Raw genomic sequence first — 163,709 nt, forward strand, 5'->3', positions numbered from 1 at the left:
GCCATGCCATTCGGTAATCCATCCGTTATTCGAGTCCCATCTTGGCGGGGTTGAGAATGTTGTTGGGATCGAAAGCGCGCTTGATCGACTGGAACAGGGCCATCTCTTCGGGGGTGAAAGCCATGTGCATGTAAGGGGCTTTGGCCAGTCCGATGCCGTGCTCGCCGCTGAGCGTCCCTCCCAGGTCGACCGTCGCCTGGAACACCTCTTCGATGGCTTTGTAGCCGATTTTGACCTGTTCGGGGTCTTTGCCGTCAACCATGACGTTCGTATGGACGTTACCGTCCCCAGTATGGCCGAAGCAGGGGATCTTGATGCCGTATTTGTCGGCGATGGCGTAGAATTTCTCCAGTAGCTCGGGGAGCGCGGAGCGGGGAACGGTGACATCCTCGTTGAGTTTTTTGCTTCCGTAGACCGAAAGCGACTGGCTCGCGTTACGGCGGGCAAACCACAAATCCGAAGCCTCCTGCTGGTTTTTGGCGATCCGAAAGTCGCTGCATCCGTTTTCACGGAATACCCGTTCGATCACGTCCAGCTGGAAGTCAAGATCCTCTTCGAGATTGCCGTCGACGTCGGTGACGAGGATGGCTCCCGCCTCGACCGGAAGGCCTTTGGAGTATACCTGCTCCACCGCGCGGATGGTGAGATTGTCCAGAAACTCCATCGCCACGGGGGTAACTCCACTGGCCATCGTTTTGTAAACTGCTTCCATTGCGTCTTTGACGGTGGGGAAGATGCCCATCGCGGTTTTGGTCATTTTGGGTTTGGAGAGGAGTTTGAGGGTCACTTCGGTGGTGACCGCCAACGTCCCTTCCGAAGCGATCAGGATTCCTGCGATATTGTATCCCGCGACGTCTTTGATCGTCCGTTTGCCCGCTTTGATGACGTCCCCGTTGGGAAGGACCGCACGGATCGCCATGACGTAGTCTTTGGTGATGCCGTACTTGGCGGCGCGCATGCCCCCCGCGTTTTCGTTGACGTTCCCCCCGATCGTCGAATACTCCTGGCTGGCGGGATCGGGCGGATAAAACAGCCCCACTTCCTCGACGGCGCGCTGGAGGTCTTTGTTGATGACCCCCGGCTGAACGACGGCAACCATGTTTTGCATGTCGATTTCGAGGATTTTGTTCATGTGCTTTTCGAACGCTAGTACGATGCCGCCGTGCGCCGGAAGGGCGCCGCCGGTGAATCCGCTTCCCGCACCGCGCGGAACGATCACGATACGGTGTTCGTTGCAGTATTTTAAAATATCGCTGACGTCTTGTTCATGACGCGGGAAAAGGACGGCGTCGGGTTCGAACCGTTCGCGGGTCGCGTCGTAGCTGTAGGCGATAAGGTGGGCTTTGTCGGCGTAGACGTTCTCCTGCCCCAAAAGGCGGGTAAAAAATTCGATTGCGCTGGGTGAGAGCATCATTATTCCTTCAGGTCGAAATGGCGCAATAGTGCACTTTTATCGCTAAATTTCGCTTTGAACAACTCATATAGCTCACGATTCTTGGGATTGTTTAAAACGATCGCTTCGAGATAATGGGGTTCGTAACTCTCCATACGTGAGCTTCCCTCGCCGAACCATGCCGCCCGGATGGTCGGGACGCGGGTATAAAACGGTGTCATGCTTTTTTCCGATACCGACCGTGAAGGGGTGTTTTGAAGATAGGTGAAGCTTTTGCAGTCGAGCGTGAAGAGCGTTTCGGCGCTCTGAACGTAGAGCAGTCCGATCGAGTTGGCGGTGCAGTAGCGGTGAAAATCCTCGGTCGTGGGGGTAGGGTGCCCTTCCCGGGAGAGATAGGCGGTAAAAATGTCGGGGTGTACCCATTCCACGCCGCTCATGCTTTTGGTGATCGCATCGTAGGTGTCGTCGTTGGGAGCGATGAGCATCGCCCGCGAATAGTCGTATCCCAGCACCGCCGCATCGTCGGCTCTGGGTTGCCAGTTTCCGCCGGGGAGCGAGTCTTGGTGGATGCCGTCGTATTCGCTCAGGCGCAGCAGCGCGCGGCCATTGGCGGGATTGCTCTCTTCGACGAGGGCATTGGCGATGATCGTGCTGTGCGCGGCGTCGAGATGGCGGACGATGAATCCGCTCATGCCGGGACGAAGCTCTTTGCCCATGACGGCCGCACGGTCGTTTTGTACGTCAATCAGCGGAGTGGAGATGGGGGAAGCGCCGAGGGCGCCGAATGTGACCAGTGAAATAAACCAGATGCGCATCATGGTAACCTTTTCGTAGAGTAAATAAGGGCGATTATAGCTTAACACGTCTTTGTAAATGGAATTTTTGCTATTATTTATTTCTTTTTTCTCCGCGCGACGGTGCGGGGAACGTAGATTGCCGAAGGATGAGAATGGGTCGTTTTTTCGCGTTGTTATTGTTGCCCATGCTCCTTTTCGGTGCCGTAGTCAAACCGTTCAAATGGAAAGACGGAGAGAGTTTTTTGAGTTTTCTGGAACGCAAAAAACTCCCTCTTTCGGTCTATTACAATATGGACAAGGAAGACCAGAAACTGACCGAGGACATCCCTTACAACGCCAACTGCCAGTTGCTCGTCGACCGCAAGAACATCATCCGTCAGATCCTGATCCCCGTCAATGACGAGCTGCAGCTGCAGATTTATTACGTGCCGAAAAAAGGGTACAAGATGAAGGTGATCCCGATTATCAGCGAAGAGTTCAAAGAGACCCTCTACCTCCCGCTGCAGACGATTCCTTATGACGATATCCTCAAAACGACCGGGTCGAAAAATCTCGCTTCGGTCTTCGTCAAAATGTTCAAAGGGCGGGTCGATTTCCGTAAAGGGATCAAAAAAGGAGATCCGATCGTGATGGTCTATACCCAGAAGTACCGTTTGGGCAAACCGTTCTCGATGCCCGAAGTCCACGGCGCGATGATTGAAGTCGGGGGAAAACGGTACGCCGTTTACCGCCACACCGACGGACGCTATTACGATGAAAAAGGGGCGCAGTACGAAAAATTCATTTTCAAACTTCCGATGCGCAATCCCCGGATTACGTCGCGTTTCACCAAAAGCCGTTTCCACCCCGTCCTGAAACGTTATCGCGCCCACCTCGGGGTCGATTTCGGAGCCCGCCCGGGTACGCCGATCCTCTCTACCGGGGACGGTCGGGTCAGTTTTGCGGGCTATTCGCGCGGCTACGGGAAAACGATCAAAATCCGTCATTCCAACGGCCTCACAAGCCTCTACGCCCACCAAAAATCGTTCAAGTCGGGGATCAAATCCGGGTCGAAGGTGAAACAGGGACAGATCATCGGCTACGTCGGCTCAACGGGACTTTCTTCGGGCCCTCACCTCCATTTTGGGATGTACCGGGGAAGTACCCCGATCGACCCGCTTACCGTCATGAAGAAAAAAACCGAAGGATTCAGTGGAAAAGAGGCCAAAGCGTTCAAGGCGATCCGGAACAAAATGGATCGGGAGTTCAAAGCCGCATTGACCAAAAAACCGGTTCGCAAACCCTATTTCGATTTTCACGAGACCTATTACGTAGACACCGAGACGCTCAAACCCAAACCGTTCTAAGCGAGGTTTTCCGATGATACAGGATATTACGGTACTGCCGTGCGAGAAATCCGATTACGTCAAGCCCAAACGGCTTTCCTATCGCCAGGACGGCACCGTCAAAACCTGGGACATGGTCGAGGTCCACGACAGCGTGGCGATCCTTTTGTTCCATGAAGAGCACGACTCCCTCATCGTCGTGCGTCAATTCCGTCCCCCCGTGTATCTCAAAAACCGCGACGGCTATACCTATGAATTGTGTGCCGGGATCGTGGACAAAGACAAACCGCTCCAAAAAATAGCCCACGAGGAGATCCTCGAAGAGTGCGGCTACGACGTTCCGCTTGAAGCGATCGAGAGGGTGACGTCGTTTTATACGGCGGTCGGCTTTGCCGGTTCGGTGCAGACCTTGTATTACGCCGTCGTGAACGATGGGATGAAGGTCAGTGAAGGAGGGGGAATCGAGGTCGAATCGATCGAAGTCGTCGAGATTCCGCTCTCCGAAGCCAAAGCGTTTGCGATGGATGAAACAAAGGCGAAGACGCCGGGACTGATGTTCGGTTTTTCGTGGTTTTTCGAGAAGAAGCGGTAGGATTCCCCGCCAGGGGGAAAGTCAGAATTTGTAGCTGAGGGTTGCGTAGAAGTTGCGTCCCGGTTCGTTGAGTACCAGGGGTTGCGCTCCTTCCATGATGGTGGTCAGGCCGATGTAGCTGTTGCTGACGGCATAGGTGCGGTCGAAAAAGTTGTTGATCCCCGCACTCAGGGAGAAGCCGTTGTTGAAATCGGTACCGTATTTGAGGTTCAGAATACCGTAACCGCCGATCGCCTGTTCGCCGTTGTTTTCGTCGTACGTCTGGTGTCTGGCGGCAATCCATTCGGCTTCGGCGTAGTGGCGTTCATCGTTGAATACCAGCGCTACACGCCCTTTGAGCGGCGGAATGTCGGCAAGGTCTTTGTCGGTTTGGGGCAGTGTGGCCAGAGCATCGAGCTGGTTGGTGTCTTTTTTGCTCCCACGCTGATAGGCGACGCCCGATTCGATGCTCCATTCCCGGTTAAGCGCATAGTCGGCACTGATGTCGCCACCGACGATGCGCGCGTCGATATTGGCGAACGATGTGGTTGAACCGGCCACTTTGTAAGCATAGATGTAATCTTTGAGATCGCTGTAGAACAGGGTCCCTTTGAGGTGAAGATTACCGAACGTGTGTTCTACCCCCGCATCGACTTCGCGGTTGATCGTTTCGTTGAGGTTGGTGTTCCCCATGTCTTTAAAATAGAGCTCGCGCGCATCGGGAACGCGGACCGATTGCCCGGCTCCGACGAAGAGGTTGCCGTTGGCGCTGTAGTGGTAGCGTCCCAGAAGGTTGGCGCTGATGTTGTCGTAATCACGGTCTTTGGCCGCAGCCATGAGGGCCTGATCGGCATCCACGCTCGTATCGTCGTAGCGTAGCCCCCCGCTCACGTCGAGTGCGCCGAACGTTTTGACCGCTTTGGCGTAAATACCGACGTTGTCGGTATCGGCATCGGGGATTTGAATCTGTGCGTAGGGGTTGACCCGTGTCCCTTTGGTCCCGTTCCAGTTGCGTGTCGAGAGGTCGATCCCGAGGGTGACGTCGGCTTCAGCCACGGAGGCGGTGTTTTCGGCACGTACCCCTTTGATCGTCGCATCGACCAGGGAAACCATTGTGGCCGCAGGGCTGGTCGCTCCGGCTCTGAAATCGGTTCCCATATCGTGTTTGACTTTGGAGTGGTACGCTTCGATAAGCAGCTCATCCGAATAGCTGCCAAGGCCGAAGATCTGGTATTTGGCTTTGAACATATCGGTATCGTCCATCAGCGCATCCATCGGATAGCGTGCATACAGGACGTTGTCCGCGCGGTCCCCGAAATAGCTGAGGGTGAGTTTCTGGTTGTCGCCGATGTTGCCGACGATTTTGGTCCAGAAATTCTGACGCTCATAGGCATCGTCGTTTTTGTGCGCGGCCGAGTAACGCTGTCCGGCGGTAGTGGCGCTGTCGGCCTGTTCCGCCATCGTTTTGCCGTCGCCGTCTTTGTACTGGCCGCTCGTTTCGCGGCTGTACCCGACCAGGGCCTGGACCGTATCGTTCCCCGCTTCGAGGGTGGCGCCGACTTTGCGGTAGTCAAAGCTGCCCAGCGTTGCGGAGACTTCCCCGTGTACCCCTTTGGAAGGGTCTTTGGTCACGACGTTGATCGCTCCGCCGAGGCTGCCGAACTGGGTGACGTCGAACGGCCCTTCCTTGACTTCGACCGATGCGATCTGGCTGGAAGAGACGTGCATTGCCGGCGGGTCCATCCGGTTGGGACAGGCGCCGCATACTTTGGCGTCGTCGATGGTGACGTTGAGGTTGTCGCGTTTAAAACCGCGCAGGACGATATCATTGCCGATGGCGCTGGTCCGGACGTGGGTGATTTCGGGGAGGGCCCCCGAGAGCATTTCCCCCAGATCGCTCTGGCGTGAAAACTTGACGATTTCATCGGCGCTGATACTCTGGGTATCACCTTTGGGCGCAGTCGCCTCGACGGTGATTTTCTGGATCGTGACGGGTTCGGTAGCCAGCGCAGCAACGGCCGCTACCGAAAGGAGGGTAAATTTCTTCATACGCTAAATCCTTCAGTAAATAGGAAGACAGTGTAGGAAAGAAGTGTTACATTAGTGTTAAATTGCTATACTTGCGGCCATGAAACCGACTTACAGACGTCTACTTTTTACCGTTTTACTCTTCGCCGCTTCGGGGTACTTCCTCTACACCGGCTTCAGCATCCTCTTTAAATAAGCAATTCGGTCGATGATTCCTCCCGCATCCGGAAGATGCGAGAAGCTTTAGGGGGGGGGGTAAAATCGGGTTGAGAAAAAGCGACAGGATCGCGTGAGCCCTCGGCTGACGAGCTCATTGCCGGCAAAGCCGGCAGTGTGAGCATCAAAAACGGAGTGAAACTTCTTCGGGAAACTGCATCGTGACGCAGTGGAGAGAGCCGTGCTGGCGGATCAGGATCGAACAGTCGATGGGGACGATGTCGCGCCCTTTGAATGCCTTGCGGCAGATTTCGACCGCTTCGGCGTCGTGCGGGTCGTTGTAGACCGGCAGCAGCACGGCATCGTTGATAATGAGAAAATTCGCATAGGTTGCCGGCAGCCGCTCGCCCTCGTAATAGGCGGGCGTACACATCGGCAGTGCGATCAGATTGAACGGTTCGCCGTCCAAATCCCGCAGCGCCTTTAACTCTTCTTCCATTTTTTTCAGCGCTTCGTAGTGCTCGTCTTCGGTGTCGCCGCATTGGACGTAGAGGATCGTATCGGTATCGATGAAGCGGGCGAGGGTATCGATGTGGCTGTCGGTGTCATCGCCTGCGAGGTAGCCGTGGTTCAGCCACAAAATCTGTTCAACACCGAACTCTTGCTTGAGGATCGCTTCGGTCTGCGTTTTGGAAAGATGGGCGTTGCGGTTGGGATTGAGGAGGCATTCGGAGGTGACCAGCAGCGATCCCGCGCCGTTGGATTCGACGCCGCCCCCTTCCAAAATCAGGTCGACCTTCTCCATCCGCGCGCCGTAAATCGGCGCAAGGGCCGCGCTCATCGCATTGTCGCGCGACGCGTCGAATTTCCCGCCCCACCCGGTGAAGGTGAAGTCGAGCAGCAGCGGCTCGTCTTCCTCCTCGTCGATGACGGTGAGCGCGCTGCAGTCGCGCGCCCAGGTATCGTCGCTTTGGTAGGGGACGAAAATAAGGTTGGTCTGATCGGGAAAATACCCTTTAACCGTTTCGACGTCGTCGCAGACGACGAGACAGGGCTCGTAGCGGGCAACCGCGTTGGCGATGTTGACGAACGTCTGACGTGCCTCTTCGAGATACGGCGCCCAGTCGCTTTGGGGATGGGGAAAAATGAGCTGGACAAAACTCTGGGGTTCGAATTCGGCCGGAAAATATCGCATTAAACTACCTTGATCTATAATTGCGCCATCTATCACCCGCAGGGATACCATGGGATACATTACGCTCAGCCGCGAGGCACTGATTCATAATCTTGACATTATCGCACAACAAGTTGGAGCCAAAGATAAAATCGCCGTCGTACTCAAAGACAACGCTTACGGACACGGTGCGGTCGCGGTTGCTGAAGCCGCCGCCGCGTACGGCGTCAACGATGCGGTCGTACGGACCGAAGCCGAGGCGTTGGAAATCGAACCGTTTTTCGAACGGATATTGATCCTTGCCGATACCGCAACCCGCCTGAACCCCAAATTCAGTTACGCACTCAATTCACTCGAAGAGATCGCACACTTCCTTCCCGGGACACGGGTTGAACTGAAAATCGACACGGGGATGCACCGCAACGGCATTGCCCCTTCCCAGCTTGCCGAAGCGTTTGAAAAAATGGCTCTCGGGAAGCTCGAATGCGTCGGGGTGATGAGCCATCTGCGCAGCGCGGAGACCCTCAGCAGCGAATGGTTCTGGCAGCGGCGAACGTTCGATTCGCTCAAAGAAACGGCGCGTACCCTGGCGGCTTCCTACGGATGGAGCCCCCGATTTCATCTCTCCAATTCGGCCGGGACGTTCCGAAGTTCTGAATGTACCGATGATATGGCGCGGGTAGGGATCGCCCTTTACGGATGCCTGGAAATGGACAAAGGACTCGAAACGCCGCCGCTCAAACCGGTTTTGTCGCTGTGGGGAAAACGGATCGCGACGCGCGTGCTCAAAAAAGGGGAGCGAATCGGTTATAACGGGATATATGAAGCCGCGACGGATGAAGTGGTATCGACGTACGATCTGGGATACGCCAACGGGCTTGACCGTCTGGCCTCGAACCGCTATACGACGCCGCAGGGGATCGCGCTGCGGGGACGCATTTCGATGGACAACGCAGTATTCGCCAGCGACGCCGAGGAGCTGCTGGTGTTTGACAACGCCAATGGCTATGCCCGCTCGGTGGGGACTATCGGATACGAAATCCTAGCCTGCCTCGACAAGAGTCTTGAACGCCGGTGGACTAAGTAGTCACCTTGATAATTGCTTCGGGGAAAATGGCTCCGTCAAGGCGGAGGTCGATCAGTTCTTCGAGCCTTTGGGGATCATCGATGTAGCCGAGTACTTTGGCGTCGAACAGGTAATGTTCGGCGACGCTCTGGATGGCCGATCCTGCTTTGGGATTGACGATGAGGTAGGAAGCCCGAAGGTTTTCGGCAATGACGGCATCGCCTTGATTGTCGACGAAAAGGGCGAAACGGACGCTGTTGTCTTTGAGATAGCGGATAATATCAAGATTTGCGGGGCTAAAAAAGAGTGCCACGACCGAATTGGCCGGGGTATGCCGGACCGCTTCAATCGATTCGATGTGGTAAAAACGCTCCGAAGGGACGTGCGGGTGACCGAAGAGTACCATCGTCAATCCTCCATACACTCTCGGGAGCAATAGTATTTGCCCTCTTTCATAAAGGCCTCTTTGACCTGGACATAGGTGTCGCATTTGGCGCACGGAACCATCGCTTCATCCTGCATTTTGTCTGCGGGAGGCGGGGTCAGGCTCTTTTTTTTGAAAAAGATGAAATAAACGGCGGCGATGACACCGACGAGCAGCAACAGTTTGAGCATATTTATCTCTTTATCAGCAGGTAGTGGCGGTTTTCCGCTTCGATGACCTTGTAATCAAGCGTTTCATCGACTTCATCATACACTCTTTCCCCTTTGTAAAAGAGCAAAAGGGTTCCCGGAACGCAAAACGGCTCGGAAAGCTTCATCAGCATTTTGGTATCGGTAACGGCGCGCGAGGTGACCAGATCGTACGGAGCGCTCGGCAGCTGTTCGGCCCGTAGCGCCTTGACCTCGACGTTGGAGAGGCCCAGATCGGCTTTGACGAACTGCAGAAAACTGGCCCGCTTGCTCAGCGGTTCGACGAGCGTGAACCGGGTGGCGGGGAGGGCGATAGCGAGCACCATTCCCGGAAAACCGGCCCCTGTTCCGATATCCATCGCAGTTTTAAGCGGGGGAAGAAAGGTGATCGGAAACAATGCGTCGACGATGAAGTCGTCGATCTGATCGGCCGATTTGGCCCCCGTGAGATTGTGGATTTTGTTCCATTTGGCCAGCAGCGCTTTGTACTGCTCGATTTTCTCGAAAAAGGATTCTTCGACCGGAATGGCGGCCCGTTCGATCAGGGTACGCAAACGGCTCAAAACAGATGCCCCATTTGTTCTTTTTTCACTTTCAGATACCCCTCGTTGTGGGGATTGGGATCAATGACGACGGGGATCCGTTGAACGATCTCGACGTCGAGATTTTCGACGACGGAAACCTTGGCGGGGTTATTGGTCAGCAGGCGGATTCTGGTCAGACCGAAATCGTGAAAGATTTCGCGGACGACGTCGTAGGTACGCTGGTCGGGCTCAAACCCCAGTTCCACGTTCGCCTCGATGGTGTTGCGCCCCTGGTCTTGCAGTGCGTAGGCGTTGACCTTGTTGAGCAGACCGATGTTGCGCCCTTCCTGGCGGTGGTAGATAACCAGCCCCCCCTCTGCGGCGATCATTTTGAGGGCAATGTGAAGCTGGTTGTTGCAATCGCATTTGATGCTTCCGAGCGTATCGCCCGTGAGGCACTCGGAGTGGATCCGCACGAGGGGGGCTTCTGAATTTTCGAACCCTTCGGTGAAAATGGCGAGGTGTTCTTGGATCCCCTCTTTGTAAACGCGGATTTTGAAGCGGCCGTATTTACTCGGCAGATTGGCGATCGATGATTTTTCAAATGTCGGTTGCATACTCATGGGGCAATTATAATTTCCTTTTCTTAATCTAAGTATCGATACACTTACCCACTTAGATTTACACTGGAGCATTTTTATGGAGCGTTTTCGCCGTACACGGCTTAATTCCCGCCTGCGGTCACTGGTCCGCGAAACCCATGTAAGCGTCGATGATTTCATCTATCCGCTGTTTGTCCGTCCGGGGGAAGGGATCAAAACCGAGGTTTCGTCGATGCCGGGCGTTTACCAGATGTCGCTGGACGAGATTTTAAAAGAGTGCGGGCTGCTGCAGTCGCTGGGAATTCACTCGATCATCCTCTTCGGGATTCCCGAGGTGAAAGATTCCGTCGGAAGCGACGCGCTGTGCGACCACGGGATTATCGCCACCGCCGTGCGCGCGATCAAAAAAGCGTATCCGAAGATGTTCGTCGTTACCGACCTGTGCTTTTGCGAATACACCGACCACGGCCACTGCGGGATTCTCGACCACGTTCACGAGACGGTGGATAACGACGCGACCCTCTCGATTTCGGGACAGCAGGCGCTGGTACACGCCCGCGCCGGGGCGGATATGATCGCCCCTTCGGGGATGATGGACGGCATCATCACCACTCTGCGCGACGCGCTGGATGATGGGGGGTATGTCAATCTTCCCATCATGAGCTATTCGACCAAGTTCGCCAGCGGCTATTACGGCCCTTTCCGCGACGTCGCCGAATCGACCCCCAGCTTCGGGGACCGTTCGACGTACCAGATGGATCCCGCCAACCGCCGCGAGGCGATCCGCGAAAGCCTCGCCGACGAAGCGCAGGGGGCCGATATCTTGATGGTCAAACCCGCCCTGGCCTATCTCGACGTCATCCGCGACATCCGCGAAGCCTCCTCGCTTCCGCTGGCGGTGTACAACGTCAGCGGCGAATACGCGATGCTCAAACACGCCGGCAACGCCGGACTGATCGATTATAACCGGGTCATGATGGAGACGATGGTCGGATTCAAACGTGCGGGGGCCGACATCATCATCAGCTACCATGCTAAAGAAGTCGCCACACTTTTGAGTTAATGTATTTTATTTATGATATGATTGTTTTTTGTATCGAAGGATAGACGTGAGACATTTTTTAACGCTAAAAGACTACACCAAAGAAGAGATCCTCGAGATTCTCGACCTGGGAGTACAGATTAAAAAAGAGGTGAAAGCCAGAAACTTCGTCCCCCGCCTCGCCAACCAGACGCTCGCCATGATCTTCGAAAAGAGTTCGACGCGTACCCGCGTGAGTTTTGAAGTCGGGATGTACCAGCTCGGCGGTCATGCGTTGTTTCTCTCCAACCGCGATATCCATCTCGGACGCGGCGAACCGGTCAAAGATACCGCCCGGGTCATCTCCTCGATGTGCGACATGGTGATGATCCGTACCTATGAACAAAGCAAGCTCGAAGAGTTTTCGCGCTATTCGAAAGTTCCCGTCATCAACGGCCTCAGCGACAGCTATCATCCGGTACAGCTCCTCGCCGATTACATGACGATGATGGAATGCGGAAAAGACAAAAATCCGATCGTCGCCTACGTCGGTGACGGCAACAACATGACCCACTCGTGGCTGATGCTCGCTTCCAAACTCGGGTTCGAACTCCGCGTCGCAACCCCCAAGGGGTACGAGTGCGATCCGGCCATCATCGCCGATGCGATGGAGTTTGCCAAACAAAGCGGGGCGAAAATTTCGATCAGCAACGATCCCAAAGAGGCGGTCAAAGGGGCTACCGTCGTGACGACGGATACATGGATCTCGATGGGTCAGGAAGAAGAAAAAGCCCAGAGGCTCCGCGCGTTCGAAGGCTACATTGTCGACGAGGCGCTGATGGGGCTTGCCGACAAAGAGGCGATTTTCCTCCACTGCCTTCCCGCCTACCGCGGGGTCGAAGTGAGCGAGAACGTCCTTGAAGGAGAACAGAGTCTTATCTTCGAAGAGGCGGAAAACCGTCTCCATGCGCAGAAAGGATTGATGGTCTGGCTCGATAAACATCGTTAAAGGGGATAATATGCGCTGGTTGCTTTGCGTAGCCGTAGCGGTCTTCACTCTTCAAGGTGCCCAGGCGGTAGCCGTGGGCGAGAAATTTAAAGATTCCGGTAAATGCAAAGCGTGTCACAGCCATATTGTCAAAGAGTGGGAAAGCTCCTGGCATGCCAAATCCCATTATGCCAACGACGAATACTTCCGAAAAACGATCGATTACGTCGCCCGCAAACAGAGCGGAAAATCGCTCAATTCGATCAAAATCGAATGCGCCGCATGTCACAATCCCCGTATATCCGTCACCTCCACCAATGCCGAATACGAGGCGATCGCTTCCCTGAACCTTGACCGAAATACGGCGGCCGCCTGTGCGACCCAAAGCGATGCGATCGCCGAGGGGATCAATTGCGTCGTCTGCCACAACATCGATCAGATCCATGATGCCCTTCCCGATACCAAGCGGGGAATCCACCGTGTGAGCTGGATGAAAAGCGGGACCATGAGCGGACCGTATGCCGACGCCAAATCCCCCTACCACCGCGTCGAGCACCGTGATTTCATGGACCGTAATCCCGATCGTCTGTGTTTTGTGTGCCATGCGAACGATACTTCCGAAGAGGGACATCGTTTTACCGACATGGAGTCGGAGTATAAAAAAGGGGACAAATTCTGCGTCGACTGCCATATGGGGCCGCGTAAAGAGGGGGTGGCCGCAACGTTGCGCGACGCGCAGGGCAAACCGCACAAACGGCAGATCCGTTCCCACGGATTCATCGGTGCCCATACCGAAACGATGTGGAAAGACGCACTTGCGGTGAGTCTCAAACGCGCTTCGGGCGGACTGGAAGTGACATTGAACAATCCCAACCCCCATCCGCTTCCCGGAGGGTTCGGCGCACGGGAAATTCTGATCGAAGTGGCGTATTTCCGAAAAGGCAAGGGGATGGGATCCCAAACCCGTTCGCTTACCTCCCGGTTCCTGAACAAGCGGGGCAAGCCGACCGTGCCGCATCTTGCGGCCAAAACGCTTGAAAACGTTTCCGTTCCGGCATACGGTTCAAAAAGCTTTACGTTCGGCATACTCAAGGGGGCGGATCAGGTGGCGGTAAGCGTTTCGTATCGGCTGGTGAATGAGGAGGTGCGAAAGATGCTGGGGCTTAAAGATCCGATCTGGTCGCGAAAAGCGGTGATTCAAAAAAAGGTGTTGAAGCTCTAAAAGGCGGAGCCGCCTTTTAGTTCATTTCGACTTTGATAATGAGATCGTTGCCCTCTTCGACAACGGAAAAGTTGTGTTTCTGGCAAAACGTTTCGTTCATTTCGGCGGCCCATTCGCGGGCTTCGATCATCGCGTCGTCTTTGTTGGTAAATGTTTTGCTGTTCTCCATGCCGCTGCGTTTGAAACAGCCGCACTCTTTTTCGACTTTCACGGTAAACATTAAAAAATTCTCCTTGCGTAGTGTTCTGATTTTTTGGAAGTATAGTTCGAAAAGATTATAAAAAATCGGACAAATTATAAACGATTCGAAACTAAAGGTTAACTTTAGCTTTTGTTAACACCGCTTTGTCAGGAGAACTTATGTTCTGATTAGGTACAATTCGCTCAAATTTTTGGGTACCTTTGCAAACCTTCACCGCGTGAAGTTTTTCCAAGGTACCTTCCATGGTAGAGATGAATCTCTGAAAATTTAGCGCCCCGCAGGGGCAATACAGCGCCGCAGCCGCACAGTGTAGCAACATGGGCTTTTGAAGAAATATTTTCGCCGAGGCGGAAACAGGGTTCTTCTGTATGAGGGCATGGCGTAAACAAAAGGCAGTATTATGAGTAACACAGTAAACAACACGGAAAATGTCCAGACATTCGACGATTTCGGTCTCCGTTCCGAAATCATGCAGAGTATCAAATATGCGGGATTTACCCAGCCAAGCCCCATCCAGTCGATGGTCATCCCGGTCATCATGGAAGGGCGCGACGTTGTCGGGCAGGCCCATACCGGTACAGGGAAAACGGCGGCTTTCGGCCTTCCTACCCTCAACAAAATGCATCTTAAAGGGGGGATCGAAACCCTTATCATCACCCCGACGCGCGAACTGGCCAACCAGGTCAGCGACGAGATCTACAAATTCGGACGTCACCTGGGCGTGCGCACTGTCACCATCTACGGCGGCAGTTCGTACAACCGCCAGATCGATCTGATCGAGCGCGGAGCGCAGGTTATCATCGCGACTCCGGGACGTCTTTTGGACATGCTCAGCCGCGACATGCTCAAAGGGTTTGCCCCCTCGACGGTTATTCTCGATGAAGCCGACGAAATGCTCGATATGGGCTTTTTGGACGATATCAACGAAATTTTCACCTTTTTGCCGACCGAGCGTCAGACGCTTCTTTTTTCGGCGACGATGCCGGCTCCGATCAAGCAGCTGGCCGAGCGTATCCTGGTGAACCCGTTTTTTGCCTCAATCACTAAAGAAGAGACGACCAATACCGACATTACGCAGCAGTATTACGTCATCGAAGAATCTGAGCGCGACGATGCGATTATCCGTTTGATGGATGCCGAAGACGCGCAAAAAACGGTTGTATTCTGCCGCACTAAAAAAGAGGTTGACCGCCTCAGCAATGTCCTCTCCGCAGTCGGGTATTCGGCCAAGGGGCTTCACGGCGATATGGAGCAGCGCCAGCGTGAAAGCGTCATCAAAGGGCTCAAAACCGATGCGGTTGACGTCCTGATCGCAACCGACGTGGCGGCGCGGGGTCTTCACATCGACGGCGTTACCCACGTTTTCAACTACCATATTCCCTTCGACCCTGAAAGTTACGTTCACCGTATCGGCCGGACGGGACGCGCGGGTAAAAAAGGGGTAGCCATCACTCTGGTAACCCCGCTTGAGTTTAAAGAGCTCCAGCGTATCCGGGCCAAAGTCGGTACAACGATGGAACACGCCTACATTCCGAGCAAACATGACGTCAAAGAAGCCCAGGTCAGCCGTCTTCTCTCCGAAATCGAGAAACAGCATATCTACGACGAAGCGCACAAAGTGCTCGATAAGCTCAAAGAAGATTATGATATGGAGCAGATCGCGTACAAGCTTATTTCGGTCCTCATGGAACAAAACAAAGTGCACGGCCCGAATCAGATCGGTATTGCGGCGGAGCGCTTGGAGAAAATTCTTCACAACCTTGAGCGTCGCGGCGGTGATCGCGGCGGAAACCGTCGCGGCGGCGGATTTAACCGCAACCGTAGCAATCATCGTAGCGGCGGATACCGCGGTGACCGTGATCGTGGCGACCGTGGTGATCGCGGCGGCGACAGAGGCGGCGAGCGCGGCGAACGTTCACGCAGCTTCGGCGGCGCCAACCGTTCAAACAAGCCTAAATATTAATCAGCGGCCCTACGGCCGGAGAACTCCTCTTTCAGACGCTCCAAAAACGGCTCCATCGGGGCCGGAAGCACAAATCCCTCTCTTTGTTTCACTCCCCACATCGGTTCGGGAAAATAATCGTCGTTCCGAAATCGGGCCATGATGTGCCAATGAACGCGCGGAAGCATGTTTCCGAACGACGCGATGTTGATTTTGTCGGGGATGAAATAGGCCAGCATCGCTTTTTCGATGCGGTCAAGGGCGTCCCATATCGCTTTTTTTTCCTCGGCGGTACATTCGGAAAACTCTTTACGCGGCGTTTGGGTGAAAATCTTGAGCCAGGGGACGGAACTTTCGTGAAGTTCGATGGAAATGAGCGAATCGGAGTAGAGCATCGGCGACCTTGAAATGAAGTCGCCTATTGTAGCAAAAGGGTTCTTATTTGCCCTTTCCGGCAAACGGGACGAGGGCGCTTCCCCATGTCAGACCGCCGCCGAAGGCATCGAGGAGCATCAGTTCGCCGTTTTGAAGGCGACCGGACTCGTAGATGTCGTTGATAGCCATCGGGATCGATGCGCCTGAGGTATTGCCGTATTTGGCAACGGTGAGGACGACCTGATCGTCGGAGAGTTCCAGCGCATCGCCGACGGCTTTGATGATACGGTAGTTGGCCTGATGGGGAACGAAATGTTTGATGGAGGACGATTCGATACCGTTTTGCTTGAGGATCTCAACAACGTCGCTGGTGAGGGTGCGGACGGCGACTTTAAAGGTTTCGTTCCCTTTCATTTTCATGAAGCATCCTGCCGCTTCGCGGTCAAGTTCGTCGTGCGCCGATCCGCTACCGCCGTTGGGAGTCATCAGAAGATCGGCATAATCGCCATCCGCGCCGGTATGGATGTCGATAATCGCTTCTTCCTTGTTGTCCGTTGCGCTGATTATGGCGGCTCCCGCACCGTCGCCGAACAGGATACAGGTCCCCCGGTCGGTATAGTCGGTGATGGCGCTCAGGCGCTCCGCACCGACGATAAGGACATTTTTCTTCATACCCGATTCAATGAATGCTTTGGCGACGGAAAGGGCGTAGACAAATCCGGTGCAGGCAGCGGAAATATCGAACGCGGTGACTTTCGCAAGTCCCAGTTTCGAAGTGATCAGGGTAGCGGTCGAGGGCATACAGAAATAATCGGGAGAGATCGTGGCGCACACAACCATGTCGATGGTGCTTTTATCGATGCCGGCACGCTCGATGGCCAGCTCGGCCGCTTTGACGCCCATGTCGCTGGTCGTTTCGCCTTCGGCGGCGATGTGACGTTCCTTGATCCCGGTCCGTTTGGTAATCCACTCGTCGGTGGTATCGACCATCGTCTCCAGATCGCTGTTGGTCAGGACTTTGGAGGGGACGTATGCTCCGATCGATCGAAATGCTGCGTACATGGGTTAACCTTTGAGAGGAATCGAAGTCAGCTTTTAAGCTCTTCGAGCCGTTTTTCGATATGTTCGTTGACGCCGGTGTTTACGTAACGGATCGCCTGAAATATTGCGTTTTTGATCGCTTTGGGATTGCTTTTGCCGTGGCTGACGATGGCGCACCCTTTGATACCGATCAGCGGGGCTCCGCCGATTTCGGCGTAGTCGATCTCTTTTTTAAGGAGCTTGAACACTTTACGCATCAAAAGCGCACCCGTGATCGCTACCGGCGATTTGCGGATGTACTCTTTGATAAAAAAGCTGATCGTAGAGGCAACCCCTTCGGAAGCTTTGAGGACGAGATTCCCGATAAAGCCGTCGCAGACGATGACGTCGCAGGAACCGTCGAAAATGTTGTTTCCTTCGACGTTGCCGATGAACCCTTTTTCGTTTTGAAGCATCCCGAAGGTCTCTTTGGTCACTTCGTTCCCTTTGGAACTCTCTTCGCCATTGGCGAGAAGGCCGACGCGCGGATGGGCGAGTCCAAGCATGTCCTGTGCGTAGTAATAGCCCATGATACCGAACTGGAAAAGGTGTTCGGCCTTGCAGTCGACGTTTGCTCCGACATCAAGCATGACACTGCGCTGGCCGTTTTTCGTCGGCATGAGCGTGACCAGTGCAGGGCGCAGGACGTGTTTGAGACGCCCCAGACGCAGGGTCGCCAGCGACATCGTCGCACCGCTGTGACCGGCGCTCACAACGCCGTCGGCTTTCCCCTCGCGTACCAGTTCGATCGCTTTGTAGATCGAGCTCTCTTTTCGTTTCAGCGCATCGGTGGCCGCATCGCTCATGTCGATGACATCGTCCGCTTCGACGATTAAAATTTTATCTTTATAGCCCTTGGGTAATAAAGATAAAATCTCATCTTTTTTCCCAACCAGAATGGGTTCAAACTTTTTCTCCTTGAGCGCTTCAAGGGTCCCTTTGACAATCGGTTCGGGACCGAAGTCCCCTCCCATTGCATCAATTGCAATTCTAATCATCGATTATTTGTACTCACCGGTTGTCGGGTTGACATAGTGAGGCAATTTGTAGGTGCCGTCTTTGTCTTTGACCGGACGTGCAAGAGTGATTTTGTAGTGAGTTCTGCGTTTCGCGGCGCGAGTGTGACTCACTCTTCTTTTAGGTACTGCCATCGTTAGTCCTTTCTGTTTGGATTAAATTTTTTGATGCGGGGCGCGTCAGAACTCTGCGTCCAACGTTTTGCCTTCGCAATTGGAACAGCAATAATAATCGCTGCGGATCAGTTCGATTTCCGAACGGAAGAGTTCGTCCATATCGATGGTCGCCGTATCGATTTCCACGACGTCGAACTCTTCCTCGTTTCCTTTGTAAATGCCATCGGAGAGGTAAAAACTCACCTCTTCGTTCAGAGGCGTTTCAATCGGCTCGGCGCAGATGTCGCACGGGATTGAAATACTCCCCGTAATTGTACCGTTTAATTGCGCAAGATTACTTTTTTTCAGGAATATTTCTCCTGAAAAACGGGCGTTGTCACGATTTAGCTCAAAATCGACAGGTACGGCGCCCAGGCGTCTAAACGGTATCAACATGGTTTAGCTGATTTCGCGGCCCGAGAAGAAAAACGCGATTTCGATCGCGGCGTTCTCAAGAGAATCGCTGCCGTGAACGGCATTGGCATCAATGTTTTCGGCGAAATCGGCGCGGATTGTACCGGGCGCGGCTTCTTTAGGGTTGGTAGCGCCCATGAGGTCACGGTTTTTGAGAACCGCGTTTTCTCCTTCGAGGACGGAAACGACTACCGGACCGCTGACCATGAAATCAACCAGGTCGTTGAAGAACGGGCGCGCTTTGTGAACGGCGTAGAACGCTTCGGCGTCCTGACGGCTCAACTGTACTTTTTTGGTGGCTGCAATCCGCAGTCCGTTGCTTTCGAAACGGTCCAAGATTTTACCGATGACACCTTTTGCAACGGCGTCAGGCTTGATGATTGACAACGTTTGTTCCATCAATGCTCCTGTTTTATGTGTAAAAAATAGAGTGGGATTATAGCGGAACAATAATTTAAGTAAGATTAAAGATGAAAGGAATGGGAAAAGGAGAAAGAGGGAAGGGTGAAACCTTCCCTCTTTTGTCGTATTAGTTGACGACGTTTGCTTTGTTCGCGCGCATTTCTGCGGTGATGTCGTCGCGGTGAGCAGGGCTCGCACCGATTTCGTCCCAAGTGATACAACCTTCAGTGGGGCAGGCAGTCGCACAGGCGGGTTCGTCGTGGTGACCTACACACTCGACACATTTGTCAGCGTATACGTAGTAGATGTCTTCACCCGTTGGGTTATCGTCCTCGTCTACGATCGCTTCTACCGGACACTCGTCGATGCAAGCGCCGCAGTTAATACAGGTATCATTAATGACTACTGCCATAGGATTCTCCTTGGTTGATTGTTATGGGGAAACTATAACAGAAGAATTTTAAACCCACCTAAAAAGAGGGGGGTTTAAAAAGGTTTGCAGAAAGAGTGTTACGGAGGGCCGTTTCAGAGCCCCAGATAGGAGCGGATGGCATCCACCTTGTCGGTTTTTTCCCATGTAAAATCGGGAAGTTCGCGTCCGAAATGGCCGTATGCGGCACTCTGGCGATAGATCGGGCGGAGCAGGTCGAGTGACTCTATGATGCCGCGCGGGGTTAGATCGAAAAGTTCGTTGACGCAGGCTTCGATGTTGCTCTCTTCGACTCTGGCCGTTCCGTGGGTGTTGACCATGACCGAGACGGGTTTGACGACGCCGATCGCGTAAGCGACCTGAATCGTCGCGCGGTCGCACGCCCCTGAAGCGACAAGGTTTTTGGCGACGTACCGGGCCGCATAGGCGGCCGAACGGTCCACCTTGGTCGGGTCTTTCCCGCTGAACGCGCCGCCGCCGTGGGGGCAGCTCCCGCCGTAGGTATCAACGATGATTTTGCGTCCCGTCAGCCCCGCATCCCCCTGCGGTCCGCCGATGACGAATTTGCCCGTCGGATTGATGTGGTAGACGATCTCGGGGGAGAGCAGCTCTTCGGGGATGACGTGTCGGATCACTTCGGATATGACGTCGGCGCGGAGTTTTTCCTGCGAAATTTCGGGGGCGTGCTGGGTCGATACGACCACCGTTTCAACGGCAACGGGCTTGTCGTCGACGTAGCGGACGCTTACCTGTGCCTTGCCGTCGGGGCGGAGGTAGGGGAGGATACCCTCCTTGCGAACTTTTGCCAGACGTTCTGTAATCCGGTGGGCGAGGTGGATCGGCAGCGGCATGAGGACGTCGGTCTCGCGGCACGCGTAGCCGAACATCAGCCCCTGGTCTCCCGCGCCGATCTCTCCGCTTTCCTGGTCGACCCCCTGGTTGATGTCGGGGGATTGTTCACCCACACCGTTCAAGACGGCGGCGGAACGGTAGTCGAAACCGTAGGTCGCATCGGTGTAGCCGATTTCACGGACGATTTGGCGGGCAATCTCCTGCATCGGGGCGTAGGCGGATGTTTTGAGTTCTCCGGCGATGACGCAAAAACCGTTGGAAACCAGCGTTTCGCACGCGACACGCGCTTTGGGGTCTTCGGCGATGATGTAATCGAGGATCGCGTCGCTGATTTGGTCGGCCATCTTGTCCGGATGCCCCTCGGTGACCGATTCGGAGGTAAAAATGTATTCTTTCGGCATAAAAAAAATCCTTGATGTCGTCAAAATATAAAGAAGGGGTAGATGGAGGCGATTATACCGAAACGGTTTTTAAAACAAAATCGCTTTCCCAGAAAAAATCGATCCAGTCGCGTGCTTCGTGGAGGGTGTAATCGGGACGGGCGGATGCGGTCGGTTTGTAGAACAGTGACGCGCTGCGAAATTCGATACCCGGATAGCGCCGGGAAAGCATCGGCAGGAGTGACGAGAGGGTCTGGCCGCTGTCGACGATGTCGTCCACGATCAAAACCCGGTGCGAATCGGAGAGATCGCAGAGGGTTTTGACCGTCACTTCCTCTCGGTGATGCGTACCGTCGTAGCTCTCGACGCGGATGCACTGGAGATTGCGGATGTCGAGCGCCATGGTCAGCGCGTGCCCCAGCGTCACGCCGCCGCGCGCGATCGCCAGGACCGTATCGGGACGAAACGCTCCCATCTGCGCGATCAGTGCGGGGACATCACGTTTGAAGTCTTCGTAGCTGTAGTAGATCATGGATGACATCATAGCATAAGGGGTTCTGCGCTATAATAAAAAACTTACAACTTTGCCAAAAGGTTTCCCTATTGAAAAAACTAGCCATTATCGGCCGTCCGAACGTCGGCAAAAGCTCGCTCTTCAACCGGCTCCTCAAACAGCGTGACGCCATCACATCCGAAATGGCCGGAACGACCCGCGACGTTAAAAAACGTCCCGCCGTCATTCTCGACAAAGAGGTCGAGATCCTGGATACCGGAGGACTCGACGAGGGGTGCGAACTCTACGAAAAAATCAAGGAAAAATCCCTTAAAGCCGCACATGAGGCCGACATTATCCTGTTCATGGTCGACGGTAAAAGCCTCCCCGAGGAAGAAGACAAAAAGCTGTTCTACGAACTCGAATCGATGGGTAAATCGGTCGCTCTCGTCGTCAACAAGATCGATAACGACAAGATGCAGGAGAAACTGTGGGAGTACTACGAATTCGGCACCGACCGGATTTTCGGGATCTCCGTCGCCCATAACCGCCACATCAACGCGCTTCTTGCGTGGATCGCCGCACAGCTTCCCGAAAGCGACATGATCGTGATTCCCTCCGCCGAACCCGACGAAATGGATGCGTTTGATGCGTTTGTCGACGGGTTTGAGGACGAGGATGAGGAATTCGATTACGAGGATGAGGACGAAGAGGACGAGGGCGACGAATCGGAAGTGTTCGTCATCGACGAACCGATGCGCGAAATCGACGATAGCGAACTCAACCGGATGAAAGTTGCGATCATCGGCCGCGTCAACGTCGGGAAAAGCTCCCTGCTCAACGCCCTGCTCGGAGAAGACCGTTCGGTTGTCAGCTCGGTTGCCGGGACGACGATCGACCCGATCGACGAAGAGATGGAATACGAAGGAAAAACGATTACGTTCGTCGATACCGCCGGTATCCGCAAGAGGGGAAAAATTCTGGGGATCGAGAAATATGCCCTGATGCGGACCGAAGAGATGCTCGATGCGGCTGATATTGCCTTGTTGGTGCTTGATGCCTCCGAGCCGTTCAAGGATCTGGATGAAAAGATCGCCGGTTTCGTCGACAAAAACCGGCTGGCATGTCTGATCGTTCTCAACAAGTGGGATCTCGCCCCCAAAGAGGACTACGACAAGATCATCGCCGAAGTCCGCGACCGTTTCAAGTTTCTCAGCTACGCCCCCATCATCACGATTTCGGCGTTGACCAAACAGCGGGTTCACAAGATTTTCGAGATGCTGCTGAAAATCAACGACAATTATTCGCAGCGCATTCCGACCGCCCGGATCAACGAAGTGCTCGAGATGGCGCAGCGCAAGCACCCGATCCCCAGCATCAACGGGCAGACGATCCGCCTTTACTACGGGACGCAGTACGATATCCGACCGCCGCGTATCGCGCTGGTGATGAACAAACCGCAGGGGCTCCATTTCAGCTACCGCCGCTATTTGACCAACCAGTTTCGTGAGTTGTTCGATTTTGAAGGGACGCCGGTGTTGTTTAAAGCGAAGGCGAAGAATCAGAAGCGCAGACCGAAGAATTGATACTCCACCTCGCAAGCGAGGTGGATTCTTCCTCCACAGCTCTTAGGCAGCTGTTTGATGGGAAGCATTGGAGCCGTGTATCCCACGGTCTCGTATGTTTTTGGCGGCATTGACATCTGCGTTGTCTTTATGGCCGCAAGCTTTACATACAAACTTCTCTTGTTTCAATCGATTCTCTTTGGAGACATGACCGCATACGTTGCACGTTTGGCTCGTATGCTGAGGATCGACCTTGATGAACCGTCCACCCCGTGCAATTACTTTGTATTCAAGCAGTTCGAAAAACAGCCCCCACGATTGTTGAGTGATCGATCGGTTTAATCCCTGTTTTTGTTTGACGTTCTTGCCGGGCTTCTCTTCCGTTCCCTTGGCCGATTTGGTCATGTTCTTGATTTTCAAATCCTCTACCACTACAATGCCTTGGTTCTCGGCGTATTGCAGTGAGAGTTTATGCAGAAAATCCTTACGCATATTCGCGATACGGAGATTCTGTTTGGCCAAACGTGATTTGGCTTTCGCACGGTTCTTTGAACCTTTGCTCTTGCGTGAAAGCTGCTGCGCTCTGAGGCGAAGTTTTGTAAGTTCACGTACAAGATCAAGAGGTTTGATCTGACCGCCGTTGCTGTCCGCCGCGACCAGTGATACACCTACGTCGATACCGATTGCTTCGGTTGAAGTGCATACCGGAAGGGTATTCACGCCATCATCAAGCAAGATGGCAGCGTGATAGAGATTGGCTTCGCGTGATACCGTGACAGTCTTGATCTTGCCGACGACATCCTCACGAAGACCTTTACATTTGACCCATCCCACTTTGGGAAGGTAGATCTTAGAGTTTTCAATTTTAACCCGCTGTGGGTATTGAATACTCTGGCAGCTGTGATGTTTGGATTTAAACTTTGGATATCCGCCACCTTTGAAAAAATGCTGATATGCTTTATCCATATTGGAGATCGATTGTTGCAGCACTTGGGAATCGGCTTTTTTAAGCCAAGCAGTTTTTTCTCTATCTTTGAGGGTTACGACCCGTTTTTGCAAGTCAAACTTCCCGACTTTAATGCCGAACTTGGTATAGGCAAACTTTCGCAAAGCGAGAGATCGGTTATACACATACCGTGCCGCATCTATCTGATCGGCGATGATGGAACATTGTTCGTTTGATGGATACAAACGGACTTTTACTGCTTTTAACATCGCCTCTCCTTTATATGGTTTGCATATTGATATTATGCCGATTGTAGGTTACATGTCAAGATATTAAAGGTGTGTATCCCATGGAAGTCCGGAAAAGCCGACACGCAACCCATCTTCTCCATGCTCATTTGGTGTTCGTTACGAAGTATCGGTACAAGGTTATCAAAGGGGACCATATCGAACACCTCAGAGAGGTATTCAAAGAGACGATGGAAGAGATGGGAGGAACGCTCGAAGAGTTTGACGGGGAAGACAATCACATTCACCTCCTTATCCTCTATCCTCCGAAGTGGTCGATTGCCGCCATCGTCAACAATCTCAAGGGAAGATCGAGCCGGCTGATTCGACGGGATATGCCTGACATCAAGAAACGGTATTGGGGGAAGTTGGCATTATGGAGTAGGAGTTACTTTGCGGGAAGTGTCGGCGGTGCGCCGCTCTCTATCGTGAAACAATACCTTGAAAAGGTTCTCGTCCCCGAAGGGGATATTCAGCAGCAAGATACTCCTGATTGATCGCTTATATCCACCCCATCGAATGAGGTGGCTTTACGCTCTAACTTCGGTAATTCAGATGCCCCTTGCCGTTCTGAAAAGCAAGGGGCTTGAAGAAAAGATTAAAACGGTTTGACGATCACGAGGGCGACGATGAGGATCAGCAGAATTGTCGGCACTTCGTTATACATCCGGAAAAACTTCCCGCTTTTGTAGGCGGTGTTCTCTTTGAGACGCAGGCGCATCCGTCCGAGCGAAAAGAAATAGGCGATGAGCAGTACCACAAGCACCGCTTTGGCGTGCATCCACCCCCCCATACCGAATACATTGACCCCGTACTGGCTCGTGGACATCGCGATCAACGCGATTCCCGAGAGAAACGTCGCCCAGAAAGCGGGGACGCCGATGTAGCGGTAGATTTTCATCTCCATCACTTCGACCACTTCGACGAAGCCGTTGTTGGTTCCGTTTTCGGCATGGTAGACAAACAGACGCGGCAGGTAAAAGAGTACCGCAAACCAGGAGACCATCGAGATGATGTGAAACCATAAAACCCAGTTGTACATGTGTGGTGTCCTCGAATAAAGAAAGTTAGGAAGGATAGCCAAAAATGGTTAACGACGCCTCTTAGAGATGGCGCCGTACCCATTGGATGATTTCAGCCGCGCTGCGGGCGCCGCTGAACTGGTCGACGATGCGGTTGTTTTTGAAAGCGATGACGGTAGGGATCGAGCGGATGCCGAAGCGGGCTCCCAGATGCTGCTGCTCTTCGGTGTTGATTTTGACAAACTGCGCTTTGAGTGCGAAGGCACGGGCCGCTTCTTCGAAAGAGGGGGCCATGCTCCGGCAGGGGCCGCACCACGGTGCCCAGAAATCGGCGACGATGAGCCGTTCGTCATTGATGAGGAGCCGATCGAAGGATGCCGCATCGACGCTGAGAGGTTTGGTGTCGAGCAACGACGCTTTGCAGTGCCCGCATGCGGCTTTCGCGTAACTCTCTTTAACGGGGATCGCGTTGACGCCCCCGCAATGGGGGCAAACCACATTGATCTTCGCCATCGGGATTACTCGGTTTCGGCCACTTCCATATCCCGGATGGAGGAAGTGTGATGGTCTTTGACTTTGTCGTGAAGGCGGCGGAGCGCTTTGTTGGCCCGCTCGATCGCCATATCGATCGCGGTATCGAGGTCTTCGTCCGTATCGCTGATCACGACGGGCTGCGCATGGGCGATGTGGATGTCGAACTCGACGCCGACCCCTTTTTTCTCTTTGGAGATCATCACGTTGACGGTCGTGATATCAAGATGATAGCGTTTGAAATTTTCAATGGCGGCGGCAATATGATCGTTCAGATGTTGGGTAAGTTTGATCTCTTTGGAGCGAATTTGTACGTTCATGGTCAATCCTTTTTTCGTTGAACTCCAAAAAATATAACATAGATAATCTTAAGACGAAGCTTAAGGCGTCGTTGGGTAAAATTGTCCCTATTCAAGGAGTTTTACGTGCGTGTTTTAACAGGTATCCAGCCCTCCGGTGATCTGCACATCGGAAATTATTTCGGCTCCATCAAGCCGATGGTCGAATCTCAAAAAGACAATGAGGTGTTTGCGTTCATCGCCAATTACCATGCAATGACGAGTCTGGGGGACGGAGAACGTCTGGCACGGCTGACGATGCAGGCGGCCACCGATTTCCTCGCACTGGGGATGGACCCGCAGAAAAGTACCTTCTGGGTCCAGTCGGATGTCAAAGAGGTCCTTGAACTCTATTGGGTTCTCTCCTCTTTCACTCCGATGGGACTGCTTGAGCGGGCTCACAGCTACAAGGACAAAGTCGCCAAAGGGATCGCGTCCAACCACAGCCTCTTTTCGTATCCCGTTTTGATGGCGGCCGATATTTTGCTGTTTAATTCGCAGGTGGTTCCGGTCGGGAAAGACCAGATCCAGCACGTCGAGATCGCCCGCGACATCGCGCTGAAATTCAACAACGAGTACGGCGAGATTTTCGTCCTTCCCGAATTCAAGGTGGACGAGAACGTTGCGACCGTTCCGGGTATCGACGGACAGAAGATGTCCAAAAGCTACGGTAATACCATCCCCATTTTCTCCGAAGAGAAAGTGCAGTCGAAGATCATCAAAAAGATCGTGACCGAACCCGTTCCGATGGAAGAGCCCAAAGAATTTGAAAACTGCAACGTCTACAATATTGCCAAACTCTTCCTCGACTACGAAGAACGTCTTGCCCTTCAAAACCGTTACAAAGCGGGGGGAGAGGGGCATGGCCACTTCAAACTCTACGCCCATGACGTCATCTGGGAGTATTTCCGTCCTTACCGTGAACGAAGGGCCTATTATGAGGCCCATCAGGACGAAGTGCGCGATATACTGAAAATGGGAGCGGCCAAAGCGAGCGCGGTCGCCGCCGAAACGATCGAAAAAATCCGTAGCGTTACGGGTATCCGTTATTAAAAGGAAAAAGCAATGAAAAATTATATTATCAAGCAAATCGCCGACTCGGCGGCGACCAAACAGGCGATTTTGGAAAACGATGAGCTGGTGGAGCGTTTGGTTTCGGTGGCTCAGGCCTGCGTCGACGTGTATAAAAACGGCAAAAAGATTCTGATCGCGGGCAACGGCGGTTCGGCCGCCGACGCGCAGCATTTTGCCGCCGAACTCGTCGGACGTTACGGTTTCGACCGCCCCTCGCTCCCCTCGATTGCCCTGACGACGGACAGTTCTAACCTTACCGCGATCGGAAACGATTACGGCTACGAGTACGTTTTCTCCCGTCAGCTTGAAGGGTTGGCCCAGGAGGGGGACCTTTTTATCGGGATTTCGACGTCGGGGAATTCCCAAAACGTCATCAACGCATTTGAATCGGCCAAACAACGCGGCGTAACCACCGTGGCGCTGGTCGGACGCGACGGCGGAAAAATGGCCGCGATGGCCGACTTCGCGATCGTGATCCCCTCCAACGCGACGCCGCGTATCCAGGAATCGCACCTGCTGATCGAGCACATGATTTGCGACATTATCGAAAAAGAGATGTTCGGCGGCGGAGTAGCGTAAGTGGTCAAAGCCCTTTTCCTCGATCGTGACGGCGTCGTCAACGTCGAAAAGAACTACCTTCATAAAATCGAGGATTTCGAACTGCTCGAAGGGATCGTCGAGGTGTGCCGCGCGTACCAGCAAAAGGGGTACCGGATCATCATCGTCACGAACCAATCGGGTATTGCGCGCGGTTATTACACCGACGAAGATTTTCATCGTCTCAGCGAGTGGATGAAAGGGCATTTTGCTTCTATGGGGGTCGATATCACCGATATTTTTTATTGCCCCCATCACGAGGAGATCAGCGGCCATTGTGATTGCCGCAAGCCGAGTCCGGGGATGTTTCTTGACGCACAGCGCCGATACGGTATCGATATGGCCGCTTCGGTGATGATCGGCGACAACGAACGTGATATCACGGCGGCAAAACGGGCGGGGGTGGGGACGAATATCCTCCTCTCCGAAACGGCGGAAAAATCCGAAGCGGATCGAATCATCCGCTCACTCAGGGAATTGCTGTGATAGCGATCTACAATACCGGCGGAACGTTCAACAAGCGCTATGATCCTCTCAAAGGGGAACTTTTCGTACCGCACGACAACACCGCGATCGAAGCGGTTGTAGCTACTTTTGCCGAAGCTGTGGAGATCAAAGGGGCGATTTATAAAGATTCGCTGGAGATGGACGATGCGGACCGCTCGCTGTTGTGCGAGCGGATCGCTTCGGATCAGGCCGATCGGATCGTTGTGGTCCACGGGACCGATACGATGGATCAAAGCGCCTCGGCTGTCGCAACGCTGAAGCTGGACAAAACGGTCGTTTTTACCGGAGCCATGGTCCCTTTTTGGATCGATACGATCGAAGCGACGGCAAACCTGGCGATGGCACTGGGCTATGCCCGCAATGCCGAGGCGGGGGTCTACATCGTGATGCAGGGGGTCTGCGGAACGTACGATACGGTCGTGAAAAATCGGGAAGTGGGGAAATTCGAACATGTCTAAAGTCAAATGCGACCACTGTCACCTGGAGTTTGGCGACAACGTGATGATCCATGACGGCGAATACCGTTTTTGTTGCAAGGGATGCCAGGGGATTTTCCATCTTCTCAAGGACGAAGGGCTGGACAGCTTTTACGCCAAAATGGGGGATACGACCCTCTCCCCCCCCACCGAGCAGTTCGAAGCCAGCACCAATTTCGACACCCCCGCATTCGCCGAGCGTTTCATCACGCGGACCAAAGAGGGGTTCAGCCAGGTATCGCTGATCATCGAGGGGATCCACTGCGCCGCGTGCGTCTGGCTCAACGAAAAAGCGCTCCACAAAATGGACGGGGTTGTTGAAGCCCACATCAACTATACCAACAATAAAGCCCGCATCACCTGGGACGCGGGGAGCGTTAAGCTCTCCTCGATCATCGACATGATCCGGGCGATCGGGTACAACGCGTTCCCTTACGATGCGACGCTGCAGGAAGAGCGCGCCAACAAGGAGCGCAAAGACTATTATCTCCGGATGGCGGTCGCGACGTTTGCGACGATGAATATGATGTGGGTCGCAATCGCCCAGTATGCAGGCTATTTTACCGGGATTACCCAGGAGATCAAAACCATCCTCAACGTTGCCGAGTGGTTTCTCGCGACCCCCGTGCTCTTTTACAGCGGATGGGTTTTTTACCGCGGCGCCTACTACGGGCTCAAAAACAAAGCGGTCAACATGGACCTGCTCGTCGTGACCGGATCGAGCCTGGCGTATCTGTATTCCATTTATATCACCCTTACCGAAAGCGGGGAAGCCTATTTCGATTCAGTATCGATGATTATCACGTTTGTCTTGTTCGGGAAATTTCTCGAAGTGCTGAGCCGTAAAAACGCCGCCGATACCCTCGACGTCATCGGCAGGCATATCCCGCGCGAAGTAAGCGTCGTGGAGGGGGACAGCGTCCGGGAGGTGAACGTCAATGAGGTCAAAATCGGCGACTTGATCCGGATCCGCACGGGAGAAAAAGCGGCGATTGACGGCGAGGTGGTTCACGGTGAGGGGAATTTCGACGAGAGCAGCCTGACCGGCGAATCCGATCCCGTGTTCAAGCGTCCGGGCTCCTCGATTATCAGCGGGACGACGAGCATCGATGCCCTCTTGACCTACCGCGCGACAAAAGATTTTGCCCATTCGACCCTCTCAAACCTGGTCAATCTCCTCGAAAACGCGATGAGCAACAAGCCGCGGATCGAGCAGCTCGCCAACCGTCTCTCCCAGCACTTTTCGTCGACGATATTGTTCTTGGCGATCGCTACGTTCTGGAGCTGGTATTTCTGGCCCCATACGTTCGACCGCGCATTGATGGTAGGGATCTCGGTTATTATCATCGCCTGCCCGTGCGCACTGGCACTGGCAACGCCCGTTGCAACCCTGGTGGGGCTTTCTTTGGGAGCGAAACGGGGGATTCTGTTCAAATCGGCTTCGATGATCGAAACGATGGCCCACGCCGATACGGTGGTCCTGGATAAAACCGGAACGATTACCCAGGGACGTCCCGAAGTCGTTTACGCGACCGTGCATGAGAGTTTTGAACGGTCGCTGCTGTATGCGCTGGTTTCGGCGTCCAAGCATCCCATCAGCCGGGGGATCGCCGAATACCTCGAGAGGACCGAAACCCTCGGCGCACTTCCCGCATTCGAAGAGATCCGCGAGATCCCCGCACGCGGGATCGTCGCGCGCAGCGGCGGGATGATGGTTGCCGGCGGGAATGCGCTGCTCATGAGCGAAGCGGGGATCGAAATCGATTCGCACAGCGATAAGAGCCTCTTTTACTACGCGGTGAACAACCGCCTCGTCGCCGTGTTCGAACTGCGCGATCTCCCGAAAGAAAGAGCGGCCGAATCGGTCGAATCACTCAAAAAAGCGGGACTTCGGGTAATCATGCTCACCGGAGACCACGAAGCCTCGGCGCGTCGGGTTGCGGCCGAAGTGGGGATCGATGAGGTGTATGCCCATTTGACCCCGCAGGAAAAAGCCGATTTTATCGCCCGTGAGCATGCAACAGGACACGTCGTCGTGATGGCCGGGGACGGCGTCAACGACCTGCTCGCGCTGGCCAATGCCGATATCGGGATCGCGATGGGCAGCGGCAGCGACATCGCGATCGAGGTGAGCGACGTCGTACTGCTGAACGATTCGCTCGCATCATTGGCCGAAGCACACGCGATCAGCCGTCGCACCTACCGGCTGATCAAACAAAACCTCGGGATTTCACTGGTGTACAATTCGATCACCATCCCGCTTGCGATGGCAGGGTACGTGATTCCCCTGATCGCGGCGATTTCAATGTCGTTTAGCTCGCTGCTCGTCGTCGGGAACTCGATGCGGGTACGATGGCTCTACAAATAGGAGATATTCATGGACAGTTGGGTTATAGCAATGATGCTCGGAGCATCGCTGGTATTGGGTGCCGTTGCGTTGGGGGCTTTTTTGTGGGGCATCAAAAACGGTCAGTTCGACGATGAGAAAAAGATGATGAACCAGGTTCTTTACGACGATGAGGGAGAACTCAACGATGCGGCCAATCAGCAGCGCAAACGCGAGGAACTGCAAAAGAAAGAGTATCGTCCCGAATAAAGAGCGTTCGGATCAAATGGCGAAAAAAGGTCGGATTTTACAAAAGGGGAAAAGAGAAGAAAGACTCACCGCCGGAGGCGGCGAGAGCGGAATTATTTGATTCCTGCGATGTAAGAAGCAAGCGCTTTGATGTCAGCATCGGACATAGAAGCAACTTGACCTTTCATCAGGGCACCCATACCGTTTTTGTTCAGAGTACCGGCTTTGTAACCGTGAAGAGATTTTTCGATAGCGGCAGCAGACTGACCTTTAACGATCGCAGATTTACCCAGAGCGGCTTTCTCGAAAGAAGCACCGTGACAGGCAGCACATTTACCGGCAAGAGCTTTACCGTCAGCAGCCATCAAAGACACACCGGCGAACAACATTGCAAGAGCAATTTTTTTCATTTCATTTCTCCATAAAAAATTTGAGCGCTATTATATTCCTATGAATCTTAAATCACTCTAACTATTTAAGCTTTAATGTAGAGTTTGTTACAATATGACACTACCTGAATTCTCAAGGATAAAGTATGCGCTACAGCGACGTCGATTTGAACCGAAAAACAATTTTGATTACAGGGGGGGCGGGATTTATCGGCTCGAACCTCGCGTTTTATTTCCAGGAACATTACCCCGATGCGCATGTGGTCGTCCTCGATCTTTTCCGCTCCAACCTCACTCTCTCCAACGGCAACCTGAAAAGCTTCGGCCATTTCAAAAACCTGCTCGGATTCCGGGGGGAAGTGATCAGCGGCGACATCAACGACAAAGTGTTGCTCGATACACTTAAAGAACAGTATCGCTTCGATTATATTTTTCACGAAGCGGCCATTTCCGATACGACGGCGCTCGAACAGGATCTGATGATCCAGACCAACGTCAACGCGTTCAAAGATCTCCTCGACATCGCCGTGGCGCATGGAGCCAATATGATCTATGCCTCTTCGGGCGCGACGTACGGGGATGCCCCCTCGCCGCAGCGGGTCGGACGGGAAGCGCCGCAGAACGTGTACGGATTCTCGAAACTGATGATGGATCATCTCGCCCGCCAGTATTCTCAAAAACACACCAACATCTCGATCGTTGGACTGCGCTATTTCAACGTGTACGGGCCCAGGGAGTTTTTCAAAAATAAAACGGCGTCGATGGTCGTGCAGTTCGGCCATCAGCTCCTCGCAGGGAAAAATCCCCGCCTGTTCGAAGGCTCGGACAAAATCGTCCGCGATTTCATTTACGTCGAGGACATCGTACAAGCGAATGTTTTGGCGATGCATCCCAAAGAGTCGGGGGTGTTCAATGTCGGTACCGGGAAAGCGCGGTCGTTCCAGTCGATCGTCGATATTCTCCAGCAGGAGCTGGGAACGGTGCTTCCGTGCGAATACATCCCCAATCCTTTCGTCGGGCGTTACCAGTTTCATACCGAAGCCGATATCCAAAGCACCCGCGACGTGCTGGGGTATGCTCCCCGTTATGAGCTCGAAGACGGGATCCGGGCTTACGTAGGTGAAATCAAACGTCTGTTCGAAGAGGAGGTTCGATGAACCGGCTGAAAAACGCTTCTCCCCGCATCCTGGCCATCGGGGATTTGATGATTGACCATTACCTGTGGGGAGGATGTGAGCGAATCTCTCCCGAAGCGCCGGTACAGGTTGTCGACATCGCGCGTGAAACGACGGTTCTCGGCGGGGCCGGAAACGTCATCAACAACTTGGTTGCCCTGGGGGCGCAGGTTCGCGTCGGCGGAGTGATCGGAGACGACGAAAACGGGGCGGAACTCAAATCGATGCTCCGCGCCATCAACGTCGATGGCGAAGGGCTGAGTCTTCAGGCGGGGCGCAAAACGTCGAAAAAAAGCCGTATCATCGCTTCGAACCAGCAGATCCTTCGCTATGACCGCGAATCCAAAGATCCGATCGCATCACAGAGCGAAGAGGCGTTGCTATCCTACGTCGCGCGTGTTATCGGCGAATGCGACATCGTGATCCTCTCCGATTACGGCAAAGGGGTCATCACCGAGCGGGTGGCGCAGGGGGTGATCGCATCGGCCAAAGCGTCGGGCAAAAAAGTGCTCGTCGATCCCAAGGGAAAAGATTATTCCAAATACCGGGGCGCCTATCTGCTCACCCCGAACCGTAAAGAGGCTTCGGAGGCGACGGGTATTTCGATCCGTGACGACGAATCGTTGCGCCGGGCGCTTCTCATGCTCAAAGAGACCTGCGACCTGGAGTGCTCGATGATCACCCTCTCCGAGGACGGGATCGCCGTTTATGATGAGAATATGCGCCGATTTCCGACGGTGGCCAAAGAGGTTTACGACGTAACGGGGGCGGGGGATACGGTGATCGCATCGCTTTCGTATGCCCTGGCGTGCGGTCTCTCCATCGATGAAGCGGCACCGTTTGCGAACCATGCGGCCGCGGTCGTCGTCGGTAAAATCGGTTCGGCTACGGTGACCCTCGATGAGATCGACGCGTACGAATCGAGTCTCCGCCAAAGCACTTCGGATGCCCATATCAAAACAGCCGGGGAGATCGCGCAGATCGCGGCTCGGCTTAAATCGGAAGGTAAAAAAGTCGTTTTCACCAACGGCTGCTTCGACATCCTTCACGTCGGCCACGTCAAATATCTGCAGGAAGCCAAAAGCTACGGGGACGTTTTGATCGTAGGGCTTAATTCGGACAGTTCGGTCCGTGCGCTCAAGGGCCCCAGCCGCCCGGTGAACGTCGAAGCCGACCGCGCCTACATTTTAGCGGCGCTCGAATCGGTCGATTATGTGGTTATGTTCAGCGACGAAACACCCTACGACCTGATCAAAAATGTTGCGCCTGATATCCTCGTCAAAGGGGGGGATTATGAGGGGAAAACGGTCGTCGGAGCCGAATTTGCCGGCGAGCTGCGGCTGGTGAATTTCGTCGACGGCAAAAGTACGACGGCGACCATCGAGAGAATCAACAAAGGATCAGCATGCTAAAAACGATTATGATGTTACTGGCGATGGGTGCGAGCGCGTTCGCGGCCCATCAGATCGAAGCAAACGTCAACAACCGCGACGTCGAAGGACAGATCCGCCTGGATATGGGACGGATGGGGAATGCGATGAGCAATACCTACATCGGGGCCCGTTTTCTCAACGGCGACAACAACAACAGCGAAACCGCCCGCGATCTCGATCCGCTGGCGGAGGTTTCATTTATGGTGGAACAGTATGTTCGCGGCGTTCCGGGATTGAAAGTGGGCCTTGGGATCAAAGGGGAATACACGCAGATTGACGGCAGACGATACGCGGCCATCCCGCTGGGGGTCGAAGCCGAGCTTCGGCTGCCGCTCAATACGCCGTTTCCGTTCTACCTGGGGGGAGCCCTTTATTATGCCCCTTCGGTACTGAGTTTCAAGGAAGGGGACGGATATCTCGAAACCCGCATCCATCTTGATGCCGCGGTGATCGACAACGGCCGCCTTGAAGTGGGGTACCGAAACATCGATACCGACCTTGAAAACCGCAACGTCACTTATAACGATTCGTGGTATTTCGGTCTTAGATTAGACTTTTAACCGCTTCGATCACTTCGGCGGCCGTGATACCCTTCATGCATTCGTGATGCCCCAGCGGGCATTCGCGCTTCATGCACGGCGCACACTCCATCTCGTGACGTACAATCACGCTTTTTTCATTTTTCCATTGCGATGTTTCAAGATGCCGGGTCGGGCCGAAGACGGCCACTGTCGGAACCTGGTAGGCCGCGGCGACGTGCATCGGTCCGCTGTCGTTGGTAATAAACAGATCCAACCCCCCGATCATGGCGCAAAGTTCGTTTACCGACGTTTTGCCCGCCAGGTTCGTGACGCTGATGCCGTCCAGGCGCGTTTCGATGTCCTCGGCCATCTGCGTTTCGTTCGGTCCGCCGAAGATCACGATGTCGTAGCGGTCGCTGAACGCTCTGGCGACGTCGGCGAATTTTTCGGGATACCACCGTTTGGCACTGCCATACGTCGCCCCGGGATTGATCCCCAGGGTCGCTCGGGCGTAACGATGCGCCCGAATGTGAAGTTGCAGCGGACCGGTTTCGAGGGGTTGCGGGCTCAGTGTTTGGGCGATGTCGAGGTATTGTTCGACAAGATGGGTGTTTGGGCGCGTTCTGATGGGATGCGACACCAGCGCGCGGGAATGCCAGCTCGAGCGGGCGGCGGTGATCGGGGTTCCGCTGAGGCGCAGCAGCAGCGAGGAGTGAAGTTGGTTGCGAAAGGTGATCGCCATATCGTGTGGTCCCAGAAGGCGGGCGAAACGGTATGTGTTGAGAAAGCGGTTCCCCCCTTTTTTCGTTTCGTCGACGTAGGCCCGTGTGCATTGCGGGTGGTGTTTGAGCGCTTCGAGGCTCACGTACGATCCGACCAGGGTCAGTTCCGCACTTGGATAAATCTTGCAGAGCGCTTCGATGGCGGGAGTGGCCATGAGCGCGTCGCCCAGCCAGTTGGGAAGGATAATCAGGAGTTTCATTCGTTTTCCAGCGGAGTGGTGTAGTAAATCGGCGATTCGCCCAGCAACAGTGTATCGGTATCCATGCTGATGCCGTCTCGGGTTGTGACGGTGACCGTTTGGGTGAGGGCTATTTCCATCGATCCTTCTTCCAGCCACTCGACATGGAGCACTCCTCGAAGTGTTTCGCACAGCAGGGTGTGCCGACCCCTTTTGACCCCGTAGCCGACGAACGAGGCATCCGCCATCTGAGAAAGCATCGTGCGATAGGCGTCAAATGCGCTTCGTTTGCGAATCCCATCCCGGTTGTCGATAAGGCCGTAACCCGGAGCGACCAGCTGGTGCCAGAACACGGAATTCACGCTTTGCGAAGCGAAGGCGAGGAGATGGTAACGGACCATATACGACGCGTAGGACTCTTCGTCGACGCACTCGGTTTCACTGGTAGGAGCATAAGGAGCCGTCCCCGTGATGGGCCAGTTCGTTTCGGTGATGACGATTTCTCCGTCGCATTTGGGGCTAAGACGCGCAAGTGACGCCAAGAGGCGGATCTTTTCGATGAGGTTGAACCCCATTTGGGTGTTTTCGGGGGCGCCCCGGCGGTCCACATAGAGGAGGCTTCCTACCGCATCGTAACGGATGTTTTTGAAATTGAAAAGGGTATGGGCGCTATAGTGGTATTCGAAATCGATGACGTTCGAGCCGATCAGTTTGAGATGGGGAAAACAGGTTTTTTTGAGATCGAAAGCGATGCCGTAGAAGTCTAGATACTCGTTGACGCTGAAAAACCCCCATTTCGCGCGGTTGATCGTGCTGCCGATCACGTAGGTGTCGCAGATTCCCGAGAGGGCGGTAAAAATCGCCTTGAAATGTTCGCGGGTCATGGGGAGGTCGGTGATGTGCTCGCGGTCTTGCAATAGGGCGATCGTTACCGTGCACCCCTCGAAGCTCCGGACAAACGCGACGTATTCGTCGAGTCTGTCGATTTCCCACAGAGGGATCCGGATCAGAAGGTTTTTTACGCCGAGTTCGCGGACGAGCCCGGGCGAGAGGGAAGGCTCTTTGTCGAGGTTGACCCCCATTCCGAAAAAGCGGTCGCCGTCGATGCGGCGGTGGGGGAGATAGGGGATGGTCAAAACCGAGAAAGGAAGGGTCACCGCCGCGATCAGGAATGTTTTGATCAGGGATGGGAGGGCCGAGAGGCGCATTTTACGCTTGAGCTTCTTATCGCGGATAATGGCGGGCTGGTCGGAATAATAGTCCCATGCAAACGGTGTTTTCATGGCCGTATTGTATCCTCTTCTTACCTTGGATCGGCTGATACTCTACCTTGGAAGCAAGGTGGATTCTTCCTCCACAGCGCTTAAGCAGCTGTTTGATGGGAAGCATTAGAGCCGTGTATCCCACGGTCTCGTATGTTTTTAGCGGCATTGACATCTGCGTTGTCTTTGTGTCCGCACGCTTTACACACAAATTTTTTTTGCGTTTTACGATTCTTTTTCGAAATGTGACCGCATGCATTACACGTCTGGCTTGTATATTCGGGAGTAACCTTCACAAGCCGACCACCGCGTCGGGCAGTCTTGTATGCCAGCATCTCGAAGAACATACCCCATCCATTTTTCAGTATGGATCGGTTCAAACCGGACTTCGCTCTGACATTCTTCCCCGGCTTTTCTTTGGTTCCTTTCGCAGATTTTGTCATGTTTTTCACATTTAATTCCTCAACGACGACCACTTGGTTTTCGCTATATCGTGCTGAGAGCTTGTGAAGGAAATCCTTGCGTATGTTGGCGATACGAAAGTTCTGTTTTGCAAGACGCATCTTCGCCTTAAGGTGGTTATTCGAGCCTTTTTGTTTTCGGGAGAGCTGTTGGTGGCGCTTGCGCAGCTTTACCAACTCCCGTTCAAAGTCGAGTGGAGTGACGAGGTTTCCATTCGAATCTGCAACAACCGCTGCGACACCCATGTCAAGTCCGATAGTCTGCGCGTTGTGAGATGGCGTAAAGGCTTCGATACCGTCCTCGGTTAGGATTGCAGCGTGATATTGACAAGCTTCCATCGAGACCGTGACGGTCTTGATCTTCCCAGAATTCACCGCTCTTAAACCTTTGGCTTTTACCCACCCGACTTTTGGAAGGTAGACTTTCCCGTTATCGATCTTAACCCGTTGAGGGTACTGGTAACTTTGACGGGAATGGTGTTTAGATTTAAAGTGAGGGAATCCGGGCGTTTCACCTTGCTTGATGCGGCGGAAGAAATGTTTATACGCTTCGTCCATGTGGCGAATACTTTGCTGTAATGCCTGCGAATCCGCATTCTTGAGCCACGGGTGGCGTTCTTTCAAAATGGCAATCCGTTTATCAAGAATGTTTTTAGAGATTGTTACACCCCACTTTTTATAAGCGTACTTGCGAAGCGCGAGGGAACGGTTATAGATGTATCGACACGCACCGAACTGGAAGGCAATAATCTCTTCTTGTGCACTAGTCGGGTAGAGTCGGACTTTCACAGTTTTGAGCATCGCTTTCACTTTGTAACGGTGTGTATTGTATGGTACTGAAATATCGACTAATGCTGGGAATAATATGTTGATATGACATGCATAGGATTGGAATTTAAAAAGTCATTATCCGTCCACTCATTATTTATGAGCTGATACGCATCCCTTAAAGAGAGGTAGCTTTTCGCTTGCGTTTGGTAAAATGGCATAAAACACATATAAAGGCGAAGCGATGAACATACTGGTGGTGCGTAATGACAAACTCGGGGATTTCATCACCGCTTTGCCGACGCTGTACGTTCTAAAACGCCATGACCCTTGCAACCGCATCGTCGCTCTTGTCGCCCCGCTCAACCGCTCGCTGGCTGAATCGTGCGATTTTATCGACGAGGTGATCGTCGACGGCGGAGGGGACATTCTTGAGCTCGCTTTCAAAATCCGCGAGGCGAAAATCGACGCGTCAATTACCCTGTTTTCCAATACCCGCGTCGCGATCGCCCAGTTCCTGGCGCGGATACCCATCCGGATCGCCCCGGCGACGAAGATCGCCCAGATTTTTTACAACCGTCGCATCCAACAGCGCCGAAGCCGGGTGGAGATGGCCGAATTCGAATACAATCTGCAGCTAGCGCGCGCGCTGTTTGCGCAGATCGACCTTGATTTCCCCAAACCGCTGCTGCGTTTTGATGATACCGCTTATCGGGTTTTTTGCGCCGAGTACGGCATCACCCGTCCCGTCGTGGCGTTTCACCCTGGATTCGGAGGGTCTTCGGATGCAAACTGGACACTGGGCGAATACGTCGAACTCGTACGGATCGCCGAAGCATGCGGGGCGGTGGACGTTGTGATGACGTTCGGCCCCGACGAGGAAGCGCTTTGCGAGGAAGCCGCGGCGTTACTGGGCACACAGAGCCGTACGCATCTGTACCGTTCGCGCGGAAGCGTCGTCGATTTTGCACATGTATTAAGCAGTTTTAAACTGTTTATAAGTACATCGACCGGGACCTATCACCTCGCGAGCGCGTGCGGTTGCGAGACGTTTACTTTTTTCGCCGATACGCTCTTTGCTTCGGCTTCGCGCTGGAAAAGTATCGGGGATGAAGCCGGGCAGCACCATTACATGATTCCTCAGAACCCGCAAGGCAGAGAAGCGATGTTCGAGAGGGTCAAGCGGGAGTTGAAAAGTCGCCTCGAAGCAGGGCTTTGATCCGTTTTTTGAAGTTTTTGGAACGTTTGTTGGCATTGTTGTGCCGTTGCATCTCCGAAACGATCAGCGCTTCGTCCATCCCGCACAGCCGTGCGTATTCGCGCCCCATGATCTCTAAATCCGCATCGGATGCCCACAGTTTGTTGAAATTTTCGCACCCTTCCAGCGGAGCGATCGAATCACGAAACTCCATCCGGTTGATATCGACGATGGCAAACGCATACCCTTCTACGGTCCGTTTGACGAGAATGTTTCCGGGCGAGTAATCGAGGTGCCATACCCCTTTGCGATGGAGGTCGCAGGTGTAGGCGGCGAATGCTCTAAAGATTTCTTCGCGCTCGTCTGTGGGCTCAAGCAGCGGGGTACGGATCGTGAAATCGTATTCAAAGCATTCCGCAATGAAATAGCTCTCTCCCAGCAGCCCCGATTCGAAAAATTCGATTAGCGCTACGGGCGCGGGCGTTGATATCGAAAGATCGATCAGTTTCAGGGCGTTATGGTAGGATTTGTACGCTTTGCTTTTGCGAAAAAAAGTATAGACGATCCGGTTGAACAGGTGGGGAACCTTGAACGATTTAACGACGGTTTTAAGGCCTCCGAGATCGATGGTTTTGAGTTCGTTGCGGGCTTTGTGGATCGTATGGGTATCGGCATGGAATATTTCGCGTATCGCTTCGAACGACGGTTTGAAAAATGCGTATTCGGATCGGTATTCGTAACGGGCGTGCATGGTTACCTTTTGCCTAAGTCATCGTGTGGTATGATACTTTATTATTGCTGAAAAGAGAGGTGCCATGCTGCGGGTCGTCATGTATCATCACATCAACAGCGACGACCTTCCTCTCTCGAATACCGATGCGATGATGGAAGCGCATCTGCGCCAGGTGGCCGAGCACTACACCTCCGTTTTCCCGGGGGAGGAAGCCGCCGACGCCATTTGTCTGACGTTCGACGACGCGTATTACGATTTTTACCATTATGTTTTCCCCCTCCTCAAACGTTACGGCCTCAAAGCGCTCCTTGCCGTGCCGGCCGCGTATATTCTCGATGATACCGCCGTCGCTCCCCACGAACGCCTTTCGCTCAAACACCGCGAGATTTACGAAGGGGAGAATTATCGCACCCACGCGCCGTTTTGCACCTATGCCGAACTGCGCGAAATGATCCGAAGCGGTCACGTTGCCGTGGCCTCTCATTCGATGAATCACGTCAATCTGGCCGAGTCGGGAGTCGATCTTGGCGAAGAGATCGCAGCTTCCAAACGGCTCCTCGAAGAGAAACTGGGATGCCGGATCGATTCGTTCGTGCTGCCGTTTGGGAAATACAGTGACGCATCTGTTGATTTTGCTCGTGAATATTATCGGTATGTTTTCAGGATCGGCAACGCCTTCAACCCTTCGTGGGAAGGGATCGGCGGATTGATCTACCGTATCAAAGGGGACGGGCTGAGAAACCCCGGCGAGTTGTTTACACCGTGGAAACAACTCGGTTTTGGACTGAAAACACTTGTTAAAACGCTCAAAGGAGAGAGATGAACGTATCGGCGGTGATGATAGTCAAAAACGGGGTGCGGACCATCCGAAGGTCGCTTGAAAGCCTGCGCGAGTTCGACGATGTCGTCGTTTATGACAACGGTTCGACTGACGGGACGCAGAACATCGCGCGCGAGTTCCCTAACGTCCGTCTCATCGAAGGGGAATTCGACGGCTTTGGGACAACGAAAAACCGTGCCGCATCTTTTGCCCTTCACGAATGGATCCTCATCATCGACAGCGACGAAGTGGTCGACGAAGAACTCCTGCGTGCGCTTAAAACCAAGCCGCTCGATCCGCGAACGATCTACATCGTCAATTTCCTGGCCTATTACAAAGAGATCCAGATCCGCCACTGCGGTTGGAACAACCAGAAAATCCGCCGTCTCTACAACAAAAGCGTCACCCGTTTCAATGACAACGCGGTGCATGAGAACATTATCGACGAGGGGATGAAAAAAGAGAACATCGAGGGGAACATGAAGCACTACAGCTACATGAGCATCTCCGATTTCATCGTGAAAGTGGACCGCTATTCCACCCTTTTTGCGCAAGGTAACGTCGGCAAAAAATTTCCGACCCCAGCCAAGGCGTTTTTCAACGGCCTTTACTCATTTTTCCGCACCTATGTTCTCAAACGGGGATTCCTGGACGGGTATGCTGGGCTCATCATCGCTTTTTCGCACATGGCCACTAATTTTTACAAATACATGAAACTTTATGAAATTAATCAAAGAGATGAATAAATATGCAAGTTGAGCACTAGAAGTTTATAGATAGTTAAGCAGGGAAAAAAGTTATGAAAACAGTTTTTTTTAATTTCGAATATGATACGATAAAGCATTGGTAAATTAAATATTATCTGGATGGTATTGTATGAAAGTATTGTTATTGGCTGGTGGATATGGAACTCGGTTATCTGAAGAAACTGATATCCGTCCCAAACCAATGGTAGAAATTGGGGGGAAACCAATTCTTTGGCATATTATGAAAATATATAGCCATTATGGTTTTAATGATTTCGTAATTTTGCTAGGTTACAAAGGGTATTATATAAAAGAATATTTCGCCAATTATTTTTTGCATCAAAGCGATGTCACCATTGACATGCAAAATGGCAAGATGGAAATTTTAAATAATTCTAGTGAACCGTGGAAGGTCACCTTACTTGATACAGGCTTGGAAACAATGACCGGCGGACGTGTAAAGCGGGCAGAAGAGTTTATTGGAAATGAACCTTTTATGCTCACTTATGGCGATGGTGTGAGTGACATTGATATTAATAAATTAGTGACATTTCATAAATCGCACGGGAAAGCGATGACAATGTCTTCTACTCAGCCGGAAGGGCGTTTTGGTGCTTTAAACATTGAACCAAATGGTCAAGTGACTCATTTTTTGGAAAAGCCAAAAGGAGATGGTGGTTGGATCAATATTGGTTTTTTTGTTTGTGAACCAAAAGTTTTTGATTATATTTTAGAGGGAGATAGTACGGTATTCGAACAGGCTCCGCTTCAGACTTTGGCGCAAGAAGGTGAGATCATGACCTTTAAACATTACGGCTTTTGGAAGCCGATGGATAGTTTAAAAGATAAAACCGATTTGAATAAATTATGGGACACTAAAAAAGCTCCATGGAAAGTATGGTAATGCAAACTCTCTTTGGTGGAGTGTACAAAAATAAAACAGTTCTAGTGACTGGACATACGGGATTTAAAGGCTCATGGCTCGCTCTTTGGCTACATCAAATGGGAGCAAAAGTGATAGGTTATTCTCTTCCTCCGCCTAGTGAACCAAACCACTATTCACTTTTGAACCTTGACATCGTCTCTGTTATTGGAGACATTCGGGATTTGGGCACACTCAATCAGACGTTTGCTGAGTATCAGCCTGATATAGTTTTTCATCTTGCAGCTCAACCGTTGGTGCGTCTATCGTATGAAAATCCAATCGAGACTTATGAGACGAATGTTATTGGAACCCTCAAAGTCTTTGAAGCCTGTCGTGCACACAAGGTAAAAGCGATTGTTAATATAACCAGTGACAAAGCTTATGAAAATCGTGAATGGGTATGGGGATATCGCGAAAACGACCCAATGGGAGGATATGATCCCTACAGTTCTTCTAAAGGGTGTGCGGATCTGCTAGCCAATTCGTACAGGAACTCTTATTTTAATCCTACAGAATACAAAAAATCACACAATACTCTCTTAGGATCTTGCCGTGCAGGTAACGTAATCGGCGGCGGTGATTGGGCGAAAGATCGTTTAATGACGGATATCATGCTTTCTGTATCGGAGGGGAAAAAAGTGAGTATCCGTAATCCGTATGCAACCCGTCCGTGGCAGCATGTCCTTGAGCCCCTCAGCGGATACCTTGCCATTGGACAGAAACTTCTGGAAGAAAAAGCAGGATTTGGAGACGCATGGAACTTCGGACCAAGCGACGAGGGGAGCATAACGGTCGAAGAGGTCGTGAACCACGTCAAAAAGCATTGGGACAAAATCGATTATGAAATCAATCGTGATCCCCACCAGCTGCATGAAGCGAATTTGTTAAAATTGGATTGTTCCAAAGCACATATTCTTCTCAAATGGAAGGACGTGTGGAACAGTGAAACGACTTTCGAAAAAACTGTACTTTGGTACAAGGGGTATTATGAAACCGGGACGGTTTCAACGGAACAAAATCTACAAGATTACATCAGTGATGCTAAAAAGAAAAAATTAGAATGGACGAGAGGATAAAATGGCCACCGCAGAACAACTTAAGCAAGAAATCCTGAATAAAACCAAAGAATATTATGAGTTAGTGCATAAACCGGTACAAGAGAAAGAATTCGTAGCGGGGAAAAGCCGTGTGAACTATGCAGGGCGTGTATTCGATGAACGTGAAATGGTCAATCTCGTCGATAGTTCGCTCGATTTTTGGCTGACATACGGCGATTATTCGAAACAATTTGAGAAAAAACTTGCAGATTATCTTGGTGTAAGATGGGCCTTTTTGGTAAACAGCGGCAGTTCAGCCAACCTGCTTGCATTTTATACATTGACTTCACCGTTACTCGGAGATCGACAGGTAAAACGGGGGGACGAAGTGATCACTGTTGCCGCAGGTTTTCCGACCACTGTCGCACCAGTCGTCCAGTACGGCGCTGTTCCTGTTTTTGTCGATATGGAGCTGACTCATTTCAATATTGATGTTAACGAATTAGAAAAAGCACTTAGCCCAAAAACCAAGGCGGTGATGATTGCACACACACTAGGCAACCCTTTTAATCTTCGTGCCGTCAAAGAGTTTTGCGATAACCATAACCTCTGGTTGATCGAGGATAACTGCGATGCTCTGGGCTCTACCTATGAAGGAAAACCGACAGGAACCTGGGGTGATATCGGAACCAGCAGTTTTTACCCTCCGCATCATATGACGATGGGAGAGGGGGGCGCGACTTATACGGATAACCCGTTGCTTAAAAAAATCATGCTCAGTATGCGTGATTGGGGACGTGACTGTTGGTGCGAAAGCGGTATAGACAACACCTGCGGATGCCGTTTCTCTCAAAGCTTCGGAACTTTGCCGAAAGGGTATGACCATAAATACGTTTACAGTCATTTTGGCTTTAATCTCAAAGTCTCCGATATGCAAGCAGCCGTGGGGTGCGCCCAGCTCGAAAAATTCCCTATGTTTGTTGAAAAGCGTAAAGAGAATTTTGCGAAACTGTACGAAGGGCTCAAGGATATCGATAGCCTGATCCTTAACGCGGCGACTCCAAAGAGTGATCCGAGCTGGTTCGGTTTTATGATTACCCTCAAAGAGGGCGTCGAATTCAGCCGTAATGAACTGGTCGAACACCTCGAAAACGCCAATATCCAAACCCGTAACCTTTTCGCGGGAAATATGCTTCGCCATCCAATGTTTGATAGTATGATAGAGGGGCATGATTATCGCGTTATCGGTGAACTTCCTAACACTGACAAGATCATGAATGACAGTTTCTGGATTGGACTGTATCCGGGAATGGGTGATGAGGCGATCGGATACATGGTTGCCAAGATTCGGGAGTTCGTTAAATGATGATACGGGTAGCCGATTACATTGCCAAATTTTTAGCCGAACATAACGATACGGCGAAAACCGTTTTTTTGGTTTCCGGCGGCGGAAACATGCACATGATCGACGGGATTGGTAAAAACAGCAATTTAACCTATGTGTGTAATCACCATGAGCAGGCATGTGCCATCGCTGCGGAGGGGTATGCTCGCGTCAGCAACAAAATCGGTGTTGCCGTGGTCACAACCGGTCCGGGGGGGACCAATGCCATTACGGGCGTTATGGGGGGATGGGTCGATTCGATCCCCATGCTCATCCTGTCTGGGCAGGTGAAGTTTGTGACGACGATTGCTTCCCAGCCGGAGCTCAATCTCCGTCAGATCGGCGATCAGGAGATCAATATCGTCGACATCGTCAAACCGATTACCAAATACGCCGTGATGGTGACCGATAAAAATAAAATCCGTGCCCATTTGGAAGAGGCGGTTTATGTGGCAAAACACGGTCGTCCCGGTCCCGTATGGATCGATGTGCCGCTCGATATCCAGGGAGCCATGGTCGAAGAAGATCAGCTCGTCGGTTTCACCCCTCCCGAAGAACCGGCTTATGATTGTAAGATCCCAGCGGTTATCGATGCATTGAAAAATGCACAACGTCCGGTCATCATTGCCGGGAACGGGATTGCACTGGCTGATGGCGTCGAAACATTTCGAAAACTGGCGGCTGTCCTCAATATCCCCGTTATCAGTACGTTTGCGCGTTATGATATTGTCAAAGATGATGATCCGTATTGTTTCGGAAGATCAGGTTCATTGGGGAATCGTGCCGGAAACTTTGTGGTTCAAAACAGCGATTTGATGATTGCAATCGGCGCAAGACTGAACATTCGCGTTGTCAGTTACAACTGGGAGTATTTCGCTCGCGAGGCGAAAAAGATCGTTGTCGATATCGACCCCGCCGAACTTAAAAAGCATACAGTGGAAATCGATATTCCAATCGAGTCGGATGCAAAAATATTCTGCGCCGAGCTTTTGACTGCACTTTCAACTTCAGAATTGCCTTCGTACAGTGCATGGATTGAACGATGCAAAGGGTACCGTAACGACTTCCCGACGATTACGCAGGAACGGCAGGCTGTCACGGAATGGGTCGACTCGTATAATTTTTACGATGTTTTTTCGAATGTGTCGCGTGACAATGATATCTTCGTCTTTGGAAACGGTACTGCGTGTGTCGCATCGTACCAGAGCCTTCGCCTGCGTAAAAATCAGAAGGTTGTCGTCAATTCGGGCTGTGCGTCAATGGGATATGATCTTCCCGCTGCCATCGGAGCGTGTTATGCAAACGACCGTAAAGACGTCATATGTGTGACCGGAGATGGCAGTCTTCAGATGAATATCCAGGAATTTCAAACGATCATTCATAATCAGCTTCCGATTAAATTATTTGTTCTCAACAACGACGGCTATATCTCTATCCGAAACACTCAGGGGGGGTTTTTCAAAGGGCACTATGTCGGTTCTACCCATGAGAGCGGAGTAAGCTGTCCCGATACGATCAAAATCGCACAGGCATACGGTTTCGCAACGTATAAAATCGACAATCAAAACGATCTTGCCAACGATATAACCAAAGTCCTTGCGATGAAAGGTCCCGTGGTGTGTGAAGTGATGCTCAGTCCGACCGAGAAGATGGAACCCAAACTCTCCTCCGAAGCAAAACCGGACGGCCGTATTGTTTCGAAGCCGCTGGAAGACATGTTTCCGTTTCTGGATCGGGAAACCTTTAAAGCCAACATGATTGTAAAGACGATTGATGAATAGGCAAACCGTTCTTATTACCGGGGCATCCAAGGGGATAGGCAAAGCGATTGCCGATCTATTAAGAGAACAAAATATTTATGAGCTCTTAACCCCTTCCCACCATGATCTTGATCTTTCAAACAGAGAGTCCATCAAAAATTATTGCGCGCGACACTCCAATATTGATATTTTGATTAATAATGCCGGAATCAATATTCTCGGAGCGGTGGATAGTATCGGCGATGGTGATATGGATACGATGTTAGGGACGAATTTAATGGGTCCGATTGCATTGATTCGAGAAGTAGTTCCTTCTATGAAAGCTGCCGGTTCAGGAAAAATAATCAATATCAGTTCGATTTGGGGAATACGGTCGAAAGAGAACCGGACATTGTACTCAGCAACGAAATTTGCCCTGAATGGGGTGACCAAAGCCTTGTCGCGAGAATTGGGAGCGCACAATATCCTTGTGAATTCTGTATGTCCCGGATATGTTAATACGGAGTTGACGCAGAAAAACGTTCCACCCGAAGAACAAAAGAAAATCCAAGCGACCATTCCTTTGGGGCGTTTCGCCGAGCCCGGAGAAATTGCGAAAACAGTCGCTTTTTTGATCTCTTCGGACAATACCTACATAACGGGTCAGACAATAATTATTGATGGAGGCTTCCTGGCATGACACAACTTCAGATCCATTCCAATCTCAGAGATTATACGGTCTCATTTGAAGACAATTTTGATTTTTTACAATCATTTGCAGAGATTCAACACAAGTGTGTCATGATTGATCGCAATGTCGCAGCACTGTATCGTGATCAGTTTGATGCAGTATTTAAACCCGATGAAGTGATTTTGTTTGATGCTGTCGAGGAGAACAAGACACTGGATTATGCGGGTGTATTGGTCGAAAAAATCATTGCACAGGCAGCGAAAAAGAATCTGACAATAATTTCAATCGGTGGCGGAATTACGCAGGACCTGACGGGTTTCATCGCTTCGACACTCTATCGCGGGGTCAACTGGATTTTTGTCCCGACTACGTTTTTGGCGCAGACAGACAGCTGTATCGGCAGCAAGACATCAATCAATTTTAAATCCTTTAAAAACCTGTTGGGAACATTTTACCCGCCGTCCAGAATTTACATAAATCCCGCTTTTTTACAGACACTGACTCCACTTGATTTCTACAGCGGAATCGGCGAAACGATCAAATTCCAGCTGATGAAAGAAGAAGAAAGCAAAAACTTTGACCGGATCATCGAAACAATCGAGAAAGCGAAGCAGGACCGTACCACATTGCTGCCGCTGATCGAAGACAACATGCGGGTGAAGCTCTCGTACATGGAAGGGGATGAATTCGATCAGGGACGGCGAAACCTGCTTAATTACGGTCACTGTCTTGGGCATGCACTGGAAACGGTGACCGATTATTATGTTCCGCACGGCATCGCCGTGACAGTGGGAATGGTTTTCGCCAATGCGGTTTCTCTGGGACGGGGATGGATGGATGAAGCGTTTTTCAATCATCTCAATGAGAAGTTATTTGTACCTAATATACCGTTGGTTCTTGAAGAGAGCCATTTCGACCGAGAGCGCTTGTTACAGGCGATAAAAAATGACAAAAAAAGGATCGGCAAAGCATTGACCGCCATCATTCCGGACCGTCATTTCGTCATGCAAAAAATGGATGATGTGAGCGAAGAAGAATTTGACGGTGCGTTGGATTTGACGAGAAAAATTTTAGTGGGGAGAACAAAATGAACAGTATCGAACGGGAGATGGTTGAGGTCTTGAAAACACTCCGGGAAGATTATGGGGTATTTGAGATCAAAGCAGAGTTTGAAGCTGAAGGAAGCCGCATCGAAGAGATGATGCGTCTGAAAGACATCACTTCAACGGTGGATTTGCCGATCATTCTCAAAATCGGTGGTGTAGAAGCAATCACGGACATTTACAATGGTCTTTCGATCGGGGTTAAGGGAATCATCGCTCCAATGGCAGAGACGGCATTTGCCGTGTCGAAATTTCTAAGTTCGATCGAAACCTTTGTTGCTGAAGACAACCGTGAGGATGTTGATTTCGCGATCAACGTCGAAACCAAAACGGCGTATGAGAATCTGGATGAGATTTTTGCCCTTGAAAAGCTTCCACTTTTGTACGGGGTTACAATCGGTCGAGTGGATATGGTCGGTTCGATGGGTTATGATCGCGGCAGTGTGGATGGAGAAGAGATTTCTGCGATGTGCCGGGCGATTTTTCAAAAAGCGCGTGAAAAGAATCTTAAAACGGGCCTTGGCGGAGCGATCTCTACCGGATCGATTCCGCTGATACGGTCCCTGGCCGATGATGGTTTGATCGATAAATATGAAACGCGCAAGGTGGTTTTTTCCGCGGATGCCATTCGTAAAGACCCGGAAGCAGGGATCCTGAAAGCGATTGAATTTGAACTCCTTTGGCTGAAGAGCAAGCGCCGCTACTATTCGCGCATCAAAGCAGAGGATGATCAGCGTATCGAAATGCTTGAAAAGCGGCTTGGGCAGCGATGAATATTTTCATCACCGGAGCGCATGGGTTTGTTGGCCGCAATTTAACGGAATATTTGACCCGGACAACAGATCATACGCTCTTTACGCCCAAAAGCAGTGAACTGGATCTGCAGAATGAGAATGCCGTCGATGACTATGTCGCCCGAAATAACATCGAAGTGATTATCCATGGAGCCAACCGTGGCGGTGGGCGGGATACGGCAGAAATGAATGATGTCGTCCATACCAATCTTCGGATGTTTTTCAATATTGCCAAACAGTCGTCGAAAGTGCAGAAAATCATCCATCTGGGCTCCGGCGCCGAATACGGCAAACACAAACCGATAGTCGATGCAGCAGAAGAAGATGCACTCGAAGCGCTACCCAGGGACGATTACGGTTTTTACAAATCGGTCTGCTCCCGATACATAGACCGATGCGATAACATTTACAACCTCCGGATTTTCGGTGCCTATGGAAAATACGAGAACTATCGGTTCAAATTTATCTCCAACGCGATCGTCAAAAATCTTTTGGGCCTTCCGATCGAGATTATGCAGAATGTCTTTTTTGATTACATCGATATCGACGATATGGTTCCTATGATTGCCTACTTTGTCGAAAATGACGGAAAACACCGTACCTATAACATCTCCAAAGGAGAAAAAGTCGACTTGGTCAGCCTGGCGGAGACGATCAATGCTGTAAGTGATTTTCGATCCGATATTATCGTAAAAAATCCGGGGCTGAATCTCGAATATACCTCATGTAATGACCGTGTCATGGGTGAGCACCCTTTTCATTTATCAACCCATCGTGAAACGATTACTCGTCTCATGGAGTATTATCGCACTGTGTTGCCGCAGATTGACGCGGATGAGATCCGGGGCGATGCACTGGCAAAAAAAATCGTTGTTGCAAAAGAGTCATGAAACAGTTTTTGATCAACCACGAACAAAAACTCCGTTACCTCATGATCGGAGGATGGAATACCGTTTTTGGATACGGGGTGTTTGCGGCATTGTATTTTTGGCTTGAGGGGGTGATCCACTATCTGATCATCCTGTCGATCAGTTACGTGGTCAGTATTACCAACGCGTATGTCGGATACAAATTGTTTGTTTTTAGAACGCGTGGCAATATCCTGCGGGAGTATTTTCGCTTTTACATCGTTTATGGGGCGTCGTTCATTTTTAATGTGCTGTCGCTTCCTGTATTTGTCGAGATGTTAGAGTTTAATATGTATGTGGCGCAGGCTATCGTGACGGTCATTACCATAGTAGGGAGCTATGTGCTCCATAAAAATTTTTCTTTTCGAGCTAAAACGTGAATTTTTTACGAAAAAATATCGGGCTGATATATATCTTTTTGCTTGCAATACAAGTAGTGCTTATTGCCTATTATGCTGTCAAATCATTTCAGTTGTCGGTGCCGAATTATTTTTATTTTGAAAGCGTTGCCCTGTATTTCAATGACCAAAAGCGTGTAGAACTTCTCTCGTACGTTATTGGCATCGTATTGCTTGGTGTATATTTTTTGGGAATTATGATATTGGAAAATATGGTCAGTTTAAAGGCCAAACGCTATTCCAAAACTGTCTTGTCCGGAGCATTGAATCCAAAAAACAAAAAACTAATGGGCATTACAGGCTTATTTCTTGTGGTATTGCCTTTGTTGATTCATTTTGTGGGTAAATCATTTTCAGGTAAATTAGTATTCCAGATGGTAGTTTTACTACTTGGTATAGCTTTACCGTTTTGGCACTACTTCGCACTCTATCATAAGCGGACAACAGTTGAATGGTTTTATAGCAAATTCAAAAACCATGCAAACAATGAACCGTTTTTTACAAAAAACTATTTTTTTGCGGCTGTTTTATTCGTTGCATTTTTGCAACTGCTGTATTTATTTTATGATCCGATCGCGAACCGCCCAAAAATTATCAATGAGTATTTCAATATCCCGGAATCCACCGTTTTAAAAGATGGAAAAAATTATGACAACACCGTCTACTGGCAGGCCAATTTTCCTTCAGCGATGACATTTAAAAATGACATTGGCACTGAGCAAAGTATTTCCAACTGTGTATTTAAAAGTCCAGAAGAGCTCGGTGTGCTTGAGCCGTCATTATTGGATGGCAACATATCCTATGATCAGCGCCATAATTTATTTTGCGTGAATGGATTACTGGATTTGAATGCTTTCGGTAGCGTACAGGATTCGCAGCTATATCACATTCTTCAGCGGGGACATTACAAAGCACGTGATCTTGAGATGTTGTCCCTCTCGGAGAACGACAAAGATTGGTTGTCTTACAACAAGTTTGAAATTCACTGGCAGATTTTGAGCCGATTTATGATTCACCATAACAGTTTTTTATTTATTCCGATCGCTGATTTTGCGCAGGATAAAAATATCAGCACGATTAATGCGCAATACGGTTTGGGAAGTGCATGGGTCTTTCATAAATTATTGGCCGCTTTAAATTCGATTTCTTTGGATGGATGGCTTAAAGTATCGTACCTGGTTTACTATGTTTATTTTGCAATTTTCATAGGGGTGGTTTTTGCAATTACCCGTAATATTGCATGGACAGCCATTATCTTTTTACTCTCGCTGAGTGTTATCAACTATCGCGGATACGATTTTTTACTGCTTCCTCCGGGAGAGTCTCCGTGGCGTCATTTTTTCGACATTCTTATTGTGTATCTCCTGTTCGCCTATGCTAACTACAAACGGATTATTTTTTATGCGGCTGCGCTGCTTTTCGGTCTTGGCTCAATTGTATTAAATCCTCAGATAGGGCTGATGATTTTCCTGGCTGCGCTTGTATCCGGGGTATTGTATGCTTATCGAGAACGATATCGGCTCAAGACTACCCTCATATTGTCCTTGATTGCTTTGCCGGTTGCGGGAACTATTTTTGTATTGACATCGAGTGCCAATGACCTGGCAAGCTATTACCTGGATGGGGTGATAGGTTTTCCGATCTCATTTTCCCAAATATTCAAAATTTTTCTCATGATTATCGTAGGTTATGTTGTTTTGTGGAAGATTTTAAAAGATCGGCTAACAACGAATTATGCGCATTTAGTATTTTTATTTTTATATGTTCAAGCACTACTTTTGTATGTTGTATGGCATTATAATACTGAAGGATTTAAGGCCAGAGCATTTATTTATATTTTAACAGCTGGTTTATTTGCATTTCATTTCCGCAGCATGATTAGTCAGCGCTATAAGAACTACATAGCTGGGGTAATTGTTGCTATCACTGTGACTGTTTATGTCGATAGTGTGTCGGATGTATTGAAAAGCAAACGGCAATATGAGAAAATTTTTGATCGGCATGTCACTTATGAATGGAATATGGATCGTGCTCATATCGTCTCGACGATGAATCCGGTTTACTTCCAAAACGGTGTCGATTTGATCCAAAAGTACAGTAAAGGTCAAAACGGGATTTACATTGTCTCTGAATACGATAACTTTTTGCCATTCTTGGCCCATAAATACAGCCTGATGCCGTTTTTTGATATGAAGTGGTATCTAATCACTCCGAAAGAATTAAATAAAAGCATACAAGTATTGCAAAAAAACAAACCGGAGTATCTGTTTGTCGATACGGGAATAGATCGAAATCTCAATAACGAGATTATCGATCCAAAATTTCCGGAAATTGGATATCTGAATCAAGAATCTATTTGGCGGGTACAACGACTCAAACTGATGAACCAGATTTTTCAGAGTGTTGCTGATGACTATGAATTGGTGGAGCAAGGGTATTTGATTTCAGTTTATAAGAGAAAAAAATGAAATTAAAAGTATGGGTCGTACTAATTTTTCTTTTGTTATCTATCAGTATATTTATTGATTGGAGCAGAGAAACAATTCAAGAGCAAACTATTTTAGTTAAAACATATACTAGTCATGTTCAATCTCCAATCCGGTATAACGTTTTAAAAGATGTAAATTCATCACTTGAGGTGAATATTCGAGGAAGTTTCAAACTTGATAAACTAAAAAATTATGAAAATATTTTTCAGACATCAGATATCAATCAAGGCTTTCGAATTGAAATTGATGAACTTGGTTCTATAACCTTAGTCTTTCCAACAAAGACCGGATTGCAGGGAATTCCAATGGGGCAGAATATTCAAGAGAATGTATGGCACGCTTTTGCTTTGTCTTTCAATAATGAAAAAATTTTGAGTATTTCAATGGATAATAAGCAGCTTTATAATCAATCACGTCCGGATATTGTCTCGGTAGTCGATAATATTGTTATAGGTGGAGGTTTTGATTCGACAAGACCATTTTTGGGTGAGATTAAAGACTTTAAGTTGGAATATAAAACTTATAAGGAATGGAAGTTTGCCCATTTTTACATAGGCTTGATTCAATTTTTACTTGTCATATCAATCATTTTGCTTTTAACGAACAATTTTATGCGCTCACCGCAGGGGAATTCGTATATCCAAAAGATGTTTTCAGACCGCACTGTTTTTCTGACCTTCTTGGGAATCGGAACACTTGCTCTGATTGGTATTAATGCATTGTATTGTAATTTGCTTGGGGCATTGGGATATACAGGGTTCGCTTATACAAACTTCCTATTCCCGCCAGAAGACCGCTTCGCGGATCTGATCAAAATTGCCCTCTCTTTTACCAAACCCCTCGCCGGCGTCATCGACACTGCAAAAATCAACACATGGCCCGAAATCTTCCAGAATTACTTCTATCATAACCCGTACGGGGGGGTGGAAGCATTACAACACGGCCAATTCAGTCATCTAGCCGGAACTCCGCTGGGAAAACTTTACGGAATGATGAACGGTTATATAGCCTTTACCCTGTCTCCCACATTGTTATACGGTCTCTATCTCACTCTCTATGCCTGCGCTATCGGATTTATGATTCATATGCTTAAGAACAAAAACAAGCGCGAGTGGATCTTTATCGTCTTGACAATACTTTCCTATCCCGGTTTAATTATCCTTTTCCGGGGGCACTTTTTTTCAGCCTTTGCCGTCATGATCCTTGCCACTGCTCTGATTGCTCTGATCAAAGACAAACAGCGCCTCAGCTGGATTGCTTTTGGCATCGCGATGAATATGCGGCCAAATTTCGTTTTTTTCGCTCCCTTGATTTATTCCGCATTCCGTTCACCCAAGCCGTTCTTGCTTTATTGCTTAAAATTGGCGATATGGAGTATTGCCCTTTTTCTAACCCTTTACTGGGCTGTACATACCCTATACCCCGATTATACGTTCGCCAGATCGGTTGAAGCGACACGGATTTACAATACCTTATATAATTACGGCAATCTTGGGCTCGCCTTTGGTTCTTCGTTCTACGGTGCCTTGTATGCGGCAGCCAAACTTTATGGCATCGATCCGCATAGAGTATCCATTGTCGGGCATCTGATTGCCGGAGTGAGTATCGTGTCGGTCGGTATCGGAATATTATTAAGAATTTTCAGTGCGACGGAAATCATTTTTTTGCTTGCCGCTCTTTATTCCTTGTTCACACCGGTCCTTGGGGATTATCAACTCATTCTTTTTATTCTGCCGATTATTGTTTTTCTCGTCGCAAAAGACGAATACCGTGACGATTCACCCAAACACATCTTTATTATCGCGCTAGCATCCATGCTTTTGCTTTCTCCGAAAAATTATGTTTACATTGAAAGTTTAGGCGCATACAGCCAGGTATTTATGAATCCGGCTATTTTAATGGCTGCATTATCATATCTCTTATGGCAACGGAGCACACTTATTAACGGACGAGTCAAACATGCAGTACCCTAAAATGATGACCCATCTCAAAGCGCTTGAGGCTGAATCCATCCATATCATCCGCGAAGTAGTCGCCGAATTTGAAAACCCCGCGATGCTTTACAGCATCGGAAAAGACTCCTCGGTGATGCTGCACCTGGCACAAAAAGCGTTTTACCCAGCTCCACCTCCCTTTCCGCTGGTCCACGTCGATACGATGTGGAAATTCAAAGAGATGATCGAATTCAGGGACCACCGAGCTAAAGAAGTGGGAATGGATTTGATCGTTCATGTAAATCCCAAAGGGGTTGAAATGAACATAAGCCCTTTTGAACACGGTTCAGCATTGCATACCGACATCATGAAGACCGAAGGACTCAAACAGATGCTCGAACATTACCGGTTCGATGCCGTATTCGGCGGCGCACGCCGGGATGAAGAAAAAAGCCGCGCCAAGGAACGGATCTATTCGTTCCGCGACAGAAACCACCGCTGGGATCCAAAAAATCAGCGTCCCGAACTGTGGAATCTCTACAACGGCCGCCATAATGCGGGAGAAAGTATCCGGGTATTTCCCCTATCAAACTGGACAGAGCTTGATATCTGGCAGTACATTTATCTCGAGAGCATCCCTATCGTTCCGCTCTATTTCGCGGCTAAACGTCCCGTTGTCGAAACGGGAGGAACGCTGATCATGGTGGATGACGACCGGATGCCCGAAGCGTTGCGCAAAACGGCGCGTGAAGAGACGGTCCGCTTTCGGACATTGGGATGCTATCCGCTGACAGGAGCAATCAAATCCGAAGCATCTACCCTGCCCGATATTATCCGGGAAATGCTGCTGACCAAAACTTCCGAGCGCCAGGGACGACTGATCGACAGCGACTCGTCCGCTTCAATGGAGAAAAAAAAGATCGAGGGGTATTTTTAATGGCACACCAGTCCGATATGATCGCCCATGATATCGAACGATACCTCAAAGACCACGAAAACAAGGAACTGCTCCGTTTCATCACCTGCGGCAGTGTCGATGATGGCAAAAGCACCCTGATCGGGCGGCTGCTGCACGATTCGAAAATGATCTTCGAAGACCAGCTCGCCGCGATCGAGAAAGATTCCAAAAAAATGGGAACGCAGGGGGGAGCACTTGATCTCGCACTCCTCGTTGACGGATTGCAAAGCGAACGGGAACAGGGGATTACGATTGACGTCGCCTACCGCTTTTTTTCGACCGACAAACGCAAATTCATTATCGCCGACACCCCGGGCCACGAACAATATACCCGGAATATGGCGACCGGTGCTTCCACCGCCGATCTGGCGATCATTCTCATCGACGCGCGTCACGGCGTACAGACCCAAACCCGTCGCCATTCCTATATCGTTTCGCTTCTGGGGATCAAACATCTGATCGTCGCGATCAACAAAATGGACCTGGTTGACTTTTCGCAGGAACGGTTCAATGCAATCAAAGCCGACTATGCCGCATTAATTCCCGGGCTTCCCAACCACGAGCAAATCGACTTCACCTATATTCCCCTCTCCGCTCTTGAGGGGGATAATGTTGTACATGCAAGCGCACAAACAAAATGGTACGATGGCAATCCGTTGATGGAGTTGCTTGATACGATCCCTCTTCACCAAAAAAACGACGATACGGCTCCTTTGCGCTTTCCGGTGCAATACGTCAATCGCCCCCACCTCGATTTTCGCGGATTTTGCGGTACGATCGCTTCGGGAAACGTCAAGATCGGCGATTCGGTAACGGTATTGCCATCGGGCAAAACAACGCGGATCAAATCGATCGTGTTACCCTCGGTCAGTGATTTTTCAGCCCCGTTGGATCGGCTGTCACTCAATTATGCCAAAGAAGCATATGCACCGATGGCCGTTACGCTGATGACCGAAGATGAAGTCGACATCAGCCGCGGAGACATGATCGTCCACAGTGATCATCTTCCCCGGGTCTCCAATAGCCTCAAAGTGATGGTTGTCTGGATGTCGGACGAGGCGATGAAACCTCACCAAAACTACCTCTTCAAATCGGGAACAACTACGGTTGGCGGAAATTTTGCACATATCAATTACAAAGTCAACGTCAATACGTTTGAAAGGCTCCCGGTCGACGAGCTTCTGCTCAACGACATCGCTTCGTGCAAACTGGTCCTTAACCGCCCCATTGCGGCCGATCCTTACATACAAAACCGTTCGACAGGTAGCTTTATCATTATCGATCGCACTGCGAACGCTACCGTAGGAGCCGGGATGATCGTCGACGTCAGCCGCCGTGATCAGGATAAAGTCCCCTCAACCCACCGCGAATATACCCAAGCAGAAATCGAATTAAATGCTTACATCCGCAAAAACTTCCCCGAATGGGGCTGCAAGGCGATTTAAATGTATAGAGAAACCAATACCCGTTCCATTACCAAAGGCCTTAGCTGGCGTTTTTTCGCTACAGGGACAACCGTTATCATCGTCTATATTTTTTTTAAACGGCTTGATCTTGCGATCGCTGCAGGAATCGTGGAAACCGCTTCAAAAGTATTCTTGTTTTACCTCCATGAAAAAATCTGGCAGCGGATTCGATGGGGCAAGAAAAAAATCGAACCGTTCAACCTTTGGTTTACCGGACTTCCCCTCTCCGGCAAAACCACGATCGCCGATCTGGTATACGAGAAACTCAAAAAATACCAGATCCCCCTTGAGCGGATCGATTCCAAAGATATACGTGAACTGATCCCCGATATCGGTTACAGCCGCGAAGAGCGCAACCGTCACATGCGGCGCATCGGCCACCTGATCAAAACGCTGCAAAACAACTCGATTTCAACCGTAGCCTCATTCGTCTCCCCTTACCGCGAATCGCGCAAAGCAATCCGCGAAATGGTGCAAAACAATGTCGTCGTTTACGTCAAAGCCGACATCGATACCTGCATAGCTAGGGATTACAAAGGAGTATACGCTAAAGCTCTGAACGGCGAACTTCACAATTTTTCAGGGGTCAATGATGTTTACGAAGAGCCTCAACATGCGGAAATCGTCATCGATACGACCACCACGGATCCCGAAATGGCCGCGGAGGAGATTGTCAACTATCTGAGAAAAAGGTACATACGTCTATGACCCCTCATATCGTCTGGCATTCCCACACCGTTACCAAAGAGGACCGAATTGAGCATAACGGCTTCAAACCTGCTATTTTATGGTTTACCGGGCTTAGCGGTTCGGGCAAATCGACCATCGCCAATGCGGTAGAAAAAGCCCTCTTCGAAAAGGGTATCCATACCTATCTACTGGATGGGGACAATATCCGCCACGGCCTCAACCGTGATCTGGGGTTCAGCGATGCGGAACGGATCGAAAACATCCGCAGAATCGGTGAGGTCTCTAAACTTTTTGTTGATGCCGGCATCCTGGTCCTATCGGCTTTTATTTCGCCGTTTGAGCAGGATCGCCGCCTAATCCGAGACATGGTCGAAGCCGGAGAATTCATCGAAGTTTTTATCGACGCCCCGCTGGAAATCTGTGAACAGCGTGATCCTAAAGGGCTATACCATAAAGCCCGAATCGGCGAGATCAAACATTTCACCGGAATCGACTCTCCTTATGAGGTTCCGAAAAATCCTGAATTACGGATACGAACCGATCTTACGGATATCGAGGCCGCTGTCGGAGAAATCATCGGCTATCTTGACACGAAAGGATACTTTCATGCTTGATCGTATCAATATCGGCGAGATCATCGCCATTGCTAAAGAAGCGGGACATGCGATCATGGAGGTATACGAAAAAGATTTTATAGTCGAATTCAAAGCAGATCAAAGCCCGCTGACCGAGGCAGACAAAAAAGCGCATGATATTATCACCAAAGGGATTGAGGCCCTCGGTCTTGGGTTGCCGATACTCTCCGAAGAGGGACGGGAAATCCCTTATGAAGAGCGCAAAACTTGGGAATACTTTTGGATGGTAGATCCCCTGGACGGTACGAAAGAGTTCATCAAAAAAAATGGGGAGTTCACCGTCAATATTGCACTTATCCATGACGGCACCCCTGTATTAGGGGTCGTTTACGCTCCGGTTCTTGGCGAAATGTATTGGGCCAAACAAGGCTTCGGAGCCTATAAAAACGGCGAAAAGCTCCCTCTTTTCAAGACAGACACCTCAAAGCCATTACGCATCGTTGCCAGTAAATCGCATTTATCCGCTGAAACCAAGGCCTATATCGACGAACTTTCCAAAACTGCAGGATCGATTGAATGCATCAGCCGAGGAAGCTCTTTAAAGCTCTGCATGGTCGCAGAAGGAAGTGCGGATATCTATCCCCGTCTTGGTCCCACGATGGAATGGGACACGGCAGCAGCGGACGCGATTGTCAAAGAAAGTGGCAAAAGCGTTATTGAATTTAGAAATGGGTATCCTATTTTTTACAACAAACAAAATTTACTCAATCCATCATTTATTGTGAAAAAAACATGACCCATACTAAAAAAATAGCTATTCTACAATCAAACTATATTCCATGGAAAGGATACTTCGATCTGATCAACATGGTCGATGAATTTATTCTATACGATGATATGCAATACACCCGTAGGGATTGGCGCAATCGCAACAAGATCAAAACCCCCCAAGGGCTCCAATGGCTAACTATACCCGTTGAGGTGAAAGGGAAATACTATCAGGCGATCAAAGACACCAAAATCAGTGAAGCCGACTGGGGGAAAAAACATTGGCAGAGTATTCGTCTCAACTATTCAAAAACACCTTATTTCCAGCACTATAAAGATATATTTGAGCCATTGTATCTGGATAATGACCTGCTATATCTCAGTGAAATCAATTATTGCTTTCTCCAAACCATCAATAAGACTCTTGGAATCGCAACCCCTCTTCGTTGGTCAAGCGAATTCGACCTAATTGATGGTAAAAGCGAACGCTTGCTCGGACTTTGTAAAGATTGCAATGCTGCCGAATACATTAGCGGCCCTGCAGCCAAAGACTACCTGGATGAAACGCTTTTTGAACAAGAAAATATCCGCGTCAGCTGGATGGATTATACAGGCTATCCGGAGTATCATCAATCATTTCCTCCATTTGAGCACGGTGTTAGTGTTTTGGATCTTATCTTCAACGAAGGGCCTAATGCACCAAAATTTATGAAAAGTTTTGAAAGGACAGAATAATGGTATTATCGATTGTCACGACCCTCTACCGTTCTGCCGAGTACATAGAAGATTTTTATCGTCGCATCAGGGTTGAAGCGCAAAAGATTACGACTGATTACGAAATTATTTTTGTCAATGACGGTTCTCCGGATGATTCTTTGGAACGTTCTGTAAATTTATATGAAAAAGATGCGAAGGTAAAAGTTATCGATTTATCACGCAATTTTGGACACCATAAAGCGATTATGACCGGGCTTGCTCATGCAAACGGCGACTACATATTCCTAATCGACAGCGATCTGGAAGAAGAACCTGAGTTATTAGGAGAATTCTGGCAAGAACTACACAATGATCCTCGAATAGATATGGTCTACGGGATTCAGGCTAAACGCAAGGGGGGATGGTTCGAACGGTGGAGCGGTAATCTGTTTTATAATACGATGAATCTACTTTCGAATGTCGAACTGCCAAGAAACTTTTTAACTGTGCGTTTAATGACATCACGTTATGTTAACAGTTTGACTCGATTCGGTGAACGTGAAATGACACTGATAAATATAATCGCCATGAACGGTTACAGACAAAAAGCCATCGTCGTAAAAAAACATTCCCATAGTCCGACTACCTACTCGTTAATGCAAAAATTATCCATTGTTTTTAACGTCACGACATCCTCAAGTGCAAAACCGCTTTATATGATTTTTTACTCAGGCATGATAATAACTCTGCTATCTGCCCTTTACATCTTTGTCTTGATTTTCAATAAACTCGTTTCAAATGTTGCTTTTCACGGATGGACCTCTCTGATGGTTTCCGTATGGTTTTTAGGCGGAATGATTATCATGTTTTTGGGGATAATTGGCATCTATATTTCAAAAATTTTTGTTGAAACAAAACAACGCCCCTATACAATTATTCGAAACCTATATGAACAAAAGAAGGAACAATAATCAATGGAAAAAATTGTAATTTTTGGAATTGGTGAAATCGCCGAAATGGCTTGGTACTATTTTGGGCAAACCGATTCTCAACAGATTGTTGCATTTACAGCAGATCGGGAATATTGTCTTAACAATGATTTCAAGGGTCTTCCTTTAATTCCTTTTGACGAAATTACAACACATTTTTCGCCAACTGAATACAAAATGTTTATCGCGGTTGGCTATACAAAAGTTAATAAAATTCGAACTGAAAAATATAAACTTGCGAAAACAATGGGCTATTCTCTGACTTCCTACATCAGTCCAAATGCCACCATTGCTAATAATGTTTCCATTGGAGATAACTGTTTTGTTTTCGAAGACAATACACTCCAACCCTTTACCAAAATCGGCAATAACTGTGTATTATGGAGTGGGAATCATATCGGTCATCATTCACTCCTCGAAGACAACTGTTTTATTACATCCCATGTTGTTGTCTCCGGAGGATGCGTTATCGGTGAATCTACTTTCATAGGCGTCAATGCAACATTACGAGACCATATTAAAATAGGCAAATCCAATGTTATAGGGGCCGGTGCGTTAATTTTGGGAGATACGGAAGATAACAAGGTTTATATGGCTACACCCACGGAACCATCTAAAGTGCCTAGCAACCGTCTTAGAGGAATTTAATTTGCGTTGGACAAAAATCGGACAAATATACCAGTTTAAATCCATAGATGAATTTTGCATATCACATGCGTCAAATCCCCTGGCCATTCATCTGCATGATGATCTTTACCGAGTCTTTTTCAGTGGCCGAGACAGGGAAAATAAATCATCCGTAGCCTATGTCGATATCGATATCGAAACGCTCAAAGTAGTCGGTGAAGCCGATCAGACCCTATTTTTGCACGGAGCGGACGATAGTTTTTATTCTCATGGCGTCAGCATCGGTAATATGTATGAAGCAAATGGTCAAAACTATATCCTCTTTATGGGATGGCAAATACGCAATGGTGGACATTGGAGGGGTGACATCGGAAGACTTCGGTTGGATAAAAGCAACATGTTGGTGCTCGATCCGGCAACTCCGTTTATGAGCAGCGACGAAGAAGACCCCATCAGCCTTTCCTACCCTTGGGTTATGCAAGATGACGGTATCTACAAAATGTGGTATGGTTCCACTATCACATGGGATGCCGGAAACAATGAAATGCTCCATGTCATCAAATATGCTACTTCCCCGGATGGAGAAAAATGGGAAAAACACGGCATTGCAATCCCTTATGCCCTCGGAACGGCACAGGCATTTTCGAGACCAAGTGTCATACGCGACGATCAGGGATATCATATGTGGTTTTCATATCGTTCCGGAGATGGAACAAGATACCGTATCGGATACGCACACAGCATTGACGGCCAGCTTTGGAAAAACAGGTTGGATGACGTGGGAATCGATGTCAGTCCGGAAGGATGGGATAGTGAAATGATTTGCTACCCGTTCGTATTTGACCATAAAGGAAAACGCTATATGTTGTACAATGGAAATCAATATGGCAAAGAAGGCTTTGGCCTAGCTATTAAAAAGGAATGAATTTGCATAAAGACCATTTGGTAATTATTGCTGGTATGCCTCGTGCCGGAACAACATATATGTATAAAACCCTAGCACTACACCCTGACATGTATATGCCAGAAATCAAAGAAACCAACTATTTTTCTTACAACCATACAAAAGGCGAAGAATGGTTTGAGAAAATATACCAAAAAGCGCAGAATGAGCAAAAATACTTTGATGTTAGTCCTTTTTATTTTTTAGACCCTAATGCTATTGAGCGAATAAAAAGTTTTAACAGCAACCAAAAAGTTATTTTATTACTACGTAATCCTAATGACTGGATAAAATCATTTTACAAACAAATTCTTACTCAATCTTACAGTATAGGAACTTTTGAAACATTTGCAAAGAAATATGAAATTAAATTTGAAAGTAGCATATTGTCAATTGACTTTAAAAATTTTGATTTTATCGTCAAAGTAGAACAATTCAAACAAGCTTTCTCTGGTAATCTTATGCTGATTGATTTTACCCATTTTGAAAATAACAAACTCAATGTATTGCAAGAGATAGAAAAATTTATCGGAGTGACTTCTTTTTTTAATGATGGAAATGTTATACAGGAAAAAATTAATGCTGGTAATCGCAAGAACAATAAATTTATAACATATCTCTCTACTCTATCCATATTACGAACAATTGCTTTTACCTGCTTACCAAAGTCATTTATACATTATATCCGCAATAAATATATATTGGGCAAGCCAAATATAACAGAAGAGCTGCCACTTCCAGATATCTATCCTCAAAAAAATATATTTCTTGAAAGTTATTTCCAAAAATCTGGAATCGTATATTGCTGATGCAAAAAGGGATTGTCTTAGTATTATTATCGGTGTTTTTACAGTCATTCACTTTTTTGTGTATCAAAATATCAACAACTTCATCAGAACTATTTCAAGCAATTTGGCTCGGGAGCGCATTTATATTAATTGCTAATCGTGCTTTCATTTGGCAATATGTGTTAAAATACATGCCATTGTCCAAAGCTTACCCGTATAATTCACTGGTTCAAATATTGATTTTTGTTTATGCTGTTGTTTTTTTTCATGAAAAATTTGAGGTTAACCATCTATTTGGTTTGATACTCATGGTATTTGGTATTTATATACTTTCTCAAAGTAAAAAACCATGATTCCTCTCTATATTGTTCTAGCTGTTTTTCTTACTGTTACAGGACAAATACTCTTAAAAAAAGCTGCTATTAAGTATCATATAGTCGATTTTTTTAATGCTTATATTATTACTGGGTATTTGTTTTTTGCAATCACAGTAATAATCTCATATCACTTAATGACTTTAATTGATATGAAATATTTCACTGCTATCATGAGTGTTAATTATATATTTACCGTATTGGCATCTACACTGTTTTTAGAAGAGTCAATGGATCGTTACAAACTGTTTGGAACACTTTTGATTAGTATTGGTGTAATTATTTTTGTGTTATAAGGAAAGATATGATTACACGTGAATATCAAGTTATCGATGATATCAAAGTTTTTGACAATAATATTATCGAAGAACATCGCGATTATAATGCACAAGGCTTAGATAATCTTTATCAGGCTGAGGAATATCATTTTTGGTTTATTGCAAGAAAAGAGTTTATTTTTTCTCAAATTAAAAATATAATCGAAATGACATCAAATATCATTGAAATAGGTGCTGGAACTGGTAATGTTTCACGATATTTGCAATCTCATGGCTGTCAAAACCTTTGTGTTGGTGAGCTGCATTTAAATGGGCTTAAATATGCTAAAAGCTATGGAATTGAAACATGTTATCAATTTGACTTGTTGAAATCACCTTTTCAAGAAGAATTTGACGGTGTATGTATGTTTGATGTATTAGAACATATTGAAAACAATACCTTGGCATTACAAAATGTTCATACTATGTTAAAAAGTAATGGCAAAATAATTTTGACTGTTCCTGCACACATGTGGCTTTGGAATAGAGATGATGCCATAGCCGGGCACAAAACAAGATACACAAAAAAAAGACTAAATAAAATTTTAGAAGAAGCTGGATTTGAAATTATTATATCTCGCTATTTTTTTATTTTCATCGTTCCTCTACTTTGGTTAAGAAGATTACTAAATCGAGATCATCACAAACAAGTCATTAAAGAAGAATATACTCAAAAAATTTCTATTAACCCAATTATTAATACTATTTTACTTTTTATTACACGTATTGAAAACAAACTAAACAATTTTTTACCGAATATGTTTGGTGGAAGTCTATTAATAATTGCGAGAAAAAAATGATCCCATTTAATAAACCACCATTTACCGGGAATGAAGAGCGTCACGTTCTAGCTTCAATGAAGAGCGCGAAAATATCCGGAGATGGCGAATTTACCCGAAAATGTCACCAGTGGTTTGAAGAACAGCTTCAATGTTCAAAAGCTCTCTTGACAACTTCCTGTACCCATGCCCTGGAAATGGCAGCCATTCTGATTGGTATCGAACCCGGTGACGAAGTCATCATGCCGAGCTATACCTTCGTGTCTACCGCAAATGCATTTGTGCTAAGAGGAGCAAAAATCATTTTTGTCGATATTCGTCCAGATACCATGAATATCGATGAAACGCTAATCGAAGCCGCTATAACTCCTCGTACCAAAGCAATCGTACCGGTGCATTATGCCGGCATAGGATGCGAAATGGATACCATAATGGAAATCGCCGAGCGCAACAATCTGTTCGTCATAGAAGACGCTGCCCAGGGGATGATGTCTGAATATCGAGGAAAGCCTCTTGGTACAATCGGCCATTTGGGAGCATATAGCTTCCATGAAACCAAAAACTATACCAGCGGGGGAGAAGGCGGACTGCTCATCATCAATGACCCTCATTTTATAGAACGGGCAGAAATCATCCGTGAAAAAGGGACGAACCGAAGCCAGTTCTTCCGGGGTATGGTCGATAAATACAGCTGGGTCGATATTGGAAGCAGTTACTTACCCAATGATATCAGTGCCGCATATTTATGGGGGCAGCTTGAAGAAGCTGAAACGATCCGGACTGATCGCTTGCAAAGCTGGCAAACCTATTGGGATAATCTCATCCGGCTTGGCCTCGAAACATGGCTAGAATTGCCTACCATACCGGAGCATACGCGCCATAATGCTCACATGTTTTATATCAAAACAGCCAATTTAACGGAACGGACAGCCTTATTGTCATATTTGGGAGAACATGGCATCAATGCCGTATTCCATTATGTGCCACTCCACAGTGCGACAGCAGGGATAGCATATGGCCACTTTTTTGGAGAAGATCTTTTTACCACTTCTCAAAGCGAACGGCTTATCCGCCTGCCAATGTATTTTGGGATACGGAAAGAAGAAATTGAGTATGTTGCAAATACAATTGCAAAATTTTATCAGTGATTGGAGCAAGCCATTTGAAAAAAATTAGCATTATGACGGCATGTTATAACGAAGAAGAGAATATTGCCGAAGTTTATAAACAAGTCAAACGTGTTTTTGAATCCAAGTTGTCAGAATACCGATACGAGCATGTGTTTATCGACAACGCATCCGAAGATCGAACGGTTGAAATTTTGCGGGGCATCGCAGCGAATGATCTGAATGTAAAAGTGATTGTCAATGCGCGTAACTTCGGGCACATACGATCGCCGTTCCATGGCATCATGCAGTGTAACGGGGATGCTGTCATTTCCATCGTCGCCGATTTACAGGATCCACCGGAGATGATTGTCGATTTTGTCCGCCAGTGGGAACAGGGATATAAAGTGGTTATCGGTGTTAAAGAACAAAGCTATGAAAAAAAGTGGATGTTCAAATTGCGGGAAGCATATTACAATCTGCTGTACCGTCTTTCGGAAGTTGAAATATTCAAGGGGTTCACGGGATTCGGCTTGTATGACAAAAAGATCATTGACTTTTTGCGTGAATTCGATGATCCGTATCCGTTTTTTCGGGGGATGATCGCCGAGATTGGTTTCAAAGTGGCGAAAATTCCCTACACTCAACCCGCACGCCCGCGCGGTATTTCGAAAAACAATTTTTACACCCTATACGATATGGGAATACTGGGGATTATCAATAACTCCAAGGTCCCGCTTCGCATCGCGACGCTGCTGGGATTTGCACTTGCCTTGATCAGTTTTGTCACGGCGATAGGGTATACCGTGGTGAAATTGTTGAACTGGGACAGTATGCCGCTGGGGATTGCTCCGCTGATTATCGGCACCTCGTTTATGTTCGGCGTTGTCCTGTTTTTTTTGGGAATCATTGGCGAATACATCGGTGCGATTTACACTCAGGTGTTAAAACGTCCGCGCGTGTTTGAGCAAGAGCGGATCAATTTTATCAAGGAAGATTAAGTGAACTCCTATCCAGAACTACTAAGCTTTACCATTCCAACCTATAATCGTTCGGATTTTTTGGAAGAATGTCTCGATGCACATATCCCGGTCGCGCGCAAATACAATCTCGAATTCATCGTTTTAGACAATGCTTCGACAGACGACACTCCAATCATTGTTCAAAAAAAACAGGCTGAATACCCACATATACGCTACTATCGGAACGAAACGACCATTGATCCCGACAGCAATTTCAAAAAGGCATTGGAACTTTCAACAACCAAGTATACATGGCTACTTGGCGACAGCTATAGATTGCCGGATGCCGGAATTGAATTTTTGCTCCCCTTGTTATCTTCCGAAGAGAAAAAGTTTGATGCAATCGTTTTTAACCTTATTTCTTCTCGACGAAATAAAAGTCAAATATATACTGATGCCAATTTGATGTTTAAAGACTTGGGAGCCATAATGACTTCTATCAGCAGTCTCATTTTCTCCAAAAAGTTGATTCAGAATGCTGATTTTGAGCGCTATAAAGATACCAATTTTCTCCAAACGGGCATTATTTTCGATTACATCGCAAAGCATCCGTTTAGAATTAAATGGATTCAAGAATACTCTGTCGAAAGTCTGAATTACCAGAAAAAAAAGAAGATTGCATGGAGCAATCAGCCTGTAGTTTTTGAAATTGCATGTAAACGATGGCAAAACTTTATTTTCAGCCTCCCGGATGTTTATTCAGAAGAATCGAAATTGAAAGTGATCCGTGACTTTGGTGCACTTTCGGGGATTTTCTCTTTTCGAAATCTTTTAAATCTTCGAAAGAAAAAAATTCTTACCTATGATATTTATTTAAAATATCAGCCATATTTTCAACGTGCCACCACTTTCCCGGAATCTATCGTTAAAATTATTGCCTTTTTACCGATCCCCGTGATACTGGTGATACGTTTTTTGGCCAAAGTTTATGCCAAGTCTGGTCAGTTCGAAAAATACTGGAAACGTTTTAAAAATCGGTTCAGTTAGAAATCCGACTTTATTACAACGTTGATTTTAACTGTTCGAATTTTTTCAATTCGTCCAGTTTTTCCCACGGATAGTCGCTTTGTCCTACCTGTCCGCGGCTGGCGACGTCGGCGTAGAGAAACGTCTCTTCGCTGGGGTGGTCAAGATCGAATTTGCGGGTAATCCAGTTTGGTGTCAGCGGGAAATTGTCCATTACGAATTGAGAAAGAGTATCGTCGTTTAGCCCTTCGACTACGGTTCCGTAGGTGTCGACCGCAACCGAAGTCGGTTTGGCGACGCCGATCGCGTAGCTGATCTGTACGACGCATTTTTTTGCCAGACCGGCTGCAACGATGTGTTTGGCCAGCCAGCGGCCGGCATACAATCCTGAACGGTCGACTTTCGTATAGTCTTTCGAACTTTGTGCACCCCCGCCGATAGGAGCGTATCCGCCGAAACTGTCGACGATGAGTTTACGCCCGGTCAGGCCGCTGTCGTGCAGGCTCGAATGGGAAACGTATTTACCTGTCGGATTAATGTGGATAATACAGTCCTTCGGATCGAAAAGCTGCGTCGGAAGACCGGTGTCGAGAATCAGTTCCATGATCAGCTCGCGGACCTGCTCGATGTTCATTGTGTTGACGCACGGTGCTGATACGACGATGGTGTGAATTTTCTGCGGTTGGCAGTTTTCGAAATTCTCTTTTTTGCCGTAGTCCATCGTCACCTGGGTTTTGATGTCGACACCCAGCTTGTGCGGATGGGCGAGGGCATAGTGGTAGACTTTTTCCATCAGCATGCGGGCATAGGTAATAGCGCTGGGCATGTAGTTGGCGGTTTCACTGTCGGCGTAGCCGAACATGATCCCCTGGTCCCCGGCACCCGTTTCGCCGTCTGCCTGGTCGACACCCTGATTGATGTCGGGGCTCTGGCGGTTGAGGAGAACCTGTACCTGTACGTCATCAGGATGGAGGCACTCTTCCCGGGTAAAATGGGGATGGCCGTTGTAACCGATTTTTTTGAGGGCATCAAGGGCGATTTGTTTGTACTCTTTAGTGCTAAGTTCGACTTTGGAGGTTACTTCTCCGCCGATAATGACGTGTTTTCCGGCCACGAAGACTTCGCTGGCCACCCGGCTTTTGGGATCGCCGATGATAAGACGGTCGACGATGCTGTCGGCAATAATATCGGCACATTTATCCGGGTGTCCCGGGCTGACTACTTCACTGGTAAACAGGTACATACGTTTGATTTTCTCCGTTTGCTCGATTCGCTGATGATAGCTGTCAAATATTGTAGACAAAAACAACTTAAATAGTGGCAAAATCGGTACTTTCAGGGTTTCTTTGTTATTATCTTCACCTATAATTTATCCAACATACGGCGGGCCATGGGAACAAAAATATGCGAACTGTGCCTCTCCCCTGATCTGGGAGGGCTGGAACTTTATATAATGCGCGCGGCGCATTATCTTCAGGGGCGCTGTATCAGCGTCATTAACGAAAAGGGGAAGCTGATGGAATATTTTTCCAGCAGCGGGGAACGTCATGTGGGGCTGAAACGTCGCAATGTCCTGCTTTCGTGGATCGGGGCGCGGGAATTGGCCCGCATCATCGACGCCGAAGAGGTCGATGTGCTGCATCTTCACTGGACGAAAGACCTTCCTCTCGCGATTACCGCAAAGCTGCTCTCCAAACGCAAACCCAAAGTTGTGCAGTCTCGGCACATGACGATGACCCGTTTTAAAAACGACGTTTATCATCGGTTCATCTACAAAAATCTTGACATGATGCTCGCCGTGACGCAGCAGGTCAAATCCCAGATCGAGAAATTCGTCCCGGCCGAAGTGCGTCCGCGTACCGAGGTGCTTTACATCGGCGCCGAACAGCCTCCCCTCATCGAACCCGATGAAAAGCGCTCCCGCCGTGATCGGTTGGGTTTGGGGAATGCTTTTACGGTAGGTATCGTTGGGCGCATCGAGCCGCCCAAAGGGCAGCATCTGGTACTGGAAGCGGTTGAAAAACTCCGCGCGGAAGGGATAGACGCGAAAGCGCTGATCGTCGGGCACGCAATGGATGAGGGGTATCTGGATTCTTTGAAGGGGCGTTATCCTGACGTCGGGGTTTTTACCGGCTTTACGAAAGAGGCGCAGGCCATGATGCAGTTGTGCGACGTAGTAGTGCTGGCAACCGAAAAAGAGACGTTCGGGCTGGTGCTGATCGAGGCCATGATGTGCGGAGTCTGCGTTGTCGCCAGCCGGAGCGGCGGGCCGCTGGAGATCATCGATGAGGGTCGTAACGGTTTATTGTTTACGACGTTCGACGCACAGGACCTGAACCTCAAGCTCCGAGAGTTGTACGATGCCCCGGAATTCCGGGTGCATCTGGCGCAGGAGGGAAAACGCAAAGCGCTCGATGTGTTCGAAAGCAAAAAACAGTTTGAACGGATGACTAAAATTTTTGAAGAGATGCAGCAATGAAACTATGGTATGAAAAAGGGGCATGGGCAACCCGAAAAGCCAGAGAAACGGCGGCTTCGATGTCGCCCGAATCGGTTCGCTCGATTGTGGTGATTCGTCATGCGGCGATCGGGGATATGATGGTGATGCGACCGTTTCTGATTCAGGCGAGGGAGTTCTTCCCCAACGCGAAGATCACGTTGAGCATCGTGAACAACTATGCCTACGGTGCGCCCGAGGACCTGGTCGACCGCGTCCACGTGGTCCACAAGAAAAAAGAGGGGAAAAAAACGACCTACGCCGAACGCCTGCGCGACATCAAGGCGCTCGGGGAACACGACATCGTGTTCGATATGGCCGATACCTCGTTGTCCGGGATCATCTGCATGATGACCAAGGCACGCCTGAAAATCGGCTTCCCTTATCGCAGGTTCAAAAACAATCTGTTTTACGATATCGCCATTCTGCGTTCGGACCTGGTACCGGAGGTGGAAACCCTGCTGCACATGCTTTATATCCTCGGAGCCCCGAAAAAGCAGATGCTCGAATACGGTTATCCGCCCTATGAAACCAATCAGGAACGCCCCTACATCGTCTATTTTACGACCGCGTCGCTGGGCTGGAAGTGTTGGCCTCAGGAACGTTTTGCCGAACTGATTGAGCGATCGGTGGAAAATTATCCCGATTTCGAGCATGTGGTTCTCGAAGGGATCCGCGATTACGAAAAAGTCGATGCCCTGATGGAGCGCCTGAGCGCTTACCCGAGCGTTCGCAAGCTTGATCCGATGCCGCTGGAGGAGTTAATGCCGTTTTTGGGGAAAGCGCGCATGGTCGTCAGCGGCGATACGGGAATCCGCAATATGGCTATTGCCGCCGGAACACCGACGGTCGGGATCTTTTTCTTTACCGTCCCCTACCGTTATCTGCCGATCGATGAACGCCATCACGCCGTTTTCAATGCCGAGGGAAGGGAGCCGTACAGCGAGGAAGTTCTACGCTTAATGGCGCGGAAACTACACAGCTGATGGGGAGATCAGCTTGGAATCTTCGGGGCAGGGTTGAACGAGCGTAAGCGAGATGAGAAGTATCAATACTTTTCCGACTTCGGAAGGTATCAGAATGATGGAAGGTAATGAAACGATTGTGATTGTGAATGCCAAGAGGTATTGAATGTATTTCAAGCGTGAATCAGGTTGAATATATCGGATCATTTGATAAATGATATTAAAAAAAATCAAAAGCCCAACGATGCCAAATTGTACGAGAGTGTCCAGATACTCACTGTCGAAGCTTGCATGATCGCCGCTATGATAATTCATATAAAGCATATTTTTATTCGCAGGATCGGTTTCTTTCCTATCTATAATTTTGAACACTTCTGCTATGTGATCTCCCGTTCCTACACCGAAAACAGAGTTTTCTTTGATGACTTCCCAGCCGTAAAGATAGTATGCAATGCGCATACCTTCTCCTGAAGTATAAGAAGCATTGAAGGACTTTCGGGTTTCTTCCGCGATGGCTGAAAATCGGTTTTTGAATATTTCACTATTTTCATAAGCGATAAGATAGGTTGTTCCTAGAAAAGCAACGATGATTAATATGGCCCGAAATAGGTATTGGCGAAAAACATACCCAATTGTTAATGAGATACTGAGACTGTATAAAATGTATCCCAACCGGGATGCAATTAAAAAGACAACGCTACTGACACCGAGAAACAGGATAAACAAGGCAGCATTAAAGAAAAGACCGGGATGCCGATTTTTGAGCAGTGAAAAGAGAAGAATATTTGCCGTTATACTTAAGCTAATGCTGTAAGCAGTATAGCTGACCATGAACGGAACATTGACGTGCATGGCCGGATGCAATTCGATCAATGGGACGTAGTCTAACCATGCTGATACCGGGTAATCAAAAAATAGCAGGTAGGATGTGAGTGCACTGAAAATGATTCCAAGGATAAAACTTCCGAGAATCATGAAGACAAACCGTTTTTGAACAATCATGTAAATAATAATTATATGAAGAATGTATTTGAATTCTTTGAGTTTAAAAAATGCTGTTGCAATGTGTTCGCTTCCTAAAGTCCAAAAAACGTACATTGTATAGAAAAGGATGAAGGAAATAATGACTTTGTTTTTAAGCGCATTGAAAAACTTCTCTTTTAGGTTCCCACTAAAAAACATGATTAGTGCTGCGGCAATAAAAATTTGCGTTGCAGTTTTCGGTGCAACCGGGAGTAAAAAAGCGTAAAGTATCAGCAGATAGTTCGCGGCTAAAGCCGATTGTTCCCGATATGGGCGAATCGCCTCAAAAGAAAATAGCCGTAACATCATGGACGGTTCGCGCGTATAGTCTGATTATAGCGCAGGCTCTCTTTGATCGGGGCACCGCGCAGGAAAAAAGCAAAGATATTCCATCCCCCCTTTTTGGTAGCGACGCGGCGGAGGAGTTTGAAAAAGAGGGCGGTTTTGATCAGCATCCGGGGCAATCCCTGAAAATGTTTGTCTATGAGGAGGTTGTAGGAGATGTAAAATTCTCTTTCGAGGGCGGGATTTGTACCCGAACTGCCTCCACCCTCGTGGAACACTTCGGCGTAGGGGAGAAAATAGACCGTTCGTCCGCTGTTCCATACCCGTTTGCAGATGTCTTCTTCTTCGCAGTAGAGGAAAAAAACCGTGTCCAGGCCACCGAGCGCGCAAAAAACGTCGGCGCGGAAAAACATGCACGATCCGCTGATGATTTCGACCTGGGCAGGGAGTTCCAGACGTGCTTTGTTGCTGGGAAAAGGGTTTTTGGACAGCATCCGATGGGCGCTGTTCCCGAACCATTGTTTGACGACCGAGGGGAATTGTTTGTAGGATGAGGAAAAGTTGCCGTTTTCATCGGTAATCTTGGCGGTCAGGGCCCCGGCGTCGGGATGCGATTCCATAAATTCTTTCATGACGGTGGCAGCGTCGTTGAGAAGGAGGCAGTCGTTATTGATAAAGAAATAATACCGTCCCGATGCGACGTTGACCCCCAGCATATTTCCTCCCGCAAACCCGCTGTTGATCCGGTTGCGTAGGAGTTTGACCGAAGGGGAGCCCTCGAGCGCGCTGTGTAGACGGTTATAGTCTTCGGCCTCGGAGGCGTTGTCGACGACGATGATTTCGTACGACGTTTGTCCGGAAACGCGGGACCGGATACTTTCAACGAGTGCGATCGTATGGGCCGACGAGTTGTAGTTGACGGTGATGAAAGAGATGTCGAGGCCGTTCATCGCAAGAGTGTTTCCAGCCGTTTTCGGATGCTGTAAAAGAATTTTTTATTGATGAAGCGGTTGAATAGCGGTGCGCAGGTGATAAGCATCATGGTACAGGTGGTGCGGATCGCCATCGGGCGGATGATCCGTGCGTATTTGTCCATAAAGGCGTTTTTTGACGCAAAAAAGCTTTCGTTACAGTTGCCGCCGCTTTTGTGGTAGAGATGAAAATCGATGACATAGGCATTCCAGCCGAGGATATTGGCAAGGGTACACAAGTCGGTGGCGTAGAGATGAAAACCTTTGAGATCGTGAGAAAGCGCCAGGTTGGCGTCGTTTTTGACCAGGAGAAAATTTTCATCGAGACTGCGGGCCCGCGCGGGGAGGGTCCCGATTTTCTGGTCGGCTCCCCAGGGATCGGTGATCCGGTAGAGTTTGGTGCTGAAATCACCGTAACCGGCATTTCCCAAAACCGCCCAGTCGGGGTCGAGCCGGTCCATCTCCGCAATCCGCTCCGCCAGAACACCGATGTCGTCAAACTCAAGCAGGATATCCTGATGGCAGACGATGATGTATTTGCCGGAAGCACGATTCAAAAATTTGTTCAAACCGCTGTACCCGTCCTCGGTGTTCCCGTTTGAGTTGTCGACGTATAAAAATTCGGTGTTGGCATCGGTGAAACCCGCACGGTTGAACGACGCGACCATATCGCGGTATTCCGTATGATCGGTAACGAGGGTACAGACGGAATAAGTGAGAGGATAGGTCGAATCATTCAGGCAACGCATTTAGCAAGCCCCTGGAGAGAGTTTCTCGATGCCGTTGACGCATACGAAGCGGTTTTCATCGAAGTTCGCTTTGAGAATGCGGTTATTGATGATCCCTTCTTCTTCGGCAAAGCGTTTTTTGTGCCACAGGTGCATCATGCAGGCGTTGTTGCGGCACGATTTGAGCTCGATCCCCAGGCCGCGGAAACGCCATCCAAGGTCAATATCCTCTCCCACGGAAGGGAGGCGGTAGGTTTCATCGAAGCCGTTGATTTTGAGCATGTCTTCTTTAAAGCACGAGAAGTTGCAGCCGATGATGTAGCGGACGTAGCGTTTGGTGATATTGCTCAACAGACTGCCCGAGGAGAAATAAAAACCTTCTTCAACGTGTCTTGCACCGTCTTTCACCATCCATGGCAAATGCCACAGGAAATGTTTTTCAAGCTGTGCAAAGGGGAGGGTATGTTGTTTGACTTTGGCCGTATATTCCGGCCCCAGTTCGAAACGTTTCCCGCACAGGACAATCCCTTTTTGCGCGTTTTCGACGTGGCCTTGGATAAATGTGCTGTAAGGTACGCAATCCCCGTCGATGAAGATCAGATATTCATGGCTTGCGGCTTTGATCGCGTTGTTCATGGCAATATTTTTCCGCCACCCCTCGTCGGCCTGGGTCAGGTGGACGAGATGGGGGAACCGCCCTTTTTGCGCCGCCACGAATTCCGCCATTTCGTTAGAATCGCCGTCTTCGGAAATGATGATCTCATCGGGCGCGACGCTCTGGTGTTCGAGGCTGTCGAGGATGAACCCGAGCGCTTCGGTGTCTTTGTAGACCGAGATGATCAGGGTTGAACGGGGATAGGGCATAGGGGGATTCTCCGGAATGTAATGGCCTTATTTTACAGGATATTAGCTGATTTTAACGCTGAGAGTACCGTTTCGGCTGAAAGATCCTTCATGCAGACGTTGTCGGTGCACGCTTTCATCGTCGGGGTTTTGTAACACGGCGAACATGCTAACCCCAACGAAAGAATGTGGACTTCGTTCGTTGCCGAACGATAGGGACCGGTGACGTGAGCGGGGGTGGGACCGATCAGGCAGAAAACGGGGGTATTCATCGCCGAAGCGATATGTGCCGTTCCTGTATCGGTCACGACAAGGGCCCGCGCATGGCCGATGACGCTGATCATTTCGGCAACGGTCGTGCGTCCGACAAGATCGATGACGTTGGGAGGATAAGGGCGGATTGCTTCGAAAAACGGTTCTTCCCCTTTTCCGCCGACGATCACGATGCTGAGATCCGAGGGGAGAAGGGCAATGAGCTTTTTCCAATGGCTTTGCGGCCATGCACGGTAGTTCAGGCGGCTTTTTTTGTTGTGCGAGTTGCTGGGGCTGAGGACGATGTAGCGCTCGGGCAGCTGGAGTTTTGCCTGTACCTCGGGAAATTTTTTGCCGATAATCCTAGGAGCGGCCTGTTGAAGGACGTCTTGGGTAACGACCGGGGCGTAAAACGATTTGCAGATATCGACCATATGGTCATTTTCTCCGAAAACGGGCTGCTCAAAAAACCATCCGCTTTTGTGGCGTGCCCGGATGGCGTTGCACAGGGTTCGGAACTGTTTACCCATCTCGAAATTGATGAACAGGTCGTACGGATTCTGTCGCGATGCACGGATGATGGAGCGTTTTTGCGGGCTAAGCCACACGGGGAGTTTTTTATGCCTGAGATGAAAAATATGGTTGATGCGGGGATCGTTTTCAAATAATTTCGCGGTTCCGGGCGTCGTGATAAAGTCGATGACCACTCCGGCACCGTATTCGGCACGGAGGGCATCGATGACGGAGGTCGCGTACACCAGATCCCCCAGCGCTCCGCAGCGCAATACCAAAACCCGTTTGATGTCCTCGGGAATATGCATCGTTATTTGTCGCCTTGGGTGTATTTTTCCAGATACCATTCGATCGTTTTGACGATACCGGTGTCGAAGTTTTCATCAGCCTTCCACCCCAGCTCGGTTTCAAGTTTCGTTGCATCGATCGCGTAGCGTCGGTCGTGCCCGGCACGGTCTTCGACGTAGGTAATTTGCGTTTTGTAGCTTTGTCCGTCTTTGCGCGGATGCATCGAATCCAGCAGCGTACAGATACGGTCGGCGATCTGGTTGTTGTTGCGTTCGTTGCGTCCTCCGATATTGTAAACCTCTCCGTTACGGCCGTTGCGGTAGACCAGGTCGATCCCTTTGCAGTGGTCGAGAACGTAAAGCCAGTCCCGGATGTTTTTGCCGTCGCCGTAGATGGGGATATTTTCGCCGCGAAGCGCTTTGCGGATAACGGTCGGAATCAGTTTTTCGTCGTGTTGTTTGGGACCGTAGTTGTTCGAGCAGTTGGTGATGACGGTATCCATTCCGTAGGTGTGGTGGTAGCTGCGCACGATCATATCGCTTCCGGCTTTGCTGGCGCTGTAAGGAGAGTTCGGTGCGTAGGGGGTCGTTTCACTGAACAGTCCGTTCTCGCCGAGCGTTCCGTAGACTTCGTCGGTGCTGATGTGGTGGAAACGGCACTCCTCGTATCCCTGCTTGCATACGAACGGTTTTTCCATCCAGTGCTTGTAGGCGACGTCGATGAGGGTGAAGGTACCGTTGACGTTGGTCTGGACGAAGACGCCGGGATTTTTGATCGAATTGTCGACATGGCTTTCGGCGGCAAAATGGATGACGCCGCGGATGTCGTACGTCTCAAAGAGCGATTCGACAAGGCCGCGGTCGCAGATGTCCCCTTTGATGAAAACGTGGCGTTCGTTGTTTTCGACTTCGGCAAGGTTTTCGAGATTCCCCGCATAGGTGAGGAGGTCGAGGTTGACGAGGCGAATATCGGGATGTTTTTCCAGAAAATAGGGGACGAAATTGCTGCCGATGAATCCGGCGCATCCGGTGACCAAAAGTGTTTTCATTGTTTCTCTCCTAATAGTGTGAGGCATTCTTTGAGCGAATCTTTCCAATAAGGAATCGTAACCCCCAGAGCGTTTTTGATCTTGGATTTGTTCAGCAAGCTGTAGTGCGGGCGCACCGCCGGGGTCGGGTACTGATCGGTGGTTAGCGCTTTGAGGTCGCACGCGATGCCTGAGAGTTCGAAGACCGCTTGGGCAAAATCGTACCAGCTGGCAACCCCTTCGTTGCTGTAGTGATAGATTTCGGGACGTTCGTTTTGCAGCCGCGGAAGGATTTCGAGGATCACCCGGGCCAGGTCCCGGGCATAGGTCGGGGTTCCTACCTGATCGAAGATGACGCCCAGCGAATCGCGTTCACGCCCCAGGCGGAGCATTGTTTTGACAAAATTGTTGCCGAAGCTCGAATAGACCCACGAAGTGCGGATGATGGCGGTGTTTTTGGGCGCTACCGAGAGGATCGCGTTTTCACCGTCGCGTTTGGTGCGGCCGTACACCCCCTGCGGATCGGTCGGATCGGTCTCGATATAAGGGCGATGGTTGCGCCCGTCGAAGACGTAATCGGTCGAAACGTGGATCAGGGAGCTTCCCGCACGTTTCGCGATTTTGGCCAGCATCGAAACGAAACGGTGGTTGACCGCGTCGGCGCCCTGGGGATCGGATTCGGCTTTGTCAACCGCCGTGTAGGCGGCACAGTTGATGATGGCATCGAATGTTTTACCCTCAAAAAAATCTTCCATTTTGCACAGGTTCGACAGATCGAGCGCGGAACGGTCGGTAAAGGTAAAAACGTAATCCGGATACGACGAAGCCAGTGTGCGGATTTCGCTGCCGAGTTGTCCGTTCATGCCCGTCACAAGGATATTACGCACGGGCACCCTTTGGGGCATAAAGATCAATCCCGTATTCGAACAGGTCCGCGTTCTCCAGTAGAGGCTGCGCGCCGTCTTTGGCCGAAAGCTGCAAATACTCGCCAGGAACGATCCAGTCGATACCGATTGCGGGATCATTGAACGCGACGCCCCGATCGCATTCGGGGCTGTAATAGCTGTCGACCTTGTACGCGAAGGTGCAGGTTTCGGAAAGGACGACAAACCCGTGGGCGAAACCGCGGGGAATGAAAAGTTGGCGTTTGTTTTCGCCCGAGAGGCGTACGGCGACGTGCTGACCGAACGTGGGGGAACCTTTGCGAATATCGACGGCGACGTCGAGCACTTCTCCTTCGATCACGCGTACCAGTTTGCTTTGCGCATGGGGCGGAAGCTGGTAGTGCAGCCCCCGCAGCACCCCGTAGCTGCTCGCGGATTCATTGTCCTGGCAAAAACTGACTTCGAAGCCGGCGAATTCCGCAAATTTGTCGGCGCGGAACGTTTCGACGAAATAACCCCGCGCGTCTCCATGGACCTTGGGATCGATGATGATCACGTCGGGGATGGCGGTACGCTGGAATGTCATCGCAGTACTTTCCCCTCGTTGGCCCGCCGGATCAGGTATTGCCCGTACTGGTTTTTGGAGAGGGGCTGTGCAAGTTCCAACAGCTTCTCTTTGGTGATGTATCCCATTTCGAAGGCGATCTCTTCGATACAGGCGACTTTGAGCCCCTGGCGGTTTTCGATGGTCTGGATGAACATGCTCGCTTCGAGGAGGCTTTCGTGGGTCCCCGTATCGAGCCACGCGTAGCCGCGCCCCATCAGTTCGACTTTGAGGGCGTTTTGGGCCAGGTAGGCCTGGTTGACGCTCGTAATCTCGAGTTCTCCCCGGTCGGAGGGTTGGACATTGCGGGCGATCTCGACGACGCTGTTCGGGTAAAAATAGAGCCCGACGACCGCATAGGAACTTTTGGGCGCCTTGGGTTTCTCCTCGATCGAGAGGACGTTCCCCGTTTCGTCGAATTCGGCAACGCCGTATCGCTCGGGGTCTTTGACCCAGTAGCCAAATACCGTCGCTTTGTTCTCTTCGGTCACGTTTTTGACCGACTGTGCCAAAAGTTGGGTGAGTCCGTGCCCGTAGAAGATATTGTCTCCCAGGACGAGGCAGACGTCATCGTCGCCGATGAAATCGGCCCCGAGGATGAAGGCCTGCGCAAGGCCGTCGGGGGAGGGTTGGACGCAGTATTCGAACCGCATTCCGATATCGCTGCCGTCCCCGAGCAGTTCTTCGAAACGGGGGAGATCGTGGGGTGTGGAGATTATGAGCACTTCGCGGATACCGGCGAGCATCAGTACCGAGAGAGGATAATAGATCATCGGTTTGTCGTAGATGGGGACGAGTTGTTTACTGACCCCTTTCGTGATCGGATAAAGACGCGTACCGCTTCCGCCGGCTAAAATAATCCCTTTCATGGCACTCCCGTAGGTAAACTGAATAAAATTAAAAGGATTATACGCAATGACGGATTAGATATCAATTTAAATAGCGGGGATTTCGAGAGAATTCAGATCAATCAGTGGCCAGAGGAAAAGGCTTGTCGGACGTATTCGGGGATTTTAAAAATAGGGAAGGGTGGCTCCGGATACTGGATTCGAACCAGTGACCAAGTGATTAACAGTCACCTACTCTACCGCTGAGCTAATCCGGAACAGAAAAAAAGGAAATTCTTAAAACGGTGGCTCCGGATACTGGATTCGAACCAGTGACCAAGTGATTAACAGTCACCTACTCTACCGCTGAGCTAATCCGGAATGTTTTTAAGAGGCGTAATTATACGGTATGAAGGTGCGATTGTCAATAAAAAAAGCGTTATTTTGAGCGTTTTCTGGCGATATTTTTCGCGGGAATATAAAAGACGACGTTGGAACGTTCGGTTCGGGCTATTTTTCCTTCCGAACAGAGTGTTTCGAAACGGCGTAGCGTCCCAGTATCGAAAAGCGCCTCGATGTCGTCACGGGTCAGGGGGCGTTTGTCGAGGGTATTGAGTATCTCGTCGTCGCTATACGGCGAGGGGGTAGCGTGCGCGTGGGTGCGTGAGACGATATGGATCGGTAATGCGGGATCAAAAAGACCCGCAATGGCGTGCAGTTCGGTGAAACTCAATCCTTCGACGGGATAGGCCGGAGGGCGGTCAATGGTTCCGATATCGATCCGTTCACAGGTAACTTCCCGTAAAGCACGGTTGAGTGCGGCGATTTGTGCGGGGGTGTCGTTGACCCCTTTGACAAAGAGGATCTCGATGAAAAGTTTCCCGCGGAAAACACGGGAAAAGCGGTGGATCGAATCGATTATCGATCGGACCTCTATCCCTTCTGCGGGGCGGTCAATTTTTTTAAAGACTTCCTGCGTGGCGGCATCGAGGGAGAGTTTGACCTGATCAAGGCGCAGCAGGGTATCGAAGACGACCGGATCGTTCAGGCAGGCGCTGTTGGAGAGAATCAGGGTTTGTGCGTTCCCTTTGATTGCGTCGATTTGTTCGACGAGCTCGCGCAGGTGGGGATACATCGTCGGCTCGCCGTTGGCCGTGATGGTGATGACGTCGATGGCGGGATGTTCGTTCAGCGCTTTTTGTAGATCGGCAATGACGCTGTTGAGGGGAATGACGTCATGCTGTGTTTTCACCGCCTTGGCGGGCGAGAGCTCGCAGTAGAGGCAGTCAAAATTGCACTGCTTGTGATCGGGCGAGAGATCGACACCCAGCGACGCGCCGAAACGACGGGAATAGACGGGGCCGAAGATCGTCTTCATTTGATCTTTTTGCTGACTCTGTGGCACTCGCGGACGAAGTGTTGCGCATTCTCGACGGGGACGTCGGGGAGAATGCCGTGGCCGAGGTTGAAGATATGGCGACGGCCACCCATGATCTCCTGGATCGCTTCGACACATGCGGTCGTCTGCTCTTTGGAGTAGAGGCGGCAGGGCTCCATGTTCCCCTGCAATACATAGCGCTCTCCCAGCTTTTCCTTGGCCAGCGCCATCGGCGTGCTCCAGTCGACGCCGAAGACGTCGAAGTTGCCGTAGACCTTGTCCAAAAACGCGGGAATCCCTTTGGGGAACATGATCACGGGGATGTGAGGATATTTGCCTTTGAGGTATTCGGCGATTTCGACCATGTAGCTCCAGGAGAACTCATCATAACGGCTCGGCTCGATCGCCGCGGCCCAGCTGTCGAAGATCTGCACCACGTCTACGCCCGCTTCGATCTGGTGTTCCATGTAAAGTTTGACCACGTCGGTCACTTTGCGCAGGATTTTGTGGAGCAGCTCGGGATTGGAATACATCATCTTTTTGCAGATGTTGTAGGTTTTGGTCCCCTGACCTTCGATCATGTAGGTGGCCAGCGTCCACGGCGCCCCCGTAAAGCCGATGAGGGCTTTTTCGTCGCCGCGCTCGTCGAGCTGTGCGCGCAAAATTTTGATCGTGTCGTAGACGTAGGTGAGGCGCGATGCCGCTTCGTCTCCGCCGACCAGATCGTTCAGGTCTTCTTCGGTTGCTATCGGTTTGTCGAAGACCGGCCCTTCGCCTTTGACGAAGTCGAGTTTCATCCCCATTTCGTTGGGGACGACGAGGATGTCGCTGAACAAAATCGCCGCATCGACACCGACGAGGTCGAGGGGCTGGATCGTGACTTCGGCGGCCATATCGGGGGCGTGGCAGAGGTTGAGAAAATTCCCGGCGCGCTTGCGTACCTCCATATACTCGGGAAGGTAGCGCCCGGCCTGGCGCATCATCCATACGGGGGTGTAGGGGGTTTCTTTGCCGAAGCAGGCATCGACGAAAATTTTGCTCATTATTGAATCCTTTTCAAAAATTATTTTTTTAGTGGTCGTGATGACCCACTTTGCTCAGGAAATAAAGCCCTACGGCGACGGCCGTGATGGAGAGGGCGAGATAGAGCAGTTCCAGTGCTCCGGTGAACGCCGTGTGTCCCACTTTTTGGAAAAACCCGACGACGAGGACCATGACGATGACTTTGGAAATCTTGTCTTTGAGCTGGTCGAGGGAGTGGACGGCGAGGAGCTGGTTCTCCTTGCCGTGTTCGTCCTTGGCCGGATCGATGTCGGAAATGAACAGTTCGTAAAGGCCGAACGAGAAGATGATCATCACGACCCCGATGAGGTAAAGGTCGACCGCCCCGATGATCCCCCCGACGATTTCCTCATGGAAGTGTGCGGGATGGGCATGGGCGGCATAGGTCTGAATGACGTAGGCCGCGGTATTGTAGACGTCGACGCTGGCGACGGCAAAAAGGACAAACGCTCCGATGAGGCCGAACACGACGGCAAGCAAAATGACGAGCCGCGTACTCCACAACCCGTGTTCAAAGAACTTTTCGATGAAATTCATCTTATTCTCCTTGCATTTCCACCCATTTTTGGGCGATACGGACCGCATTCGTCGCCGCACCGACGCGGAGGTTGTCGGCGACGACCCACAGGTGCAGGACATTGTCGCGGTAGAGGTCGCGGCGAATGCGTCCTACGAACGTCTCGTTCTGGTCCATACACATCGAGGGCATGGGGTAAACGCTGTTTTCAGGTTCATCCAGAACGATGATGTTGGGTGCTTTGCGGAGCAGCTCGCGGGCTTCGTCGGCGTCGACGGCACCGTCGAACGTCAAAGTCAGTGTTTCGGCATGGCCGCGCAGTGTCGGGATACGGACACAGGTTGCGCTCACTTCGATCTCCTTGTGCATGATCTTTTTCGTCTCGTTGACCATTTTGAGCTCTTCTTTCGTGTAGCCGGTGTCGGTGAACGAATCGATCTGCGGGATCGCGTTAAGGGCGATGCGGTGGGCGAATTTTTTCGGCTCCACTTCGTCGAGCTTGAAGGCGAAAAAGGCCTGCATCTGTTCGACGAGCTCTTCCATCGCCGATTTTCCGGCACCCGAGGTCGCCTGGTAGGTGCTGACGTCGACGCGGATCAGGTCGTACGCTTCATCCAGGGGCTTGAGCGCCTGTACCATCTGGATCGTCGAGCAGTTGGGGTTGGCGATGATCCCCGTGTTGGTCCACTGGGCGATATCTTCGGGGTTCACTTCGGGGACGACGAGCGGAACGTTGTCGAACATACGGAAATGGCTGGTGTTGTCGATGACGACCGCTCCGGCTTTGGCCGCGTAAGGGGCAAATTCGGCCGATACGCTTCCGCCCGCGCTGAAGAGGGCGATATCGATCTGTTCTTCGTCAAATACGGTCGGCGTGAGTTCTTTGATCACCAATTCCTGGTCATTGAACGTGACCGTAGTTCCGGCGCTGCGGGCGCTTGCGAGAGGTACGATCTTGGCATAGGGGAAGTCGATCTCTTCGAAAATGCGCAAGATCTCTTCGCCGACGGCGCCGCTGGCACCGACGATTGCAACGTTGTAACGTTTCATTGGAGGGTATCCTTGAAGGTGATAAAATTCACCGCATAATTTTTGGGCGATTATACCCAAACGGTGCTTATATTCGCCCCAAACCGCGCGCTTCGAGGAAGAGCTCTTCGGCGCCGATCCGATTTCCGTCACTGAGAATCGCGGAGCGTTCCACGACGGAGATCAGTTCGCGGATATTTCCCGGCCAGGAGTAGTTTTCCAGCGCCGCTTTGGCTTCGGGACTGAATGTTTTGGATTCAAAACCGTATCGCGCGCAGTAGCGTTCCAGCGCGGCTTCGGCGATCGGAAGAATCTCTTCGCGCCGCTCGCGCAGCGGAGGGATCAGAAGGGGGATCGTATTGAGGCGGTAATAGAGGTCTTCGCGGAAGCCCCCCTCTCCGATTTTCCGGCTGAGGTCGGCATTGGTAGCGGTGATGATCCGCACGTCGATTTTGGTGTTTTTCGACGATCCAAGCCGCCGGATTTCGCGCTCTTGCAGTACCCGGAGCAGTTTGGCCTGCAGGGAGTAGGGCATTTCGCCGATTTCGTCCAAAAACAGGGTCCCCCCCTCGGCGAGTTCGAATTGCCCCGCTTTGGCTTCGGCGGCATCGGTAAAGGCCCCTTTTTCAAATCCGAAGAGCTCGCTTTCGATCAGATTGTCGGGGATGGCGGCCATGTTGATCGCGACGAAAGGCTTGGAAGCACGGGGGGAAGAGTGATGAATGTGGCGGGCGAGGACCTCTTTTCCCACGCCGCTCTCTCCGAGGAGCATGATGCTCGCATCGGTTGCAGCCGCTTTGGCGAGGCGCTCGAGGAGTTTTTCGAGGGCGGGGGAGGTACCCAGAAACGATTCGCCCCCTTCTGTCTTGGCCGCCCCCGTTTTGGGGGTTTTGTGAACGACCGTCGCACTCCGTTCGATCGCGGCGATGAGGGTTTCGATTTCGAACGGCTTGAGGAGAAAATCCTTGACTCCCAGTTGGATCGATTCGATGGCACGGGTGAGGGTGGCGTTTCCGGTGATGATGATCACTTCGTATTTTCCGCCAAGCGTTTTGACGAATTCGATGCCGTCCATCCCGGGCATGTTGATGTCGCTGATGATGAGGTCGAACGTATCGTCGAGCTTTTTAAGGGCGTCACGGGCATTTTTGAAAGTGTGGACGTCGTATTGCTCGAAATCGCCCATGGCGATTTCGAGGGATTTACGCATGTTGATATCGTCTTCGACAATCGCGATTTTCATCCGGGGCCTTTTCAACGGTTATTTGATCAGGGCGATTGTAACAGACTCATCATTAAACTCGACTGCGTAACAGCGGGTAGGGAGGGTAAGGATCTCCTGCGTGCGGATCTGCGATTGTACGGTGCGGGTATCGCTTTTGATCCGCCCCGTTTCGAAGAGGGCATATTCGAGGAAAGCGCTTTTTTCTCGTTCCAAAACCTCTTTGAGAGGTTCTTGCGGACGACGTTGAAGGAAAAGTTCCTCCGAAATCCCACCGGTGCAGGTGCGCATCGCTTTGGAAACGTCGAAAGCTTCGTAAACGGGTTGGGAATTTTGGGTGGCGAGCCGGTACCCTACATAGTAGTGGTCGGCTCCGAAGCAGAGGGTAGGGATTAACGCAATACCCGTGAGTAAGACAGGGCGATTTCCATTTCGACTTCGCACAGACCCTCTTTGAACGTCGTATTGGTGACGTTGGCGCCGCGTACCAGCGCTTCGACCGACGTGCGGGTACTCGACTGGACGAGCATCAGGTTTTTAATGGTATCTTGCCCTTCGACCTGGACCCCTTTGACCTTTTCGGCAATCTGGCGGTAGCCGTCGGCCATGGCCGCGCGCTTGGCCAGCGCGTAAGCCTGTGCCGGAGAAGCGGTGACCGAAGGGGCGACGCCCTGGCCGGTGACGGTGATGACGAGTTCACTGTCGGATTTGAGAATGGGCTCGACACAGTTTCCGTCCGTGCCGCTGTAGACACATTTGACCTGTGTCTCCGATTCGTTGCCCGACAAAAAGCCCGCGTGCAGGGCGGATACGCTCAGAAATAACGCAAGAGCTGCAGAAATTCGCATACTGTGTTCCTTAAAGTTTCATTGACTTGGCTGATTTCAGCAAAAATCATTCCAATTCGAACGAACCTTCGTCGTTCTCGCCGTCGCCTTCTTCTTCGTCGTTTTTCGGGCAGCGTGAAATGCTCGCGACGTCATCCCCTTTGACGATGTATACACCGCTGGTGTTACGTCCGGATTTGGCAATCGTCTGCATGTCGACGCGGATCATTTTGCCCGCTTTGGTCAGCGCCATCATGTCCATGCTCTCGTCAACCATCAGACATCCGACGACGGTCGAACCTGTTTTGGCGTTGAGTTTCATCGCGATGACTCCGGACCCGGCACGGTTGGTGAGGCGGTATTCTTCCGCGGTCGTCCGTTTGCCGATCCCTTTTTCGCTTACCATGAGGATCTCTTCGTCGTCGGATTTGATGATGTTCGCATCGACGACCTGGTCGCCCTCGATCTTGAACTTGATACCGCGGACCCCGCGGGTGCTGCGTCCCTGGTCACGGGTTTTGTCAATTTCAAATTTGATGCACTGCGCGAATTTGGTGACGATGAAGAGGTATTTGGTCTCTTCGTTTGCAATGTGGGCAGTGACGAGAGTGTCCCCCTCATCGAGCACGATCGCACGAACGCCGGTGCTGCGGATGTTGGAGAATTCGTTCAGCGCCGTACGCTTGACGATACCGTTTTGGGTAAAGAAGACGAGCGATTTGTTTTCGTCGAAGTCGGTCGTCGGGATCACCGAACGGATCTTTTCGTCCGCTTCGAGGTTGATCAGGTTGACGACCGCTTTTCCTTTCGCCGTGCGTGATCCTTCGGGGATCTTGTACACTTTGAGCCAGTGCAGCTGTCCCCGGTCGGTGACGAACATCAGCGTATCGTGCGTGTTGCAGGTATAGAATTTTTCGATGAAGTCGTCGTCGTAGGTCGTGACGGCGACTTTGCCTTTGCCGCCGCGGCGCTGTTTTTCGTAAGCGGCGAGCGGTACCCGTTTGATGTAGCCGCGGTGGGTGATCGTAACGACCATCGGTTCGTTGGGGATCAGGTCTTCGATGTTGATATCGTCGTAGTTGTCCTCGATGTCGGTCAGACGCGGGATGTTGTACTGTTCGACGAGCTCGGTGAACTCCTCTTTGATGATCCCTTTGAGAACCTCTTCGCTGCGGAGGATGCTCTCGAGGTATTCGATGTGTGCGAGGATTTCGCGCAGTTCGTTTTCGATTTTTTCACGCTCGAGTCCGGTGAGGCGCTGCAGACGCATGTCGAGAATCGCCTGCGCCTGGATGGGGGAGAAACCGAATTGCTCCATCAGGCCGTTTTTCGCGCTCTCGCCGTCCGCGCTGCCGCGGATCAGTTTGATGATCGCGTCGATGTGATCGAGCGCTTTTTTCAGACCTTCGAGGATATGGGCGCGGGCTTTGGCTTTTTCGAGATCGAAAATCGTGCGGCGGATAATGACCGTTTTGCGGTGATTGATGAAATGGCCCAACATTTCGAGCAGGGTGAAGACGCGGGGCTCCTGGTTGAACGTCGAGAGCATGATGATCCCGAACGTCGTCTCCATGTTCGTCGATTTGTAAAGGTTGTTGAGGACGATTTCGCTCATCGCGTCACGTTTGAGTTCGATAACGACACGGATCCCTTCACGGTCGGATTCGTCGCGGATTTCGCTGATCCCCTCGATAAATTTGTCTTTGACGAGTTCGGCGATGCTTTCGATCAAGCGCGCTTTATTGACCTGGTAGGGGAGTTCGTCGATGACGATGACGTCTTTGTTCGATTTTTTCTCGATGTGGGTTTTGGCCCGTACGCGGATACGTCCCCGGCCGGTTTCGTACGCGTCCAGGATCCCTTTTTTCCCGTAGATGGTACCGCCCGTCGGGAAGTCGGGGGCTTTGATAAACTGCATGATGTCGATCAGCGAAGCACCCGGATTGTCGATCAGGTAGACGAGCGCCTGAAGCACTTCCTGGGGATTGTGGGGAGGAATGTTCGTCGCCATACCGACGGCGATACCGGCCGAACCGTTGATCAGAAGATTCGGAACGCGGGTCGGAAGGACGTCGGGTTCTTGCGTCGTGCCGTCGTAGTTGTCGACCATGTCGACGGTGTCTTTGTCGAGGTCTTTAAGCAGTTCCCCCGCATAGCGGGTCATCCGCGCTTCGGTATAACGCATGGCCGCGGCGTTGTCGCCGTCGACCGAACCGAAGTTCCCCTGCCCGTCGACGAGCGGTGCGCGCATCGAGAACGGTTGGGCCATACGGACGAGGGCGTCGTAGACGGAGGTGTCGCCGTGCGGGTGGTACTGACCGATGACATCCCCGACGATACGGGCTGATTTTTTGTACTTGGCGCCTGCGGAGAGGTTGAGTTTATCCATCGCGTAGAGAATACGGCGGTGTACCGGTTTGAGCCCGTCGCGTACATCGGGAAGCGCCCGCCCGATGATGACGCTCATCGAATAGTCGAGGTAACTGCTCTTGAGGGTGTCCTCAATATTAATATCGTTGATTTCGCTGTTGTCTAGCAGATCGTTCATTTCGTCCCCGGAAAGTGAAGATTGGTTGGCTGATTATAGCTCAACGAGACTTAAAGTCTCAAAATCTGTTTTTTTCGGATCGACGGGCGCTTCATTGCTTAATTAATTAAATAAGGTTACAATTATTCAAACGATTACCTACGATGCGGAGATATCCATTATTATGAAAAAAATTGAAGCGGTTATCAAACCTTTTAAACTCGAAGACGTGAAAGACGCCCTGGCCGAAATCGGGATCACCGGGATGACGGTGAGCGAAGTCAAGGGATACGGACGCCAGAAAGGGCACAGTGAACTCTACCGGGGTGCCGAGTACGTCGTCGATTTCCTTCCCAAAATCAAAATGGAAATGATCGTGGATGACGCTATGGCCGATCAGGTCGTCAGCACGATCGTCGAAGCGGCCCGTACCGGCAAAATCGGCGACGGCAAGATTTTTGTCAGCGATGTCGAGCGTATCATCCGTATCCGTACGGGCGAAACCGACGGCGACGCGATCTAATCCCCTTTATTAATGTACCCGCGCGCCCGCGCGGGCGGCCCCTTTCCCCCCATTTTTGACTGCTTTCTAAATGATCTTTATAATTGATTAAAAAATAATCAACAACGTGCATCTTCTTGATTCCCTTAGCTTGTACAATGGTACGTGACATTTCAGTTAATACGGGATTGTTCGAAGGATCAACCTACATAAGGAGAGGATAATGAAAAAGTGGCTTTTAGCTTTATCGCTACTTGGCGTATCGGCATTTGCCGAAGAAGCGGCCGCAGCACCTGTACTCAATTCGGGTGATACGGCTTGGATGATGATGTCGACGGCGCTGGTCATGCTGATGACGCCGATCGGTCTGGCAATGTTCTATGCGGGGATGACGAGAGCGAAAAACGTTCTCAACACCTACGCCATGGTATTCGGAGCGTTTGTCGTCGCGTTTATCGCGTGGGTTGTCGCCGGTTTCTCGATTGCGTTCGGAACGGCGGAAGGGCCGATGAATCAGGTCATCGGGGGATTCGGTCATCTGATGCTCAGCGGTATCAGCTGGACGGAGTTTGCGAGCGTTGATCTGGGACAGCTTTATCCGAAGTTCGTCTTTGTCGTTTTCCAGGGAACATTCGCCGCGATCACGGTGGCGATTGCCGCGGGATCGGTGATTGAGCGGATGAAGTTTTCGACGTGGATGGTGTTCGCTTTCATCTGGACGATCGTGGTCTACGCTCCGATTACCCATATGGTATGGGGCGGCGGTTACCTGTTCAACGAAGGGGCTCTTGATTTCGCCGGCGGTACCGTCGTGCACATGAACGGCGGTTTGGCCGGTCTGGTACTTGCGCTGCTGATCGGCAAACGTGCGGGCTATCCGAAAACGGCGATGAAACCCGCCAGCGTCATTCTCACCGCCATCGGTGCCGGGCTGCTCTGGTTCGGATGGTACGGATTCAACGGGGGATCGGCTTTCGGTGCCAACGCGATTGCGGGTGTCGCCTATCTGACGACGACGATTGCGGCTGCGGTAGCGACCCTGACATGGATCATCGTGGAGTACGCGGTGTTCAAAAAACCCACCCTGCTCGGTGCGGCGACCGGTGCGATCGCGGGTCTGGTCGCCATCACTCCGGCTGCCGGTTTCGTCGATGTCTCGGGTGCATTCATTATCGGTGCGGTGGGAGCCCTCGTAGCGTTCTACGGCGTGACGGTGCTGAAGAAAAAACTGGGCTATGACGATTCACTCGACGCTTTCGGGGTTCACTTCCTCGCAGGTCTTTGGGGTGCGATCGCGACGGGTGTCTTCGCTCTGTACACTCCTAACGGCGACAACGCGCTGTTGTGGTCGGGGCCGCTCAAAGACGCGGGTGACCGTATGGGACAGATCATGGTACAGGCGGAGTCGGTACTGATCGTCGGACTTTTCACCCTGGTCGGAACGATCGTGGTCTACTACGTCGCGATGGCATTGACGGGAGGTTCGCGTGTCAACGAGGAGCAGGAGAGCCAGGGGCTTGACGAATCGGTACACGGCGAACGCGGATTTAACCTATAAGGAACAGACAATGAAAAAAATTGAAGCGGTTATCAAACCTTTTAAATTGGAAGACGTCAAGGATGCGTTGGCCGAGATCGGAATCACCGGGATGACGGTGAGCGAGGTCAAAGGTTACGGACGCCAGAAAGGGCACAGCGAACTCTATCGCGGTGCCGAATACGTGGTCGATTTCCTCCCCAAAATCAAAATGGAGATGGTGGTGGACGACGCGATGGTAGACCAGGTGGTCAATACCGTCGTCGAAGCGGCCCGCACCGGCAAAATCGGGGACGGGAAAATTTTCGTCAGCGATGTCAGTAAAATCGTCCGTATCCGTACGGGCGAAACGGATGTCGAAGCCATTTAACGCTGATGCATACACCCCCCCCGGAAGTTGCCCGCATCTTTTGGATGCGGGCAGCTTCCATTTTGATTAAAAATTAATCAATTATTCTTCTCTGTTCCCTACGATTGCATTTATAATGCCCGTCTTGATATTCTGATAAAGGCGAAGTATGGATCTTTCCTACGCACTTGATACCCTGTTTGCCCTTTTTTCGATCACCTTGATCATCCTGATGGTCCCCGGTTTCGCCATGCTCGAAGCGGGTCTGGTACGGACGAAAAACGTCTCCAGCGTGTTGACGGTCAACGTCATGATCTACGCCGTGGCGTCGATGGCGTTTATCCTCGTCGGATTCGAGCTGGCTTTTGGCGGTTATCACAGCACCTCGATGAGCCAGTGGGCGTTTTTCATGTTTCAGATGGCGTTTGTCGGTAAAGCGATCAACATTATGAGCGGCGGTGTCGGCGAGCGTGCGAAACTGCTTCCTCTCACCCTTTTCACCGTTATCATGGGTGCCTTGATCTACCCCACGTCGGTCAACATCAGCTGGGGGAGCGACTGGCTCAAGGATACGGTGCTGGATCTGAACTTCGTCGATCTGGCCGGTTCCACCGTCATCCACTCGACGGGGGGATGGGCGCTGCTGGCCGCGATTCTCATCATTGGGGCGCGTAAAGGGCGTTATGCCGGAAACCAGATCCGGGTCATCCCCGCATCCAATATCCCGCTCGTCGTTCTGGGCGCGATGCTGCTGTGGATCGGATGGTTCGGGTTCAACGGCGGATCGGTCGGTAGCATCGCGACCAAAGAGGCCGCCGACAGCGTCGCGCTGACGGTATTCAATACCAATACGGCCGGACTGGCCGGTGCGATTGCGGCGGGAGTGCTGATCTACATCCGCTACCGTCTGTTTGATATCACGATGATTCTCAACGGGGCGCTGGGGGGACTCGTCGCGATCACCGCCGGCCCGCACCTTTATGCGACGGCGGATGCAATCGCGGTCGGGGGGATCGGCGGCGCGCTGGTCGTTCTGGCGGTTCCGCTGTTTGACCGTTTCCGAATCGACGATCCCGTCGGGGCTTTGTCGGTGCACCTGGTAAACGGAATCTGGGGGACCCTGGCGGTCGGAGTGTTCGCCGCGGATCCTGCCGGCGGGGTGACGTTTCTCAACCAGCTCAAAGGAGTTGCGGTCATCGGGGCGTTCGTATTTGGCGTGTCGTTTGCCCTGATTTACCTGATCAACATCGTGATTCCGTTCCGTGCAAGCGACGAGGAACAGCTTCAGGGCCTCGACGTCAGCGAATGCGGGCTGGAGTCGTATCCCGAGTTCAAACGGGCTATTTAACACTGCTGTAACATTTCTTCACTATTCTTTCCGCGGAGGTTTTTCCTCCGCAAAGACTCTTTTACCAACCTCGTTGTATAATCGGTTATTGTTTATGAAGTGAAAAGGGATTTGATGAGTATATACCGTGAATATGACATCCGGGGCATTTTTGACAAAGAACTGAACGAAGAGACGATTACCCGCCTGGGGTACGCGCTGGCCGATGAAATGCGACCGTTCGGAGAGTACGTCGCGGTCGGATACGACGCGCGCAGCCATTCGCCGATTCTGTTTGAATATCTTGCCGCCGGGTTGAATGCCGGAGGGATGAAAGTGCTCGGGATGGGGATGGTTCCTACCCCCGTTAACTATTTTTGCAATTATCAGGAATTCGAGGGAATTACACCTTGTGCATCGGTAATGATCACCGGATCGCACAATCCGAGCGAATACAACGGATTCAAAATCACGATCAACAAGGCTCCGTTTTTCGGTGAGCAGATTTATGCTTTAGGACGTAAAATCGACACCTTGCCCTTTCCGCCGAAAGTGGATCGCGACGTGACGCCAATCGATGCGTTGAGCCGATACAAATCGTTCATGATCGATGCCTTCGCGCATCTCAAAGGGATGAAAACCAGGATTGTTTACGATTGCGGCAACGGGGTCGCCGGATTGGGGCTGGTGGATATTTTCAGCGCGTTGGAACTCGATACGAAAGGGATTTACGTCGATCCGGACGGAACGTTTCCCAATCACCACCCCGATCCGAGCGAAGAACACAATCTCGAAGATGTCAAAGCGTTGTTGGAAAAAGAGGGGGACATCGCGTTCGCCTACGACGGCGATTCCGACCGCATTGCGGTATTGACGCCTAAAAACAACATCAAAGGGGATATGATGGCCCTGTTGTATGCGATGAAAATGGAACATCCGACCGTCATCGGAGAGGTGAAATGCTCGCAGGTGATGTACGATACGCTCCGCGAGCGCGGAGCGACGGCGGTGATGTACAAAACGGGACACTCCAACCTCAAAGTGAAGATGAAAGAGCTTCATGCCGACCTGGCGTGCGAAGTGAGCGGTCACGTCTTTTTTGCCGACCGTTATTTCGGGTACGACGACGCGATCTACGCGACGCTCCGGATGCTGGAGCTGATCCAGGAGGGGATCGACCTCGATGCCGAGATCGCCAAGCTTCCGAAAGTGTTTTCGACCGAAGAGATCAAGGTGAAAACGACCGAGCAGGAAAAATTCCCCCTTATCGCGAAACTCAAGGAACTGCTGAAAAATCCGCCTGCCGGATTTCCGGCCATCCGCGAGATCATCGATGTCGACGGGGTACGGGTCATTTTCGACCACGGATGGGGGCTGGTCCGCGCCAGCAACACGACCCCGGTCCTCGTCACCCGCTTCGAATCGACGGATGAGGCCGAAGCCAAACGCTACGAAGAAGCCCTCAACGCCCTCATCCAGACCGCTCAACAAGAACTAAAGGCATAACCCATGAAAACAATCACCCTCACGATGCCGCTGGACATGCACCTTCACCTCCGCGACGGCGAGATGCTCGAAACCGTCGCCCCCCTGACGTCGTACAGTTTCAGCGGGGCGCTCGTAATGCCCAACCTCGTCCCCCCTGTAACGACCAAAGAGATGGTGCTGGGGTACAAAGAGCGGATTTTGCATGCGACGGGGGCGGATGATTTCGAACCCTATATGACGTTGTTTTACCAAAACTACAGCCGTGCTTTCCTCGAAGAGGTCAAAGACGACATCACTGCGATCAAACTCTACCCCAGCGGGGTGACGACGAACTCCGAAGGGGGCGTCGCCTCCTTCGACATCGAGTCGATGCGCGAGACGCTCGAAGCGATGAGCGATCTTGGGATCGTCCTCTCGGTACACGGCGAGACAAACGGTTTCGTCATGGACCGCGAAGCGGAATTTATGAGCGTCTACGAGATGCTGGCCTCCCATTTTCCGAAACTCAAGATCGTGATGGAACACATCACGACCCGCGATGCGGTGGAGATGCTGGACAAATACGACAACCTTTATGCGACGATCACGGTGCACCATCTTCTGATCACGCTTGATGACGTTGCGGGGGGATTGTTGCGGCCGCATCTGTTCTGCAAACCGATCGCCAAGCGCCCCCACGACCGTGACGCACTGCTGAGCGTGGCGCTCGAAGCGCACCCCAAGGTGATGTTCGGCTCCGACAGCGCCCCCCATCCCAAACACACGAAAGAATCGTGCGGCTGCGGGGCCGGGGTCTTTACCGCCCCCATCGCGCTGCAGCTGCTGTGCGAGATTTTCGACGCCCACGGCAAGCTCGACAACCTGCAGGCGTTCGTCAGCGACAACGCGCAGCGGATTTACGGCATCTGTGCGGAGTACAAAGAAGTAACCCTCGCAAAACGCGAATTCCACGTCCCCGACATCTACGGCAGCGTCGTACCGATGAGGGCGGGCGAAATTCTCAAATGGTCGATCGAGCGTGTCGACTAAAATCCTCCTCCTCGAAGACGACCTCCTGTTCGGCGAATCGATCGCCGATTTATTGGAGGAAGAAGGATTCGAGGTCTGTTTTTGCCGCAACGGCCAGGAAGCGCTGGACGCAACCTATGTCAACCATTTCGATCTGTACCTGCTTGACATCAACGTTCCGCTGATCGATGGCCTCTCCCTGCTGCGTGAACTCCGGCGCGCCAACGATATGACCCCCACGATTTATCTCACTTCCCATCAGGAGACGGGAGTGCTCTCCGAAGCGTTCGAAATCGGTGCCGAAGATTACCTGAAAAAGCCTTTTGATACGGAGGAACTGATCGTCCGGGTCCATGCCCTTCTGCGCCGGAGCAAGGGGAATACCCGACGGTGTGCGGGGGATTTGTGCATCGACGAGCGGCACAAATGCGTGATGCTCGGTGACAAAGAGATCCCTTTTACCCTCAAAGAATACCAGCTCATGGCGCTGTTCATCCAAAACGTGGGAGAGATTGTCACGAAAGAGATGATTATGGATGCGTTGTGGAGCCCGTCGGAAATGATCAGCGAAGGGGCGGTGCGGGTCTATATCAACCGTCTCAAGCAGGAGATCGGCTCGGAGCGGATTGTCAACATTCGCGGCGTGGGGTATCGGCTTGTTCCGTAGTGTCGAAATCGCCCTCACGTCGCTGTACGTTTTCACGACGGCGGTACTGGTCGGAGGGATCTATTACCTGCATCAGGTGATCGGGTTTCAGCAGTGGGGGGTGATTGCCCTGGGGGTGCTGCTCGTAACCGTCGGGGTGGGAAGGATCCTGGCCAAAATCGCCCTCGATCCGCTCAGAGAACATTTTGACCATCTCGAACGCCTCTCGAAAGAGACGCTGCACGAGCTTAATCTCCCGGTGAACACCATCACCGCCAACGTAGAGATGCTTCGTAAAACGAATACCGACGAAAAAAGCCTCAAGCGGCTCGAACGGATCGAGACGGCGGCAACGATGCTCAAAGAACGGTATAATGAGCTCGATTATTTGATCAAAAAGCAGATGGAACGTGAGCGGATCGAAGCGTTCGATCTCGAATCGGCGGTTCGCGAACGGCTCGATTTTCTCCGTCCCCTCTACCCCGGGACGGCGTGGGAAGTGCGTACCGTGCCCCACAACGTGGAATGCGACCGGATAGGATTGGGAAAGGTGATCGACAATCTCGTTGAAAACGGGATCAAGTACTCTGCCCAGTCCCCCGTCATTTCGATCGTTATGGAGTCCAATACCCTCAGCATCTGCGACAGGGGAAAGGGGATGGACGAGATCACCCTGATGCGGATCTATGATCGTTATTACCAAAGCGATGATGCGATGGCGGGGTACGGGATCGGCCTGGGACTGGTCAAACGTTATTGCGACCGTCACGGCATCGGATTGCATGTCGCTTCCCGACCGGGGGAGGGGACGTGCGTCAAACTTGAATTTAAAAAAGGAGAAAAACAGAATGGATAACAGTTGGCTTACGTGGGCGGAACAGGCACTTGACTACGGAGTAATCGGGATTTTGGTGGTGATGAGCGTCGTGTCGCTGTGGTTTTTTATCGAGCGTCTGATGACCTACGGGTCGATCCGCATCGGGGATTACGAGACGAAAGAGGAGCTCGAGCTGGATCTAGGCAACAACGTCAGCACCATTGCGACGATCGGATCGAACGCCCCTTACGTAGGGCTTCTGGGAACGGTTTTGGGGATTATGATCACTTTTTATGCCCTGGGAGACGCCGGTGCGGTCGATCCCAAAAAGATTATGACGGGTCTGGCATTGGCGCTAAAAGCGACGGCGATGGGTCTTGTGGTCGCGATCCCCTCGATCGTGTTCTACAATATCCTGCTGCGGAAAATGGAAAAGATCATCACCCGTTGGGAAATCCAGAACAAAACCAAAGGATAACCGATGAAGAAAATGAAACGGATCGATTCGATCAACGTCATCCCCTTCATCGACATCATGCTGGTGTTGCTGGTGATGGTGCTTACCACCGCGACGTTCGTCAAAACGGGACTGATCCCCGTCGATCTCCCCGAAGCCAAAGGCGCTTCGGCCGAGCATAAGCCCAGCGAGCTGAAGCTTACGATCAAAAAAGACGGGACGCTGTGGATTGACGAGAAGACGCAGGTGAGCCTGGAACAGTTCGAACAACAAGTGATCCGGGGGGGCAAGGAGATGACGGTGGTCCTCTACAGCGACAAAGAGGCCGCATTCCAGAACTTTGTCGGCGTTATGGACGTTCTTAAACGTCTCGGGCACGAGCAGCTCTACATCGTCACCGACAAAAAGTAAACCATGCATCGGATCAGCAACTACGTTTACGCCCGTGACGAGCTGCTGGGGATGGAGATACCCACCAAACGTCTTCCCAACCCCTACCGCGATTTTCCCTACATGGTGCTCGAAGGGGTTCTAAGCCCCGCAGAGTGCCGTGCCATCACCGAGTCTGCGTTGGCGGACCGCGACGGGGTAGCCGCAGAACTTCGGGGAAAATCGCTCGACACGGCGATCCGTAAGACCGATATCCATACGCTGACCCCCGGCCATCGTGCGGTGTATGAGGCCTGTTTTGCCGCGGTTCGCACGGAAATTGAACAATTTTTTGCCCTCTCGCTGGGGGGTGGGACCGATGTGCAGGTCCTGGGGTATGGGCCCGGATCGTTTTACGTCCGGCACTCGGACGATTCGAGCGAACTGCGCGACAGTGAGGGGAACACGATAGGATTTCGCGCCGTCGCCCCGGAGCGGAAGCTCACGACGGTGTTGTTTACGACCTCTTACACCCCCCATCCGACCGATACGGACCACTTCAGCGGAGGAGAACTGCTTTTCAACTACCTTTGCGACGAGTCGGGAAACACGATTACGCTGCGTCCCGAAGCGGGGGATATGGTCGTGTTTCTTTCCAACCCCTATTTCTCTCATGAAGTACTTCCGGTTAAAGAGGGATTCCGCCTCTCACTCGTACAGTGGCACGATGCCCACTTTTAAAAAGATTAAAAAGACGAAACCAATTTCCGGTTATAAGTTATAATTTCTCCATCAATTATAACGAGGATGCAGATGCGTTACTTTTACAGTTCGTTCGCAATCATGGCCATCGGTCTGATTACGGCGTATTTTCTGGGCGGCCTGGCCGCGGTGTACATCACCTTTTTGTTGACGGTATTGGAGATTTCACTCTCGTTTGACAATTCCGTCGTCAATGCCAAGGTGCTGGAGACGATGGACCCGATTTGGCAGAAACGGTTTATCCTCTTCGGTATCCCCATCGCGGTGTTCGGAATGCGTCTGGTGTTCCCGCTGGCGATCGTGTCGTTTGTGACGGGCATGGGGATGATCGAAACCCTTCAGGTGGCGATGAATCAGCCCGATGAGTACGAAAAGGTGCTCAAAACGACCGAGGGGACGATTTTCGCGTTCGGGGGAGCGTTCTTGCTGATGGTGTTTCTGGACTTTTTCTTTGAGGAAAAGGACATCAAATGGGTGACCTTCGTCGAAGGTTCCAGATTCATGGAAAAAGCCTCCAGTGTCAACAACATCGAGCTTATCACGGCTATCATGGTCGGGATTGCGCTGGGGCACATCACGCAGGATTTCGGGATCGTTCAGGCCTTCATGTACGGTGTACTGCTGCACTCCCTGCTGGGGATGCTGGACCATTTCCTCTCTTCCGAAACGGTCAAGAGCGGGATCGCTGGCTTCGTTTACCTCGAAGTGTTGGACGCCAGTTTCAGTTTCGACGGCGTCATCGGGGCGTTTGCGCTTACCAGCAACATTTTCATCATTATGATCGGTCTTGGTGTCGGAGCGATGTTCGTGCGGAGTATGACCATCTATTTTGTCGAGCATAAAACCCTCTCGCATTTCCGCTATCTCGAACACGGCGCCCACTACGCGATCGGTATCCTCGCGCTGATCATGCTGATGAAGATTACGATGCACGTCAGCGAACTCGTGACGGGGACAATCGGAATCGGACTGATCCTGATTGCCTTTTTGCATTCCGTCTGGGAAAACAAAAGAGCCAACGAATCCCTCTAATCTTCCAAGCCGTCGCTTGCGGCGGCATTCTTGCGTACTTTAAAATACTTCAGAATACCGTAAAAACTGATCATCAGCCAGATGAACTCCATCAGAAACGATGCCAGATTCCAGTCAAACATCAGCGAGACGATGATCAACAGTGCACCGATCGCGTTGAGCAGTGAAAAACTCAGATCCCGCGCGTCCATTTTTTCGACCTGCAGCAGGATGTAGGCGATGACGATGAGTACGACTCCGAAAATACCGATGAGGTCGGTGAGTGAAAGTTCCATGAGGACTCTTTAGCGTGAGGTGGTTCGTATTATAGCGTGTGGAGGGAAAAGGGGTATAATATTGGTATTTTACAGTTTTTAGCAGTTTAAAACATGTTTGTTTTCATTTTGTTCTGAAGCCTTCGGCAGTGCTACGCACAGCGCCTACGGTTTCGTTCGGGCAAGCGTGACGGGATTGCTATTTTATATTAAGCCGCCAGCGGTACCTTCGGTACAACGCTTTTGGTTTCGTTCGCCGAAACGCCAAGCAGTTGGCGTTTCTTAGAGCGAACTCACATCATACCCGGCATTCCGCCCATGCCGCCCATGTCCGGCATGGCAGGTTTGTCTTCTTTGATCTCGTGGATCGTCGCTTCGGTGGTCAGGAGGAGACTGGAGACCGATACCGCGTTGGTGAGAGCTACGCGCTCCACTTTAAGCGGATCGATGATACCCGCTTCGAACATGTCGACGTATTCGCCGGTCGCGGCGTTGAAGCCGATGTTTTCGCTCGTAGCGGTCGCGATCGTGTTGACGACGACACCCGCGTCGTATCCCGCATTGTCGGCGATCTGTTTGACCGGAGCCTTGATCGCGCGGAGGATGATTTCGCATCCGATTTTCTGATCCCCGGCAAGATCGAGGTTGACTTTGGCCGCCGCACGGATCAGGGCCGCACCGCCTCCGATGACGATCCCTTCTTCAACGGCCGCTTTGGTCGCAGAGAGGGCGTCGTCGACGCGGTCTTTTTTCTCTTTCATTTCGGTTTCGGTCGCGGCACCGACTTTGATGACCGCTACGCCGCCCGCCAGTTTCGCCAGACGTTCCTGGAGTTTTTCTTTGTCGTATTCGCTGGTGGTCGCTTCGATCTGGGTACGGATCTCCTTGATGCGCGCTTCGACCATCGCTTTGTCTCCCGCACCGTCGACGATCGTCGTGTTGTCTTTGCTGATGACGACGCGCGCGGCGTTACCAAGGTCGGCGATCGTAGCGCTCTCGAGTGTGCGTCCGATCTCTTCGCTGATCACCTGACCGCCCGTGAGGACCGCAATATCCTGCAGCATCGCTTTGCGGCGATCGCCGAATCCCGGAGCTTTGACCGCGGTGATGTTGAGAATACCGCGGAGTTTGTTGACGACCAGGGTCGCGAGGGCTTCCCCTTCGACGTCTTCGGCAATGATAAGCAGCGGGCGCGAGCTTTTCTGAACCTGTTCAAGAACCGGTAGAAGGTCTTTGAGGTTCGAAATTTTCTGATCGAAGAGGAGGATAAACGGATGATCCAGCTCTACGGTCATTTTTTCGGAGTTGTTGATGAAATAGGGGCTCAGGTAGCCGCGATCGAACTGCATACCCTCGACGACATCGAGTTCGTCGTTGATCCCTTTGGCCTCTTCAACGGTGATGACACCGTCGCGGCCCACTTTTTCCATCGCTTCGGCGATCATCGCACCGATGCGCTCATCGGAGTTGGCTGAGATGGTAGCGACTTGCGCGATCTCTTTTTTATCGTTGATGATACGGCTGGACGCTTTAAGGTTCTCCAGAATCGCTTCGAGCGCTTTGTCCATCCCCCGTTTGACTTCGACGGGGTTGGCACCCGCAGTGATGTTGCGGAGTCCCTCCTGGTAAATCGCGTTGGCCAGAACGGTTGCGGTGGTGGTACCGTCACCCGCTTCGTCGGCGGTGTTGGATGCGACTTGTTTCACCAACTGCGCCCCCATGTTTTCGAGCGCGTCTTTGAGCTCGATCTCTTTGGCGACCGATACGCCGTCTTTGGTGATGGTGGGCGAACCGTAGCTTTTCTGGATCAGGACATTACGGCCGCGCGGCCCCATGGTCACTTTTACGGCATCGGTGAGTTTTTGGACGCCTGCGGCAAGTTTGTTGCGCGCGTCATCGGAAAAATGGATTTCTTTTGCCATCGTTTACTCCTTGAATAATTATTTGATGATTCCAAGCAGATCGTCTGCATCGATTACGAGGTACGTTTTACCTTCCAGAGTCAGTTCATTGCCGGCATATTTCCCGAAAACGACGGTATCACCTGTAGAAACGTTTTCGACCTGGCTACTTACGGCAACGACGGTTCCCTGAGAAGGTTTCTCTTTTGCGTTGTCGGGGATGATGATTCCCGAAGCGGTTTTGGTGGCCTCTTCGAGGCGCTCAACCAATACACGGTTTCCAAGTGGTTGGAAGTTCATAGCGTTTCCTTTTATGAGATGAATTTTTACGGCGGAGATTTTACAGGAGTTTAGCTCAAATGTCAATAGTCTTAGTCTTAAAGACTCAATAGTAGTGAGTATTGCCGAATACATAAAAGTGAGTGCTTTTGTGCTCCCAAAGGGTTCGTTTCACTTTTAGCTAACAATAAGTTAATCATCATTATAATTCCGGTCTTCCATTACGATGGCTGGGTAGCTCAGCTGGTTAGAGCGCTGGTCTCATAAGCCGGAGGTCGGGGGTTCGAGTCCCCCCCCCGCCACCATCGAAACATTTAAATCACTTCAGCTTCATTCAAAAAACCCTTTAAAACTCCGCAAAATAGCCACTTTTTCAGCTTTTTATCCTCTAATGTCCGTTAAGGTATTTCAACATAAACTAAGATTTTAAGGGGTACATTTAGGGGTAGTTTGCTTTAGGGGTATCAAAACCTCTAAAAAAATACCCCTAAAAAGTGAGGTTTTACGTTGGCTCGCAAAGTTGTACCCCTAACCGATACCGAAATAAAAAAGGCAAAACCAGCCGAAAAAGATTATAAACTCTTTGATGGCGGCGGGTTATTTTTGCTTATTAAACCAACCGGTGGTAAGTTATGGCGTCTAAAATATCTCTTTGAGGGGAAAGAAAAACTCATCTCGTTAGGAACATACCCCGAAACGACGTTGGCGGAAGCGAGAGCCAAACGGGACGAATACAAACGAGAAATCGCCAAAGGGATAGACCCATCCGCAGAGCGCAAAGAATCAAAAGCGAAAATCGAAGAAAAAGTGATGGAAGAACAAGCCGCCATAGAGGGGCAATTTCATCGTGTGGCATATGAATGGCTCAACTCATTAAACAATGATGAGAGTACGCATAATAAGCGTGTTTCATCGTTTGAAAAAGATATCTTTCCCTACCTATGTACTTATAACGAACGACATTCCATTATCTCGTCGAAGCATATTAAGGACATCACCCATCCTGAACTACTGAAAATCATTAAGACAAAAGAGAAAACGGCTCCAGAAGTAGCTATCCGCCGCTTTAGAGACTGTAACCGGCTGTGGAGATATGCGATCAATCATGGTTACACTGAAAGCAATATCACTGATCGAATCAGCAGCGATGCATTCGCTCCACGGCAAGAGAAACACTTTGCAAAGATCACGGATGAAAAAATCTTAGGAGAGCTTTTGAGAGGCATAGAGGATTATAAAGGTGAGGGAGGCGTGATTGTACGAAATATTCTCCGTTTTGTCTCTATCATGCCTTTACGTGCTGATAATCTATGTAAATTACGATGGGATCAGGTTGATTTTGAAAAATCGATCATTACGATATCCCGATCCGAGATGAAAGTTAAAGATCAAAATCTACCCGACTTTGTATTACCGCTCCCGAGACAAGCGATCAATATCCTCAAAGAAGTAAGAGAAATCACGGGATGGGGACAATGGGTATTTCATGGAGTACGCAACAATCTTACCCATGCGAATAAAGAGAGCGGGAATAAAGCGTTGAGATCATTGGGATTTATTGACGAAGTAAACGGGCGCAAACAAACGCTGCATAGTTTTCGAGGTACTTTTCGATCACTTAGCGAAACACATGCTAAAGAGCATGGCGTGAGCTTTGAAGTACGGGAACGTGTGCTAGATCACCATGAAGAAAATAAAGTCATTAGAGCCTATACCCATAAAGCGGATTACACTGAGCAGATGAGAGAACTGATGCAATGGTGGGCGGATTTTTTGGATCAAACAAAGGTGAGTAAATAAGATGGCACGCCCAACGAACCAACAAAAAGCAGATCGGGTTAAAAATGAGGAAATATTAAAACGAGATATTTTCCTTTACACTGATTTTGAAAGAAGATGTAGATCAATAGCAGCATATTTTAATGATGAAGCTTTCATGGCACATGAAATGACGCGTGAATGTGTGATGCGTTATTATGAAGATGACATTATTAAAATAATCAAAGATATGGATGCTGAAAATCAATACATAGAAGAATGTAAAGCAAAAGATAATTATGCACATAGACTTAGAGAATATGAATTGAGCAAAAAAACAGATTTTGAAAGATATTTTAGTATTGGATACCCCATTTTAGAGTTTTTAAAAGATAGTGGAAATGAAAAGATTCTCCAAGATTTTGGTTCTCCAGTTGATGAATATTATCAAGAAATTGACTCTGAAGTTCAAGTGTGTTGCAGTCATACAGCAAGAGAAGCTATACAAGAACTTTATGGAGATGATGTAGAACTGAATAAGAAATTTTTCAATATGCCTGTTATTGCACAAAGTGGAACTGTAGATTTTTATAATAAAAAAGCTCTTGTCCAAATTGATTTCACAAAATCAAAAAAAGAAATTATGCAAATTGTATCGAAAATAAAAGATGAATTTGATGCAGAGCCTACTACGATATTGGGATTAGATGAATACCTTGGAATCGAATCTTTTAAAGATGTGTACAGTTTTACAAAGACAAATGAAAATGCTATTTATAGACATGGCAAAACAAAGTCTTTAGAAGGACGTTTAGGTGATGTTCTTTTTATTTATGATTGCCATAAAAAAGGCTTAACGTCTGAATATATCATCGGAGAGATTAATCGTTATTGGCGTGATATCAAGAAAAAATATACAGATGAATTTCAGAAAAAAACGTATAGAGCTTATTTAAAATTTGCAAAAAATGAAATTGGCAATCGTGGATTTGTTCGTTTCATATCAGGGGTTAATTTACCCAAATGATAAATAGGGGTGCTTAAATCCCAATTTAAAAACCTCTATTTCCTCTTCCTCTAATCTGCAACAATGTCATTCAGTCAAGCGCAAGACAATCTAAATTCGAGGATTTGCTATGCCAAAGGCAGAACAAAAAGTAGAAATACAACAATTTATGCAGGTGGATAATCAGCAGTTAAAAGACAGACAATTTCTAAGAGATAAACAAGCGGCTGCATGGTTAGGGATTGGATGTTCAACTGTGTGGATGTATGTCCGGCAAGGAAAGCTTAAATCAATCAAATTGTCTCCAAAGGTAACCGTTTTTGCAATAACGGATTTAGAAGCATTTGTTCAGAGTCGAATGAATATAGCATGAAAAATTTTTTCAAAAAAACATCATGCTACACCACTTTACCAAATGCTTTTGCTCAAGACGATCGTTTATCTATTGAAGCTCGTGGGCTTGGACTTCTTATTTTTTCTTTGCCCGATGATTGGGTCTTTCAACAAACGTGGTTCTACGAAAAAGCAGGTGGTAACAGGAACAGACGAAAAACAGTCGTGAAAGCGCTTAATGAACTTATCCGTTTTGATTACCTCTGTCGAATACAAGATCGCAAAAAAGGGAAATTTGACGGTGCTATATGGTTTTTTGACCCGGAAGAAAATGCTCAAGCCGAGCTTAAAGCGATACTCGCCGTAGGTACTCACGGGACAAACGGCACCGTAGGTACTCTTAGTGCCAGCCCTGATAGTGCCAGCCCTAAGAGTACCACTACAAAAGAAATAGAAACAAAGGAAGAAATAAAAAAAGAAATATCTTCTTCCTCTTCATTTCCTCCAATATCTGTTATCGATCCTTATGTCAATCTCCCAGATGAAGTTGATGGATTGTCTCGAAAAATCATCATCGAAGAGGTCGAAGCGATTGCGAAGGAGCGAGGAGGAGATTTTGAGAAGTATCGAGAGGCGCTTGTGAAAGAAGTCCTTTCAGGGAACGGTAGGACGATTACGAATATCCGTATCCGTCGTTCGAGGATCAACAAGCGTGAACATGGTGAAATGGTGCAGGCCGCTTTACAAGCTAACGGCTATGCGAACATATTTGATTATTTGGAGGACGCACATGGAAGAGCTAATGAAAACGTTCAGTGAGATCGAAATGTATCTGGATCATTCGAGAGAGTTGTTAAACGGTTTGCAAATGACCGAAGACGTAAAAACCATACAGCGAGTACAGCAAAAATACAGCGATTTGATTACGACCTGGATGGAAGAAAACAACATCCCAAAAGTACAATTTTCCCATCATCAGAGAAGCATGGGAGTCGAATACTCAATCCCAGGAGCTAAAAAATGAAGACAACAACTCATGACAGAATCGAAAAAGAGATGTCCGAAATCTATCGTGCTTTCCTGGAACGTGAAAAAGCGAAAAAGCGAAAAGTCCAAGCGTTGATTTCTGACTATGCGAACAAAGCTGCTGAGCTTGAAGGGCAAAAACAGTTCAAAGCACTGGTAGCTGACTTTAGAGATAAAGTTCTTAAGATTTACGAATATGATCCAAAGGTACAAACATGCAGTTGATCAAACTTTCTCTGGCCGCTGCACTGCTGCTCTCGTCACCAACCGTATTCGCAGCGGGCGATGCGTCCCAGGCATTACAAACTGTTCAATGGGCTACTGCCGAGATTGGGAACGCAATGAACCTCTCAAAGCAGTTGGAGCAAATCGCTTTGCTTACTCAAACGTTGCAGCAGAACATCCAGGCGGTGCAAATGGCACAACAAAACCTCCAGGCGTTGAGTGCCATGGATTTTAGCAACTTCAACACCTACGTTGACCAGTTGGCCAATGTCATGGTCGCAACGAACGGGATCAGCTATCAGATGGGAAACCTCGATACGAGATTCGGGCAGCTTTTTCCAGGCTATGACGAACATACTCGAATCGGTGCAATGGGAGATATCAGAGGCCAAGCGTCATCGTATGCCCAATACTACCGAACCTTGACGGACGCGAACCGCGGAACCGTTCTTGGGACGCTTCGCAACCTGGCCGCCGTCAACAACGACCTAAGAGCGGATCAGCTCTCGATGAATATGCTCAAGCTTCAAAGCCGCAACGCGGTCGGGAACAAGTCGGCGATCCAGGCGGCGAACGAGATTGCGATGCATCAAACGGAGACGATCAAAAAACTTCATTCGACGATGCTCGCCCAAACAAACCTCATGGCGCAAAACGTCGCGGATGAAAACGAACGCAGAGCATTGCGAGAGGCTAAAAAAGATGCTTGGTTGACGGGTGGTAAAAAACCTATCAAGGGCGATGAGAAAGATATCAAAACCTGGTAATAAAGGAGAAAAAATGAAATTCGATGGAAAAACAAAAGTACGATTACTGGCCGGTTCAACTGCCGTGCTAGGTCTGATCGGAGGGGCGTTTCTCATCGCTTCGATGATGAAGAGAGTGGAAACAGCGCAAACAAAAGAATATTTCCTGGCGCATATCGACGAAGCAAAGCAAACCGCGCAGAAGTGTAAAAATCTCGCCGACCATAACGAGATCCAACCTGAGGTATGTGCAGCTGCAAAGACAGTCGCATTTTTTCATAGCGGCAAAAAGCCCATCAAGGGCGATGAAAAAGAAATAAAAACATGGTGAAGAGATCTCTTTTAATCCTCTTGCTGATACTGCCGACGTTCGCGTTTGCCGGGATCGATGCGAACAACAACGCACAGACGATCTTACAAACGTTCATTGCTGCTTCGAAACAATGGACGGCAGCGATCAAACCGGCAGGGATGTATCTGTTCGGCGCGTTCGCAGCCATCGACATGGTGATAACGTTCGGTTTCATTGCATTAAAGGGGACAGAAATTGGTGAGATCTTCGGTGAACTCATAAGAAAGATCATGTGGATCGGTTTTTTCCTGGCGTTATTTAAAACTGCAGAATGGTTGACCATGATCCCCGAATCATTCTCGGAGCTTGCACTCAAAGCATCGGGAATGAGTATTCAACCTGACACGATCCTGGAATCGGCAATGCGACTTGTCGAAGCAGTTTGGAACGGTGCGGGTGTTCTCGATATCGACGGATGGGCTGCACTGTTTGCAGGGGTCATCTGCCTGGTTGCATTCGCTTTGATGGCAGCGCAGCTGTTCGTCGTCCTGGTGAAGATCCAGGCCATTATCGCCGGATCGTATCTGATCTTCGCGTTTGGTGGTCTTTCTTATACCCGGAACATGGCGATCAATCCACTTAAAGCCCTTTTCGCGGCCGGCATGGAGCTAATGTTCATCAAGTTGTTTTTGGCGCTCACCATTTCATCGATGGAAGGGTTTGAAAACAACGCATCGCACGATATGCAAACCGCGATGATCGTCATTGCGGTTTCGGTGCTGCTTGCATCGGTCGTAAGCATGATCCCCGGCATCGTCAATTCACTCATGAGCGGATCGCTTGGTGGTAATTCAACATCCGGGCTTGCGGTCGCGGCCGCAGCTGCCGGTGGAGCTATTGCAGGTACTGCCGCACTAGGAAAAAACTCTGCCGGTATGTCGGACGCATATAAATCGGCCAAGGCGCTTGCCGCTGCCGGTGAAGGAACGACGTTTAGCAATCTTACCAAAGCAATCCAGCAAGACATGTCCCATACTATTCGCGGAAAAAATGATCGGGATACTACTTCGAGTGGATCTCGCGCAGCGGATAAGATGACGCAGCAAGTAAAGAGCATGGAAGAAGCGAATGCTTCATCCTATACGAACGGTATTTCTCCGTCGGCATTTAATGAGTAAAAACTAGTTGAGGATACGTTTCGGATCTATTTTCGTAGCATGTGGGTTGAAAGGTTTGTGTGAACCTTTACCGCCCACGGTAAAGATCAACGGGCCGCCGCCTTCGTCATCCTCTTGTTGAGTTGCTTCGGCAGCTGCCGGAGCCGTTACGTTTTTGACGGGCATTTTTTCGGTTTGGTGTTCTTTGTTCTTGATCTCTCTATTGAAGTAACGTGTAAAGTTTTTATAACTCATAGAGATTTTTTCGGCTGTCAGCAATTCATCATAGATAGCTGATGCAAAGACAACACCTTCTTCATATCTTTTTCGGATCAGAGCAAGGTTAGTATAAAACTGGATTTTTGGTGCCGGTATCTTTGTTTCCATCGTAACTCCAATTTTTTTGGAGTCATTATAGTAAATAGTTCATTTATTTTCATAAATTGAGATTTTTATTCAATAATTGTCAATATTTCTTGCAAGCAGAAAGTTGAAAAAAAATGAATAAAGATGTCAATGATTGTAATTGACGAAGCGGGCAGGATGTGTAAAGGTTTAACTTTTTGCTTCACAAAAAGATGAAACTTTCCATCCTGAAACTTATTCGCACAAAGTGCTCAACGTGTAAAAAGGATCTTCGGTGCCACCGAAAAAAGTCAAATCCCCGGACGAATTACGCCAAAAAATGATTGGTGTAAAAGCGAACCAGTCAGAATACGATGCGATACATGAACAGGCAAAACGATTCGGATTGTCTGCGCCGGAGTTTATGAGATCCGTTTCGATGAATTATCCGATCCGGTCGGTCATCGATGAAAAAGCGGTAGCGGATCTTCTTAAAACAAATGCGGATCTGGGACGGCTCGGTGGACTTTTAAAAATGTGGCTCACCCGGAATGGGGGAGACAAAGACGATTTCAGTGCCAAGAGATCCTACAAAGACATCGATGAACTGGTGGACGAGATCGAGGTTGCGCAAAAGATTCTAAAAGCCCAGGCATTAAAAATCATGGGAGTATCGGATGATCGTTAAGACCGTATCCAAAAAGACCCAGGGTACATCCAACTTCGGAAGTCTGGCCGCGTATATGCTTGATGAGAAAAATGCCGGTCGAAAAGTCGAAGATTACCGTTTCACTAATTGCTCGTTCGACCAGGACAATCACAACTTGGCCGAGATACAAAATACACAAGCTCTCAATACCCGATCCAAGTCAGACAAGACCTATCACATGGTTGTTTCTTTTCAAGCTGGTGAGAACCCGACCCCGGAGATCCTCGAAGAGATCGAAAACGAGCTTGTCAAAGCTATCGGCATGGAACGGCATCAGAGGTTATCGGTCATCCATGGAAACACCGGCAATCTACACATCCATATAGCGATCAATAAAGTTGATCCGATGACGTACCGAAATGTCGATCCCTCTTTTGATAAAACCAAACTCCAGGAGAAAGCGGCGCAGCTTGAAAAGCAATTCGGATTGATGATCGACAACCATACGCCGAACAAAGAGAAGATGCCGCGAGAGCTTGGCGAGATCCATTCGGGGATCGAGAGTTTTAAATCATGGGTGAAAAGCGAGGCGGTTCAGCAGCTTACCGAAACACTGGCCAGACCCGAAGCGAAATGGGAAGATCTGCACAAAGCCCTGGGTGAATACGATTTGGAGATCCGGCAGCGCGGGAACGGGTTCGTAATTGCTGCAAGAGATGGCAAGCTGTTCTGTAAAGCGTCGGACGTATCGCGCGACCTATCCAAAGCAAAGCTCGAATCAAAATTCGGAGCATTTGAAAAGCCGGCAGAGATCATCGAAGCCAAAACACGGTTTGGCGAGCGAAGTGCTTTGATGAAGGAATACTGGACAGAATATCGGGAACAATCCAATGAGAACCGATCCAAAAAACCTGTTTTGCTTACAGAACTCAAACGCAAATCTACTCAGGAGAAATCAACCATACTGTCCGAGTATAAAAAAGCCCGTGGCGAGATCCAGGCGGCCGATTACTTGAACGGTAAGGAAAAGCGTGAGAAGTATTCGGAGTTGGCAGATAAAAAGCGAAAAGATCTCAATGTTCTCTATCAAAAAACTCAAAAGCAGCGCAACGAGATTTATGCACAGATTCGGCACGTTTCTTTCAAAGACCATTTGATCCATAAAGCCATCGAGGGAGATACCAACGCCCTCAAGCTGCTGCGGAGCATGAAGCCTGACCAGGTAGAGATCCCGAAAGATGCAAACGTCTTTATCGGTAAAGAAGGCAAGCCGGTTATCCGAACGGAATATAAGCCGATTATTACGCAATCCGGGGACGTAATCTACAAACTTGGCAATCGGACACGGATCATGGATCAGGGTAATACCATTCGGATCACGGAGCTGCGCAAGGAATCAGAGTATGTTCAGGCGTTAATGCTTGCCAGAGAGAAATTCGGCAAATCTCTTGATATCCAGGGCAGCGATGAGTTCAAGAAGCAGATCACCGCCGCAACGATCAAATACAACCTTGATGTTGAGTTTAAAGACCGCAGCATGGAAGATGCGAGATTGGCAGTGAGCAAAGTGATTGATCACGCAAAAGAGCAAGAAATAGAAAAGTCAAAAAGTAAGAGGATGGGATTGTAGACCCGTAGTAGATGACAAGAATTGAGATATTGAACGGAATCGGTCGGAGAAAAGGGGGATGAGAATATAGCCGGATATTTGAATTAAGTTATATTAATTTAATTCAAATAACGTATACAAGTATTTAAAATGAATGTTGTTGTAGGATAGAATATTAAAAAGGGATTAAGCATGAATGATTTAAAAATGAAATTGTATATAGACCCTTTAATTCGAGATTTGCATATCCCGCCGGAAACAGTTGAAAAAGGGATAGCTGAATATTTCTCGGTTGGTGGCTTGCTTATGCTGGTCTGTTTCTTTCTAATAAGTCATAATCGTATTGATAAAGATGAGGCAGCTTATTTGGAAGAGATAGCGCGTCTTAATGCTGCAAAGAAAATGGCTGAAGCCGAACGAGAAGAATGGCTCCGTGATAAATATAAAATGCTGAAAATAGCTTCAGGCGTATCGTCAGATGTTTTCTCTGCTATAGATGCGATTTTATTTCCTGACCCCATGTCAACACTTAATGATGCAGTAGCAAAGCTGCAAAAGTTACCTAAGCGGAGTAATCCTATCCAAAACTTTTGATTATCTGCCGTTTAGAAGGTTAAAGATATGTTATTGCTTATTGATTCTTTGCCATGAAAGTTTAATATGTGTACCGCGACTAATTTCGTATATTCCATCTCTTGAGCTTACTAAATTTTTATAATCTTCAAGATTCTGAGTTTTTTGATACATATCTTGATTTGCTTGAATTGTGCTATCGGGTAAGTATTTATGAATTGTAGGAATACCCTCTATTTCATTCTTGTCCCAAATGTTAACTTTCGCTTCAACATCTATTAGTTTATTTTGCAATATACATGAAACACGTGCATTTTTTAAAAATCCCCGTGTCTTATCAATATAAATATCACCTAAAATTCGACATCCTGAGTATTCTCCAGATTCAATGTCAATAAGAACTGGCCGTTCCCAATGCTTGAGCATATCTGCCCCAACCAATAATACACCATCTGCTTTGTCTAAAGACGATGCATTCAATATTGAAAACATCATCATAGGAGTGAATAGGAGCACTTTTTTCATATTGCTTTTCCTTTGAATATCAAGAGATTAAGATACAAGTTCTTTTGTATCTTTAATATTAAGATTGTCAGAAAAAAAGAAAACCTCACTCCCCTTGCGCTTTGTTCCTGCTGTATAGCTCAAAGTCATTTCCATTAATTGCGTTTTTGAATATAAATCCCGGATTTCTAGTTCATCATCATAGGAAACGACCCAATGGCATTTAAGGTCATTTTTGACTATATAGGCAATCTTGTAATGATCACTAAAGACATAATGATTTTTATATAGTTGTTTACCTTTTACAAAGTAAGGAGGGTCTAAATAAACCAATGTTTCATTTGTTGGAAGTTTAGTAACTTCTTGTTGTAAAAAATATGCGGCGTCAAGATTTGAGAGATGAATATTTGAAGCTCTGGATGCAATTTTTTCAATTCGTTTTATAAGATCAATTTTATTGTATCTTACATCCATTTTCCAGTCGCCTGCTTGAGCTTTTCCACCAATCATTCCAGCTTCTAAGATGCCGGAACGATTGGTGCGGTTTAGAAAGAAAGTTGAAAAACCAACGTCTAATGTTGAATATTCTGTATTTTGATTCCGAATCGATTTTTGTTTGATCCACTCATCCGGGGTAACAGATGTATCTATGATTTTTTTACATAGAGCATCTGTTTCATTCAATACCGCATACCAAAAGCAATAAACCGAGTAATCCAAATCATTTAAATAAATTGCTTTTGCAGTTCCACTAAAAAGAAGTCCAAGGGCAACTCCTGCACCACCTGCATAGGGCTCGACATAATTGATTTGACTTAAATTATTTGATTGAATGATATCGTCAAAAAAGGATGTAAATTTGGCTTTACCTCCGGGATAACGTAAAGGAGTGTAGAAACTCATAGTATTTCTTCTCCTATTCGCTCACGCTGAGCAATAACCCATGTTTTTAAATCATCAAGCTTATCGATCTTGTCTATATGTGATGCACCTGCATTAAATAGTGAAACACCTTTATCAATGGCCGGCGGTAAGGTAAAACGCCAAAGAATATAACCGAATTTTACACTGTTTACTTCTTCGATATCTTTTCGATCGCCATCAAACTCTGGGTGCAAATCGAAAGGAATTGATATACCAACATTCATTTGTGCATCTGGTTTTCTTGAAAACCATTGTCCAAATTGATCTGATGCTTTGAAATGCATTAATGATTTGCTTTTCCAATTTGCACCTGAAGCACATTGTGTTAGATACAAAGTATAGCCCGGGCGCCAATCTATTGGCCATGCAATTACATCGAGTTCTCCGTCTTTAATATAAGGGCTTGAACCTGGACGTAATTCTTCAATCACTTTACCATTATTGAGTTTGTCTTCAAAAATATGTTTAAGTCTGCCTAAAAAACCTGAATTATCATCACATGGAAAACCAAAATGATATGAGTGAGCGTTAAAACTGCCTGCAACTGCAACTACACTACAATATTCAAAAAGATTGCGTTCATTATTGCTTATGGTGATATTATTGAGTTTCTTTTTAGGAATATTGGACAGCAAGAGACAAAACAAATAGACGTATGCACCTTCGGTGAGATCGTCAGGGCTTTTTAACATTAGTTTGGTTTGACACGGTGAATAAGTAAATGGATAAGAAGTTCCAATTTGGCTTGATCTATTAGCTATCTCAGAATATAAATCAAGGAGATAGGTTTCCATTTCAAGATTTGCACCTTCGAAGTCCGTTTCTTCATTTTCTCGTCTAACATCAAAAATTCGCCCTACATTCTCAATGGATGCTTCCCCGCACCGGTAAGCGCAAAGTTCTAAAATATCAGCTATATCCCAAAGGTCTTCATCTAAAGAGATTTCAAGGCAATATTTACTCAAATCTTATGCCTTTTTTACTTTTCTTTTGACATACTCTAAAATATTTTCACTCATTTTATAAATTTCTTCGGACATTTCTAAAAGATGTGCTTCACCATCATATTTATCCATCATCCCCTGTGCTTTACGGAGATGTATATAGCAATTTGTTAGAGAACTTTCGAACACATCAGATTTTTCTTTTGTTTCTACCAGAGCTTTATCCAAATCCCTTGTGTCTTTTAGGATAGCGTGTGCGATAGGATTAGAAATTACCATCCCAAGATTTTTCAAATCAGGATTTTGGCTTTTAATTAAAGGTGGGATGTTGTCTGTTTTTGAGCCATAAAAATATTGAAAAACTTCACCAAAACGTTCTTTTTGTTTATCTGTTTTGATGGGTTGAAGATCAGGATTTTTATCCCATCCTAATTCTAAATCAAGATATTTTGAGTATTCTTTTCGTCCGAGTGCTGTGTATAAATGAGAAAAGCCAAAGCGTCCACGATTATATTTATCGCTAATTTTAAATAAGCCTTCATTTTCTGCTTGATCTAAAATGAGCATTGAAGAGATAAAAGAACGGATTGTATCATTTGAATCTCCTATCTTTTTGGCAATTTCTTCAATAGCAATGGGTGTACCTGCTTCTTTTGAACGGACATACCAATCTGTTACAAATCTTGCTTTAGCGTATGAATCCCAACGAAAAGCACCATTAACATGCTTAAATGCAATATAGGATTCCGCGTCAAATCTGTTGTTGACAACGACTGCTGAAAGATTTTCAAAACTTTTGGATGCACTTTGTTGGCATCCTTCAGGAATATTGATTTTACATTCTGTAGCTAATACTGGATTTGAAATTAGTTTAAGGGTTGCTAATCTTCGATTTCCTTCTAAAACTGTATAAGTTTCTGGAGTTGTACCTCTTGGTAATACGATTAGAGGCTCAATGTCTAAATAGCCATTCGCACAAATTGAGTTAATTAATTCAGATAAATCAGCAATTTCATGAAGGGTTTGAATAATAGTATCGTCTTGAGAAGGGGTGTTGTTATCACCTCGTACAAGTCTTGGATTCTCAATATCAAAGTATAATGACTCAATTGAAAGTGAAAGTTTGTTAAATAATGACATAATTACCCTTCGTCTATATAGCTAAACGCTATATTATATCTAACATTACATTAATGTTATAATGATATTAAAACAATATTATTATAATACTATGAAAGCAAAAAAGTTACAGATTAGCTATTTTTTATATCGAAAGATTGTGGTTTTTTAGGCCTCAATTGTTCAATTAATAAGAACCGTAAAAAAGTGGTAAAACACCATATAAGCAATAGTTTATAGGGGTATTTTTAGGGGTATAATTTTTGATAAAGTCAAATAAAACCCTAAAATATGTCTATAGTGGTAGTCCCCCCCGCCACCATCGAATCCTCACAGTTTCTGTAAACACAATTCCTAAAATCCGAATTTACCGTACTATATTTCATCCGTCGTATTTACCTCTATACACCACTTTGCTATAATCCCTCATCAACGAAGAGAGACGGCAAAGGGGTAACCATGCGGATCGTGATTGTCGGCGGCGGGATCGTCGCGGCGTATATGGCCAACGCGCTTTACGATCAGGCCCCCGAACACGACGTCGTGATCGTCACCAAAGAGGCTTATCCCCCCTATGACCGTATCCACCTCTGTGCGCTGGTAAACCACAGCGCGACGATCGATCAGCTCGCTCTGGACCTTCCGCCCAAAACCCGTGTCGAGCTCAATTCCGAAGTCACCCGCATCGATACCGACGCCAAGCGGATCTATACCGCTTCGTCCATGATTTCGTACGATGTCCTCGTCATCGCGACCGGTTCGAAGCCCCGCAGTCTGTTCGATACGCGAGGGATCTCCAATGCGGTGACGTTCCGCAGCGCCGAGGATTCCGAATGCATCGCCAGACGGATCGCTGGAAAAAACGTCATCATCATGGGGGTCGGACCGATCGGGCTGGAACTGCTCGATACCCTTCGCACAATGGAAGGGCCGCGTAAAATCTATCTCGTATCGCGGGGATCGCACCTCTACGACAAGGCGATGACGCCCGAAGCGGTTGCACTGATGAAGCGGGTGTACGAAGCGTCCGATCCTCGCGTCGAAATTATTTTTGAAGACGAGATCCGTGAGCGGAGCGTCGAAAACGGCGAAATCGTCCGCGTCGCGCTCAAATCGCGTACGATCGACGACCCGTTTATCGTTTTCGGGGTGGGGATCGCTCCCAGCATCGAGTGTGCCAAAGAGTCGCTCGAATGCGACCGGGGGATTCTCGTCGATGAACGCATGCGCACCTCCGCCCCCTCGGTGTATGCGGTGGGAGAAGCGGCACAGATGCGCAACGGCTACATCGCCGGACGGGTCAAGGAGTGTACGCTGCAGGCCGATGCGGCGGTCGCGAGCATTCTGGGGAAGGAGGGAGAGGGGTTCGCGGAATTCGTCACCATCGACGGCCTCAAAGTGGGGTCGTTTCTCCTCAGCGACGTCACGTCGACGGCGTATGTCGCTGGGGATGCCTACAATGAAGACATCGTCATCGCCTCACGCGGCGAAGAGCGGATCGACCACTATATTCTAAACCGGGAACGGTTGGTGCGGTTTATCGGGATCAACAGTAACATCGACGCCCTGGCGCTGAAGCGGATGATGGAACGGGGAGAAAAAGCCGACGCGGCCTATTTTTACGCCAACCGCCTCATCAGCGAAAAAGGGAAACTTGTCTGCAGCTGCACGGGCTCCTACGAGCAGGACCTGATTGCCCTGATCAAGGAAGAGTGTATCGAGGATTTCGCCTCTCTCAAGCCTTTCAGCGAAGCGGGCAGGGTGTGCGGCCGATGCAAAAAAGACATCATGGCGCTGATCGCCTCGACTCCCGTCGATCCGGCCGAAGCGGCCCGGATGCGTGCTGAGCGCGAAGCGGCGGCGAAAGAAGCCGAGCTTTCAAGGGTACGGGAGCGGATCGAAAAATACAATCGCCTCCACCCCAAAAACCGGCTCAGTACCGAGAACCTCGCAGAAGCGCTCGAGTCGTTCGACATGGGGCGCGAGTTCAACCGCTGGGTGTCGATGATCACCGCGTCGATGGATCTGCCGCCGCGGTTTGAGGAGACGGTTGCCGAGGGGGTCCGGCAGTTGAACAAAATTCCGATCGTCTGGCTCGAACTCGCCGACTGCTCGGGCAATTCCGAAGCGTTTATCAAAACAGCCCATCCCAAGGTGGATGATCTGATCCTTAAATACATCTCGCTTGATTATCACGAGGTGCTGATGGCGGGATCGGGAGATCAGTCCGAATCGGCGCTTGATGCCGTGATCCAAAACGATGCGGGGCGCTATATTCTCGTCGTCGAGGGGGCGGTGCCGCTGGGGATGGAGGGGAAATTTCTGCGGATCGGCCCCAGGGGGGAGACGGGGCTGGCCCTGCTACGGCGCGTCGCGGCGGGTGCCGCAGCGGTAATGGCCGTGGGGTCGTGCGCCTACGACGGCGGCGTTGTTGCCGCCGAACCCAATCCCACGGGAGCCGTCGGGGTTGCCGAGGCGCTGGGGAGAAACGACGTCATTAACCTACCCGGATGCCCGACCAATCCCATCAACATTGTCGGAACCCTGCTGCACTACATCATGTTCGACGAATTCCCGAAACTGGATGAAAAAAACCGCCCCCTCTGGGCGTACGGGTTCCGCGTACACGACAACTGCGAGCGCAGGGGCCATTACGAACTGGGCGAATTCGTCAAAGAATGGGGAGACGAAGGGGCGAAAAAAGGGTGGTGTCTTTTTGAGATGGGGTGCAAGGGGCCTTATGCCGATCTCAACTGTTCGCTCGTCAAATTCAACGACGCGACCAGCTGGCCGGTGCAGGCGGGGCACGGCTGTTTCGCCTGCGGTCAGGGGAAAATTGCGTTCGACCGTTACGCCAACCACCGCAAATTACCGGAGCAAGAACATGAATAACCTCAAAAAGATCGTCATCGATCCCGTGACCCGCATCGAGGGGCATTTGCGGATCGAGGTGGAGATCGACGAAAGCAACACGGTACGCGAGGCATGGGCTTCGGGGCAGCTGTTCCGCGGCATCGAGACGATTCTCAAAGGGCGTGATCCCCGCGATGCGGGGCTGATCGCCCAGCGGATCTGCGGGGTGTGCACGAACGTCCATTACCGCGCGTCGATCAGTGCGGTCGAGGAGGCTTACGGCATCACGATTCCGCCGAACGCCGAAATCGTCCGCAACCTGGTCACCCTGTCGCTGTTCGTGCAGGATCACATCGTCCATTACTACCATCTCCACTCGCTTGATTTCGTCGACATCACCGCAGCGCTCGGCGCCGATTGCGAGAAAGCCTCCGCCGAAGCGCTCAGATGGTCGTCGCATCCCTACCGTAATTCGGCGGGGCATCTGGAAAGCGTGCGGGAAAAACTTGAAGGATTCGTCAAAGCGGGGCGGCTGGGACTATTTTCGAACGGCTATTGGGGGCACAGCGCCTATCGTCTGAGCCCCGAACAAAATCTCGTCCACATGAACCACTACCTCGAGGCGTTGCGGATCCAGCGGGAAATTTCGCAGGCAATCGCGATTTTCGCCGGGAAAACGCCCCATCCGCAGAACCTGGTGGTCGGTGGTGTAACGAGCGTCGCCGATATGCTCAACCCCCAGCGGTTGAACGACTTTCTTTTTATTATCAAAGAGGTGCGGGATTTTGTCGAAAGGGCTTACGTCCCCGACCTGAAGATGACCGTCGATGCCTATCGCGAATCGATCGCCCGAGGCGAAGGGCGCGCGCGCGGGAATTTTATGTGCTGCGGCGGATACCGTTTCGGGAAAGGGGAAGTTCTTTTTGAGGACGGGGTGATCTACGGACACGATTTTAGCCGCGTCGAACCGTTCGATCCCTCGAAGATCACGGAAGAAGCGTCGCGTTCGTGGTATGAGAACGATGCTCCCCTTTCCCCTTACGAGGGGGAGAGCGTGCCGTTCTACACCGACCTTAACGACGACGGAACCCTCCGCAGCGAAGGGAAATACACGTGGGTCAAAGCTCCCCGTTACGGCGGCGAGGTGATGGAAGTGGGACCCCTCGCGCGGATGATCGTGGGGTATGTGAAAAACTCCCCCGTGATCCGCCCTTATATGGAACGGTTCATGGAGGCAACGGCCCTGGAATTGGGCGATTTTTCGACCACCGTCGGCCGCAACGCGGCGCGCGCGGTCGAAGCGCAGATTTGCTGCGACTATCTGTTCGATATGATGAGTGACCTGATCGAGAACGTCAAATACTACGATGAAGAGACCTGGACAAAGTACGTTTTCGAGGAACTGCCGCAAGAAGCCAGGGGGGCGGGGATCTTTGAAGTGCCGCGCGGGGTTCTCTCCCATTTCGTCCGGATCGAGGACGCCAGGATCGCCAATTACCAGGCCGTGGTTCCCACGACGTGGAACGCTTCGCCCAAAGACGCGCGCAACGTCCGGGGGGCGTACGAAGAAGCGCTGATCGGCATCACGCTCGCCGATCCTGCCGCACCGCTGGAGGTGCTTCGGGCCGTCCATTCATTCGACCCCTGCCTCGCATGTGCGGTGCACGTGATCGACACGAAAGGGCGGGAACTGTCGCACTATAAGATTCTGAACCGTTGTTCGCTATAATGGCGCAACACGATACCTAAGGAACATCATTGGCCCGTCCGAGCAAAGAAGAGCGCAAAGTCTCGATCATGACCAAAGCACTGGAACTCTTTTCGAAAGAGGGGTTCTATCAGACGACAATGCCTTCCATTGCCGAAAAAATCGGAATGAGCGTCGGGAACCTCTACAATTATTTCGCCTCCAAAGAGACGCTTGCCAAGGAACTGATCCTCTACATCGCCAATATGCTGGGCGAAGAGATCCGCCGGATTAACGAAAGTCCGTTGGATACGCGGGAAAAAATCGTTGCGATCGTCCACATGTATTTCAAAATCGCGCAGGAACGCCCCGAGACGATCGAATATTTTCTTCGCGTCTACCTCTCCAACCGCGAAGTATTCCGCGAAGGGTGCGAGGGGATGATCTGCGTATCGGCGTTCGTGACGGAACTGATGATCTTTTTTGAAGAGGGGGTTCGCTCGGGCGAACTGCGCGACCAGGATTTTTTCAGCGCGTTCGGACTCTTTATGGGATACCTGGGGGGGATGGTGTTCCTCAACGGCGAGCGGATTCTCCCGAACGCGCTGGAAAGCTACGAAGCGTCCATCGCCGAAAACATCTACAATGCCCTCAAAGCCCGCTAAATTCCAGATCGTCTGGCTACAGGGGATCACCTGCAACGGGAATACCCATTCGTTTCTGAATGACCCTTTGCTGGGGAGCCTGCTGGACAAAGTCCGTTTTCTGTACCATCCGATTCTCCCTTCGCAGATGTCGTTGCGTGAACTTGTCGTCAAAATTCCCAAATCGGATCTCCTGATCGTCGAGGGGGCCTACCGGGGTGATTTCGAAAGAGGGGGGGCGGTCATGGAAAAACTGCTTCCGGCCCTGGCCGCGCGTGCCAAAAACATTGTCGCGCTGGGGAGCTGCGCGAGCTTCGGGGGGATTTTCAAAGAAGCTTCCCCCGAATCGATCAGCGGGATCGTCTACGACAAAAGCGAAGCGACGGGGCCGCTGGCGGCCATGCGCGAAAAGGTGATCAACCTCGGCGGCTGTCCCGCCCATCCCGAATGGCTGAGTTTTGTCATCGGAATGATGCTGAACAAAAGAAAGGTCGCCCTCGACGAACTCGGCCGTCCCAAAGAACTCTACGCCTATACGGTCCATAACGGATGCCTGCGCAACGACTATTTCGAATGGAAAGTCGACAGCCGGAGCTTCGGCACCAAAGAGGGGTGCCTGTACTACGAGCAGGGGTGTCAGGGCCCCTTCACGCACGGCAGCTGCAACAAGATTCTCTGGAACGGCGTCGCCTCGAAGACCCGTGCGGGGACTCCGTGTTTCGGGTGTACCGAACCCACCTTCCCCAAAACCGACCTGTTCCGGACCAAAACCTATATGTCGATCCCCTCGGAGATGCCGCTGGGAGTTCCCAAGCGAAGCTATCTTGCGCTGGCCGGGGCGGCCAAATCGTTCCACATCAAACGGCTCGAAGAGAGGCTGATCGATGATCACGCATGAACTGATCGAGCGGATTGAGGGGGAGGCGCTCATCGATTTTCGTACGGACCGCAGCGGGCGGGTACAGGACGCGCAGATCCGTTTTTTGCATTTTCGGGGAATGGAGGCGATTTTGGAGGGGCGCCATCCGCTCGATGCGCTTGTCATCGCCCCAAGGGTATGCGGAATCTGCGGCCATTCGCACCTGATCGCGGCGGTCGAGGCGATCGAAGCAGCTTACCGGCACAGCGGTGCGGAGGTCAAGCTGAGCATGAAAGCACGCAGTATCCGCAACGTTACAAAATTTTCCGAACTGCTGCAAAACCATCTTAAATGGTTGTATCTCATCATGCTGGGCGAAAGTGCCAAGCTGCTACGCGAAGAACACCCGTTGCCCCTCAAGGCACTCAATGCCGCATCGCAGGCCAATCGCCTTGCCGCGCTGTTCAGCGGCCAGTGGCCCCACAGCTCCTATGCGCTTCCCGGCGGTGTGACGTGCGACCCGACCCACATCGAAATCATGCAGGCGCTCAAAATCCTCGCCGAACTCGAACGGTTCGTCGAGGCCGAGGTTTTGGGGTGCTCTTTTGGGGAGTTTGAAACGATCCGCTCCTATCGGGATCTGACGGCGCTGGGGGGGGATTTCGGAAAATTGCTCCAAAACGTGGAGCGGCTGGGCCTCGCGGACACCGGGCACAGCCACGGCCGTTTTCTCGTTTTGGGGGAACATCCCGGATGCCGCAGTATGGCCATCGACGGCAACACCCGCCGCGCTGCCGACGTTGCCAACGTCAGCGAAGACGCCTCGGCGGTGATCGAAGGGAAAACGTATGCCAAAAACGCCCTGTACGAAGGGGCGTTTTACGAGACGGGTCCTTTGGCCAGGGCACTGGTCTCGGGCCGGAGCGTCATCGGGGCGATCCACGAAGCGCACGGCGACAGCGCATCGGTACGGATCGCCGCGCGGATGGACGAAATGGTCGATCTGCTCAAAAACATCCGTCGTCTGATCGAAACGCTCGACCTTTCCGAGCCGTCGTATATCGCCCCTCCCCCGATCGAGACAATCAGCGGGGAGGGGAGGGGAATCGTCGAAGCGCCTCGCGGCAGCCTGATCCACACCCTCCGCATCGAAAAAGGGAAAATCATCGCGTACGCGATGATCACCCCGACGCAGTGGAATCTCGGTAACGGTACCGCCGTGTCGCCGGGGGTGGCGCAAAAAGCGATGATCGGTGCCCAAAGCCGTGACAAAGCCTCTTTTCTTTTCCGGACGTTCGATGTCTGCTCCGTCTGCACGACCCACTGATATCTCCTTCGTTTAGTCCCAAATATAACTAAGAATTTATCTTTTTAAATCAGTTTTATGTTTTAAATATTGGTTTAAGTTATTCGGATTTATCATACTGAACGATCATTCACTAAAAGGAGGGGGACCATGGCCGAGCGTAGAGAAGCGTTTAAAATGCTGTTTAGTGCAAACAGCGCGAAAGTGGAGACGAACAAAGGGGATGCGTACTACGACAGACTCTTCCAGCAGTGCCGTGCGCGGCTTGACGAGCTCAAAGCGTCGCAGCCGCTTCAGGCGATCGATTTTCACGAGATTCTCAGCGACGAAGGGTACGATCGCCGCGAATTCATGAAATGGGCGAGCGCGGCGACGGCGATGCTGATGTTGCCGCCGATGTTTACGCCGCTGGTGGCCGAAGCCGCCGAACTGATGACCCGTGTTCCGGTCATCTGGCTGGAACTGCAAGACTGCGCGGGGAATTCCGAAGCGTTGCTGCGCAGCGACGGGCCGAAAATCGACGAGATTCTGCTCGACATCATTTCGCTTGAATTCCACGAGACGTTGATGGCGGCGGCGGGGCATCAGGCGGATGCGCAGCTTGAAGACGCGATGCACGCTTTCAAAGGCAAATACCTCCTCTTCGTCGAAGGGGCGATTCCAATGGGGATGGAAGGGCAGTACGGTACGATCGGCGCGAGCGGAGAGACATTCCATGAACATCTTGTTCGGGTTGCCGCGGACGCGGCGGCGGTCGTTGCGGTCGGAAGCTGTGCCACCTACGGCGGTATCCCGGCGGCGGCTCCGAACCCTACCGAAGCGGTCGGCGTCATGGATGTCCTCAAAGGCAAACCGATCATCAACATTCCCGCCTGTCCGGCGAATCCCGCCAACATGGTGGGGGTCATCTTGCATTTCGTGTTAACGGGGCAGGTCCCCGAACTCGATTCGCTGCTGCGTCCGAAATTCGCGTTCGGATACCGTATCCACGACAACTGCGAACGCCGTGCCCACTTTGACGCCGGCGAGTTCGTCGAAGAGTGGGGGGACGAAGGGGCGAAAAACAATTTCTGTCTCTACAAAATGGGTTGTAAAGGGCCGATGACGTTCAACAACTGTTCGATCGTCCGCTACAATGAAGGGGTCAACTGGCCGATCGGGGTCGGACGGGGATGCATCGGATGCTCCGAGCCCGATTTCTGGGATAAATACGCGTACGAGCGTCCGATGAGCGACGCCAACATCAAAGCACCGACCGGAGGCGTCGAAAAAACCGTCGACCAGTTCGGTCTGGGCGTTTTGACCGCCACGGCGGTCGGTATCGGAATCCATGCCGCCGCGAGCGCGGTCGCGGGTAAAAAATCAGATGAAGGGGAAGCACAATGAGTAAACATATCGTAATCGATCCGATCACGCGTATCGAGGGGCATCTGCGCATCGAAGCGGTGATTGACGACAACAACACGATCGTCGACGCCTACAGCTCGTCAACGATGTTCCGGGGAATCGAGGAGATTCTCAAAGGACGTGACCCGCGCGACTGCGGCCTGCTGGCGATGCGGATCTGCGGCGTCTGTACGGGGACCCATTACCAGCGCTCCATCGAGGCGGTCGAACACGCGTTCGGCGTGACGATTCCCAAAAATGCCCGTCTGGTCCGGAACCTGATTCAGGGTGCGCTCTACGTCCACGACCACGTCGTCCATTTCTACCATCTCCACGCGCTTGACTGGGTCGACATCACCAAGGCGCTCGAAGCCGATCCGGCCAAAGCGGTTGCCGAAGCGCAAAAGTGGGCTTCCGTCGCGGGTGTCGCGGCGTGGGGCGACAGCGAATCGGCGTACAAAGCGGTGCAGGAACGGCTGACGAAATTTGTCAAACAAGGGCGCCTCGGACCGTTTGCCAAAGGGTACTGGGGGAACAAGCATTACAAACTCACCCCCGAACAGAACCTTGTCGCGGTTTCGCACTACCTCGAAGCGCTCGACCTGCAGCGCGACGCCGCGAAAATGCAGGCGATTTTCGGGGGGAAAAACCCGCATCCGCAGAGCATCGTCGTGGGCGGCGTCACCTGTGTGCAGGACATTCAGAACCCCGCGCGGATCGCCCTGTTTAAAAACCTGCTTCTTAAATTCCGCGATTTCATCAAACGCGCCTATCTCCCCGACGTCTACATGGCCGGGACGATGTATGCCGACGAAGCGCTGGACGGGACCGGCGGCGGGCTCAAAAATTATCTCAGCTACGGCGATTTCCGCCTCGACGACACCGAGTTTTACAAATCGGCGCTCCTCTTCCCCAGCGGTATCGTCGTGGGCGGGGATATTTCCAAGGTGATCCCGCTCGATCAGGGAAAAATCGCCGAGGATGTCACCCACTCGTGGTACGAAGGGGCCAAACCGCTGCACCCCTATGATGGGCAGACGATCCCCAACTACACGGGATTCGGTAAAAAAGAGGGGGGAATTGCCTACCTTGACACCGAGAAAAAATACAGCTGGATCAAGTCGCCGATTTACGACGATACCCGGATGGAAGTCGGACCGTTGGCCCGTATGGTCATCGGTGTGGCTGCCAAGGACGAGCGGATTACCAAATACGTCACCAACTTCCTTACACGCGGAAAACTGCCGACGTCGGTCCTGTTCTCGACCGTCGGGCGGACTGCGGCGCGTGCGATCGAGACCGAGCTGATGGCGGATGTGATGGTCGAATGGACCGACGAACTGGCCGCCAACGTCGCCGCAGGCGATCTGAGCACCTGGACGGAGTTTGATTTCAACACCGTCAGCAAAAGCGCCAAAGGGTACGGAATGGCCGAAGCCCCGCGGGGGGCGTTGGGGCACTGGGTGCGCATCGAGGAGGGGAAAGTCGCCAATTACCAGGCGATCGTCCCTTCGACCTGGAATGCCGGGCCGCGCGACTACAAAGGACGGATGGGGGCGTATGAATCGAGCCTTATCGGTACCAAAGTTGCCGATCCCGAACAGCCGCTGGAGATTTTGCGTACCATCCACAGTTTCGACCCGTGTATCGCGTGTGCGGTCCACCTTGTCGATACCAAAGGCAGAGAGCTCGGCGTCTACAAAGTCGACAGCGTTTGCGCGATCTAGGGGGAAAACATGAAACCCGGATACGAAAAAATCAAACGGATGACTCCCGCCATGCGGATCATCCACTGGGTGAACGTGGTCTCCATCCTCGCGGCGGTAATCACAGGGCTTTACATCGCCCATCCCTATTACCAGAGTTTTATCGCCGACCCGGCGGTGGACAAATACGTAATGGCGTGGAACCGCTGGATCCATTTCATCGGGGCGATTTTGCTCGACGTTACGTCGGTGGCGGTGGCATACCTCTACTTTTTCAGCCGGTTTGAAAAACCGTACAAAAAGCTGGTCCCCAACGCGCGGAACGTGACGGAGTTCAAAGAGGTGCTGATTAATCTGCTCACCCTCAACCGCCGCAAAAATTTCGATTCCAGCCACAGCGACAGTTTCAATGTCGTCTATTTTACGATCATGCACCTGATGCTGATCCTGATGCTGCTGACCGGATTGCAGATGTATGTGCACGGCCTGGCGTCGGGCGAGAGCAGCATCGGCGCGTGGTGGCCGTGGATGCTTCACATGACGACCGACTGGACGTTGTGGGTGTTCGGCGGAAATATGGGGGTGCGGTACGTGCACCATCTAATGATGTGGTGGATCGTCGCATGGGTGATGTTCCATGTTTATTATCAGATATGGCGGACCATTTTCTGGCAGGAGGGGGATATCGCCATCGCCTTCGGCGGGTCCAAATTCAAAAAAAGTTCCGAAACAGAGTAAAATCCCCTATCGGATACGGTGGTGCCTTCGGGCACCTCGGTTGAGACCGCAGGGGCGGTTTTAGCCGAGTCAAACACAAAGGGCATTCATGAAAAGCGTCGTGGTCGTCGGTATCGGCAATATCCTCTTCAAAGACGAAGGGGTGGGGGTGTATGCGGGACGGTATCTGGATGAAAACTACCGTTTCGAACCCTCCATCGACATCATCGACGGAGGGACGCTCGGATTCAAACTGATGACTTACTATCAGTCCTACGACAAGGTGCTGATCCTCGATACCGTCTCCATCGACGATGCGCCCGGATCGGTCTACCACCTCCCGGCCGAGGCATTGATGGGGTTGGGAAGCTACCGTCAGACGGCTCATGAAGTGGAAGTCGTCGAAATGCTCGAAATCTGTTCGTTGCTGGATAAAATGGCCGACGTCAGCGTCGTGGGGATTATCCCCGAAGATATCGAAAGCGTCGAGATAGACCTTACCCCGACGCTGCACGGGCGGTTTGAAGCGATGATCGAAACGACGCTGGGCGAACTCAAAAAGGCCGGGATCGAGGTCATCCCCAAAGAGAGCCCCAAGCCTCTCGCCCAGATCATCGATCTTTACGCCAATCCCACGATGGCATCGTTTCATGCGCTCAACCCCTAAGGAATAACCGTGGCGTTCATTTTCGAAATCGGGTGCGATACCCATCAAAAGACGATTGCCAATACGCTGGTGTCGATTCTCCGCCTTTACGGAATCGAGGCTTCGGTCACCCAGGACAAAGGGCGCATCACCTGTGCGATGAATCAGGACCATCCGAGACTGCAGGAGGCGTTTGACGCGATGGGTTCGCTCCTCCCCGCATCGCTCTTCATGCGCGGCAGTTCACACCGCTTTGACGATACCCGCATGACGCAGCTCCCGGAGTTCCTGGAACGTCTCCCGTTGGGCCTCGGGGTGTGTCCGCGCTGTATGCGCGAGATGTTCGATCCCGCTTCACGCCGTTACTATTATCCTTTCACTTCATGCAACCATTGCGGGGGGCAGTACGCATTTTTCGAAGCGTACCCTTATGTTCGGGAGAATACGGCGCTGCGCGCTATTTCTCCTTGCCCGGCGTGCACGGAAGAGTTTTCCGAAGATGCGTTTCGTCAGGGGTACCCGCAGATCGGATGTCCCGAATGCGGTGTCGAGGTGACGCTGCGGGAGGGGGAAACCCTTTGGTGCGCGAAGTCCTCGGCCGATTTTAAAGCGTTGTTCGAACGTGCCGCCGCCGCCGTGGCCCGAGGTGAACGGGTCCGTATCCAAACGACGATGGGGGTTCGCACGTTTGCGCTCCCGGCTGCGGCGAGTGATGATTCGATCGTGATGGTATTCGACGCATCGAAACTGAGCGAGCTTTTTTCGCTGATCGATGAAGAGTTCAACGCCCTTCTTTCCCTCGAACGCCCCATCTTGCACGTCGCGCTCAAAGACCCGTTTTTCAAAGCGTCATTGGGCGATACGGTCGACGCCCAGTACGCCGATGACGGATTTACGCTGCTGCTGGGACGCGAGCTGATCGGATTGGGAATCGGGGCGGCAGTTTACAGCACCGACGAGGGAGCCGATGCCGATGTGATGATCGGATACGACATCGCCATCAACACCCAGTCTCCCATGCGCCTATTCCTCAACAAAGAAGTCCGCTTCGTCGCACAGGGGGAGAGGGGAAGCTTCCCGGCCTATATCGCTCCGGCGGTCGATGTCGCCGGTTTCGCCCATTCGCTGGCCGCGGTCCGTGTGGGAGAGAAGATGCTGATCGACCGCCCCGAACACCTTGGGGGGACGACGACGTCGAAAGTCAATGCGCTTGCGGGGGAGGAACTGGGATTTTCGCACGGGAATCTTCACCGTTTCGATCAGGACACGGCCTCGTTCATGGCGGTTCTGGCGGAAAACGGTCTGCGCAAAAACAGCGCCGTTTGCGCCTACTTCGACGAAACGATCACTTTTTTGTACACCAAAGGCGAGCACATCACCCGCGTCATTCCCGCCGAACCGTTCGTCTCTTCGGGGCTGATCGGACGGATCGGATCGTTGCGCGAGGGATCGGACCGTCTGATCGACAACCTCCGGCTGCAGCGTGCCGAATTGTACGGTGTGCTCGAAACCATCGAAGGTTCATCGTGTTCTTTGTTCGAAGCGGCCGCAATGATCGTCGGGCTGAAAAATCCGGGGATGAACGCCCTTGTCAAAGAAGCCCTTCGTTTTGTCGGTAAAGGGGGGCTGCAAATCGATACGAAACTGCGGGACAACCGTTTTGATTCGGTCGCTTTTCTGGCCAGCATCATCAGCTATCGCCTCGCCGACGTTCCGACGCCGCTGTTGTGTTATTCGGTTTTCGAGTCGTTGGGAGACTATTTCAGTGATATACTTACTGAACTTAAAAACCGTTCCAAAGCGGAACATGTGGTGTTGTGCGGAAGTGGGTTTGCCAATCAAAGCCTTTACAGCCGCGTAATGCGAAACCTCAAAAACACGCCGCCGGTATTGTCGCGGAGTTTTCCGATAGGGAGGGAAAATGGAGTCGTCGGAGGGATTTATCTCTAAACGTCTGCTCATTACACTCCGGGGGATTGTACAGGGGGTCGGTTTCCGCCCTTTTGTCTACCGTATCGCCAAACGCTACGGGATACGCGGATACGTGACCAATACCCCCGAAGGGGTTTTGATCGACGCCGAAGGACGGTCCCTCGAAGCGTTCCTCCATACCCTTCAGAACGATTTGCCCCCTTTGGCGCGGATCGATGCGCTGGAGGCCTCGGAGGAGGCCGTGGTCGGGCATGAGGCGTTTGAAATCCGTGAAAGCCGGATGGGGGAAGGGAGTACGGCGATTCCCCTTGAAAGCGCACTGTGCAACGCATGTGAACGCGAGATGCGCGATCCTTCCAACCGCCGTTACGGCTATCCTTTCATCAACTGCACCGACTGTGGACCCCGGTACACGATCATGCAGATACCTCCTTACGACCGCGTCCGTACGTCGATGAAACATTTTGCGATGTGCGACGCGTGCCGCGCGGAATACGACGATCCCAGATCACGCCGGTTCCATGCCGAACCGATCAGCTGTCCCGAATGCGGGCCGAAGCTCCGGCTGCTCGACGCTGCGGGCAACGAAATCCGAGAAAATCCGATCGAAGGGGCTGCCAGACGGCTGAGGGAAGGGAAGATCGTCGCGCTCAAAGGGCTGGGGGGATTTCACCTGATGTGCGACGCCACGTCCGAAGCGGCGGTGGTCGATCTTCGCCGCCGCAAACGCCGCCGTGCCAAACCCCTGGCGGTGATGTTCGCTTCGATGGAACAGTTGCGCTTCCACGCCCGGATCGATGAGGATGAAGCGGCGTTGATCGAGGGGAACATCAAGCCGATCGTCCTCGTGGATGCCGATCCCGCATCGTCGCTGGCCCCCTCGGTCGCACCCGGGATCGGTCGCATCGGGGTCTTTCTTCCCTATACCCCGCTGCACCGGATGCTCTTTGAATCGGTTGATTTTCCGCTGGTGGCCACCAGCGCCAATATCAGCGACGAACCGATCCTCATCCGGGCCGAAGAGGTGATCCAGAGACTCGGCGACGTCGTCGACGCGATTCTCGATCATGACCGGAGCATCGTCAACGGGCTCGATGACGCCGTCGTCCAGGTGGCGGGCGGGAAGACGCTGATGCTTCGAATGGGGCGGGGATACGCGCCGTGTACGTTTTTGCTTCCCGCACCGTTGCCCAAACCCCTTTTGGCGGTCGGTGCGCATCAAAAAAGCGCCGTGGCGCTCGGAGTCGGCCGTAGCCTCGTCCTGGGCGGTCACATCGGGGACCTGGGAAGTATCGAAGCCGAGGAATATTTCGAGCGCAACGTTCATACCCTGGAGCGCTTTTACCGCTGCACGCCCGAAGTGATCCTCCACGACGCCCATCCCGCTTACGCATCCACCCGATACGCTTCGCAGCGGACCAAAACGACCGCCGCGGTACAGCACCACTATGCCCACATACTCGCCTGCATGGCCGAACACGCCCTGAAGGAAACGGTGATCGGATTTTCGTTTGACGGGACGGGATACGGAGAAAACGGGACGATGTGGGGCGGCGAGGTACTGATCGCCGACGTCAGGGGATATGAGCGGATCGGGTTTATCAAACCTTTTGCCCTGTTGGGAGGAGACAAAGCCATCAAAGAGCCGCGCCGCATCGCTTTGGCGTTATTGTTCGAACGCTATTCTCTTGACGAAGTACTCGCGATGGACATCCCTGCGACCGCAGCGTTCTTGCCGCATGAAATCCGGCAGCTCCACCATATGTGGAGCAAGAATCTCAACGCTCCGCGATCGAGTTCGATGGGACGGCTCTTCGACGCGGTCGCATCGCTGGGGGGATTCGTCCAGAGTCTCGATTACGAAGGGCAGGGGGGGCTGATCATGGAAGGTTACGTGCGGGAGAGGGAGGCGGAACCGTTTACGTTTACGATTGAAGAGGGATGCATCGACGTCTTGGGGATGGTGGATCAGATCATTGCTCTTCTGCCTTCGGAAGAGGCGAAATACACCATCGCCGGACGCTTCATCGCCACGGTCTCCTCGATCATCGAAACGTTGGCGTCGCGTTACCCCGATCTTCCCGTCGTCATCGGGGGCGGGGTATTCCAAAACCGCGCGCTGATGAGCCGCCTGTACCGCCGTTTTGAGGGCAAACGGTTTTATGCCCAGCAGCGTACCCCCATCAACGACGGTTCGATCGCGCTTGGGCAGGCATGGTGGGGCGTCCACAACGTTTAGACTCTCGCCTCCAGCCATAGCCGTTTGAGGATGTGCGACTGCTCGGGGAGGGGGTAGTTGAATTTGAATTCGGCCTCTTTGAGATAATAGACGAAGTGCTCCGATTCTACCCCGCGGTACTCCAGGATGAACGATTCGAAAAATCCCCAGAAACGGGTGATCGCATTGTTTCGTTTCTGGAGCTTCGCAATGCGGTTGAGACGGAGAAACTTCGTGAACTCCCGATAATAGACGTCGTGTAGATTGTCATCGAGAAACTGCTGTTTGTAGCGGTGCAGGGAGGGCATCATCAGGGTGTAGACCCATCCGCCGTAATCGAACGTAATAAAATTGTGGGCGTCGAAAATATGACGTTCGTCGTGGCGCTTGGCCGCTTCGAGATAGATGTATTCTTCGTACTCCCCGATCGCTTCGGAACGGTTCTGGTAACGGAGTTCGAGATGTTCGGTAATGAGGGTGCGGAGCCGATCGTAGCGTTTTTTGACGGTGACGTAATTGAGGTTCAGCTCCCGTGCGGCGGCGGACGCGTTGGCACCGGTGCAAAACGCATCGATGACCGCCATATCGGTGTGCAGTTTGGAGGGGCTGTATTTTTTCCGGCACGACGGGCATTTGACCATTCCCTCGGCCAGATGATAGAGCCTTCCCCCGCAAAAAATGCATTGTATCGTCGGTTCCATAGCGACTATTGTAGCATCTCTTGGTCCTGAAACCATATAAGAATTTCCCTTTTTTAGATTACTTTCATTCTAAAAAAATATAATACCTGAATAATGATTCATAAATAAAGGCGGCAGAGCGATGGAAATAGGGTTGCTGGTAATTTTCTGGTACGGCATTCTTCACGCTTTCGGTCCCGACCATCTCACCGCCATTGCCGATTTCTCGATCGGCAAAAACGCGCGCAGGACGTTTTTCACCGTCGGTGCGTTTGCCATCGGGCACGGGGTTATGCTGTTCGCGTTCGCCAAGCTGCTCGAGAAAGTTTCGATTCCCGAAAACATCACCGCGTATGGGGATGTGATCGCATCGAGTGTCATCGTTTCGATCGGGGTATATCTCCTTTACATGGTCGTCCGTAATAAAATCCATCTCAAAGCGCACGTGCATGAGGGGAAACGCCACGTCCATATCTGGTTCGGCGACGAACACGCCCACAACGGCGAGAACGGCGGTGCTTCCGCCCTCGGGATCGGGATGCTGATGGGAATCGGCGGCGTACGGGGGATGCTTGTGACGCTGGGAATGATCGAAGGCCAAAGCGTCGATGCGATGATGATCCTCGCCTTTATCGCAGGGGTAATGGTTGTCTTTGTTGCCTTTGGTTGGGTAATATGGTGGATCAACAAGGATGTCCTCACCAATATCCGAAACGTCCGTCGTGCGTTCGCCGCGGTAGGGGCTGCTTCCGTCATCGTGGGCGGCAATATGCTTTTAGCTTGACAGAGGAGAGATTCTAAACATGTGCAAAGACTGCGGCTGTTCGATTACCGATCACCACCACCATCATCATCACGACGAAGATCACCGTTCGCATGAACACCACCACGCGCACGAGACGCTGCATCATAACCCCCAGCTCAACGACCCCAAAACGATTTCGGTCATTACGAAAATTCTTGATAAAAACGACCGCGAAGCGCAACACAACCGCGAGCATTTCGACGGGCACGGAGTGCTGGCGATCAACCTGATGAGCTCCCCCGGCAGCGGAAAAACGACCTTGCTGGAAAAAATAGCTCCTCTTTCGCCGTTTAAATACGCGGTGATCGAAGGGGACCTCGAGACGAGCCGCGATGCCGACCGGCTCAAAGCGGCGGGCATCAATGCGGTGCAGATTCAGACGGGGAGCGCATGCCATCTCGATGCGTTCATGGTACACAAGGCGCTCCACGATCTTCCCATCGCGGAGCTGGATGTCTGCTTTGTAGAAAACGTCGGGAACCTGGTCTGTCCCGCGAGCTACGACGTGGGGACGCACCTCAACGTCGTCCTCGTCTCCGTCCCCGAGGGGGAAGACAAAATCGCCAAATATCCGGTGATGTTCCGCAGTGCCGACCTGGTACTGATCACCAAAACCGATCTGCTCCCCTATTTCCGATACGACATCGAGCGTGAAAAAGCCGAAGCGCGCAAATTGAAACCCAATGTCGATATTCTGGAAGTGAACATGAACGACGAGGCTTCGATCCAAAAAGTGATCGAATGGATCGAGTTCAAACGAAAGATGAGAGTCTGACATGTGTCTTTCCATCCCTTCAAAAGTGGTCAGAATCGACCCCGAAACCAACACGGCTACCGTCGATACGATGGGGGTTCAGCGCACCGCCGGGTTGGATCTGATGGAAGAGGGCTCCGTTGCGGTCGGCGATTACGTCCTGCTGCACATCGGATTTATTATGAACAAGATTGACGAAGAAGACGCCCTTGAATCGCTCAAAGTGTATCGGGAGATTTTGGAAAAAATGGACGAATCCGAAAGGCGTGCCGCAATAGCAGAAAGTGACAATTGCCCTAACGGCGGAGCCTGATATGGGGTTGGAACTCAAAAACCTCTATGATGACTTTCGAGATGCCGATACGATAAAAGCATACGCGAAGATCATCGCCGAGGATGCCAAAAAACTGACCCACCCGATCAACATCATGGAGGTGTGCGGCGGGCATACCCACACGATCATGAAATACGGTGTATTGCAACTGCTTCCCTCCAGCATCCGGTTCGTTCACGGCCCGGGGTGTCCCGTGTGCATCATGCCCAAAGAGCGGATCGACCACGCCTATGTCCTCTCTCGGCAACCTAACGTCATACTCGTCACTCTGGGCGATATGATCAAGGTCCCCGGAAGCAACGGAAGCCTCCAAGATGCGCGGAGCAAGGGCGCGGATGTCCGTTTCGTCTACTCGCCTCTGGATTGCTTGAAAATTGCCCAAGAGAACCCCGACAAAACGGTGATCTTCTTTGCCATCGGTTTTGAGACGACGACCCCGATGACCGCCGCGCTGCTCGATACGGTGATCGCTCAAAACATCCCCAACATACTCCTGCACGTCAACCATGTCACGGTACCCGCCCCGATGCGCGCGCTGATCAGCGACGAGGCGTGCATCATCGATGCGTTTTTGGGACCGTCGCACGTGAGCGTTATCAGCGGCAGCAAAATCTACGAAGAGTTCCCGCGTGATTGGCATAAACCCGTCGTCGTGAGTGGATTCGAGCCTGTGGACGTCATGCAATCGATCAGCATGATCGTCAAACAGTTCATCGAGGGGCGATGCGAACTCGAAGTGGAGTACAAACGTGCCGTGACGCGTGAGGGGAACCTCAAAGCCCAAGCGTTGAATGACAAATATTTCCGCCAAGTGGACTTTCGCTGGCGGGGTCTAGGGGACATTCCCCAAAGCGGAATGGGTCTGCGCGACGAGTATGATCGCTACAACGCCGAGAAGATTTACGATGCGATACTGCCCAAAGAGGAGATTAACGATCACAAACTCTGCATCTGCGGCGACATTCTCAAAGGGAAAGCCTCCCCGCCGCAGTGTAGTATCTTTGGCACCGCGTGTAAACCGAGCACCCCTGTGGGAAGCTGTATGGTTAGTTCTGAGGGGGCGTGTTCGGCGTATTATAAATATGGGAATTTGGTATGACAAAAACGATTACATTGGCCCAAGGCAACGGCGGCGAAGAGAACAACGAACTGATCAAAAAGGTGTTTTACAAAGCCTTTAAAAACGAGATTTTAGAGCGGAGCGAAGATGCGGCGGTGATCGGGAATTTAGCGATGACGACCGACAGCTTTACGGTGAGTCCCCTCTTTTTCGCAGGGGCGGACATCGGCAAGCTCGCCGTGTGCGGAACGTGCAATGACCTCGCGATGATGGGGGCACAGCCCAAATATCTGACGTGCAGTGTCATCATCGAAGAGGGGTTTGAGGTAGAGTCACTGGAGCGGATCGTCGAGAGCATGAGAAGCGAACTCTCTATCAACGGTGCGGTGGTCGTCAGCGGCGATACCAAGGTGGTACCGAAGGGGAGCGTGGATAAGATTTTCATCAACACCACGGGACTGGGGGAGATCGTCCAAGCGGGGATCAGCTCGAACAACGTGAGCGAAGAGGACGTGATCCTCATCAACCGTGACATCGGATGCCACGGAGCGACAATTTTCGCCGCACGCGAGGGGATTGAGATGAGCAGTTCACTCAAAAGTGATTGTAACTCATTGTACCCACAGGTGAAAGCTCTCATCGATGCGGGGATTCGGATTACCGCGATGCGCGATGCGACGCGCGGAGGTGTTGCGGCAGTGCTCAACGAGTGGGCGAGACAGTCGAACGTCTGTATCGAGGTCGAAGAGGATAAAATCCCGATAAGCGATGAGGTCAAAGGGATCTGCGAAATGCTCGGATTCGAAGCGACGGCGTTGGCGAATGAGGGGACGTTTGTATTGGCGGTCAAAAAAGAGGATGCTCAACGTGCTGTCGAGGTCCTGCAAAGTTTCGAGGTATGTGCGATGGCATCGGTGGTAGGGGGAGTGAGCCAAAAGTATCCCCAAAAAGTCATCCTGAAAAGCCCTTGGGGAACGTCGCGCTTTTTAGAGACCCCAAACGGTGAATTACTGCCGAGGATCTGTTAATGCACGAGTATTCGATTGTTCAGGCACTATTGACCCAGTGCGAAGATATCGCAAAAGAGAACGAAGCCAAGTCGGTCACGAAGATCGTGGTTAAAATCGGCAAGATGAGCGGAGTTGAACCGCATTTGCTCGAAATCGCGTTTAATACCTTCAAGGAAAAAACGGTATGTGACGGGGCGGAGTTCGTGATGAACGTACAGCCGCTCGTGATCGAATGCAACGGGTGCGGAACGCAGACGATGCTCGAAGAGATATATTACAAATGTCCCGCATGTGAGAGTCTGGACGTCCGGGTGACCGACGGCGAAGAGATGTTTTTAATGAGCTTGGAGATGGAATAAAAGGAGAACGTCTTTACTGAAAGTTCATTCACTTTTAAGAATTTTTAATCTCTTTGGTTCCATAATGTTTTAACGATACAACACTACCAAAGGATAACGCGGATGCAGCACGAAGACTTGTGGAAAAAAATCAAAGAGCACCAGGAACTCTCACGACGGGATGTATTGAAATTGATGGCGCTTTCGCCTGTAGCTGCGGGAGTTTTGGCCTCATCCGCCGCAACCGAGGCGCATGCCGAAGCGTCCCAGGCAAAAGGGCGTATCGTCATCGTCGGAGGCGGATCGGGGGCATTGATGGTCCTCTCCAGGCTGCGCCGCGCTTTGGCCAATCCCGATATCACCATCATCGCTCCGAACGACAAACACGTCTATCAGCCCGGCCAGGTATTCGTTGCCGCGGGTGAATACGAGCCCGACGACATTACTTTCGACAACACCGGTTACATCGGCGAAGATGTGACGTGGATCCGCGACGAAGTCGCGACGTTCGATCCGGAGGGGAACAAGCTGCTCACCAAGGGGGGAAAACAAGTCGATTACGATTACCTCGTCGTCGCGACAGGGATGCAGTACCATTACGAAAAGATCGAAGGACTCAACGCCGGCCTGATCGGTCAGCACGGGATATCCAGCGTCTATCTGAGCGATCTGGCCAAAGGGACCGCAGAGGGGGGAACGATTACCCGCGATTGGTTCAATGCGGTGCGTGAAGCGGCCAAAACCTCCAAGCCCCGCGTCATCTTTACCCAACCTTCCACCCCGATCAAATGCGGTGGCGCTCCCCAAAAAATGCTCTACCTGTGCGACGATTATCTCAAGAGAGATAAACTCGATGCGGAATTTATTTTCGCCACCGCCGGAGAAAAACTTTTCAGTATCGAAGAGATCGAAGCGTCACTCACAAACGTGCAGAAACGCTACGGCAACATCACGAACAAATTCGGACACGAACTGATCCGCATCGACCCCGAGAAAAAACAGGCGACTTTCCTGCACAAATACCAGGTTCAGGGAGAGTACGACAAAGAGTACGAAGAGTACGAAATGATCGACAAAGAAGAGGAAGTGGTGCTCGAGTACGATTTCATCCATGTTTCTCCTCCCACGGCGGCGGTGGATGCGGTCGCCGATTCGATGCTGGGATGGCAGAAAGGGAACGCGCAAGGGTGGCTCGAAGTCGACCGCGAGACGCTGCAGCACCGCCGCTACAAAAATGTTTTCGGGATCGGGGACGTATGCGGTATCCCGATCGGAAAAACAGGGGGGACGGCGCGCCATCAGGGTCCAGTTGTCGTCAAAAACCTGATTGCCGTGATGGAGGGGAAAGAACCGGCCGAAAAATTCGACGGCTATACCGTCTGCCCGCTCAAGGTTTCCTACGGAGAGATCATCATGGCCGAATTCAATTATGACGGACTTGCCCCTTCATTTCCGTTAGACCCCGCCAAACCGCGCTGGATCTGGTGGATTTTCGACCTCTATATGCTTCAGCCGATGTACCGCTATCTCATGCTAAACGGCCTGATGTGATAAAAACGTGTTACGGATATACACAACGCAAAAGAAAGTCGAAATATAAGGCAGAGTAATTGACGCTGTTTTGGTCAGTTGGTACGTCACTTGCATTACCATACCTGAAGAGTATAAAAAATACGTAAAAAGGTGTGGAATGAGCAAAGAGTATGTGTTGAGCGACACCGATTTTCTGGTGTCGCAAACGGATGAAAAGGGACGGATCCTTTTCGCCAACGAAGATTTCTGCAAAATCGCCGGCTACACGCTTGATGAGCTGATCGGCCAACCCCATAACATCATCCGTCATCCCGATATGCCCAAAGCGGCGTTCAAAGACCTGTGGGATACCGTCAAACAAGGTCAAATCTGGACCGGCTACGTCAAAAACCGCACCAAAGACGGGGGATATTACTGGGTTTATGCGACCGTGTTCCCCAACATCGCGTGCGAAGAGGGTCAATGCGGATTCATGTCGTGCCGCCGCAAACCCTCTCGCGAAGAGATCGCCGAAGCCGAGAGCCTTTATCAAACGATGCGGCAGGGGGCTTAAATGAACCATACGACGAAAATAGCCCTTGTGGCGGCCGTGGGAATCGGCGGAACCGTTATCGGATTCATGAGTGCAAGCCCGGGCGTGATGGCGGCGGCTTCCGTCCTTACCGTCCTGGTCGCATCCGGGATGCTTTGGCAACCCTCCGCGCACAACGCCCAGATCGACGGATACCTCGACCAGTTTATGGAACTGATGTACTACAAACGCAACCGGATCAAACCGATCGACGCACGCCCCGGATCGCTTGAAGCCAAGCTGGGCGCTTTGGCCAAAGCGCACGAAGAGATGTTGCTCGCCGACACCCGGGTGGCCGGGGAAATGGTGCTGCTGGCCGACAAGGTGAGCCAGGGCCATTACCGCTGCCGGGTTGAGAGCGATACGAAAACTCCCCACGTCCACCTGCTGCGGATGACGATGAACAACATGCTCGACCAGACCGAAAAAAACATCGACAAGGCGATCCGCGTCCTTGAAGCCCTCGGCGAAGGGAAATTCGACACCCGTGCCGAGATCGGCGTCGAGGGGAAAATGGGGCAGATGCTCGCAAAAATCAACGAGCTCGGCAGCGCCCTGCAGCGGATGGAAGCGCAGAATACCGAAGCCAAAGAGGTGCTCAACAACAACACGCTTCACTTACGTCAGACGATCGAGGAACTCCGTTCGACGAAGTTCCTCGAACTCAACGGCATGATCAACACGACCGTCGAACGGATCCAGAACGTCGCGGGCAAAGAGCACGAACTTGCCGACAATCTTCAGGCCCTCACGGGGAACGTCCGCGAAACCAAAGAGATTCTGGTTACGATCGGAGACATTGCCGATCAGACGAATCTACTGGCGCTCAATGCGGCGATCGAAGCCGCCCGTGCGGGAGAACACGGGCGCGGATTCGCCGTTGTCGCCGACGAAGTGCGCAAACTCGCCGAGCGGACCCAGAAGAGCCTTGCCGAAAGCGCCGCGACGATCAATATCCTGATTCAGTCGATCAGCGACAACAGCGAAGCGCTGAACAAAAACATGGGTGAAATGATGGACCTCACGCAGTATGTGGGGAACGTCGACCGTAAGATGGAAGAACTGCTCGAGGCGATGGACGCGATGAGCTGAGGCTCATGCGCTGTAGGGGTGCAGCAGGATCGACGCCCCGTTGACGTCCCCTTTTTCGAGTTTCAGCGCCGCCGCATAAATGCGCCCGAGCATGCCCGTATGGGTGATGAGGGCGTCTTCGATCTCCTGATCGGGTTTGAGCTCTTCGACGATCCTCTGAATCGGTACGTTCATCAGCCCTTCGAGCAAAGAGAGCATCGCGATCAGACGGGTCCGCTCCACCGTTTTTTCTTCGGGATCGGGTGAGAGTTTGTGAAGAAGCGAAACCATCGTATCGATCCGTTTCTGGGCAAAAACGGTATAGGGATTCCGCTCATCGACCGATTTCGTCCCCGATTTGGAGTAGATGATCAGCATCAGCCACTGCATTAGATCCATTTTCCCCAGTTTTTCGAGCATTTCGCGCAGCGACGCCGTCCCTTCGAGATAGTGGGGATGGACTGAACGCAAAAACTGTATCAGCTGCAGCGATAGGCTCCCTTCCTGTTTGAAAAAGTGGTGGATTTCATCGAGCGAAGCGTCTTTTTGGAGCAGGGAAAACAGCGACATCACCTCCGAATACTGAGGGTCGATCCGTTTTTGGGTAATCAGATGCGCTTTGGCAAAATAAAATCCCTGAAAATACGCGAACCCGACCCCTTTGTACGCTTCGACGATTTCGTAAAATTCCACTTTCTGGGCGATCCATTTCATTTTTCCGTACGGGTTCGGGGCGAAACGGAACTGTTCGATGTCGGTTTGGGTGACGTCGAATTTGGCAAATTCGACGAACGGGAAAATAGGGGAAAAAGTTTCCAGGTAATGGGGGTGAAAAGAGGCGTTATCGAGCGCGAACCGGTAGCCGAGTGAGAAATAATAGCGGATCGCTTCATGGACGCGCGCGTTGATTTTGGTAGAGGCGGAGAGTTCGAAAACGAATTTCTCTTTGGGAAGGGTGCGGAGGATGTCGGTCAGCAGCAGGGGGCCGTCGGTATTGACGAATGCAAGAACGTCCCCGAACGCTCCCTCCGAACCGATTTGGTTAAGAAGATTCACGAGCACCGACGCCGTAGCGTGGCGAGGATCGTCGATGACGCATTCGCCGTAAGCGTTGCGGTAAAAAAATTCGTAGCCGACGATCTCTTCGGAAAGATTCAAAATCGGCTGTCGTGCCAGTTGTAGCGTACTGTTTAACATTGTTTCTCACTGTTCGTGTTGCTGAAGTGTACCGTAATTTGAGTATTATTTCAAAAAGAGATACACGATACGAATAGGCGGAACCGATGACGCAGGAACATAAAACGATCCATTTCAAAGACTACCTTCCCCCGGCTTATACCGTTGACGAATGCCGTTTGGAATTCATTATCGAGGAGGGCTCCACGCGGGTCGACAACGTCATGCGCATCGTCCGCCTCGATCCTGCCGCAACTGAACTGCGGCTTGACGGCGAGATGCTGGAACTCGAACTGCTGTGGGTCGATGAGGTTCTGTACTCCGAAACGATGTACCGTTCCGACGAAAAAGGGTTGAACATACCCCTCGATGCCGACGAAGCGACCGTCCGCGTCATCACCCGTATCTATCCGCATGAAAATACCGCCCTTGAGGGGCTCTACCGCTCGGGGGGGATCTGGTGTACCCAAAACGAACCCGAAGGGTTCCGCCGGATTACCTATTTTATTGACCGTCCCGACGTCATGACCCGTTTTACGACCAAAATCATCGCCGACCGCGAAAAATGCCCCGTGTTGCTGGGGAACGGAAACCTGCGGGGGACGGCGACGCTGGAGAACGGAAAACATCTTGCCCTCTGGGAAGACCCCTTTCCCAAACCTTCTTACCTTTTTGCCCTTGTAGCGGGAGACCTTGGGTCGATCCGGGATACGTTTACCACGATGAGCGGCAAAACGGTGGATCTTGCGATTTACTGCGATCCGGGGAACGAAGAGAAATGCCGTCATGCGATGCGTTCGTTGAAAAAATCGATGGAGTGGGACGAGTACACCTACGGGCGCGAATACGATCTGGAGGTCTACAGCATCGTTGCGGTCGACAGTTTCAATATGGGGGCGATGGAGAACAAAGGGCTGAATATTTTCAACTCCCACTACGTTCTGGCCGACGAGGATACTGCGACCGACGGTGATTTCATGGGGATCGAGAGCGTGATCGCCCACGAATATTTTCACAACTGGACGGGGAACCGCATCACCTGCCGGAACTGGTTCGAACTCACCCTCAAAGAGGGATTGACCGTTTTCCGGGACCAGTGTTTCAGCGCCGACATGAACTCCCCTCTCACCCAGCGCATCGACGACGTCCGCGCCCTTCGCGAACGACAGTTCGTCGAAGACGCGGGACCGACGGCCCATCCCATCAAACCCGACAGCTACATCGAGATCAACAACTTTTACACGGCGACCGTTTACGAAAAAGGGGCCGAGGTGATCCGGATGATGCATACGATACTGGGTCCCGAACGTTTCCGCGCCGCGATGGACCGCTATTTTGACACTTTCGACGGCCGGGCCGTGGGAACGGAGGAATTTTTATGGGCCATGCAGAGCGAAAGTCCGGTGGATCTGGATCGGTTCAAGCGGTGGTATTCTCAGGAGCGGACTCCTACGCTCGTCGTTTCGGCTCTCCACGATCCCCTCAAACGGCAGCTCCGTTTGAGCGTCGTTCAGCAAGTGCCCAAAAACACCAAGAACCTCGAACAGCTCCCTTACGCCATGCCGTTTAAAATCGCCCTGTTGAACGGGAACGGCGATCCTTATCCGCTTCAAACCTCCGACATCACCGTTTTGCACGGCGACGTGCTCTGGATCGAGGAGGAGAAGCACGAGATCGTGTTCGAGGAGATCGAGGTTCCCCCGGTGCTGTCTTTGAACCGTGGATTCAGCGCCCCGGTCATCGTGGAATGCCGGCAGCTCGATTATCCGTTTCTGATGGCCCGCGACGGCGACGGCTTTGTCCGCTACGAAGCGGCCCAGCGTTTCGGCATCGAAACGCTCGAAGCGATGATGCGGGGAGAGAATGCCGATGAGCGTTTCGTCGAAAGCTTCGGTGCGGTTTTGGCGGATCGTTCGATCGAGCCGATGTTCAAAGCGCAGCTGCTGGAACTTCCCTCGATCGCATCGTTGATGCAGCGCCAGAGCGTCATCGACGTCGAATCGATCGCTTCGGCCATCGAGCGTCTCAAACGGACTCTTGCGGAGCGTTACGGTACGATCCTCCGCGATCAGATTACGATCCTCTACGATCCCTCGGATACGTCGATCAGCGGTGAGAGCATGGGGCGCAGGGCGCTGAAAAACCGTTTGCTCGGGCTGCTGATGAGTCTGGGGGCCGAAGAGGACGCGCAACTGTGCCATACCCATTACACCCGGTCGCTGACGATGACCGAACGCCTTGGGGCCCTCGAACTGCTTGAAAACTATGCCCCCGTCCACGCCGAAGGGGCACTGGAACATTTTTACGCCCGCTACCGGGATCAAACGCTGGTGATGAACAAGTATTTTGCCGTACGCGCGTCGTCCCATCGTGAAGGGACTCTCGAGAGGGTCAGGGGGTTGCAGGAGGATCCGGCATTCGACATCAAAGTACCCAATCTGGTCCGCGCACTGATCGGCAGTTTTGCCCGAAACCCCGTCGCGTTTTACCATCGCAGCGGCGAGGGATACCGCTTTATCGCCGACAAAATCCTCCAGATCGATCCGCTCAATCCGCAGGTGGCCTCGGGCCTCGCCGGCGCGTTCAAAAACTACGCCCGGCTGTGCGGCGAGCACAAACCGATGATGGGGGGGGAACTGGAGCGGATTAAAAATCACCCGGGGCTCTCGGACAACGTCTACGAGATCGTGTCGAAGATTTTGGGGACGCCGTAAAAATTGAGAAAAAAGGTAACATTATAATCTTTTGTCGAATTTCTAATATAAAATATGAACCATCTTGTAAGGTTGTGATAACATTGTGATGGAATGGTAATATAATCACCGTTAATGGATTTTATTAGAAGGAGAAACAATGGCGAGATTAGTGGTCCTCGGCGGCGGTGTCGCCGGACACACCGCGGCGACATTCGCGGCGGATTGGCTCGGTAAAGAACATGAGGTGGTGGTCGTCACCCCGAATTCGAAATGGAACTGGATTCCTTCGAACATTTGGGTCGGCGTCGGCGAAATGACCAAAGAGGATGTCACGTTCGATCTCGCTCCCGTTTACGAAAAAGCGGGGATTACCTACAAACAGGCCAAAGCCGTGAGCATCAACCCCGAGGGAAGCGCGGGCAGCGATAAACCGTTCGTCACGATCGAGTACACCGGTCAGGGCAAAGCGGGAGTGAGCGAAGAAGTCACGTACGACTACCTGATCAACGCCACGGGCCCCAAACTCAACTTCGGCGCGACACCGGGGTTGGGAGAGGGATCCAACCTCGGCGAGCACACCGTTTCGGTGTGTACTGCAGACCATGCCGAACACGCGGCGCATGAACTTGAAAAAATCATGGACAAAATGCGCAAAGGCGAACGCCAGAAAATCCTGATCGGGACGGGTCATGGAATGTGTACGTGCCAGGGTGCGGCGTTTGAGTACATCTTCAACGTCGAGCACGAAATCCGCAAAGCGGGTCTTCGCGATATGGCCGACATCAAATGGATATCCAACGAGTCGTTCATGGGGGACTTCGGGATGGGCGGACTGCACATGAAAGTGGGCGGTTACGTCGTCAGCAGCCGTATCTTCACCGAGTCGTTGTTTGCCGAGCGCGGCGTCGATTACATCACCGGTGCGCACGTCAACAAAGTCGAAAAAGGGAAAGTGTCGTACGAACTGCTTGATGGTTCGACCGGTGAAGAGAGCTTCGATTTCTCCATGCTGATTCCTCCGTTTGCGGGGGTAGGACTCAAAGCCTACAACAAAGCGGGCGACAATATCACCGATACGGTATTCGCTCCCAACGGATTCATGAAAGTCGATGCCGACTATACGCCAAAAGCCTACGAAGAGTGGAAAGCCTCCGACTGGCCGCGTACGTACCAGAACCCTACGTACAAAAACGTTTTTGCCGCGGGGATCGCGTTTGCTCCTCCGCACATCATCTCCAAACCGGCGAAATCGCCCAACGGTACCGTTATCAACCCGACCCCTCCACGGACGGGTATGCCCAGCGGTATCATCGGAAAAGCGGTTGCGGCAAGCATCTGTGATCTGATCAAGCACGGTGCGAGCGCCCATCTACACGAGGCTTCTATGGCGGAAATGGGTGCGGCGTGCGTCGCTTCCGCCGGTAAAGGATGGCTGGACGGCCAGGCGGCGGCGATGACCGTTTACCCGGTCGTTCCCGATTACGACAAATACCCGGGAACGGGGCGTGATACCGATTATACGTTTGGTGAAATCGGTCTGGCAGGTCACTGGATCAAACACATCCTCCATTACCTGTTTATCTACAAAGCGAAGCTCAAACCGGGCTGGTCGTTTATTCCCGAATAAAGAAAGAGGAGAAAATCATGTCAAAACCAGAAGAATTCAACTTCGCCAAAAACGACAAGTTCAATACGGCGATGATCCCCGGCAAATGGGCGCGCTTTATGCGGACCTGCAAACTGTGGCAGTTTATCCGCTTCATCATCATCAACCTCAAAATGCTGGTCGTTGTCAGCAAAAGCCACTAACTCTCCCGTTTTGGCCTCGCGGCCAAAACCCTAACTTCCGAAAAAAGTGTCCGTGCCATGATCCGAGAGATTATCCGTTATCCCGATCCCCGCATCCGTCTGATATCTGCTAACGTCCGTTTTTTCGATAGCGAACTGCGTGCATCGATTACCGATATGATCGATACGATGAAGGCCAACGACCTCGATGCCCTCACCGCAATTTTGATCGGTATCCAGTACAACGTCATCGTCATGAAAGAAGGGGAATCGTATGTCCCTTATGTCAACGCGCGGCTGATCAAGCAGTCGGAAAAAGCGGTATTTACCGAACGCAGCCTCTATTACCCCGGCATCAGCGTCGACGTCGACCGTTTTACCCGGGTCACCGTTATCTACGAAGATACGGAAGGGAATCCGTGTCACCGCGATCTGGAGGGGGAAGAGGCCCGCCGGTTCCAGCAGTATCTCGATTACGCTTTTGGGAGTACTTTTGTCGATCGGGTGGATCGTGAAATGAAGCGGCGTATCGACGATCACCTCGAATTCGGACTGGTCGCCGATGCCCGTGGCGGAAGCTGCCCGAGGGTATTCGTGCGCGATTACTTCAAAAAAGGGGCGAAGTGGACGATGCTTCTGATCGCGGCGAGTTTTTTGTTCCCTTTGATTCTCTCTCCGACATACGCGCAAACAGTGTTTTGGATCGATGCCGCCGCCTTGACGGCGGTGCCGCTGCTCATCGTCGGCTATGTCCTCTACGCTTTCTACGAATCGCGAAAATACAAACAGTGCACCAGCTGTCAGACCGGAAATATCATCGGCACGACCGCCATTTTAGGGGCGCAGTTTTTGCTGATTGCGGCGGGCGTCTTTTTCTGGATCAGACCATAAATAATAAAAAATTATAGTATTATACCGTCATCGTTTCAAGAGGATAGGGTATGAATTTCCCCGATTTGTCGCAGTTGCAGGATGCCAGAGATGTTTTGATCGCGGAAAAGGGGTCGATACTCGCCGAATGGGTTTCGCACGAGATCTGTTCGGATATTCTCAAGCGCCACGAGATCGATACCGACTTTTTCGTCAACCGTTACGCATCGAACGTTTTTGATTATTTCATGGGGGTCGTTTCGGGAGAGATGGAGATCGGGCAGTGTCCCGTCATCGCCGATCTGATCGACTACCTCAAGGATAAAGAGATCCGGGCGGACGAACTTTTTGTCCTCTGTACCCATTTTAAGCGCTCGGTCATCGACGCCACCTATCGACTCGGGGTCAATGCCCAGGGGGTATTCAGCACGATCAGCTATCTGTTCGACCAGAATTTTGCGGGGGTGCTCAAGCTCTACACCGATACGATCTACCAAAAAGAGCAGGAAGCCCTCAACGCGTCAAAAGCGAAGGAATACTTTCTCTCGAACATGTCGCACGAGATACGTACCCCCCTTAACGCCATTTTGGGATTCGTTTCGCTGCTTCGGGACGAAACGACCAATCCGCGGTCGCAAAAGTATCTTGACATCATCTCCAACAGCGGCGAGACGCTGCTGCACATCATCAACGACATCCTCGATTTCTCAAAGCTCCGCAGCGGCGAATTTACGGTCGATCCGCAGCCGTTTAACATCCATGACGAAATTTCGCATACGATGGAGCTGTTCGTCCCCAGCGCCAATTCCAAAAGTATCACCCTCACCAGCTTTATCGATCCCTCGATTCCCTACGAGATGACGGCCGACGCGTTGCGGATCAAGCAGATCCTGGGGAATTTTCTGAGCAATGCCATTAAATTTACCGATCATGCCGGGGTGATCCACGTCGAAGCGCGCTATGAAGAGGGATTGCTCTACCTCTCGGTCAGCGACCAGGGGATCGGGATCAAACCGGCCGACCAGGAGAGAATCTTCGATGCCTTTTCGCAGGTCCAGGAATGCGGCAAGCAGCTTCAAGGCGGAAGCGGCCTGGGACTTTCGATCTGCCGTCAGCTTGCCGTCCATATGGGCGGGGGTATCGAACTCGAATCCTCACCCGGAAAAGGGAGCGTGTTTACCCTCAAAATCCCCGTGACGGTCAATACGGAGTGTTTTATATCGAAGTTCGACCCCTCCCGGATGGAAAACCTCCGCATCGCACTGTTGAGCTATCCCGAGGAAGAGGGGTACAAGCTCGAATCGCTGCGGCGTTACTGGGAACATTTCGGATTGAAGATCATGCAGATTGATACGGTGGACGAATCGGCGGATCTGCTGATTTTTCTCGAAAGTGCAATCGACGAAACGAAACGCAGTGCCATCATCGAACGGAATATCCCCTCGATCGCGATTCTCGATTTCCTCGATGACCGTTACGATACCGTCGCCAATATCGTTCCGCTGACCTTCCCGATTTACTGCACCAAGCTCCAAGGCGCTTTCAACGAAGCGTTAGAAGGTACGGCCCGCGAGGGTGCGCTGCCGAAGAGTCCGTGCCGGGGATGCGGCTTTGAGGGGAACGTTCTCGTCGCGGAAGACAACAGCGCCAACCAGGAGTTGATCCGCATCGTACTGGAGCGTTACGGCCTGGGTTACACGATCGTCTCGAACGGAGCCGAAGCGCTTCGGGAGTTTGAACGCGGGGAGTACGACATCGTACTGATGGACGAACAGATGCCCGTGATGGACGGCAACGAGGCGACGGCCGCCATGTTGGCGTACGAATCCAAGACGAAGCGGCGTCATACCCCCATTGTCGCTCTGACCGCGAATGTGATCAAAGGGGCGCGCGAGCGGGCCATCCAAAACGGGTACGATGCATTTTTGGGCAAGCCGATCGTTCTGCGTGAGATCGAGCAGGTTTTCGAGCGCTACCTCCAAAGCAGACCCGTCGCTCTCTCGGATGTCTCAGAGGAGGAGGAAAACTCCATCGACATGGATCACCTCAAGAGCGCGCTGATGCTTGATCAAGAACAGATTGAGCAGCTGCTGGGGATTTACCGTGCGAAAATGGAGCGTTCGCTCGAGGAGCTTCGCGAAGCGATCGATGCGAAATCGTACGAGGAAATCGCGTTCGTGGCCCATTCGATCAAAGGGTCGAGCAGCAATTTCCGTTTCGAGGAACTGTCGCGGCTGGCACGGGTGATCGAGGAGTCGGCGGCGGCGGGAGAAGAAGAATTCGATTTTTCCGAAGCCCATGAGGTACTCTGCGGCGAGTTTACCCGCAGGTTTCCGGCGAAAGAGGCGGGTTACTCTTCGAGGTAGTATCCTACGCCCGAAGCGTTTTTGATAACGTCGGTGGGCAGTTTCGCCCGCAGGCGCCATACGAGGGTGCGGACGCTGTTGTCGGTCGCTCCTTTGGTGTCCCAGACGTAGTTGATCGCCTGTTCGAAATCGACGACGCTCCCCAGCTGGGCGACGAGAAGGCGGATAAACGCATTCTCTTTTTTGGTCAGTTTGATTTTTTTGTCCTGGTAATAGGTCTCTCCCAGCCCGATGTCGTGACGGTAGCCCTCACCAAATTCGACGATCGGTTTGTCCGAAAGCTTTTTCGCATAGACGAGCTTTTCGAGCTGTTCGCGGTCTGACTTGAGTTCGTCGAGGTTGGAATTGCGTTTTTTCTCTTCCTTGAACCGGTAAATCGCCATCTGGATCGTGGTGTGAAGATTGATGGGATCAAACGGCTTGACGATGTAGCCGTAGGGCTCGGTTTTTTTGGCTTTACTCAGCATGTCATTGTCCGAATGGGCCGTGAGGTAGATAAACGGAAGAGGGTGCTTGTCCCGGATGAACTGCGCCAGCTCGATGCCGTCCATCGTTTTTTGGAGGCCGATATCGATCAGGGCGATATCGGGGTTGTAGATTTTGATCTTGTTGCGGGCCGTCACCGCGTTGTCGGCGGTGGATACGACGTCGTATCCCTGTTTTTCCAGCGACATTTTCAGATTGACCGCAGTCACTTCATCATCTTCGACGACCAGTACCTTGATTGGGCTCATACATCCTCTTTAAACGATTTACAAAATATTATGATTCTAGCACAGAACCGGTGAAACTCAAAGTATTTTGTGTTCAAAAAACGGAGTTTTCCCCCCCGCTTTTCGAATAATGTCGCTTTTTTATCCGTTATTCAACCCAAAAGGGGCATAATCGCGATCAACGTAGGACGCACAGGACGATATGAATGCTTGATTTTGACAAATTTACGAAATATTCCAAGCCGGGTCCCCGGTACACGAGTTACCCCACCGCGCTTGAATTCAGCGACGCGTTCGACTACGATGCGTACCTGGCCAAGCTTCACGCGCAGGACCCTTCGCGCCCTTTGTCTTTATACTTCCACCTTCCGTTTTGCAAAAACGCCTGTTATTTCTGCGGCTGTAATGTCGTGTTTACCTCCAAAGAGGACAAAAAAGAGCGATACATCGACTATCTGATCCGGGAAATGGCGATTTTGGCCGATCACATCGACGTGAAGCGCCCGGTTATTCAGCTCCATTTCGGCGGAGGGACTCCGACCTTTTTTGACGCCGATCAGCTCCACCGGATTATCGCGGCCATCAAAGGCCATTTCAAAAATTTCGCAGAAGGAGCCGAGATCAGCTGCGAGATCGATCCCCGCCACATCGACGAAGCACAGATGAAAGTGCTCAGCGACGCGGGTTTCAACCGTGTCAGCTTCGGGATTCAGGATTTCGACGAGAAAGTACAGGTCGCGGTCCACCGCGTCCAGCCCTACGACATCACCAAGGCGGCGATGGATCTGGCGCGTAAATACAACATGGTGAGCGTCAACGTCGATCTCATCTACGGCCTGCCGTATCAGAGTCTCGAAACCTTCAAAAAGACGCTGGACTTGGCGGTTTCCCTTGATCCGGACCGTTTTGCGGTGTTCAACTACGCCCACGTACCGTGGCTTAAAAAGACGATGCGCAAAATCGACGAGACGACGCTTCCCCATCCGAGCGAAAAACTCGCGATCATGCGCTACACGATCGACCACATGGCCGAGTGCGGTTACAAGATGATCGGAATGGACCATTTCGCCAAACCCGAGGATGAGCTTTTCAAAGCGATCGAAAAAGGGGAACTCCACCGTAATTTCCAGGGGTACACCACCAAAGGGGGGGCGGACCTGATCGGGATCGGTCTTACCAGTATCGGCGAGGGGGTCGATTATTACGCCCAGAATTTCAAAGAGATGGAAGCGTACGAAGCGGCGATCGATGCGGGGCGCCTGCCGCACGAACGAGGCGTGGCGCTGAACGCGGACGACCGGATACGTCAGTACGTCATCATGGAGCTGATGAGCAATTTCAAGCTCGACATTCCCCGCTTCGAAACGGCCTACGGGGTAAAATTCGCGGAGTATTTCGCCGATGCCCTCGAAGCGCTGAAGCCGTTTGAGGCCGACGGACTGCTCACCATCACTCCGAATGCGATCGAGTGCACCCCTACGGGGACGCTGCTCATCCGTAATATCTCGATGCCTTTCGATGCTTACATGAAACGTCATGCCGCATCCGACAAGGCGTTCAGCAAAACGGTGTGACCATGACGCGACAGGGCGAACTTTTCAATTTCACGGCGACGTCGGACGCGTGTATCAAATGCGGGAAATGTATTCCGGTCTGTACCATCCACAATGTCAACGCCGACGAAGTTACCTCTCCGCGCGGCTTCATCGACCTGCTGGGTGCGTACGAGCGCGGGCAGCTTGAGCTGGACAAAAACGCCAAAGAAATTTTCGAAAGCTGCTTTTTGTGTACCAACTGCACCGACGTCTGTCCCAAGGCGCTGCCGACCGATATGGTGATCGAGCAGGTGCGCGCCGACATCGCCGACCGCTACGGCATCGCATGGTTCAAGCGGGCCTTTTTCCTTCTTCTCCGTCACCGCAAACTGATGGACCTGATGTTCAAGCTCGGGTACGTCTTCCAGACCTGCGGTTTCAAGATCAAAGAACAGACGCAGTCGATGACGCCGCGTTTTTCGCTTCCCATCATCAAAAAAGACCGTCTGCTCCCTTCGATGGGGAAAACGTCGTTTCTCAACACCTACCCCGAAGAGATCGACAACGGCGGCAAACGGCGGGTTGCGATTTTCATCGGCTGTCTGGGGAACTACAGCTATACCGAAATCGGAAAGGGGCTTGTCGAAATTCTCGAAGCGCTGGGAATTGATGCGTTTATCCCCAAAAAACAGCTGTGCTGCGGGGCGCCGGCCTATTTTACGGGGGATTTCACCACCGTCGATCACAACGCGAAAAAGAACATCGAGTATTTCGAGAGTTTTATCGACGACGTCGAAGCGATCATTATTCCCGAAGCGACCTGCAGCGCGATGATCAAGATCGATTACGACCACTATTTCCACGATCAGCCCGAGTGGCGTGAAAGAGCCAACCGGCTCAAGAACAAAATCTTCATGGCGACCGAGTGGCTGGAGCAAAAAACGGAACTGAAAGCACTTTTGGCATCCAAAGGGCGCAGCGATCTGGTAGTTACCTACCACGACCCCTGCCACGCGCGAAAAATGCAGGGTGTCTACAAAGAACCCCGCGCGCTGGTCGGACAGAATTACACGATTACCGAAATGAGCGATCCCAACGCCTGTTGCGGGTTTGGCGGGGTCACGATGCAGACCGAGAAATTCCATTACGCGCAGGCCGCCGGAAAACCCAAGGCCGCGATGATCGGAAAAAGCGGAGCGCAGATCGTCACTGCCGAGTGCAGTGCGTGCCGTATGCAGATCAACAATTCCCTTCACGAAGCTTCCCTCGACGTCGTATTCAAAAATCCGATCGAACTGATCGCGGAAGCCCTCCGACAATGACGGCTTTGGAGGTCGAATCGTTTCTGGAGACGTTTCAAACCCTCATGATCGCTTCGGTGACTCCCGAAGGGGTACCGCACGCCAGTACGGCACCGTTTGTTCGGATGGGAAGCGATTTTTACATCCTCATCAGTACCGTGGCACAGCACGGACGCAACCTTTTGGCCAACCCCCATATTTCGCTGCTGTTCACCGAAGACGAATCGCGATGCGCTCAGCCGTTTGCCCGCAAACGGGTGACGATAGAAGCAAGAGCGTCAGATACGGTTCGTACCGATCCGATGTACGGTGCAATCATCGAACGGTTCAAAGCCCATTTCGATCCTGAACTCATCGGTTCTTTGACGCAGATGGGAGATTTTCACCTTTTCCGACTTTCCCCTCAAGGCGGCAGTGTCGTGATGGGATTTGGCAAAGCGTACCGTCTGAACCAAAATCTCGAAGTAGTGACCCAGATCATGGGGCAGCACCAGAAGGAGAAAGCGTGATTATCGATCCGACGGGACTCAAACCCGATATCGTCTACAAACTGATGAGCAATACGATCTTTCCCCGTCCGATCGCATGGATTTCGACGGTGGGGGAAGGGGGCGTAAACCTCGCCCCCTACAGCTATTTCATTCCCGTCTCCACGGTGCTTCCGTGCGTCATGGTCTCCTTTGGACGACACGAAAACGGCGGGCTTAAAGACTCGATCCGCAATATCCTCGACACGGGCAAAGCAACGATATCCCTTGCGCACGACATCCATGCATCCCCCATCGAAGCGAGTGCCGAACCGCTTCCTTACGGCGTCAGCGAAAGCGAACACTGCGGCATCGATATGAAAACGGCGCTGGAAGGGTATCCGCCGATGGTCACGGATGCGAAGGCGGCACTGCTGTGCTCGCTGCATCAGATTACCGAACTCAAAGAGAGCCCGATGAGCATCGCTTTTTTGAGAATCGAGCATTTTTACTATGCCGAAGGAGTGGTAGACGAGCGCTACAACGTGCATCTGCAAAACATCGGCCGTGTGGGGCGCGATTATCTTGTCGGCGCAAAACGGATCAAGGGGTAACATGGAATTTTGGAATCATATTTACGACCAGTTCGATCCTGTCGCCTTCCATCTTTTCTCCATACCGGTCCACTGGTATGGGCTGATGTACGTCGCCGCGCTGTTTACCGCATTCGCCGTGGCCAAATGGACCATCGTCAAAGACAGCATCGCCATCACCAAAGAGCAGCTTGACGATTTTTTCTCGTGGGAAGTCTTCGGGGTGATCCTCGGTGCGCGGCTGGGGTACGTTTTCTTTTACGATCCGAATTCGTGGTATTACCTGACCCACCCGTGGCAGATTTTCAACCCCTTCATGGACGGGCAGTATGTCGGCATCCGGGGGATGAGCTACCACGGTGCCGTGATTGGGTTCCTGATCGCTTCGTACCTTTTCGTCCGCCGCAGCGGTATCCCCTTCGGGCGGCTGATGGATGTCGTAGCGATCTCCGTACCTCTGGGGTATGTGTTCGGACGGATCGGCAACTTCCTGAACCAGGAACTGGTTGGCCGCGCGACCGATGTTCCCTGGGGCATTTACGTCTACGATACCCTTCGCCACCCCTCGCAGCTTTACGAAGCGTTTGTCGAGGGGATTGTCGTCTTTGCCATCGTCTATCTCTACCGCAAGCGTAAGGCGTTCGAGGGGGAACTGATCCTGGTGTACGGATTCAGTTACGGAATCGGTCGGGGACTGGTCGAATTCTTTCGCGCTCCCGATCCTCAGATCGGCTATCTCGCGGGAGAATGGCTGACCCTCGGGATGGTGCTCAGTTTTGCCATGGCAGCCGTTGCGGCAGTGTTGTGGGCCTATTTCCGCTCACGGAACCGGATGCAGAAGCGGTGAATACCCTCCACGTAGTGATAATCGAGTGAAAAACGGTGCATGTCGCACACCGACTGGGCAATGTAGAGTCCCAGCCCCAGCCCCCCGTCTCCCCTCTCCGTAACGAAAGCCTGTAATGCCTCCTCAACGGGGCGTTTGAGTGGTTCGCCGCTGTTGGAAATGCAGATTTTTTCCCCGTCGCAGCGGATGTCGATCGGATAAGATGCGGCATGGCGGTAGGCGTTGTCGATCAGATTTTGCAGCGCGCTCGTAAAAAGGGCTTCATCGACGAGCAAGATTCGATCACACCCTTCCAGCCGGATGTTCTGTGGATCGAGGATGAGGTTGTCCGCCGCGGTTTTAATGACGGATTCCAGCGATACGCTCTCTTTATTCAGCGCAAACGCGTGCATTTTCTCGATCTGGGCCATCTGGTTGATCAGACGTTCAAGCCGTTCGAAAAGTTTCCCCAGCAGATTGCGGTTCGGACTCGGTTCTTCGAGTTCGACGATGAGTTTGCCTTTGGTGATGGGGGTTTTGAGTTCGTGCATCATGTTACGCAGAAACAATTCGCGCGATTTTTTCAACTTCGCCTGTTTTTCGAGGGCATCGTTGAAGGCGTTGGAGATCAGGGCGATCTCATCTTTGCCTTTGCTCGTCGTGTTGACTGTCTCTTTCCCTTCGCCGTAGAGCCGGATTTGCTCGTAGAGACGCTTCAGCGGTCTGAGGTTGCTCCACAGCAGCAGGTACATGCTCACCAGTCCCCCCAGCAACGCCACGAACAAAAACCAGACGAAGTAGTAGGTTTTCCCTTCCGCCGTGTCGCGGTAAAACATCGTGCAATGCCCCTGATCGAGTTCATAAATGACTCCGGCGTCATCCTTGTAAATCGTGACCCGTACGTTTCGCGAACGGAGTTTTTCTTGCATGGGCGGAGGGAGTTTGAGCGCTTCACAGCGGGGTGTTTTCCCCGCAATGACCTTGAACCCGGCCGCAGAGAGTTCGGCATTCGTATCGGCGCAGCTGCGCCCCCGGGTTTCGTCGACGATCCGGGAAAGTTCCATCGAACGGTGGGCGAGTAGATGAAATTTCTGGCGTTCCTGTTCACCGAGAGCGGAGAGGAACAAGAGTATTAAAACAACCAGCGCAAGGAAAAAAAAGGCGTGAAGTTTAAAAAAAACGGAATGTCGGCGTGAAATCATAGGGTAAACTGATAACCCATTCCGCGGACGGAACGGATGAGAGTGGGATGTTTGGGGTTGGCTTCGATCTTCTGGCGGATGCGGCTGATGAGAACATCGATACTCCGTTCCGAGCTTTCCCAGCCGATCGATTCGACGTTGTTGGCGATGAAATCGCGCGAGACGATTTGACGGCGGTGTTTGATCAGGAGGGCCAGGAGCTCGAATTCGGCACGGGTAAGCGGGAGAAGTGCCCCCTCTTTGTAGATCCCGTTGTCGTCGACGCGAAACGTCTCGCTACTGGCCTGTATCGTTTTACCGCCGACGCGGCGGAGCAGGCTTTGGATCCGTGCGACAAGCTCTCTGGGCTCGTAGGGCTTGGGGAGATAGTCATCCGCTCCCAGTTCGAGGGCGATCACTTTGTCTCCCAAATCGCTCCGGGCCGAGGAGATGATGATGGGGATGTCGCTCCGTTCCCTGAGCGATTTGCACACCTCAAGCCCGTCGATATCGGGGAGGGTGAGGTCGAGCAGCACGAGATCGTACGATTCGATACCCAGCGATGCCAGAGCGGCGCGGGGATGCTCGTAGGCGATCACCTCCATCTGGTAACGGCTCAAATACTGGGTCAAAAGATCCGAGATTTCGAGGTCGTCTTCGATCAGGAGGATTTTAATCATGCCGTTTTACTTATTATCGCAGTTTTTGCAACCCATGCCGCCCATTTTGCCCTGTGGCGGATACATCCCCTGTGCAGGACCGCATTTCTGCCCTTTGAGCTTGCGCATGTATTCAATTTTGCCGCGCTGCTCGGGTGTGAGGACGGAGAGCATCTTTTCATGCTGTTTGTTGTGGAATGCCTGCGTTTCTTCGCGCAGTTTGATGATCTGCTCTTTTTGTTTGTCGTTCAGATCGAGCGCTTCGAGAGCTCTGGGAAGCTGTTTCGTATCGCACTGGCATTTCTCCATCATTCCGCCTTTGCACATGCCGCCGTTGAACATTCCCTGTCCCATTCCCATAGGACATGCCATCAATGCCGTGGCTCCGAGGATCAGGGCCGCACTAAGAATCTTTTTCATGGTTGTACTCCGTTTGTTTGATTGTTCATACACCGATATGATAGGAAAACTCATCCAACGTTGCGTCAATCCAATGTTAACGGGATTAACGGCCCTCACCCTCCCGGCGTTGTGTTTCGGTGATCCGAAGCAGGGTCAAAAACAGTACCGTGATCGCCGGTCCGATGATCATTCCCCAGAACCCGAATGTCGCAAGCCCGGCAATGATGGCGAAAAAGATGATCAGTTCGTTGATTTTCTCTTGCGGTTTGATCAGTTGCTGGTTGATGATCTTGATGATGACCGGTTTGATAAAGGTATCGGCGATGACCGAGATGACGATAACGGTGTAGAGGGAGATGAACAACGCGTTCTCGGCATTGCCGAGCGAGAATTCATACAGGGCGAAAGGGACCCACATCAACACTCCCCCCACGACGGGGATGAGCGAGGCAAAACCGTACATGATCCCAAACAACAGCCCGTTGTACCCCATATATCCGACCGCAACCCCGAACAATGCCCCCTCGAACACCGCCGTCACGAGGATCGAGTAAAACACGACGCTCATCGAAGAACGCATCTCAAAGAGAATCAGCGTGCTTTCCTGCTGCGGAAAATGGGTGGAACGTTTGAAAAATTCGAAGATCTCTTTTCCGTAATAGTGGGCGATGAAATAAAAAATCAGGATAAAAACCGCCCCGGAGAGAAACGACATGGCGAAACTTCCGATCTGGGAAGCATAGTCGAGCGCATGCTGGGCGAGTGCGGCGGTGTCGAGACGGTTGAGCGAAGCCTCGATTTTCGCTTCGAACCGGGCGAGGGAAGGGGGCAGATGTTCCATCCATCCCCGAAAGGTGGCTTGAAACGTATTCACCGACGCGGGATCGAGATTTTGCAGCAGGACCGAAAAATGGAAGAGGAAATATCCCAACGGGGCGAAAAAGAGTGCAGCGAGCATGAGAGTCGAGAGCATCGACGCCCAAAACCGGCTTTTGGTGAGCACGACGAACCCGGCTTGTATGTGGTACGTCGAGATCGCAAGCAGCACGGCGATGACGATATTCATCCAAAACGGCTCGTAAAGACGGTAAATACCGTAACTCGCAAACGCGAGGAGGAGCAGGGTAAAATGCTCTTTTCTGATCATTCAAACAGCCCCTGCTGCGGGGAGCCGAATTTGAGCAGATCGTAGGTTTTCGGCGTTGCTACCCTTCCTCTGGCCGTGCGTTCGAGGTAGCCGTTGGCGAGGAGATAGGGCTCAAGAACGTCTTCGATCGTCCCTTCGTCTTCGCTCAGTGCCGCGGCGATCGTGGAGAGTCCCATCGCCCGCCCTTTGGCTTCCATCAGGAGTTTCAGGAGGCGGATGTCCATTTCGTCGAACCCGTGGGCGTTGATCCCCAGCTGGTCGAGGGCGTAGCGGGAACGTTCGTGGACGATGGTGCTCTCGTTGGCGACGTCGGCGAAATCACGTACCCGTTTCAGCAGCCGCAGGGCGATCCTCGGGGTTCCGCGCGAGCGTCTGGCGATCTCCATCGCCGCATGTTTGTCGATGGCCTTTCCAAGTTTGAGGGAAGCTTGAGCGATGATAGCGCACAATTCGTCGGGGGTGTAGAACTGCATCCGGAAATTCATCCCGAAACGGTCCCGCAAGGGGTTGGATAGCATTCCCGCCCGCGTGGTGGCCCCGATCAGCGTGAAGCGCGGCAGATCGATCTTTACCGTCTGCGCTGCCGGGCCGCTTCCGATGATGATGTCGAGGCGGAAGTCCTCCATCGAGGGATAGAGGATCTCTTCCACCGCAGGGGAGAGGCGATGGATTTCATCGATAAAGAGGATGTCCCCCTCTTCAAGATTGGTCAGAATCGCGGCGAGATCGCCGCTTTTTTCGATCATCGGCGCGGCCGTCACCTTGATGTTGCTTCCCATCTCGTTGGCGATGATCAGCGCAAGCGTCGTTTTCCCCAGTCCGGGAGGTCCGAAGAAGAGGACGTGATCGAGCGCTTCGGAGCGTTTTTTGCTCGCTTCGATAAAGACGCCCAGATTTTTTTTGATCTGCTCTTGCCCGATGTAATCGTTCCAGCCGCTTGGTCGGAGCGAAGTTTCGCTCGATTCTTCGGCATCAAACTTTTCGATCTCTACAATCCGTTCCACGAGTCTCTTTCTTTAGTAAATGTAGTTTTCGTCGGGAAAGGCGCGCGAACGCACTTCCGCCGCGTAGCGATCTGTGGCCTCTTTGACCGCCGCCGCACCGTTGTGGTATTGCTTGACGAATTTGGGGACAAACGGCTCGTAAAAGCCGAGCATGTCCGAAAAGACCAGTACCTGGCCGTCCACGCCGTTCCCTGCACCGATCCCGATGACGGGAATGCGGACGCTCTGCGCGACCCGCGCCGCGACATCGGCCTTCACCCCTTCGATGACGAGGATAAACGCTCCGGCCGCTTCGATCGCACGGGCGTCTTCGATCAGCGTGCGCGCATCCTCTTCGGATTTGCCTTTGACTTTGTATCCCCCCTCGGCCCGAACGGCCTGGGGCAGCAGCCCGATATGGCCGCAGACCGCGATCCCGTTGCTTGTGAGGTGGCGAACCAGGTCGGCTTTATCGGCTCCCCCTTCGATCTTGACCGCGTCGGCGGGCGTCTCGCGATAGACGCGGATCGCGTTTGCCAGCGCCGTCGCGTTGTCGGTATAGCTTCCGAAAGGCATATCGGTGATGACGAACGCGTCGGGTGCCCCTTTGCACACCGCGGCGGTATGGTAGATCATCTGCTCCATCGTGATGCTCAGCGTATCGGGATTGCCCCCGAAGCTCATGTTCAGGCTGTCCCCGACGAGTAAAATATCGGCACTCGGCGCCAGCAGCCGTGCAAAAAGGGCGTCATATGCGGTGATCATCACCAGCGGCTCGCCGTTTTTCCGTTTGAGTATGGAACCGATTGTAAGCTTTTTCATCGTTGTCTTGTCTCTGTATTCTGGGGGATTAAAGTAGATAGTTTACCCAAAATTTGGGGTATATCGCCATTCGATGACAACCTTAAGAGAGGATATTAAACAAAACGTGGTTATAATTTGACCGCACAGGAGAAGATCGACATGGGCATACGCAGCGAACTTGAAGCGAATTTCGATTTTGAAATCATCGACGAGTTTCTGGACCACTACGCAATGATGGTGGAAATCATGGAACCGTTGATCGTCGATCTGGGAAGCGAAACACGCTACCATCGCAGTATCGACGAATTGTTCCGCATTTTTCATAACATCAAATCGGCGTCGGGATATTTGCAGATGGAACCGATGACGCGTCTTGCGGCGTTTGTCGAGGAGGCGCTCGAACAGCTTCGGGCCCGTGACAAAAAAGCCAACGACGAGACCGTGAACTGGATGATCAGCGTGGCCGATATGTTCATGCAGTGGCAGGAAGATCTGAAAATGGACAACGAACTCTCCCACGTCCACTTTTCCCTTTTAATTTTACCCGATATGGAGTCAGAGTGAAACAACTCGTAGCATACATCACCGCAGGATATCCCGATACCGCTTTTACGGCTGATTTGGCGCTGTCACTGGCCGAAAACGGTGTTGATACCCTCGAACTGGGAGTCCCTTTTTCCGATCCGGTCGCCGACGGCCCGGTCATCGAGGAAGCCAACGGCCGTTCCCTGGGGCGGGGGTTTCGTTTCGCCGATCTTTTGACGATTTCAGAAGAGATCGCTCCGCGGATCGATACCTTGTGGATGGGCTATTTCAATCCGTTTTACCAGTACGGTATGGCCAGACTGCTCGAACGTGCCGAAACCATCGGGGTCAACGGGCTGATCATCCCCGATCTTCCTTACGAAGAGGCGAAAGCTTACGCCCCGTTGTTCGAACGCCATAACCTGGCCAATATCTCTTTCGTCGCTCCCACCGACGGCGACGCGCGTATCGCGACGATTACGGCCGAGTCGCGTAAATTCATCTATCTCGTCGCGTATGCGGGGATCACCGGGAGCGGGCAGAGCGAGGACTTGAACGGAGTGCTTGCCTCTATCAAGCGCCACACCACGACCCCGGTCTACGTCGGTTTCGGCGTCAACGAAAAGACCGCCCGGGAAAAAGCGCAGGGGGCTGATGGCGTCATTGTCGGATCGGCCATCGTCAGCGTTTTGCTCGACGACGCTCTCGGCGCCAGCCAAAAAATCGCCAAATGCTGCGAAATTACCCGCAATATTAAATCCCTGATTAACGACTAAGCGTGCTATAATGGCATATTCACTTCTTTTGGGGCTGACATGGCTTCGACGGGAGCGGGATGCTTTAGGTTGCATGCCGGACTGGGCACCTCCGTTACACGGCCCAAATTGCTTAAACGCAAACAACACTAACTATCGTCCTGCTTACGCTGTAGCGTAAGTTTTAACTTAACTTAGGACTGCTTCTCCTTCCGATTCTATCTACGAAGATTTGAGAAGTATAACCTCCAGATAGATATACCCGCTGGGCGCCTCGTCTGCGGAAGAATTTAGAGGCTGGGGCGGCGTAGCTTTGCACGTTGTGTGAAGTCGCCCGAGACCCAAACAACGTCTCTAAGCATGTAGACGCCTTTGGTGGCCCGTTTTCGGACTGCGGTTCGATTCCGCACAGCTCCACCATTCATAATCACTTCCATTTTTAAATCATATTTTCTTATAAGTGTAACCAAACGCTACGTGGTGATAATTTTTTTCCGTTGCTAGCTATTAATTTCAGAATTTAACAAAAAATTACAGAATAAGTAATAAAATAGTAATTCTTCTATGCCAGAATAGCATATTTCCCAAAAGGGGGTATACGATGTTAAGCCTTCAAAACGAACTGCACGAAAAGCAGGAAAAAATGCTTGACAAACTCAAAAGTCTTTCCGTGGACCATCTGATCGTAGCTAAACGCGCACGCATGACGATGCGGGAAATTTTCAACTGTCTCGAAATCAGTGAAAAACAAAGTCTCTCTTTGGATTTCGTTTTCAGTGAAATGGAAGCGTTCAAACAGACGATGGCGCATTTGCTCTACAAAGAAGATTTCGTAGTCGCCTGAACCGCTTTTTTCTCCTTTATCCGCTTGCGGATGCTTCGTGTATATTCATAAAAAAATAAGTTATTTACAGTTCAAAACTTGACATAAGCTATTTTTGCATTGTAAAATACTGTAAATAACAGTTTTATACTATCAAGGAAATGAATGAATCTTACCATTGTCAATTTCAAAGGGGGCGTTGGCAAATCGATGATCGCCCATCAACTCATCACCGCATTCGGATACGACGGATACGAGATCGATCCTTACGGATCGCTTTCGGACCGTCTCCCGGAACGGGTGCGCAAAATCGAACTGCGCGAGAAAAATCTCTCCGCACCCTCTACCGCGACGATTTTTGATTTCGGAGGATTTGATGACGTCAAACTCGATCAGGCGGTCGGTTATTCGGATCTGGTGATTGTTCCGTTCATCCCCACCCTCGAAACCATTCAGGGGACGGTCGATACGCTGGTACGGATCGCTCCCATGGGAAAGCCCATTTTGCTGGTTCCGAACATGAGTCAAAAAGAGAATGACATCAACGACGCAAAGTTCGTATTTGATGAAACGCTGGGATTTGAGACGGAGATGTTCGCATTGCCGATGAGTGTCGCGCTGCAGACCGCGATCAACGAAAACCGATCTATCCTGGAACTTTCGGCACAGGGGGGGATCAAGGCGTATGCCTACCGTAAAAGTGCTGGATTGATTCGAGAGTTGCACGAAAAGATTCTGGAATACAAAAACTAGGTACGAGTTATTAACAGTAAAAAGGTTGTAAATATGGAAAAATCGCCGACGGAAAACAAATTTGCCAAGCGCGTCACCCAGCGGGAACTTTCAACGCACGTTGCGATCCAGACCGCCAAGCATCCCGGAGGGCGTCCGAAAAAAAAGGAAGAGACCAAGCAAAGCGAAAAAGTCTTTCTGACATTGACGAAAACGGAAAAAGAAAAAATGGACCGTTACGTCGAACGGACCGGAGAGTCGATCGCAGGGGCGATACGTCGGGCACTCAAAGAGATGGGGATGATCTGATATGCGTATCGGGATAAAACGTACGGCCGTTGTAGTGGCCGCTTTGATCGCTTTTGGCGGGTGTGTGCCGCAGCCCGAGGTTCACAAAGCGGCGGAGCAAAAATGCATGAGTGCAGCCCAGCTGAACATGTATAGCTATGATCACCTCGCACGGACTGCGAAACTTTTGCGCGAAGACAAAAAGAACATTGAAAGTTTCGAAGGATTCATCCAGACGATGAAAGGGGCGGTTGATGATTATTCGCGAATGATCAAATCCAGCATCTACATCTCCAACGTCGTCCGCTTCCTTCCGGTACCTTATGCGGGCGAAGTCTCTAGCTCGGCCAAACTGGTCTCTAAAACGGTGCTCAACCTCGGCGGAGCGGCAAGCGCACTCCATCGTTACCAAAAAAGTACCGACAGCTATCTGGCGGCATTCGACAAACTGGATCCACAGACGGCGAGTTCCGCCGAGATTGTGAAATTGGCCCGATTTGCCGATACAAGGTTGCTGGAAGATGCCGACAACCTACAGGTCACATTGAGGGATATTTCCGAATCGACCGCAGCGTTGGCCGCTACGACCCAAAGTATCGCTGATGCGCTTGATGTGGGAAGCGGTTACGTTAATCAGGTCAAAAACCTTGTCGGAATGTCTCCTGAAAATACGGACAAGGTTCATGTTGCGGAAAACCGTCATTCGATAAACGCCCGGATGACGCAGCTCAATCAGAAAATTTCTCTCCTGGAAAACAGTGCACGGACACACCGGGATAATATTGCGAAAGCGCGTATTTATTCGGATTTGGCATTGGAAACGCAAAAGCGGGAAAAATAGAAGAAGGGTGGCACGCCCGAAGGGATTCGAACCCCTGACCCTTGGTACCGGAAACCAATGCTCTATCCAGCTGAGCTACGGACGCGTATAGGAAGGTTCGAAACGCGGAGCGTTTCGAACAAGTTTTGGAAGATTACTCTATTGTAGCTTAGTTCTTCTATAGGTTTAGGCTTTTTTCATGTAAGCGGCGACGAGAACGATGGTCGAACCGTTAATTTTGCCTTCGATGTATTTCGGATCGTCGGTGAGACGGATATTTTTTACGACGGTTCCGCGTTTGGCCGTAAATCCGGCTCCTTTGACCTCGAGGTCTTTGATCAGGGTGACGGTATCTCCTTCGCTCAAAACGGTTCCGTTGCTGTCACGTGTCACGCCGCCGGCTGTTTCTTCCGCGTTTGGTGTGCTCAGCATCCCCGCCTGGGCCCATGATTTCACGTCGTCTTCGAGGTAAAGCATATCGAGTTGATCCTGATCGCCCAGGGCGCTCAAAAGGCGATATGCCATCACCTGTACCGCAGGGGTCTGACTCCACATGCTATCACCCAGGCAACGCCAGTGGTCGCGGTTCAGATCGCTAGGGTTTTCGATCTGGTCACGGCAGGTTCCGCAGAGATAGACGGATTGATCCGCAGAACCGTCCGACGGGGCGACTTCAAATGCCTCGAGGTTTTCGGAAGCGCCGCAAAGTTCACAGATACCGCCGCTTCGTTCTTTTAATGTTTGTTCAATACTCATAATAACACCTTTATCAAAAGCGTTATTATAGCGTATCGGGGTGAGCAAACGCGATCCTGCTGCCGTCGGCAAGTACTTTTCCGCCGTTTCGAAGCAGTTTCATGGAGTCTAGCTCTTGGACGATCGTTTCGGAAAAAAGGGTTTTAAGGTGCATCGTATAAACCCGAAAATCGTTTCGTCGGCATCGGCGCATTTCATCCTCTAGCAGCAGCGGGGTGAGGTGCCTGCTCTCTTTTGCAAGTTTGGCGTACCGGGAAGGGTAGGAGACTTCGATCACGAGCGAATGGATATGGGGGTGGGCGTCAAGCATTTCCCAGATGCGGTCGCATCGGTAGGTATCGGCGGTAAAAAGAATACCGCTGCCCGCTCTTTCGATCAGATAACCGCAGCTCCCGTCCGTATGGGTTGTTTTGAACGGAGTGAGGGTAATGTCGTCAACGCGGTAGGAAACATCGGGTTCGATTTCGATCAATTCGAGAGTCTTGTCGGTGCGATCGAGCAGGGCAATCTCTTCAAAATTGGGCCAGATGCGGTGATTGAAAATAAATTGGCGGAGGTCGTCGAGGGTCTCTTTCAGGGCATAGATTTTCAGGGAGACTTTTTTCTGGGTTACGAACAAGTCGGCCAGAAAAGGAATGTCAATGATATGATCGAGATGCGAATGGGTCAAAAAGATATGTTCGATACTGAAAATATCGTTACCGAATGCATTGATCAGGTTGCCGGCGTCGATTACGCAGTGTTTGGAGACGTGGACGCAGGTCGTCCCCTGAGAGGGGGTACGCGTTCCGCTCGTACCTAAAAATTCGATGTATTCCATACCGTCCGCACTTTTTATTGTATTGTGTTGATTATAGTATATTAATCGTTAATCGCACAACCCAAAAGAAAAAGCCGATTTCCTTCTATTATAAATAGGGGAATGAAAGTTTGGAAATATCTTCGAAAAATTCTGCAATTCGTGCGAAAACCTCTTGACATTCGTCGGTATTTTTCCTATAATTCCCGTCCACAAACGCTGAGAGGCCTTGAGTTAAGGCTTTGAGTTTTGGGTTTGAGATCATTGAAAACTAAGCAGGGATGGCGGTTGAGC

Annotated in this window: 174 protein-coding genes, 4 tRNA genes and 1 other RNA gene; 112 read left to right on the top strand and 67 right to left on the bottom strand. The window is 51.0% G+C overall.

Annotated features, from left to right (window positions below; translation table 11 throughout):
* Positions 1-25: 25 nt before the first annotated feature.
* On the bottom strand, positions 26-1,411 hold the full coding sequence (locus AB1763_10150) for an FAD-linked oxidase C-terminal domain-containing protein (GenBank protein MEW5833185.1): 1,386 nt from the start codon (positions 1,409-1,411) through the stop codon (positions 26-28).
* 2 nt (positions 1,412-1,413) lie between these two features.
* Entirely contained in the window at positions 1,414-2,208 is a 795-nt protein-coding gene (locus AB1763_10155) for a plasminogen-binding N-terminal domain-containing protein (GenBank protein MEW5833186.1), read from the bottom strand.
* Positions 2,209-2,342: 134 nt separating this feature from the next.
* On the opposite strand from AB1763_10155, the gene AB1763_10160 reads away from it, so the two are divergent.
* Both AB1763_10160 and AB1763_10165 read left to right on the top strand, forming a co-directional pair.
* On the top strand, positions 2,343-3,536 hold the full coding sequence (locus tag AB1763_10160; protein ID MEW5833187.1) for a peptidoglycan DD-metalloendopeptidase family protein: 1,194 nt from the start codon (positions 2,343-2,345) through the stop codon (positions 3,534-3,536).
* Between the two features lie 13 nt (positions 3,537-3,549).
* Positions 3,550-4,107 (top strand): NUDIX domain-containing protein, encoded by a 558-nt coding sequence (locus AB1763_10165; protein ID MEW5833188.1) that lies wholly within the window; start codon positions 3,550-3,552, stop codon positions 4,105-4,107.
* 21 nt (positions 4,108-4,128) lie between these two features.
* Here the strand turns inward: AB1763_10165 and AB1763_10170 are convergent, their stop codons facing one another.
* Together AB1763_10170 and AB1763_10175 are read right to left on the bottom strand one after the other, a co-directional pair.
* Positions 4,129-6,135, bottom strand: a complete 2,007-nt coding sequence (locus AB1763_10170; GenBank protein MEW5833189.1) for a TonB-dependent receptor — start codon at positions 6,133-6,135, stop codon at positions 4,129-4,131.
* 319 nt (positions 6,136-6,454) lie between these two features.
* Positions 6,455-7,465 carry an agmatine deiminase family protein gene (locus AB1763_10175; GenBank protein ID MEW5833190.1) on the bottom strand — a complete coding sequence of 337 codons (1,011 nt, stop codon included), beginning with the start codon at positions 7,463-7,465 and terminating at the stop codon, positions 6,455-6,457.
* Between the two features lie 49 nt (positions 7,466-7,514).
* Here AB1763_10175 and AB1763_10180 point away from each other — a divergent pair, with 49 nt between their 5' ends.
* A complete protein-coding gene (locus AB1763_10180; protein ID MEW5833191.1) occupies positions 7,515-8,531 on the top strand; it encodes an alanine racemase in 1,017 nt (338 codons plus the stop codon).
* Here AB1763_10180 and AB1763_10185 read toward each other — a convergent pair.
* Genes AB1763_10185 through ribA form a run of 4 tightly spaced genes read right to left on the bottom strand, consistent with a single transcriptional unit; the run spans position 8,524 to position 10,290 of the window.
* Entirely contained in the window at positions 8,524-8,916 is a 393-nt protein-coding gene (locus AB1763_10185; protein MEW5833192.1) for a hypothetical protein, read from the bottom strand. The two genes, AB1763_10180 and AB1763_10185, sit on opposite strands and share 8 nt — an antisense overlap.
* Positions 8,917-8,918: 2 nt before the next feature.
* The gene (locus AB1763_10190; GenBank protein ID MEW5833193.1) at positions 8,919-9,125 is read right to left on the bottom strand and encodes a PP0621 family protein; all 207 of its coding nucleotides are present in this window, start codon (positions 9,123-9,125) and stop codon (positions 8,919-8,921) included.
* A 2-nt stretch (positions 9,126-9,127) separates the two neighbouring features.
* Positions 9,128-9,706, bottom strand: a complete 579-nt coding sequence (gene rsmG / locus AB1763_10195; GenBank protein ID MEW5833194.1) for a 16S rRNA (guanine(527)-N(7))-methyltransferase RsmG — start codon at positions 9,704-9,706, stop codon at positions 9,128-9,130.
* Positions 9,703-10,290: a GTP cyclohydrolase II gene (gene ribA / locus AB1763_10200; protein MEW5833195.1), complete on the bottom strand. Its 588-nt coding sequence runs from the start codon at positions 10,288-10,290 to the stop codon at positions 9,703-9,705. Before ribA ends, rsmG begins: the two co-directional genes overlap by 4 nt.
* A 76-nt stretch (positions 10,291-10,366) precedes the next feature.
* Here ribA and hemB point away from each other — a divergent pair, with 76 nt between their 5' ends.
* From hemB to AB1763_10215, 3 genes are read left to right on the top strand one after another with little or no spacing between them, the layout of a single operon-like run.
* On the top strand, positions 10,367-11,332 hold the full coding sequence (gene hemB, locus AB1763_10205) for a porphobilinogen synthase (protein MEW5833196.1): 966 nt from the start codon (positions 10,367-10,369) through the stop codon (positions 11,330-11,332).
* A gap of 46 nt (positions 11,333-11,378) precedes the next feature.
* Complete coding sequence (gene argF, locus AB1763_10210; protein MEW5833197.1) at positions 11,379-12,299, top strand: ornithine carbamoyltransferase; 921 nt, start codon at positions 11,379-11,381, stop codon at positions 12,297-12,299.
* A 10-nt stretch (positions 12,300-12,309) separates the two neighbouring features.
* Positions 12,310-13,500, top strand: coding sequence for a hypothetical protein (locus tag AB1763_10215; GenBank protein MEW5833198.1), 1,191 nt, complete (start codon positions 12,310-12,312; stop codon positions 13,498-13,500).
* Positions 13,501-13,516: 16 nt separating this feature from the next.
* On the opposite strand, the gene AB1763_10220 is transcribed toward AB1763_10215, so the two are convergent.
* Positions 13,517-13,720 carry a hypothetical protein gene (locus AB1763_10220; GenBank protein ID MEW5833199.1) on the bottom strand — a complete coding sequence of 68 codons (204 nt, stop codon included), beginning with the start codon at positions 13,718-13,720 and terminating at the stop codon, positions 13,517-13,519.
* 382 nt (positions 13,721-14,102) lie between these two features.
* On the opposite strand from AB1763_10220, the gene AB1763_10225 reads away from it, so the two are divergent.
* The gene (locus AB1763_10225; protein MEW5833200.1) at positions 14,103-15,665 is read left to right on the top strand and encodes a DEAD/DEAH box helicase; all 1,563 of its coding nucleotides are present in this window, start codon (positions 14,103-14,105) and stop codon (positions 15,663-15,665) included.
* On the opposite strand, the gene AB1763_10230 is transcribed toward AB1763_10225, so the two are convergent.
* From AB1763_10230 to AB1763_10270, 9 genes are all read right to left on the bottom strand, one after another.
* A complete protein-coding gene (locus tag AB1763_10230) occupies positions 15,662-16,039 on the bottom strand; it encodes an HIT family protein (protein ID MEW5833201.1) in 378 nt (125 codons plus the stop codon). The two genes, AB1763_10225 and AB1763_10230, sit on opposite strands and share 4 nt — an antisense overlap.
* Positions 16,040-16,082: 43 nt before the next feature.
* Entirely contained in the window at positions 16,083-17,081 is a 999-nt protein-coding gene (locus AB1763_10235) for a beta-ketoacyl-ACP synthase III (GenBank protein ID MEW5833202.1), read from the bottom strand.
* 26 nt (positions 17,082-17,107) lie between these two features.
* Positions 17,108-18,097 (bottom strand): phosphate acyltransferase PlsX, encoded by a 990-nt coding sequence (gene plsX, locus AB1763_10240; protein MEW5833203.1) that lies wholly within the window; start codon positions 18,095-18,097, stop codon positions 17,108-17,110.
* A 3-nt stretch (positions 18,098-18,100) separates the two neighbouring features.
* Positions 18,101-18,250, bottom strand: a complete 150-nt coding sequence (gene rpmF / locus AB1763_10245) for a 50S ribosomal protein L32 (protein ID MEW5833204.1) — start codon at positions 18,248-18,250, stop codon at positions 18,101-18,103.
* A 45-nt stretch (positions 18,251-18,295) separates the two neighbouring features.
* Complete coding sequence (locus tag AB1763_10250; GenBank protein ID MEW5833205.1) at positions 18,296-18,667, bottom strand: YceD family protein; 372 nt, start codon at positions 18,665-18,667, stop codon at positions 18,296-18,298.
* Between the two features lie 3 nt (positions 18,668-18,670).
* Positions 18,671-19,084, bottom strand: coding sequence for a nucleoside-diphosphate kinase (ndk, locus tag AB1763_10255; GenBank protein MEW5833206.1), 414 nt, complete (start codon positions 19,082-19,084; stop codon positions 18,671-18,673).
* A 130-nt stretch (positions 19,085-19,214) separates the two neighbouring features.
* Complete coding sequence (locus tag AB1763_10260) at positions 19,215-19,499, bottom strand: 4Fe-4S dicluster domain-containing protein (protein ID MEW5833207.1); 285 nt, start codon at positions 19,497-19,499, stop codon at positions 19,215-19,217.
* A 113-nt stretch (positions 19,500-19,612) separates the two neighbouring features.
* Positions 19,613-20,770: a methionine adenosyltransferase gene (gene metK / locus AB1763_10265; GenBank protein ID MEW5833208.1), complete on the bottom strand. Its 1,158-nt coding sequence runs from the start codon at positions 20,768-20,770 to the stop codon at positions 19,613-19,615.
* A gap of 52 nt (positions 20,771-20,822) precedes the next feature.
* Positions 20,823-21,281, bottom strand: coding sequence for a phosphoribosyltransferase family protein (locus AB1763_10270; protein ID MEW5833209.1), 459 nt, complete (start codon positions 21,279-21,281; stop codon positions 20,823-20,825).
* Between the two features lie 71 nt (positions 21,282-21,352).
* On the opposite strand from AB1763_10270, the gene der reads away from it, so the two are divergent.
* Positions 21,353-22,828 (top strand): ribosome biogenesis GTPase Der, encoded by a 1,476-nt coding sequence (gene der, locus AB1763_10275; protein MEW5833210.1) that lies wholly within the window; start codon positions 21,353-21,355, stop codon positions 22,826-22,828.
* A 42-nt stretch (positions 22,829-22,870) separates the two neighbouring features.
* Here the strand turns inward: der and AB1763_10280 are convergent, their stop codons facing one another.
* A complete protein-coding gene (locus AB1763_10280; GenBank protein MEW5833211.1) occupies positions 22,871-24,022 on the bottom strand; it encodes a transposase in 1,152 nt (383 codons plus the stop codon).
* Between the two features lie 80 nt (positions 24,023-24,102).
* Here AB1763_10280 and tnpA point away from each other — a divergent pair, with 80 nt between their 5' ends.
* Positions 24,103-24,537, top strand: a complete 435-nt coding sequence (gene tnpA / locus AB1763_10285) for an IS200/IS605 family transposase (GenBank protein MEW5833212.1) — start codon at positions 24,103-24,105, stop codon at positions 24,535-24,537.
* 101 nt (positions 24,538-24,638) lie between these two features.
* On the opposite strand, the gene hemJ is transcribed toward tnpA, so the two are convergent.
* The 3 genes from hemJ to raiA form a co-directional block, all read right to left on the bottom strand.
* Complete coding sequence (gene hemJ / locus AB1763_10290; GenBank protein MEW5833213.1) at positions 24,639-25,082, bottom strand: protoporphyrinogen oxidase HemJ; 444 nt, start codon at positions 25,080-25,082, stop codon at positions 24,639-24,641.
* Positions 25,083-25,143: 61 nt separating this feature from the next.
* On the bottom strand, positions 25,144-25,575 hold the full coding sequence (gene trxC, locus AB1763_10295) for a thioredoxin TrxC (protein ID MEW5833214.1): 432 nt from the start codon (positions 25,573-25,575) through the stop codon (positions 25,144-25,146).
* Between the two features lie 5 nt (positions 25,576-25,580).
* Entirely contained in the window at positions 25,581-25,913 is a 333-nt protein-coding gene (gene raiA, locus AB1763_10300; protein MEW5833215.1) for a ribosome-associated translation inhibitor RaiA, read from the bottom strand.
* 105 nt (positions 25,914-26,018) lie between these two features.
* Between raiA and trpS the strand changes: the two genes are divergently transcribed.
* Genes trpS through ccoS form a run of 6 tightly spaced genes read left to right on the top strand, consistent with a single transcriptional unit; the run spans position 26,019 to position 31,181 of the window.
* Entirely contained in the window at positions 26,019-26,984 is a 966-nt protein-coding gene (gene trpS, locus AB1763_10305; GenBank protein ID MEW5833216.1) for a tryptophan--tRNA ligase, read from the top strand.
* A gap of 12 nt (positions 26,985-26,996) precedes the next feature.
* The gene (gene gmhA, locus AB1763_10310) at positions 26,997-27,584 is read left to right on the top strand and encodes a D-sedoheptulose 7-phosphate isomerase (GenBank protein ID MEW5833217.1); all 588 of its coding nucleotides are present in this window, start codon (positions 26,997-26,999) and stop codon (positions 27,582-27,584) included.
* A complete protein-coding gene (gmhB, locus tag AB1763_10315; protein MEW5833218.1) occupies positions 27,585-28,088 on the top strand; it encodes a D-glycero-beta-D-manno-heptose 1,7-bisphosphate 7-phosphatase in 504 nt (167 codons plus the stop codon).
* The gene (locus tag AB1763_10320) at positions 28,085-28,567 is read left to right on the top strand and encodes an asparaginase domain-containing protein (GenBank protein ID MEW5833219.1); all 483 of its coding nucleotides are present in this window, start codon (positions 28,085-28,087) and stop codon (positions 28,565-28,567) included. Before gmhB ends, AB1763_10320 begins: the two co-directional genes overlap by 4 nt.
* Positions 28,560-30,953, top strand: coding sequence for a heavy metal translocating P-type ATPase (locus tag AB1763_10325; GenBank protein ID MEW5833220.1), 2,394 nt, complete (start codon positions 28,560-28,562; stop codon positions 30,951-30,953). The genes AB1763_10320 and AB1763_10325 overlap by 8 nt, the downstream gene beginning before the upstream one ends.
* A 9-nt stretch (positions 30,954-30,962) precedes the next feature.
* The gene (ccoS, locus tag AB1763_10330) at positions 30,963-31,181 is read left to right on the top strand and encodes a cbb3-type cytochrome oxidase assembly protein CcoS (protein ID MEW5833221.1); all 219 of its coding nucleotides are present in this window, start codon (positions 30,963-30,965) and stop codon (positions 31,179-31,181) included.
* 92 nt (positions 31,182-31,273) lie between these two features.
* Here the strand turns inward: ccoS and AB1763_10335 are convergent, their stop codons facing one another.
* On the bottom strand, positions 31,274-31,570 hold the full coding sequence (locus AB1763_10335; protein ID MEW5833222.1) for a c-type cytochrome: 297 nt from the start codon (positions 31,568-31,570) through the stop codon (positions 31,274-31,276).
* Between the two features lie 125 nt (positions 31,571-31,695).
* Between AB1763_10335 and rfaD the strand changes: the two genes are divergently transcribed.
* The 3 genes from rfaD to AB1763_10350 are packed head-to-tail and all read left to right on the top strand — an operon-like array spanning position 31,696 to position 34,717.
* The gene (gene rfaD, locus AB1763_10340) at positions 31,696-32,706 is read left to right on the top strand and encodes an ADP-glyceromanno-heptose 6-epimerase (protein ID MEW5833223.1); all 1,011 of its coding nucleotides are present in this window, start codon (positions 31,696-31,698) and stop codon (positions 32,704-32,706) included.
* Positions 32,703-34,136 (top strand): D-glycero-beta-D-manno-heptose-7-phosphate kinase, encoded by a 1,434-nt coding sequence (gene rfaE1 / locus AB1763_10345; GenBank protein ID MEW5833224.1) that lies wholly within the window; start codon positions 32,703-32,705, stop codon positions 34,134-34,136. The genes rfaD and rfaE1 overlap by 4 nt, the downstream gene beginning before the upstream one ends.
* Positions 34,130-34,717, top strand: coding sequence for a YfaZ family outer membrane protein (locus AB1763_10350; protein ID MEW5833225.1), 588 nt, complete (start codon positions 34,130-34,132; stop codon positions 34,715-34,717). Before rfaE1 ends, AB1763_10350 begins: the two co-directional genes overlap by 7 nt.
* Here AB1763_10350 and waaF read toward each other — a convergent pair.
* From waaF to AB1763_10365, 3 genes are all read right to left on the bottom strand, one after another.
* Entirely contained in the window at positions 34,701-35,660 is a 960-nt protein-coding gene (gene waaF, locus AB1763_10355) for a lipopolysaccharide heptosyltransferase II (GenBank protein ID MEW5833226.1), read from the bottom strand. The two genes, AB1763_10350 and waaF, sit on opposite strands and share 17 nt — an antisense overlap.
* A complete protein-coding gene (locus AB1763_10360) occupies positions 35,657-36,922 on the bottom strand; it encodes a glycosyl hydrolase (protein MEW5833227.1) in 1,266 nt (421 codons plus the stop codon). Before AB1763_10360 ends, waaF begins: the two co-directional genes overlap by 4 nt.
* 80 nt (positions 36,923-37,002) lie before the next feature.
* Positions 37,003-38,163, bottom strand: coding sequence for a transposase (locus tag AB1763_10365; protein MEW5833228.1), 1,161 nt, complete (start codon positions 38,161-38,163; stop codon positions 37,003-37,005).
* A 211-nt stretch (positions 38,164-38,374) separates the two neighbouring features.
* On the opposite strand from AB1763_10365, the gene AB1763_10370 reads away from it, so the two are divergent.
* Positions 38,375-39,349 carry a glycosyltransferase family 9 protein gene (locus AB1763_10370; protein MEW5833229.1) on the top strand — a complete coding sequence of 325 codons (975 nt, stop codon included), beginning with the start codon at positions 38,375-38,377 and terminating at the stop codon, positions 39,347-39,349.
* Here AB1763_10370 and AB1763_10375 read toward each other — a convergent pair.
* Positions 39,309-40,079, bottom strand: coding sequence for a lipopolysaccharide kinase InaA family protein (locus AB1763_10375; protein MEW5833230.1), 771 nt, complete (start codon positions 40,077-40,079; stop codon positions 39,309-39,311). The genes AB1763_10370 and AB1763_10375 overlap by 41 nt on opposite strands.
* A gap of 64 nt (positions 40,080-40,143) precedes the next feature.
* Between AB1763_10375 and AB1763_10380 the strand changes: the two genes are divergently transcribed.
* From AB1763_10380 to AB1763_10520, 29 genes are all read left to right on the top strand, one after another.
* Entirely contained in the window at positions 40,144-40,884 is a 741-nt protein-coding gene (locus AB1763_10380) for a polysaccharide deacetylase family protein (protein MEW5833231.1), read from the top strand.
* On the top strand, positions 40,881-41,627 hold the full coding sequence (locus AB1763_10385; protein ID MEW5833232.1) for a glycosyltransferase family 2 protein: 747 nt from the start codon (positions 40,881-40,883) through the stop codon (positions 41,625-41,627). The genes AB1763_10380 and AB1763_10385 overlap by 4 nt, the downstream gene beginning before the upstream one ends.
* A gap of 130 nt (positions 41,628-41,757) precedes the next feature.
* Positions 41,758-42,531: a glucose-1-phosphate cytidylyltransferase gene (gene rfbF / locus AB1763_10390; protein ID MEW5833233.1), complete on the top strand. Its 774-nt coding sequence runs from the start codon at positions 41,758-41,760 to the stop codon at positions 42,529-42,531.
* The gene (gene rfbG, locus AB1763_10395) at positions 42,516-43,628 is read left to right on the top strand and encodes a CDP-glucose 4,6-dehydratase (GenBank protein MEW5833234.1); all 1,113 of its coding nucleotides are present in this window, start codon (positions 42,516-42,518) and stop codon (positions 43,626-43,628) included. The genes rfbF and rfbG overlap by 16 nt, the downstream gene beginning before the upstream one ends.
* Position 43,629: 1 nt before the next feature.
* Positions 43,630-44,955: a lipopolysaccharide biosynthesis protein RfbH gene (rfbH, locus tag AB1763_10400; GenBank protein ID MEW5833235.1), complete on the top strand. Its 1,326-nt coding sequence runs from the start codon at positions 43,630-43,632 to the stop codon at positions 44,953-44,955.
* A complete protein-coding gene (locus AB1763_10405) occupies positions 44,952-46,754 on the top strand; it encodes a thiamine pyrophosphate-binding protein (protein MEW5833236.1) in 1,803 nt (600 codons plus the stop codon). Before rfbH ends, AB1763_10405 begins: the two co-directional genes overlap by 4 nt.
* Complete coding sequence (locus AB1763_10410; protein ID MEW5833237.1) at positions 46,747-47,412, top strand: SDR family oxidoreductase; 666 nt, start codon at positions 46,747-46,749, stop codon at positions 47,410-47,412. Before AB1763_10405 ends, AB1763_10410 begins: the two co-directional genes overlap by 8 nt.
* Positions 47,409-48,494 (top strand): AroB-related putative sugar phosphate phospholyase (cyclizing), encoded by a 1,086-nt coding sequence (locus tag AB1763_10415; protein ID MEW5833238.1) that lies wholly within the window; start codon positions 47,409-47,411, stop codon positions 48,492-48,494. The genes AB1763_10410 and AB1763_10415 overlap by 4 nt, the downstream gene beginning before the upstream one ends.
* On the top strand, positions 48,491-49,279 hold the full coding sequence (locus AB1763_10420; protein ID MEW5833239.1) for an aldolase/citrate lyase family protein: 789 nt from the start codon (positions 48,491-48,493) through the stop codon (positions 49,277-49,279). Before AB1763_10415 ends, AB1763_10420 begins: the two co-directional genes overlap by 4 nt.
* Positions 49,276-50,190 carry an NAD-dependent epimerase/dehydratase family protein gene (locus AB1763_10425; GenBank protein ID MEW5833240.1) on the top strand — a complete coding sequence of 305 codons (915 nt, stop codon included), beginning with the start codon at positions 49,276-49,278 and terminating at the stop codon, positions 50,188-50,190. Before AB1763_10420 ends, AB1763_10425 begins: the two co-directional genes overlap by 4 nt.
* Positions 50,187-50,588 (top strand): GtrA family protein, encoded by a 402-nt coding sequence (locus tag AB1763_10430; protein ID MEW5833241.1) that lies wholly within the window; start codon positions 50,187-50,189, stop codon positions 50,586-50,588. The genes AB1763_10425 and AB1763_10430 overlap by 4 nt, the downstream gene beginning before the upstream one ends.
* Positions 50,585-53,074 (top strand): hypothetical protein, encoded by a 2,490-nt coding sequence (locus AB1763_10435; GenBank protein MEW5833242.1) that lies wholly within the window; start codon positions 50,585-50,587, stop codon positions 53,072-53,074. Before AB1763_10430 ends, AB1763_10435 begins: the two co-directional genes overlap by 4 nt.
* Positions 53,071-55,068: a hypothetical protein gene (locus AB1763_10440; protein ID MEW5833243.1), complete on the top strand. Its 1,998-nt coding sequence runs from the start codon at positions 53,071-53,073 to the stop codon at positions 55,066-55,068. Before AB1763_10435 ends, AB1763_10440 begins: the two co-directional genes overlap by 4 nt.
* Complete coding sequence (gene cysD, locus AB1763_10445; protein ID MEW5833244.1) at positions 55,055-55,966, top strand: sulfate adenylyltransferase subunit CysD; 912 nt, start codon at positions 55,055-55,057, stop codon at positions 55,964-55,966. Before AB1763_10440 ends, cysD begins: the two co-directional genes overlap by 14 nt.
* Entirely contained in the window at positions 55,966-57,432 is a 1,467-nt protein-coding gene (cysN, locus tag AB1763_10450) for a sulfate adenylyltransferase subunit CysN (GenBank protein MEW5833245.1), read from the top strand. The genes cysD and cysN overlap by 1 nt, the downstream gene beginning before the upstream one ends.
* A complete protein-coding gene (gene cysC / locus AB1763_10455; GenBank protein MEW5833246.1) occupies positions 57,433-58,161 on the top strand; it encodes an adenylyl-sulfate kinase in 729 nt (242 codons plus the stop codon).
* Positions 58,158-58,757 carry an adenylyl-sulfate kinase gene (gene cysC, locus AB1763_10460; GenBank protein MEW5833247.1) on the top strand — a complete coding sequence of 200 codons (600 nt, stop codon included), beginning with the start codon at positions 58,158-58,160 and terminating at the stop codon, positions 58,755-58,757. The genes cysC (AB1763_10455) and cysC (AB1763_10460) overlap by 4 nt, the downstream gene beginning before the upstream one ends.
* On the top strand, positions 58,750-59,514 hold the full coding sequence (gene cysQ / locus AB1763_10465; protein MEW5833248.1) for a 3'(2'),5'-bisphosphate nucleotidase CysQ: 765 nt from the start codon (positions 58,750-58,752) through the stop codon (positions 59,512-59,514). The genes cysC (AB1763_10460) and cysQ overlap by 8 nt, the downstream gene beginning before the upstream one ends.
* On the top strand, positions 59,511-60,221 hold the full coding sequence (locus tag AB1763_10470; GenBank protein ID MEW5833249.1) for a WbqC family protein: 711 nt from the start codon (positions 59,511-59,513) through the stop codon (positions 60,219-60,221). Before cysQ ends, AB1763_10470 begins: the two co-directional genes overlap by 4 nt.
* Positions 60,221-61,153, top strand: coding sequence for a glycosyltransferase family 2 protein (locus tag AB1763_10475; protein ID MEW5833250.1), 933 nt, complete (start codon positions 60,221-60,223; stop codon positions 61,151-61,153). Before AB1763_10470 ends, AB1763_10475 begins: the two co-directional genes overlap by 1 nt.
* A gap of 3 nt (positions 61,154-61,156) precedes the next feature.
* A complete protein-coding gene (locus tag AB1763_10480; GenBank protein MEW5833251.1) occupies positions 61,157-61,819 on the top strand; it encodes an acetyltransferase in 663 nt (220 codons plus the stop codon).
* Between the two features lies 1 nt (position 61,820).
* A complete protein-coding gene (locus AB1763_10485; GenBank protein ID MEW5833252.1) occupies positions 61,821-62,723 on the top strand; it encodes a hypothetical protein in 903 nt (300 codons plus the stop codon).
* A gap of 2 nt (positions 62,724-62,725) precedes the next feature.
* Complete coding sequence (locus AB1763_10490) at positions 62,726-63,550, top strand: sulfotransferase (GenBank protein MEW5833253.1); 825 nt, start codon at positions 62,726-62,728, stop codon at positions 63,548-63,550.
* Positions 63,550-63,882 carry an EamA family transporter gene (locus tag AB1763_10495; protein ID MEW5833254.1) on the top strand — a complete coding sequence of 111 codons (333 nt, stop codon included), beginning with the start codon at positions 63,550-63,552 and terminating at the stop codon, positions 63,880-63,882. The genes AB1763_10490 and AB1763_10495 overlap by 1 nt, the downstream gene beginning before the upstream one ends.
* A complete protein-coding gene (locus tag AB1763_10500; protein MEW5833255.1) occupies positions 63,879-64,199 on the top strand; it encodes a hypothetical protein in 321 nt (106 codons plus the stop codon). Before AB1763_10495 ends, AB1763_10500 begins: the two co-directional genes overlap by 4 nt.
* A gap of 8 nt (positions 64,200-64,207) precedes the next feature.
* A complete protein-coding gene (locus AB1763_10505; GenBank protein MEW5833256.1) occupies positions 64,208-65,020 on the top strand; it encodes a class I SAM-dependent methyltransferase in 813 nt (270 codons plus the stop codon).
* On the top strand, positions 65,017-66,147 hold the full coding sequence (rffA, locus tag AB1763_10510; protein ID MEW5833257.1) for a dTDP-4-amino-4,6-dideoxygalactose transaminase: 1,131 nt from the start codon (positions 65,017-65,019) through the stop codon (positions 66,145-66,147). The genes AB1763_10505 and rffA overlap by 4 nt, the downstream gene beginning before the upstream one ends.
* A gap of 14 nt (positions 66,148-66,161) precedes the next feature.
* Positions 66,162-67,106, top strand: a complete 945-nt coding sequence (locus tag AB1763_10515) for a glycosyltransferase family 2 protein (protein MEW5833258.1) — start codon at positions 66,162-66,164, stop codon at positions 67,104-67,106.
* Complete coding sequence (locus AB1763_10520; GenBank protein MEW5833259.1) at positions 67,107-68,114, top strand: glycosyltransferase family 2 protein; 1,008 nt, start codon at positions 67,107-67,109, stop codon at positions 68,112-68,114. It abuts the gene before it with no gap.
* Between the two features lie 13 nt (positions 68,115-68,127).
* Here AB1763_10520 and metK (AB1763_10525) read toward each other — a convergent pair whose 3' ends face one another.
* Entirely contained in the window at positions 68,128-69,336 is a 1,209-nt protein-coding gene (gene metK / locus AB1763_10525) for a methionine adenosyltransferase (GenBank protein MEW5833260.1), read from the bottom strand.
* Positions 69,337-69,483: 147 nt separating this feature from the next.
* On the opposite strand from metK (AB1763_10525), the gene AB1763_10530 reads away from it, so the two are divergent.
* Positions 69,484-70,572 carry a glycosyltransferase family 4 protein gene (locus tag AB1763_10530; GenBank protein MEW5833261.1) on the top strand — a complete coding sequence of 363 codons (1,089 nt, stop codon included), beginning with the start codon at positions 69,484-69,486 and terminating at the stop codon, positions 70,570-70,572.
* A complete protein-coding gene (locus AB1763_10535) occupies positions 70,569-71,576 on the top strand; it encodes a glycosyltransferase family 9 protein (protein ID MEW5833262.1) in 1,008 nt (335 codons plus the stop codon). Before AB1763_10530 ends, AB1763_10535 begins: the two co-directional genes overlap by 4 nt.
* Here AB1763_10535 and AB1763_10540 read toward each other — a convergent pair.
* From AB1763_10540 to gyrA, 19 genes are all read right to left on the bottom strand, one after another.
* On the bottom strand, positions 71,565-72,887 hold the full coding sequence (locus AB1763_10540; GenBank protein ID MEW5833263.1) for an O-antigen ligase family protein: 1,323 nt from the start codon (positions 72,885-72,887) through the stop codon (positions 71,565-71,567). The genes AB1763_10535 and AB1763_10540 overlap by 12 nt on opposite strands.
* Positions 72,884-73,813 (bottom strand): glycosyltransferase family 2 protein, encoded by a 930-nt coding sequence (locus tag AB1763_10545; protein MEW5833264.1) that lies wholly within the window; start codon positions 73,811-73,813, stop codon positions 72,884-72,886. Before AB1763_10545 ends, AB1763_10540 begins: the two co-directional genes overlap by 4 nt.
* Positions 73,810-74,583 (bottom strand): acyl esterase, encoded by a 774-nt coding sequence (locus AB1763_10550; GenBank protein MEW5833265.1) that lies wholly within the window; start codon positions 74,581-74,583, stop codon positions 73,810-73,812. Before AB1763_10550 ends, AB1763_10545 begins: the two co-directional genes overlap by 4 nt.
* The gene (locus tag AB1763_10555) at positions 74,584-75,426 is read right to left on the bottom strand and encodes a glycosyltransferase (GenBank protein MEW5833266.1); all 843 of its coding nucleotides are present in this window, start codon (positions 75,424-75,426) and stop codon (positions 74,584-74,586) included.
* 32 nt (positions 75,427-75,458) lie between these two features.
* Positions 75,459-76,478, bottom strand: coding sequence for a glycosyltransferase family 9 protein (locus AB1763_10560; GenBank protein ID MEW5833267.1), 1,020 nt, complete (start codon positions 76,476-76,478; stop codon positions 75,459-75,461).
* Positions 76,479-76,480: 2 nt separating this feature from the next.
* On the bottom strand, positions 76,481-77,506 hold the full coding sequence (gene rfbB, locus AB1763_10565; protein ID MEW5833268.1) for a dTDP-glucose 4,6-dehydratase: 1,026 nt from the start codon (positions 77,504-77,506) through the stop codon (positions 76,481-76,483).
* On the bottom strand, positions 77,503-78,372 hold the full coding sequence (gene rfbD / locus AB1763_10570; protein ID MEW5833269.1) for a dTDP-4-dehydrorhamnose reductase: 870 nt from the start codon (positions 78,370-78,372) through the stop codon (positions 77,503-77,505). Before rfbD ends, rfbB begins: the two co-directional genes overlap by 4 nt.
* On the bottom strand, positions 78,365-78,955 hold the full coding sequence (rfbC, locus tag AB1763_10575) for a dTDP-4-dehydrorhamnose 3,5-epimerase (GenBank protein ID MEW5833270.1): 591 nt from the start codon (positions 78,953-78,955) through the stop codon (positions 78,365-78,367). The genes rfbD and rfbC overlap by 8 nt, the downstream gene beginning before the upstream one ends.
* Positions 78,952-79,842, bottom strand: coding sequence for a glucose-1-phosphate thymidylyltransferase RfbA (gene rfbA / locus AB1763_10580; GenBank protein ID MEW5833271.1), 891 nt, complete (start codon positions 79,840-79,842; stop codon positions 78,952-78,954). Before rfbA ends, rfbC begins: the two co-directional genes overlap by 4 nt.
* A 161-nt stretch (positions 79,843-80,003) precedes the next feature.
* Positions 80,004-80,078: transfer RNA gene (locus AB1763_10585), tRNA-Asn, on the bottom strand.
* A gap of 28 nt (positions 80,079-80,106) precedes the next feature.
* Positions 80,107-80,181 (bottom strand) — tRNA-Asn (locus AB1763_10590).
* Positions 80,182-80,239: 58 nt separating this feature from the next.
* Positions 80,240-81,178 (bottom strand): radical SAM protein, encoded by a 939-nt coding sequence (locus AB1763_10595; GenBank protein ID MEW5833272.1) that lies wholly within the window; start codon positions 81,176-81,178, stop codon positions 80,240-80,242.
* Positions 81,175-82,221: a uroporphyrinogen decarboxylase gene (gene hemE, locus AB1763_10600; protein ID MEW5833273.1), complete on the bottom strand. Its 1,047-nt coding sequence runs from the start codon at positions 82,219-82,221 to the stop codon at positions 81,175-81,177. The genes AB1763_10595 and hemE overlap by 4 nt, the downstream gene beginning before the upstream one ends.
* 28 nt (positions 82,222-82,249) lie before the next feature.
* Complete coding sequence (locus AB1763_10605; GenBank protein ID MEW5833274.1) at positions 82,250-82,777, bottom strand: YqhA family protein; 528 nt, start codon at positions 82,775-82,777, stop codon at positions 82,250-82,252.
* A 1-nt stretch (position 82,778) separates the two neighbouring features.
* Positions 82,779-83,807 (bottom strand): aspartate-semialdehyde dehydrogenase, encoded by a 1,029-nt coding sequence (locus AB1763_10610; GenBank protein ID MEW5833275.1) that lies wholly within the window; start codon positions 83,805-83,807, stop codon positions 82,779-82,781.
* Positions 83,808-83,874: 67 nt separating this feature from the next.
* Positions 83,875-85,029 (bottom strand): sigma-54 dependent transcriptional regulator, encoded by a 1,155-nt coding sequence (locus AB1763_10615; protein ID MEW5833276.1) that lies wholly within the window; start codon positions 85,027-85,029, stop codon positions 83,875-83,877.
* An 18-nt stretch (positions 85,030-85,047) separates the two neighbouring features.
* Positions 85,048-85,452, bottom strand: coding sequence for a hypothetical protein (locus AB1763_10620; protein ID MEW5833277.1), 405 nt, complete (start codon positions 85,450-85,452; stop codon positions 85,048-85,050).
* Positions 85,401-85,856: an LPP20 family lipoprotein gene (locus AB1763_10625; GenBank protein MEW5833278.1), complete on the bottom strand. Its 456-nt coding sequence runs from the start codon at positions 85,854-85,856 to the stop codon at positions 85,401-85,403. Before AB1763_10625 ends, AB1763_10620 begins: the two co-directional genes overlap by 52 nt.
* Before the next feature lie 46 nt (positions 85,857-85,902).
* Entirely contained in the window at positions 85,903-88,383 is a 2,481-nt protein-coding gene (gyrA, locus tag AB1763_10630) for a DNA gyrase subunit A (GenBank protein ID MEW5833279.1), read from the bottom strand.
* Between the two features lie 163 nt (positions 88,384-88,546).
* On the opposite strand from gyrA, the gene AB1763_10635 reads away from it, so the two are divergent.
* The 12 genes from AB1763_10635 (at position 88,547) to AB1763_10690 (ending at position 98,656) form a co-directional block, all read left to right on the top strand.
* Positions 88,547-88,885: a P-II family nitrogen regulator gene (locus tag AB1763_10635; protein ID MEW5833280.1), complete on the top strand. Its 339-nt coding sequence runs from the start codon at positions 88,547-88,549 to the stop codon at positions 88,883-88,885.
* Positions 88,886-89,087: 202 nt separating this feature from the next.
* The gene (locus tag AB1763_10640) at positions 89,088-90,422 is read left to right on the top strand and encodes an ammonium transporter (protein MEW5833281.1); all 1,335 of its coding nucleotides are present in this window, start codon (positions 89,088-89,090) and stop codon (positions 90,420-90,422) included.
* Positions 90,423-90,432: 10 nt separating this feature from the next.
* Positions 90,433-90,771: a P-II family nitrogen regulator gene (locus tag AB1763_10645; protein MEW5833282.1), complete on the top strand. Its 339-nt coding sequence runs from the start codon at positions 90,433-90,435 to the stop codon at positions 90,769-90,771.
* A gap of 148 nt (positions 90,772-90,919) precedes the next feature.
* The gene (locus AB1763_10650) at positions 90,920-92,098 is read left to right on the top strand and encodes an ammonium transporter (GenBank protein MEW5833283.1); all 1,179 of its coding nucleotides are present in this window, start codon (positions 90,920-90,922) and stop codon (positions 92,096-92,098) included.
* A 114-nt stretch (positions 92,099-92,212) separates the two neighbouring features.
* Positions 92,213-93,583, top strand: a complete 1,371-nt coding sequence (locus AB1763_10655) for a phosphomannomutase/phosphoglucomutase (protein MEW5833284.1) — start codon at positions 92,213-92,215, stop codon at positions 93,581-93,583.
* Positions 93,584-93,586: 3 nt separating this feature from the next.
* The gene (gene pyrC, locus AB1763_10660; protein MEW5833285.1) at positions 93,587-94,594 is read left to right on the top strand and encodes a dihydroorotase; all 1,008 of its coding nucleotides are present in this window, start codon (positions 93,587-93,589) and stop codon (positions 94,592-94,594) included.
* A complete protein-coding gene (locus AB1763_10665; protein MEW5833286.1) occupies positions 94,584-95,240 on the top strand; it encodes a response regulator transcription factor in 657 nt (218 codons plus the stop codon). The genes pyrC and AB1763_10665 overlap by 11 nt, the downstream gene beginning before the upstream one ends.
* Positions 95,200-96,075, top strand: a complete 876-nt coding sequence (locus AB1763_10670; GenBank protein ID MEW5833287.1) for a HAMP domain-containing sensor histidine kinase — start codon at positions 95,200-95,202, stop codon at positions 96,073-96,075. The genes AB1763_10665 and AB1763_10670 overlap by 41 nt, the downstream gene beginning before the upstream one ends.
* Entirely contained in the window at positions 96,068-96,514 is a 447-nt protein-coding gene (exbB, locus tag AB1763_10675) for a TonB-system energizer ExbB (GenBank protein MEW5833288.1), read from the top strand. The genes AB1763_10670 and exbB overlap by 8 nt, the downstream gene beginning before the upstream one ends.
* Positions 96,515-96,517: 3 nt before the next feature.
* Positions 96,518-96,904: a biopolymer transporter ExbD gene (locus tag AB1763_10680; protein ID MEW5833289.1), complete on the top strand. Its 387-nt coding sequence runs from the start codon at positions 96,518-96,520 to the stop codon at positions 96,902-96,904.
* A gap of 3 nt (positions 96,905-96,907) precedes the next feature.
* Entirely contained in the window at positions 96,908-97,603 is a 696-nt protein-coding gene (locus AB1763_10685; GenBank protein MEW5833290.1) for a 2OG-Fe(II) oxygenase, read from the top strand.
* A gap of 72 nt (positions 97,604-97,675) precedes the next feature.
* Positions 97,676-98,656, top strand: coding sequence for a DUF475 domain-containing protein (locus AB1763_10690; protein ID MEW5833291.1), 981 nt, complete (start codon positions 97,676-97,678; stop codon positions 98,654-98,656).
* Here AB1763_10690 and AB1763_10695 read toward each other — a convergent pair.
* From AB1763_10695 to groES, 3 genes are all read right to left on the bottom strand, one after another.
* Positions 98,653-98,931 (bottom strand): hypothetical protein, encoded by a 279-nt coding sequence (locus AB1763_10695; GenBank protein ID MEW5833292.1) that lies wholly within the window; start codon positions 98,929-98,931, stop codon positions 98,653-98,655. The two genes, AB1763_10690 and AB1763_10695, sit on opposite strands and share 4 nt — an antisense overlap.
* A gap of 272 nt (positions 98,932-99,203) precedes the next feature.
* Positions 99,204-100,832, bottom strand: a complete 1,629-nt coding sequence (groL, locus tag AB1763_10700) for a chaperonin GroEL (protein MEW5833293.1) — start codon at positions 100,830-100,832, stop codon at positions 99,204-99,206.
* 18 nt (positions 100,833-100,850) lie between these two features.
* The gene (gene groES, locus AB1763_10705) at positions 100,851-101,111 is read right to left on the bottom strand and encodes a co-chaperone GroES (protein ID MEW5833294.1); all 261 of its coding nucleotides are present in this window, start codon (positions 101,109-101,111) and stop codon (positions 100,851-100,853) included.
* A gap of 207 nt (positions 101,112-101,318) precedes the next feature.
* Here groES and AB1763_10710 point away from each other — a divergent pair.
* The 10 genes from AB1763_10710 (at position 101,319) to trbL (ending at position 107,654) form a co-directional block, all read left to right on the top strand.
* Positions 101,319-101,395, top strand: a tRNA-Met gene (locus AB1763_10710).
* A 202-nt stretch (positions 101,396-101,597) separates the two neighbouring features.
* On the top strand, positions 101,598-102,890 hold the full coding sequence (locus AB1763_10715) for an integrase arm-type DNA-binding domain-containing protein (protein ID MEW5833295.1): 1,293 nt from the start codon (positions 101,598-101,600) through the stop codon (positions 102,888-102,890).
* A 1-nt stretch (position 102,891) separates the two neighbouring features.
* Positions 102,892-103,875: a hypothetical protein gene (locus tag AB1763_10720; GenBank protein MEW5833296.1), complete on the top strand. Its 984-nt coding sequence runs from the start codon at positions 102,892-102,894 to the stop codon at positions 103,873-103,875.
* A 109-nt stretch (positions 103,876-103,984) separates the two neighbouring features.
* Positions 103,985-104,227: a helix-turn-helix domain-containing protein gene (locus tag AB1763_10725; GenBank protein MEW5833297.1), complete on the top strand. Its 243-nt coding sequence runs from the start codon at positions 103,985-103,987 to the stop codon at positions 104,225-104,227.
* Positions 104,224-105,006 (top strand): hypothetical protein, encoded by a 783-nt coding sequence (locus AB1763_10730; GenBank protein ID MEW5833298.1) that lies wholly within the window; start codon positions 104,224-104,226, stop codon positions 105,004-105,006. The genes AB1763_10725 and AB1763_10730 overlap by 4 nt, the downstream gene beginning before the upstream one ends.
* Positions 104,990-105,211, top strand: coding sequence for a hypothetical protein (locus tag AB1763_10735; GenBank protein ID MEW5833299.1), 222 nt, complete (start codon positions 104,990-104,992; stop codon positions 105,209-105,211). The genes AB1763_10730 and AB1763_10735 overlap by 17 nt, the downstream gene beginning before the upstream one ends.
* Entirely contained in the window at positions 105,208-105,438 is a 231-nt protein-coding gene (locus AB1763_10740; GenBank protein MEW5833300.1) for a hypothetical protein, read from the top strand. The genes AB1763_10735 and AB1763_10740 overlap by 4 nt, the downstream gene beginning before the upstream one ends.
* The gene (locus tag AB1763_10745; GenBank protein ID MEW5833301.1) at positions 105,429-106,205 is read left to right on the top strand and encodes a hypothetical protein; all 777 of its coding nucleotides are present in this window, start codon (positions 105,429-105,431) and stop codon (positions 106,203-106,205) included. The genes AB1763_10740 and AB1763_10745 overlap by 10 nt, the downstream gene beginning before the upstream one ends.
* A gap of 13 nt (positions 106,206-106,218) precedes the next feature.
* Positions 106,219-106,515 (top strand): hypothetical protein, encoded by a 297-nt coding sequence (locus AB1763_10750; protein ID MEW5833302.1) that lies wholly within the window; start codon positions 106,219-106,221, stop codon positions 106,513-106,515.
* The gene (trbL, locus tag AB1763_10755) at positions 106,512-107,654 is read left to right on the top strand and encodes a P-type conjugative transfer protein TrbL (GenBank protein MEW5833303.1); all 1,143 of its coding nucleotides are present in this window, start codon (positions 106,512-106,514) and stop codon (positions 107,652-107,654) included. The genes AB1763_10750 and trbL overlap by 4 nt, the downstream gene beginning before the upstream one ends.
* Before the next feature lie 3 nt (positions 107,655-107,657).
* Here trbL and AB1763_10760 read toward each other — a convergent pair whose 3' ends face one another.
* Entirely contained in the window at positions 107,658-108,020 is a 363-nt protein-coding gene (locus AB1763_10760) for a hypothetical protein (protein MEW5833304.1), read from the bottom strand.
* Between the two features lie 253 nt (positions 108,021-108,273).
* Between AB1763_10760 and AB1763_10765 the strand changes: the two genes are divergently transcribed.
* The 3 genes from AB1763_10765 to AB1763_10775 all read left to right on the top strand — a co-directional run bounded on the left by AB1763_10765 (position 108,274) and on the right by AB1763_10775 (position 110,830).
* Complete coding sequence (locus AB1763_10765; protein ID MEW5833305.1) at positions 108,274-108,666, top strand: DNA transfer protein; 393 nt, start codon at positions 108,274-108,276, stop codon at positions 108,664-108,666.
* The gene (gene traI / locus AB1763_10770) at positions 108,656-110,257 is read left to right on the top strand and encodes a TraI/MobA(P) family conjugative relaxase (GenBank protein ID MEW5833306.1); all 1,602 of its coding nucleotides are present in this window, start codon (positions 108,656-108,658) and stop codon (positions 110,255-110,257) included. Before AB1763_10765 ends, traI begins: the two co-directional genes overlap by 11 nt.
* A gap of 171 nt (positions 110,258-110,428) precedes the next feature.
* On the top strand, positions 110,429-110,830 hold the full coding sequence (locus AB1763_10775; GenBank protein MEW5833307.1) for a hypothetical protein: 402 nt from the start codon (positions 110,429-110,431) through the stop codon (positions 110,828-110,830).
* Positions 110,831-110,860: 30 nt separating this feature from the next.
* Here the strand turns inward: AB1763_10775 and AB1763_10780 are convergent, their stop codons facing one another.
* The 4 genes from AB1763_10780 to AB1763_10795 are packed head-to-tail and all read right to left on the bottom strand — an operon-like array spanning position 110,861 to position 114,321.
* Positions 110,861-111,334, bottom strand: a complete 474-nt coding sequence (locus tag AB1763_10780; protein ID MEW5833308.1) for a hypothetical protein — start codon at positions 111,332-111,334, stop codon at positions 110,861-110,863.
* Between the two features lie 27 nt (positions 111,335-111,361).
* Positions 111,362-112,216, bottom strand: a complete 855-nt coding sequence (locus AB1763_10785; protein ID MEW5833309.1) for a DNA adenine methylase — start codon at positions 112,214-112,216, stop codon at positions 111,362-111,364.
* The gene (locus AB1763_10790; GenBank protein MEW5833310.1) at positions 112,213-113,202 is read right to left on the bottom strand and encodes a hypothetical protein; all 990 of its coding nucleotides are present in this window, start codon (positions 113,200-113,202) and stop codon (positions 112,213-112,215) included. The genes AB1763_10785 and AB1763_10790 overlap by 4 nt, the downstream gene beginning before the upstream one ends.
* A 3-nt stretch (positions 113,203-113,205) precedes the next feature.
* The gene (locus tag AB1763_10795; protein MEW5833311.1) at positions 113,206-114,321 is read right to left on the bottom strand and encodes a ParB N-terminal domain-containing protein; all 1,116 of its coding nucleotides are present in this window, start codon (positions 114,319-114,321) and stop codon (positions 113,206-113,208) included.
* A gap of 438 nt (positions 114,322-114,759) precedes the next feature.
* On the opposite strand from AB1763_10795, the gene AB1763_10800 reads away from it, so the two are divergent.
* From AB1763_10800 to hypF, 11 genes are all read left to right on the top strand, one after another.
* A complete protein-coding gene (locus AB1763_10800) occupies positions 114,760-117,192 on the top strand; it encodes a hydrogenase small subunit (GenBank protein ID MEW5833312.1) in 2,433 nt (810 codons plus the stop codon).
* Positions 117,185-118,882 (top strand): nickel-dependent hydrogenase large subunit, encoded by a 1,698-nt coding sequence (locus AB1763_10805; GenBank protein ID MEW5833313.1) that lies wholly within the window; start codon positions 117,185-117,187, stop codon positions 118,880-118,882. Before AB1763_10800 ends, AB1763_10805 begins: the two co-directional genes overlap by 8 nt.
* A gap of 29 nt (positions 118,883-118,911) precedes the next feature.
* Positions 118,912-119,505, top strand: coding sequence for a TetR/AcrR family transcriptional regulator (locus AB1763_10810; GenBank protein ID MEW5833314.1), 594 nt, complete (start codon positions 118,912-118,914; stop codon positions 119,503-119,505).
* Positions 119,486-120,382: a hydrogenase gene (locus tag AB1763_10815; protein ID MEW5833315.1), complete on the top strand. Its 897-nt coding sequence runs from the start codon at positions 119,486-119,488 to the stop codon at positions 120,380-120,382. The genes AB1763_10810 and AB1763_10815 overlap by 20 nt, the downstream gene beginning before the upstream one ends.
* Positions 120,369-121,670 (top strand): nickel-dependent hydrogenase large subunit, encoded by a 1,302-nt coding sequence (locus AB1763_10820; protein MEW5833316.1) that lies wholly within the window; start codon positions 120,369-120,371, stop codon positions 121,668-121,670. Before AB1763_10815 ends, AB1763_10820 begins: the two co-directional genes overlap by 14 nt.
* A 129-nt stretch (positions 121,671-121,799) precedes the next feature.
* A complete protein-coding gene (locus AB1763_10825) occupies positions 121,800-123,035 on the top strand; it encodes a hydrogenase small subunit (protein ID MEW5833317.1) in 1,236 nt (411 codons plus the stop codon).
* Positions 123,032-124,762: a nickel-dependent hydrogenase large subunit gene (locus AB1763_10830; protein MEW5833318.1), complete on the top strand. Its 1,731-nt coding sequence runs from the start codon at positions 123,032-123,034 to the stop codon at positions 124,760-124,762. Before AB1763_10825 ends, AB1763_10830 begins: the two co-directional genes overlap by 4 nt.
* A gap of 9 nt (positions 124,763-124,771) precedes the next feature.
* Complete coding sequence (locus AB1763_10835) at positions 124,772-125,479, top strand: cytochrome b/b6 domain-containing protein (GenBank protein ID MEW5833319.1); 708 nt, start codon at positions 124,772-124,774, stop codon at positions 125,477-125,479.
* An 88-nt stretch (positions 125,480-125,567) separates the two neighbouring features.
* On the top strand, positions 125,568-126,125 hold the full coding sequence (locus tag AB1763_10840) for a HyaD/HybD family hydrogenase maturation endopeptidase (GenBank protein MEW5833320.1): 558 nt from the start codon (positions 125,568-125,570) through the stop codon (positions 126,123-126,125).
* A 9-nt stretch (positions 126,126-126,134) separates the two neighbouring features.
* Positions 126,135-128,054, top strand: coding sequence for a hypothetical protein (locus AB1763_10845; GenBank protein MEW5833321.1), 1,920 nt, complete (start codon positions 126,135-126,137; stop codon positions 128,052-128,054).
* On the top strand, positions 128,026-130,275 hold the full coding sequence (gene hypF, locus AB1763_10850) for a carbamoyltransferase HypF (protein MEW5833322.1): 2,250 nt from the start codon (positions 128,026-128,028) through the stop codon (positions 130,273-130,275). Before AB1763_10845 ends, hypF begins: the two co-directional genes overlap by 29 nt.
* On the opposite strand, the gene AB1763_10855 is transcribed toward hypF, so the two are convergent.
* Positions 130,272-130,955 carry a transposase gene (locus AB1763_10855; GenBank protein MEW5833323.1) on the bottom strand — a complete coding sequence of 228 codons (684 nt, stop codon included), beginning with the start codon at positions 130,953-130,955 and terminating at the stop codon, positions 130,272-130,274. The genes hypF and AB1763_10855 overlap by 4 nt on opposite strands.
* A gap of 121 nt (positions 130,956-131,076) precedes the next feature.
* On the opposite strand from AB1763_10855, the gene AB1763_10860 reads away from it, so the two are divergent.
* From AB1763_10860 to AB1763_10900, 9 genes are all read left to right on the top strand, one after another.
* A complete protein-coding gene (locus AB1763_10860) occupies positions 131,077-131,718 on the top strand; it encodes a hypothetical protein (protein ID MEW5833324.1) in 642 nt (213 codons plus the stop codon).
* A gap of 19 nt (positions 131,719-131,737) precedes the next feature.
* Positions 131,738-132,514 (top strand): hydrogenase nickel incorporation protein HypB, encoded by a 777-nt coding sequence (gene hypB / locus AB1763_10865; GenBank protein ID MEW5833325.1) that lies wholly within the window; start codon positions 131,738-131,740, stop codon positions 132,512-132,514.
* Position 132,515: 1 nt separating this feature from the next.
* Positions 132,516-132,806 (top strand): HypC/HybG/HupF family hydrogenase formation chaperone, encoded by a 291-nt coding sequence (locus AB1763_10870; GenBank protein ID MEW5833326.1) that lies wholly within the window; start codon positions 132,516-132,518, stop codon positions 132,804-132,806.
* A 1-nt stretch (position 132,807) separates the two neighbouring features.
* A complete protein-coding gene (gene hypD / locus AB1763_10875) occupies positions 132,808-133,926 on the top strand; it encodes a hydrogenase formation protein HypD (protein MEW5833327.1) in 1,119 nt (372 codons plus the stop codon).
* Positions 133,923-134,915 carry a hydrogenase expression/formation protein HypE gene (gene hypE, locus AB1763_10880; GenBank protein MEW5833328.1) on the top strand — a complete coding sequence of 331 codons (993 nt, stop codon included), beginning with the start codon at positions 133,923-133,925 and terminating at the stop codon, positions 134,913-134,915. Before hypD ends, hypE begins: the two co-directional genes overlap by 4 nt.
* Complete coding sequence (hypA, locus tag AB1763_10885; GenBank protein ID MEW5833329.1) at positions 134,915-135,256, top strand: hydrogenase maturation nickel metallochaperone HypA; 342 nt, start codon at positions 134,915-134,917, stop codon at positions 135,254-135,256. The genes hypE and hypA overlap by 1 nt, the downstream gene beginning before the upstream one ends.
* 102 nt (positions 135,257-135,358) lie before the next feature.
* Positions 135,359-136,786: an FAD-dependent oxidoreductase gene (locus AB1763_10890; GenBank protein ID MEW5833330.1), complete on the top strand. Its 1,428-nt coding sequence runs from the start codon at positions 135,359-135,361 to the stop codon at positions 136,784-136,786.
* Between the two features lie 139 nt (positions 136,787-136,925).
* Entirely contained in the window at positions 136,926-137,321 is a 396-nt protein-coding gene (locus AB1763_10895) for a PAS domain-containing protein (GenBank protein ID MEW5833331.1), read from the top strand.
* Positions 137,322-138,431 carry a methyl-accepting chemotaxis protein gene (locus tag AB1763_10900; GenBank protein ID MEW5833332.1) on the top strand — a complete coding sequence of 370 codons (1,110 nt, stop codon included), beginning with the start codon at positions 137,322-137,324 and terminating at the stop codon, positions 138,429-138,431. It begins immediately after the preceding gene.
* Positions 138,432-138,434: 3 nt separating this feature from the next.
* Here AB1763_10900 and AB1763_10905 read toward each other — a convergent pair whose 3' ends face one another.
* Entirely contained in the window at positions 138,435-139,607 is a 1,173-nt protein-coding gene (locus AB1763_10905; GenBank protein MEW5833333.1) for a hypothetical protein, read from the bottom strand.
* An 86-nt stretch (positions 139,608-139,693) separates the two neighbouring features.
* Between AB1763_10905 and pepN the strand changes: the two genes are divergently transcribed.
* The 5 genes from pepN to AB1763_10930 all read left to right on the top strand — a co-directional run bounded on the left by pepN (position 139,694) and on the right by AB1763_10930 (position 147,306).
* On the top strand, positions 139,694-142,300 hold the full coding sequence (gene pepN / locus AB1763_10910) for an aminopeptidase N (GenBank protein ID MEW5833334.1): 2,607 nt from the start codon (positions 139,694-139,696) through the stop codon (positions 142,298-142,300).
* A 139-nt stretch (positions 142,301-142,439) separates the two neighbouring features.
* Positions 142,440-143,909, top strand: coding sequence for an FAD-dependent oxidoreductase (locus AB1763_10915; GenBank protein MEW5833335.1), 1,470 nt, complete (start codon positions 142,440-142,442; stop codon positions 143,907-143,909).
* Between the two features lie 17 nt (positions 143,910-143,926).
* Complete coding sequence (locus AB1763_10920) at positions 143,927-144,091, top strand: hypothetical protein (protein MEW5833336.1); 165 nt, start codon at positions 143,927-143,929, stop codon at positions 144,089-144,091.
* A 57-nt stretch (positions 144,092-144,148) separates the two neighbouring features.
* Positions 144,149-144,961: a peptide deformylase gene (locus AB1763_10925; protein ID MEW5833337.1), complete on the top strand. Its 813-nt coding sequence runs from the start codon at positions 144,149-144,151 to the stop codon at positions 144,959-144,961.
* 50 nt (positions 144,962-145,011) lie between these two features.
* Positions 145,012-147,306 carry an ATP-binding protein gene (locus tag AB1763_10930; protein ID MEW5833338.1) on the top strand — a complete coding sequence of 765 codons (2,295 nt, stop codon included), beginning with the start codon at positions 145,012-145,014 and terminating at the stop codon, positions 147,304-147,306.
* Here AB1763_10930 and AB1763_10935 read toward each other — a convergent pair.
* On the bottom strand, positions 147,291-148,040 hold the full coding sequence (locus tag AB1763_10935; protein MEW5833339.1) for a response regulator: 750 nt from the start codon (positions 148,038-148,040) through the stop codon (positions 147,291-147,293). The genes AB1763_10930 and AB1763_10935 overlap by 16 nt on opposite strands.
* A gap of 185 nt (positions 148,041-148,225) precedes the next feature.
* On the opposite strand from AB1763_10935, the gene hemN reads away from it, so the two are divergent.
* From hemN to lgt, 5 genes are read left to right on the top strand one after another with little or no spacing between them, the layout of a single operon-like run.
* Positions 148,226-149,593, top strand: a complete 1,368-nt coding sequence (gene hemN, locus AB1763_10940; protein ID MEW5833340.1) for an oxygen-independent coproporphyrinogen III oxidase — start codon at positions 148,226-148,228, stop codon at positions 149,591-149,593.
* A 2-nt stretch (positions 149,594-149,595) separates the two neighbouring features.
* Positions 149,596-150,876, top strand: coding sequence for a (Fe-S)-binding protein (locus AB1763_10945; GenBank protein MEW5833341.1), 1,281 nt, complete (start codon positions 149,596-149,598; stop codon positions 150,874-150,876).
* Positions 150,873-151,364, top strand: a complete 492-nt coding sequence (locus tag AB1763_10950; protein MEW5833342.1) for a pyridoxamine 5'-phosphate oxidase family protein — start codon at positions 150,873-150,875, stop codon at positions 151,362-151,364. The genes AB1763_10945 and AB1763_10950 overlap by 4 nt, the downstream gene beginning before the upstream one ends.
* Complete coding sequence (locus AB1763_10955) at positions 151,361-151,936, top strand: flavin reductase family protein (GenBank protein ID MEW5833343.1); 576 nt, start codon at positions 151,361-151,363, stop codon at positions 151,934-151,936. The genes AB1763_10950 and AB1763_10955 overlap by 4 nt, the downstream gene beginning before the upstream one ends.
* A 1-nt stretch (position 151,937) precedes the next feature.
* Positions 151,938-152,762: a prolipoprotein diacylglyceryl transferase gene (lgt, locus tag AB1763_10960; protein MEW5833344.1), complete on the top strand. Its 825-nt coding sequence runs from the start codon at positions 151,938-151,940 to the stop codon at positions 152,760-152,762.
* Here lgt and AB1763_10965 read toward each other — a convergent pair.
* The 6 genes from AB1763_10965 to panB form a co-directional block, all read right to left on the bottom strand.
* Complete coding sequence (locus AB1763_10965; protein ID MEW5833345.1) at positions 152,726-153,868, bottom strand: ArsS family sensor histidine kinase; 1,143 nt, start codon at positions 153,866-153,868, stop codon at positions 152,726-152,728. The two genes, lgt and AB1763_10965, sit on opposite strands and share 37 nt — an antisense overlap.
* Before the next feature lie 71 nt (positions 153,869-153,939).
* The gene (locus AB1763_10970) at positions 153,940-154,602 is read right to left on the bottom strand and encodes a response regulator transcription factor (GenBank protein ID MEW5833346.1); all 663 of its coding nucleotides are present in this window, start codon (positions 154,600-154,602) and stop codon (positions 153,940-153,942) included.
* Positions 154,603-154,608: 6 nt separating this feature from the next.
* Entirely contained in the window at positions 154,609-155,001 is a 393-nt protein-coding gene (locus AB1763_10975) for a hypothetical protein (protein MEW5833347.1), read from the bottom strand.
* Positions 155,002-155,086: 85 nt separating this feature from the next.
* Entirely contained in the window at positions 155,087-156,130 is a 1,044-nt protein-coding gene (locus tag AB1763_10980; GenBank protein ID MEW5833348.1) for an AI-2E family transporter, read from the bottom strand.
* Complete coding sequence (ruvB, locus tag AB1763_10985) at positions 156,127-157,134, bottom strand: Holliday junction branch migration DNA helicase RuvB (protein ID MEW5833349.1); 1,008 nt, start codon at positions 157,132-157,134, stop codon at positions 156,127-156,129. Before ruvB ends, AB1763_10980 begins: the two co-directional genes overlap by 4 nt.
* 12 nt (positions 157,135-157,146) lie before the next feature.
* Positions 157,147-157,935, bottom strand: coding sequence for a 3-methyl-2-oxobutanoate hydroxymethyltransferase (gene panB, locus AB1763_10990; protein ID MEW5833350.1), 789 nt, complete (start codon positions 157,933-157,935; stop codon positions 157,147-157,149).
* 117 nt (positions 157,936-158,052) lie between these two features.
* On the opposite strand from panB, the gene AB1763_10995 reads away from it, so the two are divergent.
* The 7 genes from AB1763_10995 (at position 158,053) to AB1763_11025 (ending at position 161,881) form a co-directional block, all read left to right on the top strand.
* Complete coding sequence (locus AB1763_10995; GenBank protein ID MEW5833351.1) at positions 158,053-158,481, top strand: Hpt domain-containing protein; 429 nt, start codon at positions 158,053-158,055, stop codon at positions 158,479-158,481.
* Entirely contained in the window at positions 158,478-159,218 is a 741-nt protein-coding gene (gene trpA / locus AB1763_11000) for a tryptophan synthase subunit alpha (GenBank protein MEW5833352.1), read from the top strand. The genes AB1763_10995 and trpA overlap by 4 nt, the downstream gene beginning before the upstream one ends.
* 30 nt (positions 159,219-159,248) lie before the next feature.
* Positions 159,249-159,617: a transfer-messenger RNA gene (gene ssrA, locus AB1763_11005) on the top strand.
* A 181-nt stretch (positions 159,618-159,798) separates the two neighbouring features.
* The gene (locus AB1763_11010) at positions 159,799-160,041 is read left to right on the top strand and encodes a hypothetical protein (GenBank protein MEW5833353.1); all 243 of its coding nucleotides are present in this window, start codon (positions 159,799-159,801) and stop codon (positions 160,039-160,041) included.
* Positions 160,042-160,185: 144 nt separating this feature from the next.
* Complete coding sequence (locus AB1763_11015; GenBank protein ID MEW5833354.1) at positions 160,186-160,773, top strand: ParA family protein; 588 nt, start codon at positions 160,186-160,188, stop codon at positions 160,771-160,773.
* 33 nt (positions 160,774-160,806) lie between these two features.
* Complete coding sequence (locus AB1763_11020) at positions 160,807-161,061, top strand: hypothetical protein (GenBank protein ID MEW5833355.1); 255 nt, start codon at positions 160,807-160,809, stop codon at positions 161,059-161,061.
* Position 161,062: 1 nt separating this feature from the next.
* A complete protein-coding gene (locus tag AB1763_11025; GenBank protein MEW5833356.1) occupies positions 161,063-161,881 on the top strand; it encodes a hypothetical protein in 819 nt (272 codons plus the stop codon).
* Between the two features lie 8 nt (positions 161,882-161,889).
* On the opposite strand, the gene AB1763_11030 is transcribed toward AB1763_11025, so the two are convergent.
* From AB1763_11030 to AB1763_11040, 3 genes are all read right to left on the bottom strand, one after another.
* A tRNA-Arg gene (locus AB1763_11030) sits at positions 161,890-161,966 on the bottom strand.
* 80 nt (positions 161,967-162,046) lie between these two features.
* The gene (locus tag AB1763_11035; GenBank protein MEW5833357.1) at positions 162,047-162,616 is read right to left on the bottom strand and encodes a PhnA domain-containing protein; all 570 of its coding nucleotides are present in this window, start codon (positions 162,614-162,616) and stop codon (positions 162,047-162,049) included.
* A 25-nt stretch (positions 162,617-162,641) separates the two neighbouring features.
* A complete protein-coding gene (locus AB1763_11040) occupies positions 162,642-163,436 on the bottom strand; it encodes an MBL fold metallo-hydrolase (protein ID MEW5833358.1) in 795 nt (264 codons plus the stop codon).
* Between the last annotated feature and the right edge of the window lie 273 nt (positions 163,437-163,709).

The organism is Campylobacterota bacterium (assembly GCA_040752835.1).
Classification (GTDB): domain Bacteria; phylum Campylobacterota; class Campylobacteria; order Campylobacterales; family Sulfurimonadaceae; genus Sulfuricurvum.

What these genes read in the sequence shown, in the direction of transcription:
- AB1763_10150 (MEW5833185.1), bottom strand. Translation starts at nt 1,411, where the DNA reads ATGCTCTCACCCAGCGCAATCGAATTTTTTACCCGCCTTTTGGGGCAG.
- AB1763_10155 (MEW5833186.1), bottom strand. Translation starts at nt 2,208, where the DNA reads ATGCGCATCTGGTTTATTTCACTGGTCACATTCGGCGCCCTCGGCGCT.
- AB1763_10160 (MEW5833187.1), top strand. Translation starts at nt 2,343, where the DNA reads ATGGGTCGTTTTTTCGCGTTGTTATTGTTGCCCATGCTCCTTTTCGGT.
- AB1763_10165 (MEW5833188.1), top strand. Translation starts at nt 3,550, where the DNA reads ATGATACAGGATATTACGGTACTGCCGTGCGAGAAATCCGATTACGTC.
- AB1763_10170 (MEW5833189.1), bottom strand. Translation starts at nt 6,135, where the DNA reads ATGAAGAAATTTACCCTCCTTTCGGTAGCGGCCGTTGCTGCGCTGGCT.
- AB1763_10175 (MEW5833190.1), bottom strand. Translation starts at nt 7,465, where the DNA reads ATGCGATATTTTCCGGCCGAATTCGAACCCCAGAGTTTTGTCCAGCTC.
- AB1763_10180 (MEW5833191.1), top strand. Translation starts at nt 7,515, where the DNA reads ATGGGATACATTACGCTCAGCCGCGAGGCACTGATTCATAATCTTGAC.
- AB1763_10185 (MEW5833192.1), bottom strand. Translation starts at nt 8,916, where the DNA reads ATGGTACTCTTCGGTCACCCGCACGTCCCTTCGGAGCGTTTTTACCAC.
- AB1763_10190 (MEW5833193.1), bottom strand. Translation starts at nt 9,125, where the DNA reads ATGCTCAAACTGTTGCTGCTCGTCGGTGTCATCGCCGCCGTTTATTTC.
- ribA (MEW5833195.1), bottom strand. Translation starts at nt 10,290, where the DNA reads ATGAGTATGCAACCGACATTTGAAAAATCATCGATCGCCAATCTGCCG.
- hemB (MEW5833196.1), top strand. Translation starts at nt 10,367, where the DNA reads ATGGAGCGTTTTCGCCGTACACGGCTTAATTCCCGCCTGCGGTCACTG.
- AB1763_10215 (MEW5833198.1), top strand. Translation starts at nt 12,310, where the DNA reads ATGCGCTGGTTGCTTTGCGTAGCCGTAGCGGTCTTCACTCTTCAAGGT.
- AB1763_10220 (MEW5833199.1), bottom strand. Translation starts at nt 13,720, where the DNA reads ATGTTTACCGTGAAAGTCGAAAAAGAGTGCGGCTGTTTCAAACGCAGC.
- AB1763_10225 (MEW5833200.1), top strand. Translation starts at nt 14,103, where the DNA reads ATGAGTAACACAGTAAACAACACGGAAAATGTCCAGACATTCGACGAT.
- AB1763_10230 (MEW5833201.1), bottom strand. Translation starts at nt 16,039, where the DNA reads ATGCTCTACTCCGATTCGCTCATTTCCATCGAACTTCACGAAAGTTCC.
- AB1763_10235 (MEW5833202.1), bottom strand. Translation starts at nt 17,081, where the DNA reads ATGTACGCAGCATTTCGATCGATCGGAGCATACGTCCCCTCCAAAGTC.
- plsX (MEW5833203.1), bottom strand. Translation starts at nt 18,097, where the DNA reads ATGATTAGAATTGCAATTGATGCAATGGGAGGGGACTTCGGTCCCGAA.
- rpmF (MEW5833204.1), bottom strand. Translation starts at nt 18,250, where the DNA reads ATGGCAGTACCTAAAAGAAGAGTGAGTCACACTCGCGCCGCGAAACGC.
- AB1763_10250 (MEW5833205.1), bottom strand. Translation starts at nt 18,667, where the DNA reads ATGTTGATACCGTTTAGACGCCTGGGCGCCGTACCTGTCGATTTTGAG.
- ndk (MEW5833206.1), bottom strand. Translation starts at nt 19,084, where the DNA reads ATGGAACAAACGTTGTCAATCATCAAGCCTGACGCCGTTGCAAAAGGT.
- AB1763_10260 (MEW5833207.1), bottom strand. Translation starts at nt 19,499, where the DNA reads ATGGCAGTAGTCATTAATGATACCTGTATTAACTGCGGCGCTTGCATC.
- metK (MEW5833208.1), bottom strand. Translation starts at nt 20,770, where the DNA reads ATGCCGAAAGAATACATTTTTACCTCCGAATCGGTCACCGAGGGGCAT.
- AB1763_10270 (MEW5833209.1), bottom strand. Translation starts at nt 21,281, where the DNA reads ATGATCTACTACAGCTACGAAGACTTCAAACGTGATGTCCCCGCACTG.
- AB1763_10280 (MEW5833211.1), bottom strand. Translation starts at nt 24,022, where the DNA reads ATGTTAAAAGCAGTAAAAGTCCGTTTGTATCCATCAAACGAACAATGT.
- tnpA (MEW5833212.1), top strand. Translation starts at nt 24,103, where the DNA reads ATGGAAGTCCGGAAAAGCCGACACGCAACCCATCTTCTCCATGCTCAT.
- hemJ (MEW5833213.1), bottom strand. Translation starts at nt 25,082, where the DNA reads ATGTACAACTGGGTTTTATGGTTTCACATCATCTCGATGGTCTCCTGG.
- trxC (MEW5833214.1), bottom strand. Translation starts at nt 25,575, where the DNA reads ATGGCGAAGATCAATGTGGTTTGCCCCCATTGCGGGGGCGTCAACGCG.
- raiA (MEW5833215.1), bottom strand. Translation starts at nt 25,913, where the DNA reads ATGAACGTACAAATTCGCTCCAAAGAGATCAAACTTACCCAACATCTG.
- gmhA (MEW5833217.1), top strand. Translation starts at nt 26,997, where the DNA reads ATGAAAAATTATATTATCAAGCAAATCGCCGACTCGGCGGCGACCAAA.
- AB1763_10325 (MEW5833220.1), top strand. Translation starts at nt 28,560, where the DNA reads ATGTCTAAAGTCAAATGCGACCACTGTCACCTGGAGTTTGGCGACAAC.
- ccoS (MEW5833221.1), top strand. Translation starts at nt 30,963, where the DNA reads ATGGACAGTTGGGTTATAGCAATGATGCTCGGAGCATCGCTGGTATTG.
- AB1763_10335 (MEW5833222.1), bottom strand. Translation starts at nt 31,570, where the DNA reads ATGAAAAAAATTGCTCTTGCAATGTTGTTCGCCGGTGTGTCTTTGATG.
- rfaD (MEW5833223.1), top strand. Translation starts at nt 31,696, where the DNA reads ATGCGCTACAGCGACGTCGATTTGAACCGAAAAACAATTTTGATTACA.
- rfaE1 (MEW5833224.1), top strand. Translation starts at nt 32,703, where the DNA reads ATGAACCGGCTGAAAAACGCTTCTCCCCGCATCCTGGCCATCGGGGAT.
- AB1763_10350 (MEW5833225.1), top strand. Translation starts at nt 34,130, where the DNA reads ATGCTAAAAACGATTATGATGTTACTGGCGATGGGTGCGAGCGCGTTC.
- waaF (MEW5833226.1), bottom strand. Translation starts at nt 35,660, where the DNA reads ATGAAACTCCTGATTATCCTTCCCAACTGGCTGGGCGACGCGCTCATG.
- AB1763_10360 (MEW5833227.1), bottom strand. Translation starts at nt 36,922, where the DNA reads ATGAAAACACCGTTTGCATGGGACTATTATTCCGACCAGCCCGCCATT.
- AB1763_10365 (MEW5833228.1), bottom strand. Translation starts at nt 38,163, where the DNA reads ATGCTCAAAACTGTGAAAGTCCGACTCTACCCGACTAGTGCACAAGAA.
- AB1763_10370 (MEW5833229.1), top strand. Translation starts at nt 38,375, where the DNA reads ATGAACATACTGGTGGTGCGTAATGACAAACTCGGGGATTTCATCACC.
- AB1763_10375 (MEW5833230.1), bottom strand. Translation starts at nt 40,079, where the DNA reads ATGCACGCCCGTTACGAATACCGATCCGAATACGCATTTTTCAAACCG.
- AB1763_10380 (MEW5833231.1), top strand. Translation starts at nt 40,144, where the DNA reads ATGCTGCGGGTCGTCATGTATCATCACATCAACAGCGACGACCTTCCT.
- AB1763_10385 (MEW5833232.1), top strand. Translation starts at nt 40,881, where the DNA reads ATGAACGTATCGGCGGTGATGATAGTCAAAAACGGGGTGCGGACCATC.
- rfbF (MEW5833233.1), top strand. Translation starts at nt 41,758, where the DNA reads ATGAAAGTATTGTTATTGGCTGGTGGATATGGAACTCGGTTATCTGAA.
- rfbG (MEW5833234.1), top strand. Translation starts at nt 42,516, where the DNA reads ATGGAAAGTATGGTAATGCAAACTCTCTTTGGTGGAGTGTACAAAAAT.
- rfbH (MEW5833235.1), top strand. Translation starts at nt 43,630, where the DNA reads ATGGCCACCGCAGAACAACTTAAGCAAGAAATCCTGAATAAAACCAAA.
- AB1763_10405 (MEW5833236.1), top strand. Translation starts at nt 44,952, where the DNA reads ATGATGATACGGGTAGCCGATTACATTGCCAAATTTTTAGCCGAACAT.
- AB1763_10410 (MEW5833237.1), top strand. Translation starts at nt 46,747, where the DNA reads ATGAATAGGCAAACCGTTCTTATTACCGGGGCATCCAAGGGGATAGGC.
- AB1763_10415 (MEW5833238.1), top strand. Translation starts at nt 47,409, where the DNA reads ATGACACAACTTCAGATCCATTCCAATCTCAGAGATTATACGGTCTCA.
- AB1763_10420 (MEW5833239.1), top strand. Translation starts at nt 48,491, where the DNA reads ATGAACAGTATCGAACGGGAGATGGTTGAGGTCTTGAAAACACTCCGG.
- AB1763_10425 (MEW5833240.1), top strand. Translation starts at nt 49,276, where the DNA reads ATGAATATTTTCATCACCGGAGCGCATGGGTTTGTTGGCCGCAATTTA.
- AB1763_10430 (MEW5833241.1), top strand. Translation starts at nt 50,187, where the DNA reads ATGAAACAGTTTTTGATCAACCACGAACAAAAACTCCGTTACCTCATG.
- AB1763_10440 (MEW5833243.1), top strand. Translation starts at nt 53,071, where the DNA reads ATGAAATTAAAAGTATGGGTCGTACTAATTTTTCTTTTGTTATCTATC.
- cysD (MEW5833244.1), top strand. Translation starts at nt 55,055, where the DNA reads ATGCAGTACCCTAAAATGATGACCCATCTCAAAGCGCTTGAGGCTGAA.
- cysN (MEW5833245.1), top strand. Translation starts at nt 55,966, where the DNA reads ATGGCACACCAGTCCGATATGATCGCCCATGATATCGAACGATACCTC.
- cysC (MEW5833246.1), top strand. Translation starts at nt 57,433, where the DNA reads ATGTATAGAGAAACCAATACCCGTTCCATTACCAAAGGCCTTAGCTGG.
- cysC (MEW5833247.1), top strand. Translation starts at nt 58,158, where the DNA reads ATGACCCCTCATATCGTCTGGCATTCCCACACCGTTACCAAAGAGGAC.
- cysQ (MEW5833248.1), top strand. Translation starts at nt 58,750, where the DNA reads ATGCTTGATCGTATCAATATCGGCGAGATCATCGCCATTGCTAAAGAA.
- AB1763_10470 (MEW5833249.1), top strand. Translation starts at nt 59,511, where the DNA reads ATGACCCATACTAAAAAAATAGCTATTCTACAATCAAACTATATTCCA.
- AB1763_10475 (MEW5833250.1), top strand. Translation starts at nt 60,221, where the DNA reads ATGGTATTATCGATTGTCACGACCCTCTACCGTTCTGCCGAGTACATA.
- AB1763_10480 (MEW5833251.1), top strand. Translation starts at nt 61,157, where the DNA reads ATGGAAAAAATTGTAATTTTTGGAATTGGTGAAATCGCCGAAATGGCT.
- AB1763_10495 (MEW5833254.1), top strand. Translation starts at nt 63,550, where the DNA reads ATGCAAAAAGGGATTGTCTTAGTATTATTATCGGTGTTTTTACAGTCA.
- AB1763_10500 (MEW5833255.1), top strand. Translation starts at nt 63,879, where the DNA reads ATGATTCCTCTCTATATTGTTCTAGCTGTTTTTCTTACTGTTACAGGA.
- AB1763_10505 (MEW5833256.1), top strand. Translation starts at nt 64,208, where the DNA reads ATGATTACACGTGAATATCAAGTTATCGATGATATCAAAGTTTTTGAC.
- rffA (MEW5833257.1), top strand. Translation starts at nt 65,017, where the DNA reads ATGATCCCATTTAATAAACCACCATTTACCGGGAATGAAGAGCGTCAC.
- metK (MEW5833260.1), bottom strand. Translation starts at nt 69,336, where the DNA reads ATGTACCTGTTTACCAGTGAAGTAGTCAGCCCGGGACACCCGGATAAA.
- AB1763_10530 (MEW5833261.1), top strand. Translation starts at nt 69,484, where the DNA reads ATGGGAACAAAAATATGCGAACTGTGCCTCTCCCCTGATCTGGGAGGG.
- AB1763_10535 (MEW5833262.1), top strand. Translation starts at nt 70,569, where the DNA reads ATGAAACTATGGTATGAAAAAGGGGCATGGGCAACCCGAAAAGCCAGA.
- AB1763_10540 (MEW5833263.1), bottom strand. Translation starts at nt 72,887, where the DNA reads ATGATGTTACGGCTATTTTCTTTTGAGGCGATTCGCCCATATCGGGAA.
- AB1763_10545 (MEW5833264.1), bottom strand. Translation starts at nt 73,813, where the DNA reads ATGAACGGCCTCGACATCTCTTTCATCACCGTCAACTACAACTCGTCG.
- AB1763_10550 (MEW5833265.1), bottom strand. Translation starts at nt 74,583, where the DNA reads ATGCGTTGCCTGAATGATTCGACCTATCCTCTCACTTATTCCGTCTGT.
- AB1763_10555 (MEW5833266.1), bottom strand. Translation starts at nt 75,426, where the DNA reads ATGCCCTATCCCCGTTCAACCCTGATCATCTCGGTCTACAAAGACACC.
- AB1763_10560 (MEW5833267.1), bottom strand. Translation starts at nt 76,478, where the DNA reads ATGCATATTCCCGAGGACATCAAACGGGTTTTGGTATTGCGCTGCGGA.
- rfbB (MEW5833268.1), bottom strand. Translation starts at nt 77,506, where the DNA reads ATGAAAACACTTTTGGTCACCGGATGCGCCGGATTCATCGGCAGCAAT.
- rfbC (MEW5833270.1), bottom strand. Translation starts at nt 78,955, where the DNA reads ATGACATTCCAGCGTACCGCCATCCCCGACGTGATCATCATCGATCCC.
- rfbA (MEW5833271.1), bottom strand. Translation starts at nt 79,842, where the DNA reads ATGAAAGGGATTATTTTAGCCGGCGGAAGCGGTACGCGTCTTTATCCG.
- AB1763_10595 (MEW5833272.1), bottom strand. Translation starts at nt 81,178, where the DNA reads ATGAAGACGATCTTCGGCCCCGTCTATTCCCGTCGTTTCGGCGCGTCG.
- hemE (MEW5833273.1), bottom strand. Translation starts at nt 82,221, where the DNA reads ATGAGCAAAATTTTCGTCGATGCCTGCTTCGGCAAAGAAACCCCCTAC.
- AB1763_10605 (MEW5833274.1), bottom strand. Translation starts at nt 82,777, where the DNA reads ATGAATTTCATCGAAAAGTTCTTTGAACACGGGTTGTGGAGTACGCGG.
- AB1763_10610 (MEW5833275.1), bottom strand. Translation starts at nt 83,807, where the DNA reads ATGAAACGTTACAACGTTGCAATCGTCGGTGCCAGCGGCGCCGTCGGC.
- AB1763_10615 (MEW5833276.1), bottom strand. Translation starts at nt 85,029, where the DNA reads ATGAAAATCGCGATTGTCGAAGACGATATCAACATGCGTAAATCCCTC.
- AB1763_10625 (MEW5833278.1), bottom strand. Translation starts at nt 85,856, where the DNA reads ATGCGAATTTCTGCAGCTCTTGCGTTATTTCTGAGCGTATCCGCCCTG.
- gyrA (MEW5833279.1), bottom strand. Translation starts at nt 88,383, where the DNA reads ATGAACGATCTGCTAGACAACAGCGAAATCAACGATATTAATATTGAG.
- AB1763_10635 (MEW5833280.1), top strand. Translation starts at nt 88,547, where the DNA reads ATGAAAAAAATTGAAGCGGTTATCAAACCTTTTAAACTCGAAGACGTG.
- AB1763_10640 (MEW5833281.1), top strand. Translation starts at nt 89,088, where the DNA reads ATGAAAAAGTGGCTTTTAGCTTTATCGCTACTTGGCGTATCGGCATTT.
- AB1763_10645 (MEW5833282.1), top strand. Translation starts at nt 90,433, where the DNA reads ATGAAAAAAATTGAAGCGGTTATCAAACCTTTTAAATTGGAAGACGTC.
- AB1763_10650 (MEW5833283.1), top strand. Translation starts at nt 90,920, where the DNA reads ATGGATCTTTCCTACGCACTTGATACCCTGTTTGCCCTTTTTTCGATC.
- AB1763_10655 (MEW5833284.1), top strand. Translation starts at nt 92,213, where the DNA reads ATGAGTATATACCGTGAATATGACATCCGGGGCATTTTTGACAAAGAA.
- pyrC (MEW5833285.1), top strand. Translation starts at nt 93,587, where the DNA reads ATGAAAACAATCACCCTCACGATGCCGCTGGACATGCACCTTCACCTC.
- exbB (MEW5833288.1), top strand. Translation starts at nt 96,068, where the DNA reads ATGGATAACAGTTGGCTTACGTGGGCGGAACAGGCACTTGACTACGGA.
- AB1763_10680 (MEW5833289.1), top strand. Translation starts at nt 96,518, where the DNA reads ATGAAGAAAATGAAACGGATCGATTCGATCAACGTCATCCCCTTCATC.
- AB1763_10685 (MEW5833290.1), top strand. Translation starts at nt 96,908, where the DNA reads ATGCATCGGATCAGCAACTACGTTTACGCCCGTGACGAGCTGCTGGGG.
- AB1763_10690 (MEW5833291.1), top strand. Translation starts at nt 97,676, where the DNA reads ATGCGTTACTTTTACAGTTCGTTCGCAATCATGGCCATCGGTCTGATT.
- AB1763_10695 (MEW5833292.1), bottom strand. Translation starts at nt 98,931, where the DNA reads ATGGAACTTTCACTCACCGACCTCATCGGTATTTTCGGAGTCGTACTC.
- groL (MEW5833293.1), bottom strand. Translation starts at nt 100,832, where the DNA reads ATGGCAAAAGAAATCCATTTTTCCGATGACGCGCGCAACAAACTTGCC.
- groES (MEW5833294.1), bottom strand. Translation starts at nt 101,111, where the DNA reads ATGAACTTCCAACCACTTGGAAACCGTGTATTGGTTGAGCGCCTCGAA.
- AB1763_10720 (MEW5833296.1), top strand. Translation starts at nt 102,892, where the DNA reads ATGGCACGCCCAACGAACCAACAAAAAGCAGATCGGGTTAAAAATGAG.
- AB1763_10725 (MEW5833297.1), top strand. Translation starts at nt 103,985, where the DNA reads ATGCCAAAGGCAGAACAAAAAGTAGAAATACAACAATTTATGCAGGTG.
- AB1763_10730 (MEW5833298.1), top strand. Translation starts at nt 104,224, where the DNA reads ATGAAAAATTTTTTCAAAAAAACATCATGCTACACCACTTTACCAAAT.
- AB1763_10735 (MEW5833299.1), top strand. Translation starts at nt 104,990, where the DNA reads ATGAAAACGTTCAGTGAGATCGAAATGTATCTGGATCATTCGAGAGAG.
- AB1763_10740 (MEW5833300.1), top strand. Translation starts at nt 105,208, where the DNA reads ATGAAGACAACAACTCATGACAGAATCGAAAAAGAGATGTCCGAAATC.
- AB1763_10745 (MEW5833301.1), top strand. Translation starts at nt 105,429, where the DNA reads ATGCAGTTGATCAAACTTTCTCTGGCCGCTGCACTGCTGCTCTCGTCA.
- AB1763_10750 (MEW5833302.1), top strand. Translation starts at nt 106,219, where the DNA reads ATGAAATTCGATGGAAAAACAAAAGTACGATTACTGGCCGGTTCAACT.
- AB1763_10760 (MEW5833304.1), bottom strand. Translation starts at nt 108,020, where the DNA reads ATGGAAACAAAGATACCGGCACCAAAAATCCAGTTTTATACTAACCTT.
- traI (MEW5833306.1), top strand. Translation starts at nt 108,656, where the DNA reads ATGATCGTTAAGACCGTATCCAAAAAGACCCAGGGTACATCCAACTTC.
- AB1763_10775 (MEW5833307.1), top strand. Translation starts at nt 110,429, where the DNA reads ATGAATGATTTAAAAATGAAATTGTATATAGACCCTTTAATTCGAGAT.
- AB1763_10780 (MEW5833308.1), bottom strand. Translation starts at nt 111,334, where the DNA reads ATGAAAAAAGTGCTCCTATTCACTCCTATGATGATGTTTTCAATATTG.
- AB1763_10785 (MEW5833309.1), bottom strand. Translation starts at nt 112,216, where the DNA reads ATGAGTTTCTACACTCCTTTACGTTATCCCGGAGGTAAAGCCAAATTT.
- AB1763_10795 (MEW5833311.1), bottom strand. Translation starts at nt 114,321, where the DNA reads ATGTCATTATTTAACAAACTTTCACTTTCAATTGAGTCATTATACTTT.
- AB1763_10800 (MEW5833312.1), top strand. Translation starts at nt 114,760, where the DNA reads ATGCGGATCGTGATTGTCGGCGGCGGGATCGTCGCGGCGTATATGGCC.
- AB1763_10805 (MEW5833313.1), top strand. Translation starts at nt 117,185, where the DNA reads ATGAATAACCTCAAAAAGATCGTCATCGATCCCGTGACCCGCATCGAG.
- AB1763_10815 (MEW5833315.1), top strand. Translation starts at nt 119,486, where the DNA reads ATGCCCTCAAAGCCCGCTAAATTCCAGATCGTCTGGCTACAGGGGATC.
- AB1763_10820 (MEW5833316.1), top strand. Translation starts at nt 120,369, where the DNA reads ATGATCACGCATGAACTGATCGAGCGGATTGAGGGGGAGGCGCTCATC.
- AB1763_10825 (MEW5833317.1), top strand. Translation starts at nt 121,800, where the DNA reads ATGGCCGAGCGTAGAGAAGCGTTTAAAATGCTGTTTAGTGCAAACAGC.
- AB1763_10830 (MEW5833318.1), top strand. Translation starts at nt 123,032, where the DNA reads ATGAGTAAACATATCGTAATCGATCCGATCACGCGTATCGAGGGGCAT.
- AB1763_10835 (MEW5833319.1), top strand. Translation starts at nt 124,772, where the DNA reads ATGAAACCCGGATACGAAAAAATCAAACGGATGACTCCCGCCATGCGG.
- AB1763_10840 (MEW5833320.1), top strand. Translation starts at nt 125,568, where the DNA reads ATGAAAAGCGTCGTGGTCGTCGGTATCGGCAATATCCTCTTCAAAGAC.
- hypF (MEW5833322.1), top strand. Translation starts at nt 128,026, where the DNA reads ATGGAGTCGTCGGAGGGATTTATCTCTAAACGTCTGCTCATTACACTC.
- AB1763_10855 (MEW5833323.1), bottom strand. Translation starts at nt 130,955, where the DNA reads ATGGAACCGACGATACAATGCATTTTTTGCGGGGGAAGGCTCTATCAT.
- AB1763_10860 (MEW5833324.1), top strand. Translation starts at nt 131,077, where the DNA reads ATGGAAATAGGGTTGCTGGTAATTTTCTGGTACGGCATTCTTCACGCT.
- hypB (MEW5833325.1), top strand. Translation starts at nt 131,738, where the DNA reads ATGTGCAAAGACTGCGGCTGTTCGATTACCGATCACCACCACCATCAT.
- AB1763_10870 (MEW5833326.1), top strand. Translation starts at nt 132,516, where the DNA reads ATGTGTCTTTCCATCCCTTCAAAAGTGGTCAGAATCGACCCCGAAACC.
- hypD (MEW5833327.1), top strand. Translation starts at nt 132,808, where the DNA reads ATGGGGTTGGAACTCAAAAACCTCTATGATGACTTTCGAGATGCCGAT.
- hypE (MEW5833328.1), top strand. Translation starts at nt 133,923, where the DNA reads ATGACAAAAACGATTACATTGGCCCAAGGCAACGGCGGCGAAGAGAAC.
- hypA (MEW5833329.1), top strand. Translation starts at nt 134,915, where the DNA reads ATGCACGAGTATTCGATTGTTCAGGCACTATTGACCCAGTGCGAAGAT.
- AB1763_10890 (MEW5833330.1), top strand. Translation starts at nt 135,359, where the DNA reads ATGCAGCACGAAGACTTGTGGAAAAAAATCAAAGAGCACCAGGAACTC.
- AB1763_10895 (MEW5833331.1), top strand. Translation starts at nt 136,926, where the DNA reads ATGAGCAAAGAGTATGTGTTGAGCGACACCGATTTTCTGGTGTCGCAA.
- AB1763_10900 (MEW5833332.1), top strand. Translation starts at nt 137,322, where the DNA reads ATGAACCATACGACGAAAATAGCCCTTGTGGCGGCCGTGGGAATCGGC.
- AB1763_10905 (MEW5833333.1), bottom strand. Translation starts at nt 139,607, where the DNA reads ATGTTAAACAGTACGCTACAACTGGCACGACAGCCGATTTTGAATCTT.
- pepN (MEW5833334.1), top strand. Translation starts at nt 139,694, where the DNA reads ATGACGCAGGAACATAAAACGATCCATTTCAAAGACTACCTTCCCCCG.
- AB1763_10915 (MEW5833335.1), top strand. Translation starts at nt 142,440, where the DNA reads ATGGCGAGATTAGTGGTCCTCGGCGGCGGTGTCGCCGGACACACCGCG.
- AB1763_10920 (MEW5833336.1), top strand. Translation starts at nt 143,927, where the DNA reads ATGTCAAAACCAGAAGAATTCAACTTCGCCAAAAACGACAAGTTCAAT.
- AB1763_10925 (MEW5833337.1), top strand. Translation starts at nt 144,149, where the DNA reads ATGATCCGAGAGATTATCCGTTATCCCGATCCCCGCATCCGTCTGATA.
- AB1763_10930 (MEW5833338.1), top strand. Translation starts at nt 145,012, where the DNA reads ATGAATTTCCCCGATTTGTCGCAGTTGCAGGATGCCAGAGATGTTTTG.
- AB1763_10935 (MEW5833339.1), bottom strand. Translation starts at nt 148,040, where the DNA reads ATGAGCCCAATCAAGGTACTGGTCGTCGAAGATGATGAAGTGACTGCG.
- hemN (MEW5833340.1), top strand. Translation starts at nt 148,226, where the DNA reads ATGCTTGATTTTGACAAATTTACGAAATATTCCAAGCCGGGTCCCCGG.
- AB1763_10945 (MEW5833341.1), top strand. Translation starts at nt 149,596, where the DNA reads ATGACGCGACAGGGCGAACTTTTCAATTTCACGGCGACGTCGGACGCG.
- AB1763_10950 (MEW5833342.1), top strand. Translation starts at nt 150,873, where the DNA reads ATGACGGCTTTGGAGGTCGAATCGTTTCTGGAGACGTTTCAAACCCTC.
- lgt (MEW5833344.1), top strand. Translation starts at nt 151,938, where the DNA reads ATGGAATTTTGGAATCATATTTACGACCAGTTCGATCCTGTCGCCTTC.
- AB1763_10970 (MEW5833346.1), bottom strand. Translation starts at nt 154,602, where the DNA reads ATGATTAAAATCCTCCTGATCGAAGACGACCTCGAAATCTCGGATCTT.
- AB1763_10975 (MEW5833347.1), bottom strand. Translation starts at nt 155,001, where the DNA reads ATGAAAAAGATTCTTAGTGCGGCCCTGATCCTCGGAGCCACGGCATTG.
- AB1763_10980 (MEW5833348.1), bottom strand. Translation starts at nt 156,130, where the DNA reads ATGATCAGAAAAGAGCATTTTACCCTGCTCCTCCTCGCGTTTGCGAGT.
- panB (MEW5833350.1), bottom strand. Translation starts at nt 157,935, where the DNA reads ATGAAAAAGCTTACAATCGGTTCCATACTCAAACGGAAAAACGGCGAG.
- AB1763_11010 (MEW5833353.1), top strand. Translation starts at nt 159,799, where the DNA reads ATGTTAAGCCTTCAAAACGAACTGCACGAAAAGCAGGAAAAAATGCTT.
- AB1763_11015 (MEW5833354.1), top strand. Translation starts at nt 160,186, where the DNA reads ATGAATCTTACCATTGTCAATTTCAAAGGGGGCGTTGGCAAATCGATG.
- AB1763_11020 (MEW5833355.1), top strand. Translation starts at nt 160,807, where the DNA reads ATGGAAAAATCGCCGACGGAAAACAAATTTGCCAAGCGCGTCACCCAG.
- AB1763_11025 (MEW5833356.1), top strand. Translation starts at nt 161,063, where the DNA reads ATGCGTATCGGGATAAAACGTACGGCCGTTGTAGTGGCCGCTTTGATC.
- AB1763_11035 (MEW5833357.1), bottom strand. Translation starts at nt 162,616, where the DNA reads ATGAGTATTGAACAAACATTAAAAGAACGAAGCGGCGGTATCTGTGAA.
- AB1763_11040 (MEW5833358.1), bottom strand. Translation starts at nt 163,436, where the DNA reads ATGGAATACATCGAATTTTTAGGTACGAGCGGAACGCGTACCCCCTCT.